137 protein-coding genes and 2 pseudogenes (2 of these 139 only partly in view) are annotated in these 230,686 nt (G+C 71.1%); 46 read left to right on the top strand and 93 right to left on the bottom strand.

Going from position 1 to position 230,686, the window contains the following annotated elements; translation table 11 throughout:
• From dpgC to R2D22_RS32250, 29 genes and pseudogenes are all read right to left on the bottom strand, one after another.
• Positions 1-1,187, bottom strand: the 5' portion of a protein-coding gene (gene dpgC, locus R2D22_RS32385) for a (3,5-dihydroxyphenyl)acetyl-CoA 1,2-dioxygenase DpgC (protein ID WP_318110120.1). The gene continues 67 nt to the left of window position 1, outside the view; 1,187 of the gene's 1,254 nt are visible here — the first part of the coding sequence; the start codon lies at positions 1,185-1,187; the stop codon falls past the left edge of the window.
• Between the two features lie 80 nt (positions 1,188-1,267).
• Positions 1,268-1,984, bottom strand: a complete 717-nt coding sequence (gene dpgB, locus R2D22_RS32380) for an enoyl-CoA-hydratase DpgB (RefSeq protein WP_318108591.1) — start codon at positions 1,982-1,984, stop codon at positions 1,268-1,270.
• 11 nt (positions 1,985-1,995) lie between these two features.
• Positions 1,996-3,144 (bottom strand): 3,5-dihydroxyphenylacetyl-CoA synthase DpgA, encoded by a 1,149-nt coding sequence (gene dpgA / locus R2D22_RS32375; protein ID WP_411977103.1) that lies wholly within the window; start codon positions 3,142-3,144, stop codon positions 1,996-1,998.
• A gap of 88 nt (positions 3,145-3,232) precedes the next feature.
• The gene (locus R2D22_RS32370) at positions 3,233-4,465 is read right to left on the bottom strand and encodes an aminotransferase-like domain-containing protein (RefSeq protein ID WP_318110116.1); all 1,233 of its coding nucleotides are present in this window, start codon (positions 4,463-4,465) and stop codon (positions 3,233-3,235) included.
• 135 nt (positions 4,466-4,600) lie between these two features.
• Positions 4,601-5,569, bottom strand: a pseudogene (locus tag R2D22_RS32365) (alpha-hydroxy acid oxidase); the annotation flags it as partial.
• 74 nt (positions 5,570-5,643) lie between these two features.
• Entirely contained in the window at positions 5,644-6,669 is a 1,026-nt protein-coding gene (hppD, locus tag R2D22_RS32360; RefSeq protein ID WP_318108589.1) for a 4-hydroxyphenylpyruvate dioxygenase, read from the bottom strand.
• A 41-nt stretch (positions 6,670-6,710) separates the two neighbouring features.
• The gene (locus R2D22_RS32355) at positions 6,711-8,291 is read right to left on the bottom strand and encodes an MBL fold metallo-hydrolase (protein WP_318108587.1); all 1,581 of its coding nucleotides are present in this window, start codon (positions 8,289-8,291) and stop codon (positions 6,711-6,713) included.
• A gap of 108 nt (positions 8,292-8,399) precedes the next feature.
• Positions 8,400-9,356, bottom strand: a complete 957-nt coding sequence (locus tag R2D22_RS32350) for an ornithine carbamoyltransferase (RefSeq protein ID WP_318108585.1) — start codon at positions 9,354-9,356, stop codon at positions 8,400-8,402.
• Positions 9,353-10,330, bottom strand: a complete 978-nt coding sequence (locus R2D22_RS32345; RefSeq protein WP_318108583.1) for a pyridoxal-phosphate dependent enzyme — start codon at positions 10,328-10,330, stop codon at positions 9,353-9,355. The genes R2D22_RS32350 and R2D22_RS32345 overlap by 4 nt, the downstream gene beginning before the upstream one ends.
• A gap of 22 nt (positions 10,331-10,352) precedes the next feature.
• Positions 10,353-10,685 (bottom strand): hypothetical protein, encoded by a 333-nt coding sequence (locus R2D22_RS32340; protein WP_318108581.1) that lies wholly within the window; start codon positions 10,683-10,685, stop codon positions 10,353-10,355.
• Between the two features lie 29 nt (positions 10,686-10,714).
• Complete coding sequence (locus R2D22_RS32335) at positions 10,715-10,990, bottom strand: hypothetical protein (protein ID WP_318108579.1); 276 nt, start codon at positions 10,988-10,990, stop codon at positions 10,715-10,717.
• A 185-nt stretch (positions 10,991-11,175) separates the two neighbouring features.
• On the bottom strand, positions 11,176-11,952 hold the full coding sequence (locus R2D22_RS32330) for an ABC transporter permease (protein ID WP_318108577.1): 777 nt from the start codon (positions 11,950-11,952) through the stop codon (positions 11,176-11,178).
• A complete protein-coding gene (locus R2D22_RS32325; protein ID WP_318108575.1) occupies positions 11,949-13,493 on the bottom strand; it encodes an ABC transporter permease subunit in 1,545 nt (514 codons plus the stop codon). The genes R2D22_RS32330 and R2D22_RS32325 overlap by 4 nt, the downstream gene beginning before the upstream one ends.
• Positions 13,490-14,443, bottom strand: coding sequence for an ATP-binding cassette domain-containing protein (locus tag R2D22_RS32320; protein ID WP_318108574.1), 954 nt, complete (start codon positions 14,441-14,443; stop codon positions 13,490-13,492). Before R2D22_RS32320 ends, R2D22_RS32325 begins: the two co-directional genes overlap by 4 nt.
• A 184-nt stretch (positions 14,444-14,627) precedes the next feature.
• On the bottom strand, positions 14,628-47,693 hold the full coding sequence (locus tag R2D22_RS32315; protein ID WP_318108572.1) for a non-ribosomal peptide synthase/polyketide synthase: 33,066 nt from the start codon (positions 47,691-47,693) through the stop codon (positions 14,628-14,630).
• 296 nt (positions 47,694-47,989) lie between these two features.
• Entirely contained in the window at positions 47,990-48,799 is an 810-nt protein-coding gene (locus R2D22_RS32310; protein WP_318108571.1) for an FkbM family methyltransferase, read from the bottom strand.
• Positions 48,796-73,557, bottom strand: coding sequence for a non-ribosomal peptide synthase/polyketide synthase (locus tag R2D22_RS32305; protein WP_318108570.1), 24,762 nt, complete (start codon positions 73,555-73,557; stop codon positions 48,796-48,798). Before R2D22_RS32305 ends, R2D22_RS32310 begins: the two co-directional genes overlap by 4 nt.
• Positions 73,557-77,141, bottom strand: a complete 3,585-nt coding sequence (locus tag R2D22_RS32300) for an amino acid adenylation domain-containing protein (RefSeq protein ID WP_318108568.1) — start codon at positions 77,139-77,141, stop codon at positions 73,557-73,559. The genes R2D22_RS32305 and R2D22_RS32300 overlap by 1 nt, the downstream gene beginning before the upstream one ends.
• A 27-nt stretch (positions 77,142-77,168) precedes the next feature.
• Positions 77,169-78,215: pseudogene (locus R2D22_RS36165) on the bottom strand (AMP-binding protein); the annotation flags it as partial.
• Positions 78,212-80,104, bottom strand: a complete 1,893-nt coding sequence (locus R2D22_RS32295) for a condensation domain-containing protein (protein WP_318108566.1) — start codon at positions 80,102-80,104, stop codon at positions 78,212-78,214. The pseudogene R2D22_RS36165 and the gene R2D22_RS32295, both read right to left, overlap by 4 nt.
• A complete protein-coding gene (locus tag R2D22_RS32290; protein WP_318108564.1) occupies positions 80,104-100,227 on the bottom strand; it encodes a non-ribosomal peptide synthase/polyketide synthase in 20,124 nt (6,707 codons plus the stop codon). Before R2D22_RS32290 ends, R2D22_RS32295 begins: the two co-directional genes overlap by 1 nt.
• Positions 100,228-100,248: 21 nt before the next feature.
• Entirely contained in the window at positions 100,249-101,046 is a 798-nt protein-coding gene (locus R2D22_RS32285; protein ID WP_318108562.1) for an alpha/beta fold hydrolase, read from the bottom strand.
• 13 nt (positions 101,047-101,059) lie between these two features.
• The gene (locus tag R2D22_RS32280) at positions 101,060-101,281 is read right to left on the bottom strand and encodes an MbtH family protein (RefSeq protein WP_318108561.1); all 222 of its coding nucleotides are present in this window, start codon (positions 101,279-101,281) and stop codon (positions 101,060-101,062) included.
• A gap of 67 nt (positions 101,282-101,348) precedes the next feature.
• Positions 101,349-103,160 carry an ABC transporter ATP-binding protein gene (locus R2D22_RS32275; RefSeq protein ID WP_318108560.1) on the bottom strand — a complete coding sequence of 604 codons (1,812 nt, stop codon included), beginning with the start codon at positions 103,158-103,160 and terminating at the stop codon, positions 101,349-101,351.
• A 447-nt stretch (positions 103,161-103,607) separates the two neighbouring features.
• The gene (locus tag R2D22_RS32270) at positions 103,608-104,312 is read right to left on the bottom strand and encodes a response regulator transcription factor (RefSeq protein ID WP_318108559.1); all 705 of its coding nucleotides are present in this window, start codon (positions 104,310-104,312) and stop codon (positions 103,608-103,610) included.
• Complete coding sequence (locus tag R2D22_RS32265) at positions 104,309-105,553, bottom strand: sensor histidine kinase (RefSeq protein WP_318108557.1); 1,245 nt, start codon at positions 105,551-105,553, stop codon at positions 104,309-104,311. Before R2D22_RS32265 ends, R2D22_RS32270 begins: the two co-directional genes overlap by 4 nt.
• A gap of 116 nt (positions 105,554-105,669) precedes the next feature.
• Complete coding sequence (gene vioD, locus R2D22_RS32260) at positions 105,670-106,785, bottom strand: capreomycidine synthase (protein WP_318108555.1); 1,116 nt, start codon at positions 106,783-106,785, stop codon at positions 105,670-105,672.
• A 48-nt stretch (positions 106,786-106,833) separates the two neighbouring features.
• Entirely contained in the window at positions 106,834-107,835 is a 1,002-nt protein-coding gene (gntD, locus tag R2D22_RS32255) for a guanitoxin biosynthesis L-enduracididine beta-hydroxylase GntD (protein WP_318108553.1), read from the bottom strand.
• A 262-nt stretch (positions 107,836-108,097) separates the two neighbouring features.
• On the bottom strand, positions 108,098-109,138 hold the full coding sequence (locus R2D22_RS32250) for an ornithine cyclodeaminase (RefSeq protein ID WP_318108551.1): 1,041 nt from the start codon (positions 109,136-109,138) through the stop codon (positions 108,098-108,100).
• 173 nt (positions 109,139-109,311) lie between these two features.
• Here R2D22_RS32250 and dpgD point away from each other — a divergent pair, with 173 nt between their 5' ends.
• The 7 genes from dpgD (at position 109,312) to R2D22_RS32215 (ending at position 114,632) form a co-directional block, all read left to right on the top strand.
• On the top strand, positions 109,312-110,115 hold the full coding sequence (dpgD, locus tag R2D22_RS32245; protein WP_318110114.1) for an enoyl-CoA-hydratase DpgD: 804 nt from the start codon (positions 109,312-109,314) through the stop codon (positions 110,113-110,115).
• Between the two features lie 105 nt (positions 110,116-110,220).
• Positions 110,221-112,293: an ArnT family glycosyltransferase gene (locus R2D22_RS32240; protein WP_318108550.1), complete on the top strand. Its 2,073-nt coding sequence runs from the start codon at positions 110,221-110,223 to the stop codon at positions 112,291-112,293.
• 122 nt (positions 112,294-112,415) lie between these two features.
• Positions 112,416-112,805, top strand: coding sequence for a cold-shock protein (locus R2D22_RS32235; RefSeq protein ID WP_318108548.1), 390 nt, complete (start codon positions 112,416-112,418; stop codon positions 112,803-112,805).
• A 131-nt stretch (positions 112,806-112,936) separates the two neighbouring features.
• Positions 112,937-113,479 (top strand): GNAT family N-acetyltransferase, encoded by a 543-nt coding sequence (locus tag R2D22_RS32230; RefSeq protein WP_318108547.1) that lies wholly within the window; start codon positions 112,937-112,939, stop codon positions 113,477-113,479.
• A gap of 145 nt (positions 113,480-113,624) precedes the next feature.
• Positions 113,625-113,819, top strand: a complete 195-nt coding sequence (locus R2D22_RS32225) for a hypothetical protein (RefSeq protein WP_318108546.1) — start codon at positions 113,625-113,627, stop codon at positions 113,817-113,819.
• Between the two features lie 265 nt (positions 113,820-114,084).
• The gene (locus R2D22_RS32220) at positions 114,085-114,441 is read left to right on the top strand and encodes a PRC-barrel domain-containing protein (protein WP_318108544.1); all 357 of its coding nucleotides are present in this window, start codon (positions 114,085-114,087) and stop codon (positions 114,439-114,441) included.
• 26 nt (positions 114,442-114,467) lie between these two features.
• Entirely contained in the window at positions 114,468-114,632 is a 165-nt protein-coding gene (locus R2D22_RS32215) for a hypothetical protein (RefSeq protein ID WP_318108543.1), read from the top strand.
• A 60-nt stretch (positions 114,633-114,692) separates the two neighbouring features.
• On the opposite strand, the gene R2D22_RS32210 is transcribed toward R2D22_RS32215, so the two are convergent.
• From R2D22_RS32210 to R2D22_RS32135, 16 genes are all read right to left on the bottom strand, one after another.
• Positions 114,693-115,490, bottom strand: coding sequence for a VOC family protein (locus R2D22_RS32210; protein ID WP_318108541.1), 798 nt, complete (start codon positions 115,488-115,490; stop codon positions 114,693-114,695).
• Positions 115,491-115,709: 219 nt separating this feature from the next.
• Positions 115,710-117,230 (bottom strand): DHA2 family efflux MFS transporter permease subunit, encoded by a 1,521-nt coding sequence (locus tag R2D22_RS32205; RefSeq protein WP_318108539.1) that lies wholly within the window; start codon positions 117,228-117,230, stop codon positions 115,710-115,712.
• Positions 117,231-117,287: 57 nt separating this feature from the next.
• Positions 117,288-118,739, bottom strand: coding sequence for an alkaline phosphatase family protein (locus R2D22_RS32200; RefSeq protein ID WP_318108537.1), 1,452 nt, complete (start codon positions 118,737-118,739; stop codon positions 117,288-117,290).
• Positions 118,736-119,971 (bottom strand): metabolite traffic protein EboE, encoded by a 1,236-nt coding sequence (gene eboE / locus R2D22_RS32195; RefSeq protein ID WP_318108536.1) that lies wholly within the window; start codon positions 119,969-119,971, stop codon positions 118,736-118,738. The genes R2D22_RS32200 and eboE overlap by 4 nt, the downstream gene beginning before the upstream one ends.
• On the bottom strand, positions 119,971-120,828 hold the full coding sequence (locus R2D22_RS32190; protein WP_318108535.1) for a TatD family hydrolase: 858 nt from the start codon (positions 120,826-120,828) through the stop codon (positions 119,971-119,973). The genes eboE and R2D22_RS32190 overlap by 1 nt, the downstream gene beginning before the upstream one ends.
• Positions 120,815-122,218, bottom strand: coding sequence for an EboA domain-containing protein (locus tag R2D22_RS32185; RefSeq protein WP_318108534.1), 1,404 nt, complete (start codon positions 122,216-122,218; stop codon positions 120,815-120,817). Before R2D22_RS32185 ends, R2D22_RS32190 begins: the two co-directional genes overlap by 14 nt.
• Complete coding sequence (locus tag R2D22_RS32180; RefSeq protein WP_318108532.1) at positions 122,215-123,105, bottom strand: SCO3242 family prenyltransferase; 891 nt, start codon at positions 123,103-123,105, stop codon at positions 122,215-122,217. Before R2D22_RS32180 ends, R2D22_RS32185 begins: the two co-directional genes overlap by 4 nt.
• On the bottom strand, positions 123,102-124,286 hold the full coding sequence (locus tag R2D22_RS32175; RefSeq protein ID WP_318108530.1) for an inositol-3-phosphate synthase: 1,185 nt from the start codon (positions 124,284-124,286) through the stop codon (positions 123,102-123,104). The genes R2D22_RS32180 and R2D22_RS32175 overlap by 4 nt, the downstream gene beginning before the upstream one ends.
• Positions 124,279-125,310 carry a sugar phosphate isomerase/epimerase family protein gene (locus R2D22_RS32170; protein WP_318108528.1) on the bottom strand — a complete coding sequence of 344 codons (1,032 nt, stop codon included), beginning with the start codon at positions 125,308-125,310 and terminating at the stop codon, positions 124,279-124,281. The genes R2D22_RS32175 and R2D22_RS32170 overlap by 8 nt, the downstream gene beginning before the upstream one ends.
• 102 nt (positions 125,311-125,412) lie before the next feature.
• The gene (locus R2D22_RS32165) at positions 125,413-128,970 is read right to left on the bottom strand and encodes a ThuA domain-containing protein (RefSeq protein ID WP_318108526.1); all 3,558 of its coding nucleotides are present in this window, start codon (positions 128,968-128,970) and stop codon (positions 125,413-125,415) included.
• 43 nt (positions 128,971-129,013) lie between these two features.
• Entirely contained in the window at positions 129,014-129,847 is an 834-nt protein-coding gene (locus tag R2D22_RS32160) for a sugar phosphate isomerase/epimerase family protein (protein ID WP_318108525.1), read from the bottom strand.
• Positions 129,847-131,055: an ABC transporter substrate-binding protein gene (locus R2D22_RS32155; RefSeq protein ID WP_318108523.1), complete on the bottom strand. Its 1,209-nt coding sequence runs from the start codon at positions 131,053-131,055 to the stop codon at positions 129,847-129,849. The genes R2D22_RS32160 and R2D22_RS32155 overlap by 1 nt, the downstream gene beginning before the upstream one ends.
• Positions 131,056-131,065: 10 nt before the next feature.
• A complete protein-coding gene (locus R2D22_RS32150; RefSeq protein ID WP_318108522.1) occupies positions 131,066-132,007 on the bottom strand; it encodes an ABC transporter permease in 942 nt (313 codons plus the stop codon).
• A complete protein-coding gene (locus R2D22_RS32145) occupies positions 132,004-132,993 on the bottom strand; it encodes an ABC transporter permease (RefSeq protein ID WP_411977102.1) in 990 nt (329 codons plus the stop codon). The genes R2D22_RS32150 and R2D22_RS32145 overlap by 4 nt, the downstream gene beginning before the upstream one ends.
• Positions 132,990-134,426, bottom strand: coding sequence for a sugar ABC transporter ATP-binding protein (locus R2D22_RS32140; RefSeq protein WP_318108520.1), 1,437 nt, complete (start codon positions 134,424-134,426; stop codon positions 132,990-132,992). Before R2D22_RS32140 ends, R2D22_RS32145 begins: the two co-directional genes overlap by 4 nt.
• Positions 134,420-135,511: a Gfo/Idh/MocA family protein gene (locus tag R2D22_RS32135; protein ID WP_318108518.1), complete on the bottom strand. Its 1,092-nt coding sequence runs from the start codon at positions 135,509-135,511 to the stop codon at positions 134,420-134,422. Before R2D22_RS32135 ends, R2D22_RS32140 begins: the two co-directional genes overlap by 7 nt.
• Positions 135,512-135,630: 119 nt before the next feature.
• Here R2D22_RS32135 and R2D22_RS32130 point away from each other — a divergent pair, with 119 nt between their 5' ends.
• Positions 135,631-136,821 (top strand): ROK family protein, encoded by a 1,191-nt coding sequence (locus R2D22_RS32130; protein WP_318108516.1) that lies wholly within the window; start codon positions 135,631-135,633, stop codon positions 136,819-136,821.
• 90 nt (positions 136,822-136,911) lie between these two features.
• Positions 136,912-138,126, top strand: a complete 1,215-nt coding sequence (locus R2D22_RS32125; protein WP_318108515.1) for a metallophosphoesterase — start codon at positions 136,912-136,914, stop codon at positions 138,124-138,126.
• A 16-nt stretch (positions 138,127-138,142) separates the two neighbouring features.
• Here R2D22_RS32125 and polX read toward each other — a convergent pair whose 3' ends face one another.
• Positions 138,143-139,885, bottom strand: coding sequence for a DNA polymerase/3'-5' exonuclease PolX (gene polX, locus R2D22_RS32120; protein ID WP_318108513.1), 1,743 nt, complete (start codon positions 139,883-139,885; stop codon positions 138,143-138,145).
• A gap of 123 nt (positions 139,886-140,008) precedes the next feature.
• Between polX and R2D22_RS32115 the strand changes: the two genes are divergently transcribed.
• Both R2D22_RS32115 and R2D22_RS32110 read left to right on the top strand, forming a co-directional pair.
• The gene (locus R2D22_RS32115) at positions 140,009-140,410 is read left to right on the top strand and encodes a VOC family protein (protein WP_318108512.1); all 402 of its coding nucleotides are present in this window, start codon (positions 140,009-140,011) and stop codon (positions 140,408-140,410) included.
• 94 nt (positions 140,411-140,504) lie between these two features.
• The gene (locus R2D22_RS32110; RefSeq protein ID WP_318108511.1) at positions 140,505-142,025 is read left to right on the top strand and encodes a hypothetical protein; all 1,521 of its coding nucleotides are present in this window, start codon (positions 140,505-140,507) and stop codon (positions 142,023-142,025) included.
• Positions 142,026-142,032: 7 nt separating this feature from the next.
• Here R2D22_RS32110 and R2D22_RS32105 read toward each other — a convergent pair whose 3' ends face one another.
• The gene (locus R2D22_RS32105; protein WP_318108509.1) at positions 142,033-142,959 is read right to left on the bottom strand and encodes a LysR family transcriptional regulator; all 927 of its coding nucleotides are present in this window, start codon (positions 142,957-142,959) and stop codon (positions 142,033-142,035) included.
• Between the two features lie 125 nt (positions 142,960-143,084).
• Here R2D22_RS32105 and R2D22_RS32100 point away from each other — a divergent pair, with 125 nt between their 5' ends.
• Positions 143,085-144,284 carry a cysteine desulfurase-like protein gene (locus R2D22_RS32100; protein ID WP_318108508.1) on the top strand — a complete coding sequence of 400 codons (1,200 nt, stop codon included), beginning with the start codon at positions 143,085-143,087 and terminating at the stop codon, positions 144,282-144,284.
• Positions 144,285-144,330: 46 nt separating this feature from the next.
• On the opposite strand, the gene R2D22_RS32095 is transcribed toward R2D22_RS32100, so the two are convergent.
• The 18 genes from R2D22_RS32095 to R2D22_RS32010 form a co-directional block, all read right to left on the bottom strand.
• Positions 144,331-145,044, bottom strand: coding sequence for an alpha/beta fold hydrolase (locus tag R2D22_RS32095; protein WP_318108507.1), 714 nt, complete (start codon positions 145,042-145,044; stop codon positions 144,331-144,333).
• On the bottom strand, positions 145,041-145,943 hold the full coding sequence (locus R2D22_RS32090; RefSeq protein WP_318108505.1) for a helix-turn-helix domain-containing protein: 903 nt from the start codon (positions 145,941-145,943) through the stop codon (positions 145,041-145,043). The genes R2D22_RS32095 and R2D22_RS32090 overlap by 4 nt, the downstream gene beginning before the upstream one ends.
• Before the next feature lie 41 nt (positions 145,944-145,984).
• A complete protein-coding gene (locus R2D22_RS32085; protein ID WP_318108503.1) occupies positions 145,985-146,836 on the bottom strand; it encodes an alpha/beta fold hydrolase in 852 nt (283 codons plus the stop codon).
• A 137-nt stretch (positions 146,837-146,973) separates the two neighbouring features.
• Positions 146,974-148,221, bottom strand: a complete 1,248-nt coding sequence (locus R2D22_RS32080) for a PucR family transcriptional regulator (RefSeq protein WP_318108502.1) — start codon at positions 148,219-148,221, stop codon at positions 146,974-146,976.
• A 136-nt stretch (positions 148,222-148,357) separates the two neighbouring features.
• Entirely contained in the window at positions 148,358-151,153 is a 2,796-nt protein-coding gene (locus R2D22_RS32075; protein WP_411977101.1) for an ATP-binding protein, read from the bottom strand.
• A gap of 275 nt (positions 151,154-151,428) precedes the next feature.
• Positions 151,429-152,265: an alpha/beta fold hydrolase gene (locus tag R2D22_RS32070; RefSeq protein WP_318108498.1), complete on the bottom strand. Its 837-nt coding sequence runs from the start codon at positions 152,263-152,265 to the stop codon at positions 151,429-151,431.
• A gap of 133 nt (positions 152,266-152,398) precedes the next feature.
• Positions 152,399-155,155, bottom strand: a complete 2,757-nt coding sequence (locus R2D22_RS32065; protein WP_318108497.1) for a helix-turn-helix transcriptional regulator — start codon at positions 155,153-155,155, stop codon at positions 152,399-152,401.
• The gene (locus R2D22_RS32060; protein WP_318108496.1) at positions 155,152-156,039 is read right to left on the bottom strand and encodes a carbohydrate ABC transporter permease; all 888 of its coding nucleotides are present in this window, start codon (positions 156,037-156,039) and stop codon (positions 155,152-155,154) included. Before R2D22_RS32060 ends, R2D22_RS32065 begins: the two co-directional genes overlap by 4 nt.
• On the bottom strand, positions 156,036-157,001 hold the full coding sequence (locus tag R2D22_RS32055; protein WP_318108495.1) for a carbohydrate ABC transporter permease: 966 nt from the start codon (positions 156,999-157,001) through the stop codon (positions 156,036-156,038). Before R2D22_RS32055 ends, R2D22_RS32060 begins: the two co-directional genes overlap by 4 nt.
• Positions 157,001-158,332 (bottom strand): ABC transporter substrate-binding protein, encoded by a 1,332-nt coding sequence (locus R2D22_RS32050; protein WP_318108493.1) that lies wholly within the window; start codon positions 158,330-158,332, stop codon positions 157,001-157,003. Before R2D22_RS32050 ends, R2D22_RS32055 begins: the two co-directional genes overlap by 1 nt.
• Before the next feature lie 115 nt (positions 158,333-158,447).
• Complete coding sequence (locus tag R2D22_RS32045) at positions 158,448-158,768, bottom strand: GNAT family N-acetyltransferase (protein WP_318108492.1); 321 nt, start codon at positions 158,766-158,768, stop codon at positions 158,448-158,450.
• 45 nt (positions 158,769-158,813) lie between these two features.
• The gene (locus R2D22_RS32040; RefSeq protein ID WP_318108491.1) at positions 158,814-159,542 is read right to left on the bottom strand and encodes a GPR1/FUN34/YaaH family transporter; all 729 of its coding nucleotides are present in this window, start codon (positions 159,540-159,542) and stop codon (positions 158,814-158,816) included.
• A 28-nt stretch (positions 159,543-159,570) separates the two neighbouring features.
• Positions 159,571-161,475 carry an amidohydrolase gene (locus R2D22_RS32035; RefSeq protein WP_318108489.1) on the bottom strand — a complete coding sequence of 635 codons (1,905 nt, stop codon included), beginning with the start codon at positions 161,473-161,475 and terminating at the stop codon, positions 159,571-159,573.
• Complete coding sequence (locus R2D22_RS32030) at positions 161,472-162,425, bottom strand: alpha/beta hydrolase (protein ID WP_318108488.1); 954 nt, start codon at positions 162,423-162,425, stop codon at positions 161,472-161,474. Before R2D22_RS32030 ends, R2D22_RS32035 begins: the two co-directional genes overlap by 4 nt.
• Positions 162,426-162,656: 231 nt before the next feature.
• Positions 162,657-163,235 (bottom strand): Dps family protein, encoded by a 579-nt coding sequence (locus R2D22_RS32025; RefSeq protein WP_318108487.1) that lies wholly within the window; start codon positions 163,233-163,235, stop codon positions 162,657-162,659.
• Between the two features lie 106 nt (positions 163,236-163,341).
• Positions 163,342-163,848 (bottom strand): DoxX family membrane protein, encoded by a 507-nt coding sequence (locus R2D22_RS32020; protein WP_318108486.1) that lies wholly within the window; start codon positions 163,846-163,848, stop codon positions 163,342-163,344.
• A 5-nt stretch (positions 163,849-163,853) separates the two neighbouring features.
• Positions 163,854-164,516, bottom strand: a complete 663-nt coding sequence (locus R2D22_RS32015) for a hydrolase (RefSeq protein WP_318108485.1) — start codon at positions 164,514-164,516, stop codon at positions 163,854-163,856.
• Positions 164,517-164,648: 132 nt separating this feature from the next.
• Positions 164,649-165,395: a phosphotransferase family protein gene (locus tag R2D22_RS32010; RefSeq protein WP_318108484.1), complete on the bottom strand. Its 747-nt coding sequence runs from the start codon at positions 165,393-165,395 to the stop codon at positions 164,649-164,651.
• A gap of 270 nt (positions 165,396-165,665) precedes the next feature.
• Between R2D22_RS32010 and R2D22_RS32005 the strand changes: the two genes are divergently transcribed.
• The 7 genes from R2D22_RS32005 to R2D22_RS31975 all read left to right on the top strand — a co-directional run bounded on the left by R2D22_RS32005 (position 165,666) and on the right by R2D22_RS31975 (position 173,163).
• Positions 165,666-167,723, top strand: coding sequence for a phosphocholine-specific phospholipase C (locus tag R2D22_RS32005; RefSeq protein WP_318108482.1), 2,058 nt, complete (start codon positions 165,666-165,668; stop codon positions 167,721-167,723).
• A 244-nt stretch (positions 167,724-167,967) separates the two neighbouring features.
• Positions 167,968-169,719 (top strand): ATP-binding SpoIIE family protein phosphatase, encoded by a 1,752-nt coding sequence (locus tag R2D22_RS32000; RefSeq protein ID WP_318108481.1) that lies wholly within the window; start codon positions 167,968-167,970, stop codon positions 169,717-169,719.
• Between the two features lie 24 nt (positions 169,720-169,743).
• Positions 169,744-170,184, top strand: a complete 441-nt coding sequence (locus R2D22_RS31995; RefSeq protein WP_318108479.1) for a GntR family transcriptional regulator — start codon at positions 169,744-169,746, stop codon at positions 170,182-170,184.
• Between the two features lie 329 nt (positions 170,185-170,513).
• The gene (locus R2D22_RS31990) at positions 170,514-170,918 is read left to right on the top strand and encodes an aggregation-promoting factor C-terminal-like domain-containing protein (protein ID WP_318108478.1); all 405 of its coding nucleotides are present in this window, start codon (positions 170,514-170,516) and stop codon (positions 170,916-170,918) included.
• Between the two features lie 383 nt (positions 170,919-171,301).
• Complete coding sequence (locus R2D22_RS31985) at positions 171,302-171,565, top strand: hypothetical protein (protein ID WP_318108477.1); 264 nt, start codon at positions 171,302-171,304, stop codon at positions 171,563-171,565.
• On the top strand, positions 171,565-172,515 hold the full coding sequence (locus tag R2D22_RS31980) for an ATP-grasp domain-containing protein (protein ID WP_318108476.1): 951 nt from the start codon (positions 171,565-171,567) through the stop codon (positions 172,513-172,515). Before R2D22_RS31985 ends, R2D22_RS31980 begins: the two co-directional genes overlap by 1 nt.
• Before the next feature lie 507 nt (positions 172,516-173,022).
• A complete protein-coding gene (locus R2D22_RS31975) occupies positions 173,023-173,163 on the top strand; it encodes a hypothetical protein (protein WP_318108475.1) in 141 nt (46 codons plus the stop codon).
• A gap of 94 nt (positions 173,164-173,257) precedes the next feature.
• Here R2D22_RS31975 and R2D22_RS31970 read toward each other — a convergent pair whose 3' ends face one another.
• The 7 genes from R2D22_RS31970 to R2D22_RS31940 form a co-directional block, all read right to left on the bottom strand.
• Positions 173,258-174,352: an NAD(P)/FAD-dependent oxidoreductase gene (locus R2D22_RS31970; protein WP_318108474.1), complete on the bottom strand. Its 1,095-nt coding sequence runs from the start codon at positions 174,350-174,352 to the stop codon at positions 173,258-173,260.
• Positions 174,349-176,241 carry a ferritin-like domain-containing protein gene (locus R2D22_RS31965; protein ID WP_318108473.1) on the bottom strand — a complete coding sequence of 631 codons (1,893 nt, stop codon included), beginning with the start codon at positions 176,239-176,241 and terminating at the stop codon, positions 174,349-174,351. The genes R2D22_RS31970 and R2D22_RS31965 overlap by 4 nt, the downstream gene beginning before the upstream one ends.
• Before the next feature lie 22 nt (positions 176,242-176,263).
• Positions 176,264-177,685 (bottom strand): radical SAM/SPASM domain-containing protein, encoded by a 1,422-nt coding sequence (locus R2D22_RS31960; RefSeq protein WP_318108472.1) that lies wholly within the window; start codon positions 177,683-177,685, stop codon positions 176,264-176,266.
• Positions 177,682-179,061, bottom strand: coding sequence for a hypothetical protein (locus tag R2D22_RS31955; RefSeq protein ID WP_318108470.1), 1,380 nt, complete (start codon positions 179,059-179,061; stop codon positions 177,682-177,684). Before R2D22_RS31955 ends, R2D22_RS31960 begins: the two co-directional genes overlap by 4 nt.
• Before the next feature lie 187 nt (positions 179,062-179,248).
• Positions 179,249-179,710 carry a hypothetical protein gene (locus R2D22_RS31950; RefSeq protein WP_318108469.1) on the bottom strand — a complete coding sequence of 154 codons (462 nt, stop codon included), beginning with the start codon at positions 179,708-179,710 and terminating at the stop codon, positions 179,249-179,251.
• A gap of 156 nt (positions 179,711-179,866) precedes the next feature.
• A complete protein-coding gene (locus tag R2D22_RS31945; RefSeq protein ID WP_318108467.1) occupies positions 179,867-180,088 on the bottom strand; it encodes an integrase in 222 nt (73 codons plus the stop codon).
• A 71-nt stretch (positions 180,089-180,159) separates the two neighbouring features.
• Positions 180,160-180,582: a secondary thiamine-phosphate synthase enzyme YjbQ gene (locus R2D22_RS31940; protein ID WP_318108465.1), complete on the bottom strand. Its 423-nt coding sequence runs from the start codon at positions 180,580-180,582 to the stop codon at positions 180,160-180,162.
• Between R2D22_RS31940 and R2D22_RS31935 the strand changes: the two genes are divergently transcribed.
• The 6 genes from R2D22_RS31935 to R2D22_RS31910 all read left to right on the top strand — a co-directional run bounded on the left by R2D22_RS31935 (position 180,566) and on the right by R2D22_RS31910 (position 185,855).
• Positions 180,566-180,757: a hypothetical protein gene (locus tag R2D22_RS31935; RefSeq protein ID WP_318108464.1), complete on the top strand. Its 192-nt coding sequence runs from the start codon at positions 180,566-180,568 to the stop codon at positions 180,755-180,757. The two genes, R2D22_RS31940 and R2D22_RS31935, sit on opposite strands and share 17 nt — an antisense overlap.
• A gap of 107 nt (positions 180,758-180,864) precedes the next feature.
• Positions 180,865-181,722, top strand: coding sequence for an ABC transporter permease (locus tag R2D22_RS31930; protein ID WP_318108462.1), 858 nt, complete (start codon positions 180,865-180,867; stop codon positions 181,720-181,722).
• On the top strand, positions 181,695-182,420 hold the full coding sequence (locus tag R2D22_RS31925) for an ABC transporter ATP-binding protein (protein WP_318108461.1): 726 nt from the start codon (positions 181,695-181,697) through the stop codon (positions 182,418-182,420). Before R2D22_RS31930 ends, R2D22_RS31925 begins: the two co-directional genes overlap by 28 nt.
• Before the next feature lie 31 nt (positions 182,421-182,451).
• The gene (locus tag R2D22_RS31920; RefSeq protein WP_318108459.1) at positions 182,452-183,492 is read left to right on the top strand and encodes an ABC transporter substrate-binding protein; all 1,041 of its coding nucleotides are present in this window, start codon (positions 182,452-182,454) and stop codon (positions 183,490-183,492) included.
• Entirely contained in the window at positions 183,492-184,703 is a 1,212-nt protein-coding gene (locus R2D22_RS31915) for an LLM class flavin-dependent oxidoreductase (protein WP_318108458.1), read from the top strand. Before R2D22_RS31920 ends, R2D22_RS31915 begins: the two co-directional genes overlap by 1 nt.
• 63 nt (positions 184,704-184,766) lie before the next feature.
• Positions 184,767-185,855, top strand: a complete 1,089-nt coding sequence (locus R2D22_RS31910; protein WP_318108457.1) for an NAD(P)-binding domain-containing protein — start codon at positions 184,767-184,769, stop codon at positions 185,853-185,855.
• Between the two features lie 22 nt (positions 185,856-185,877).
• Here the strand turns inward: R2D22_RS31910 and mltG are convergent, their stop codons facing one another.
• Together mltG and R2D22_RS31900 are read right to left on the bottom strand one after the other, a co-directional pair.
• Positions 185,878-186,741, bottom strand: a complete 864-nt coding sequence (gene mltG / locus R2D22_RS31905; protein WP_318108455.1) for an endolytic transglycosylase MltG — start codon at positions 186,739-186,741, stop codon at positions 185,878-185,880.
• Between the two features lie 319 nt (positions 186,742-187,060).
• Positions 187,061-188,890 (bottom strand): ABC transporter ATP-binding protein, encoded by a 1,830-nt coding sequence (locus tag R2D22_RS31900; RefSeq protein ID WP_318108453.1) that lies wholly within the window; start codon positions 188,888-188,890, stop codon positions 187,061-187,063.
• Positions 188,891-189,021: 131 nt separating this feature from the next.
• Here R2D22_RS31900 and R2D22_RS31895 point away from each other — a divergent pair, with 131 nt between their 5' ends.
• Together R2D22_RS31895 and R2D22_RS31890 are read left to right on the top strand one after the other, a co-directional pair.
• Positions 189,022-189,480 (top strand): MarR family winged helix-turn-helix transcriptional regulator, encoded by a 459-nt coding sequence (locus R2D22_RS31895; protein WP_411977099.1) that lies wholly within the window; start codon positions 189,022-189,024, stop codon positions 189,478-189,480.
• Between the two features lie 12 nt (positions 189,481-189,492).
• The gene (locus R2D22_RS31890; RefSeq protein WP_318108451.1) at positions 189,493-192,435 is read left to right on the top strand and encodes an FAD-binding and (Fe-S)-binding domain-containing protein; all 2,943 of its coding nucleotides are present in this window, start codon (positions 189,493-189,495) and stop codon (positions 192,433-192,435) included.
• A gap of 130 nt (positions 192,436-192,565) precedes the next feature.
• On the opposite strand, the gene R2D22_RS31885 is transcribed toward R2D22_RS31890, so the two are convergent.
• Positions 192,566-194,194: a peptide-N4-asparagine amidase gene (locus R2D22_RS31885; RefSeq protein WP_318108449.1), complete on the bottom strand. Its 1,629-nt coding sequence runs from the start codon at positions 194,192-194,194 to the stop codon at positions 192,566-192,568.
• A 181-nt stretch (positions 194,195-194,375) separates the two neighbouring features.
• Between R2D22_RS31885 and R2D22_RS31880 the strand changes: the two genes are divergently transcribed.
• The gene (locus R2D22_RS31880; RefSeq protein ID WP_318108447.1) at positions 194,376-196,229 is read left to right on the top strand and encodes an ABC transporter transmembrane domain-containing protein; all 1,854 of its coding nucleotides are present in this window, start codon (positions 194,376-194,378) and stop codon (positions 196,227-196,229) included.
• Positions 196,226-198,007 carry an ABC transporter ATP-binding protein gene (locus tag R2D22_RS31875; protein ID WP_318108446.1) on the top strand — a complete coding sequence of 594 codons (1,782 nt, stop codon included), beginning with the start codon at positions 196,226-196,228 and terminating at the stop codon, positions 198,005-198,007. The genes R2D22_RS31880 and R2D22_RS31875 overlap by 4 nt, the downstream gene beginning before the upstream one ends.
• Positions 198,008-198,179: 172 nt before the next feature.
• On the opposite strand, the gene R2D22_RS31870 is transcribed toward R2D22_RS31875, so the two are convergent.
• Together R2D22_RS31870 and R2D22_RS31865 are read right to left on the bottom strand one after the other, a co-directional pair.
• The gene (locus R2D22_RS31870) at positions 198,180-199,151 is read right to left on the bottom strand and encodes a tetratricopeptide repeat protein (RefSeq protein WP_318108445.1); all 972 of its coding nucleotides are present in this window, start codon (positions 199,149-199,151) and stop codon (positions 198,180-198,182) included.
• A 12-nt stretch (positions 199,152-199,163) separates the two neighbouring features.
• Entirely contained in the window at positions 199,164-199,955 is a 792-nt protein-coding gene (locus R2D22_RS31865) for a metal-dependent hydrolase (RefSeq protein ID WP_318108444.1), read from the bottom strand.
• 71 nt (positions 199,956-200,026) lie between these two features.
• Here R2D22_RS31865 and R2D22_RS31860 point away from each other — a divergent pair, with 71 nt between their 5' ends.
• Both R2D22_RS31860 and R2D22_RS31855 read left to right on the top strand, forming a co-directional pair.
• On the top strand, positions 200,027-202,600 hold the full coding sequence (locus tag R2D22_RS31860; protein ID WP_318108443.1) for a DEAD/DEAH box helicase: 2,574 nt from the start codon (positions 200,027-200,029) through the stop codon (positions 202,598-202,600).
• Positions 202,601-202,618: 18 nt separating this feature from the next.
• Positions 202,619-203,482 (top strand): acyl-CoA thioesterase, encoded by an 864-nt coding sequence (locus R2D22_RS31855; RefSeq protein ID WP_318108441.1) that lies wholly within the window; start codon positions 202,619-202,621, stop codon positions 203,480-203,482.
• A gap of 21 nt (positions 203,483-203,503) precedes the next feature.
• Here R2D22_RS31855 and R2D22_RS31850 read toward each other — a convergent pair whose 3' ends face one another.
• On the bottom strand, positions 203,504-203,719 hold the full coding sequence (locus R2D22_RS31850; protein ID WP_318108440.1) for a DUF6011 domain-containing protein: 216 nt from the start codon (positions 203,717-203,719) through the stop codon (positions 203,504-203,506).
• Positions 203,720-203,755: 36 nt separating this feature from the next.
• Here R2D22_RS31850 and R2D22_RS31845 point away from each other — a divergent pair, with 36 nt between their 5' ends.
• Both R2D22_RS31845 and R2D22_RS31840 read left to right on the top strand, forming a co-directional pair.
• Entirely contained in the window at positions 203,756-204,241 is a 486-nt protein-coding gene (locus R2D22_RS31845) for a glutathione peroxidase (RefSeq protein WP_318108438.1), read from the top strand.
• A gap of 188 nt (positions 204,242-204,429) precedes the next feature.
• Positions 204,430-205,215: a putative protein N(5)-glutamine methyltransferase gene (locus R2D22_RS31840; protein WP_318108436.1), complete on the top strand. Its 786-nt coding sequence runs from the start codon at positions 204,430-204,432 to the stop codon at positions 205,213-205,215.
• A 44-nt stretch (positions 205,216-205,259) separates the two neighbouring features.
• Here R2D22_RS31840 and R2D22_RS31835 read toward each other — a convergent pair whose 3' ends face one another.
• Together R2D22_RS31835 and R2D22_RS31830 are read right to left on the bottom strand one after the other, a co-directional pair.
• Entirely contained in the window at positions 205,260-206,624 is a 1,365-nt protein-coding gene (locus tag R2D22_RS31835; protein ID WP_318108435.1) for a cytochrome P450, read from the bottom strand.
• A 195-nt stretch (positions 206,625-206,819) separates the two neighbouring features.
• Entirely contained in the window at positions 206,820-208,049 is a 1,230-nt protein-coding gene (locus R2D22_RS31830) for an acyl-CoA dehydrogenase family protein (RefSeq protein ID WP_318108433.1), read from the bottom strand.
• Positions 208,050-208,222: 173 nt separating this feature from the next.
• Between R2D22_RS31830 and R2D22_RS31825 the strand changes: the two genes are divergently transcribed.
• Positions 208,223-208,867 (top strand): TetR/AcrR family transcriptional regulator, encoded by a 645-nt coding sequence (locus tag R2D22_RS31825; RefSeq protein ID WP_318108432.1) that lies wholly within the window; start codon positions 208,223-208,225, stop codon positions 208,865-208,867.
• 61 nt (positions 208,868-208,928) lie between these two features.
• Here R2D22_RS31825 and def read toward each other — a convergent pair whose 3' ends face one another.
• Positions 208,929-209,489: a peptide deformylase gene (gene def / locus R2D22_RS31820; protein WP_318108431.1), complete on the bottom strand. Its 561-nt coding sequence runs from the start codon at positions 209,487-209,489 to the stop codon at positions 208,929-208,931.
• Between the two features lie 114 nt (positions 209,490-209,603).
• Between def and R2D22_RS31815 the strand changes: the two genes are divergently transcribed.
• The 5 genes from R2D22_RS31815 to R2D22_RS31795 all read left to right on the top strand — a co-directional run bounded on the left by R2D22_RS31815 (position 209,604) and on the right by R2D22_RS31795 (position 214,139).
• Positions 209,604-210,851, top strand: coding sequence for a Mur ligase family protein (locus tag R2D22_RS31815; protein ID WP_318108430.1), 1,248 nt, complete (start codon positions 209,604-209,606; stop codon positions 210,849-210,851).
• A gap of 32 nt (positions 210,852-210,883) precedes the next feature.
• Positions 210,884-211,612: a type 1 glutamine amidotransferase gene (locus R2D22_RS31810; RefSeq protein WP_318108428.1), complete on the top strand. Its 729-nt coding sequence runs from the start codon at positions 210,884-210,886 to the stop codon at positions 211,610-211,612.
• 168 nt (positions 211,613-211,780) lie between these two features.
• Positions 211,781-212,806: a 6-phosphofructokinase gene (locus tag R2D22_RS31805; protein WP_318108427.1), complete on the top strand. Its 1,026-nt coding sequence runs from the start codon at positions 211,781-211,783 to the stop codon at positions 212,804-212,806.
• A 104-nt stretch (positions 212,807-212,910) separates the two neighbouring features.
• A complete protein-coding gene (locus R2D22_RS31800) occupies positions 212,911-213,861 on the top strand; it encodes a cytochrome c oxidase assembly protein (RefSeq protein WP_318108425.1) in 951 nt (316 codons plus the stop codon).
• Between the two features lie 77 nt (positions 213,862-213,938).
• A complete protein-coding gene (locus tag R2D22_RS31795) occupies positions 213,939-214,139 on the top strand; it encodes a hypothetical protein (RefSeq protein ID WP_318108424.1) in 201 nt (66 codons plus the stop codon).
• 55 nt (positions 214,140-214,194) lie between these two features.
• Here R2D22_RS31795 and R2D22_RS31790 read toward each other — a convergent pair whose 3' ends face one another.
• Positions 214,195-215,205: a DUF3048 domain-containing protein gene (locus tag R2D22_RS31790; protein WP_318108423.1), complete on the bottom strand. Its 1,011-nt coding sequence runs from the start codon at positions 215,203-215,205 to the stop codon at positions 214,195-214,197.
• Positions 215,206-215,305: 100 nt separating this feature from the next.
• On the opposite strand from R2D22_RS31790, the gene R2D22_RS31785 reads away from it, so the two are divergent.
• Positions 215,306-215,992 carry a lysophospholipid acyltransferase family protein gene (locus R2D22_RS31785; protein WP_318110111.1) on the top strand — a complete coding sequence of 229 codons (687 nt, stop codon included), beginning with the start codon at positions 215,306-215,308 and terminating at the stop codon, positions 215,990-215,992.
• 42 nt (positions 215,993-216,034) lie between these two features.
• Complete coding sequence (locus R2D22_RS31780; RefSeq protein WP_318108421.1) at positions 216,035-217,066, top strand: NAD-dependent epimerase/dehydratase family protein; 1,032 nt, start codon at positions 216,035-216,037, stop codon at positions 217,064-217,066.
• Positions 217,067-217,131: 65 nt separating this feature from the next.
• Here R2D22_RS31780 and R2D22_RS31775 read toward each other — a convergent pair whose 3' ends face one another.
• The 8 genes from R2D22_RS31775 to R2D22_RS31740 all read right to left on the bottom strand — a co-directional run bounded on the left by R2D22_RS31775 (position 217,132) and on the right by R2D22_RS31740 (position 224,224).
• Positions 217,132-218,715 (bottom strand): alpha/beta hydrolase, encoded by a 1,584-nt coding sequence (locus tag R2D22_RS31775; protein ID WP_318108420.1) that lies wholly within the window; start codon positions 218,713-218,715, stop codon positions 217,132-217,134.
• A gap of 157 nt (positions 218,716-218,872) precedes the next feature.
• A complete protein-coding gene (locus R2D22_RS31770; RefSeq protein ID WP_318108419.1) occupies positions 218,873-219,616 on the bottom strand; it encodes an urease accessory protein UreD in 744 nt (247 codons plus the stop codon).
• Complete coding sequence (ureG, locus tag R2D22_RS31765) at positions 219,613-220,290, bottom strand: urease accessory protein UreG (RefSeq protein ID WP_318108417.1); 678 nt, start codon at positions 220,288-220,290, stop codon at positions 219,613-219,615. Before ureG ends, R2D22_RS31770 begins: the two co-directional genes overlap by 4 nt.
• A 158-nt stretch (positions 220,291-220,448) precedes the next feature.
• Entirely contained in the window at positions 220,449-221,114 is a 666-nt protein-coding gene (locus tag R2D22_RS31760; protein WP_318108416.1) for an urease accessory protein UreF, read from the bottom strand.
• A 7-nt stretch (positions 221,115-221,121) separates the two neighbouring features.
• Positions 221,122-222,843, bottom strand: coding sequence for an urease subunit alpha (locus R2D22_RS31755; RefSeq protein ID WP_318108415.1), 1,722 nt, complete (start codon positions 222,841-222,843; stop codon positions 221,122-221,124).
• The gene (locus R2D22_RS31750; protein WP_318108413.1) at positions 222,836-223,147 is read right to left on the bottom strand and encodes an urease subunit beta; all 312 of its coding nucleotides are present in this window, start codon (positions 223,145-223,147) and stop codon (positions 222,836-222,838) included. The genes R2D22_RS31755 and R2D22_RS31750 overlap by 8 nt, the downstream gene beginning before the upstream one ends.
• Positions 223,148-223,163: 16 nt before the next feature.
• The gene (locus R2D22_RS31745; protein ID WP_318108411.1) at positions 223,164-223,466 is read right to left on the bottom strand and encodes an urease subunit gamma; all 303 of its coding nucleotides are present in this window, start codon (positions 223,464-223,466) and stop codon (positions 223,164-223,166) included.
• 137 nt (positions 223,467-223,603) lie between these two features.
• A complete protein-coding gene (locus R2D22_RS31740) occupies positions 223,604-224,224 on the bottom strand; it encodes a TetR/AcrR family transcriptional regulator (RefSeq protein WP_318108410.1) in 621 nt (206 codons plus the stop codon).
• Between the two features lie 106 nt (positions 224,225-224,330).
• Between R2D22_RS31740 and R2D22_RS31735 the strand changes: the two genes are divergently transcribed.
• Positions 224,331-225,320 carry an ABC transporter permease gene (locus tag R2D22_RS31735; protein WP_318108408.1) on the top strand — a complete coding sequence of 330 codons (990 nt, stop codon included), beginning with the start codon at positions 224,331-224,333 and terminating at the stop codon, positions 225,318-225,320.
• Between the two features lie 130 nt (positions 225,321-225,450).
• On the opposite strand, the gene R2D22_RS31730 is transcribed toward R2D22_RS31735, so the two are convergent.
• Positions 225,451-225,726, bottom strand: coding sequence for a type II toxin-antitoxin system Phd/YefM family antitoxin (locus R2D22_RS31730; protein WP_318108406.1), 276 nt, complete (start codon positions 225,724-225,726; stop codon positions 225,451-225,453).
• A gap of 54 nt (positions 225,727-225,780) precedes the next feature.
• Here R2D22_RS31730 and R2D22_RS31725 point away from each other — a divergent pair, with 54 nt between their 5' ends.
• From R2D22_RS31725 to R2D22_RS31715, 3 genes are all read left to right on the top strand, one after another.
• Complete coding sequence (locus R2D22_RS31725; RefSeq protein ID WP_318108405.1) at positions 225,781-226,422, top strand: ClpP family protease; 642 nt, start codon at positions 225,781-225,783, stop codon at positions 226,420-226,422.
• Positions 226,423-226,427: 5 nt separating this feature from the next.
• Positions 226,428-226,733, top strand: a complete 306-nt coding sequence (locus R2D22_RS31720; protein WP_318110109.1) for a hypothetical protein — start codon at positions 226,428-226,430, stop codon at positions 226,731-226,733.
• A gap of 507 nt (positions 226,734-227,240) precedes the next feature.
• Positions 227,241-227,717, top strand: coding sequence for a C40 family peptidase (locus R2D22_RS31715; RefSeq protein ID WP_318108403.1), 477 nt, complete (start codon positions 227,241-227,243; stop codon positions 227,715-227,717).
• Positions 227,718-227,731: 14 nt separating this feature from the next.
• Here R2D22_RS31715 and R2D22_RS31710 read toward each other — a convergent pair whose 3' ends face one another.
• Positions 227,732-228,169 carry an ATP-binding protein gene (locus R2D22_RS31710; RefSeq protein WP_318108402.1) on the bottom strand — a complete coding sequence of 146 codons (438 nt, stop codon included), beginning with the start codon at positions 228,167-228,169 and terminating at the stop codon, positions 227,732-227,734.
• Positions 228,170-228,379: 210 nt separating this feature from the next.
• Entirely contained in the window at positions 228,380-229,546 is a 1,167-nt protein-coding gene (locus R2D22_RS31705) for an 8-amino-7-oxononanoate synthase (RefSeq protein ID WP_318108400.1), read from the bottom strand.
• Positions 229,547-229,688: 142 nt separating this feature from the next.
• Here R2D22_RS31705 and bioB point away from each other — a divergent pair, with 142 nt between their 5' ends.
• Positions 229,689-230,686, top strand: partial view of a biotin synthase BioB gene (bioB, locus tag R2D22_RS31700; protein ID WP_318108399.1) — the 5' portion only. 265 nt of this gene lie beyond the right edge of the window; 998 of the gene's 1,263 nt are visible here — the first part of the coding sequence; the start codon lies at positions 229,689-229,691; its stop codon lies off the right edge, out of view.

The following is a 230,686-nucleotide window of genomic DNA, read 5'->3' as shown; positions in this document are numbered from 1 at the left end:
TGCAGCGCGAACTCGGCCATGTATGTCTGGAATTCGCTCTGGGATTCCTCGGCGAGGTTCAGCATCCGCCGGTTGGCGAGGACCGCGGAACCCCGCAGCCGCCGCAGCGCGCCCTCGACCGCCTCGTCCAGCGCCTCGCTCTCGTGCACCTCGTCGAAGACGAGCCGGGCCTCCGGCTCGCCGGCCCTCAGCCGGCGACCGCCGAGGATCATCTGCCGGGCCAGACGCGGGCCGACGGCCCTGCCCAGACGGAAGTTGGACGCCCCGGGGATGATGCCCTCCTTGGCGGCAGGAAGGCTGACGTAGGCGTCCGACGCGGCGAGTACGTAGTCGAACACCAGCAGGATCTGGCAGCCGCCGCCGATCGCGAAGGTGTCCACGGCCGCCACCCACGGCTTCTCCACCGTGGCCGGCAGTCCTCCCGGAGCGTTCTCGGTCAGGACGCCGCGAAGAATCTTGTGAATGTACCCGAGCTCCCGGCGCAGCAGGAAGTCCACGAGTGAGATCCCGCCACCGTGGAGCGTCTTGAGGTTCACCCCGGCGCTGAAGACGCGTCTGCCCCGGTAACGCGGATGCGTCATCTCACCGCCCCGCAACAGGCAGACCTCCACCCCGGGATCGAGGAGCGCGAGGTCGACCGCCGTCTCCATGTCGTCGATCTGCTGGTCGTCCTCCGCGTTCAGGCAGTCGTCGCGGCACATCGTCAGACGCGCCGCTCCGTCGGTCCGCACCAGGCGCACCGAGCCCAGGTCCGCCTCGCCGGTGCGCAGGAACTCCGGCAGCAGGCCGAGGGCCCGCGGGGTGGGACGCAGCATCGCGTCGAGCAGATGCGGGCCGGCCGTCGGCGATCGCAGCACCGCCCGGAAGAAGAGGCCCTGGTCGATCTCGTCCCCTTCCTTGTCCGCCTGCGGCCGCGAGCGCTCCGTCGCCAGCCGTTCGGGGGTCGGCACCAGACCGGGGAAGGCCGTCGCCGCGCCGTCGGCCAGCGCGTCGACCCGCAGATAGCGCGTACGGCCCTCGGTGAGCTCGTCGTACACCGCGTCGGCGTGCACGCCCAGGAACGCGGCGCGCAGGGCCCGGGCCTCGGAGCTCGCGGCCGCGGCGGCGGCCCGCTGGGCGGGCGAGCGCAGCGCCGGCTCGGGCAGGGCCGCGATGACCTCGTCGGAGCGCGCGGCGGCCTCCGCCAGTGCGGCCCGCGCCTGCGCCGGCTCGCCGCAGACCGCCCCGAGCGCGTCCCGTCCCCCACCCCCTGCGGGTTCGGTGAGCTTCACGACCGGGCTCCCGCCGCGGCGGCCCGGCGCAGCGCGCGGTCGCACGCCGCGAGATGCACGCCGAGTGCCTCCTCGAAGCTCGTCGTGGGCGCGTCCAGCAGCAGCTGGCGCCGGATGGCCAGCTCGGCCCCGGCCACGACGCCCGACCGCTCCACCGCGACGGCGACGGCCTTCGCCGGGTCGTCGACCACCTCGTCCACCAGGTTCAGGGCCAGCCCGTCGGCCGCCTCGACGGGCGTGCCGAAGAGCACGGCCCGGCGGATCACCGCGGCGTTCGCACCGTGCTTCGCGAGCCGGAAGAGCGCCATGCCCGGCCAGGTCGCCCCGTCCTCCACCGGTACCGTCAGACGGGCCGAGCGGGTCGCGATGCGGTAGTCCGCGGCGAGGAAGGCGTCCAGGGCCAGTCCCCCGCAGTCGCCCGTGGCGACCGCGATGGTCGCCGCCGGCAGCCGCTCCATGCGGCGGAGCACCTGCTCCCACTTGTTGACCAGCGAGACGGTCAGGCCGCGGGCCCGGGGCTTCTCCGGCGTGCCGGACACCTGGACGATCAGCTTGGCGCGCCCGCCCTGGTCCTCCGCCTGGTCGCAGGCCGCGGCGACGGCCGCGACGATCTCCGCGGAGAGCGCCTGCCGGCCGTCGATGCGCAGCAGAACGTGGTCCGCCGTCTCCTCGATGCCGGCGGGCAGGACCGTCTCCGTTGTCGCGTCGTTCATCTTCGCCTCCGTCACCACTGCACCAGCGCAGCCTCGATGGTGGAACCGGGTCCCATGACCATGAGGACGCCGTAGTCCCCGGACCGGGTCACACGTTCCTGGAGCAGCCGTTCGTAGGAGAACAGGAAGGAGCCGCTCGACAGGTTGCCGTAATCGCGCAGGACACCGATCGTGTGCCGCACGTCGTGCCGGGTCAGGCCCAGGTTGACCCGGACCGCGTCGATGACCTTCTTGCCGCCCGAGTGCACCAGCCAGTGGCTGATGTCGCTGCGGCGCAGTCCCGCGCCGTCCAGCAGGCGGCCGATGATCTGCTCCGCGTTCGCGCCCACCACGTACGGGACCTGGGGGTCCAGGAAGAAGCTGAACTTGCCCTGGGAGTCGTCCCAGTCGAAGCGCATCGCGTCGATCGCGTCGGTGATGAGGTGGCTGGCGAAGGAGAGGATGCGCGGACTGCCGGAATCGGTCGGCGATTCGGGAGCGCTGTGCGCGGTGTCCGGGGTGTCCGTGATCAGGGCGACCGCGGCCGCGCCGTCCCCGAAGAGGCTGTTCACCACGGCGGTGCGCAGGGTCGAGTCGATGACGTACGCGGCCGAGCACGCCTCCACGCAGAGCGCGACCGCGACCTTGCCCGGGTTGGCGACGGACCAGCCGGCCACGGCGTTGAGGGCGTTGAGGCCGGCGTTGCAGCCCATCCCCACCACGTCGACCCGGCTGGTGCGGGGCGAGAGGCCCATCTCGCGGATGAGCAGCGCGCTCAGCCCCGGGGTCAGGAACCCGGTGGTGGTCACACAGCACAGGTAGTCGATGTCCGCCGGATCAAGGCCGGAGTCCGCCAGACAGGCGAGTACGGCCCGGGCGCCCATGTCGAGCGCCATCCGCTTGTGCTTGTCAAGCAGTTCGCCCTGGCTCTCCTCGACCAGGGCGCCGTCGGCGTCCAGTTCGGGGAGGGTGAGGAAGCGCCGGTCGATGGCGCTGTTGAGGAAGACCGAGCGGACCTTGGGGTCCTCGATCGAGAAGTGGTCGAGCAGCTCCTGCTGGGAGTAGGAGTGTTCGCTGTTCGCCGTGCCGACACCGACGATCCGGGCGGAGGCGGTGGTCTTCGTCTGGGGAGCGCGGGCCCCCATGAGGTCGATCCCGGGCGTGATGGTTCCTGCGGTCATCGGAATGTCCACCCCCACATACGGGTCCTGCTGCGGATGAGAAGCTTTGCTGCCAGCACCGCGTGCCCTTCCTTGAGTTGTTGTCGGATCACTGCGTCTGCGCCCTTACGAAGCGCGCCAGCCGGTCGACGCCGTCCACGATCTCCTCGTGGCTCAGGTAGCTGACGGACAGCCGTAGGCTCGACTCGCCCCCGCCCTGCGGATAGAAGTAGGACATCGGCGTCCAGATGACGCCGAACTCCTCCGCGGACCGCTCCAGTGCCGCGTTGTCCGCGCGGAACGGGACGTTCACGGCGAGGAAGAAGCCGCCGGCCGGCTCGTTCCAGCTGATGCCGAGCGGGCCCCGTTCGTCCTCCGGGAAGCGCCGTTCGAGTTCCCGGAGGGTGACCCTCATCGCATCGCCGTAGTACGCGGCGGTGCGGGTGTTGAGCTCCGAGGTCCGGCCGTCGACGGAGAGCAGCATGCCGGCCGTGACGGCCTGGCTCACCGGAGAGGTGTTGACCGTCAGCATGCTCTTGATCCGGGCGAGTTCGTCCGCGAGCAGACCGGTGTTCCCCGCGTCGTCGACGACCGGCTGGTCGGCGACGACGAAGCCCACCCGGGTACCGGGGAAGAGCGTCTTGGAGTACGACCCCAGGTGCACGACCCGGCGCTCGCGGTCCAGGGACTTGAGCGTCGGCAGCTGTTCGCCGGGGCTGACCATCCGGTACGGGCTGTCCTCCAGGATCAGGATGTCGTGCCGCTCGGCCAGGTCCAGCAGTTCCAGGCGGGCGGGCAGCGTCATCGTGGTGCCGGAGGGGTTGGAGTGGTCGGGGATGACGTAGAAAGCGCGGGGCCGCCGGCCCCGGGCCCGCTCCGCCACGATCGCGGCCTCCAGGGCGGCGCAGTCGAAGCCCTTCTCGCCCTCCTCCACGGCGCCCACCTCGACGTCGAGCAGACGCGCGGCGCCGGTGATGCCGACGTAGCAAGGGCTGGACGCGAGCAGCACGTCCTCGGGGCCCGAGATGAGGGCCCGCACCGCGAGGAACATCGCCTCCTGGCAGCCCACGGTCACGACCACCGAGGCCGGCGACACGTCGATCCCCTCGTCCTTGCGCAGCGAGTCCGCGACGAGCTCCCGGATCTGGCCGGCGGTCGGCCCGTACTGGAAGATCGCGGAGCGGATCTGCTCGGGGCCGGCCCCCTGCGCGGACAGGTGGTCCAGGTAGCGGCGCAGGTAGGTGAAGACGTCCTCGGTGTCGAAGAACCCGTCGTAGGGTCGGCCGGGTGCGAACGAGACCGCGTCGGGATAGCGGTGGGTGACCTCGTTGAGGAAGTTCATCGTGTCGAGGACCGGGTCGCTGACGCTGCCGTGCAGCTCGCTCCTGCGGAGCCCGGCCACGCCCGTCCGCTTCAGCGGCGGCTCGGCGGGCCCGCCGGCGGGCTCGGGTCCTCCGACGAGCGGGGGACCCGCCCGGTCGACGGACGGCGTGCCCGTGAAGATCATCGTCTCCGCGAGTTCGTCGACGACGGTGCCGAGGACCTGTTCCACGCCCGCTTCGCCGCCGACCGCCAGGCCGTGCAGCACCGGACGTCCCAGGAGCACCGCGTCGGCGCCCAGCGCGAGCGCCGCCAGCACGTCCGAGCCGCGCCGCACACCGCCGTCGACGAGTACGGGGCAGGCACCCCGGACGGCGTCCGCGATCTCGGGCAGGACGTCGAGCGTCGCGGGCACCGCGTCCAGCTGGCGACCGCCGTGGTTGGACACGACGATGCCGGCGGCCCCGGCCGCGACCGACTGCCGGGCGTCGGCGGGCGTCAGGACGCCCTTGACCAGGACCGGCAGTGAGCTGATCGAGTGGAGCCAGTCGATCACCTCCCAGTCCAGGGTGGCGTCGAACTCGGCCAGCGCGTGGTCCGCGGGCGACGTGAAATCGGCGCCGGTGAGATTGGCGGGCACGATGCCGTCCGGCAGGCGGAAGCCGTTGCGCAGGTCACGCAGCCGCCGGCCGAGCCGGGGCGCGTCCGCCGTCAGGACCAGCGCCTCGAAGCCGGCCCGCTCGGCCCGTTCGACGAGCGCGCTGGTCGTGTCGCGGTCCCGGAAGCAGTAGACCTGCAGCCAGAGCGGCGCCGCGGCGGCCCGCGCGATGTCCTCGAAGGTCCGTCCGGCGAAGGTGCTCACGACGAACGGCAGACCGGCCCGGCCGGCGGCCCCGGCCGTGGCCACCTCGCCGGCCGGGTCCGCCAGGGTGTGGTACGCGAGGGGGGCGACCCCGACGGGCGCCGCCCAGGTACGGCCCAGGATCCGGGTCGTGGTGTCCGGCCGTCCCACCCCGGTGAGCACGCGCGGCCGGAAGCGCACCCGGTCGTACGCCTCCACGTTGGCCGCGAGGGTCCGTTCCTCCCCCGCGCCGCCCGCGAAGAAGTCCCACACGCCCTGGTCCATGCCCGCACGGGCCAGGGTCGCGTAGTCGGCGAGGGTGTACGGACCCGGCGCGCCGCCGTCCGCCGCCGTGCCGCTCACCCCGCGGCCAGCCGGTCGCGCTCGACCGCCTCGTACAGGGCCCGTATGTTGGCGCTGCCGAATCCGCGTGAGCCCCGGCGCTGGATGAGCTCGAAGAACAGGGTGTTGCGCTCGTAGGGCGAGCGGCTGAACAGCTGCAGCAGGTAACCCCATTCGTCACGGTCGGCCAGCACCTGGACGGCCCTCAGCTCGGCGACCTCCACTCGCATGCCGGTGATCCGCTCGGCAAGCCCGTCGTAGTACGCGTCGGGGGTGGCGAGGAACTCGGTGCCGGCCTCGCTCATGCGCCGTACGGCGGGGATGATCTCGTCCACCAGGAAGGCGAGGTGCTGGACACCGGGACCACCGTTCCGGTCGAGGAAGGCGTCGAGCTGCCCGGGTTCCTTCGACGGGTCCGGCGCGACCAGGGTGAAGGTGACCCGCCCCGAGTCGCTGCGGACGACGATCGAGTCCATCGCCTGGTCCCCGACCGCCACGTACTCGGAGGAGTACCGGGACATCCCGAAGGCGGCCTCGTAGAAGTCCGCGTACTCCGTGAGCCGGTGCCCTTCCAGGCAGACTGCGATGTGGTCGAGCAGCCGGACCGGGCCCTCCTGCGCGGGCTCCGGCGCCGGTGCGCTGCGTACCCAGCGGCGGCCCGGCGGCAGCTCGGCCGCCGACGCCGTGGCGTGCGGCAGCAGGGTGTGGGCGACGTCGCCGAAGCCGGAGACGACGGGGTGGCCGTGCCGGCGGCCCAGGGACCGGGCGCCGGCGGCCACCGCCGCGTCGTGCGTCGCCTCGACGTCGTCACAGCTGAACGCGATGTCGGCGATGCCGTCCCCGTGCCGGTCGAGGAAGCGGGTGGTGCCCGGGCCCGACGTGACGATCAGCCGGGTCTCCCCCTGCCGCAGCAGGATGGAACTCCGGTCGGGCTCGACGGAGTCGGCGATGCGGGTGAAGCCCATTCCCGAGACGAAGTAGTCGACGGCCGTCGGCGCGTGCCGGGTGTACAACTCGGCGTACGACAGGTCCTGCACAGTCATGAAGCTGTCTCCTCAAGAGCCGCTGGGTTGCCGGTCGTCTGCTACCAGCGCCATTCCTGCTGGCCGTACAGGTGGCCCGCCTTGATCCCGCGGTCCTTGCACCAGGTCATGAACTCGTCGATCTGCTTGATCTGGTACGTGTCCTCGGTGTAGGTCGTCGCCATGACGTGGCCGAGCCAGGGCTCCTCGCCCATGGCGTAGACGTACGCCTCCTTGGCCCCGAGCTCGACCATGATGTCGGCGGCCTGCGCCGCGTTGGAGCCCGACAGCTTGCGGGAGTGGCTCATCTTCTTGGTGACCGGCTTGGTGAGCAGCGCCTGATAGAGCCAGGTGAGCGGGGCACCGTCGCACTCCATGCCGAGGAAGGCGATGTCCGCGGTGCCGAGGTGGCGCTGGACGTAGCGGTACAGCACCGGGTCGATGCCCGAGGAGTCCGCGCCGATGTAGACCTTCTTGCCTGCGAACTCGGCCCAGTAGGTGGACTTGCCGCGGATGTCGAGGTCGCAGTGCTCGCCGAGGAACGGCGTCGCGGTGATCTTGCCGCCGGGGAACTCCACCTCGTCGAAGTCGTCGACCTCGATGACCGGGAAGCCCTGGTGCTTGAGCATGAGCGCCATGGACGGGTCGGCGAGGTTGCCGCGCGAGGACCGGGGGACGACGATCTGGCCGACCCGGCCCCGGAGCTGGAGCAGGGTCTCCAGGACGATGTGGTCCTGGTGGCCGTGCGTGATCAGCACGAGGTCGATGTAGTCGGGCAGGTCGTCGAGGGTGTAGCGGTCGCCGGCGGTGTTGTCGGCGCTGATGAACGGGTCGGTCACGACGGCGGCCTCGGGCGTCTGGAGGACCAGACAGGCGTGGCCGAAGTAGCGGATGCGGCCGCCCGCGTCGATGTGCCGGTCCTCCGCCAGGCTCGGCCGGTCGCTCAGCATGCCGGACAGCTGCTTCGTCTGCGCGTCGTCGAGTTCGAGGGCCTCACGGAGCTTCGCCAGCGTCGTGGGCTGCACCCGGGCCTTGAACAGCGCTTCGAGTCCGGCGTGGCGGAACGGGATGTCCAGCTCCAGCACATCGGGCGAGGGCAGTCGCGGCGTGCTGAGGATGAACGGCCGCTCGATGCCGGTCTCGAAGGAGAGCTGCACCGACTGGCGCTCCTCCTGGTAGATGTCGCTGTGGTAGGCCAGCGGCTCCATGAAACGGATCTGGGCCTGGTTGTCGGTGTCGTACGCCAGCTCGACCAGGCCGGCGAGCTCCGGGGGCAGCTTCGGGTACAGCGGGGTCAGGTCGAACCCGGTGGCGTTCGCGCGGAGCAGTTCCTGTCCCTCGGCGATCGCCTCGGCGAAGCGGATCATGCCGGCCCGCTCGCGCTTGATGGTGGCCAGCAGGTCGCGTACCTCGTCGGCACGCTCCTCCGCGATGTTGATGAAGTAGCCGCCGCGCAGTTCGGGGTTGCTGCTGGCCGCCACGTGGACCTTCGGGGACTGGAGGTACGACTCCAGGAGCGGTACCTGCAGGAACGCCAGGTTCATCGCGGCCTGGACGGGCGCCAGGGTGTGCGGCCAGACGTAGAACCGGTCCACCAGTGGTTCCACGATGACCTTGGGTCGCAAGAACAGCTCGTCAGACATGGGTGCCCCGCCCTCCGGAGAAATGCTTGAACTCAACAGCGAACATTCGGAAAAGGCCGCGGACGGCGAACGGGCCCGCGCAGGAGGGCGGCCGTCCGTGGCGATGGGTCAACTGCGCTCGGTCTGCGGCTCGTTGCCGGCCGCCACCCACTCCAGTACGGCCATGGCACTGGTCAGCTTCATCTCGGCCTGCTTCCAGGCGATCGAGCGCGGGCCGTCGAGGACCGCGCCGGAGACCTCCTCGCCGCGGTGCGCGGGCAGGTCGTGCATGAACACCGCTTCCGGCCAGCGTCCGAGAAGCCGCTCGTCGATGTGGAACGGGCGGAACCGCTCCCGCCAGTCCGGGTCCGCCTTGACGGTGCCGGTCGTCTGCCAGCGCGTCGTGTAGACGACGTCCACGTCCTTCGGCAGGTCGTCCATGTCGTGGACCTCGCGCACGCTGCCGCCCGACTCGGCCGCCCGCTTCGCCGCCGTGTCCAGCACCTGCGGGTCCAGTCCGTAGCCGGCCGGGGTGGCGAAGGTGACGTGGCAGCGCGGGAGGTGGGAGATGCCGTGGGCGAGGGCCGACGCCGTGTTGTTGCCCTCGCCGAGGTAGAGCACGGAGATGCCGTCGAGCGAACCGAACTGCAGGAGCATCGTCGCCAGGTCGCACACGCCCTGGGTCGGGTGCTCCTCGGCGGCCATGGCGTTGATCACCGGCAGCCGGCCGGCGCCGGCCATCTCCCGCAGTTCCTCCAGCGGTCCGGACGTCCTCGCGACGAGCGCGTCCAGCATGGAACCGAAGATGCGACCGGTGTCCCTGATCGATTCGCCGGTCGCCGTCTGGAGATCGTTGGGCCCGTACGTGACGGGAAACCCGCCGAGCCGGACGACGCCGCTGGTGAACGCGGTCCTGGTCCGCGTCGACGTCTTGGCGAAGAGGACGCCGACCAGTTTGTCGCGCAGCGGCCTGTCGTGCGCCGTGCGGTCGAGGAAGAACTCTCGGGACCTGGCGACCAGGCCCTGCAGTTCCTCCCGGGTCAGTTCGGACAGCGTCAGCAGCCCGCGTGTCTCGGTGGACATCATTCTCCGCTCTCGCCCAGGGCGCGGTAGACGACGGCGCCGCCCGTCCCGGTCGTGGTGATCCCCTGGGCGGTCCGCCAGTCGGCGTGGTAGATGGTCGTCCGGTAGCGGTCCGCCCCGTCGGGGCAGAGACACACGAGCTCGTCGACCTCCGGGTCCTGCCGGAACATCCGCAGCGCGGCGGCCACGGTCGCCCCGGAACTTCCCCCGACGCCGATACCGGCCTCCTCGGACAGCGACAGGCAGGCCGACACCGCCTCGGCGACGTCGACGTACTCCACGGTCGCGGCCGCGGGGTCCAGGAAGCTCGACGGGCAGCTCGCCCCGATCCCGGACAGGAGCCGTCGCCCGGACGTGCGGCCGAGCGCCGCGGAACCGTGCACGTCGACACCGATGAGGCGCCAGTCCGCGCGGCCCGCGTCGACGAACCGCGTCAGGCCGGCGAGCGTGCCGCCCGTGGAGACGGGGACCAGGACCGTCGCCGGACCGGGTACCTGCCGAAGGAGTTCGGGCGCCGTGCTCTCGAAGTGGGCCTTCGGGTTCGCCTCGCTCCGGTACTGATTCGTCCAGACAAGGCCGGGACGGAGCTTCAGCTGTTCCTTGACGAATCTAATACGGTTGAGCAGAAATCCGCCGGCGGCGTCGGGTTCCTCGATCACCCGCACCCCGGCCCCGAGGCCGCGCATCCGGTCGATGAAGAATGAGCTGGTGCGCGGATCGACGACAGCGGTGAACGGGATACCACGTGCGGCGCATTCGGCCGACATGGCGACACCGAGATTTCCCGAGGTCGACTCGATGACGCCGATTTCCTTGTCGATCCGGTCGGCCACATGCTCGATCAAAGAGACGGCGATGCGGTCCTTCAGCGAGCCGAAAGGATTCTTCGATTCCAGCTTGAGTCGCAGCCGCCGCGTCTTCCCGTGCACGTCCAGGGAAACATCCACCAACGGAGTGTTCCCGACGGGTGAGCGCACGGGGTCCGCCGATATCACAGCGTCAGGCGTCGGCCGTTTCCGCGAGCGCGAGTCGACCGACCCCCTTCAGGGTGGCCAGATCGATGTCGGCGATGCAGCGCACCGGGTCACCGTTGAGCGTCAGGGTGCCCTCGACGTGCACGGTACCGGTCCGGGCGTCGAAGTCGGCGCCGCTGAGGTCCGACGCCTCCCGGTCCAGGCGGATGCCCAGGTCGGTGCCGCCTCTGGTCTCCGTGAACTTCACGAAGACGGTGCCGATGTCCGTCAGTCGCGTGTGCAGCTCCTCGAGCGTGGGCTCGGGTCCGCCGACCTCCACGGTCTGCTCCACGCTGAGGCGCTCGGTCAGTTCGTCCATGGTTCATCTCTCCGATCGAAACGGCCGGCTCAGGACGGCTCGGACTCCACGTAGGCGAATGCCAGGTCGTCCGGGATGCTGAATTTCAGAGTGGTCTCGCAGAATTCGCGCCACTCCGGGGTGTCCTCGGTGAAGAGCCGCTTGTCCTTGTCGACGCCGACAGGACTCAGCATGACCGTGAATTCATCGCAGAGGAACACCGTGGTGTCATCGGCGAGTTCACGCTCCTCGGGCTGCGCCCCGGCCGACCAGCCGGGAAAGCCGCGCAATTCACCCAGTGGGTACGATTTGCAGTACTTCCTCACCCGAACCTCCGACGGCTGCACAACGCAATTCGTTTTTGGGCGCCCTCAGCGTACGACAACCGTGCCTGCCCATCCATAAGTCCAAGGACAGAGAAATGGCGGTCCCGTGTCCAACTGGCGCCTTCGCGCAGTTGAACACGGGACCGCCTTACCCGCCCGGGGGTTTAGCGGGTAGCCTGGTGTGTTTATACGTCCCGCATGCGCAGCATCGCGCCGCCGACGGCCAGCGCGCCGGTGGCCCACAGAGCCACCACGCCCAGCCCCTCCCAGGGGCCGATCGGGAGCCGGTCGATGCCGATCGTCGTCTGCACCGAGAGGCCGGCCGTCATGGGGGCGATCTGCTGGAGCAGCCGCTGCCAGTCCGGGTCCGTGATCACCTGGGTGAGGATCGGGAAGAAGAACAGCAGCCCCAGCACGATCCCGATCGCCGTCGCCGAGCTCCGCACGATCAGCGCGACGCCGAGGCTCAGCAGCCCGATCAGGGCGAGGTACAGGACGGATCCCACGGCGGCGCGCAGCGTCACCGAGTCGGCCAGCGACATCGCCTCGTAGCCGTGCGCCTCGGTGAAGCCCCGCCCCGGCTGCACCATCCCGCCGATCAGCAGGGACCCGAAGACGGCGACGGCACCCGCCGCCACGATCACCGCACTGAGCACGGCCGCCTTCGAGAACAGGACGGTCAGCCGGTGCGGTACCGCGGCGACCGTGCTCTGCATCATCCCGGTGCTGTACTCGTTGCCGACCATCAGCACCGCGACGATCGCGACCACGACCTGACCGACCATGACACCGGTGAGGCTGAGCTTCGTGGCGTCCTCACCACAGCCCAGGGAGTCGCACCGGGAGGTCATCGCCACCGCGGCGCCCACCGCCAGGGTGAGGACCACGGCCCCGATCAGCAGCCAGGCGTTGCCGGCGTCCGTCCGGAGCTTCGTCCACTCCGCGCGTCCCGCGAACCTCATGCGTCCCTCCGGCGAATCAGGACCAGGGCGCCCGCGAAGGCGGCCGCAGCGTAGGCGCACAGGACGGCGAGGCCCTCCCACGGCGCCAGCGGGAAGTAGCCGTGCATCGGCGAATAGACCGTGACGACCTGGTCGTAGTGGGTGACGGTCTGCTGGATGGCGAACCCGGCGGCCGGTGTGACCTTCAGGAGCCATTCCGAGGCCGAGGGCGGCAGCACGGACGCGGTGGCGAGCAGGTAGGGCAGCACCATGCCGACGACCACCACCGTGATGGTCACGGCGCTCCGCCGCAGGATCACGCCGACCCCCAGGGCGAAGACACTCGCCGCCGCCAGCAGCAGGCCCGTGCCCACGATGACCCTCAGTTCCGTCGAGGACGGCACCGTCAGGACGGGAAAGCCGTTCGCCAGGGACCGCGCCGCGCCGAAGGGCACCATGAACGCGGCGGCGATCGTGCCGGCGAGGAAGGCGGCGCAGCCCACCACGAGCGCCTTCGACACCAGCACGCTGCCTCGGCTCGGGCTGGCGGCGAACGTGACGCCGATCAGCCCCCGGCGGTACTCGACGGTGATGTAGCCCGCGGCCACGACGACCATCATGATCAGTCCGGCGAACGCGCCGACGAGGAAGTTCGAGAGGATGCGCACACCGCTGGCCGCCGGCCCGCCGACCACCGGCGCGATGTCGCCGGCCCCGGTGATGCGGTAACCCCCGTCGGCCCGGACCGCTTCGCCCTTCATGGACTGGTTGTAACTGCCGCTGGTCCCCGCGCCGTCGCTGACCTGCCGGTCCTCCCACGCGTCACCGCTCCAGCCACCGCTCAGGGTCGGCGCGCCGAACGTGCCGGTGGCGACGGCGGGGTTGAACCCCGTTCCCGTACCGGTGTCCTCCGTGGCCGACGGCGAAGCCACGAACAGCCCGACCTGCGCGGACTCGGAGAGTCCGGAGAGGCGGGCGGAGCCCACCTCCTCCCACGAGCTGCCGTCCGTCGACTGATAGCCCGTCACCGTCTCGCCGGAGCGCTCCAGCCGGAGCCAGCGCGGCGCCTGGGCCGACACCGCACCGGCGAGCCCCGCCTTGTCGTGCGTGTAGTCGTACTGCATCCGCACACCGTGCGCCCCGGTGACCATCATCGCCGCGTACGACGACCCCGGCTCGAGGGAGTCCTTCACGATGATGCCGGCCTTGGCCCACGGCGCGAGGCCGGGCTTGTTCTCCGTCGGCGACGCCGCGACCTGACCGGTCAGCGAGGACACCGACACCGTGATGCTGCCGTCGCCCTTCAGCGGCTGGTGCATGAAGTAGAAGGCGTCGTTGACCGCATGGCCCGAGGGGTCGACCGGCAGCTTCGACGCGCCGGCGCCGTTGCTCTGGGCCGTCGCGAGCAGACCGACCAGGCAGGTGACCAGCAGCGCGCCGACCGTGCTGAGCACCCAGCCGCGCACCGTCCGGAACTTGGTCCATTCCGAGCGCAGCACCCGTCCGAAGCCGCCGCGCGCCGGCCGGCTCCTGGTGGGCGGCGGTGAGAGGGTCGTCGTCATCGGCCGGCCTCCCCGCTGACGACCCCGCGGTACTGCACGGCGTCCCGGGTGAGCTCCATGTAGGCCTCTTCCAGGGACGCGCGGTGCGAGGACACCTCGGAGAACGGCACCGCGTGCGCGCCGAGCACGGACACGACGTGCTCAGCCGACAGCTCGGTGACGCTGATCGTGTCGCTGCCGGTGGAACTCACCGTCGCACCGGCCCGCGCGAGCACGTCCATCGCCTGCTGACGGGCGGACGTGCGCAGGGTGACACGCCCCTCGGACACCGACGCGAGCAGCTCCCGCACGCTCATGTCGGCGACGACCTTGCCGCGCCCGACGACGACCACGTGGTCGGCCGAGTCCTGGAGTTCGCTCATCAGGTGACTGGACACCAGCACGGCACGACCCTGCTCGGCGAGCGACGCCAGGAAGCCTCGCATCCACATGAAGCCCTCGGGGTCCAGACCGTTGAACGGCTCGTCCAGCATGAGCATCGGCGGGTCGCCGAGCAGCGCCGCAGCGATACCCAGCCGCTGCCGCATGCCCAGGGAGAAGCCGCCGGCCTTGCGCCCCGCCACGTCCTGGAGGCCGACCCTGCGGATCACCTCGTCCACCGCGGCGGTGCCGAGCCCCTGAGAGTGCGCCAGCCACAGCAGGTGGTGGCGGGCCGTCCGGCTCGGCTGCACGGCGGCCGCGTCGAGCAGCGCGCCGATGTGCTTCAGCGGCGTGCGCAGAGTCTGGTACGGGCGCCCGCCGACCAGCGCGCTCCCCTTGTCCGGCTTGTCCAGGCCGAGGATGACACGCATCGTCGTCGACTTTCCGGCACCGTTCGGACCGACGAAGCCGGTGATCTGCCCCGGCCTGACGGAGAACGACATGCCGTCCAGTGCCTGAGTGCTGCCGAAACGCTTGTAGACGTCCCTGACCTCGATCACGGCCTGTGACCCATCGATCGTCTTGTCCATGGAAGAAAGGCTAGGGAAACGAGGGGTACGAGTCGTCACGGCAAAGGACGAAGTTCCACGGCGCACACGTGGGGGACGCAGCAGACGGCCCCTCCCTCGTGCGAGGGAGGGGCCGTCTCCTACCTGAGGATGAGCTCCGGGCGCCGCCGCGCGGACCGGGCCGGCGGGCGCCGCGCGTCGGGGCTCAGAGGTCGAACTCCTCGTACTCCGTGTCCTCGCCGCCCTCCACGACCGTACCGCTTCCGACGACCGTGGCGATCGCCGCGACGGTGGGCCGGTCGAAGACCGAGGCGAGCGGCAGATCGACACCGAACACCGCCCTGACGCGCGAGACCACCTGTGTGGCGAGCAGGGAGTGGCCGCCCAGGTCGAAGAAGTTGTCGTCGACCCCGACCCGCTCCACGCCGAGCAGCTCTGCCCACATCTCCGCGAGGACGCGTTCGGTCTCGCTGCGAGGCGCGACATATCCCTGCCCCGTCCCGGCCCGGGTCACTCCGTCCAGTACCCGGAGCGCGGCCCGGTCGACCTTGCCGTTCGGCGTGAGGGGCAGCGCGGCCAGCTCCACGAACACCGAGGGGACCATGAACCCGGGCAGCCGCTCCGCCACGAAGGCCCGCAGCTCGCCGACCGCGGGAATCCCCTCCTCCTGATCCGCCGGCACCACATGCGCCACCAGCCGGCGATCCTCCTCCAGTCCCTCCACCGTCACGACCACCGCCCGCACCGCGGCGTGCGCGGCCAGGACCGACTCGATCTCGCCCAGCTCGACCCGGAACCCGCGGATCTTGATCTGGTCGTCGACCCGGCCCACGAACTCCAACCGGCCGTCCGCCAGCCACCGCACCTGGTCACCCGAGCGGTACATCCGCGAACCGTCGGCCGCGAACGGATCGGCCGTGAACCGCTCCGCGGTCAGGTCCGCACGACCCAGGTAGCCGCGAGCCACACCGGTGCCGGCGATGAACAGCTCGCCGGTCATGCCCACGGGGACGGGGCGCAACTGGTCGTCCAGGACGTAGACCCGGGTGTTGGCCATCGGCGCACCGATCGGGGGAACGCCCTGGCCGTCGGGGTCCAGGAGGGCGATGCTCGCGCAGACCGTCGCCTCCGTCGGACCGTACGCGTTCAACAGCCGGTACTCGCCACGCCAACGCGCAGCCGCCGCCTCCTCCAACCGCTCGCCCGCAGTGACCAGAGTCCGCAGACCGACCAGATCGGCCGGTTCCAGCACGGCCAGGAGCGACGGCGGCAGCGTCGCCACCCGCACATCCTTCTCCCGCACCAGCCCCGCCAGCGCCCGCGGCTCACCACGCTCCTCCGCCGTCGCCACCACCAGCCGGCCACCGGCCGCCAGCGTCACCGCGACCTCGGACACCGCGGCATCGAAACCGAACGGAGCGAACTGCAACACCCCGTCCCCCGCCTCCACACCGAACGACCGCGCCTGCGCCTGCGCCATCGCCAGGTTCACCACACCCCCATGCGGAACCTGCACACCCTTCGGTCGACCCGTCGAACCCGACGTGTAGATCACATACGCCAACTGCTCAGGAGAGCAGACGACTTCCGGAGCCGACACGGGAAGCTCCGCCAGAGCCCCACGCACCATCGGGTCGTTCACCAGCACCGTCCGCAGACGGCCGACCGGCAGCTCGTCGACCAGCTCCTCGGTGCCGACCAGCACCGTCGCCCGACTGTCACGCAGCATGAACCCGAGCCGGTCGGCCGGATACTCCGGATCCAGCGGCAGATACGCGCCGCCCGCCTGCCACACCGCGAGCATCGCCACTACCATCTCGACGCCGCGAGGCAGGCACAGCGCCACCACCGACTCCGCACCCACACCCACCGACCGCAGATAATGTGCCAGCCGATTCGCCCGACCCATCAACTCCGCGTAATCGAGGGATACTTCGCCGCACTCGACCGCGATCGCCTCCGGCGTCCGCACCGCACGCTCCGCGATCAGCTCATGCACCCCACCCACCGACGGCAGCGGCTCGACCGTCGCGTTCCACTCACGCACGACCCGGTCATGCTCGGCCTCCGTCAGCATCGGCAGCTCACCGAGGCTCCGGTCCGAGTCCGCGGTCAGGGTGTCGAGGAGCGCGACGAGATGTCCGGCCATCCGCTCGATCGTGCTGGCGTCGAACAGAGCGGTGCTGTACTCGATCGCGCCGGACAGCGCACCCCCGCCGTCCGTCAGCACCAGTCGCACGTCGAACCGGTTGGTCATGCTGGTGCCGGTGTCCTCCGCGAACGACTCGGGGTCGATGCTGTCGTCGCCGGCGGGAGCGTCGTCGGACCGGCCGTCCTCGGTGAAGTAGTTGAACAGCACCTGGAACAGCGGGCTTCGCGACCGGTCCCGCTCCGTGACCAGCTCGTCCACCAGCTGCTCGAACGGCAGGTCCTGGTGCGCATAGGCGTCCAAGGCCACCTTCCGCACCCGGCCCAGCAGTTCGGCGAACGTGGGGTCACCGGAGAGGTCCGTGCGCAGCACGAGGGTGTTGACGAAGAACCCGATCAGGTCCTCGGTCTCGGCCCGGTTCCGGTTCGCCACGGGGGTGCCCACGACCACGTCGTCCGAGCCCGCGTACCGGCCGAGCAGCACGTTGAACGCGGCCAGCAGGGTCATGAACATCGTCGTGCCGTGCTCGCGGGACAGTGCCCTGAGAGCGGCCATCGTGGGCTCCGGGACCTCGAACCGTGTCGTCGCGCCGGCCGGTGACCACATCGCGGGCCGCGGCCGGTCGGTGGGCAGCTCCAGTGTCGGCGCGCCGGTCAACTGGTCCCTCCAGTAGGCGCGTTGCGCGTCGAGCACCTCGCCGGTCAGCCACTGCCGCTGCCAGACCGCGAAGTCCGCGTACTGGACGGGCAGCGCCGGCAGCGACGGCACGCCGCCCTCGCGCAGCACGTCGTACAGATGCATCAGTTCACGCTGGAAGATGCGCGTCGACCACTCGTCGGACACCACGTGGTGCATCGAGAGCGCCAGGACATGTTCGTCGGCCGCCACCCGGATCAGCATGGCGCGGATCAGCGGGCCGGCGGAGAGGTCGAACGGGGTCGCCTCGTCCGCCGCGACGAGCTTCTCGGCGACGAGGAACGGAGCGCCCTCCGCCGACACGTCGATCAGCGGCAGCGCGAAGGCCGTCGGCGGAACGATGACCTGATGCGGCACGCCGTCCGCGTCCGCGACCAGGCGCGTCCGCAGTACCTCGTGCCGTGCCACGATCGCGGTCAGAGCCCCCTGGAGTGCCGCGATGTCGAGATCGCTGCCCATCCGGACCCGCATCGGCAGGTTGTACTCCAGCGATCCGGGCTCGAGCCGGTCCAGGAACCACAGCCGCTGCTGCGCGAACGAGAGCGGCAGCTTCCGGTCCCGGTCGACGGGGGTCACCGGCCGGAGGTCGGGCCGCTCGGCCGACTCCGCGATCGTCGCGGCCAGGCCACGTACCGTCGGCTGGTCGAAGAGCGCCGACAGCGGGATCTCCGCGCCCAGGACGTTCCGAATCCGGGAGACCACCTGGGTGGCGAGCAGGGAATGCCCGCCCAGCTCGAAGAAGTTGTCCTCGGCGCCGACCCGGTCGATGCCCAGGACACGGGTCCAGATCCCCGCGAGCAGCTCCTCGACGGCACCCACGGTTGCCACGGACGCGTCCGCTTCCGAGCGGCCGATCTCCGGTTCGGGCAGGGCGGCCCGGTCCAACTTGCCATTGGGGGCCAGCGGCAGGTCGGCCAGCTCGACGAAGACCGACGGGACCATGAACTCGGGAACGCTGCGCCGCAGGTGCTCGCGCAGCTCGGCGGTCGCGGGCACCCCCTCGCCGTGGTCGGCCGGCACCAGGTAGGCCACCAGCCGGCGGTCCTCACCGTCGCCCCACGCGGTCACGACCGCGGACCGGACACGGGGATGGCCGGCGAGCGCCTCCTCGATCTCTCCCGGTTCGATGCGGAAACCGCGCACCTTCACCTGCTGGTCGATACGGCTGAGGAACTCGAGCCGCCCGTCGGCACGCCAGCGCACCTGGTCGCCCGACCGGTAGGCGCGGGAGCCGTCACCCGCGAACGGATCGGCCACGAACCGCTCCGCGGTCAGCGCGGGCCGGTCCCCATAGGCGCGGGCGAGGCTCGCGCCGGCGATGTACAGCTCGCCCGCGATGCCCACCGGCACCGGGTTCAGCCGCTCGTCCAGCACCATCAGCCGTACGTTGGTCAGCGGCAGGCCGATCGGAACGAGGCCGCCGGGCGACCATTCCGTCGTACCGTCCGTACGCGGACACACGGTGCTCGCCGCGTCGATGGTGTTCTCGGTCGGGCCGTACAGGTTCGCCACCAGGGCGGTGGAGTTCCTCGCGTAGAAGCGCGTCACATCGGCCGCCGACAGCGCCTCACCACCGCAGAACACCATCCGCAGCGCCGACAGGGACGACGGCCACGTGTGGCCGACGAACAGCTTGAACAGCGAGGGCACGAACTGCACCACCGTGATCCGCCGGGACTCGATGAGCCCCACCAGGTAGTCCAGATCGCCCTGCCGCCCAGGGGCGGCGAGAACGAGCTCGGCTCCGTTCGACAGCGGCCACAGGAGCTCCCACACGGAGGCGTCGAACGTGAGCGGCGTCTTGTGGAGCACCCGGTCCGCCGCGGTCAGCCCGTGATGGTCCTGCATCCACGAGAGTCGGTTCACGACACCGCCGTGGGTGACCTGCACGCCCTTCGGGCGGCCGGTCGAACCCGAGGTGTAGATGACGTACGCGAGCTGCTGCGGGTGGACCGCCACGTCGGGCGACGTGGCCGGCCGCGCCGCGAGGGCCGTGCGGGTGACGGAGTCGTCCAGCCACACGACCGTGTCCAGCGCGCCTCCCGCGGCCACGTCGGCCGCGACGTGGCGGTGGCCGACCAGGACGCCGGCCCCGCTGTCCGCGAGCATGAACTCCAGGCGGTCCGCCGGGTAGCCCGGGTCCAGGGGGACGTACGCCGCCCCGGCCTGCCAGACCGCGAGGACCGCGGCGACCATGTCCGGGCCACGCTCCAGGCACAGGGCCACCGGGCATTCGGCTCCCACGCCGAGGTCGCGCAGATGGTGGGCGAGCCGGTTGGCGCGGGCCAGCAACTCGCCGTAGGTGACGGTCTCCTCGCCCGACACGACGGCAACCGCGTCCGGCGTCGCGAGCGCCCGCCCGGCGATCAGCTCGTGCATCCCGCTCACCAGCGGCAGCGGGGCCGCGTTGTCGGTCCACTCGTTCAGGAGCTGGTCGTGCTCGGCCTCGGTCAGCAGCGGCAGATCGCCGATCCGCCGGTCCGCGTCGTCCCCGGCGACGGCCTCCAGGAGGGTGACCAGGTGCCCGGCCATCCGCGCCACCGTCGTGGCGTCGAACAGTGCGGTGCTGTACTGGATCTCTCCGGCGAGCGAGCCGTCGTCCTCGCCTTCGCCCAGGGTGACCATGAGGTCGAACTTGACGGGCAGCGAGTCCGGTACGAACCCGGCGTCCTCGGACTCCCGGGCCGGCACCGCAGCCGGCTCACTGTCGGCCCCGGTCCCCCGGCGCAGCCCGGTCGATCCGCCGGGCTCCTCGGCGACGTAGCTGAACAGCGTCTGGAACAGCGGGGTACGAGACCGGTCGCGCTCCGTGACAAGGTCGTCCACGAGCTGCTCGAACGGCAGGTCCTGGTGTCCGTAGGCACCCAGAGCGGTCTCGCGTACCCGGCCGAGGAGTTCGGCGAACGTCGGGTCGCCGGACAGGTCCGTGCGCATCACGAGCGTGTTGACGAAGATGCCGATCAGATTCTCTGTCTCGGCCCGGTTCCGGTTCGCGACGGGTGTGCCGACGGCGATGTCGTCGGTGCCGGCGTAGCGGCCCATGAGGACGTCGAACGCCGCGAGGAGCGTCATGAACATCGTCGTGCCCTGCCGGCGGGACAGCGCACGAAGCGCCCGTGCCGTGTCGGCAGGAACGTGGAACCGGCTCACCGCACCGGCGGTGGAACGCACCGCCGGACGCGGCCGGTCGGTCGGCAGATCAAGAGTCGGCAGATCCGCCAACGTGTTACGCCAGTAGTCCAGTTGACCGTCGAGCACGTCACCGGTCAGCCACTGCCGCTGCCAGGCGACGACGTCCGCGTACTGGAACGCCAGCGGCGGCAGCGGATCCGGTTCACCCGCACGGAACGCCTCGTACAGCGCGAGGAGTTCGCGCCGGAGGATGCGATCCGACCACTCGTCGGACACCACGTGGTGCATCACCAGGGCGAGTACGTGCTCGTCGTCGCCGAGCCGGATGAACGTGGCGCGGATCAGGGGGCCGTTCGCCAGGTCGAAGGGCGTCGTGCCGATCTCCGCGACGAGGCGGGCGGCGGCGTCCTGCGGGTCCGCGCTTCCGGAGAGGTCGAGGACCGGGAGGGGCATGGCGGCCGGCGGGTCGATGACCTGGTGCGCCACTCCGTCCGCGCCCGCGACGAGGCGGGTCCGCAGCACCTCGTGCCGGGCGACGACGGCGTCGAGCGCGGCGCGCAGGGCGGTCAGGTCGACGTGTCCGGTCAGGCGCAGGCGGGTCGACATGTTGTACTCGGTCGAACCCGGCTCCAACTGGTCCAGGAACCACAACCGCTGCTGCGCGAACGACAGCGGCAGCGGCTGTGTACGATCCGCCACCTCGACAGCCGGCGCGGCATCCCCTGCCGAGCCTTCGACCGCCGCCGCCAGGGCGCGTACGGTCGGCCGGTCGAAGAGCGCCGACAGCGGCACCTCGGCCCCGAACGCCTCCCGAATGCGGGAGATCACCTGGGTGGCGAGCAGGGAGTGACCGCCCAGGTCGAAGAAGCCGTCCGTGACGCCGACCCGGTCCACCCCGAGGACCTGCGACCAGATCCCCGCCAGCAACTCCTCCGAGACCGTGGCCGGAGGAACGTACAGACCCCCCAGCTCCCCAAGAGAACCGGCCGGTTCGGGAAGGGCCTTGCGGTCGATCTTGCCGTTCGGGGTCAACGGCAACGCCGCCAACTCGACGAACACCGACGGCACCATGTACTCCGGCAGACCCTCCCGCAGCCACTCCCGCAGCACGCCGGCGGCCGGGACGCCGTCCGCCTCGACGGCCGGGACCACGTACGCCACCAGACGGCGCTCCGTGCCCTGCCCGTGGCCGACCACGACCGCCGAACCGACGGCGGGATGCGCGACCAGAGCCGCCTCGATCTCCCCCGGCTCGATCCGGAAACCACGCACCTTCAGCTGCTCGTCGGCCCGACCCAGGAACTCCAGCCGGCCATCCGCCAGCCACCGCACCCGGTCACCCGACCGATACATCCGCGAACCGTCGGCCGCGAACGGGTCGGCCGCGAACCGTTCCGCGGTCAGGTCCGGACGACCCAGGTAGCCACGCGTCACGCCCGCACCGCCGATGAACAACTCACCCGCCACACCGACAGGCACCGGCTCCAGCCGGCCGTCCAGCACATACACCTGCGTGTTGGCGATGGGCGACCCGATCCCCGGCGCCCGGTCCGGCACGACCTGCTCGCAGGTCGACCAGATCGTCGTCTCCGTGGGCCCGTACATGTTCCACACGCCCGAGACGCGCTCCACCAGCGCACGCGCCAAACCGTCCGGCAGCGCCTCACCACCGCACAGCGCCAGCAAGTCCGAAGATCCGGTCCAGCCGTCGGCGATCAGCGTCTGCCAGGTCACCGGCGTCGCCTGCATCACCGACACACCCCACCGCACCAGCTCACCCGCCAACACACCCGGATCACCCGCGACCTCACGCCCGGCCACCACCACACGGCCACCCACGACCAACGGCAGCCAGAGTTCCAGGCCGGCGATGTCGAAGCCCCACGTGGTCACCGCCAGCAACACATCACCCGAGCCCAGCCCCGGACGCACGGCCATCCCGGCGAGGAAGCTCATCAGGCTCCCGTGGCTCACCAGTACACCCTTGGGCCGACCCGTCGAACCCGACGTGTACAGCACATACGCCAACTGATCCGCAGCACACGGAACATCAAGGGCCGTGTACGGAAGGTGACCGAGCGTCGACCGCGTGTCCGCGTCGTCCAGCCAGACCACCGAGTCCACCGAGCCGAGCGGCAACCCACCGGCCACGGAGCGATGACCGACCAGCACACCCGCGCCACTGTCCGCGAGCATGAACTCCAGACGGTCCGACGGGAACTCCGGATCCAGCGGCAGATACGCACCTCCCGCCAGCCACACCGCCAGCCCCGCGACCACCATGTCCGCGCCACGCTCCACACACACCGCCACGACCGACTCGGCACCCACACCCACCGACCGCAGATGACGCGCCAGACGATTCGCCCGACCCATCAGCCCGCCATAGGTCAGAACCTCCTCGCCGGCCACCACAGCCACCTCATCGGGAGCCACCAACGCGCACTCCGCGATCAGGCCGTGCACGCCGCTGACCCCGGACACCTCCACGTCCGTGTCGTTCCAGCCCCGCACCACGACATCCCGCTCAGCCGCGGTCAGCACCGGAAGCTCGTCGATCCCCCGGCCCGCGTCGGCCGCGACGGCCTCCAGCAGCGTGACCAGGTGTCCCGCCATCCGATCCACCGTCGCCGCGTCGAACAGCGCGGTGCTGTACTGGATCTCAGCGGCAAGAACGCCCTCGGCATCCGCCAGCGCCAACGCCAGGTCGTACTTCACCGGGACCGGACCGCTGTGCGGTTCCGCATCGGCTGCCGACCGGCTCGCTGCACCGGCCCCCTCGTGCTCGCCACCCTCCTGCTGCACGTCGCGCGGGTCCGCCGCGACATAGCTGAAGAGCGTCTGGAAGAGCGGGCTGCGCGAGCGATCGCGCTCGACGTCCATGGCGTCCACCAGCTGCTCGAACGGCAGGTCCTGGTGCGCGTACGCGCCGAGGGCGGTGTTCCTCACCCGGCCGAGGAGTTCGACGAACGAGGGATCACCGGACAGGTCCGTGCGCATCACCAGCGTGTTGACGAAGAACCCGATCAGGTCCTCGGTCTCGGCACGGTTCCGGTTCGCCACCGGCGTGCCGATCACCACGTCGTCGGTGCCGGCGTATCGGCCCATGAGGACGTCGAACGCGGCGAGCAGCGTCATGAACATCGTCGTGCCGTGCTCCCGGGACAGAGCGCGGAGCGCCCGTACCGTGTCGGCCGGAATGACGAACCTGCTCACCGCACCGGCGGTGGAGCGCACCGTCGGCCGCGGCCGGTCGGTCGGCAGATCAAGAGTCGGCAGATCCGCCAACGCGTGACGCCAGTAGTCCAGTTGGCCGTCGAACACGTCACCGGTCAACCACTGCCGCTGCCAGGCGACGACATCGGCGTACTGGAACGCCAGCGGCGGCAGCGGATCCGACTGACCCGTACGGAACGCCTCGTACAGGGCCGACAGCTCACGTTGGAGGACCCGGTCCGACCACTCGTCGAAGACGACGTGATGGATGACCAGGGAGAGCACGTGCTCGTCCGGGGCGACCCTTGCGAGCACGGCCCGCAGCAGGGGGCCGTTCCCCAGATCGAACGGCGTCAGCATGTCCTTGGCGAACAGGTCGTCGGCGACCCCGTGCGGATCCACGCTCCCGGACACGTCCACGAGCGGAAGGGGCATGCCGGCCGCAGGGTCGACGACCTGGTACGCCACTCCGTCCGCGCCTGCGACCAGACGGGTGCGCAGCACCTCGTGCCGGGCCACGATCGCGTCCAGCGCCGCGCCCAGGGCCACCAGGTCCACATCCCCGGTCAGGCGCAGGCGGGTCGACATGTTGTACTCCGTCGAACCCGGCTCCAACTGGTCCAGGAACCACAACCGCTGCTGGGCGAACGACAGTGGAAGCGGCCGCGTACGGTCCGCCAACCCGACCGGCGGCGCGACATCCCCCACCGAGCCTTCGACAGCCACCGCCAGGGCGCGTACGGTCGGCCGGTCGAACAGCGCCGACAGCGGCACCTCGACCCCGAACGCCTCCCGCACACGGGAGATCACCTGCGTGGCCAGAAGCGAATGACCGCCGAGTTCGAAGAAGGAGTCGGTGGCACCGACCCGGTCCACCCCGAGCACCTGCGACCAGATCCCTGCCAGCAGCTCCTCCGAGACCGTGGCCGGAGCGACGAAGACGGTGTCCAGTTCGCCCCGCAGCTCGGCCGGCTCGGGCAGGGCCTTGCGGTCGATCTTGCCGTTGGGTGTCAACGGAAGCTCCGCCAACTCGGCGAACACCGACGGCACCATGTACTCCGGCAGACCCTCGCGCAACCACTCCCGCAGCTCACCGGCCGACGGGACACCCTCCGTCTGGACGGCGGGGACCACATAGGCCACAAGGCGGCGTTCCGTGCCCTGCCCGTGGCCGACGACGACCGCGGCACCGACGGCCGGATGCGCGACCAGAGCCGCCTCGATCTCCCCCGGCTCGATCCGGAAACCACGCACCTTCAGCTGCTCGTCGGCGCGGCCCAGGAACTCCAGCCGGCCGTCCGCCAGCCACCGCACCCGGTCACCCGACCGGTACATCCGCGAGCCGTCCGCCGCGAACGGATCCGCGACGAAGCGCTCGGCCGACAACCCCGCGCGCCCCAGATACCCACGCGTCACACCGGCCCCGCCGATGAACAGCTCACCTGCCACACCCACCGGCACCGGCTCCAGCCGGCCGTCCAGCACATACACCTGGGTGTTCGCGACCGGCGACCCGATCCCCAACACCCCGTCCGGCACGACCTGCTCACACGCCGACCAGATCGTCGTCTCCGTGGGCCCGTACATGTTCCAGACCTCGGACACACGACCCGCCAGCGACGCCGCCAGCCCACCCGGCAACGCCTCACCGCCACACAGCGCCACCAGCCCGGGCGACCCGGTCCACCCGTCGGTGACCAGCATCTGCCAGGTCACGGGCGTCGCCTGCATGACCGAGACGCCCTGCCGCACCAGCTCACCCGCCAGCACGCCCGGATCGCCCACCGCCTCGCGCTCCGCCACGACCAGACGGCCACCCACCACCAACGGCAGCCACAACTCCAGCCCCGCGATGTCGAAGCCCCACGTCGTCACCGCCAGCAACACATCTCCCGAGCCCAGCCCCGGACGCACCGCCATACCGGCAAGGAAGTTCACCAGGTTCCCCTGGCCCACCAGCACACCCTTGGGCCGACCGGTGGAACCGGACGTGTACAGCACATACGCCAACTGGCCCGCAGCACACGGCACATCAAGAGGCGCGGGCGAAAGGCGCTCAAGCGTCGACCGCGTGTCCGCGTCGTCGAGCCACACCACCGAGTCCACCGACTCCAGCGGCAACCCACCCGCCACGGACCGATGTCCCACGAACACACCCGCGCCACTGTCGGTCAGCATGAACTCCAGCCGCTCCGACGGGAACTCCGGATCCAGCGGCAGATACGCACCTCCCGCCAGCCACACAGCGAGCCCCGCGACCACCATGTCCGCGCCACGCTCCACACACACCGCCACGACCGACTCGGCACCCACGCCCACCGACCGCAGATGACGCGCCAGACGGTTGGCGCGACCCATGAGCGCGCCGTACGTGACCGACTCCTCGCCGGCCACCACAGCCACCGCATCCGGAGATTCAGCGGCCCGCTCGGCGATCAGCGCCTGGACCCCTCCGACCCCGGACACCTCCACATCCGTGGCGTTCCACCCACGCAGGACCGCGTCCCGCTCACCCGCGGTCAGCACCGGCAGGTCACCCACGCGCCGGCCCTCGTCGGCCGCGAGCGCGTCGAGGAGGGTGGCCAGGTGTCCGGTCATGCGCTCGACCGTCGCCGCGTCGAACTGGGCGCGGTCGTAGGACACCTTGATCTTGACGTCGCGGCCTGCGCCCGCGGTGATGTGGAGCGGGTAGTTGACCTGTTCGCGGCCGTAGTTGAGGTCGGCCTGCAGGCCGTTGGCGGCGGAGGTCTCCCGGCCCTCGGTCAGGGCCTGGTCCGGGTAGTTCTCGAAGACGAAGAGGCTGTTGAACAGGGACTGGCCGGTGGGCAGTTCGCTGCACTCGGCGATGGCGACCAGGGGGACCTGCTCGTACTGACGGGCCCGTACCTGCTCGTCCTGCAGCCCGACGAGCCAGTCCACGACGGGCTGTTCACGGTCGACGCGGATGCGCGTCGGGGTCGTGTTGATGAGGAGGCCGACCATGGAGTCCATGCCCTCGACCTGGCCGCCGCGCCCCGACGACGTGACGCCGAACACGACGTCGTCCGTGCCGGAGTACAGGGCGAGGACCAGCGCCCACGCGCCCTGGACGACGGTGTTCAGTGTCAGCCGGTGACGTCGGGCGAAGTCGGCGAGGCCGCCGGATTCGGCGGTCGTGCGTGCGAGCGCGACATGGGCCTGGGCGCGGCCTCGGTCACCGGTGGCCCGCTCCACGCCGAGCGTGGTGGGTTCGGTGATCCCGGCTAGGCGTTCGTGCCAGTACGCGCGCGCCTGGTCCAGGTCCTGCCCGACGACCCACGCGACGAAGTCCCGGAACGGGGCGCGCGGGGGCAGCTCCGGCCGGCTGCCGGTGCGGAACGCGTCGTACGCCTCCAGCAGCTCGCCCATCACGATGGGCAGGCTCCAGCCGTCGAGGAGCACGTGGTGGTAGCTCCAGACCAGCTGGTGCCGGTCGTCGGCGAGGCTGAGCACGGTGACCCGCATCAGTGTGGGCGCGGAGAAATCGGCGCCCTGGGCCCAGTCGGCGTCGAAATGGTCGCCGATGGCCCGCTGCCGGGCCTCCTCGTCCAGGTGGGAGAGGTCCCGGACGTGCAGGGGCAGCGGTACGGACCGGGAGACGACGGCCAGCGGCTCGGGCACTCCGTCCCAGACGACGGCGGTGCGCAGCACCTCGTGCCGGGAGACCACCAGCTCCCATGCCTGCTTCAGGGCGTCGAAGTCGAGCTCGCCCTCCAGGGAGAGTCCGTTCTGCACCCAGTACATGCCGGGGTCGTCGGAGAGCCGGGTGTGGAAGAGCATGCCCTGCTGGAGGGCGGTGAGCGGGTAGATGTCGTCGATCTCGGTGGTCACGTGGGCCGTGACACGGTCCAGTGCGGCCTGGTCGAGCCGCGCGAGCGGGAAGTCCGAGGGCGTGTGCCCGCCGGTCTCCGGGCGGCAGCAGTACTCGATCAGGTCACCCAGGACCTCGACGTAGCGCTGCGCGAGCCGCGCGATCGTCGCCTCGTCGTGCACCCTCGTGCCGTACGCCCACACCATCTCGAGGCGGCCGTCGGAAACCCGGCAGTTGACGTCGAGAAGATGCGTGCGGTCGCCTTCCGTCGACCAGGCGCGGCCGAGCGACCCCTTGCCCGGCCGGAGCCGGCTGCCTGCGGCACCGCTGGTGGCAGCGGGCGCGGGCGCGCGGTCGCCGGTGCGCGCGGAGTTCTGGCTCAGGTAGTTGAAGGTGACCTCGGCCTGCCCCGCCGGGGTCCAGTCGGTGAGGTGGCGCAGCAGGCCGTAGCCCAGGCCCTTCCGCGGGACGCCGCGCAGGTACTCCTTCGTACGGCGCAGCAGCGCGCCGAGGTCTCCGTCGGCCGCGCCGGTGAGGACGACCGGGTGGACGCTGGTGAACCAGCCGACCGTGCGGGACACGTCGATGTCCGCGCCGACGTCCTCGCGGCCGTGGCCTTCCAGGTCGACGACGACCGACGGGGCTCCGGCCCAGGAGGTGAGGGTCGTGCCGAGCGCGGCGAGGAGCACGTCGTTGATCCGGGTCCGGAAGGCGCTCGGCACCTCGCGCAGGAGGCGTTCGGTCAGGTCCGCGTCGAGGGTGGCCACGACCTCCGCGGCCGAGGTCACGCTGTTGTTCCCCGCGTGGTCGCGCGGCAGCGGCGCGGCCGCGGCTTCGGCGGCGCGCCAGTACGGAGCCTCCGCGGCCAGCTCGGGCGAGTCCGCCAGTTCGGCGAGCCGCTGGGTCCACCGCATGTACGACGTCGTCTTCGCCGGCAGCTCCACTGTCGCGGAGCCCCCTTCGGCCTGCGCGTACGCCGAGATCAGGTCCTCCATCAGCACCGGCCAGGAGACCGCGTCGACCACCAGGTGATGCGCCACCACGAGGACGAGCGGGCCCCGGTCGCCGCGTTCGAAGACGGCGACCCTGAACAGCGGCCCTTCTGCCAGGTCGAGGCCGGCCTGCACCTCTGTGGCACGGGCCTCCAGGTACGCGGCCTCGTCGACGGCGTCCACGTGGGAGACGTCGATCACCGACACCGGGTCGGCCGTCTCGGCGGCCACCAGGCGCCCGGCCCACTCGCCGTCCTCCCGCACGAACCGGGAGCGCAGCACGTCGTGCTGCTCGACGAGCGCCCGCACGGCGACCCGCAGCAGCTCGGGGTCGAGCTGGCCGTCGGCCTCCAGGACCGTGGACTGGTTGAAGTGTGCCGCCTGCGGCAGGGCACGGCCGAGGAACCACCGCTGGATCGGCGAGAGCGGGAAGTCGCCCACCACGACGCCCTGTTCGGCGAGCGCGGTGCTCTCGCCCGCTGCCACCGTGGCGAGGCCGGCCACCGTCTGGTGGTCGAAGAGCTGCGCCGCCGTCACGTGCACGCCGAAGTCACGAGCGCGGGCGACGACGCGGATGCTGATGATGGAGTCGCCGCCGAGGTCGAAGAAGTTGTCCTCGATCCCGACCCGCTCGAGGCCGAGGACCTCGGCCCATGCCTCGGCGAGGATCCGCTCCACCTCGGTGCGGGGCGCGACATACGTGTCCGCCGCTGCGGCGCTCGCCCCGTCGGGGGCGGGCAGGGCGCCGCGGTCGATCTTCCCGCTCCTCGTCAGCGGCATTCCGGCCATCTCGGTGAAGAGCGCCGGCACCATGAACGTGGGCAGGCGTTCGCCGACGAACGCGCGCAGCTCGGCGACGGGCGGGATGCCCTCGGCCATGTCCGCGGGCACGAGGTAGGCGACGAGTTTGCGTTCCGTACCGCTGCCGTAGGCCGTCACGACGGCCGTCCTGACGCCTGGGTGGGCGGCGAGCACGACCTCGATCTCGCCGGGCTCGATGCGGAAACCGCGTACCTTCACCTGGTTGTCCGCGCGGCCCACGAACTCCAGACGCCCGTCCGCGAGCCGGCGCGCCCGGTCGCCCGAGCGGTACATGCGCGAGCCGTCCGCGGCGAACGGGTCGGCGACGAAGCGCTCGGCGCTCAGCGCGCCGCGGCCGCCGTAGCCGCGGGTGACGCCGGCGCCGGCGATGAACAGTTCGCCGGCGACGCCGACCGGAGCGGGGTTGAGCGACGGGTCGAGGATGTGGACCCGCTCGTTGAGGAACGGGGTGCCGATCGGCGGGATGCCGTCGGCGGTGACCTCTCCGCCGGTCGTGGCGATGGTGGTCTCGGTCGGCCCGTACACGTTCAGCAGCCTCAGGCGCCGGCGCCACTGGGCGGTCAGCGCGGGTTCCACGCGCTCGCCGCCCACCAGCACCGTGGCGAGGTCGGGGAGGTCGTCCGGGGACAGCACCCCGAGCAGCGTGGGGGTCATGAAGGCGAGGCGTACGGCGGTCCGCCGCATCATCGAGGTGAGCCGCTCGGGCGGGGTACGGTCCTGCCGCTCGGCGACGACCAGGGTCGCGCCGGTCGGGAGCGCCATCACCACCTCCCACACGGAGGCGTCGAAGCTGAAGGACGCGAATCCGAGGACGTGGTCGCCCGGGCCGGCGTGCAGCAGCGAGCGCATCCCCTCGGCGAGGGTCGTCACTCCGCGGTGCGGCACGTGGACGCCCTTCGGCCGTCCCGTCGAACCGGAGGTGTAGATGATGTACGCCAGCTGGTCGGGCAGGACGCGCACCTGGGGCGAGGTCGCCGGGAACGCGTCGAGTTCCGCCAGGGTCGCCGGGTCGTCCAGGAGCAGCACGGTGTCCACGGTGTCGTCGGCGACGAGGTCGGCGGCCACCGCCTCGTGGGCGACGAGCAGCGACGCACCGGTGTCGCTCATCATGAACCGGCGCCGGTCGAGGGGGTAGGCGGGGTCGAGGGGCAGGTAGGCCGCCCCGGCCTGCCAGACCGCCAGCGAGGCGACCGCCATGTCGGCGGAGCGGTCCAGGCACAGCGCGACGACGGACTCCGGTCCCACGCCGGCGTGGCGCAGACGGTGGGCCAGGCGGTTCGCGCGGGCCATCAGGGCGCCGTAGGTGAGGGACTGCTCGCCCGCCAGGACCGCCACGACGTCGGGGGTGGCGGCCGCCTGCGCGGCGATCAGCTCGTGGAGGCCGCCCGCGAGCGGAAGGGCGACGGCGGTGTCGTTCCACTCGTCGACGAGCAGCCGGCGCTCGGACTCGGGCAGCAGCGTCACCTCGCCCACGTGCTGCCCCGCGTCGGCGGCGAGGGCTTCGAGGAGGGTGATCAGGTGCGCGGCCATACGCTCGACGGTCGCGGCCTCGAACAGCGCGGTGCTGAACTGGAGCTCTCCGGACAGCGCGCCGTCGTCGTCGGCCAGGGTCAGGACCAGGTCGAACTTCACGGGGACGGGCTCGGGGCCGGTAGCGGTGACGGCCGAGAGGTCCGAGGCGTCGCGGTCGTCGAGGCCACCGGGGCCGTCGAGGACGTCCGCGGGCGCCCCGCCGTCGCCCGGCTCGCCGGGAACGTAGCTGAACATGACGTCGGTCAGCGGGTTGCGGGACCGGTCCCGTTCGGCGACGAGCGCGTCGACGAGCCGGTCGAACGGCAGGTCCTGGTGCCGGTACGCGCCGAGGGCCATCTCCCGCACCCGGCCCAGGAGGTCGGCGAAGGACGGGTTGCCGGACAGATCCGTGCGCATGACCAGCGTGTTGACGAAGAACCCGACCAGGTCCTCGGTCTCGGCGAGCGAGCGGTTGGCGACCGGCGTGCCGATCGCCACGTCGTCCGTGTCGCCGTAACGCCCCAGGAGGACGCTGAAGGCGGCGAGGAGCGTCATGAACATCGTCGTGCCGCTCTCGCGGGACAACGCGCGCAGGGCCTCCGCGGTGTCCGGCGCGACGCTGAACCGGGTGACGGCGCCCGCCGTGGACCGCACCTGGGGACGCGCCAGGTCGGTGGGCAGCTCGAGAACCGGAGCCCGATCCAACTGGGCGCGCCAGTAGTCGAGTTGCTCATCGAGCACCTCACCCGTCAGCCACTGCCGCTGCCAGGCGGCGACGTCCGCGTACTGCACGGCGAGCGGCGGCAGCGGGTCGGGCTCACCGGCCCGGAACGCCTCGTACAGCGCGGACAGTTCGCGGCGGACGATCCGGTCCGACCACTCGTCGAAGACGACGTGGTGCATGGCGAGGCTCAGGACGTGGTCGTCCGGGGCCAGGCGCAGCAGCATGGCACGGACGAGGGGCCCGTTCGCCAGGTCGAACGGTGCGAGACCGTCCGCGCCGATCAGCCGGTCGGCGGCGTCCTGCGGGTCGGCGCCGGCGGAGACGTCCACCACCGGCAGCGGCACACCGGCCGCCGGGTCGACGACCTGCCGGGCCACACCGTCCGCGCCGGCCACGAGGCGGGTCCGCAGGACTTCGTGACGGGCCACGAGGGCGTCCAGAGCGGCGCCCAGGGCAGCGGGATCGAGATCGCCCGCGAACCGCAGACGGGTGGACATGTTGTAGTCGACCGAGCCGGGCTCCAGCTGGTCGAGGAACCACAGGCGCTGCTGGGCGAACGACAGCGGCAGCGCCGCGTCCCTCGCGACGACCGTCACCGGGGGTGCCGCGTCACGGGCGGAGCCGTCGACGAACGCGGCCAAGCCCCGTACCGTCGGCCGGTCGAACAGGGCGGCCAGCGGAAGCTCCACCGAGAACATCTCGCGGATCCGGGAGACCACCTGGCCGGCCAGCAGGGAGTGGCCGCCCAGCTCGAAGAAGCCGTCGAGCACCCCCACCCGCTCCACACCGAGCACGCGCGCCCACACCTCGGCGAGCAGTTCCTCGGTGGCCGTCGCAGGGGCGACGTACCGGCCGCCGCTCCCGCTCCGGAAGCCTTCGGGCTCGGGCAGCGCCGCCCGGTCGGTCTTCCCGTTCGGGGTCAGCGGCAGCTCGGCCACCTCCACGAACACCGACGGAATCATGAACTCGGGCAGTCGGGAGCCGGCGAACGCGCGCAGCTCGGCGACGGGCGGCAGGCCGTCGGTCTGGTCGGCCGGGACCAGGTGGGCCACGAGCCGGCGGTCCGTGCCCTCGCCGAACGCGACCACCACCGCGGTCCGGACGGCCGGGTGCGCGGTGAGCGCCGCCTCGATCTCCAGCGGCTCGATCCGGTAGCCGCGCACCTTCAGCTGATCGTCGGCACGGCCCAGGAACTCGAGCTGTCCGTCGGCCGACCACCGCACCCGGTCGCCGGTCCGGTACAGCCGGGAGCCGTCGGCGGCGAACGGGTCGGCCACGAAGCGCTCGGCGGTGAGCGCCCGGCGTCCGCCGTAGCCGCGCGCCAACTGCGGTCCGCCGACGAACAGTTCACCGGCGACACCCACGGGCACGCACCGCAGGGACGGGTCGAGGACGTACACGGTGGCGTTGAGGATCGGGGCGCCGATCGGCGGCGCACCCTGGACGGCCGGGTCGTCGACCTCGGCGATGCTCGCGCAGACCGTGGTCTCGGTCGGCCCGTAGGCGTTGAACAGCCGGTGGCGCTGCCGCCAGGCGGCGGCCAGGCCGGCGTCGAGACGTTCGCCCGCGGTGACCAGCGTGGTCACCCCGTCGAGGTCGCCGGGCGTGAGCACGTCGAGCAGCGACGGCGGTACGGTCGCCACGCTCACCCCGCTGCGGGCGACCAGGGCCGCGAGCCGGGCGGGGTCCGCGCGGTCCGGTGCCTCGGCCACGACCAGGGTCGCGCCCACCGCCAGCGCCATCACGAGCTCCCACACCGAGGCGTCGAAGCTGAACGGCGCGAAGCCGAGCACGATGTCGTCGCGCCCCGTTCCCAGAGCCGCCTGCTGCGCCGTGACGAGGTTCACCAGCCCGCGGTGGGACAGGTGGACGCCCTTCGGCCGGCCCGTGGAGCCGGAGGTGTAGATCACGTACGCGAGCTGGTCCGGGAGAACCGTCACCGCCGGCGGCGCGGCGGGCAGGGCGGCGAGCGCCGTACGCGTGGCCTCGTCGTCCAGCCACACCACGGTGTCGAGACCGCCGGTGGCCGCGAGGTCGGACCCGGCCGACCGGTGGCCCACCAGCACGGTGGCGCCGCTGTCGGCGAGCATGAACTCCAGGCGCTCGGACGGGTACTGCGGGTCCAGCGGAAGGTACGCCGCGCCGGCCTGCCACACCGCGAGGACGGTGACGGCCATGTCGAGCCCGCGCTCCAGGCACACGGCCACCACGGACTCGGCGCCCACGCCCGCGTCCCGCAGATGACGGGCGAGCCGACCGGCCCGCGCAGTCAACTCGGCGTAGCTGAGGGAGTGTTCCCCGGCGACCAGGGCCGTCGCGTCGGGGTCCGCCGCGGTCCGCTCGGCCACCAGCTCGTGGACTCCGGCCACGGCGGGCACGGCCCCGGCGGTGTCGTTCCACTCCCGCACCAGCCGGTCCTGCTCGGCCGCGGTCAGGACGGGCAGCTCACCGAGCCGCTGCCCGGAGTCCGTCGCCATGGCCGTCAGGACCGTCGCCAGGTGGCCGGCCATCCGCTCCATCGTCGCGTCGTCGAAGTGCGCGCGGTCGTAGGACAGGCGCACCACCAGCTCCCGAGCGGAGGAGGCGATCACACCGAGGGGGTAGTTGGACTGGTCGCGCCCGTAGTTGGCACCGGCACGCAGGCCGTCGCCCTCCGCGTACTGACCGCCCTCGCCGCCCTCGACCCTTGCCTGGTCGGGGTAGTTCTCGAAGGCGTACAGCGTGTTGAAGAGAGCCTGCCCCGGGGCGAGCGCACTGCACTCCGTGATCGTGGTCAGCGGCGTCTGCTCGTACTTGCGGGCGCGCACCTGCTGGTCCTGCAGTCCCGCGAGCCAGTCCACCACGGGCCGGTTCCGGTCGATCCGAGCCCGCACGGGCGTGGTGTTGATCAGCAGACCGACCATGGAGTCCATGCCGTCGATCTGTCCGCCACGGCCGGAGGACGTCGTACCGAACACCACGTCGTCGGAGCCGGCGTACAGGCCGAGCACCAGCGACCACGCGCCCTGCACCACGGTGTTGAGCGTGAGGCGGTGGCGGCGGGCGAAGTCGGCGAGACCCGATTCCGCGACCTGCGCCGGCAGCGGCACCTGCCGCTCGTCCCGCCCCTGCTGCCCGGTGGCGTGCTCCACGCCGAGGGTGACGGGCTCGGCGACACCGGCCAGGTAGTCCCGCCAGTACCCGCGCGCCTCGTCCAAGTCCTGACCTGCGACCCACGAGACGAAGTCCCGGAACGGAGCGCGCGCGGCGAGCACCGGCCGCTCCTCACCCGCGCGGCAGGCGCGGTACGCCTCCAGCACCTCGCCCAGGACGATGGGGATGCTCCACCCGTCGAGGAGCAGGTGGTGGTAGCTCCAGAGGAGCTGATGCCGCTCGTCGGCGAGCCGGATCACCGTGATCCGCACGAGCGTGGGTGCGGTGAAGTCGGCGCCCCGCGCCCAGTCGGCTTCCAGGTGCGCGGAGATCGCGTGGCGCCGGTCCTCCTCGTCCAGCCCGGAAAGATCCAGCACCTCCAGCGGCAGCGGCACGGACCGGGAGACGACCGCCAGCGGCTGCGCCACACCCTCCGACACAACCGCGGTGCGCAGCACCTCGTGCCGGGAGAACACCAACTCCCACGCCCGCCTCAGGGCATCGAGATCCAGCTCGCCCTCCAGGAGCAGGCCGTTCTGCGCCCAGTACATGCCGGGGTCGTCGGAGAGCCGGGTGTGGAAGAGCATGCCCTGCTGCAGCGCGGTGAGCGGATAGATGTCCTCGATCTCGGTCGGCAGGCTCTGCGCGACACGGTCGAGCACGGACTGCTCGATCCGCGCCAGCGGGAAGTCCGACGGCGTGTGCCCTCCCGTCTCCGGCCGGCAGCAGAACTCGATCAGATCACCGAGCACCTCGACGTACCGCTCCGCGAGACCCGCGATCGTCGCCTCGTCATGCACCTCGGCGCCGTACGTCCACACCATCTCCAGACGCCCGTCGGCCACCTGGCTGTTGACCTCGATCAGGTACGCGCGCGAGCCGTCTTCGGACTGCGACTCACCGAGGGACCTGCCGGTCGGCCGGAAGCGGACACCGCCGCTGTGGACCCCTTCGGAGGTGTCCTCCGGTCGCCGGCCTGACTGTCCGAGGTAGTTGAAGCCGACCTCGGCACGCCCGTCCGTGGTCCAGTCGGTGAGATGGCGCAGCAGGCCGTAGCCCAGGCCCTTCCTCGGGACGCCGCGCAGGTACTCCTTCGTACGCCGCAGCAGCCCACCGAGGTCACCGTCGGCCGCGCCGGTGAGCACGACCGGGTACACGCTGGTGAACCAGCCGACCGTCCGCGACACGTCGACGTCGGCGCCGACGTCCTCACGGCCGTGGCCTTCGACATCCACCACCACAGAGCCCGTGCCGGTCCACTCGGTGAAGACCGCGCCCAGCACGCTGAGCAGCACGTCGTTGATCTGCGTCCGGTACGCGGCCGGCACCTCGCGCAGCAGCCGCTCGGTCAGCTCGGCGTCCAAGGACTGGCGCAGGTTGCGCACCGCGGCGTTCCGGTTCGGACCGTCGCTGTCGCGGGGCAGCGGAACGACCGCGGCTTCCGCTTCGCGCCAGTGGGGGGCTTCGAGCGCGAGCTCCGGCGAGACCGACAGCTCTGCCAGGCGCCGCGACCAGGCCTTGAACGACGTGGTCTTGGCGGGCAGCTCCACGGTGCCCGCACCCTGCTCGACCTGCTGGTACGCCGCCCCGAGGTCCTCGAGGAGCACGGGCCAGGAGACCGTGTCCACCACCAGGTGGTGGACCACGAGCAGGAGCAGCTGCCCACGTGCGCCGCGGTCGAAGAGCGCCGCCCGCAGGAGGGGCCCGTCGGTCAGGTCGAGACCGGCCTGCACCTCGGTGGCTCGGGCGTCCAGGAAGCGCCATTCGGCGTCGGCGTCGGCGTCCGAGTCCGCGTCGGCGTCGCCGGCCAGGCCGGAGGCGTCAATGGTGGTGACCAGGTCGGCCGGTTCGGCGGCCAGAATCCGCCCGGTCCACCGCCCTTCATCCCGCACGAACCGGGCACGCAGCACGTCGTGCTGCTCGACCAGCGCGCCCATGGCCGAACGCAGGACGTCGGCGTCGATAGGCCCGGTGGCCTCCAGGACGACGGACTGATTGAAGTGGGACGGCCTCGGCATGTCACGGTCGAGGAAGGACCGCTGGATCGGAGTGAGCGGGAACTCGCCGACGACAAGGCCCTGTTCGGCATCCGCCAGGCTCTCGCTCGTGGCGACCGAGGCCAGGGCGGCCACGGTCTGGTGGCTGAACAGCTGCGCCACCGTCACGTGAACACCGAGCTCGCGGCACTTCGCGGCGACGCGGATGCTGATGATGGAGTCGCCGCCGAGCTCGAAGAAGTTGTCCTCGACCCCGACCCGCTCCAGACCCAGAACCTGAGCCCACACCTCCGCCAGAACCCGCTCGACCTCGGAACGCGGCGCAACGAACTCGCCGGCCGAACCCGTCCAGGAACTGTCCGGGTCGGGCAGAGCCGACCGGTCCAGCTTGCCGTTCGGGCTCAGCGGCAGTGCCGCAAGCTCCACGAAACCGGAGGGGATCATGAACGCGGGCAGTCGGCTGCTTGCGAAGGCACGGATCTCGGCGACCGACGGGATGCCGGCCGCCTGATCGGCGGGGACAAGATAGGCCACGAGACGGCGGTCCTCGACGTCGCCGAAGGCGGCGACGACGGAGGTGCGGATATGCGGGTGGCCGGTCAGAACGGCCTCGATCTCCCCCGGCTCGATCCGGAAACCACGCACCTTCACCTGACCGTCAGCACGGCCGACGAAGTCCAGCTGCCCGTCCGGCAGCCAACGGGCACGGTCGCCCGACCGGTACATCCGCGTGCCGTCGGCGGCGAAGGGGTCGGCGACGAACCGCTCGCTCGTCATGCCGGGGCGTCCGCGGTAGCCGCGGGCGACCTGCGGGCCGGCTATGAACACCTCACCCGCCACACCCACGGGTACGGGGTTAAGCCGCTCGTCCAGGACGTACAGACGGGCGTTGGGGACGGGCGCACCAATGGCGGGAGCACCGGTGAGCTGGTCGGGGTCCACGGTGCCGGTGGTCACCATGACCGTCGACTCCGTCGGACCGTACGTGTTCACCAGCCGACGCCCCGCCGACCAGGCACGAGCGACCGGCTCCGTCAGACGCTCCGCACCCAGCAGCAGCGTCCCGACACCCGACACCGCCTCCGGGTCCAGGACCCCCAGCAGAGACGGAACCACACTCGCCGCACCCACACCCTCGGCACGAAGCATGGAGGTGAGGAGAGAGGCTTCGGCGCGCTCCTCCGAGGTCGCCACAACGAGCACACCACCCGACGCGAGCGTCACGGCGACATCGAGGACGGCCGCGTCGAAGCTGAACGAGGCGAACTGCAGCATCCGCTGGCTCGGACCGGCATCCAGGACCGGCGCCAAGGCCGACACCATCCCGACGACACTGCCGTGCGCGACCTGCACACCCTTCGGCCGCCCCGTCGAACCCGACGTATAGATCACATAGGCGAGCTGGTCAGCGGACAGAGCAGTCTCAGGAGCTTCCGACGGGAGCGACGCAAGGGCCTCCCACACGACCGGCTCGTCCAGCCACACGCCCTGCTCGACCGACAGCCCCTCCGCCAGAGCGCGCTCCCCCACCAGTACCTTCACACCCGCATCCGCGAGCATGAACTCCAGCCGATCGGCCGGGTATTCGGGGTCGAGAGGCAGGTAGGCGCCACCCGCCTGCCACACCGCGACCATCGCCACGACCATGTCCACCCCACGCGGCAGACACAGACCCACCACCGACTCCGCACCCACACCCATACCGCGCAGGTGATGAGCCAGTCGATTCGCCCGCGCCATCAACCCGCCGTACGTGACCGACTCCCCGCCGGCCACCACCGCCACCGCATCCGGAGCCACCGCGGCCCGCTCGGCGATCAGCTCATGCACCCCACCCACCGACGGCAACTCCACCGACGACGCGTTCCACCCCTCCACCACCAGTTCACGCTCACCCGCGGCCAACAGAGGCAGCTCACCCACCCGGCAGTCGCCTTCCTCCGCCACCGCCTCCAGCACGGTGATGAGGTGGCCCGCCAGGCGCTCTACTGTCGCCGCGTCGTACTGGGACTTCTCGTACGACATCTTGATCTTGAGTTGCCGCCCCGCTCCCGCAGTCACGCTCAGCGGGTAGCTGGCCTGCTGCCGCACGTGGTTGAGGTCGGTCTCCAGGCCGCTCTCGGAAGAGAGCTCCCGGCCTTCGACCAGGGCCTGATCCGGGTAGTTCTCGAAGACGAAGAGGGTGTTGAACAGCGCCTGACCAGCCGGGAGTTCGCTGCAGTCCGCGATCGTGACCAACGGCGTGTGCTCGAACCTGCGCGCCCGCACCTGCTCGTCCTGCAACCCCGCCAGCCACTCCGCAACCGGCCGCTCACGCTCCACCCGCACCCGCACCGGAGTCGTGTTCAACAACAGACCGACCATCTCGTCCATACCGTCGATCTGACCCCCACGACCCGACGACGTCACACCGAACACCACGTCGTCCGAACCCGCGTACAACGCCAACACCAACGCCCAAGCACCCTGCACCACCGTGTTCAACGTCAACCGATGACGCCGCGCGAACCCCGCCAACCCCTCACCCGCAACCACAGCCGGCAGCCGCAGATGCAACTCCTCCGACCCCTCCTCACCCGTCACCCGCTCCACACCCAGCGACGTCACCTCACCGAACCCGGCCAACCGACCCGACCAGTACTCCCGCGCAGCACCCTCGTCCTGACCCGCCACCCACGCCGCGAACTCCCGGAACGACGCCCGCACACCAAACTCCGGCCGCCCACCCACACGAAACGCGTGATACGCCTCCAACACCTCACCCAGAACAATGGGCACACTCCACCCGTCCAACAACAGATGGTGATAGCTCCACACCAACTGATGCCGACCCTCCGCCAACCGCACCAACGCCAAACGCACCAACGTCGGCGCGCCAAAGTCCGCACCCCGCGCCCAGTCCTCCGCGAGGAACTCCTCGTACGCCTCCTGCCGCCGCTCCTCGTCGAGGTGCGCGAAGTCCACCACGCGTAGAGGCAGGGGCACGGACCGCGACACGACGGCCAGTGGTTCGGTCACTCCCTCCCACACCACCGAGGAACGCAGCACCTCGTGCCGGGAGAACACCAGCTCCCACGCCCGCTTCAGAGCGTCGAGATCCAGCTCGCCCTCCAGGAGGAGACCGTTCTGGACCCAGTACATGCCGGAGTCCTCGGACAGTTGGCCGTGGAAGAGCATGCCCTTCTGCAGAGCGGAGAGCGGGTAGATGCTCTCGATCTCGGTGACGACGCCGGCCGCGATCCGATCCAGCGCAGCCTGGTCGAGCGGTGCGAGCGGGAAGTCGGACGGCGTGTACCCGCCCGTCTCCGGCCGGCAGCAGAACTCGATCAGATCACCGAGCACCTGGACATACCGCTCCGCGAGACCCGCGATCGTCGCCTCGTCATGCACCTCGGCGCCGTACGTCCAGACCATCTCGAGTCGGCCGTCGGCGACCTGGCTGTTGACCTCGATGAGATGGGCGCGCTCGCCCTCGGTCGACTGCGCGGCGCCGAGCGGATCGCCGGACGGCGTGAAGCGCACGCCGCTGACGTCCTGGGTGGTGGCGCCTGCCGTGTCCGGTCGCCGGCCGGACTGTCCGAGGTAGTTGAAGCCGACCTCGGCGTGCCCCTGCGGAGCCCAGTCGGTCAGGTGGCGCAGCAGGCCATAGCCCAAGCCCTTCCGCGGGACACCGCGCAGATACTCCTTCGTACGACGCAGCAACGCACCCAGATCACCGTCGACCAGACCGGTGAGAGCAACCGGGTAGACGCTCGTGAACCAGCCGACCGTCCGCGACACGTCGATGTCCACGCCCACGTCCTCACGGCCGTGACCCTCGACATCCACCACCACAGAGCCCGTGCCGGTCCACTCGGTGAACACCGCACCCAGCACACTCAGCAGCACATCATTGATCTGCGTCCGGAACGCGGCCGGCACCTCACGCAGCAGCCGCTCCGTCAGCCCGGCATCCAGCGCCACGGACACCCGCCGCGCCCCCGACACCGGATTCCCACCCTCGAACGCCCGCGGCAGCGGCACCGCAGCCGCCTCCACGGAACGCCAGAACTCCGTCTCCGCCACGACCTCCGGCGAAGCCGACAGCTCCTCCAGACGCCCCGCCCACGCCACGAACGACGACGTCTTCGCCGCCAGCTCCACCGTCGCGACACCCCGCTCGACCTGCGCATACGCCGAAGCCAGGTCCTCAAGCAACACCGGCCAGGACACCGCGTCCACGACCAGGTGGTGCACCACCACGAGAAGCATCTGGCTGCCGTCGCGGCGCTCGAAGAGCGCCACGCGCAGCAGCGGCCCCTCGGTCAGGTCGAGGCCGGCCTGGATCTCGGTGGCTCGTGCCTCAAGGAACTCCGCCTCCTCATCGGCGGACACCTCCGTCGCATCGACGACCGTGACAAGGTCCGACGTCTCGACGCCCACCACATGCCCGACCCACACCCCGTCACGGCACACGAACCGCGAACGCAGCGCATCATGCTGCTCGACCAGCGCACCCACCGCCGCCCGCAGCACCCCCACATCAACCCGACCGTCGACCCCGAGCACCGTCGACTGATTGAAATGCCCGGCCTGCGGCAACTCCCGACCGAGGAACCACCGCTGAATGGGAGTCAACGAGAACTCCCCCACCACCAGACCCTGCTCCGCAACAACCGCACTCTCACCCGACGCCACCGACGCCAGACCCGCCACCGTCTGATGATCGAACAGCTGAGCCACCGTCACGTGGACACCCAGCTCACGCGCCCGAGCCACCACACGAATACTCACGATCGAATCGCCACCGAGCTCGAAGAAGTTGTCCTCGACCCCGACCCGCTCCACACCCAGAACCTGAGCCCAAACCTCCGCCAGAACCCGCTCCACCTCAGAACGCGGCGCAACAAACTCCCCAGCCGCGCCCGACCACGCACCATCCGGGTCGGGCAGAGCCGCACGATCCAACTTGCCGTTCGCGGTCAGCGGCAGCGCCGCAAGCTCCACGAACGCCGACGGGACCATGAAGGCAGGCAGGGACTTCCGCACGTGGTCCCGCAGGTCGCTGACGGCAGGGATGCCCTCGGCCTGGGACTCGGGGACGACGTACGCCACGAGGCGCTGCTCGTTCCCGGCCCCGAAGGCGATCACCGCGGCGGTGCGTACGGCCTGATGGGCGGCCAGCGCCGAGACGATCTCGCCCGGCTCGATCCGGAACCCACGCACCTTGACCTGGTCGTCCGCCCGGCCCAGGAACTCCAGCTCCCCGCCCGGCAGCGAGCGCACCCGGTCGCCCGAGCGGTACATGCGTGTGCCGTCCCCGGCGAACGGATCGGCGAGGAAACGCTCGGCGCTCAGAGCGGGCCGCTCGCGGTAGCCACGGGCCACACCGATGCCGGCGATGTACAGCTCACCGGCCACACCGACGGGGACGGGGCGCAGCTGGTCGTCGAGCACGTAGACCCGGGTGTTGGCCATCGGCGTGCCGATGGACGGAGCACCCGTGCCCTCGGGGTCGAGGACGGCGATGCTCGCGCAGACCGTGGCCTCCGTCGGACCGTACGCGTTCAGCAACCGGTACTCGCCCCGCCACGCTGCGGCCGTGGCCTCCTCCAGCCGCTCACCGGCCGTCACGAGCGTACGCAGGCCGGCCAGGTCGGCCGGCTCCAGTACGGCCAGGAGCGACGGCGGCAGCGTCGCCACCCGCACGTCCTTCTCCCGCACCAGCGCGGCCAGCGCCCGCGGCTCACCACGCTCCTCCGCCGTCGCCACGACAAGGCGGCCACCGGCCGCGAGCGTCACCGCGACCTCGGACACCGCGGCATCGAAACCGAACGGAGCGAACTGCAGCACCCCGTCGCCCGCCTCCACACCGAACGACCGGGCTTGCGCCATCGCGAGGTTCACCACACCCGCGTGCGGAACCTGCACACCCTTCGGCCGACCCGTCGAACCCGACGTATAGATGACGTACGCCAAGTGATCCGGCGCCGTCGTCACCTCGGGTGCGCTTGCCGGCAGCTCCGCCAAGGCGTCCACGACCGTCGGCGCGTCCAGCCCGATCACGGTCTCCGCCGACAGGCCCTCGGCCGCCGAGCCCGCGCCGACGAGCACCTTGGCGCCGCTGTCGACGAGCATGAACTCAAGTCGCTCGACGGGGTATTCGGGGTCGAGCGGCAGGTAGGCGGCCCCGGCCTGCCACACCGCGAGCGCCGCCACGACCATGTCGATGCCCCGCGGCAGGCAGAGGGCGACGACGGACTCCGCACCGACACCGGCATCGCGCAGATAGTGCGCCAGCCGGTTCGCGCGCGTCAGCAGATCCCCGTACTCCAGGGATGCGTCACCGCACACCACCGCCACCGCATCCGGGCGTTCGGCGGCCCGTGCCGCGATCAGTTCGTGCACACCGGCCACCGCGGGCAGCGACTCGGCCGTGTCGTTGCGCGCGTGCAGCAGCTGGACCCGATCGGCCTCGGTCAGCACCGGCAGGTCGTCGACAGGTCGGCCCGCGTTCTCGGCGACGGCGTCGAGGAGGGTGACGAGGGCGCCAGCCATCCGCTCGATCGTGGAAGCGTCGAACAGCTCGCTGCTGTACTGGAACTCGCCCGAGAGTTCGTCCCCCGAGGCTCCCAGCGTCAGGACGAGGTCGAACCGCACCGGCAGCGCGTCCGCCTCGGTTCCCTCTTCGCCCGCGTCGTGAGCACCGGCGCCGGCCTCGGCGGACTGCCCGTTGTCGTAGTCGAAGAGGACCTGGAAGAGCGGGCTGCGTGAACGGTCGCGCTCGACGGCCAGCTCGTCCACGAGCTGCTCGAACGGCACGTCCTGGTGCGCGTACGCGCCGAGGGCGGTCTCGCGGACCCGGGCGAGGAGTTCGGCGAAGGTCGGGTCCCCGGACAGGTCGGTGCGCATGACCAGCGTGTTCACGAAGAACCCGATGAGGCCCTCGGTCTCGGCCCGGTTCCGGTTCGCGATCGGCGTGCCCACGACCACGTCATCGGTACCCGCATAGCGGCCGAGGAGCACGTTGAAGGCCGCCAGCAAGGTCATCGACATGGTGGCGCCACCCTCGCGGGAGACGGCCCGAAGTCGCTGCGCCGTCTGCGCCGACACCCGGAAACCGACGAATCCACCGTTGGTGGAACGGATCGCGGGGCGGGGGCGGTCGGTGGGCAGCTCCAGGGTCGGCAGGCCGCCGAGCCGGTCGCGCCAGTAGGCGAGTTGGGCATCGAGGACGTCACCGCTCAGCCATTCCCGCTGCCAGACGGCGAAGTCGGCGTACTGCACCTCCAGCGGCGGAAGCGGATCCGGCTCACCCGCACGGAACGCCTCGTACAACGCCATCAGCTCACGCCGCAGAATCCGACCCGACCACTCGTCCGACACCACGTGATGCATCGACAACGCCAGCACATGCTCCTGCGCCGCCACCCTCACCAACGTCGCCCGCAACAACGGACCACACGCCAGATCGAACGGCACCCGCGCATCCGCCGCCACCACCGCCCGCACCGCAACCACCGGATCAGCACCCGCCGGCACCTCCACGACCCGCAGATCGACCGGCGCAGCCTCATCGATCACCTGACGCGCCACACCCTCCGCATCCGCCACCAGACGCGTCCGCAACACCTCGTGCCGCGCGACGACGGCCGTCAACGCGGCGCTCAGCGCCGGCACATCGACGTCGTCCTCCCAGCGCAGGGACGTCGCCAGGTTGTACTCGGACGAACCGGGCTCCAGCTGGTCGAGGAACCACAGCCGCTGCTGGCCGAAGGACAGCGGCAGGGCCTGGTCCCGATCGACGGCCACCACCGGAGGAGCGACGACGGCGGTACCGGCGCCCTCGATCACGGCGGCGAACCGGCGCACGGTCGGCTCGTCGAACAGCGCCGACAGCGGCACCTCGACGCCGAACACCTCGCGGACGCGGGAAATCACCTGTGTGGCCAGGAGTGAATGCCCACCCAGCTCGAAGAAGTTGTCTTCTGCGCCTATCCCGTCGGTGCCCAGAACCTGCGCCCACACCTCGGCCAGGATCTGCTCGACCTCGGTCCGCGGTGCGACGAAGCCCGTCTGGTCCTGAAGCACGCTGTCGGGAGCCGGCAGTGCTGCGTGGTTGAGCTTTCCGTTGGCGGTCAGCGGGAGCTCGCTCAGCTCCACGAACACCGACGGCACCATGTACTCCGGCAACCGGTCGCCCAGGAACCCACGCAGTTCACCGACCGACGGAATCCCGATCTCCGGATCCCCCGGAACCAGATACGCCACCAGACGACGCTCCGCACCCACCCCGTGCGCCGTCACAACCGCAGACGCCACCTGCGCGTGACCCACCAGCGCCGACTCGACCTCACCCGGCTCGATCCGATACCCACGCACCTTGATCTGACCATCCGCACGACCCACGAACTCCAGCCGCCCATCAGCCAGCCACCGGACCCGGTCCCCCGTCCGATACATCCGACCACCATCCACAGCGAACGGATCCGCCACGAACCGCTCACCCGTCAGACCAGCCCGCCCCACATACCCCCGAGCCACCTGCGGACCCGCAACAAACAACTCACCCACCACACCCACCGGAACCGGATTCAAGAACCCGTCCAGCACATACACCCGCGTATTACCCAACGGCCGGCCCAGACCCACCACACCATCCGCCAAACCACCCGCACCCTCGACCAACCCACCAGCGACCACACCGACCGTCGTCTCGGTGGGCCCGTAGTGATTCACCACCGCACAATCACCGGCAGCCGCCACCAGCTCCCGCAGCCACGACGCCGACGCACCCTCGCCACCCAGCACCAGACCCCGCCGCGGCAACAACGACCCCGCCTCACCACCACAACCAGCCACCAACGCCGCCAGATGCGACGGCACCACCTTCACGAACTCGACACCCCACTCACGAACAAACCCCGCCACCGCACGCCCGTCCACCGCCGCATCCGCACCCACCACATGCAGCACACCACCCGACACCAAACACCCGAAGACAACCGTGTTACCCAGGTCCGTCACCACCGGCTGCAACAACCCGAACCGGCCACCCGCACCACCCCAGCCGGCCCGCTCACCGACCGACACCACGTAATTCACCAAGCCACCGTGCGTGACCTGCACACCCTTCGGCCGCCCCGTCGAACCCGACGTATAAACCACATACGCCAACTGCTCAGGCTTCGTGACCACACCAGGAGCATCAGAAGAAAGCCCCGCCACGACCGCCCGCACCATCGGGTCGTCGACGACCACCGTCCGCAGCCGCCCCACCGGCAGCTCGTCCACCAGCTCCTCGGTGCCGACCAGCACCGTCGCCCGACTGTCACGCAACATGAACCCGAGCCGGTCCACCGGATACTCCGGATCCAACGGCAGATACGCCCCACCCGCCTGCCACACCGCAAGAATCGCCACCACCATGTCCACCCCGCGCGGCAGACACAACGCCACCACCGACTCCGCACCCACACCCACCGACCGCAGATAACGCGCCAGACGATTCGCCCGACCCATCAACCCGCCATACGTCAACACCTCCCCACCAGCCACCACAGCCACCGCATCCGCAGCCACCACAGCCCGCTCAGCGATCAGCTCATGCACCCCACCCACCGCCGGCAACTCGACCGCAGGCGCATTCCATCCCTGCACCAGCAGCTCATGCTCGCCGGCCGACAGCACGGGCAGCCCGCCCACCCGCTGATCGGCATCCGCGGCCACCGCCGTCAGCAGCGTGACCAGGTGCCCACCCAGCCGCTCCACCGTCTCCGCGTCGAACAGCGTGGTGCTGTACTCGAACTCCGCGCCCAGGCCCGACCCACCATCACTCAGCACCAGACGCAGATCGAACTTCGCGTCGACCTCGTCACCACCGCTGCCGCTCTCGAAGGCGCCGCCCTCGCCGCGTCCGCCGTCGCCGGCTCCGCCTTCGACGAAGTCGTAGTTGAACAGCGCCTGGAACAGCGGCGTACGCGAGCGATCCCGCTCCGACACCAGCGCTTCCACCACCTGCTCGAACGGCACATCCTGATGCGCGTACGCACCAAGAGCCGTCTCCCGCACCCGCCCCAACACCTCACGGAACGACGGATCACCCGACAGATCCGTACGCATCACCAACGTGTTCACGAAGAACCCGATCAGGCCCTCCGTCTCCGCACGATTCCGGTTCGCCACCGGCGTGCCCACCACCACGTCGTCCGAACCCGCATACCGACCCAGCAGCACCGCGTACGCCGACAGCAGCGTCATGAACATCGACACACCGCACTCGCGCGACAGCGCACGAAGGCCCTCGGCAACGTCGTCAGGAATGTCGATGCCCATGGTCGCGCCGGCGGAGGAACGCACCGGCGGGCGCGGGCGGTCGAGGGGAAGGTCCAGTTCCGGCGCACCGGCGAGTCGGTCGCGCCAGTAGGACAGCTGCCGGTCCAGTACGTCGCCCCGCAGCCACTGTCGCTGCCACACCGCGTAGTCCGCGTACTGCACGTCGAGCGGCGGCAACGGGTCGGCCTCACCCGCGCGGAACGCCTCGTACAGAGCCAAGAGCTCACGGTGGAAGACGGCGTCCGACCACTCGTCGAACACCACGTGGTGCAGCGCGACCACGAGCACGTACTCGTCGTGGGCCGCGCGCAGCAGCGTCGCGCGGATCAGCGGCCCCGCCGACAGGTCGAACGGCACCTGAGCGTCGGCCGCCGCGAGCTCCTGCAGGGCCCGCGCAGGGTCGGTGCTGCCCGAGACGTCGACCACCGGCAGGGGGAACGGCGCCGGCTCGTCGATCACCTGATGCGGCACCCCGTCCGCACCCGTCACCAGACGGGTGCGCAGCACCTCGTGCCGCGCCACAACCCCGCCCAACGCCGCACCCAGCGCGGCCACATCGGGCGCGCCGTCCCATCGCACCCGCATCGAGAGGTTGTACTCGGTCGAGCTGGGGTCCAACTGGCTGAGGAACCAAAGGCGCTGCTGGGCAAAGGACAGCGGTAGCGGCCCGTCGGGACGGGGCTCCCATGCGCGGCGCGATACCTGCTCTCCCTTGAGGCGTCGCTTCAGCAATTCCCGCTTGGCGTCAGAAAGCATCAGTGTCCCCTGCAAATGAGAAAGCTGAATGAGTGCATGACGGTGCGCCGCTCGGCCCGGGCGTTTCCGCCGTGGAGCCCGGCCCATTGGGAACGGGATCGCGAACGATCCGCTCCGCACCAGGTCATGGCTGTGCCTCGGCGTGCGCTACGTGCTCATGTGATTCGGAGATCCCCGCCTCACCATGGCACACCGCTGGATCATTGATCCAGCGGCGCCATGGCGTACGTGGTGTGCGGTCACCGGCCGCTATTCCGGCGCCGTGTTCAACTGCTGCGCGGCGGCGTTTGAACGCCCTACGGCCGCGTGGCGGCGAGTTCGTACAAATCCGTTCCGGCGAGGTTGGGCTGCTGGCTCACCGCGACGGTGAAGCCGTGCCGTTCGAGGAGGCCGGTGAGGGTCCTGAGCCGACCGGCCTCGTCATGGACCTCCGCGACGATGCGGCCGATCAGCGGCCAGTGCTCGTCCTCGACCCCGGCCAGGACCAGGTGCTCCGCGCGCTCCACGTCGATCTTCAGCAGGCTGACCTCGCGCAGTTCGTGGGCCCTGATCAGATCGGAGACGGTCAGCGTCTGCACGTCCATGTCGATTCCCCGGTGCAGATCCTTGACGAACTCCCCGATGTATTCCTCCGGAATTCCGGTGTTGCGCAGAAATACGCGGGTGTTCTCGTCGTCCGCCCGTTGGTCGGCGAACAGCCCCGAGTTTCCTGTCGACCTCGGGTAATAGGTGAATGTCCGCCGGCCGGCTCGGTCGGCCACCGCACTGCGTACGGCGACGGCGCCCGGCAGATGACGCCGCAGATTCGCCTCCAGACAGGCGAACGTGGTCGGCGCGGGTTCCACGGAGACGATCCTGAGATCAGGTGTTGTCCAGCCGAACATCAGCGAGACGATTCCGATGTTCGCTCCGATGTCGAGGACGGTGTCCCCGGGCCGCAGCGCGTCAGCGGCCGACTTGTAGAGCCCCGCGTCCACGGCCTCCGCCCACAGGACTTTGGCCTCCGCCGGACTGACGCAGGTGATCCTGCGCCCGTTGGGGAGTTCGTAGACGCTGGTCCCCTCCGTCGCGGCGGCCGGCGGCTGCGTCCCCCTGGGCCCCGTCATGCGGACGCGCCTCCGTCCTTCCGGCTCCGTGTGATCTCGGCGCTCAGATACGCGCCCACGGCCTCGGCGCTCTCGCCGTAGAAGACGGTCGAGTGCTCGCCCGGCACGTCCACGACCTCAGGACCGCGCGTGACGGGGATCTGCCAAAGCTCGAGGGTCCACTTGTAGGGCTTGGGCCGGTCGTCGCGCGGCATCAGGAGCACCACCCGGCCGTCGTAGTTCCGCATGCCGCGGTGCATGAGCTCGCCGTAGTACGAGTAGGCGCCCTGGTTGATCGCGAGGGCACGCATGATCCTCAGGGCGTGCTTGTCCCCCTCCCGGACACCCTTGGCGATCTCGTCGTCGGGCGTTCCGAGCTTCAGCACCTTCTTCTCGTCGGACCGGGAGAGCTTCGTCCCCGTCGGGCCGTCGAGCGCCTCCTCCAGGGCGGCCAGCAGCTTCCGGTCGGACCGGCCGAACGCCTGGCTCGGAAGGCGCCACGCGAAGGGCTGGCGGGCCGGCGCCATGAGGAAGACTCCGCCGACCTCCTTGCCCATGGCGCTGAGCTGTCGCGCCATCTCCAGCGCGACGTAGGAACTCCCGGACTGCGCGGTCAGCAGGTAGGGGCCTTCCTTCTGCACCCGCAGCATCTCGCCGATGTACGTGGTCGCCATCTCCTCGACGGAGGAGGGCGGGGCGTCCTCGCCGGTCAGGCCTCGTTCCTGCAGTCCGTAGAACCGCTGGCCCTCGGCCAGGTGCCCGGCGACCTCGGCGAACGCGGCGACCTCGCCGGTCAGGGTGTGCACGGCGAATATCGCGGGACTGATCCGGCCTGCGCGGATGGTCACCACCGAGCGGACCTCGGGGTCCTCCGCCTGGATCTGGATCAGTGGCGCGGCGGACGCGACGGTCGGGTGGTCGAAAAGGTCTCCGACGCTGATGTCGTGGCCCGCGCCCCGGATGCGGCCGACGATCTGGGTGACGAGGAGCGAGTTGCCGCCCAGCTCGAAGAAGTTGTCGTGGGCGCCGATCCGCTCGATCCCGAGGACCTCGGACCAGATCTCCGCGAGCAGCTCCTCGGCCTCACCGGAGGGCGCGATGTACTCAGTGCTCGTGGAGCGCACCGTCTTGGGCTCCGGCAGCGCCGCCCTGTCCACCTTTCCGTTGGTGGTGAGCGGCAGCCTCGACATCTCGGTGAAGGACACCGGGACCATGTACTCCGGCAGGCTCCGAAGCAGCAGCTCGCGCAGGTCGGCGGAGTCCGGAATGCCCTCGTGGTGATCGGTGGGAACGAGGTAGGCGGCCAGCTTGCGGTCGGCTACCTCTCCGTACGCGGTCACCACCGCGGTCCGCACCGCGGCGTGCGCGGCGAGTGCCGTCTCGATCTCTCCGGGTTCGACGCGGAACCCGCGGATCTTGACCTGGTCGTCGACCCGGCCCACGAACTCCAGCCGGCCGTCCGACAGCCACCGCACCTGGTCACCCGAGCGATACATCCGCGAACCATCCCCGGCGAACGGATCGGCCATGAACCGCTCCGCCGTCAGATCCGCACGACCCAGGTAACCGCGAGCCACACCCGTCCCCGCGATGAACAGCTCACCCGTCATGCCTACCGGGACCGGGCGCAGCCGGTCGTCGAGGACATAGACCCGGGTGTTGGCCATCGGCGCACCGATCGGCGGAACACCGTCACCCTCGGGGTCGAGGACCGCGACGCTCGCGCAGACCGTCGCCTCGGTCGGACCGTACGCGTTCAGCAGCCGGTACTCGCTCCGCCAACGCGCAGCCGCCGCCTCCTCCAACCGCTCACCGGCCGTCACCAGCGTCCGCAAGCCGGCCAGATCGGCCGGTTCGAGGACGGCCAGGAGCGACGGCGGCAGAATCGCCACCCGCACGTCCTTCTCCCGCACCAGCCCCGCCAGCGCCCGCGGCTCACCACGCTCCTCCGCCGTCGCCACCACCAGGCGGCCACCGGCCGCCAGTGTCACCGCGACCTCGCAGACAGCGGCATCGAAACCGAACGGAGCAAACTGCAGCATCCCGTCCCCCGCCTCCACACCGAACGTGCGGGCCAGCGCCATCGCCAGGTTCACCACACCCGCGTGCGGAACCTGCGCACCCTTCGGCCGACCCGTCGAACCCGACGTGTAGATCACATACGCCAACTGGTCGGCGGTCGTCGTCACCTCAGGTGCGGTGGACGGAAGCTCGTCCAGCGCGGCAAGGACTGCCGGAGCATCGACCAGCACGGTCCGCAGCCGCCCGACCGGCAGCTCGTCGACCAGCTCCTCAGCGCCCACGAGCACCGTCGCCCCACTGTCACGCAGCATGAAACCGAGCCGGTCGGCCGGATACTCCGGATCCAGCGGCAGATACGCCCCACCCGCCTGCCACACCGCGAGAATCGCCACCACCATGTCGATACCGCGGGGCAGACACAGTGCCACCACCGACTCCGCACCCACACCCAACGACCGCAGGTAGTGCGCCAGACGATTCGCCCGACCCATCAACTCCGCGTAATCGACTGATACTTCGCCGCACTCGACCGCCACCGCATCCGGCGTCCGCACCGCACACTCGGCAATCAGCTCATGCACGCCACCCACCGACGGCAGCGGCTCGACCGTCGCGTTCCAGTCACGCACGACCCGGTCGTGCTCGGCCTCTGTCAGTACCGGCAGTTCGCTCACCGGCTTCTCGGCATCCGCGCCGACAGCCCCCAGCAACGTCACGATGTGCCCCGCCATCCGCTCGACCGTCACCGCGTCGAACAACGCGGTGCTGTACTGGATTTCTCCGGTCAGGGCACCGTCGTCCTCCCCCAGTGCCACGACCATGTCGAACTGAACCGGCAGCAGACCCGTGCCGGTTTCGATGCCCATGCCGGCCCCATCCGCCCTCCTCCGGTCGGAGGGCGAGGTTCCGGCGGCCTCGGCCGCGTAGTTGAAGGAGACGCGGGTGAGGGGGCCACGGGTACGGTCCCGTACATCGGCCATGGCGTCCACCACCTGCTCGAACGGCAGGTCCTGGTGCGCGTACGCGCCGAGGGCGGTCTCGCGTACCCGGCCGAGGAGTTCGGCGAAGGAGGGGTCACCGGAGAGGTCCGTGCGCATCACCAAGGTGTTGACAAAGAACCCGATCAGGTCCTCGGTCTCGGCCCGGTTCCGGTTCGCCACCGGCGTGCTCACGACGATGTCGTCGGAGTCGGTGTACCGGCCCATGAGGACGTCGAAGGCGGCGAGCAACGTCATGAACATCGTCGTGCCGTGCTCGCGGGACAACGCCTTCAACGCCTCCGCCGTCCCTGCGGGAGCCTTGAACCGCACCACTGCGCCCTCGGTGGAGCGCACGGCCGGCCGCGGCCGGTCGGTGGGCAGCTCCAGTTCCTGAGCGCCACTCAAATTTTCACGCCAGTAGGCGAGATGGGAGTCGAGCACGTCGCCGGTCAGCCACTGCCGCTGCCAGGCGACGACGTCCGCGTACTGGAATGCCAGCGGCGGCAGCGGATCCGGCCGACCCGCGTGGAACGCCTCGTACAGGGCCGCCAGCTCGCGCTGGAAGACCCGGTCCGACCACTCGTCGAAGACGACGTGATGGATGACCAGGGACAGCACGTGCTCGTCCGGCGCGATCCGTACGAGCACGCCCCGCAGCAGGGGACCCTTGGCCAGATCGAACGGCGTCAGAGCGTCCTTCGTGACCACGTCGTTCGCAGCCCCCTGCGGGTCCGGGCTTCCGGAGAGGTCGAGGACGGGCAGGGGCATCGGGGCCGGCGGGTCGATGACCTGGTACGCCACTCCGTCCGGACCTGCGACCAGGCGGGTGCGCAGCACCTCGTGCCGGGCGACGATCGCGTCCAGCGCGGCACCCAGGGCCACCAGGTCCACATCCCCGTTCAAGCGGAGGCGGGTCGACATGTTGTACTCCGTCGAACCCGGCTCCAACTGGTCCAGGAACCACAACCGCTGCTGCGCGAACGACAGCGGCAGCGGCTGTGTACGATCCGCCGGCCCGACCGGCGGCGCGACGTCCCCGGCCAAGCTTTCGACCGCTGCCGCCAGGGCGCGTACGGTCGGCCGGTCGAAGAGCGCCGACAGCGGGACCTCGGCCCCGAACGCCTCCCGAATGCGGGAGATCACCTGGGTGGCGAGCAGGGAATGCCCGCCCAGATCGAAGAAGCCGTCCGTGACGCCGACCCGGTCCACCCCGAGGACCTGCGACCAGATCCCCGCCAGCAGCTCCTCGGCAGCGGTGACCGGTGCCACAAATCGCGAGTCCGACTCAGGGCTCCATCCGGCCGGTTCGGGAAGGGCCTTGCGGTCGATCTTGCCGTTCGGGGTCAACGGCAACGCCGCCAACTCGACGAACACCGACGGCACCATGTACTCCGGCAGACCCTCCCGCAACCACTCCCGCAGCACGCCGGCGGCCGGGACGCCGTCCGCCTCGACGGCCGGGACCACGTACGCCACCAGACGGCGCTCCGTGCCCTGCCCGTGGCCGACCACGACCGCCGAACCGACGGCGGGATGCGCGACCAGAGCCGCCTCGATCTCCCCCGGCTCGATCCGGAAACCACGCACCTTCAGCTGCTCGTCGGCCCGACCCAGGAACTCCAGCCGGCCATCCGCCAGCCACCGCACCCGGTCACCCGACCGATACATCCGCGAACCGTCGGCCGCGAACGGGTCGGCCGCGAACCGTTCCGCGGTCAGGTCCGGACGACCCAGGTAGCCACGCGTCACGCCCGCACCGCCGATGAACAACTCACCCGCCACACCGACAGGCACCGGCTCCAGCCGGCCGTCCAGGACATACACCTGCGTGTTGGCGATGGGCGACCCGATCCCCGGCGCCCGGTCCGGCACGACCTGCTCGCAGGTCGACCAGATGGTCGTCTCCGTGGGCCCATACATGTTCCACACGCCCGAGACACGCTCCACCAGCGCACGCGCCAAACCGTCCGGCAGCGCCTCACCACCGCACAGCGCCAGCAAGTCCGAAGATCCGGACCAGCCGTCGGCGATCAGCGTCTGCCAGGTCACCGGCGTCGCCTGCATCACCGACACACCCCACCGCACCAGCTCACCCGCCAGCACACCCGGATCACCGGCGACCTCACGCCCAGCCACCACGACACGGCCGCCAACCACCAACGGCAGCCACAGCTCCAGCCCCGCGATGTCGAAGCCCCACGTCGTCACCGCCAGCAACACAACATCCGAGTCCAGACCCGGACGCGCAGCCATACCGACCAGGAAGTTCACCAGGTTGCCCTGGCCCACCAGCACGCCCTTGGGCCTGCCGGTGGATCCGGACGTGTACAGCACATACGCCAACTGGTCTGCGGCACACGGCACATCAAGAGGCGCGGACGACTGGCGCTCAAGCGTCGACCGCGTGTCCGCGTCGTCCAGCCACACCACCGAGTCCACCGACTCCAGCGGCAACCCACCCGCCACGGACCGGTGACCCACCAACACACCGACGCCACTGTCCGCGAGCATGAACTCCAGACGGTCCGACGGGAACTCCGGATCCAGCGGCAGATACGCAGCACCCGCCAGCCACACCGCCAGCCCCGCGACCACCATGTCCGCGCCACGCTCCACACACACCGCCACGACCGACTCCGCGCCCACACCCACCGACCGCAGATGACGCGCCAGACCATTCGCCCGCGCCATCAACCCGCCATACGTGACCGACTCCCCGCCGGCCACCACAGCCACCGCATCCGGAGCCACCACGGCCCGCTCAGCAATCAAGCCGTGCACGCCCCCGGCCCCGGACACCTCCACGTCCGTGTCGTTCCAGCCCCGCACCACGACATCCCGCTCAGCCGCGGTCAGCACCGGAAGCTCGTCGATCCCCCGGCCCGCGTCGGCAGCAACCGCGTTCAGCAGCGTGACCAAGTGCCCCGCCATCCGATCCACCGTCACCGCGTCGAACAGGGCAGTGCTGTACTGGATTCCTGCCTTGAGCGCGCCGTCGCCGGACTCTTCCAACATCAGCCACAGGTCGAAGACCGCGGCCACCTGGCCGGCAGGGCTGCCAAGGCGCTCCTCGGAGTCGGCCGTGCCGCGTACCTCTTCGCTCTCGCCGGCTCCGTAGCTGAAGAACACCTGGAAGAGCGGGGTGCGGGACCGGTCCCGCTCCGTGACGAGCTCGTCCACCAGCTGCTCGAACGGGACGTCCTGATGCGCGTACGCGCCCAGGGCGGTTTCGCGCACACGACCGAGCAGCTCCGTGAACGACGGGTTGCCCGCCAAGTCACCGCGCATGACGAGGGTGTTGACGAAGAAGCCGATCAGGTCCTCGGTCTCGGCCCGGTTCCGGTTCGCCACCGGCGTGCCCACGACCACGTCGTCCGCGTCCGCGTACCGTCCCAGCAGGACGTTGAAGGCCGCCAACAGCGTCATGAACATCGTCGTGCCGTGTGCACGGGACAGCGCGCGCAGCGCCTCCGCCGTCTCCGCCGAGACGGTGAACGGGGCCATCGCCCCCTCGGTGGACCGCACCGGCGGGCGCGGCCGGTCGGTGGGCAGGTCCAGCGCGGGAACGTCGGCCAGGTGTTCCGTCCAGTAGGCCAGCTGTCCTGCCAGGACCTCACCGTCGAGCCACTCACGCTGCCAGGCCGCGAAGTCCGCGTACTGCACGGCGAGCGGCGACAGCGGGCTGGGCTCGCCGGCGCGGAACGCCTCGTACAGCGCCACGAGTTCGCGTCGCAGGATCCCTGCCGACCACTCGTCGGACACCACGTGGTGCATCATCAGCGCCAACAGATGCTGTCCCTCGCCCAGCCGGATCAAGGTGGCCCTGACCAGGCGGCCCTCAGCGAGACGGAACGGTGCCATGGTGTCCTGGAACGCCAGCCGCTCGGCCTCGCGCACCGGCTCCGCGCATCCGGACAGGTCCACCACGGGCAGCGGGAACTCGGCGGGTGGATCGATCACCTGACGAGGCACGCCGTCCGCGTCCGCCACCAAACGGGTGCGCAGCACCTCGTGGCGCGTCACGACTGCGGTGAGCGCCTTGCCTAGGATCGCGACGTCCAGCTCCCCGTCCCAGGGCAGGTACATCGGGAGGTTGTACTCGACCGATCCGGGCTCGAGCTGGTCCAGGAACCACAGGCGCTGTTGCGCGAACGACAGCGGCAGCGCGCCGTCCCTGCTGACGACGGTCCACTCCGGCGCGCCCCCACCGGGCGTGGACGCTGCGAGAACACCCGCCAGACCGGAGACCGTCGGGTGGTCGAACATCGCCGCCACGGGAATCTCGGTGCCGAACACGTCCCGGATGCGAGACACGACCTGGGTCGCGAGGAGCGAGTGCCCGCCCAGTTCGAAGAAGTTGTCCGTGACGCCGACTCGGTCCAGGCCCAGGAGCTGGGCCCAGATACCGGCGAGCAGCTCCTCGATGGCCGTACCCGGCGCCGCCTGGCCGGCCGGGGGACGCGCATCATCCGCGGCAGGCAGGGCGGCACGATCGAGCTTGCCGTTCGGGCTCAGGGGCAGCGCCGCAAGCTCCACGAAACCGGAGGGGATCATGAAGGCAGGGAGCCGGCTGCTCGCGAAGGCACGGATCTCGGCGACCGACGGAATGCCGTCCGTCTGATCGGCCGGGACGAGGTACGCGACCAGACGGCGGTCCTCGACGTCGCCGAAGGCGGCGACGACGGCGGTACGGATCTGCGGGTGACCGGTCAGAACGGCCTCGACCTCACCCGGCTCGATCCGGAAACCACGCACCTTCACCTGACCATCCGCACGCCCCACGAAGTCCAACTGCCCGTCCGACAGCCAACGCGCCCGGTCACCCGACCGATACATCCGCGAACCGTCAGCAGCGAAGGGGTCCGCGACGAACCGCTCACCCGTCATACCCGGACGACCCCGGTAGCCACGCGCGACCTGCGGACCGGCGATGAACACCTCACCGGCCACACCCACGGGTACGGGATTGAGGCGCTCGTCCAGGACGTACAGACGGGCGTTCGGGACCGGGGACCCGATGGCAGGGGCGCCGGTGAGCTGGTCGGGGTCCACGGTGCCGGTGGTCACCATGACCGTCGACTCCGTCGGACCGTACGTGTTCACCAGCCGACGCCCCGCCGACCAGGCACGAGCGACCGGCTCCGTCAGACGCTCCGCACCCAGCAACAGCGTCCCGACACCCGACACCGCCTCCGGGTCCAGGACACCCAGCAGAGACGGGACCACACTCGCCGCACCCACACCCTCGGCACGAAGCATCCATGTGAGCAGGGACGCTTCCGCCCGCTCCTCGGACGTCGCCACGACGAGAACACCGCCCGACGCGAGCGTCACCGCCACATCGAGGACAGCCGCGTCGAAACTGAACGACGCGAACTGCAGCATCCGCACACCCGGACCAGCATCCAGCACCGGCCCCAGCGCCGACACCATCCCGACCACGCTGCCGTGCGCGACCTGCACACCCTTCGGCCGCCCGGTCGAACCCGAGGTGTAGATGACGTACGCCAACTGGTCAGCGGACAGAGCCACCTCAGGGGCTTCCGACGGCAGGGACGCAAGGGTCTCCCGTACCGCAAGGTCGTCCAGCCACACCCCCTGCTCGACCGACAGGTCCTCCACCAGGTCCCGCCGGCCTACAACTACCTGCGCACCCGCGTCCGCGAGCATGAACTCCAGCCGATCCGCGGGGTATTCGGGGTCCAACGGGAGGTACGCGCCACCCGCCTGCCACACACCGAGCATCGCCACGACCATGTCCACCCCACGCGGCAGACACAGACCCACCACCGACTCCGCACCCACACCCATACCGCGCAGGTGATGGGCCAGACGATTCGCCCGCGCCATCAACCCGCCATACGTGACCGACTCCCCGCCGGCCACCACCGCCACCGCATCCGGAGCCACAACCGCCCGCTCAGCGATCAGCTCATGCACCCCACCCACCGACGGCAACTCCACCGACGACGCGTTCCACCCCTCCACCACCAGTTCACGCTCACCCGCGGCCAACAGAGGCAGCTCACCCACCCGGCAGTCAGCCTCCTCAGCCACCGCCTCCAGCAGCGTCACCAAGTGCCCCATCAGGCGTTCCATCGTCGCGGCGTCGAACAGATCCGTGCTGTACTCGATCTGCCCGGCCAACCCACCGTTCTCGCTGTCGCCGAGCCGCAGCGCCAGGTCGAACTGCACCGTGCGATCGGCATGGCGACGCGACTCGCCGGACTCCTCGCGCGGGGGCTCCGGCGCGCCCTCGGTGTCGTAACTGAAGAAGACCTGGAACAGCGGGGTCCGGGAGCGGTCCCGCTCCGTCACCAGCTCGTCCACGAGTTGCTCGAACGGCACGTCCTGATGCGCGTACGCGCCCAGCGCCGTCTCCCGCACGCGTCCCACCAACTCACGGAACGACGGGTCACCCGACAGATCCGTCCGCAGCACCAGGGTGTTGACGAAGAACCCGATCAGGTCCTCCGTCTCGGCGCGGTTCCGGTTCGCGACCGGCGTGCCCACCACCACGTCGTCCGAACCCGCATAACGCCCCAGCAGCACGTCGAAGGCCGCAAGGAGCGTCATGAACATCGTCGCACCGCTCTGGCGCGACAGGCCTCGCAGCGCCTCGGCCACGGCCACCGGCACGGTGAACGCGGTCTGCGCTCCCGCCGAGGACCGCACGGCCGGCCGCGGCCGGTCCGTGGGGAGTTCCAGTGCCGGGGCGTCGCCCAAACGGTCGCGCCAGTAGTCGAGTTGCCCGTCGAGGACCTCGCCGGCCAGCCACTGCCGCTGCCAGACCGCGAAGTCCGCGTACTGCACGGCCAGCGGCGGCAGCGGATCCGTCTCGCCGGCGCGGAACGCCTCGTAGAGAGCGGTCAGTTCGCGCTGGAAGATGCGCTCCGACCATTCGTCGGTGACGACGTGGTGCATGGTGAGTGCCAGGACGTGCTCGTCCGGAGCCAGGCGTATCAGGGCGGCGCGGACGAGTGGTCCGTCGGTCAGGTCGAACGGAGTGGCCGCGTCCGCTGCCACCAGGGCGTGCGCGGCGCCCACCGGGTCCGCCGCATCGGAGACGTCGACGACCGGCAGCGGGAAGGGTGCCGGCGGGTCGATGATCTGCTGCGGCACGCCGTCCGCGTCGGGGGCGAGTCGGGTACGCAGCACTTCGTGCCGTGCGATCACGCCGCTGAGCGCCGCGCCCAGAACGGCCACGTCCAGGTCTCCGGCCCAGGGCATCGGGGTCGGAAGCACGTGACCGAGCGCCCCGGGGTCCAGTCGGTCGAGGAACCACAGGCGCTGCTGGGCGAACGACAGGGGCAGTGGTTCGTCGCGGCCGGCCGGTGTCACCGGCGGCACGGTCACCCCCGTGCCGGACTCGTCGATCGCCTGGGCCAGTCCGCGTACGGTGGGCCGGTCGAACAGCGCCGACAGCGGCACTTCGGTCCCGAAGACCTCGCGGACCCGGGAGATCACCTGCGTGGCGAGCAGCGAGTGGCCGCCGATCCCGAAGAAGTCGTCGTCGGCGCCGATTCCGTCCACCCCGAGGACCTGCTCCCAGATCCCGGCGAGCAGCTCCGCGGTGGCTCCCTCCGGGGCCACGTACACATGCGTCTCCCCGTGGGCCGCGAGGTCAGGCTGCGGGAGCGCGGCGCGGTTGAGCTTGCCGTTCTGGGTCAGGGGCAGCTCGGTGATCTCGACGAACACCGCGGGCGTCATGAATTCCGGCAGGCTCTGGCGCAGGTGGTCGCGGAGCTCGGTCACCGGCGGGATGCCCTCGCCGAGGTCGGCCGGGACCACGTAGGCCACGAGGCGGCGGGACATGCCGTCGCCGAAGGCCGTCACGACCGCCGACCGGACGCCCCCGTGGGTGGCCAGGGTGGCTTCGATCTCGCCCGGCTCGATGCGGACGCCGCGCACCTTGATCTGGTGGTCGGCGCGGCCGAGGAACTCGAGCTGCCCGTCGGCGAGCCAGCGCACCCGGTCGCCGGACCGGTACATGCGGGCTCCGTCACCGGCGAACGGGTCGGCCACGAAACGTTCGGCCGTCAGCGCGGGACGGCCGCCGTAGCCGCGTGCCACGCCGGCGCCGCCGATGAACAGCTCACCGGGGATGCCGACGGGCACCGGCTTGAAGCGGGCGTCGAGGACGTACACCTTCGTGTCGGCGATCGGGAGCCCGATCGGCACGAACGGCACCGGCTCCCACAGCTCGGAGGAGACACAGGTGATGGTCGTCTCGGTCGGTCCGTACGTGTTGTAGATGGGCACGGCCGTGTGCGCGAACCACTGGTCGAGCGCCTGCGGCGAGACCGCTTCGCCGCCCAGGATCAACCAGCGGAAGTCCGGACCGAGCGCGTCGCCGGCCGCGAGGTTGGGAATGATCATCTCCCAGAGTGCGGGGGTGATCTCCACCGAGGTCACGGCCTGCTCCCGGATCTCGCGCAGCACGCGCTCCGGTGCCCACTGCTCCGCTCCGCGCAGGACGAGGCGTCCGCCGCGCAGCAGGGTTGCGAAGAGCTGCTCCTGCGCGGCGTCGAAGGTGAGGGATGCCAGCTGGAGCGTCACATCTGCCGAGGTCAGACCGTACTGACGACCCATCTCCTGCAGCTGCAGGCTCCACGAGTGGTGCTGGACGAGCACGCCCTTGGGCAGGCCGGTCGAGCCGGAGGTGAAGATGACGTACGCGAGGTTCTGCGGCGTCACGTCCACGGGCGGGTCATCGGTGGCACCGGTGGCGATGTCCGGCCACTCGGTGTCGATGAAGAGGCGGGGCACGGACACCGTCGAGAGGCGCTCGTCCAGCGCGGATTCGGTGATGAGCAGGGCCGCACCGGAGGACTCCGTCATGTGCTCGAGCCGCTGCGCGGGCTGGTCCGCGTCGAAGGGCAGGTACGCCGCGCCGGCCTTGAGGACGGCGAGCAGAGCCACGAACGTCCTGAGGCCGCGGGCGAGGCATACGCCGACGACGTCCTCGCGGCCGATGCCCTCCTCGATGAGCCGGTGGGCGAGCTGGTTGGCCTCCCCGTTCAGCGCGCCGTACGTGAGGTGGCGGTCCCCCTCCACCACGGCAACAGCGTCCGGGGTGCGGTGTGCCTGTTCCTGGACGAGCAGATGGACGGGGCGTCCTTCCGCGTGCGTCTCGGTGCCGGTGCCGAGCTGCCGCAGCGTCGCGCGCTCGGTGTCGCCGAGCAGGTCCAGGGCGCCGATGCGGCGGTCCGGATCGAGGACGCTCTGCAGGACGGCGACGAGGTGGCCGACCATGCGCTGGATGGTGGTGGCGTCGAACAGCGCGGTGCTGTACTCGATCTCGCCGGACAGGGCGCCGTCGCCGCTGTCCCGGAAGGTCAGGGACAGGTCCGAGAGGGTGAGGTCGCGCGTCATCGCGGGGCCGGGCACCGCGGTTGCGGTGTCGGTCGCGGACGCGGACTCGGCGTCGGTGTGCGCGTCGGACGCGACGTCGGTGTGTGCCTCGGCCGCGGGGTCCGAGCCGTCGGACTCGGACGCGTCCGCCGCGCCTGCGCCGTCGCGTACATAGTTGAAGTAGACCTGAAACAGGGAGGTCCGGGACCGGTCCCGCTCGGTCACGAGGTCGTCCACCAGCTGCTCGAACGGCAGGTCCTGGTGCGCGTAGGCCCCTAGTGCGGTCTCCCGGACCCGAGCGAGGAGTTCGGCGAACGTCGGGTCGCCGGACAGGTCGGTACGCATCACGAGCGTGTTCACGAAGAAGCCGATCAGGCTCTCGGTCTCGGCCCGGTTCCGGTTGGCGACGGCCGTACCGACCGCGACGTCGTCCGTGTCGCAGTAGCGGCCGAGCAGGACGTCGAACGCGGCGAGCAGCGTCATGAACATCGTCGTGCCGCTCTCGCGGGACAGCCCGCGCAGCGCCTCCGCCGTCTCTGCGGGCACCGTGAACTGCGTGCTCGACCCCACCGACGACCTGACGGGCGGGCGGGTCCGGTCGAGGGGCAGCTCCAGCTCGGCCACACCATCCAACTGTGCTCGCCAGTAGGAGAGTTGGTCTTCGATGACGTCACCGCTGAGCCATTCCCGCTGCCATACCGCGAAGTCGGCGTACTGCAGGGGCAGCGGCGGCAGCGGGTTCGGCTCACCCGCACGGAAGGCCTCGTAGAGCGCCGCCATCTCCTGGTGGATGATCCGCGCCGACCACTCGTCGGAGACGACGTGGGGCATGGCGAGCGACAGGACGTGCTCGCCGATTCCCAACCGGATCAGCGTGCCGCGGAAGAGGGGCCCGGCCGCGAGATCGAACGGCTCCGTGATGCCCTGGGCGACCATCTGCTCGGCGAGGCCGAGCGGGTCGTCGCAGCCGGACACATCAACGACCGCGAGCGGGAAGGCGGCCGGCGGGTCGATCACCTGGTGGGCCACGCCGTCCGCGTCCGCCACCAGCCGGGTGCGCAGCACCTCGTGGCGCGCGACGAGTGCGCCCAGAGCGGCTCCCAGAGCGGCGACGTCCAGAACTCCGTCGAGGAGGACGGGGAGTGCGACGTTGTACTCGGTGGATCCCGGGTCGAGCTGGTCGAGGAACCACAGGCGCTGCTGCGCGAACGACAACGGCAACGGCTGGGTACGGTCGGCCGGCGTCATGGCCGGGGCGACCGTTCCCGATGCCTCCGCGATCGCCGCGGCAAGACCCCGCACCGTCGGGTGGTCGAAGAGCACCGACATCGCGAGCTCGACACCGAGCACCTCACGGATCCGGGAGGTCACCTGCGTCGCGAGGAGCGAATGCCCGCCGAGCTCGAAGAAGCCGTCCGTAGCACCCACCCGGTCGAGACCCAGGACACCTGCCCAGATCCCGGCCACGAGTTCCTCCGTCGCTCCGGAAGGGGCAACGAAGTCGCCGGCCGACGACTGCCGCGCCTCCGGGGCCGGCAGCGCGGAACGATCCAGCTTGCCGTTCGCCGTCAACGGCAACCCAGCCAACTCCACAAACACCGACGGCACCATGAACTCCGGCAACCGGCCGGACATGAACTCCCGCAGCTCCGCGACCGGGGGCATACCCACGGTCGTGTCAGCCGGGACCACGTACGCCGCCAGGCGGCGGTCCTCGACGTCGCCGAAGGCGGCGACGACGGAGGTGCGGATCTGCGGGTGGCCGGTCAGAACGGCCTCGACCTCACCCGGCTCGATCCGGAAACCACGCACCTTCACCTGACCATCCGCACGCCCCACGAAGTCCAGCTGCCCGTCCGGCAGCCAACGGGCACGGTCGCCCGACCGGTACATCCGCGTGCCGTCGGCGGCGAAGGGGTCGGCGACGAACCGCTCGCTCGTCATGCCGGGACGGCCGCGGTAGCCACGCGCGACCTGCGGGCCGGCTATGAACACCTCACCCGCCACACCCACGGGTACGGGGTTCAGCCGGTCGTCCAGGACGTACAGACGGGCGTTCGGGACAGGGGACCCGATGGCAGGGGCGCCGGTGAGCTGGTCGGGGTCCACGGTGCCGGTGGTCACCATGACCGTCGACTCCGTCGGACCGTACGTGTTCACGAGGCGACGGCCGGCCGACCAGGCACGAGCGACCGGCTCGGTCAGACGCTCGGCGCCCAGCAGCAGCGTCCCGACACCCGACACCGCCTCCGGGTCCAGGACGCCCAGCAGGGACGGGACCACACTCGCCGCGCTCACGCCGTCGGCTCGGAGCATCGAGGTGAGGAGGGACGCCTCGGCCCGCTCCTCCGACGTCGCGACGACGAGGACACCGCCCGACGCGAGCGTCACGGCGACATCGAGGACGGCCGCGTCGAAGCTGAACGACGCGAACTGCAGCATCCGCACGCCTGGACCGGCTTCGAGAACCGGCGTCAGCGCCGACACCATCCCGACGACACTGCCGTGCGCGACCTGCACGCCCTTCGGCCGCCCGGTCGAACCCGACGTATAGATCACATACGCCAACTGGTCAGCGACCGTCCGCACCTCAGGGGCCGACGACGGCAACCCTCCCAGCACCTTCAGTACAGCCGGATCGTCCAGCCACACCGTACGAACATCCACCGCATCAACCGGCAGACCATCGGCCGCCGACCGCTCACCCACCAACACCTGCACACCCGCATCCGCGAGCATGAACTCCAGCCGATCGGCCGGGTATTCGGGGTCCAACGGCAGGTAGGCACCACCGGCCTGCCACACCGCGACCATCGCCACGACCATGTCCACCCCACGCGGCAGACACAGACCCACCACCGACTCCGCACCCACACCCATACCGCACAGGTGATGAGCCAGACGATTCGCCCGCGCCATCAACCCGCCATACGTGACCGACTCCCCGCCGGCCACAACAGCCACTACATCCGGAGCCACAACCGCCCGCTCAGCGATCAGCTCATGCACACCACCCACCGACGGCAACTTCACACAACCACCGTCGCCACCAGCCACCAGAAGCTCACGCTCACCCGCAGCCAGCACCGACAGCTCACCCACCCGCTGCCCCGCATCCGCAGCCACCGCCTCCAGCACCGCCACCAGATGCGCACCGAGACGCTCGACCGTCGTCGCGTCGAACTGAGCGCGGTCGTAGGAGATCCGGAGGGCAAGGTCGTGGGCCGAACTGGCGGCTACGCTCAGGGGGTAGTTGGCCTGTTCACGCATGTGGTTGAAAGCGGTGCGCAGGCCGCTCTCCGCAGAGTCCTCCTGACCTGTTTCCAGTTCCTCGACCGGGTAGTTCTCGAAGACGAAGAGGGTGTTGAACAGCGCCTGACCAGCCGGGAGTTCGCTGCAGTCCGCGATCGTGACCAACGGCGTGTGCTCGAACCTGCGCGCCCGCACCTGCTCGTCCTGCAACCCCGCCAGCCACTCCGCAACCGGCCGCTCACGCTCCACCCGCACCCGCACCGGAGTCGTGTTCAACAACAGACCGACCATCTCGTCCATACCGTCGATCTGACCCCCACGACCCGACGACGTCACACCGAACACCACGTCGTCCGAACCCGCGTACAACGCCAACACCAACGCCCAAGCACCCTGCACCACCGTGTTCAACGTCAACCGATGACGCCGCGCGAACCCCGCCAACCCCTCACCCGCAACCACAGCCGGCAGCCGCAGATGCAACTCCTCCGACCCCTCCTCACCCGTCACCCGCTCCACACCCAGCGACGTCACCTCACCGAACCCGGCCAACCGACCCGACCAGTACTCCCGCGCAGCACCCTCGTCCTGACCCGCCACCCACGCCGCGAACTCCCGGAACGACGCCCGCACACCAAACTCCGGCCGCCCACCCACACGAAACGCGTGATACGCCTCCAACACCTCACCCAGAACAATGGGCACACTCCACCCGTCCAACAACAGATGGTGATAGCTCCACACCAACTGATGCCGACCCTCCGCCAACCGCACCAACGCCAAACGCACGAGCGTGGGTGCGGTGAAGTCGGCGCCCCGCGCCCAGTCGGCTTCCAGGTGCGCGGAGATCGCGTGGCGCCGGTCCTCCTCGTCCAGCCCGGAAAGATCCAGCACCTCAAGGGGCAGGGGCACGGACCGGGAGACGACCGCCAGCGGCTGCGCCACACCCTCCGACACAACCGCGGTGCGCAATACCTCGTGCCGGGAGAACACCAGCTCCCACGCCCGCTTCAGAGCGTCGAGATCCAGTTCGCCTTCCAGGAGCAGGCCGTTCTGCGCCCAGTACATGCCCGGGTCGTCGGACAGCCGGGTGTGGAAGAGCATGCCCTGCTGCAGCGCGGTGAGCGGATAGATGTCCTCGATCTCGGTCGGCAGGCTCTGCGCGACACGGTCGAGCACGGACTGCTCGATCCGCGCCAGCGGGAAGTCGGACGGCGTGTACCCGCCCGTCTCCGGCCGGCAGCAGAACTCGATCAGATCACCGAGCACCTCGACGTACCGCTCCGCGAGACCCGCGATCGTCGCCTCGTCATGCACCTCGGCGCCGTACGTCCACACCATCTCGAGTTGGCCGTCGCTGACCTGACTATTGACGTCGATCAGGTACGAGCGTTCATTCTGCGACGACTCCCCTTCGCCGAGGGAGCCGGGCAACGGCCTGAAGAGACCACCCTTCCCCTCCTTCACGCGCCCCGCGTCCGTCTCAGTGTCGTCCGGTCGCCGGCTGGACTGTCCGAGGTAGTTGAAGCCGACCTCGGCGTGCCCCTGCGGAGCCCAGTCGGTCAGGTGGCGCAGCAGGCCATAACCCAAGCCCTTCCGCGGGACACCGCGCAGGTACTCCTTCGTACGACGCAGCAACGCACCCAGATCACCGTCGACCAGACCGGTGAGAGCAACCGGGTAGACGCTCGTGAACCAGCCGACCGTCCGCGACACGTCGATGTCCACGCCCACGTCCTCACGGCCGTGACCCTCGACATCCACCACCACAGAGCCCGTGCCGGTCCACTCGGTGAACACCGCACCCAGCACACTCAGCAGCACATCATTGATCTGCGTCCGGAACGCGGCCGGCACCTCACGCAGCAGCCGCTCCGTCAGCCCGGCATCCAGCGCCACGGACACCCGCCGCGCCCCCGACACCGGATTCCCACCCTCGAACGCCCGCGGCAGCGGCACCGCAGCCGCCTCCACGGAACGCCAGAACTCCGTCTCCGCCACGACCTCCGGCGAAGCCGACAGCTCCTCCAGACGCCCCGCCCACGCCACGAACGACGACGTCTTCGCCGCCAGCTCCACCGTCGCGACACCCCGCTCGACCTGCGCATACGCCGAAGCCAGGTCCTCAAGCAACACCGGCCAGGACACCGTGTCCACGACCAGGTGATGAGCGACGACCAGGACTAACTGACCCCGTTCGCCGAGGTCGAAGAGCGCCACCCTGAAGAGCGGCCCCTCGGTCAGGTCGAGGCCGGCCTGGATCTCGGTGGCTCGTGCCTCAAGGAACTCCGCCTCCTCATCGGCGGACACCTCCGTCGCATCGACGACCGTGACAAGGTCCGACGTCTCGGCGCCCACCACATGCCCGACCCACGCCCCGTCCCGGCACACGAACCGCGAACGCAGCGCATCATGCTGCTCGACCAGCGCACCCACCGCCGCCCGCAGCACCCCCACATCAACCCGACCGTCGACCCCGAGCACCGTCGACTGATTGAAATGCCCGGCCTGCGGCAACTCCCGACCGAGGAACCATCGCTGAATGGGAGTCAACGAGAACTCCCCCACCACCAGACCCTGCTCCGCAACAACCGCACTCTCACCCGACGCCACCGACGCCAGACCCGCCACCGTCTGATGATCGAACAGCTGAGCCACCGTCACGTGGACACCCAGCTCACGCGCCCGAGCCACCACACGAATACTCACGATCGAATCGCCACCGAGCTCGAAGAAGTTGTCCTCGACCCCGACCCGCTCCACACCCAGAACCTGAGCCCAAACCTCCGCCAGAACCCGCTCCACCTCAGAACGCGGCGCAACAAACTCCCCAGCCGAGCCGGACCAGGAACTGTCCGGGTCGGGCAGAGCAGACCGATCGAGCTTGCCGTTCGGGCTCAGGGGCAGTGCCGCGAGCTCCACGAAACCGGAGGGGATCATGAAGGCAGGGAGCCGGCTGCTCGCGAAGGCACGGATCTCGGCGACGGACGGGATCCCGGCCGCCTGGTCGGCGGGCACGAGGTACGCGACCAGACGGCGGTCCTCGACGTCGCCGAAGGCGGCGACGACGGCGGTACGGATCTGCGGGTGACCGGTCAGAACGGCCTCGATCTCCCCCGGCTCGATCCGGAAACCACGCACCTTCACCTGACCGTCGGCACGGCCGACGAAGTCCAGCTGCCCGTCCGGCAGCCAACGCGCCCGGTCACCCGACCGATACATGCGCGTGCCGTCGGCAGCGAAGGGGTCCGCGACGAACCGCTCACCCGTCATGCCCGGGCGACCCCGGTAGCCACGCGCGACCTGCGGACCGGCGATGAACACCTCACCCGCCACACCCACGGGTACGGGATTGAGGCGCTCGTCCAGGACGTACAGACGGGCGTTCGGGACCGGGGACCCGATGGCAGGGGCGCCGGTGAGCTGGTCGGGGTCCACGGTGCCGGTGGTCACCATGACCGTCGACTCCGTCGGACCGTACGTGTTCACCAGCCGACGCCCCGCCGACCAGGCACGCGCGACCGGCTCCGTCAGACGTTCCGCACCCAGCAGCAGCGTCTCGATCCCGGGCACCGCCTCCGGGTCCAGGACACCCAGCAGAGACGGGACCACACTCGCCGCACCCACACCCTCGGCACGAAGCATGGAGGTGAGGAGAGAGGCTTCGGCGCGCTCCTCCGAGGTCGCCACGACGAGAACACCGCCCGACGCGAGCGTCACCGCGACGTCGAGGACGGCCGCGTCGAAGCTGAACGACGCGAACTGCAGCATCCGCACACCCGGACCAGCATCCAGCACCGGCCCCAGCGCCGACACCATCCCGACGACACTGCCATGCGCGACCTGCACACCCTTCGGCCGCCCCGTCGAACCCGACGTATAGATGACGTACGCCAACTGACCTGCAGCTACGGCAGTTTCGGGCGTCTCAGCGGACAGGTCCGCCAGCGTGTCGAGTACGGCCGGGTCGTCCAGCCACACGCCCTGCTCGACCGACAGCCCCTCCACCAAGGACTGCCGGCCCACCACAACATGCGCCCCCGCGTCCGCGAGCATGAACTCCAGCCGATCGGCCGGATACTCCGGATCCAGCGGCAGATACGCCCCACCCGCCTGCCACACCGCGACCATCGCCACGACCATGTCCACCCCACGCGGCAGACACAGACCCACCACCGACTCCGCACCCACACCCACCGACCGCAGATAATGCGCCAGACGATTCGCCCGACCCATCAGCCCGCCGTACGTCAGGGACTGCTCCCCGACCACCACCGCCACCGCATCCGGAGCCACCACGGCCCGTTCCGCGATCAGCTCATGCACCCCACCCGCCGCCGGCAACTCCACCGACGACGCGTTCCACCCCTCCACCACCAGCTCACGCTCACCCGCCGCCAACACCGGCAGCTCACCCACCCGGCACTCAGCCTCCTCAGCCACCGCCTCCAGCAGCGTCACGAGGTGGCCCGCCAGGCGCTCCATCGTCGCCGCGTCGAACAGCGCGGTGCTGTACTCGATCGTCCCCGACAGGGTCCCGTCGGCATCGCTCATCGTCAGTGCCAGGTCGAACTTGACCGGTAGGGCACTCGCCCCCGGGTCGTCCGCCTCGTCGGTCCGGCGCTCGGGGCGCTCGCCCGGCGCGTCCTCGGACTCGCCCTCGGACTCTCCGGCGACGTAACTGAACAGGACCTGGAACAGCGGGGTGCGCGACCGGTCCCGCTCCGTGACGAGCTCGTCCACCAGCTGCTCGAACGGCACGTCCTGATGCGCGTACGCACCCAGCGCCGTCTCCCGCACGCGTCCCACCAACTCACGGAACGACGGGTCACCCGACAGATCCGTCCGCAGCACCAACGTGTTGACGAAGAACCCGATCAGGTCCTCCGTCTCGGCACGGTTCCGGTTCGCCACCGGCGTGCCCACCACCACATCGTCCGAACCCGCATAACGCCCCAGCAGCACATCGAAGGCCGCAAGGAGCGTCATGAACATCGACGCACCACAATCACGCGACAGCTCCCGCAGCGCCTCGGCCGTCGGCGCCGACACACTGAACCGCCGCACCGCACCCGCGGAGGACCGAACCGCCGGACGCGGCCGGTCGATGGGCAGGTCGAGTACCGGCGCATCGGCCAACGCGCCTCGCCAGTAGGAAAGTTGCTTGTCGAGCACATCGCCGGTGAGCCAGCCGCGCTGCCAGGCGGCGAAGTCCGCGTACTGCACGGCGAGTGGCGGCAGCGGGTCCGGCTCGCCGGCCCGGAACGCCTCGTACAGGGCCGCCAACTCACGCTTCAGGATCTGGCCCGACCACTCGTCGGAGACGACGTGGTGCATGGTCAGCGCAAGGAGGTGCTCGTCGGGCCGCACGCGGATCAGCGTGGCGCGGATCAGCGGGCCCTCGGCCAGATCGAACGGTGTGACGGCGTCCGCGAGCATCGCCTCTCGCGCCGAGGCGAGCGGGTCGGCATCGGCGGACACGTCCGTCACCACGAGCGGGAACGGCTGCGGCTCGTCGATCACCTGGTGCGGCACGCCGTCCGGGCCCGCGACCAGCCTGGTGCGCAGCACCTCGTGCCGGGTCACCACCGCGCTCAGCGCCTCACCCAGCGCCGCGACATCCAGTTCGCCGGTCCAGACGATCGCCTGGGGCACGTTGTACTCGGCGGATCCGGGTTCCATCTGGTCCAGGAACCACAGCCGCTGCTGCGCGAACGACAGCGCCAGCGGCTCGTCCCGGTCGACCGCGGCCATGGGCGGCACCGCCACATGGGTGCCGGCCTCGTCGACCACGGCGGCCAGCTCGCGGACCGTCGGATGGTCGAACAACGCGGCGAGCGGTATCTCGGCCGCGAACACGTCCCTGATCCGGGAGACGACCTGGGTGGCGAGCAGCGAGTGGCCGCCCAGCTCGAAGAAGTCGTCGGCTGCGCCGACATCGGCCACGCCCAGCACCGTGGCCCACACGTCGGCCAGCATCTGCTCCGTCGCGCTCGCCGGCGCGACGAAACCCGTCATGCCCTGGCGTACAGCGTCGGGTGCCGGAAGCGCGGCCCGGTCGACCTTGCCGTTCGGCGTGAGGGGCAGCGCGGCCAGCTCCACGAACACCGAGGGGACCATGAACCCGGGCAGCCGCTCCGCCACGAAGGCCCGCAGCTCGCCGACCGCGGGAATCCCCTCCTCCTGATCCGCCGGCACCACATGCGCCACCAGCCGGCGATCCTCCTCCAGTCCCTCCACCGTCACGACCACCGCCCGCACCGCGGCATTTGCGGCCAGGACCGACTCGATCTCGCCCAGCTCGACCCGGAACCCGCGGATCTTGACCTGGCCGTCGACCCGGCCCACGAACTCCAACCGGCCGTCCGCCAGCCACCGCACCTGGTCACCCGAGCGATACATCCGCGAACCATCCACCGCGAACGGATCCGCGACAAAGCGCTCACCCGTCAGTCCGGCCCGGCCCCCGTACCCCCGCGCCACGCCCACACCGGCGATGTACAGCTCGCCCACCACACCGACCGGCACCGGACGCAGCTGACCATCGAGTACGTAGACCCGCGTGTTCTCCATCGGCGCACCGATCGGCGGAACACCGTCGCCCTCGGGGTCGAGGACGGCGATGCTCGCGCAGACCGTCGCCTCCGTCGGACCGTACGCGTTCAACAGCCGGTACTCGCCACGCCAACGCGCAGCCGCCGCCTCCTCCAACCGCTCACCGGCAGTGACCAGAGTCCGCAGACCGACCAGATCGGCCGGTTCGAGGACGGCCAGGAGCGACGGCGGCAGCGTCGCCACCCGCACATCCTTCTCCCGCACCAGCCCCGCCAGCGCCCGCGGCTCACCACGCTCCTCCGCCGTCGCCACGACAAGGCGGCCACCGGCCGCCAGCGTCACCGCGACCTCGGACACCGCGGCATCGAAACCGAACGGAGCGAACTGCAGCACCCCGTCCCCCGCCTCCACACCGAAGGCGCCGGCCTGGGCCATCGCCAGGTTCACCACACCCGCGTGCGGAACCTGCACACCCTTCGGCCGACCCGTCGAACCCGACGTATAGATCACATACGCCAACCGGTCAGGCGACGAGACGACCTCCGGCGCCGACGAAGGAAGCTCCGACAGCGCCCCGCGCACCATCGGGTCGTCCACCAGCACCGTCCGCAGACGGCCGACCGGCAGCTCGTCGACCAGCTCCTCCGTACCGACCAGCACCGTCGCCCGACTGTCACGCAGCATGAACCCGAGCCGGTCGGCCGGATACTCCGGATCCAGCGGCAGATACGCGCCGCCCGCCTGCCACACCGCGAGCATCGCCACCACCATCTCGACGCCGCGAGGCAGGCACAGCGCCACCACCGACTCCGCACCCACACCCACCGACCGCAGATAATGTGCCAGCCGATTCGCCCGACCCACCAACTCCGCGTAATCAATGGCGACTTCGCCACACTCCACTGCCACCGCATCCGGCGACCGCACCGCACGCTCCGCGATCAGCTCATGCACCCCGCCCACCGACGGCAGCGGCACAGCCGTCGCATTCCACTCGTTCACCAGAACGTCGCGCTCACCGGCGCTCGGCACGGACAGCTCGCCCACGTGCTGCGTCGCGTCTTCGACGACCGCGTCCAGCACCGACAACAGGTGGCGCGCCATCCGCTCGACCGTCGCCGCGTCGAACAGGGCAGTGCTGTACTCGATCACACCCGACAGCGCGCCACCGCCGTCCGTCAGCATCAGCCGAAGGTCGTATTTGGCGACGACATCGCCCGCGACACTTCCCAGAGCAAGGCCGCCACCGTCGCCCGCCCCTTCCGCCGCATCGCCCGGGCGGTCGTGCGACGGGTCCCGTGCGTCGCGACCGCCCTGCTGCCCGTCCTCGGTGAAGTAGTTGAACAGCACCTGGAACAGCGGGCTTCGCGACCGGTCCCGCTCCGTGACCAGCTCGTCCACCAGCTGCTCGAAGGGAAGATCCTGGTGCGCGTAGGCGTTGAGCGCCATCTCGCGTACGCGGCCGAGGAGTTCCTCGAACGTCGGGTCGCCGGACAGATCGGTGCGCATGACCAGGGTGTTGATGAAGAAGCCGATCAGCTTCTCCGTCTCGGCACGGTTCCGGTTGGCGACCGGCGTGCCCACGGCCACGTCGTCCGTGCCGCCGTATCGAGCGAGGAGGACGTCGAAGGCCGCAAGCAGCGTCATGAACATCGTCGTGCCGCTGCGTCGGCACAGCTCGCGCAGACCGTCGGCCGTCCGCGACGGCACCGAGAACTGCACCATCGCACCGGCCGGCGACCACACCGCCGGCCGCGGCCGGTCCGTGGGCAGATCAAGGGCCGACGTACCTGTCAACTGGTCCCGCCAGTAGGCCAGTTGACTGTCCAGGACCTCGCCGTCCAGCCACTGCCGCTGCCACACCGCGAAGTCCGCGTACTGCACCTCGAGCGGCGGCAACGGGTTGGGGCGGCCCGTCCGGAACGCTTCGTAGGAGAGCAGGAGTTCGTCGTGAAAGATGCGCTTCGACCACTCGTCGAAGGAGACGTGGTGCATGGACAGCGCCAGGACATGCTCGTCGGGAGCCAGCCGGATCAGCTGCGCCCTGATCAGTGGGCCGCCCGCCAGGTCGAAGGGCAGCGCCGCGTCCGCGGCCATCAGCGCCCATACGGCCGAACCGCGGTCTTCCTCGCCGGACACGTCGGCCACCGGGAGGGGGAGGGGGGTCGGCGGGTCGATCACCTGGTGCGGCACACCGTCGCCGCCGGCCACCAGGCGCGTGCGCAGCACCTCGTGCCGGGCGACGATCGCGTTCAGGGCGGCGCCGAGGGCGGACTGGTCCAGCACCCCGCGGAGCCGGATCGGCAACGGCACGTTGTACTCGACCGATCCGGGGTCGAGCTGGTCGAGGAACCACAGGCGCTGCTGGGCGAAGGACAGCGGAAGTCGCTGGTCGCGGTCGGCGACCGTCATCGGCGGCGCCTGGTCGGCCGTCGAGTCCGCCTCGCGGTCCGCCAGCAGCCCGATGATCTCGTCGCGGCAGGCCTGGAGCCGGGTCCGGAGCTCCTCGGTGAGCACGCCCTTGGGCGCGAAGATCCGCAGCCTGCCGTCGACGACGCTGAAGCGAACACCGCTGTTCTCGAGCTTCTGCAGAAGCTCCGCAGGGGAGATGGACATCAGAAAACCCCGTTCTCGTCGGACTCTGCACCCTGCGCGTAGCTGTCCAGGCTCTGGACGACTTCGTCTTCCGGCATGTGGTCGATCTCGTACCAGATGAGCTCTTCGACCACGGCTGCCAAGCCCCTCACGGTGGGGTGGTCGAAGAGAGCGGACAGAGGAATCTCAAGCTCGAAGGCTTCCCGGATCCGGGAAGCCACCTGGGTGGCGAGCAACGAATGTCCGCCCAGTTCGAAGAAGTTGTCCGTGGCGCCGACCCGATCCACCCCGAGCACCTCGGCCCAGAGCCTGGCCAGCGCTTCCTCCGCGTCACCCGAGGCAGGCACGAACTCCTCGAGTTGCGGCCTCTCCCCGTCCGGCTCGGGGAGTGCCGTACGGTCGAGTTTGCCGTTCGGAGTGAGCGGCAGCGCCGCGAGCTCCACGAACGTCGGCGGGATCATGAAGGCCGGCAGCCACCTCGCTGCGTACGCCCGCATGTCGCCGACCGACGGAATGCCGTCCGTCTGATCGGCCGGCACGAGGTACGCGACCAGACGGCGGTCCTCGACGTCGCCGAAGGCGGCGACGACGGCGGTACGGATCTGCGGGTGACCGGCCAGAACGGCCTCGATCTCACCCGGCTCGATCCGGAAACCACGCACCTTCACCTGACCATCCGCACGGCCGACAAAGTCCAACTGCCCGTCCGGCAGCCAGCGGGCCCGGTCACCGGAGCGATACATGCGCGAACCGTCGGCAGCGAAGGGATCGGCGACGAACCGTTCACCCGTCATGCCGGGGCGGCCGCGGTAGCCGCGCGCGACCTGCGGGCCGGCTATGAAGACCTCGCCGGGGACGCCCACCGGCACGGGCCTCATGGACCCGTCGAGCACGTACAGACGGGCGTTGGCGACCGGGGAACCGATCGCAGGCATGCGCTGGACGTCCGGGGCGACGGCGTCGGCGGTCACCATGACCGTCGACTCCGTCGGACCGTACGTGTTCACCAGCCGACGGCCGGCCGACCAGGTGCGGGCGACCGGCTCGGTCAGACGCTCGGCACCGAGCAGCAGCGTCTCGATCCCGGGCACCGCCTCCGGGTCGAGGACGCCCAGCAGGGACGGCACGACACTCGCCGCACCCACACCCTCCGCGCGGAGCATCGACGTCAGCTGCCCCGCCTCCGCCCGCTCCTCGGACGTCGCGACGACGAGGACGCCGCCCGAGGCGAGCGTCACCGCGACATCGAGGACAGCCGCGTCGAAGCTGAACGAGGCGAACTGCAGCATCCGCTGGCTCGGACCGGCACCGAGGACCGGCGCCAGCGCCGACACCATCGCGACCACGCTGCCGTGCTCGACCTGCACACCCTTCGGCCGGCCGGTCGAGCCGGACGTATAGATCACGTACGCCAGCTGGTCAGCGGACGGAGCCACCCCAGGAGCCTTCGACGGCAGACCGGCCAAGGCGTCGCGTACCGCCGGATCGTCCAGCCACACCCCGTGCCCGACCGACAGCCCCTCCACCACGTCCCGCCGGCCCACCACGACCTCGACACCCGCGTCCGCGAGCATGAACTCCAGCCGATCGGCCGGGTACTCCGGATCCAGCGGCAGGTAGGCGCCACCCGCCTGCCACACGCCGACGATCGCCACGACCATGTCCACCCCACGCGGCAGACACAGACCCACCACCGACTCCGCACCCACACCCACCGACCGCAGATGACGCGCCAGACGATTCGCCCGCGCCATCAACCCGCCGTAGGTGAGCGCTTCCCCACCGGCCACCACGGCCACCGTGTCCGGGGCCTTCGCAGCCCGCTCCGCGATCAGTTCCTGTACCCCACCCACCGCCGGCAACTCCACCGACGACGCGTTCCAGCCCTCCACCACCAGCTCACGCTCACCCGCCGACAGGACCGGCAGCTCACCCACCCGCTGCCGGGCATCCACGGCGACGGCTTCGAGCACGGCAACCAGGTGGCCGGCCATCCGCTCCACGGTCGCGGCGTCGAACAGCGCGGTGCTGTACTCGATCGCTCCCGCCAGGGCACCGTCATGGTCCGCCAGCGTGACGGCCAGGTCGAAGTTGACCGAGGTCGCCGCCAGTCCGTCGACCGACGAGGCATCGGTGTCGGTGTCGGGCCCGGCCTCGGGCGCGGGCCCGGTCGCGTCGGATCGGCCGCCCTGGTCCTCGTCCCGGCCGGGGTGACCGGTGTTCCCCTCGGGCGTGTAGTTGAAGAACACCTGGAAGAGGGGGGTGCGGGAGCGGTCCCGCTCCGTGACGAGCTCGTCCACCAGCTGCTCGAACGGCAGATCCTGGTGGGCGTACGCGGCGAGGGCCATCTTCCGTACGCGGCGGAGGAGTTCGACGAAGGTCGGGTCGCCGGACAGGTCGGTGCGCATGACCAGCGTGTTCACGAAGAACCCGATGAGGTCCTCGGTCTCGGCGCGGTTGCGGTTGGCGACCGGTGTGCCGACCACGACGTCGTCCGACCCCGTGTACCAGCCGAGGAGCACGTCGAACGCGGCCAGCAGCGTCATGGACATCGTCACGCCGTTCTTGCGGGACAGGGCCCGTAAGACGTCCGCGGTCGGCGCGGGTACGGAGAAGTCGACCGCTGCTCCGTCGGTGGACCGGACCGGTGGGCGCATCCTGTCCGTCGGCAGTTCCAGCGCCGGCAGGTCGGCGAGCTGGTCGCGCCAGTACGCCGTGTGGGCGTCCAGTACGTCGCCGTCCAGCCACTGCCGCTGCCATATCGCGAAGTCCGCGTACTGCACGGCCAGCGGCGGCAGCGGGTCCGGCTCGCCGACCCGGAACGCCTCGTACAGAGCGGAGAGCTCCTCGCGGAGGATGCGTACCGACCACTCGTCGAAGGCCACGTGGTGCACGGCCAGGGCCAGGACGTGCTCGTCGGCGGACATCCGGATCAGGGTGGCCCGGACCAGCGGCCCGCGGGCCAGGTCGAACGGTGCCATGACTTCCGCGGTCACGAGTTTCCGTGCGGCCGCAGCGGGGTCGTCATGACCCGAGACGTCCGTCAGTGGCAGGACGAAGGGGGTCGGCTCGTCGATCACCTGGTGCGCGACGCCGCCGGCTCCCGGCACCAGTCTGGTCCGCAGGATCTCGTGCCGCTTCACCACCGCGCCCAGCGCCGCGGTCAGTGCCGCGACGTCCAGGTCGCCGGGCCAGCGCACGAGCAGGGGCACGTTGTACTCCGTGGACCCCGGGTTCAGCTGGTCCAGGAACCACAGGCGCTGCTGTGCGAAGGACAGCGGCAGTTCGCCGTCCCGGCCGGCCGCTGCGATGGGCGGTGCGGTCACCTCCTGGCCCGAGCCGACGACGACGTCGGACAGTTCGCGGACCGTCGGGTGGTCGAAGAGGGCGGAGAGGGGGACCTCGGTGGCGAAAACGGTCCGGATGCGGGACACGACCTGTGTGGCGAGCAGTGAATGTCCGCCGAGTTCGAAGAAGTTGTCGTGGACGCCGACCCGGTCGACACCCAGGACCTGCGCCCACACCCCCGCCAGCAACTCCTCCGTCGCATTCGCCGGCGCGACGAACCCCTCCAACTCCGGCCGCACACCCTCCGGAACCGGCAACGCACCCCGATCCACCTTCCCGTTCGGCGTCAACGGAAGACCCGCCAACTCCACAAACACCGACGGAACCATGAACCCCGGCAGACTCCGCCCCACAAACTCCCGCAACTCACCCACCGACGGAATACCCACACCCCCATCCACCGGCACCACATACGCCACCAAACGACGATCCACACCCACCCCGAACACACCCACCACCACCGCACGCACACCCGGATGAGAAACCAACACCGCCTCAACCTCACCCGGCTCGATCCGGAAACCACGCACCTTCACCTGCTCATCCCCACGCCCCAAAAACTCCAACTCACCCCCCGACAACCACCGCACCCGATCCCCCGACCGATACATCCGCGAACCATCCCCCACAAACGGATCAGCAACAAACCGCTCCGCCGTCAAACCAGGCCGCCCCCCATAACCCCGAGCCACCTGCGGACCCGCAATGAACAACTCACCCACCACACCCACCGGAACCGGCTCCAAACAACCGTCCAACACATACACCCGCGTATTCGGCAACGGCCCACCGATCGACACCGCACCCTCACCACCCACCCCCTCCAACACACCGAACGTCGAATCCACCGACGCCTCCGTCACCCCATACGCCGACAACAACCGCACACCCCCACCCAACACACCCCGAGCCCGCACCACCGAACCCCACCGCCACACATCCGTCGTCACCACCACCAACCGCAAACCCCCCAACCCCAACCCAGACACCGACCCAGACCCAGACCCGCCGGCCTCCACAAACCCCACCAACTCATCCACATACCGCGGCGCACACTCGAACGCCTCCACCCCAGCACCCGCCAACACCCCCACCCACTCACCCACATCCACCTGCAACCCCACCCGCCCCAACACCAACACCCCACCCGAACACAACGCCCTCACCACATCACCCGTGAACACATCAAAACTCGCACTCGCCACCGACAACCACCGCAACCCCACCCCACCAAAATGCGCAACCTCCCAACCCGCGAACAACGCCACCAAAGACCCATGAGAAACCAACGTCCCCTTAGGACGCCCCGTCGAACCCGACGTATAAATCACCCCAGCCAACCGACCAGAAGAACAAACAACATCCGGCGCCGACGAAGAACAACCCGCCACCACCCCACCCACCACCACATCGTCCAACCACACCACCGAACCCACCACACCATCCAAACCAAGACCCCCAGCAACCCCCGCTCCCCCACCAAAACCTCAACCCCACTATCCGCCAACATAAACTCCAACCGCTCCACCGGATACTCCGGATCCAACGGCAAATACGCCCCACCCGCCTGCCACACCGCAAGAACCGCCACCACCAAATCCACCCCACGCGGCAAACACAAACCCACCACCGACTCCACACCCACACCCACCGACACCAAATAATTCGCCAAACGATTCGCCCGACCCACCAACCCCCCATACGTCAAAACCTCATCACCCACCACCACCGCCACCACATCCGGCGACACCACAGCACGCGCAGCAATCAACTCATGCACACCACCCACCGCCGGCAACTCCACACGGCCACCGTCACCGCCGGCCACCAACCGCTCACGCTCACCCACCGACAGAACCGACAACTCACCCACCCGCACACCCGCGTCGCGAGCAACGCCCGCGACGATCGACTCCAGTACGCGGGCCATGTGGCCGGCCATCCGGTCGATCGCGGCGGCGTCGACCTGGGCACGGTCGTAGGAGAACTTGATCTGCAGGGCACGGCCGGAACTCGCGGTCACGCTCAGCGGGTAGTTGGCCTGCTCACGGCCGTAGTTCATCCCGGCGCGCAGCCCGCTCGCCGCCGCGTTGCGCTCTTCCTCCTCCAGGTCCTGGACCGGGAAGTTCTCGAAGGCGAAGAGGCTGTTGAACAGGGGCTTGCCGGCCGGCAGTTCGCTGCACGCGGCGATCGTCACCAGCGGGGTGTGCTCGTACTGCCGAGCTTTCACCTGCTCGTCCTGCAGACGGGTCAGCCAGGTCGTGAGCAGCTCGTCGCGGTCGACGCGGATTCTGACGGGTGTGGTGTTGAGCAGCATCCCGACCATCGACTCCATGCCGTCGAGCTGGCCGTCGCGGCCCGACGAGGTGACGCCGAACATGACGTCGTCGGCGCCGGAGTACAGGGACATGACGATGGCCCAGGCAGCCTGTACGACCGTGTTCGGCGTGAGCCGGTGGCGGCGGGCGAACTCGGTCAGCCCGGTGCCGGCCACCTCGGCGGTCAGTGGCACCAGTGCCTCGCCCGGTCCCTGGTCGCCGGTGGCGTGTTCGATGCCCAGGGAGGTCGCCTCGGTGATGCCGGCGAGCCGCTCGCGCCAGTACCCGCGAGCGGCGTCGAGGTCCTGCCGGGACACCCAGCCCACGAAGTCCCGGAACGGCCGGCGGGCCGGGAGTCGCGGTTCCCTTCCCGCCCGGAACGCCTGATAGGCGTCCATCAGCTCGGCCACCACGATCGGTGCGCTCCAGCCGTCGAGGAGCATGTGGTGGTAGCTCCACACCAGCTGGTGGCGGTCCGGTGCCAGGGCGATCACCGCGATCCGCACCAGGGTCGGCGCGGTGAAGTCGGCGCCGCGCTCCCAGTCTGCGGCGAGGTGGGCGTCGACCGCCTCCTGCCGGGCGGCCTCGTCCAGGTGCGACACGTCGATGAACCGGAGCGGCAGCGGAACCGACCGGGACACCACGGCCAGCGGCGTGGTGACGTCCTCCCGTACGACGGTGGTCCGCAGCACCTCGTGTCGGGAGAACATGAGCTCCCACGCCCGGCGCAGGGCGTCCTGGTCGAGCTCGCCCTCCAGCAGCATGCCGTCCTGCACCCAGTACATGCCGGGCTCGTCGGCCAGCTCGGTGTGGAAGAGCATTCCCTGCTGCAGGGCGGTCAGCGGGTAGATGTTCTCGATCGCCCGACCTCGTCGGCCTGCCGCCGCGTCGAATGCCGTCATCACGCACCTCCGGAATCGGCGATCTCACCGGTGTGGTCGGGTGAGTCGAAGCGCTGTCGAATGAGGTCGAGCAGGTCCTGGTCGACGTCGGCCAGGGGGAAGTCGGACGGCGTGTATCCGCCGGCCTCGGGGCGGCAGCAGTACTCGATGAGGTCCTCGAGGGCCTCGATGTAGCGCTGCGCGAGGCGAAGCACGGTCGCCCGGTCGTGCACCTGATCGCTGTACATCCAGACCAGCTCCAGCCGGCCCAGCGCGATCTGGCTGTTGATCTCGATGAGGTGGGTACGGAGCCCCTGCGCCGACTGCGAGGCGCCGAGCGCCCGGCCGGTCGGTGTGAAGCGTCCGCCGGAGCCGCCGGCGGGGCCGACCGCCTGGGTCGTCTGGCCCAGATAGTTGAAGGCGACTTCCGCACCCGCCCCCGGGGTCCAGTCGGTCATGTGGCGCAGGAGGCCGTAGCCCTGACCCTTGCGCGGGATCTCCCGCAGGTACTCCTTCGTCCGGCGCAGCGCTTCCCCGAGGTTTCCGCCGGACGTACCGCCGAGCACCACCGGGTACACGCTGGTGAACCAGCCGACCGTCCGCGAGATGTCGATGTCGGTTCCGACGTCCTCACGGCCGTGTCCCTCCAGGTCCACGACCACCGACGGCGCCTGGCACCATTCCGTGAGCACGGTGCCCAGCACGCTCAGGAGCACGTCGTTGATCTGTGTCCCGAACGCGCTCGGCACCTCCCGCAGCAGGCGCTCGGTCTGCTCGGCGCCGAGGGTGACCGACAGTTGCCGGGCCGATGCGAGGCTGTTCGCGCCGTCGTGATCGCGGGGCGCCGAGCCGGTCGTGGCCTCCGCGGCCCGCCAGTACGGGGCTTCCGCGGCGAGTGCGGGGGACGCCGCCAGCTCCGTCAGCCGCTGCGTCCAGGCCCTGTACGAGCTCGTCTTCGCCGGCAGCTTCACCGGGAGCCCGCGCTCGATCCGACCGTAGGCGGCCGTCAGGTCCTCGAGGATGACGGCCCAGGACACGGCGTCCACCACCAGGTGGTGAGCCACGACGAACAGCAGCTGGCCACACTCACCGCGGTCGAACACCACGATGCGCAGGAGCGGCCCGTCCGCCAGGTCGAGGCCGGCCTGCACCTCGTTGCCGCGGGCGTCGAGGAACTCCCATTCCTCGTCGTCGTCCAGGCCGGTGCTCCGGATGACCTGGACGCAGTCGGCCTGCTCGGCCGCCGCCACCCGGCCGACCCACGTGTCGCCCTCCCGGACGAACCTCGACCTCAGGGCGTCGTGCTGCTCGAGCAGCGCCGCGGCGGCGGCGCGCATCAGCTCGGGGTCGACCCGCTGGGTGACGTCGAGCAGCATCGACTGGTTGAAGTGGCCCGGCCGGTCCAGGTCCTGTTCGAAGAACCAGCGCTGGATCGGGGACAGCGAGAAGTCGCCTGTCACCAGGCCCTGTTCGGCGTCGGCCGCACTCTGCGCCTCGGCCACCGAGGCGAGGCCCGCCACCGTCTGGTGGTCGAAGAGCTGGGCGACGGTGACATGGATGCCGTGCTCCCGTGCCCGGGCCACGACCTGGATGCTGATGATGGAGTCGCCGCCGAGTTCGAAGAAGTTGTCGTGGACGCCGACCCGGTCGACACCCAGGACCTGCGCCCACACCCCCGCCAGCAACTCCTCCGTCGCATTCGCCGGCGCGACGAACCCCTCCAACTCCGGCCGCACACCCTCCGGAACCGGCAACGCACCCCGATCCACCTTCCCGTTCGGCGTCAACGGAAGACCCGCCAACTCCACAAACACCGACGGAACCATGAACCCCGGCAGACTCCGCCCCACAAACTCCCGCAACTCACCCACCGACGGAATACCCACACCCCCATCCACCGGCACCACATACGCCACCAAACGACGATCCACACCCACCCCGAACACACCCACCACCACCGCACGCACACCCGGATGAGAAACCAACACCGCCTCAACCTCACCCGGCTCGATCCGGAAACCACGCACCTTCACCTGCTCATCCCCACGCCCCAAAAACTCCAACTCACCCCCCGACAACCACCGCACCCGATCCCCCGACCGATACATCCGCGAACCATCCCCCACAAACGGATCAGCAACAAACCGCTCCGCCGTCAAACCAGGCCGCCCCCCATAACCCCGAGCCACCTGCGGACCCGCAATGAACAACTCACCCACCACACCCACCGGAACCGGCTCCAAACAACCGTCCAACACATACACCCGCGTATTCGGCAACGGCCCACCGATCGACACCGCACCCTCACCACCCACCCCCTCCAACACACCGAACGTCGAATCCACCGACGCCTCCGTCACCCCATACGCCGACAACAACCGCACACCCCCACCCAACACACCCCGAGCCCGCACCACCGAACCCCACCGCCACACATCCGTCGTCACCACCACCAACCGCAAACCCCCCAACCCCAACCCAGACACCGACCCAGACCCAGACCCGCCGGCCTCCACAAACCCCACCAACTCATCCACATACCGCGGCGCACACTCGAACGCCTCCACCCCAGCACCCGCCAACACCCCCACCCACTCACCCACATCCACCTGCAACCCCACCCGCCCCAACACCAACACCCCACCCGAACACAACGCCCTCACCACATCACCCGTGAACACATCAAAACTCGCACTCGCCACCGACAACCACCGCAACCCCACCCCACCAAAATGCGCAACCTCCCAACCCGCGAACAACGCCACCAAAGACCCATGAGAAACCAACGTCCCCTTAGGACGCCCCGTCGAACCCGACGTATAAATCACCCCAGCCAACCGACCAGAAGAACAAACAACATCCGGCGCCGACGAAGAACAACCCGCCACCACCCCACCCACCACCACATCGTCCAACCACACCACCGAACCCACCACACCATCCAAACCAAGACCCCCAGCAACCCCCCGCTCCCCCACCAAAACCTCAACCCCACTATCCGCCAACATAAACTCCAACCGCTCCACCGGATACTCCGGATCCAACGGCAAATACGCCCCACCCGCCTGCCACACCGCAAGAACCGCCACCACCAAATCCACCCCACGCGGCAAACACAAACCCACCACCGACTCCACACCCACACCCACCGACACCAAATAATTCGCCAAACGATTCGCCCGACCCACCAACCCCCCATACGTCAAAACCTCATCACCCACCACCACCGCCACCACATCCGGCGACACCACAGCACGCGCAGCAATCAACTCATGCACACCACCCACCGCCGGCAACTCCACACGGCCACCGTCACCGCCGGCCACCAACCGCTCACGCTCACCCACCGACAGAACCGACAACTCACCCACCCGCACACCCGCGTCGCGAGCAACCCCGTCCAGCACCGCGACCAGGTGACGGGCCATCGCCTCGACCGTCGCCCCATCGAACAGTGCCGTGCTGTATTCGAGTTCTCCGGACAGCTCGCCTTCGCCCGTGTCGCCGAACCTCAGGGTCAGGTCGAAGAGCGCGAGCCGGGTCCCGGCGTCCGTCCCCTTGATCCGTATGTCCTGCCTCGGCAGACTCGCACCCGCACCCGCACCCTCGCCCTGGTCGAGCAGGTTCGCGGCGTCGCGCGCCTCCTCGGCCGCGTAGGTGAAGAACACCTGGAACAGCGGGCTGACGGTCCGGTCCCGCTCGGTGACGAGGTCGTCCACCAGCTGCTCGAACGGCAGGTCCTGGTGGGCATATGCGCCCAGGGCCGTGTTCCGTACCCGGCCGACCAGTTCACCGAAGGTCGGGTTGCCGGACAGGTCGGTGCGCATGACGAGCGTGTTGACGAAGAGCCCGATCAGGTCCTCCGTCTCGGCGCGGTTCCGGTTGGCGACCGGCGTGCCGACGACCACGTCCTCCGCGCCCGCGTACCGGCTGAGCAGCACGTCGAAGGCGGCAAGGAGCGTCATGAACATCGTCGCGCCGGACTCGCGGGCCACCGCGCGCAGCGCGTCCGCGGTCTCCGCCGACACGGTGAAGCGCGTCGCCGCGCCCTCGGACGAGCGCACCGGCGGACGGGGACGGTCGGTCGGCAGCTCCACCTGTGGGAGCCGGGCCAGATGACCTCGCCAGTAGTCGAGTTGCTTCTCCAGCTCGTCGCCGGCCAGGCACGTCCGCTGCCAGGCCGCGAAGTCGGCGTACTGCACGGGTAGCGGCGGCAGCGGGTCCGGTCGACCGGATCGGAACGCCTCGTACAGGGCAGCGAGTTCGCGACGCAGGACGCGCCCCGACCACTCGTCGAACACCACGTGCTGCATCGACAGAGCCAGGACGTGCTCGTCGTCCGCCAGCCGGATGAGGACGGCACGGACGAGTGGACCGCCGGCGAGGTCGAACGGCGCCATGGCGTCCATCGCCACGAGCCGCTCCGTCGCCCGCAGCGGGTCGTCGCTGCCGGACACGTCGACCACCGGCAGCGGGAAGGCGGCCGGCGGGTCGATCACCTGATGGGCCACGCCGTCCGCGTCCGCCACCAGCCGGGTACGCAGCACCTCGTGTCGCGCCATGACCGCGTCCAACGCCGCGGCCAGTGCGGCCACGTCCAGATCGCCGTCCAGTCGAATCGGCAGCGGCAGGTTGTACTCGGTGGAACCGGGCTCGAGCTGGTCGAGGAACCACAGGCGCTGCTGCGCGAACGACAACGGCAACGGCTCGTCCCGGCCGACCGCCGTGACGGGCTCAAGCAGCGGACCCCGCACCGAGTCCCCGACGACCGCGGCCAGACCCCGCACCGTCGGGTGGTCGAAAATGGCCGCCACAGGCACGTCGACGCCCAGCACCTCGCGAATCCGGGAGGTCACCTGCGTCGCGAGGAGCGAATGCCCGCCGAGCTCGAAGAAGCCGTCCGTAGCACCCACCCGGTCGAGACCCAGGACACCTGCCCAGATCCCGGCCACGAGTTCCTCCGTCGCTCCGGAAGGAGCGACGAAGTCGCCGGCCGACGACTGCCGCGCCTCCGGGGCCGGCAGCGCGGAACGATCCAGCTTGCCGTTCGCCGTCAACGGCAACCCGGCCAACTCCACAAACACCGACGGCACCATGAACTCCGGCAACCGGCCGGACATGAACTCCCGCAGCTCCGCGACCGGGGGCATACCCACGGTCGTGTCAGCCGGGACCACGTACGCCGCCAGGCGGCGGTCCTCGACGTCGCCGAAGGCGGCGACGACGGAGGTGCGGATCTGCGGGTGGCCGGTCAGAACGGCCTCGACCTCACCCGGCTCGATCCGGAAACCACGCACCTTCACCTGACCATCCGCACGCCCCACGAAGTCCAACTGCCCGTCCGGCAGCCAGCGCGCCCGGTCACCCGACCGATACATCCGCGAACCGTCGGCAGCGAAGGGGTCCGCAACGAACCGCTCGCTCGTCATGCCGGGACGGCCGCGGTAGCCGCGTGCGACCTGTGGGCCGGCTATGAACACCTCACCCGCCACACCCACGGGTACGGGGTTCAGCCGGTCGTCCAGGACGTACAGACGGGCGTTCGGGACAGGGGACCCGATGGCAGGGGCGCCGGTGAGCTGGTCGGGGTCCACGGTGCCGGTGGTCACCATGACCGTCGACTCCGTCGGACCGTACGTGTTCACGAGGCGACGGCCGGCCGACCAGGCACGAGCGACCGGCTCGGTCAGACGCTCGGCGCCCAGCAGCAGCGTCCCGACACCCGACACCGCCTCCGGGTCCAGGACGCCCAGCAGGGACGGGACCACACTCGCCGCGCTCACGCCGTCGGCTCGGAGCATCGAGGTGAGGAGGGACGCCTCGGCCCGCTCCTCGGACGTCGCGACGACCAGAACGCCACCCGACGCGAGCGTCACGGCGACGTCGAGCACGGCCGCGTCGAAGCTGAACGAGGCGAACTGCAGCATCCGCTGGCCCGGACCGGCATCCAGCACCGGCGCCAGCGCCGACACCATCCCGACGACACTGCCGTGCGCGACCTGCACGCCCTTCGGCCGCCCGGTCGAACCCGACGTATAGATCACATACGCCAACTGGTCAGCGACCGTCCGCACCTCAGGGGCCGACGACGGCAACCCTCCCAGCACCTTCAGTACAGCCGGATCGTCCAGCCACACCGTACGAACATCCACCGCATCGACCGGCAGGCCCTCAGCCGCCGACCGCTCACCCACCAACACCTGCACACCCGCATCCGCGAGCATGAACTCCAGCCGATCGGCCGGGTATTCGGGGTCCAACGGCAGGTAGGCACCACCCGCCTGCCACACCGCGACCATCGCCACAACCATGTCCACCCCACGCGGCAGACACAGACCCACCACCGACTCCGCACCCACACCCACCGACCGCAGATGACGCGCCAGACGATTCGCCCGCGCCATCAACCCGCCATACGTAACCGACTCCCCGCCGGCCACCACCGCCACTACATCCGGAGCCACAACCGCCCGCTCAGCGATCAGCTCATGCACCCCACCCACCGACGGCAACTCCACAAAGCCGCCCTCGCCACCAGCCACCAGAAGCTCACGCTCCCCCGCGGCCAGCACCGACAGCTCACCCACCCGCTGCCCCGCATCCGCAGCCACCGCCTCCAGCACCGCCACCAAGTGACCCGCCAGACGCTGCATCGTCTCCGCGTCAAACAGCGCGGTGCTGTACTGAACCTCGCCCGCCAGACCCTCACCGCTGTCGCCGACCCGGACCGCCAGGTCGACGCTCACGAGCATCGGCCGGTCGGCGGAGAGCTCCGCCCCTAGAGCGGCGCCGCCCTCCCACAGGAGGTCGGCGTTCCGGTGGGCGGTGCCGGCCGCCGAATCCGCCGTGTCGTAGTTGAAGAGGACCTGGAAGAGCGGGCTGCGTGAACGGTCGCGCTCGACGGCCAGCTCGTCCACGAGCTGCTCGAACGGCAGGTCCTGGTGCGCGTATCCGCCGAGGGCGGTCTCGCGGACCCGGCCGAGGAGTTCGGCGAAGGTCGGATCGCCAGACAGGTCGGTGCGCATGACGAGCGTGTTGACGAAGAAGCCGATGAGGCCCTCGGTCTCGGCCCGGTTCCGGTTCGCGATCGGCGTGCCCACGACCACGTCGTCCGTGCCCGCGTAGCGGCCAAGGAGCACGTTGAAGGCCGCCAGCGACATCATCGACATGGTCACCCCGTGTGCACGGGAGAGGGCGCGCAGTCGCCTCGCCGTCTGTGCGGGCACGGCGAACTCGACAAGTCCACCGTCCACCGAGCGAACTGCCGGGCGAGGGCGGTCGGTGGGCAGTTCGAGGGTCGGCAGGCCGCCGAGCCGGTCGCGCCAGTAGGCGAGTTGGGCATCGAGGACGTCACCGCTCAGCCATTGCCGCTGCCAGACGGCGAAGTCGGCGTACTGCACCTCCAGCGGCGGAAGCGGATCCGGCTCACCCGCACGGAACGCCTCGTACAACGCCATCAGCTCACGCCGCAGAATCCGACCCGACCACTCGTCCGACACCACGTGATGCATCGACAACGCCAGCACATGCTCCTGCGCCGCCACCCTCACCAACGTCGCCCGCAACAACGGACCACACGCCAGATCGAACGGCACCCGCGCATCCGCCGCCACCACCGCCCGCACCGCAACCACCGGATCAGCACCCGCCGGCACCTCCACGACCCGCAGATCGACCGGCGCAGCCTCATCGATCACCTGACGCGCCACACCCTCCGCATCCGCCACCAGACGCGTCCGCAACACCTCGTGCCGCGCGACGACGGCCGTCAACGCGGCGCTCAGCGCCGGCACGTCCAGGGCGCCCCGCAGGCGGAGGTACAGGGGAGCGATGTACTCGGTGGAGCCCGGGTCGAACTGGTCGAGGAACCACAGGCGCTGCTGCCCGAAGGACAGCGGCAGGGCCTGGTCCCGGTCGATCCGCGTCACCGGCGGCGCGGTGTCACGCGCGGAGCTCTCGACGACCGAGGCCAGGCCGCGCAGCGTCGGCTCGTTGAAGAGCGCCGACAGCGGCACCTTGACGCCGAACACCTCGCGGATGCGGGACACAGCCTGCGTGGCGACCAGCGAGTGTCCACCCAGGTCGAAGAAGTTGTCCTCCACGCCGACGCGCTCCACACCGAGGACCTCGGCCCAGACGTCGGCCAGGAGTTCCTCGGTCGTGGTGACCGGGGACATGAACTCCTCGACGTCGGACTGGTGGACCTGCGGTTCGGGCAGTGCTGCGTGGTTGAGCTTTCCGTTGGCGGTCAGTGGGAGCTCGCTCAGCTCCACGAACACCGACGGCACCATGTACTCCGGCAACCGGTCGCCCAGGAACCCACGCAGTTCACCGACCGACGGAATCCCGATCTCCGGATCCCCCGGAACCAGATACGCCACCAGACGACGCTCCGCACCCACCCCGTGCGCCGTCACAACCGCAGACGCCACCTGCGCGTGACCCACCAGCGCCGACTCGACCTCACCCGGCTCGATCCGATACCCACGCACCTTGATCTGACCATCCGCACGACCCACGAACTCCAGCCGCCCATCAGCCAGCCACCGGACCCGGTCCCCCGTCCGATACATCCGACCACCATCCACAGCGAACGGATCCGCCACGAACCGCTCACCCGTCAGACCAGCCCGCCCCACATACCCCCGAGCCACCTGCGGACCCGCAACAAACAACTCACCCACCACACCCACCGGAACCGGATTCAAGAACCCGTCCAGCACATACACCCGCGTATTACCCAACGGCCGGCCCAGACCCACCACACCATCCGCCAAACCACCCGCACCCTCGACCAACCCACCAGCGACCACACCGACCGTCGTCTCGGTGGGCCCGTAGTGATTCACCACCGCACAATCACCGGCAGCCGCCACCAGCTCCCGCAGCCACGACGCCGACGCACCCTCGCCACCCAGCACCAGACCCCGCCGCGGCAACAACGACCCCGCCTCACCACCACAACCAGCCACCAACGCCGCCAGATGCGACGGCACCACCTTCACGAACTCGACACCCCACTCACGAACAAACCCCGCCACCGCACGCCCGTCCACCGCCGCATCCGCACCCACCACATGCAGCACACCACCCGACACCAAACACCCGAAGACAACCGTGTTACCCAGGTCCGTCACCACCGGCTGCAACAACCCGAACCGGCCACCCGCACCACCCCAGCCGGCCCGCTCACCGACCGACACCACGTAATTCACCAAGCCACCGTGCGTGACCTGCACACCCTTCGGCCGCCCCGTCGAACCCGACGTATAAACCACATACGCCAACTGCTCAGGCTTCGTGACCACACCAGGAGCATCAGAAGAAAGCCCCGCCACGACCGCCCGCACCATCGGGTCGTCGACGACCACCGTCCGCAGCCGCCCCACCGGCAGCTCGTCCACCAGCTCCTCGGTGCCGACCAGCACCGTCGCCCGACTGTCACGCAACATGAACCCGAGCCGGTCCACCGGATACTCCGGATCCAACGGCAGATACGCCCCACCCGCCTGCCACACCGCAAGAATCGCCACCACCATGTCCACCCCGCGCGGCAGACACAACGCCACCACCGACTCCGCACCCACACCCACCGACCGCAGATAACGCGCCAGACGATTCGCCCGACCCATCAACCCGCCATACGTCAACACCTCCCCACCAGCCACCACAGCCACCGCATCCGCAGCCACCACAGCCCGCTCAGCGATCAGCTCATGCACCCCACCCACCGCCGGCAGATCCACAGCCTCAACGCCCGCACCACCCACCAGCAGCTCACGCTCACCCGCCGACAACACGGGCAGCCCGCCCACCCGCTGATCGGCATCCGCGGCCACCGCCGTCAGCAGCGTGACCAGGTGCCCACCCAGCCGCTCCACCGTCTCCGCGTCGAACAACGCCGTGCTGTACTCGAACTCCGCGCCCAGGCCCGACCCGCCATCACTCAACACCAGACGCAGATCGAACTTCGCGACGACCCGTTCCGAGGCACTTCCCGTGCGGTCCACGAACCGGTCCACCGGGCCGGCGGCGTCGTCGCCGCCCTCACTGCCCTCGCTCTCGACGAAGTCGTAGTTGAACAGGGCCTGGAACAGCGGCGTACGCGAGCGATCCCGCTCCGACACCAGCGCTTCCACCACCTGCTCGAACGGCACATCCTGATGCGCATACGCACCAAGAGCCGTCTCCCGCACCCGCCCCAACACCTCACGGAACGACGGATCACCCGACAGATCCGTACGCATCACCAACGTGTTCACGAAGAACCCGATCAGGCCCTCCGTCTCCGCACGATTCCGGTTCGCCACCGGCGTCCCGACTACCACGTCGTCCGAACCCGCGTGCCGGCCCAGCAGCACCGCGTACGCCGACAGCAGCGTCATGAACATGGAGACGCCACACTCTCGCGACAGGGCGCGCAGCGGTTCGACCGTCTCCTGCGGGATGTCGAACCTGGTCACCGCGCCTACCGTCGACCGGACCGGCGGCCGGGGCCGGTCGGTGGGCAGGTCCAGGGTGGCGGCCCCGTCCAACTGCTCGGACCAGTAGCCGAGTTGGCGATCAAGCAGCTCGCCGTCGAGCCACTGCCGCTGCCAGACGGCGAAGTCCGCGTACTGCACGTCGAGCGGCTGCAACGGGTCTGGGGCGCCCGCGAGGAACGCGTCGTACAGAGACGTCAGTTCACGATGGAAGATCCGGTCCGACCACTCGTCGAACACCACGTGGTGGATCGCCAGCGCCAGTACGTGCTGCTGTGCCCCGAGCCGGAAGAGCGTGGCCCGGACCAGGGGGCCCGTGGCCAGGTCGAACGGTACTGCCGCGTCCTCGGCGGCCCGGGCCCGTGCCGCTCCCCGGGGGTCCGCGTCGGTCGAGACGTCGACCACCGGCAGGGGGAACGGCGCCGGCTCGTCGATCACCTGATGCGGCACCCCGTCCGCATTCGCCACCAGGCGGGTGCGCAGCACCTCGTGCCGCGCCACGACCCCGCCCAACGCCGCGCCCAGCGCGGCCACGTCCAGGGGCCCGTTCCATTCCACGGGTGACAGCAGGGCGTACTCCACCGCCCCGGGCGCCAGCTGGTCCAGGAACCACAGGCGCTGCTGCGCGAAGGACAGCGGCAACGGTCGGGTGCGGTCGGCCGGTGTCAGGGGAGGTACGGCGGTGCTGGTGCCCGAGTTCTCCAGGACCGGCGCCAGCTCACGGACTGTGGGCCGGTCGAACAGGGCGGAGAGGGGCACCTCGACGCGGAACGCCTCCCGGATGCGGGAGACCACCTGGGTGGCGAGCAGCGAGTGCCCGCCCACCTCGAAGAAGTTGTCGTCCGCGCCAATCCGGTCGACGCCGAGCACCTCGGACCAGATGCGGGCGAGCAGCTCCGCCGTCGCACCGGCCGGGGCGACGAAGTCGGCGGTGGTGGCGTGTGCCGGCTCCGGCTGCGGCAGGGCCGCCCGGTCCAGCTTTCCGTTCGCGGTCAGGGGCAGGGCCGCGAGCTCGACGAAGGCGGCCGGGACCATGTAGTCCGGCAGCTCGCGGCGCAGGTGGGCGCGGAGCTCGCCCGCGTCCGGGACCCCAGCGGTGTGATCGGCCGGGACCAGGTAGGCCACGAGGCGCCTGTCGGCGCCGTCGCCGGAAGCCGTCACCACAGCGGACAGGACCGCCGGGTGGGCGGCGAGCAGTGCCTCGATCTCCCCGGGTTCGATCCGGAAGCCGCGGATCTTGATCTGCTTGTCGGCCCGGCCCAGGTACTCCAGCGTGCCGTTGGGCAGGAGGCGGGCGCGGTCGCCCGAGCGGTAGAGCCGCGAGCCGTCCGCGGCGAACGGGTCGGCGACGAAGCGCTCGGCCGTGAGGGCCGGCCGCCCGCCGTATCCGCGCGTGACACCGGCGCCGCCGATGTAGAGCTCGCCGGGCACACCGGTCGGTACGGGCATGAGGTGCTCGTCGAGGACGAGGGCACGCCAGCCGGGAAGCGCACGCCCGACCGGCAACTTCGGATCGGCCGCCATGTCGGTGGCGTCGATCCGGTGCTCGGTGACGTGGACGGTCGTCTCCGTGATGCCGTACATGTTGACGAGGGCGGGCGCGTCCAGCCCCCACGCGTCGGCCCACCGCTCCACATGGACGCGCTGCAGCGCGTCGCCGCCGAAGACGACGAACCGCAGGTCTGCGGGTGTGCGCCCCGGCCCGTCGGCCTCGGCCAGCTGGCGGAACAGCTCGGGCGTGGCGCTCAGTACGGTCACGCCCTCGCCGGCCAGGACGTCGCGGAGCAGCCACGGCTGCCGCACCGTCTCCGTCGGTACGACGACACACCGGGCGCCGTGGGTCAGTGCTCCCCAGATCTCCCAGACGGAGAAGTCGAACGCGGAGGAGTGGATCACGCTCCACACGTCGTCGGGGCCGAGGTCGAAGGTCTCCGTACGGTCCACGGCCGCGAAGAGGCCCTGCACGTTCGCGTGCGGGACATGGACGCCCTTGGGGCGGCCGGTCGAGCCGGACGTGTAGATCACGTAGGCGAGCTGTCCTGGCTCGGTGACGGTGGCGGGCGCGCTGGCCGGACGCCGGCGGATCTCGGCGGCTGTCTCGGGGTCGTCGACAACGAGCAGGCGTGCGGCGGCGCTGTCCGCCGGTTCGTCTGCCAGTTCACCTGTCAGCGTCGCGGCGTGCCGCTGCTGCGTCACCACGACCTTCGCGGCGCTGTCGGCCAGCATGAAGGCGAGTCGCTCGGACGGGTGCCCCGGGTCCAGGGAGAGGTAGCCGCCGCCGGCCTGCCACACGGCCAGCATGGCCGTGACCATGTCGACCCCGCGGTCCAGGCACAGTCCGACGACGGTCTCCGGGCCCACCCCGGCATCGCGCAGCCCGTGCGCGAGACGGTTCGCTCCCGCCATCAGCTCCGCATACGTGACCCGCTGCTCGCCGCTGACGAGGGCCACCGCGTCGGGAGCCTCCTCGGCCCGCTGCGCGATCAGCGCGGGTACGCCGCCGGCCACGGGCGGCGGCGTCGCGGAGCCGTCCCACTCAGCGACGAGGCGCTCCTGCTCGGCCGCCGAGAGCAGCGACACCTGCGACAGCGGTCGCGTGTCGTCTGCGGCCACCGTCTCCAGCAGGCCGACCAGGTGCCCGATCATCCGCTCGACCGTGGAGGCGTCGAAGAGCGCGGTGCTGTACTGCATCTCGCCGACCAGGCCACCGGTGGCGGTAGCAACGCCGGCGCCGCTGTCGCTTCCACCGTCGCCGTCGCCGTCGCCGTCGCCCAGTGTCAGGAGCAGGTCGTACTTCGCCGGAAGGCTGTCCGCGAGGAAGTCGGTCGCGAGAGCGTCCGGGCCGAAGAGGTCACCGCGGCCCAGGAGGGCTCCGGGCTGCCGGGACTCGTACGTGAACATGACCTGGAACAGCGGGGTCCGGGACCTGTCCCGCACACCGACCAGATCATCGACGAGCTGCTCGAACGGCAGGTCCTGGTGCGCGAACGCCGCCAGAGAGGTCTCCCGCACCCGGCCGACGAGCTCGGCGAAGGACGGGTCGCCGGACAGGTCGGTGCGCATGACGAGGGTGTTGACGAAGAACCCGATCAGCTCCTCGGTCTCGGCGCGGTTCCGGTTCGCCACCGGCGTGCCCACCACCACGTCCTCGGAGCCCGCATAACGGCTCAGCAGGACGTCGAAGGCGGCAAGGAGGGTCATGAACATCGTCGTGCCGCGCTCGCGCGAGAGGGCGCGCAGCGCGTCCGCCGTACGCGCCGGGACAGTGAAGCGGATCGCGGCGCCCTCGGTGGAGCGTACGAGCGGCCGGGGCCGGTCGGTGGGCAGTTCGAGCGTCGGCGCTCCCGCCAAGTGCTGTGACCAGTAGGCGAGTTGCGTCTCCAGCACATCGCCGGAGAGCCACTGCCGCTGCCAGGCGGCGAAGTCCGCGTACTGCACGGCCAGCGGCTGGAGCGGGTTCGGCTCGCCCTCCCGGAACGCCTCGTACAGTGCAACGAGTTCACGCCGGAAGATCTGGTCCGACCATTCGTCGAAGACCACGTGGTGCACCGACAGCGCCAGCACATGCTCGTCGGGAGCCACCCGGATCAGCATGGCGCGGATCAGGGAATCGGCCGCCAGGTCGAAGGGCAGCACCGCGTCGGCGCCGACCAGCTCGCGGGCGGCGGCCACCGGATCGCGCTCCGCGGACACGTCGACGAGAGCGAGCGGGAAGGTCTCCGCCGGCTCGTCGATCACCTGGTACGGGATGCCGTCCGCGCCCGTGACGAGCCGGGTGCGCAGCACCTCGTGCCGCGCCACGACAGCGCCCAGCGCGCGGGTGAGCGCACCGACATCGGGCTTCTCCCCGCGCAGCCACACCGGGAGGGCGACGTTGTACTCGGCGGCCTCCTGGTCGAGCTGCTCCAGGAACCAGAGGCGTTGCTGCGCAAAGGACAACGGCAGGGGCTGCTCCCGGTTCGCCACGACGACCGGGGGCAGGGCGCTTGCCCGGCCGGCGCTCTCTACCGCGGCAGCCAGATCGCGCACGGTCGGCCGGTCGAAGAGCACGTGCAGCGGGATCTCCGCCCCGATCAGCTCCCGAACGCGAGACCGGACGCGTGTGGCCAGCAGGGAGTGCCCGCCCAGCTCGAAGAAGTTGTCCGTGGCACCGACTCGGTCCAGGCCCAGGAGCTGAGCCCAGATACCGGCAAGCAGTTCCTCGGTGGCCGTGCTCGGCGGCACGAACCGGTCCAGCTCGGGCCGCTCGCCTTCCGGCTCGGGCAGAGCCGCACGATCGAGCTTGCCGTTCGGAGTGAGCGGCAGGGCGTCGAGTGACAGGAAGGCGGACGGGATCATGAAGGCCGGGAGTCGGCTGCTCGCGAAGGCGCGGATGTCGGCGACCGACGGGATGCCCGCCTGATCGGCCGGAACGAGATAGGCGACAAGGCGGCGGTCCTCGACGTCGCCGAAAGCGGCGACGACAGCCGTGCGGATCTGCGGGTGAGCGGTCAGAACGGCCTCGATCTCCCCCGGCTCGATCCGGAAACCACGCACCTTCACCTGACCATCCGCACGCCCGACGAAGTCCAACTGCCCGTCCGGCAGCCAGCGCGCCCGGTCACCCGACCGATACATCCGCGTGCCGTCGGCGGCGAAGGGGTCCGCGACGAACCGCTCGCTCGTCATGCCGGGACGGCCGCGGTAGCCACGCGCGACCTGCGGGCCGGCGATGAACACCTCACCGGCCACACCCACGGGTACGGGGTTAAGCCGCTCGTCCAGGACGTACAGACGGGCGTTGGAAACCGGGGATCCGATGGCGGGAGCACCGGTGAGCTGGTCGGGGTCCACGGTGCCGGTGGTCACCATGACCGTCGACTCCGTCGGACCGTACGTGTTCACCAACCGACGCCCCGCCGACCAGGCACGAGCGACCGGCTCCGTCAGACGCTCCGCACCCAGCAGCAGCGTCCCGACACCCGACACCGCCTCCGGGTCCAGGACACCCAGCAGAGACGGGACCACACTCGCCGCGCTCACGCCGTCGGCGCGGAGCATCGAGGTGAGGAGGGACGCCTCGGCCCGCTCCTCCGACGTCGCGACGACGAGGACACCGCCCGACGCGAGCGTCACGGCGACATCGAGGACGGCCGCGTCGAAGCTGAACGAGGCGAACTGCAGCATCCGCACGCCTGGACCGGCTTCGAGAACCGGTGCCAAGGCCGACACCATCCCGACGACACTGCCGTGCGCGACCTGCACACCCTTCGGCCGCCCCGTCGAACCCGACGTATAGATGACATACGCCAACTGACCTGCAGCGACGTTTGCTTCAGGCGCATCGGACGGCAGGGACGCAAGGTTCTCCCGCACGGCCAGGTCGTCCAGCCACACGCCCTGCTCGACCGACAGCCCCTCCACCAGGTCCCGTCGGCCCACCACGACCTCGACACCCGCGTCCGCGAGCATGAACTCCAGCCGATCGGCCGGATACTCCGGATCCAGCGGCAGATACGCCCCACCCGCCTGCCACACCGCGACCATCGCCACCACCATGTCCACCCCACGCGGCAGACACAGACCCACCACCGACTCCGCACCCACACCCACCGACCGCAGATAATGCGCCAGACGATTCGCCCGACCCATCAGCCCGCCGTACGTCAGAGACTGCTCCCGGACCACCACAGCCACCGCATCCGGAGCCACCACAGCCCGTTCCGCGATCAGCTCATGCACCCCACCCGCCGCCGGCAACTCCACCGACGACGCGTTCCACCCCTCCACCACCAGCTCACGCTCACCCGCCGCCAACACCGGCAGCTCACCCACCCGCTGCCCCGGGTCCAGAACGATGGCGTCCAGCAGGGTGACCAGGTGGCCAGCCAGGCGCTCCATCGTCGCCGCGTCGAACAGCGCAGTGCTGTACTCGATCGTCCCCGACAGGGCGTCGTCGCCGCCCTCGACCCGGACGGACAGATCGAACTTCGACGGCAGGACACCGTCCGGGTTCGTGTACACGCCACCGTCGGCGACGTAGCTGAACAGGACCTGGAACAGCGGGGTGCGCGACCGGTCCCGCTCCGTGACGAGCTCGTCCACCAGCTGCTCGAACGGCACGTCCTGATGCGCGTACGCACCCAGCGCCGTCTCCCGCACGCGTCCCACCAACTCACGGAACGACGGGTCACCCGACAGATCCGTCCGCAGCACCAGGGTGTTGACGAAGAACCCGATCAGGTCCTCCGTCTCGGCGCGGTTCCGGTTCGCGACCGGCGTGCCCACCACCACATCGTCCGAACCCGCATAACGCCCCAGCAGCACATCGAAAGCCGCAAGGAGCGTCATGAACATCGACGCACCACAATCACGCGACAGCTCCCGCAGCGCCTCGGCCGTCGGCGCCGACACACTGAAGCGCCGCACCGCACCGGCAGAGGAACGAACCGCCGGACGCGATCGGTCGGTGGGCAGGTCGAGTACCGGCGCATCGGCCAACTTGGCGCGCCAGTAGGTGAGCTGGCTGTCCAGGACATCACCGGACATCCATGCGCGCTGCCAGACGGAGAAGTCGGCGTACTGCACGGGCAGCGGCGGCAGCGGGTCCGGCTCGCCCGCGTGGAACGCCTCGTAGAGGGTCGACAGTTCGCGCTGGAAGAGGTGATCCGACCACTCGTCGAACACCACGTGGTGAGCAAGCAGCAGGAGGACGTGCCTCTCGTCCGCCACCTTGATCAGGGTGGCTCGGACCAGGGGGCCGGCCGTCAGGTCGAACGGTCGCATCGCCTCGGCACGCAGCAACTCAGCAGCGTGGGTGGCGGGGTCGGCTTCGCCAGACGCATCGACCACCGCGAGCGGGAAGGCGGCCGGCGGGTCGATCACCTGATGCGGTACGCCGTCCGCGTCCGCCACCAGCCGGGTACGCAGCGCCTCGTGCCGCACGACCATCGCGTCCAGCGCCGCGGTCAGTGCGGCCTTGTCCAGCGCGCCGTCCAGCCGGATCGGCATGGGCAGGTTGTACTCGGTGGATCCGGGCTCGAGCTGGTCGAGGAACCACAGGCGCTGCTGCGCGAACGACAACGGCAACGGCTGGGTACGGTCGGCCGGCGTCATGGCTGGGGCGACCGTTCCCGACGCCTCCGCGATCGCCGCGGCAAGACCCCGCACCGTCGGGTGGTCGAACAACACCGACATCGCGAGCTCGACACCGAGCACCTCACGAATGCGAGAGATCACCCGTGTCGCAAGGAGCGAGTGGCCACCCAGCTCGAAGAAGCCATCCGTGACACCCACACGATCGACACCCAGCACGCCGGCCCAGATCCCGGCGAGGAGTTCTTCCGTCGTTCCGGACGGGGCGACGAAACCCTCGCCCGACGTCTGCCCCACCTGCGGAGCCGGCAGCGCCGAGCGGTCCAGCTTGCCGTTCGCCGTCAACGGCAACCCAGCCAACTCCACGAACACCGACGGCACCATGAACTCCGGCAGCCGCCCGCTCAAGAACTCCCGCAGCTCGCCCACCGGGGGCATCCCCGCAGCGACGTCGGCAGGGACCACGTACGCCGCCAGGCGACGGTCCGTGCCGTCGCCGAACGCGGTCACGACGGCCGTACGGACCTCAGGGTGGTCGGCGAGAACCGCCTCGATCTCACCCGGCTCGATCCGGAAACCACGGACCTTCAGCTGATCGTCCACACGGCCCACGAAGTCGAGTCGCCCGTCCGCCAGCCAGCGGACCACATCCCCCGACCGGTACATCCGGGAACCGTCCGCGGCAAAGGGGTCCGCGACAAACCGCTCACCCGTCAGACCCGGCTGACCCCCGTAGCCACGGGCCACACCGGAACCGGCGACGTACAGCTCACCGGCCACACCCACCGGGACGGGACGCAACTGCGCGTCCAGGACATACACCCGGGTGTTGGCCAGCGGCCGGCCGATCGACGGCGCACCCTGCTCCTCGGGATCTGCCTGGCCGGCACAGGCGATCACCGTGATCTCGGTGGGCCCGTATCCGACGAAGAACCTGCGGCCGGGACCCCACTCGCGGACCACTTGCTCGCCCACACGCTCCGAGCCGACAAACAGACTGCGCACACCCGGCAGCCCTGCCTCGTCCAGCACACCCAGCAGCGACGGCGACACACTCGCCGACACCACGCCCTCGGCCCGCACCAGCCTCTCCAGCTCGGCCGGCACACGCCGCTGCTCCGACGAGGCAACCACCAGCGCCCCACCACCAGCCAGCGTCACCGCCACATCCAGAACGGCCGCGTCGAAGCTCTGGGACGCGAACTGCAGCACCCGCGCACCCGGCTCCACACCCAACGCCGACCGCAACGCCAACGCCAGATTCACCACACCACCGTGCGCGACCTGCACACCCTTCGGCCGCCCCGTCGAACCCGACGTATAGATCACATACGCCAACTGGTCAGCGACCGTCCGCACCTCAGGGGCCGACGACGGCAACCCTCCCAGCACCTTCAGTACAGCCGGATCGTCCAGCCACACCGTACGAACATCCACCGCATCAACCGGCAGACCATCGGCCGCCGACCGCTCGCCCACCAACACCTGCACACCCGCATCCGCGAGCATGAACTCCAGCCGATCGGCCGGGTACTCCGGATCCAGCGGCAGGTAGGCGCCACCCGCCTGCCACACGCCGACGATCGCCACGACCATGTCCACCCCACGCGGCAGACACAGACCCACCACCGACTCCGCACCCACACCCACCGACCGCAGATGACGCGCCAGACGATTCGCCCGCGCCATCAACCCGCCATACGTAACCGACTCCCCGCCGGCCACCACCGCCACCGCATCCGGAGCCACAACCGCCCGCTCAGCGATCAGCTCATGCACCCCACCCACCGACGGCAACTCCACAAAGCCGCCCTCGCCACCAGCCACCAGCCGCTCGCACTCACCCGCGGCCAGCACGGACAGCTCACCCACCCGCAGCCCGGCATCCGCAGCCGCACCCGCAGCCACCGCCTCCATCACCGCCACCAAGTGACCCGCCAGACGCTCGACCGTCGTCGCGTCGAACAGCGCCGTGCTGTACCGAACCTCACCCGCCAGGCCACCCTCGCCGCTGTCGCGAACCCGGACCGCCACGTCGAACTGCGCCTCCAGCTCGCCGGAGAGCGCCTGGAGCCCTTCCGCCTCTGGCCCTGCGTAGCCGAAGTAGAGCCGGAACAGCGGGTTGCGTCGCGATCCGGAGCGCTCGGCGGCCAGGGCGGCCAGCGTCTCCTCCGAAAGCAGGTCCTGGCCGCCCGCTTCGCCCCGCCGGATCTGCTCCAGGAGCGCTGCGAACGACGGATCGCCGGACAGGTCCGCGCGGTGGACCGTCACCCCGGGCCGCTGCGCGCCGGCGGCCACCGCGACGTCGTCCGATCCGGTGTACCGCGCGATCAGCACCATGAGCGCCGCGAGGAGCGTCTGGGGAAGCGTTGCGCCGTGGTCGTCGGCCAGTGTGCGCAACCGCTGTGCGGTCGACGCCGGCACTCCGAATCCGATGGCTTCCACGGTTTCCACGCTTTCCGCAGCTGCCGTAATTCCCACGGCTGCCACCTCGGTGAGCCGGTTCGGCGTGTACGGCCGGTCCGTTGGCAACTCCAGTGCCGGCAGATCGGCCGATCGGTCACGCCAGTAGTCCAGTTCACCGTTCATGACGCCCCCCACACGGTTCCGCTAGTGCTTGTCCAGGAATTCGATGATTGCCGCGTTCACCTCGTCAGGACGTTCCAGGTATCCGAAGTGACCGCTCTTGGGAATTTCCACGTAATCGCAGTCGGGGATCGCTTCGGCGACCTCGGCCGCGAGATGGGGCGGGGTGATGAAGTCGTCGCTGAATGCGATGACGCGACAGGGCGCGGACACTTCCCGCAGTGCTTCTCGGCGGTCGGCGTCCGTGTCGATCCAGGACTGCCCGACCGAGCTTTCGCCGCCCGAGAGCCGGAATGTCTCCAGCCACAGCGAGACGGCCTTGTCGTCGTTGAGCGTGGCCGGAGAGAGCATCTGCAGCGCCAACATGGCCGCCTGGTGATCGGCGGGCTGCGTCGCTCCGCTCTGCAGCAGGGCCCGGTCGGCTGCTCCCAGCGCGGCACGAGTGACATCGGAGCGCGATTTGGTGGCGATCAGCACGGCGCACCTGACCAGATGCGGCGCGCGGATCGCCAGTTCCTGCGCGATCATCGCCCCCAGGGAGACACCCACGATGCGGCAGGGCGCCGCATCCAGGGCCTCGATGAGGCCCTGGGTGTCCGCGACCATGTCATCGAGGGTGTACTTCCCCGGGGGGATGTCCGAGGGGGCGATCCCCCGGTTGTCGACCGTGATGGTCTGGTAGCCGGCCGCGTTCAGCGCGGGGGTCTGGTGCAGGGTCCAGACCCGTCCCGAGGCTGAGGACCCCATGATCATGAGGACCCGTTCACCGCGGCCCGACCGTTCGTAGGCAAGCCGAATGCCGTTGGTGAATACGTGCGGCATCTCTCTGCGACCCCTATTCGCCGTCGAGGGCGATGCGGAGGCTCTTGGGCCGCATGTCGGTCCAGGTCTCCTCCAGGTAGGCATCGCAGTCGGCCTTCGAGGCGCACACGCCCGTGTCGGTCCAGCCGCCGGGGACCGCCAGGTCGGCCGGCCAGATCGAGTACTGCTCCTCGTGGTTGATGAGGACCTTGAATCGGGCTTCGGCGTTCTCGAAGTCGAATGTGACGGTGCGCATGGCTGTCTCCTCTTCAGGTGTTTCCGGGAAGGAACAGAAGGGTGGAAGCGTGGAGGGGCGCTGAAGGTCAGCTGACGGGGCCGGCAGTGCTGCCGAGCACCACTTCGCCGTTCTCCGTGGCCTGCCGGGCGAACTGTGTGTGGTAGAGGTCGGCGTAGAGGTCGCCGGCCGCCAGCAGCTGCTCGTGCGTGCCGCTTTCGCGGACCTGTCCGTCGTCGATGACGAGGATCTGGTCGGCCTCGCGGATGGTGGAGAGCCTGTGGGCGATCACCACGGACGTACGGCCCTGGAGCGCGGACTTGAGCGCGCGTTGAATGGCGACCTCGGACTCGGCGTCCAGGTGCGCGGTGGCTTCGTCGAGGACGACCACGGGGGGCGCCTTCAGGAGCAGTCGGGCGAGGGCGATGCGTTGCTTCTCTCCGCCCGACAGGCGGAATCCGCGGTCGCCCACCACGGTGTCCAGGCCGTTGGGGAGCGATTCGACGACTCCCCAGACCTGTGCGGCCCGGCACGCCTCGATGAGCTCCGGCTCGGTGGCGTCGGTGCGGGCGTAGAGCAGGTTGGCCCGGATGGTGTCGTGGAACAGGTGGGCGTCCTGGGTGACCACGCCGATCGTGTCCTGGAGGGACTGCGTGGTGAGGTCGCGGAGGTCGTGGCCGTCGATGCGTACGGTTCCGGAGACGGGATCGTAGAACCGGGGCATCAGGTTCGTGATGGTCGTCTTGCCGGCGCCCGAGCGGCCGACGAGGGCGGTCAGTTTCCCTGCGGGGGCACGGAAGCTGATGCCGTCGAGGACCCAGCCCTCTTCGTCCCGCTCCGGGCCGCCGAGGTCGGTGGACTCCAGGGAGGCCAGCGCGACTTCGTCGGCGGAGGGGTAGCGGAACGAGACGCTGTCGAAGTGCACTTCCGGTGCCGCTCCGGTGGTGCCGGAGGGCAGGTCGACCGCACCGGGTCGTTCCTTGACGAGCGGGTCGAGGTCGAGGATCTCGAAGACCCGGTCGAAGCTGACGAGGGCGGTCATGGCGTTGGCCTGGACGCTGGACAGCTGCTGGATCGGTGTGTAGAGCCGGCCGACGAGCGTGACGAGGGAGACCAGGGTGCCGACGGCGATGACGTCCTTGACGACCAGGGCGCCGCCGAAGCCGAAGAGCAGGGCGAGCGTCACGGAGGCGGTGACCCCCATGATGATGCCGAGCATCTGGGCGGTGACGTTGGTCTTCACGCCGATGTCCCGTACTGCGCGGGCCCGTTCGGAGAAGTAGGCCGTTTCGCGGGCCGGGCTTCCGAACAGCTTGTTGAGCATGGCACCCGCGACGTTGAAGCGCTCGTTCATCAACGAGCCCATCTCCGCGTTGAGTTGCATGCTGCCGCGGGCGAGGTGCTGCATGCGCCGGCCGACGGCCTTACCCGGGATCAGGAAGAGCGGGACGATCAGCAGGGCCACGAGGCTGAGCTGCCAGGAAAGGTAGAACATCGCGCCGAGGATCAGGATCAGGGTCAGTACGGTGTTCACCGTCTCGGCCATCAGCACGGTGATGGCCTGCTGGGCCCCGATGACGTCGGTGTTCAATCGGCTGACGAGGGATCCGGTCTGGGCGCGGGTGAAGAATCCGATCGGCTGCGCCTGAACGTGCCGGAAGACCTGGGTGCGCAGGTCGTAGACGAGCCCTTCGCCGATCTGGGCGGAGAGTTTCGCCTGGAAATACTGTGTCAGGGCGTCGACCAGTGCGAGCGCGAGAAGCGCGCCGGCGACCCAGACGACGATGTCCATCTTGCCCGGCACGATGCCCTTGTCGATGACCATACCGAAGAGCAGCGGACTTGCCGCGGTGACGAGTGCGCTGAGCGCGGAGGCACCTACGAGAAAGGAAAGCCGCAAGCGATAGCGCTTTGCATAGGGGACAATTCTCTGGATGGTTCCGGGGCGAATTCCTTCGTTTCCTTCCGGGCCGTCGCCACGACGGCCCTCCTCCGACGGGTCAGGGAACTCTCCGTCGTCCGGCGCCCGCACCGTCACTCTCACAGCGCTCTTCTCCTCACGGAAATTCTCACACGGTGTTCTACGCGGCACTGCTTCGCTCGGCCGCAAGCATCCATGAGAGCGCCCTGAAGAGGCAATAGTGTCCGGTGGCGGCGCCGGGCGGGGCCCGGGATGTGGTTTTCAACTGCCGCAATGCCGCAGTTGAACGCCCGGAAGAAGACTGCCGCACCGGCGGGCACCGGACGGAGAGACCCGAATAGTGCCGCGCTTATACTCCAGCGACAGCACTGACCACCAGAGCACCAGAGCACCAGAGCACCAGAGGGTTGTCCGAACGAATTCCGACTAGTCGGTGCGGCGCAATCCCGGGACGACGAGGCCCGTTTCGTACGCCGTGATGACGGCCTGGGTGCGGTCCCGCAGGCCGAGTTTGGTCAGTGTGCGGCTGACGTGTGACTTCACCGTCTCCTCCGTGACGTGGAGGCGGGCGGCGATCTCCCCGTTGGACATGCCTTCGGCGACGAGCAGCAGGACCTCGGTCTCCCGGGCCGTGAGCGTCTCGAGGGTCGGCGAGGGCTTGGCGGGGGCCGTCCTGGCGGGCGTCTTCGTGAACTCGCTGATCAGCCGGCGGGTGACCCCCGGGTCGAGCAGGGCCTCGCCGGCGGCGACGACGCGGACGGCGTCGAAGAGCCGCTCGGCGGTGGCGTCCTTGAGCAGGAAGCCGCTGGCTCCGGCGCGCAGCGCGTCGTAGACGTACTCGTCCAGGTCGAACGTCGTCAGGATGAGGACGCGGGGCACCTCCGCGCCGTCGGGCGCGTCGCCGAGGAGCTGCCGGGTGGCCTCTATGCCGTCCATCTCGGGCATGCGGATGTCCATGAGGATGACGTCCGGGGACACTTCGCGGCAGACCCGGACCGCGTCGACGCCGTTGGTGACGGTCTCGACGATGGTGAATTCGGGCTGGGAGTCGAGAAGGGCGGCGAAGCCGGCGCGGACGACCAGGTGGTCGTCCGCGACGACGACGCGGATCGGTGTCGGCGGGTAGGTCATGGGGTCCGTTCTGGCTTGGCGGGGAAACTGGCTTCGACGACGAATCCACCGGCGTCCGCCGGACCTGTACTGATCTGGCCGCCGACGGCGGCGACCCGTTCCCGCATGCCGAGCAGCCCGTAGCCGCCGCCCGGCGCCGCGGGCGGCGTTCCGGGGCCGTTGTCGCGGATGTGGACGTGCAGGGCGTCGTGGGCGTAGTGCAGTTGCACGTCGACGGGCGCGCCCATGGCGTGCTTGCGGGCGTTGGTGAGGGACTCCTGGACAATGCGGTAGGCGGCCAGCTCGATTCCGGGGCCCATGGGGCGCGGGGTGCCGCTGAGGATGAGGCGGATGGTGGCGGTGGTGGCCTTGCGGGCCTCGTCGAGCAGGTCGTCGAGTTGGGTGAGGTCGGGTTGCGGCCTGCGTTCGCCGCCGCTGGGGGGTTCGTCGTCGTCGCGGAGTACGCCGAGCAGGCGGCGCATCTCCGTGAGGGCCGCGCGGGCGGTGTCGCCGATGCTGAGCAGCCGCTCGCTGCCTGCGGCGGGCATGCCGGGGGTGGCCACGCGGGCGGTCTCGGCCTGTACGGCGATCATGGAGACGTGGTGGCCGACGACGTCGTGGAGTTCGCGGACGATGCGGGCGCGCTCCTCGCGGGCGGCGTTCTCCCATTGGCTGCCGGCCATGACTTCGCGTGTGGCGTCGCGTTCCCGGTCGGATTCTCGTGCGCGGCGGGCGAGCCCGGCGAAGGCGGCGATCGGGACCAGTGCGGCGAGGAGGACGGTGCGCACGCGGTAGTCGGGGTCGGTGGGTCCGGTGAGTGCCAGGGCGAGGAACGGTGTGGTGAAGAGCATCGCCGCGAGTGGGTGTCCGCAGCGGCCGAGTCGGTACTGGGCGATCAGCTGGGCGGCGAAGCCGGCGAGTGTCAGCGTGTGGAAGATGGTGAGGGAGCCGAAGCTCGCCGCGGTGACCGTGAGGCCGGCGAGGACGGGTCTCAGGAGGGCCAGCGGCAGGGCGGTGCACAGGCATAAGAGCCCGATGACCATGGCGAGTTGGATGCTGCCGGTGCTGCCGTTCTCGGTCGCGTGCTGGGAGGTGGCGGCGAACATGCGGGGGATCGATCCCCGCTCGGCGACGAGCTCGGCGAGCGATTCGGCGATCGCGAGCCCGCACAGCGTCGCGATGAACACGGCGTTGCGTGGGAGGACCGAGGCTGTCCGCAGCACTCCGGTCCAGCTCTCACGCCAGGCACTCGCACGGTTCACGCCGGTCATTATGGCAGTCTGCCCTGTTCGCGGCCGTCCCTCCACGCGGTGATCAAGTGCTCCCTCGCGCGAGGGACGGGGGCGTCGCTCGCGCGAGGGAGGAGGGTGTGCACGGCTCAGTGACGCGTCTCCTTCAGGGCGTCTCCGAGCCGTTCGAGGCCCGCGGTCAGCTGCTCCGTGCGACCGCCGAAGCCGACGCGGATGTGCTGGGGGCTGTCGAAGCACGATCCGGGGATGACGAGTACGCCGTGCTTCTTGAACAGTGCGTCGCAGAAGGCGTCGACGTCGGGTACGTCGATGAGCCGGGGGAACGCGCTGACGCCGCCGGCCGGCTCGGTGAGCGCCACCAGGTCGGAGTGGGCGGCGGCCCAGTCGAGCAGGAGTGCGCGGTTGGCGTGCGCCTGGTCGAGCCGCGGCCGGATGAACGACGAGGCGTTCTCCAGTACGGCCTGGGCGAGCAGTTCGTTGAGCGGCGACACGTGGAGCGTGGTGTAGTCGCGGATGTGGACGCAGTCCGTCAGGAGCTCGGGGGGCGCGACGCACCAGCCGAAGCGGAGTCCGGGGAGTCCGAACGCCTTTGAGAAGCTGCCGAAGCTGACGGCCCGCTCGTAGAGCGTGGTGACGTCGGGCAGCGGCGGCGTGCCGTAGGTGAGGTCGCGGAAGGCGCCGTCCCACAGGAGCCACGCGCCGGCTTTGCGTGCGAGGGCGACGATGCCGTGCAGCTCGTCCTCGGTGACGGTGGTGCCGGTGGGGTTCTGCGGGAAGTTGACGATGATCGCCTTGGTCCGCTCGGTGACCAGGCCGGCAAGCTCGTCCAGGGAGGGCTGCCAGCCTTGCTCCGGGTCGAGACGCCAGTCCTTGATGGTGCAGCCGATGGCGGTCGCGTACTCGACGAGCAGGTGGTATCCGGGCCGGACGACGACGACCTCGTCGCCGGCCTGGAGCAGGGCGGACATCACGAGGGCGAGTGCTTCGCCGGAGCCGCTCGTCGTCATGACGCGGTCCGGGTCGACGTCTCCGGTGTGCCGGGCGACGGCGGCCCGTACGGCGGGGGCGCCGAGGGAGTAGCCGTCGTCGAAGACCAGCCGGTCGAGGTCTTCGTGGCGCAGCGCGGTGAGCTCGCGGAGTTCCGCCATGGAGTACGAGTGGACGCCGCTGGAGCTGATGTCGATGTCGGCGGTGAAGTAGGACTCGCGAAGCCAGTCCTCCAGCGGTGCGGGCCGGAGTCTCATGGGCTGACCTCGCTCTTCGGGTCGTGCGTCGGGTCGGGTGTCATCGGCTCAGGCTCCCGCTCGGATCGCCCTGGCGTCGCGGGCGGCGCGTGATTTGCGCAGGTCGCCGGTGACGTTGATGCGCTTGAGCCAGCGGTCCGTGCCGTCGTGGCGTGCGGTGAACGGCTTGCGGCCGTGGACGACGCGGAAGTTGTCGAGGAAGCAGAAGTCGCCGCTTTCGAGGACGAGGTCGAACATGGCCTCGTCCATGGCCTTGCACAGCGCCTCGAGGGCGAAGGCCGCCTTGTCGTCGTCCTCGGGTACGTCCATGAAGTACGGGTCGGCGCGGACGTAGGGCCGGTCCGGGTCGCCGAAGAGCACGGCCAGCGGCTCGGGGTTGGTCTGCATCTTCTCGATGTCCTCGAACGTGTCCGCGTCGGCGGCGGAGTTGTTCTTGCTGAAGTGGGACTCGTCGGGGCGGATGGTGAACCGCTTCTCGAAGAGGACGTCCCGGACGTCGTCGGGCAGGCGCAGGTCGTCGGCGTATCCGACGGTGGTGGCCGCCTGGTAGGGGTTCCTGAGGCAGGCGAACGAGAGGAAGTCGCCCCTGAGCGGGTGGAAGGCGTCCTCGGTGTGCCAGGTGAGGAGTTCCTTGCTGCTGGAGCCGAGCTGTTCGTACTCGTGTCCCTGGATCGGGACGATGTCGTGGATCAGTCGTCCGTCCTGCTGGGTCGCCCAGCAGAAGGGGTCGCCGATCAGGGAGCTGTACATCATGAGGAGGAGTTCCTCACGGTGGCTGGGCGACGGTTCCGCCTGTCCGCGCCAGTGCGCGGGGGTGCGTCCGAGGCGCTTCTCGTCCACCTGGTAGCCGGATATGCACAGCACTCCGGAGAGCTGTTCCAGCCGGAACGCGTTGAGGTGGTGCCTGATCCGGCGGGGCAGTTCGTGGGCGAGGAGGGTGGCGCGGTGTAACGCGTCCTCGGAATCGAGGGTCGCGAACTCTGCTTCGACGGCGTCGAGGATTTCGTCGACGGCGTTGATTTCCGCCGCGTCGAGGGTCAGTCGTTCCATGCTGGAATTACCTCTCCGTGCTTTTCGGGGATGATTGCTTCGGATACGCCATCGAGAAAGTTCTCTCCGGCCCGTTGAGAAGGTGCTGGCCGAGCGGTGCCCGTGGGGCTCCGCTGGTCGCGATCCTTCGACATCGACATCCGCACATGTGACTGCTGCTGTGTGCTCTGCGCTGCCGCAGCGAACGCTGGTTCGCACTCCTCACCGGGCGATGGGCGCGTCTGCGCAGGTGCATCGCCGGTCAAAGCAGGAGTTGGCTGTGTCACGTCACGGCGGCTCCCGCGAGGGGAGACGGCGTCGTGCCGAGGTGTGCTGTGTGGAGCTTGCCGGCGACCGCCACGTCGTGCAGTGACATCCCGAACGGGTTGATCACGACGCGGTCGGTGTCGGACGTGCGGGGCGAGGCGGTGCCGCTGATGATGTCGCAGAGTTCGGCGGCGACCGCCACGGTGTGGGGGCGGTCCTCGTCGTCGGCGCGGGCGCGCGGCGGCGGCAGTACGTCGCCGGCGCGGTGCATCCTGCCGAGCAGCCGGGTGGTGTCGGCCGCGACGAGACTCCAGTCGTCCACGATGACCTTGTCGGCGGTCGTGAACACGTCGGGGAGCAGGTCGTCCAGGGAAACGTTGACGACCACGGCCCCTTCCGCGATCCATTCCGCGGGGATGTATCCGGTGGTCGTCGTCGTGGCCGGGATGACCAGTTCCGCTTCGCGTACGGCCTGCTCGGCCGTGGCGGTGACGTCGAAGGCGACGTCGGGGTGGGCGGCCCGGAGGCGTTCGGCGAGGAGCGCCGCCCGCTCGGGGACCCGGTCGTGGAGCCGGACGGTCCGCAGAGAAGGCCATCGGCGCAGCGCGAGAGCGAGATGGGCGTCGGCGAGCGCTCCGGTGCCCACGACGGCGACGGAGCGGGTGGGGCGGGCCCAGCTGAGCTCGGCCGCGAGGATGCTCACGGCCGCGGTGCGGGTGGCCGACACGCGGGCCGCGGGCATGATGCAGACCGGCCGGGCGGTGGTGAGGTCGAAGAGGAGGACGACGCCTTCGGCGCGGGCCAGGCCGCGGTCCGGGTTGCCCAGACTCGCGTTGATGATCTTCGTGCCGGCGAATCGTCTGCCGTCGATCTCGACGAGGCCGGGCATGTTGAGGCTGCGGCAGGACTCACCCTGGTCGTTGGTCCATCGCAGGCAGCTCTCCTCCGGGAGCACCGTGCGCTGTTCCGCGTGTGCCAGGAAGACCTCGCGTACGGCGGCTACGACATCGACGGTCTCGATGAGTTCGTCCACATCAGCATCGGTGAGCTGAATCACGGCCCCTCCTGCACATTGCTCGCGTCACACGGACAGGCACCGAAAGCGCGCATCGCGCTCGCCGTTGCACTATGGCCCGGCCGTACGCCGGATATCAATATTCGCCTTCGCCGGGTACGCACGTTCAACTGCGGCCGGGCTCCGGTTGAACATGGCTCACTAGAGTGCGCGGCATGAAGAATCTGTCGCGTGTGCGCTACGAAAAGGCCGGCCATGTCGCTCGCGTCACGATGAACAGGCCCGAGGTCCTCAATGCGATGGATCTGCGTATGCACGAGGAACTCGGCGAGATATGGGACGATTTCGAGGCCGACGAGGACATGCGGGTGGCGCTGCTGGCCGGTGAGGGCACGCGTGCCTTCTCCGTGGGCCAGGATCTCAAGGAGCTGGCCGCCCGGGAGCGGGCCGGTCTGGCGGCTCCTTCCACGTTCGGGAGCCGGGGGAAGCCCGGCTGGCCGCGGCTCACCGAGCGCTTCGACCTGACGAAGCCGGTGGTCGCGAAGGTGCACGGTCATGCTCTGGGCGGTGGTTTCGAGCTCGCGCTGGCCTGCGACATCGTGGTGGCGTCGGAGGACGCGCGTTTCGCCCTGCCCGAGGCCGCTCTCGGGCTCATCGCGGGGGCGGGCGGTGTGTTCCGGCTGACGCGTCAGCTGCCGTGGAAGACGGCAATGGGGCATCTGCTGACCGGACGGCCGATGGACGCGGGGCGGGCCTACGCGCTCGGCCTGGTCAACGAGGTCGTGCCGGCCGAGGAGCTTGACGACTGCGCCGAGGCGTGGGTGGCCGACCTGGTGCGCAGTGCTCCGCTGTCGGTCCGCGCCATCAAGGAGGCGGCGACCCGGTCGGTCGGGCTTTCCCTGGAGGCGGCGTTCGCGGCCGACTATCCGTGGGAGAAGCGGCGTATGCACAGTGCCGACGCGGTCGAGGGGCCTCGTGCGTTCGCCGAGAAGCGCGAGCCGGATTGGCAGGGGCGCTGATCGACCGAAAGCGAACGCCGGCTTCCGCCCGGCGTGGTGGTCAGCGGGACGAACGCCCTAACGTTTTGCCATGACCACAACATTATGCCGCTCATGCGGGCTGTCATGAGTACCGCGCTGCGCGACACCGATGCCCCGACGCCGGAGCACGAGCCGCCCCCGTCGGTCACCCGCAGACGCTGGGAGGTGTGGAAGTCGCCCGCGGATCAGCCCCGCTGGGCGAGACCCGCGCTGCTGGGCATCGCGGCCCTGGCGGCCCTCCTCTACACCTGGAACATCACCACCAGCGGCTACGCCCCCTTCTACGCCGTCGCGGCCCGCAGCATGTCGGAGAGCTGGCGGGCCTTCTTCTTCGGCGCCCTCGATCCGGGCGCCACCCTCACCCTCGACAAGCTCGGCGGCTTCCTCTGGCCACAGGCCCTGTCCGCGCGCGTCTTCGGCTTCCACGCCTGGTCACTGACGCTCCCCCAGGCCGTCGAAGGCGTCATCAGCGTCCTCGTGCTCTACCGAGTCGTGCGCCTCTGGGCAGGCGTCGTACCCGGCCTGCTGGCCGCGGGGATCATGACCCTGACTCCTGCGGTCGCCTCCATGTTCGGCCACTCCATGGGTGACGGGGCGATGACCATGTGCCTCGTCCTGGCCGCCGACGCCTGCCAGCGTGCCATGTTCAGCGCCCGGCTGCGCCCCCTCCTGCTCGCCGGGGTGTGGGTCGGCCTGGGTTTCCAGGCCAAGATGCTGCAGGCCTGGCTGATCCTGCCCGCCCTCGCCGTCGGCTACCTCGTCGTGGCACCCACGCCGCTGCGCCGGAGAGTGGGCCACGTGCTGGCCGCGGGTGCGGTCACCCTCGCGGTCTCGCTGTCCTGGGTCGCGGTCCTGACGTTCACCCCGGCGTCCGAACGACCTTACGTGGACGGGACCACCGACAACAGCGCCATCAGCATGGTCTTCGGCTACAACGGCCTCAACCGCTTCTCCCGCGACGCGATCACCGGCTCCGTCAGCCAGATGAACGACACCGTCGGCCCGCCGCAGGGCATTGGCGCGCCGGACCCGGCGGCCGCGCCCGGCGCACCGCCGGACACCGGGCCCTCCGGCGGCGGCTCGGTCCCCGGCAAGCTCCTCGGCAGCCGCTTCGCCCCGCAGGTGGGCTGGTTGTACCCGCTGGCGCTGACGAGCCTGGTGCTCTGCGCCGGCTGGCGTCGCAAGGTGCCACGCACCGACCGGCTGCGCGGAGGATACGTCCTGTGGGGAGGCTGGCTGGCCATCAGCGCCCTGGTGCTGAGTGCCATCGAGGTGCCGCACACCGCCTATGTCGCCATGCTCGCCCCCGCGCTCGCGGCGCTGTCGGGGGCCGGTCTGGTGGCCCTCTGGAAGGCGTACCGGGACGGCCGGAGCGTGCGTGTGCTGCCCGCCGTGATCGCGGTGGAACTCGTGTGGAGCGCCTTCCTCTGCTTCCTGTATCCGGACTTCCTGCCGTGGCTGCCGTGGCTGCTCATCCTGGCGGGCCTGGTCGCCCTGACCTCGCTCGTCGTCGCACACCGCAAGGACCGGCGGACGGGCAGGCTCGCCCTGGTCGGACTGGCGGCAGGCCTGGTCACCATGTTCGCCGGGCCCGCGGCCTGGTCCCTGTCGGTGCTCGATCCGCTGTACGCCGGCAGCGCGATGGACGCGTCGGCCGGACCGTTCGCCACGGGCGGCAACGCGGTGCGCCGGGCGGCCAACATCGTCGGGGTGGGCAACGCACCGCGCGGCACGGCCGCCGCCTCGGCGTCCCTCAACGAGTCGGACGTGCTCACCGACAGCCAGCACAACCTGCTCGCCTACACGCAACGGCACGGCGACGGCGCGAAGTTCGTGTTCGCCAACGACTCCGCCGTCATGTCCTGGAACTACATCCTCGCCACCGGCGCCCGCGTGCTGCCGATGGGCGGATTCAGCGGCGGTTCGCCGACGCCCGCGCCGGCGGAGGTCAAGAAGCTGGTGTCCGAAGGGAAGTTGCGCTTCGTCCTGCTCAGCTCCGACGGCTGGCAGGGCTACGCGCAGACCCAGGGCAAGAAGAACGCGGCCGTCGACGAGGTACGGGCCTGGGTGAAGGCGGACTGCACAGCCGTACCGGCCTCCACGTTCGGCGGGAACGACAAGGACGTTCAGGGCACCCTCTACCGGTGCGGCGACTGAACTGGCGGGGCCGTTCAGTCGGCGGCCTCGCCCCGGCGACACGCTCGTGACTACGCTTCCCACCGGAATCTTCGGGCAAGGGGCCCGTAGGGGCAATGGGCCCGGTTCCGGTGGGAGATGTCATGGCTGTTGGTCGTGTGGTGCGTTTTGACAGTGTTCGGGGTTTTGGGTTCATCGCGCCGGAGAGCGGCGGCGACGACGTGTTCCTGCACGTGAACGACATGCACGTGGCGGAGGAGTACGTGCGTGCCGGCGTGAAGGTGGAGTTCGAGATCGAGAACGGCGACCGTGGGCCGAAGGCGTCCGCGGTCCGCCTCGCCCCGGGCACGGAGGCCAGGGCCGCGGCCCCGTTCGACGACTCCCTGTGCGACGTGCTCAGCGCGGAGGAGTTCATCCGCGAGGTCACCGAGGTCCTCCTGACGTCGGTCCCGTCGCTCACCGGCGAGCAGATCCTGCAGGCGCGCGCCGGACTGGTCCAGTTCGCGAAGGGCCACAGCTGGACCGAGGGGTGATCGTCGTCCCGCCTCCGTCGCCGTCGCCGTCGTCCGTGACGTCGGCGGTGGCAGCGGCGGGAACGGGCGAGGCGAGGGCGCGCTTTCCCGGAATGCTTCCCATGGGCGAGCGGCCCTGGAATCCTTGTCCGGTGCAGATCGAGACTTCACGACTCCGCCTCCGACGATTCCATCCCCGCGACGTTCCGGATTTCGCGGCCTATCGCTCCGATCGGGAAGTCGCCCGCTATCAGAACTGGGATTTCCCGCTCCCCCTCGCATCGGCGCGTCGCCTCGTCGACGAATACGCACGTCGCGATCCCACCCGTCCGGGATGGTTTCCCTACGCGATCGAGCTGAAGGAGGACGAGCGCCTCGTCGGTGACATCGCCGTGAACCGGCATCCAGGCGGCGCGAAAGCCGAGTTGGGCTTCAGCATCGCCCGCGCCCGACAGGGGCAGGGGTACGCGTCCGAGGCCGTCCGCGGCGTCCTCGCCGAGCTGTTCGCCCAGGGGCTGCGCACGGCCGTGGCGGAGTGCGACGTACGGAACACGCCTTCCGCGCGGCTGCTGGAGCGCCTCGGGTTCACTTTCGCGCGCGAGCACAGCTTCTTCGAGCGGGAGAAGCGAGCACACATCACCCTCAGCGAGTTCACCCTCCCCGCGGAACGGTGGGCGACGCTCGGACGGCAGTGAGCCGGCATTTCGTCGCCATCGCGCCGAATAATGGCCGAACACCGCCGGTGCGGGTAACCGAATTCAGAAGGCCGTCGTTCCTCATCCGTACACTTGGGCACGAGTTCGAGTTGCCCGGACTCCGATCAGGAAGAGGAAGTGACACATGACCAAGACGTCCCGTATTCCTGGAACTTCACGTCGGCACACGATCAGGGCCGGCATGGCGATGCTCGCCCTGGTGGCCACGTTGAGCGCATGCGGCACCATTGACAAGGAGAAGGGTCCCGACAAGAGCGGGGAACCGACGCAGAGCGCCACCCCGACACCCTCCGCCAGCTCCTCCGCGACGCCGGAGTGACGGCTCGCGGCCGGGCCACCACGACGATGTGATGCCACTCGCCCTCAGGATCCGCACGGTGCGAGCAGGCTCGGGGCGCGGAGCCGGGCCGTGGCGGGCGGGCGAAGCACGTGGCCCCGGTCCCGGCAAGCGCGTCGGCGCGTGCGCTGGTGAGTGCCCGGGGACGAGGGCACGCTAGAGGGGCACCGTCGACAAGAACGCAGGCCGGCGCCCCGGCATCGGCCATCGCCCCCGATCGCCCGGCCACGTGGTGAAGGAGCCACCCATGATCCAGGTAGGCGACATCCGTGAATGGCGCACGCACGACGTCGTCGACCTCGACGGCCGCAAGATCGGCAGCCTCGAGGCGATCTACGTCGACACCGGCACCGACGCGCCTTCCATGGCCACCGTCCAGATCGGCCTGCCCACCCGCCACCGCCTGGTCTTCGTCCCTCTGGAGGGCGCGACCGTGGGCCCCGGCTACCTGAAGGTCAACTACGCGAAGGCCGTGGTGAAGGACTGCCCCTCCATCGGCACCGACGACGTATTGCCCGCCGGCGACGAAGCCGCGATCTTCGAGCACTACGGCCTTGCCTACACAACGGGCGCCGGTGGCGAACGCCGCCTCGCCCGCCCCTGAACACCGGCCGCCCCGAGGAGGCCGTCATGAGCCTGTTCCTGCTCGTGCTCGTCATCGCGATCGCCCTCGGCATCATCGGTGCGGTCGCCGACGGCCTGCTCTACCTGCTGTTCATCGGCATCGTCCTGTTCGTCGTCGACCTGCTGCTCCTCGGGAGCCGCTTCACCCGGCGCAGCCGCGCGCACCGCTGATGCAGGCCCTTCAGACCGGGCAAGCCCTTCCTGACCGCCGACGGCGCGGCCCGGCCGCCCTCAGCCGCGGGCCGGCGCGAGGACCACGAAATCGGCGTCGGACGGATCGAGGCAGACGGCGAGCCGGCCGACGCCCTGCGCGTCATCAGGTCCCATCTGCACACGGCCGCCGTTCTCGATGACGCGGGCGACCGCGGCATCGCAGTCGGCGACCGCGAAGACCGGGTGCCAGTACGGCCGCCCGTTCGCGAGGGCGAGGTCCTCCTCGGCCAGCTCCAGAAGGCCGCCGTGCATGCGCTCCTCGGGCAGTCCGGCGGGAGTGATCAGGGCATACGCGCCCCCGCCGCCGGGCAGCTCGGTGTCCTGGAACCGCCAGCCGAGGACGTCGCCGTAGAAGGCCTTCGCCGCCGCGGCGTCGCTCGTGTACAGCTCGGTCCAGAAGAGGGAGCCCGGCTCGTCCGCCAGCTCGATGCCTCGGGTGGTTCCCGGCTGCCAGACGGCGAACTGTCCCCCCAGGGGGTCGCTGTACTGGGCCATCCGGCCCTCCTCTCCGAAGTCCTTCGGAGCCACGCGAACCGTGCCACCCGCACGCTCCGTCGCCTGTGTCGTGGCGTCGGCGTCGGCGACCATGTAGTAGATCATCCAGGCTGAGCGTGCGCCCTGCTCCGTGAGCTTGCCGAGCCCGGCGACGATCTTTCCGTCCTTCCGGAACATCCCGCCTTCCCCCTCCGCTCCCTCGCCCATGGGCTCGTACTCCCATCCGAGCACGGCCCCGTAGAAGGCTGCGGCAGCCGGGACGTCGGGGGCTCCGAGATCGAGCCAGCAGGGGGAGCCCGGCGCAAAGTCAGTAGTGATCATGGCACTTCCCTTTCGCGGATCCTGTTACGCCCTCAGGCTGTCATCGGACACCTCCCCCTGCCCGTCGGCGACGTCGCTCGCCTGCATCGGACCAGGTCACGGAGCGGCGGCGAAGGCATGCGTGCGCATGAGTGCGACCACGATCAGGCTCACGGCTCTGGCTGACGTGACGGCCGGTGGGCCGGCCCAGTCGTCGCCGGGCCGGCCGCGGAGCCGACGTCAGGAGGCGGGCGTCTGGGCCACCTGGTCCGCGGTGGTGCCGTCCTCGTCGTCCTGGGCCTTCGACTCGGCGGGCTGCTGCGGAGCGGGCGGGGTACGGACCAGCAGCGCGACCAGCACGGTCAGTCCGCCGATCGCGGCACCGACGCCGAATCCCCACCGGATGCCGGTCTCCAGGGCGCCCGTGGCGTCGGCGCCGGCAGCTGCGGCCGAGGCGGCCCTGCCCGACATGACGCTGATGACCAGGGCGGTGCCGGCGGCGGCCGCGACCTGCTGGAGCGAGCCCAGGATGGCCGAGCCGTGGGGGTAGAGGTGCGGCGGCAGTACGGCCAGGCCGGAGGTGAAAACGGGGGTGAAGACGAACGCCATACCGGCGCTCAGGGCCACGTGGAGGGCGAGCACCAGCCAGGGCGAGGTCTGCGCGTCGGTGAGGGCGAACAGAGCGAGGCAGACCGCGGTGAGCACGGCCCCGGGCACGACGAGGCGCGGTGCGCCGAGCCGGTCGTAGAGCTTGCCGACCTGCGGTCCGAGCAGGCCCATGGTCAGGCCGCCGGGGATGAGGAGCAGACCGGTCTGCAGTGAGCTCAGGCCGGCCACCTCCTGCAGGTAGATCGGCAGCAGGATGAACGCGCCCATGAGCGCCATGAACGACAGGCACATCAGGCCGAGCGCCACCGAGAAGTGCCGGTACGTCAGGGTGCGCAGGTCCAGCAGCGGCGTGGACGAGCGCTGCAGCGCCAGCTGCCGCCAGACGAACAGGGCCACCATCACGCCGCCCGCCAGGGTCGTGACCGCCGGGGGCACGGGGGCCTGGGCCGCGTTCTCGGCGCCGAGCCCGCTCAGGCCGTAGACGAGGGCGCCGAAGCCCACTGCCGCCAGGGGAACGGACAGCCAGTCGATGGGGCCGGCCTGCGGCTCGCCGATGTTGACCAGGTGGCGCCGGCCGAAGAAGGCCATGGCACCGGCGATGGGCAGTACGGCGAGGAACAGCAGGCGCCACGTGCCCAGTTGCAGCAGCACGCCGGAGGCCGCGGGGCCGAGGGCGGGTGCGACGGAGATGACGAGGGTGATGTTCCCCATGACCCGGCCTCGGTCCTGCGGGGGCACGAGCGTCATCAGCGTCGTCATCAGCAGCGGCATCATGACGGCGGTGCCGCCCGCCTGGATGACACGGGCGGCCAGCAGCACGGGGAAGCTGGGCGCGGCCGCGGCCAGCGCCGTGCCCGCGAGGAACAGAGCCATGGCCAGACCGAATGCGGTACGGGTCGTCACGCGCTGCAGGAACCATCCCGTCACCGGGATGACGACGGCCATGGTGAGCATGAAGGCCGTGGACAACCATCCGGCGGCCGCCGCGCTGACCTCGAAGTGGCGCATGAGCCGCGGGATCGCGTTGACCATGATCGTCTCGTTGAGGAGGACGACGAAGGTCGACAGCACGAGGATCCGCAGCACGGTGGTGACGCGCTCGGCTGGGACAGTGGGCGATGTCTGGGGGGCGAGCATGGTGCCTTCCGTCATGTCGGTGTCCTCCGCTCGAAGCGGGTCACACTGACGGACCGCGGCGCCGGGAAGAACTCATCGGTGGTGCCCGATCTTTCCGGTGCCGCCGCCGAAGCTCAACCCATTTTTCTCTTCCGGGGAACCGGCGGCTCGGACCTTCTCCACGTCATTCAGGCACGAGAGCAGGAACTCCTTCACATCGGTGGCGTGGAAGCGGTCCCGGGCGTGTGCGGGGTCGGAGCACAGCAGGACGGGGCCGTCGTCGGGGTCGTCGGCCGGCCGGCCGTGGCTGCCGCGGACGCAGGACGGGTCGGTGGGCACGACGGACATGGCGCTGCGCACACCCAGCCTGAGCTTGGCCACGGTCAGGGCCGCCCTTGCCAGGACCAGTGGATCGGCCGGGTCGAAGAACAGCTCGGCCGGGTCGTAGCCCGGCTTGCGGTGGATCTCCACGCCGCGGGCGAAGTCCGGGGCCCGATCGTCGTCCAGCCAGTAGTAGTAGGTGAACCAACTGTCGTCGGCTGCGACGGCGACGAGCTCTCCGGCCCTCGTGTGCCCCAGCCCGGCCTTCGCCTGGTCCTCCCGGTCCAGGACCTGCTCGACGCCTTCCGTCGCCATCAGCAGGTCCCTGACCCGCGTCACGTCCTCGGGATCGGCTACGTACACGTGGGCCACCTGGTGGTCGGGGGTGGCGAAGGCGCGAGAGGTCCAGGGGTCGAGGTATTCCATGCCCTGCTGGGTGTACACGTTCAGCAGACCCTCTCGGCGGAGGACCCGGTTGATGTCGACGGGACGCCGTACCTCGGTGATGCCGTACTCGCTCAGCACCACGACCGTGCTCCCTCGCGCCGCCAGCTCCCCCAGGAGCGGGGCCAGGACGGTGTCGAGCTCGCGGGCCGCGGCCCGTGCCTGGGGGGAGTTCGGGCCGTGGCGCTGGAGGTCGTAGTCCAGGTGCGGGACGTAGACGAGGGCGAGGTCGGGATCGTGGTCCGCGAGGACGCGCCGGGTGGCGTCGACGATCCAACGGGACGAGGCTATACCGGCCTTCGGACCCCAGTAGTCGAACAGCGGGAACGGGCCGAGCTCGGCGGTGAGGCTGTCGCGCAGCCCTGCCGGGACCGTGTAGCAGTCGGGGGACTTGCGTCCGTCGTAGTGGTAGACGGGGCGCGGGGTGACGGTGATGTCGACGTCCGCGCCCATGGCGTACCACCAGCAGATGTTCGCGACCTTCAGATCGGGGCGGGTGCGTCGGGCGGCCTGCCAGACCTTCTCGCCCTGGACGAGGGCGTTGTGCTGTCGCCAGAAGGCCACCTCGCCCATGTCCCGGTCGTACCAGCCGTTTCCGACGATGCCGTGTTCGGCGGGCGTCCGCCCGGTCAGGAAGGTGGACTGGACCGAGCAGGTGACAGCGGGCAGGACCGGGTCCAGTGCGGCGGCGAAACCCCGATCGGCGACGGACCGCAGACGGGGCATGTGGGCGAGCGTGCGCGGGGTGAGACCCACGACGTCCAGGACGACGACACTCATCGGGCGCTCCTGTTCGGTTCGGGCGAGCGGTCCCACCCGGACTCTTGCTCGGAGGGGCGTTCGGGTGCGGAACGGCGTTCGGGCCGGGACAGTCCGAGCCCGAGCAGTTCGCGGCGCGTCCAGTCGAGCTCGGCCGCGATTCCGTCGATGAGACCGGCGGAGTCGCGCGGGGGCTCGGGCAGCACCGACCAGGTGTAGGTCTCCGTCTCGAAGTGCCGGGTGACGGGGTGCCCGGTGCGCAGCAGCGCGGCCAGCGCGCTGCGCAGGACCGGACGGGTCGACGCGAGAGGAGGCACCGGGTCGGCGTGTACGGGTATGTGGAAGTGCGTGCGCCAGGGACTGCCGCCGACCGCCGGGCCTGCGAGTGCTTCCGGCAGGTCGTCGGTTCCGGTTGCCGGAGGGCCTGCTCCTCGTGTCTGGTGGAGGAAGCGGGGTTCGGCGAAGGCCGCGAGGGCGGCGCGTGTGCCGGGGTCCGCCGGGTTCTCGGCGTGCAGGGCGCAGGAGACCTGCGCCTTGACGACGGGGATGCCTGCCGCGGTCAGCCGGTTCAGGACCTCCTCCGGTGTCTCGAAGGCCACGGCGAGGTGGCAGATGTCGAGGCAGAGGCCGAAGTGGCCGGGGTCGAGGTCCGAGAGGTGCCGTACCGCGTCCCCGCTCGTCTCCACCAGGCACCCCGGTTCCGGCTCGAACGCGACCCGGACGGTCCGTCCGGTCCGTCGGCGGATCTCCGCGAGTTCGTCGCCGAGGAGCTCGATCTGGTGGCGTGCCAGGTCGGAGTGGTGCGGCTGCCAGCCGGTGCGCCAGCCGAGCGGGAGGGTGGAGATGCTGCCCTCCCGCACGTCGTCGGGCAGGAGCCGGGCGAGCACGTGGGCCAGGTCCGTGGTGTAGCGGCGTCGCTCCGGGGAGGTCCAGTCCGGCCGGTACACGTCGTGCTTGACAACGGGCTGGTGGAACCCTCCGTACGGGAAGCCGTTGAGGGTGACGACCTCCAGGCCCCGCGCGCCGAGTTCGGCCCGCAGTCGCGCGGCGAGGCCGGCGTCGGCGGCCAGGGCGGCTGCGACCTGATGGGCGAGCCACAGGCCGACGCCCAGGACGGGCTCCTCCAGGCGTTCACGAACGGGCAGGGCGTAGGTGTCGAGCTGGGCGAGGATGCCGTCCAGGTCCTCGGCCGGATGCACGTTGGTGCAGTAGCCGAGATGGACGAGTTCACCGCCGGGGTGGCGCAGGCGCATCAGCTGCCGCCCCTGCGGATCGAATTGCCGGCGAACGTGCCCTCGTCCGCAGGGTGTTGGGCCTCGTCCAGCAGGAGCCTGCCGCTCTGCCCGTAGAACTCGACCGGGTTGCGCCACAGCACCTGGTCCACGTCGTCCTCGGTGAACCCGGCGTCGAGCATGGCGACGGCGGTCGCGTGCGTGCGCAGTGGGTCGCTGTGGCCCCAGTCCGCGGCCGAGTTGACGAGGACGCGACGGGTGCCGTGCTCCTTGAGGATGGACACCATACGGTCCGGGTCCATCTTGGTGTCGGGGTAGATGGAGAATCCCATCCAGCAGCCGGAAGCGGCGACGAGGGGGGCGGTGAGCTCGTTGAGGTGGTCGAGCGCGACCAGGGCGGGGTCGATGCCGTCGGCGCGGACGATCTCCAGCGTACGGGCGGTGCCGGCGTGTTTGTCGCGGTGCGGGGTGTGCACGAGGGCGGGCAGGTCGTGTTCGCGGGCGAGCGCCAACTGCACGGTGAAGGCATGCTCTTCGGCTTCGGTCATCGCGTCGAAGCCGATCTCGCCGACGGCGACGACGTTGTCCTTCACCAGGTACCTGGGCAGCTCGTCGAGGACCGGGAGGCAGCGCGGGTCGTTGGCCTCCTTGGGGTTGAGCGCGATCGCGCAGAAGTGCTGGATGCCGTGCTGGGCGGCCCGGTACGGCTCCCAGCCCAGCAGGGCGTCGAAGTAGTCGCGGAAGCTCCCCGGGGAGGTGCGCGGCTGGCCGAGCCAGAACGCGGGTTCGACGAGGGCCCGGACGCCGGCGGCGTGCATGGCCCGGTAGTCGTCGGTGGTGCGGGAGGTCATGTGGATGTGGGGGTCAAAGATGCGCATGGCGCTCTCCGGTGTCGTGGAGGTCGAGCTGGGTCGCCAGGTCGTCGGGAACCGACCGCCCGGCGGCGGTGCGCTCGGCTGCGAAGGCCGTGAACATACGGATGAGTTCGGTGTCGGTGCGCCGGGCCAGACCGGCGACCGCGGCCAGCGGGATGCCCATGAAGACGCACTTCAGGACGGCCTGGCGCCAGGCGGGCTGGTCGAGGTACCGGGCCGCGTAGGGGCCGACGGCGGCCGTCACCAGACGGACGTCGTTGGTGCGCAGGGCGTCGGCGATCAGGGGTAGCGCCGCGGCGCCGACGGCTCCGTCCCGGTCGAGCAGCGGGAGGGCGCGCAGCACCGCGAGCCGCTCGGCCGCATCGCCCTGCTGATAGAGCCGTTCCAGGGCCTCTGCCGGTTCCGGCTCGGAACCGACCAGGGCCTGGAGCAGTTGGGCGCGTACCGCGTCCCCTGAGCCGGATCCCGTGCGGCGGGCCGCGACGGGGAACAGCGTGGTCAGGGAACGCGGGTCGTCGCGGACGCGCCGGACCGCGTCGGCCGTCCAGGGGTGTGCCGAGGCCGTGCGCAGGGCGTCGAGCGAGCGGGCGGCGGTCCGCGGGCCGCTGTGCCCGTGGCGCGGCAGCTCGACGGACACCAGGCCCTGGTAGCCGACGTCGGCCAGCGCGGCCAGGACCGGCGGGAAGTCGATCTCGCCCTGCCCGAACTCCAGGTGCTCGTGGACGCCTCGGCGCATGTCCTCGATCTGTACGTTGACCAGCCAGGGCGCCGCCCGTCGTACGCACTCGGCCGGCGGCACCGGTTCGAGGCACTGGCAGTGCCCGATGTCGAGGGTCAGCCCGAAGGCGTCCGGGTTCCCGAGGGCCTCGCGCAGGCGTTCGTAGCCCTCCAGATCCGCCACCAGCATCCCCGGCTCCGGTTCGAATCCGAGCCGGACGCCGGCGAGTCCGGCGGTCTCCACGATCGCCGCGCACCCGTCCACGAGGTGCTCGAACGCCTGGTCGTGGCTCACCCCCGGCTCGGGAGTGCCACTCCAGAAGGAGACCGCCTCGGCCTCCAGGTCGGCGGCGATCCCGACGGCGCGCCGCAGGAGGTCGAGCCGGCGTGCGCGCCCGTCGGGGTCGCTGTCGAGCAGGGTGGGGGCGTGCTTGCGCCAGGGGTCGAGCAGATAGCGGGCGCCGGTCTCGACGACGACGCCGAGCCCGAGAGCGCTGAGTTTGCGGCGGGCCCTGGCGAGCCGACGGCCCAGGTCCGGGGTGTACGGGTCCAGGTGGCCGCGGTCCAGGGTGAGGGCCACTCCGCCGTATCCCAGACCGGCGATCACCTCCAGCGCCTCGTCGAGGCGGTGGTCGCCCAGCCCGTTGGTGCCGTAGCCGAAGCGCAGCGGGGTCATGTCGGAGACACCTTCCGTGACAGGCCCCTGGCAAGGGGATAGGCGGCCAGAAGCGCGAAAGCCGCGCGAACCGATCCGCCGCGTGCGGCCAGTGCCGCCTGCAGCGGGATCATGGCGTGGATCCCGGCGCCCACCGTGCGCTTCAGGTGGGCGGTGTCGGGGCGGACGGTCGCGGCCAGTTGGGCGGAGCCGGCCGCGAGGGCGTAGCCGGCGAGCAGGGCGGTCGAGGCGACCCGGTGGGCACGGGCAGCGGTCGGTGGGGTCAGCGCGGCGGCGACCAGGCCGACCGTGCCGGTGGCCGCGAGCGCGCCGGCCGGCAACGAGGCGCCTGCGCCGAGGGTCTCCTTCCGGCTCACCGTCGTCACCGCGTACGTGTGTCCGGCGAGGAGGGCCGCGGGGGCGAGCGCATGTCGGGCCCGGCGGGCCCCCGCGCCCATGAGGACGTCGAGGCCCCGGGCCGCGGCCATCGCCGCGGGCCCGTACGGGGTGTTCTTCAGGGCCAGGTCGTAGGCCCACACGGTGGCGGCGAGCGGCACGGCGACCGCCAGGGCGTCCCGGCCCTCGGCCGCGGCCGCGGTCAGGCCCGCGCCGGTGAGCGCGGCGGCGGTGGCGAGGGCGGCGCGGGGGCTGATCCGGCCGGAGGGCAGGGGTCGGCCGGGGCGTTCCTCCGCGTCGACCTCCCGGTCCGCGTAGTCGTTGAGCGCCATTCCCGCCCAGTACAGGCATGTGGAGGCGATGGTGAGCCGCGCCGTCCGCGCCACCGTGACCGGCCGGCCGGTCGCGGCGGAGCCCGCGAGCGTGTCGCCCAGGACGGTGAGCGCGGCGGGGGCCCGTACGAGTTCCAGCAGGGCCCGGGCCCCGGTCGCGGCGCCCGCCGCCCCGGTCATCGCGCGTCTCCGGCGTACCAGGCGCGCAGTGCCTCGAACTGAGCGACCAGACGGTGCTCGACCGGTGAGCCCTCCGCCCGGACCGGGTCCTTGAAGAAGAACGCGAGCTGCTCCTGTGGCCCGGCGGCACCGTGCTCCCGGGACCGTGCCACGAAGCGGGCCAGATCGAGGACGAGGGGTGCGGCGAGTGCCGAGTCGACGCCCTGCCAGGTGAACTGGAGGGTCATGGAGGTGCCGAGGAACCCTTCGAAGGCGATGTGGTCCCACGCCGTCTTCAGCTCGCCCATGCTCGGCACGTAGTCGATGTGGGTGAGGCCCTCCACTCCCTCCCCGAGCATGGCGGTCAGGCCGGTCCGCTTGGAGGTGTTCTTGCTGCGGGCCGCCTCGGGGTCGGCCAGGGTCGCACCGTCTCCCCCGCCGAGCAGGTTCGTGCCCGACCAGGACCGCACCCGCAGCGCGCGGTGGGCGAACATCGGCCCCAGGGCCGTGCGGACCAGGGTCTCGCCGGTCTTTCCGTCGCTGCCCGCGTACGGCAGTCCGCGCAGCTCGGCGAGTTCGCGCAGCGCGGGAAGGCGGAGACCGGGCGAGGGCGTGAACGCCACGTGTCCGCAGTCGGCCCGCAGGGCCGCGTACGCGTACAGCGAGCTCGGGGGGAGGACGTCGGGGACGTGGGCCAGCGCCTCCTCCAGGGTGGAGAGGCTGTCGTGGGCGGGACGGGGGACGGCCGGTGGTTCGGTGGAGGAGACGTCGACGACCACGACCTGGTCGAGTTCGTGTCGGTCGCGGAACGAGACGATGTCCTCGGTGAGAGCCCGGGCCGCCTCCTCCTGGGGCCGGCCCGCGTCCGGACGGGCTCCGGGCCGGATCTCCCGGTCGGCGGCCGACAGTGCCGTTCCGAGGGCGGGCAGCAGCTCCGGCGGGAACACTCCGCCGGCGGCCAGTTCCTCCGCCCGCTTGGCCAGTGGGGTGTCGGTCACGTCGTGACCGCCGAAGACCAGCCCGTCGACCGCGGGCAGCCCGGCGTCCCTGAAGTCGTCCAGTTCGGCCACCATTCCGGTGGGCGGGACCAGCCCCGCCCCGACCGCGGCGGCGCCGACGACGGCCGTCGTCGCCACCGAGCCTCGGGCGCCGACGAACCAGACGCCGGTGCGCCCGGGTGCGCGCGTGGGGGTGTCACTCATGGTCGGTCCCCTCCTTCGGGGTGGAGGTGGCGAACGCCGCGTCGAAGGACGTGGCGGGGCGCGTCGTCCCGGCGAGACGGCGAATGAAGCCGACCGCCTCGGCGGCGCCGGCGAGGCGGTCCATCCCGGCGTCCTCCCACTCGATGGAGACCGGGCCGTCGTAGCCGATGGCATTCAGGGCGCGGAAGCAGTCCTCCCAGGGCACGTCTCCCCGGCCGGTGGAGACGAAGTCCCAACCGCGGCGGGGGTCGCCCCAGGGCAGGTGGGAGGAGAGCCGGCCGCGGCGGCCGTCGCCGACCCGGACGCGGGTGTCCTTGCAGTCGACGTGGTAGATCCGGTCCGCGAACTCCAGGATGAAGTCCGCGGGGTCGAGGTCCTGCCAGACCATGTGGGACGGGTCCCAGTTCAGGCCGAAGGACGGCCGGTGGCCGATGGCGTCGAGGGTCCGCCGGGTGGTCCAGTAGTCGTAGGCGATCTCGCTCGGGTGGACCTCCAGCGCGAAGCGGACGCCCTGCTCCTCGAAGACGTCGAGGACGGGGTGCCACCGGTCGGCGAAGTCGCGGTAGCCGGCGTCGATCATCCCGGGGGTCGCCGGGGGGAACATCGCGACGGTGTGCCAGATCGAGGAGCCGGTGAAGCCGACGACGGTGTCGACGCCGAGCAGCGCCGCGGCCCTGGCGGTGTCCGCCATCTCGCGTGCCGCGTTGCGGCGCACCGTCTCGGGATCGTCGGACCAGAGCCGGGCCGGCAGGATGGCGCGGTGCCGCTCGTCGATCGGGTGGTCGCAGACTGCCTGGCCGACGAGGTGGTTGGAGATCGCCCAGACCGACAGTCCGTGCCGGTCGAGGACTTCTCGTCTCCGGCGTACGTAGTCGGGGTCGGCGAGTGCCCGGTCGACTTCGAAGTGGTCGCCCCAGCAGGCGATCTCGAGGCCGTCGTAGCCCCATCGGGCGGCCAGTCGGCAGACCTCGTCGAACGGCAGGTCGGCCCACTGCCCGGTGAAGAGCGTGATCGGACGTGTCATGGCGGAGCCACCTCTGTCGTCGGGAGCGGGGGTGTCGTACGGAGGAGGGCCCGGTGCCCGCCCGCGGTCAGGTGCGGGCGGGCACCGGGTGCGCGGGGGCACTCAGCCGATCTGGCCGAACCTCCACAGCTGGCTGGCGGCGCCGGTGGTGCAGCGCGCCTGGGTCAGCTGGATGTCGTCGGCGGTCGAGCGCTTGGGAATGTCCAGGCACTTGCCGCTGGAGACCGAGACGACCTGGTAGGAACCCGGACCGGCCTCCACGAGCTTCCACTGCTGGTCTGTCGCGCCGGCGGCGCACGTCCACTGTTGGACGAGGGCGCCCTTCGGGCCGGACGTGTTGTCCGGCAGGTCCAGGCACTTTCCGCTGTGCACGGCGCTGAGGGTGAAGGCACCGCTGCCGGCGGCGTTCAGCCGCCACTGCTGGTTGCTGCCGCCGTTCGCCGCGTACTGGATGACCGCGGCGCCGTCGGCTGCCGACCCCTGGCGCACGTCCATCCGTTTGCCGCTGTGCGCGCTCGTCACGGTGTAGGTGTGGCCGCTCTCCGGCGGGGTCGGCTGTCCGGTGCCGGTGCCGTCGAAGATGATCGCGTCGAGGTCGTAGGAGTGCGCCGTCGGCGACTTGAAGACCGCGTACACGTTCTGCGTACCGCCCGGGTCGGTGACCGGAACGGGCACGACGTTGACGTACGTGTCCCAGTCACCGGTGGCCGGGACGGGGCTGGTGGCGATCAGGGCGCCGGTCGGTGAGCCCGCCCGGAGCTCGATGGAGCCGCCGGTGGCGGTGGGGGCCGAGAGCCGGAAGGTGACGGTCTCGACACCGGCCAGGTTCAGCGGCTTGAAGGAGATCCAGTCGTTGTCGTCGATGTCGCCGATGCGCTTGCCGTTCTCGGCGCCGCTCTGCTCGACGATCCGCACCCCGGACTGGCCGGTGTAGTACTCGGCCTGCTTGTGGCGCGGCTGGAGGGTGACGGTCGTGGTGCCCTTGAGACCGCCGTTGTCGGTGTAGTCGGCCGACAGGACGATGGAGGTGTTGGCGGTGGCGTCGTGGCCGGAGGCGCTGGTGACGATCGTCCCGGTGCATCCGGTGTACTGGCCGGTGTCGTGGCTGTGGCTGTCGTGGCCGAGGGCGGCGGTGACGACGACCTTGGAGCAGTCGACGGCGCCGTCCTCCGGGTCGCTCACGTCGACCCGGTACGTGATGGTGTCTCCGAAGTCGATGACGCCACCGTTGGGCGGGTCGGCGAAGGTGACCTTGGGGCGGGTGTTGCCGACGGTGATCGTCGTGCTCGCGATGCCCGCCTTGCCGGCGCTGTCGGAGACCGTCAGACGGGCCGTGTAGGTGCCGTTGGCGGTGTAGGTGTGCGTCGGGTGCGCGCCGGTTCCCGTGGCGCCGTCGCCGAAGTCCCAGTTGTAGGTGAGGGCGTCGCCGTCCGGGTCGGCAGAGCCGTCGGCGGAGAAGGTGACCTCCAGCGGCGCCTGACCGGAGTCGGGGGTGGCGCCGATCTTCGCCAGCGGCGTGCGGTTGCCGGCGACGTAGTCGACGCGGTAGATCCCGTCGTCGGTGTTGGAGTGCCCGAAGCCGTTGCCCCATTCGGCGATGTACATGGCGCCGTCGGGGCCGAACTTCATGTCGATCGGGGCGCGCGGGGCGAGCTGGGCGACGAAGGGGCTGATCTTCAGGAGTCCGCCGGCGGAGTCGAGGCGGAACTCCTTGACGAAGTTGCGGCTCCACTCGTAGAAGAACGGGGTCTTGTCGTAGTACTCGGGGAACTTGCGTTCCGAGGTGCTGGCCGCGTCGTAGTGGTAGAACGGGCCGCCCATCGGGGCCGCGCCGCCGGTGGCCTCGATCTCGGGGAACTCGGCGGAGGCGTGGTAGTCGTACCAGACCGTGGCGGCCTTGGCCGCGGGGAGGTCGGTCAGGCCGGTGTTGTTCGGCGAGTTGTTGACCGGTGCCGCGCAGTCGAACTTCGTGCCGGAGGTGCCGGTGGCGAAGTTGTAGTCGTTGAACGGGGTGTTGTTGCCGACACAGTAGGGCCAGCCGTAGAAGCCGGGCTGCTTGACGAGGTTCCACTCGACAGTGCCCTCGGGGCCGCGGTCCGGGTCGGCCGAGCCCGCGTCGGGCCCGTAGTCGCCGGTGGATATCCATCCGGTCACCGGGTCGACGGCGAAGCGGAAGGCGTTGCGGAAGCCCATCGCGTAGATCTCGGGACGGGTCTTGGCGGTGCCCGGAGCGAACAGGTTGCCCGCGGGGACCGAGTAGCCGCCGCCGTCCTCGGGGTGGACGCGCAGGATCTTGCCGCGCAGGTCGTTGGTGTTGGCGGAGGAGCGCTGGGCGTCGTACTTCTCGCGGCCCGGCCGCTCGTCGATCGGCGTGTAGCCGTCGGAGGCGAAGGGGTTGGTGTCGTCACCGACACCGATGTAGAGGTTTCCGCCGGGGCCGAAGTCGAGGCCGCCGCCGGTGTGGCCGGGCTCGTCCGTCTCGCGGTAGGCCGGGACCTCGATGACGGTCTTCGCGCTGTCCATGTCGAGGGTGTCGTCGCTCTTGACGGTGAACCGCGAGACCCGGTTGATCTCGGCGGTGCCGGCCGGCGAGTGGTTCACGTACACCCACCGGTTGGTGGCGAAGTCCGGATCGAGGGCGAGGCCGATGCCGCCGTCCTCGCCGCCGTCGTAGACGCTGAGGCGGCCTGCGACATGCGTCTCGGGCACGTTGTCATGGGTGTGGATGACGTTCACGGCGCCGGAGCGGGAGACGTACCAGACATCGCCGTCGGCGGCCACGTCCAGCTGCATGGGCTGGTCGGGCGCGCTGTCCAGGGTCACCTTCTGGTAGCGGTTGGAGACGGTGCCGCCGCAGTCGCCGGCCGCCGCGCCGGCCGCCCACTTGAGGCCGCCGAGGAGGTGCTGCTTGAACAGCGGCTCACTGTAGGAGGATGCCTGGTGGCCCATGGCGGTGGCCCACACCTTGCCGCCCTCGGCGTTGCGGCACCAGGAGATCGGGTGGTCGACACCCATCTTGGCGCCGCCGGCGTCGTAGGTGGTCTCGTCCGCCGTGACGAGCACGTGCACGTCGCCGCGCGTGTTCTTGTCGAAGTTGTACCACTCCTCGGTCCGCGTCCAGCGGTCCGGAAGCCCCTTCGTCGACGGGTGCGCCTGGTCCGCGACCTTGGCCGTGCCCTGCACGATGCTGGAGTGCGCGGTCATGTGGGCGCCCGCCATGACCACCTGGTCCCACCACGGGAACTGGGACTCGATGTTCATGTCCGTGGCGTTGTGGACGGCCACGATTCCATGGCCGCTGCGCACGTACTCCTGAGCGGCGGCACGCTGGGCGTCGGTGTCCCAGACCATGCCGGAGGTCTGGAGCATGACCACGGCGTCGTAGGTGTTCAGCGTGGTGGAGTTGAAGACGTCGGCGTCCTCGCTCCGGTCCACCTGGAAGGCGTTCTCGGCGGCAAGCTGGGTGAAGGTCTGGACGGCGGCGTCGATGGAGTCGTGCCGGTAGGCGCCGGCCGCCGTCTTCGTGAAGAGCAGGACCTTGAAATCGGCTTCGGCCGTGTCCGATTCCCTGGCCAGAGCGGGTGCGGCCTGCAGCGTGGTGAGGCAGAGGAGGGGGACGGTGAGCGCGACGAGGGCGCGCTTCACCCATGGTCGTGGCATGAGGGGCTTCTCCTTGGGACGGCGAGCGTGTGGCGGAGAGGTGTCACAGGGTGCGCAGGAACGCGAGTCCGTCGGTCGCGAGGGCGTCCTGACTGGCCGCCAGGGGCCGCCAGATGGAGGCGGCGGTCGCGATGGTGGTGTTGTCAGGGGTGAAGGACTCGATGACCCACGGACCGGTGTAGTCCGCGTCCTTGACCGCGTCGGCGAAGCCGGTCCAGTCGAAGTGGTCGGCGCCGGGGGCGCCTCGGTCCGTGCCGCACACCTGGATGTGCGCGATGCGGGATCCCGCATCCCGGATCGCCTGGGCGGGACTCCTTTCCTCGATGTTGAGGTGGTACGTGTCGAGTGCGAGGCCGCACTCGTCGGGAAGGGCGTCGAGAGCCTGTTCCACGGTGTTGATCAGGCTCGTCTCGTACCGGTTGAGGGGCTCGACCCCGATGCGTACGCCGCGCTCCGCCGCGTACGCGGCGACGGGCCGGAGGTTCTCCCGCAGTTCGGCGAGGACGGTGCGCCGTTCGTCCGTGTCCAGCTTCCAGGTGCGCCCCACGGAGGCGTACGCCGGGCCGCTGATCGTCGGGGAGCCGACGGCGACGGCGACGTCCACGCAGTGCTTCAGGTAGTCCTGCGTGTCGCGGACGGTCTCCGGCGAGGCCGCCACCAGCTCCCTGCCGGGAGCCATGACGAGAACCACCGAGGCGGCGAGGCCGTGGTCGTGGAGGAGTTCGGCGGTCCGGCCCGGTGACCATTCGCCCGGCTGCTCGACGGGGAGTTCGATCACGTCGAAGCCCCATCCGGCGATCCTCGGAACGAGCCGGCCGAGCGTCAGGTCGGTCGACGGCGAATCCCAGACCCAGGTGTTGACGCCTGTCGCGGGCACTACTTGCCGCCCCACTTCTGCGGGTAGCCGGCCATCTTCTCGCAGCCGCAGAGCGCGTAGTGCAGCGGCGGCATGCCGGGCTTGAGGTAGGTGTCCAGGTTCTCCTGGGTGATGGTCGGCTGCGGCAGGTTCCAGACCTTCGGCACGCTCTCCCCCTTGAGGACCTTCAGCGCGGCGATGACCGCGGTGCGCCACTGGTACGTCGGGTAGGTCGGGGCGATCGCCGTGAGCTTCGCGTCCTTCCACTTCTGCAGGAAGTCCTGCTGGTCCTCGCCGTTGATCGGCGGGACGGGCAGACCGGCGTCCTCGAAGGCCTCGACGGCGGCGACGGAGGTGGCGCCGGCGTCCAGCCAGACGCCGTCGATGGTGCCGTGGCGCTGGATGTAGTCGGTGACGACGCTCTTGGTCTTCGCGGCGTCGCCGTCGGTGAACTCGACGCCCACGACGTCGAGTTCACTCTTGTCGAAGGTGGCCTTCGCGGCGGACCAGCGGGTCTCCAGGACATCGACGCCGGGCAGGATGCGCAGCGCGAGGACCTTCCCGCCCGGCTTCACCTTCCGGGTGAGGAACTCCGCGGCCTCCGCGCCGAAGGCGTAGCCGCCGATCGGCTTGACGAAGGTCACGGGACAGTCGGTGTCGACACCGCGGTCGAAGACGACGACCGGGACCTTCGGGCAGGCGCCCTTGACGGCCGGGGTGAGCGTGGCCGTGGTGTTGGGCGAGACGATGAGCGCGTCACAGCCCTTGGCCTGGAGTTCGGCGATGTCGGAGATCTGCTTGTCGTCCTTGCCCTCGGCGTCCAGGACGGTGAACTTCGCGATCTCCGGGTGGGCGGCGACCTCGGCCTGCATGGTCTTCCAACCCACCTGGCGCCAGGGGTTGTTGGTGGCGGCGTTGGAGAAGCAGAGGTGGTACGGGCCGGACTTCTTGTACGGCGCCGTATCGACCGGCTTCGGGTCGATGGCCTGCTCCCACGGCTTGTCGGCGGGTCCGGTCGCCTTCGCCGTGCGCATGGCGAGCTGCGCGTCGTAGTCGGCCTGGACGAAGAATGTGGACTGGTCGCCGGTCTTCTTCCCGTCGGAGCCCTTCGAGGCGCCGGAGGAGGCTCGGGAACCGGCCGAGTCCTTGGGCAGGTCGCTGGAACAGCCGGTCAGCGCGACGAGTGCGGCGACGGTGGAGGCGGCGAGAACGCGTCTGGGGATGGACATGATGCTTCCTCTAGGCGGTGGTGGAGGCGGAGGACCTGATGCGCCGCGGGAACCGGACGTTCCCGAGGGCGACGGCGATGACGAGGATGAGGCCCTGCACGGTGTATTCGAGGGCGCCGGAGATCCCGTACAGGTTGAGCAGCGTGAAGAGGGCTTGGAGCGTGAAGGTTCCGGCGATGGCGGCCACGGCGGAGCCGCGCCCCCCGCCGAGCACGACGCCGCCGAGGACGACCGCGGTGATCGCCTGGAACTCCAGGCCTTCGCCGACCTTGGCGGACACCCCGGCGAATCCGCCGAGCAGGACGGCGCAGACAGCGGCCGACAGACCGGACAGGACGAAGGCGGTCGTCTTCACCCGCAGCACGCGCACCCCGGACAGGCCGGCGGCGAGCGGGTTGTCGCCCGCGGCCATCAGGGTGCGCCCGAAGTCGGAGCGCATGAGGGTGATGACGGCCGCGACGGCGGCGACGAGAACGAGGACCGACCACGGCACCGGCCCCAGGCTGCCGCGGCCGAACTGACGGAACTCCTCCGAGAGGGCGCCCCGGGGGGAGCCGCCGGTCCACAGGAAGACCGCTCCGGAAAGGATCAGGAGCATGCCCAGGGTCACGATGAAGGACGGCACCTTCAGCACGGTCGTCGCCAGCCCGTTGACGAGGCCGATGAGGGCACCGAAGGCGAGCAGCAGCAGGACGACCGGCCAGGTGGCGTCGGAGTCGCCGTCGATCAGCCGGGCGGCGATGACGACTTCGGCGGTCACGAGCGAGCCGACGGAGAGATCGAACTCGCCGGACACGATGACGAAGTACTGGCCTGCGGCGAGGATGGCCAGCGGGGCCGCCCGCTTGACGAAGGCGAGGAGGCCTTCGGGTTCGAGGAAGAGCGGGTTGGCGATCGCGATCGCCACGAGGAGCACGGCCAGGACGCCGAAGAGGGGAAGGTCGCGTCTCATTGTGCTCGCCTCCGACGGGCGTAGATCGCCAGGGCGGCGACGAGGACGACGCCCCGTACCACGTCCTTGGCGAAGGAATCGATCTCCAGCTGGTTGAAGACGCTGTCGAGGACGGCGAGGAGAAGCACGCCGCCGACCGTGCCCGCGACGCCGCCCTTGCCGCCGGCGAGGGCGGTGCCGCCGAGCACGACGGCGGCGATGGACTCCAGGTCGTAGCCGCCGTCGGTGCCGACGGTGGGGGCACCGGCGCCGAGTCGGGCGGCGAGCAGCAGACCGGCGGCTCCGGCGGTCAGGGAGCAGAGGACATGGGTGGCGACGACGACACGTCCGGTCCGTACTCCCGACAGGCGGGCCACCTCGGGGCTGCCGCCGACGGCGTAGATGCGATGGCCGAGCGGGGTGTGGCGCAGCAGGAACCAGGCCGCTGCCGCGATCGCCAGCCAGAGCAGGGCGGAGACGGGCACGGGGCCGACACGGTCGTAGCCGAGGTGCTGGAACGACTCGGGCACGCGGCCGGCGGGGCCGTCGTAGCGGTGTTCCAGGATGCCTTTGATGATGAGCGACACGCCGAGTGTGGCGATGAAGGCGTGCACCTTCAGCCGGGTGATGACGAAGCCGTTGACGAGGCCGGTGAGCGCGCTGACGAGGAGGACGGCGCCGATGGCGGGGAGGACGCCGTACTGGGCCATGGTCTCGGCGGCGACGAGCGAGCAGAGGCTCATCAGGAAGGCCACGGACAGGTCCAGCGAACCGGCGAGGATGGCGAGGGTCTGGCCGACGGCGACGATGCCGAGGGCCGCGGAGCGCTGCTGGATCCCGACGATGTTGCTCTGGCCGAAGAACTGGCCGCCGTCGAAGGCGAAGAGGGCCCATCCGATCATGATCATGACACCCAGCGCCATGAAGACGGCCCGGGCGGGGCTGTCGGCGGCGACCCCGCGCGGGGCGAGCCCCTTCAGCGGAAGGGGCTGGAGCTGTTGGGTCATGATCCGGCCGCCAGGTGCATCACGGCTTCCTCCGAGGAGTCTGCGGGCAGATGACCGGCGATGCGTCCGTCTCGGAGGACGACGATGCGGTCGCTCATGCCGATGAGTTCGGGGAGCTCGGAGGAGATCATCAGGACGGCCATGCCGTCCTCGGCCAGTTCCCGTACGAGCTCGTGGATGGCGGCCTTCGCTCCGACGTCGACGCCGCGGGTGGGCTCGTCGAACAGAAGTACCTTCGGTGCCACCGTCAGCCACTTGGCGAGGACGACCTTCTGCTGATTGCCGCCGGAGAGGTACTGGACCTCCGTCTCGGGACGGGGCGGGGCGAGACGCACCCGCCGCAGGAGGTCCAGGACCGAGGTTCCGGCGGGTCCGCCGCGGGCCCGGGCCGCGAGAAGGGCGTTGTCGCGTACCGACTGGTGCAGGGCGAGCCCCTCGGCTTTGCGGTCCTCGGTGACGAGCCCGATGCCCGCGGCGATTCCGTCGCGTACCGAGCGGGGGCGCCGGGGCGTCATCTCGCCGCGGGTGAAGGGTTCGGCGCCGAACAGGGCCTTGGCGAGTTCGGTACGGCCGGCGCCCTGCAGACCGGCCAGACCGACGATCTCTCCCGCCCGTAGCTCCAGGTCGATGCCGTCGAGGGTGGCGTTGCCGCCGCCACGTACCGAGAGGAGCACGTCCCCGGCAGGCTCTGTCGCACGTGGCGGGTAGTAGTCGGTGAGCTCGCGGCCGACCATCAGCCGGACGAGCTCGGCGGTGGTGAGTTCCCCGATGGGCCGGGTGGTGACCTTGGCGCCGTCCTTGAGCACCGTGACGCGGTCGGCGAGTTCGAAGATCTCCCGCAGGCGGTGCGAGATGTAGAGGACGGCGACGCCGCGTTCGCTGAGCCGGCGGACCAACCGGTACAGCAGCTCGACCTCGCTCTCGGCCAGGGCGGCCGTCGGCTCGTCCATGACGACGATACGGGCGTCCACCGAGAGCGCCTTGACGATCTCGACCACCTGCTGCTGAGCCACGGAGAGACGGCGCACCAGATCGCGGGGGCCGAAGGAGACTTCACCGAGTCCCTCGAGGAGCTCGGCGGTGGTTGCCTCCATCGCCTTCCTGTCCACCAGCCCGCGACGCTTCGGCTCGCGGCCGAGGAAGACGTTCTCGGCGACGGTCCGTTCGGGGAGGAGGGTGAGTTCCTGGTAGATGATCGCCACGCCCGCGCGCTGGGCGTCCGTCGGGTGTTTGAAGGAGACCGTCCGGCCGTCGAGCGCGATCGTGCCCTCGTCCGGCGTGTGCACACCGGCGAGGATCTTCATGAGCGTGGACTTCCCGGCGCCGTTCTCACCGATGAGGGCGTGCACTTCGCCGCGCTCCACGTCGAGGTCGACGTCGGTGAGCACGCGGGCGCCGGGGAAGCTCTTGCAGATGCCCGTCATCCTCAGCACGCCACCCACGCCCCTTCGTGTGCCGACCGGAGGGCGGCGTCGGTGAGCCGACTGGCGCGGGCACCGTCCTCGAAGGTGGGCAGCCCTTCGCGGGTGTCCCCGCCGATCGCGGCATAGGCATCGGCCACGAAGGCGTCGAAGCAGTCATGGAACCCCTGCGGGTGCCCGGCCGGCAGCGGCGAGTACCGCTTGGCGGCCTCCGAAAGACTGAGGGGGTCGCGTACGAGGGCCTGGGATCCGCTGCGGCCGCCGAGCCAAAGCCGGTCGGGGGTCTCCTGGTCGAAGGCGATGCTTCCGGAGGCGGCGGACACCTCGAAGAAGAGGCGGTTCTTGCGGCCCGGGGCGACCTGGCTGACCGAGACCGAGCCGAGGGCTCCGGACGCGGTGGCGAACTGCACGGTGGCCAGGTCCTCGGTGAGGACCGGCCCGCCGCCGTTGCGCTGCGGAACGACCACGGAGGTCTGGGCACAGACCTTGGTGATCGGGTCCCCCGTCACGAACTCGACGAGGTCGAACCAGTGCGAGCCGATGTCGCCGATGGTGCGTCCGGGGCCGCCCTGCGCCGGGTCCACCCGCCAGTTGTCGTCGGTCGACTCCAGCAGCCAGTCCTGGAGGTAGCTGCCCTGGATCAGGCTGATGCGGCCGAGTGCGTTCAGGCGCTCCCTGGCCTCCCTGACCATCGGGTGGAATCGGTAGGCGAAGGGGACTGCGGCCACGACCCCCGCGTCCGCGGCCCGTCGGGCCATCAGCTGGGCCGTCGGAGCCTCGGTCGCCAGCGGCTTCTCACAGATCACGGCCAGGCCGGCGTCCATCGCCTCGAGCGCGATGGGGGCGTGCAGATGGTTCGGGGTGCAGATGTGCAGGACGTCGATGAGGCCGGACGTGATCAGTTCGGTGACCGATTCGAAGGCCTTCTCGGCGCCGACCGCCTGGGCGCCCTCCAGGGCGTTCGCCAGGTCCGTTCCCGCGATGCCGACGAGACGTGCGCCCGCCTGCCGTGCTGCTCGGGCATGGACCCGGCCGATGAAGCCAGTTCCGACGATCCCCACCCGGACTTCCGCTGACTGTCGTCGTATGTCGAGCATGTTTCGGATCCTATGAATGACTTATGACGGGCGTCAACCATAAGTACGTCGACGGTTATGATTAGTGACGACCACCAGAACCACCAGACCTGACAGCCACATGGACGGGAGGCGGGGAGTTGACCACCGAACCGGCAGGCGCCGGCGCCCTTCTGGCGATCCTGCGCGACGGCCGCGCCCGCACGCGCACCGAACTGGTGCAGCTCACCGGCCTCGCCCGATCGACCGTGACCCAGCGCCTCGACGCGCTGGCGGACCAGCAGTGGATCCTGCCGACGGAGGACGCGATCTTCTCCGGCGGCCGGCCCGCCATCGCGTTCTCCTTCAACTCCGGCGCCCGGATGGTCCTCGCGGCCGACCTGGGCGCCACCCACGCACGGATCGCCGTCACCGACCTGTCCACCCGGGTTCTCGCCGAACGCAGCCGCGACCTGCGGATCACGGAGGGGCCGGAGTACGTCCTGGGCTGGCTCGTCGACGAGTTCACGGATCTGCTCACCGAGACCGGGCACACCCTCGCCGATGTCTGCGGGGTCGGCATCGGCCTCCCCGGCCCCGTGGAGCACACGTCGGGCCGGCCGGTGAACCCGCCGATCATGCCGGGCTGGGACGGCTTCGACGTACCCGGCCGGCTCCAGCCCCGGCTCGGCGCCCCGGTACTCGTCGACAACGACGTCAACATCATGGCTCTCGGCGAACACTGGGCCGCGAGCCCCGAGGTCGAGCACCTGCTCTTCGTGAAGGTCGGCACCGGCATCGGCTGCGGAATCATCACGGAACACCGGCTCCACCGCGGCGCCCAGGGCTCCGCCGGCGACATCGGCCACATCCGGGTGGCCCGGGCCGGAGAAGAGGCGTGCCGCTGCGGAAACACGGGTTGCCTCGAAGCGGTCGCCGGCGGCGGGGCCCTCGCCGCACGCCTCAGGGAGTCGGGCACGGACGCCGCGGACGGCCGAGGCGTGGTCACCCTGGTCCGTGCCGGGAACCCCGGCGCGATCCAGCTCATCCGCCAGGCGGGCCGGGACATCGGCGACGTCCTGGCCTCACTGGTGAACTTCTTCAACCCCGGAGTGATCATCATCGGCGGCGACATCTCGGAAGCCGGGGAGCACCTGCTCGCCGGCGTACGCGAGGTCATCTACAGCCGCTCCCTGCCGCTGGCCACCCAGCACCTCTCCATCCGGGGGCGGGAACTGGGCGACCGCGCCGGCGTGATCGGAGCCGCCGTCATGGTCATCGAGCACACGCTGAGCCCCTCGGCGGTGGACCGGGCCATCGCATCCCAGGACGTGCGGGCACTCACGCCCTAGAGACCGACGACGGCGGACAATGGGTTCACGTGCCGCGGCCGCCACCCGGCTCCGCCGCGGGCATGCCGGGCAGAACCCAGGAGGGGAAGCGTGACCGAGACCAGCGACACCCGATCCGCCGCCGGTGAGGCGCAAGGGGCACCACCGAGCCGAGTGCAGCGTCTGATGCGCTATCTCCCCCTGATCGCCCCCGTGCTGCTGTGGGCCGTGCCTTGCTGGGTCCTCCTGCACACCGGTCAGCACTGGCCGCTGTCCGTCACGCTGACCGGAACCGCTCTGTTCGTCCTCGGCCTTGTCGGTATGCCGCTCGCGATGGTGCGCGGCCACGGTCGGCGCCAGCAGGACCGGGCGGCGATCGTCGGTGACACGCTGCTGGGCGGCATCTGGATTCTGTTCACCTGGTCCGTTCTGCTCGGCGTCCTGCTCCGACTCGCCCTGGCCCTGGGCGGCGTCGGGAACGGACAGGACCGGGCGCGCATCGTGACCTGGGCCGTCCTCGGCGTCGTCGCCGTGCTGCTCGCCTGGGGGTACGCCGAGGCCCGACGCGTGCCGCGCGTACGCCGGCTGGAGGTGGAACTCCCGCGTCTGGGTAGCGGGTTGGACGGCACCCGCGTCGTCCTGATCACCGACACCCACTACGGTCCGCTGGACCGCGCCCGCTGGTCGGCGCGGGTCTGCGCGACGGTGAACACCCTGGAAGCCGACCTGGTCTGCCACACCGGCGACATCGCGGACGGCACGGCCGAGCGCCGTCGCGCCCAGGCCGCCCCGCTGGGCACCGTGCAAGCGACCCGGGCCCGTGTCTACGTCACGGGCAACCACGAGTACTACAGCGAGGCCCAGGGCTGGGTCGACCTGATGGACGAGCTGGGCTGGACGCCGCTGCGCAACCGCCATCTGCTGCTCGAACGCGGCGGTGACACCCTCGTCGTCGCCGGCGTCGACGACGTCACCGCCGAGTCCTCCGGACTGGCGGGCCACCGCGCCCACCTCGCCGGGGCCCTCCACGGCGCCGACCCCGACCTCCCCGTCCTCCTCCTCGCCCACCAGCCCAAGTTCATCGACCGCGCGGCTGCCCACGGCATCGATCTCCAGCTCTCGGGCCACACCCACGGCGGCCAGATCTGGCCCTTCCACCTCTTGGTCCGCCTCGACCAGCCGGCCGTCGCCGGCCTCAGCCACCACGGCACTCGCACTCTCCTCTACACCAGCCGCGGCACCGGCTTCTGGGGCCCGCCCTTCCGCGTCTTCGCCCCCAGCGAGATCACCCTGCTCGTGCTCCGCTCCCCGCAGCAGCCCGCATGAGCGGTCTCGTGACGCCTCAGGCGCCCTTCTTGCGCAAGCCCTTCTTGCCCAGGAACCGGCGCAGTCTCGTCACCGGCCACGTGTTGATGACGTCGTCCGTCGTCAGCCAGCCGCGCTGGGCCGTGGCCACCCCGTAGCGCACGTACGGCAGATGCGTGGTGGCGTGCGCGTCGGAGTTCACGGCGAACTTCACGCCGTACCGTTTCGCGCGGAGGATGTCCTCGTCGCACAGGTCGAGCCGCTCGGGATGCGCGTTGATCTCAAGAGCCGTGCCTGCCCGGGCGCAGGCCTGGAAGACCGCGTCGAAGTCGGCGTCGATGCCCGGGCGCTTGCCGATCCGGCGGGTGGTGGGGTGGCCGATGACGGCGACGTGCGGGTTCTCGCAGGCACGGACGAGACGGCGGGTGAGTTCACTCCTGCTCTGGTTGAAGTGGGAGTGGACCGAGGCCACACAGATGTCGAAGTCCGCGAGGAACTCGTCGGGCCAGTCCAGGGAGCCGTCCGGGCCGATGTTGAGTTCCGTGCCGTGCAGCAGCCGCATCTTGTGGTGCGCGCCGTCGAGCGCGCGTACCCGCTCGCGCTGGGCGAGGATCTTCTCGTCGGTCATGCGCTGCATGTACAGGTTCGGGGCGTGGTCGGTGACGGCGTAATAGGCGTATCCGCGGGCGGCAGCGGCGGCGATCATGTCCTCCAGCGGAGCCAGCCCGTCGGTGAGGTCGGTATGGGTGTGCAGATCGCCGCGGATGTCCTTCTCCGTCAGGAGTTCGGGGAGTTCGCCGCGCATGCCGGCCGCGATCTCGCCGCGGTCCTCGCGCAGCGTCGGCGGGATCCAGGGCAGTCCGAGCCTCGCGTAGATCGCTTCCTCCGTCTCGGACGCGATGCTCTCGCCGCTCTCGGCGTCGAAGAGCCCGTACTCGGACAGCTTGAGGCCTTGGCGCACCGCGAGTTCGCGCGTGCGGATGTTGTGCGCCTTGGAGCCGGTGAAGTACTGCAGTCCCGCGCCCCAGGAGGCCGGAGGAAGGACCCGCAGGTCGACTTGGAGGCCCGTGACGGTCCGTACGGAGGTCTTCTTCTCCCCGTGTGCGATGACCTCGGCCGTGTGCGGCAGGGCGGCGAGGGCATCCATGAACGGGGCCGACCGGCGCGCCGCCACCAGGATGTCGATGTCGCCGATGGTCTCCTTCATGCGGCGCAGGGACCCCGCGTACGTGCACCGTACGCAGCCGCGGATGTCCGAGAGCTCCGCGACGAGCTGCTCGGCGATGTCCATGGCGGCGCTGACGAGGATCCGGCCCTCGCCGGCCTTCTGCAGGACGGAGATGCCGTGCAGGATGTTCTCCTCGGTCCGCTCCCCGAAGCCCTTCAGGTCGCGGAGCCGTTCCTGGTGGATGGCGTCGATGAGCTGGTCGACGGTGGTGACGCCGAGCTCGCCGTAGAGGATCATGGCCTTGCGGGGCCCGAGCCCCGGAATCGCGATCAGCTCACGCACTCCGGCCGGCACGGACGTCCGGGCCTCGTCGACGACGGACATGCGGCCGGTCCGCAGGTACTCCACGATCTTGTCGGCGACGGACCTGCCGACGTTCGGAATCTCGAGCAGGCCCTTCGCGTCCAGTTTCGAGACGTCCTGCGGGTAGCCCGCGACGGCGCGCGCGGCCTTCTCGTAGGCCCGCGCCTTGAAGGCCTCCCCGCCCCGGAGCGCGATGAGGTCGGCGTACTCCTGGAGCAGCGCCTCGACCTGGTCGTTGGCTCGGGCCATGCCTCCAGGGTGCTCCGCGCGTCGGGCAGGCACCACCCCGGCCCGTCCGGACGGTCCGGGTGGCGGGCCGGGGCCGAAACACGAGGATGGTCTGGAGACATCGCCGGCAGAGGAGACCGCCCCGTGAACGAGTTCCCCGCCGCGGACATGGAGCTGACGCGGCTGCTCGTCGTCTCCGACGTCGCCGTGTCCAGGCAGTGGTACGAGCATGTGCTCGGCGCGAGCGTCGAGCGGGAGTACGAGTCCGCCTGCGTCCTGCGTCTGCTGGGCTCCTGGCTGCTGCTGGTCACCGGCGGAGGACCGACCGACGACAAGCCCGACGTCACGTTCGCCCCTCCCGACGACCCCGATCGCGTCAGTGCCGAGCTGATCTTCCGGGTACGTGACTGCCGGAGCGCCTACGACGCCCTGCGGTCGCGCGGTGCGCGCTTCCTCACTCCGCCGGTGGACCGCGGATACGAGATCCGTGCCTTCTTCAGAGACCCCGACGGCCATCTGTTCGAGATCAGCGAACTCGTCGGCTGACCTCACGGGGGGGCTCACTCGTCCGGAAGGAGCGTTGCGCCGAGTGCCGCGCCGCCCCGGGCAGCCGGCCGAGGCCGGCGGCAGCCTGGCTGCCATGACGGACAGAGGCGTGATCAGCGAGGTACGAGCCGGTGCGGCGGGCAGGGCGCGGCAGGGCCCGTCCGCCGGGGCGGCCATGAGGAATCCGCTGCCCTTGCTCGCAACCGTCTCCGCCGCCTTCGCACTCGTCCATCTCGCGCTGATCGCTCCGGGTCTCGGGCTCGGCTGGGACGAGTCGGTGTACGTCAGCCAGGTGAGCCCACAGGCACCGGCCGCGTTCTTCAGCGCGCCGCGTGCCCGGGGCATCACCTACCTCGTCGCCCCCCTCACCGTGCTGACCACCTCCCTCACGGCGCTGCGCGTCTACCTGGCCGTGCTGGCGGGCTGCGGACTGTTCCTCGCACTGTGGGTGTGGCGACGACTGCTGCCCGCGCCGGTTCTCGGTGTCGCGGGCGGCCTGTTCACCAGCCTGTGGATCACGATGTTCTACGCCTCGCAGGCGATGCCCAACCTGTGGGTCGCCTACGGGGCGCTCGCCGCTGTCGGCTGCTTCCTGCGGGCCGTGCGGGACCCGGGAGACCGGTGGGCGCCCGTCGGCCTGGCCGCCGGGGTGGCGTTCGCCGCGCTGATGCGGCCCACGGACGCGGTGTGGCTCGCCCTGCCGCTCGCGGTCGCAGCCGTGGCGATGAGGGCCCGCCGGTGGGGGTTCCTGCTGGTCGCGCTCGCCGCAGGCTTGGCCGCCGGGTGCGCTCCGTGGATCGTCGAGGCGTACGTCTCCTACGGCGGTCTCGCCGCCCGGCTGGACCGGGGCAGCGAGATCCAGGGCCGGCTCGGCTGGTACTTCTCCGTCGACGACCACGCCCGCGCACTCGGCGGGCGCACGCTGTGCCGCCCCTGCGACGTGCCCTGGCGGTTTCCCGCGGCCGCCCTGTGGTTCTTCGCGCTGCCGCTGCTCGTGGCGGCGGGTGTGCGGGCCGCTGTACGCGTCGGCCGCCACCGCACGGAACTGGTGGTGGCGACGGTGGTCGGCGCGGCACTGGCCGCGCCCTATCTGTTCACCGTCGGCTACGCGGCACCGCGTTTCCTCCTGCCCGCCTACGCGCTCCTCGCCCTGCCCGTCGCGTACGGCCTGGTCCGGGCGTGCCGGCCCCGGCCGCGCGGGCGCCGGATCGTGGTCGGCCTCGTCGCCGTGGCCCTGGCCTCACACCTGGCGCTCCAGTACCGGCTGGTCGACAACACGGCCGACCGAGTGCGCCGCTACACGGCCGACCTCGGGCGCATCGCGGCCGAACTCCACGCCCTGGGCGTGCGTCCGCCGTGTGTGGTCAGCGGTCTTGAGTCGATCCGCGTGGCCCTCCTGGCCGGATGCGCGTCCCGCCAACCCGGCGGCCCCAACAAGAGCATCACGCCGGGGGAACTCGTCGCGACGGCGCTCCACCAACCGGTCGCGATCCTGGTGGCGGACGCGGCCCGGCCCCCTTCGTACGCCCACGCATGGCCCGCGCATCCGCTGCCGGACCTGGGCAACCGAACGGGCCTGCGTGCCTACGTCTACGGCGCGCGGCCGCCCCGATGACAGTCGGCTACGACCGGATGCTCTCCAGGGCGCCGGCCAGGAGTGTGACCAGCTCGTCGATGACCGGGGGTCGGGCGCCGGGTCGGCTGACGGCGAGGATCTCCCGGTGGAGCGGTGTGACGCCGGGCGGAAGGACCACCCTCTCGACCCCGGACTCCTCATGCCCTCGGTCGAGGAGTGTGGCCGGGATCAGCCCCACCGCCAGGCCGGCTCGGATCATGGCGAGCATGCCGTGCAGGTCTTCGGTCTCCAGCGTCACCCGGGGCGAGATGCCGAGCTCTCCGGCCCAGCGGTGCAGCAGACGCCGGTCGGCGTTGTGCGCGTGGCCCGAGATCCAGTCGCGTTCCAGGCATTCGGCGAGCCGCACCGGGCGACGGCGGCCCGGCTCGGCGCCCGTGACCAGGACCAGCGGTTCGCGGCCCAGGGCTGTGACGGTCCACGCGTCGGACGGGGTCGGCGGGTCCTCGGGCAGATAGCGGTAGGCGACGAGCAGGTCCATGTCCCCCGATTTCACCTTCGGCAGTCCTTCGTGCGTCTCCACATCGATGAGGTGGATGCGGGGGCCGGAGCGACGGGCCTTGAGCGTGGACAGGACCTCCGGGAACAAGTGGCTCATCGCACTGGGGTAGGTGCCGACGCGAAGTTCGGCGATCTCCCGGTTCGCGATGCCGTTGGCGACATCCTGGAATCGCGCGGTCGCGTCGAAGAGCGTCTCGGTCGCCTGCGCGAGGGAGCGGCCGGCCGCAGTGAGGATGAGTCGGCTGCCTGGGCGGCGGACGAGCAGTTCGATGCCCATGTCGCGTTCCAGCGCGGCGATGTGCTGGGAGACCGCCGAGGGCACGTAGCCGAGCGCTGCCGCGGCCTCGGCCATCGAGCCATGACGCACGACGGCCAGGAAGGTGGCGAGGAGCTTCAGATCGGGCTGGGACTTCATGGATCGTGAACTCTCTCTTCGCGATTCATCGCTTTACGTGTTCCGACACCGAGTGCCAGAGTCTATGCACCTCACTTCCAGGCACCGCGACCACCAGGCGAGCCGCCCGACAGAAAGCCGAGGCCATGGCCATCGACCTCGCGGCCCTCCGGGCCCACTTCCCCTCCCTCGACGACGGCCTCGCCTTCTTCGACGGGCCGGGCGGCACACAGACCCCCCGCCCCGTCGCCGACGCCGTCGCCGCGACGCTGACCGGACCCCTCTCCAACCGAGGAACCGTCAACCCGTCCGAACTCAACGCCGAGCGTGCGGTCACGGACTTCCGCGCCGCCTACGCCGACCTCCTCCACGTGCCTGCGAGTGGCATCGTCCACGGGCGCAGTGCCACGCAGCTCACGTACGACTTCTCACGCCACCTGGCCAAGAGCTGGAACCCGGGCGACGAGATCATCGTCAGCCGTCTGGACCACGACGCCAACGTCCGCCCCTGGGTCCAGGCTGCCGAGCGCGCCGGAGTGACGGTTCATCGGATCGAGATCGACGCGGGAACGACGGAGCTCGACCTCGACTCGTACGAGCGGGTCCTCTCACCGCGGACGCGGCTGGTCGCGGTCACGGCGGCCTCGAACGTGTTGGGCACCAAGCCGCCCGTCCGCCGGATCGCCGACCGGGCCCACGAGGTCGGCGCCCTGGTGTACGTGGACGGTGTGCACTACGCGGCGCACCACCTCGTGGACGTGCCCGCGTCGGGGGCGGACCTGTTCGTGTGCTCGCCCTACAAGTTCCTCGGACCGCACTGCGGGGTGCTGGCCGCAACGCCCGAGCTCCTCGAGACCCTCCACCCGGACAAGCTCCTGCCCTCCCCCGACACCGTGCCGGAGCGCTTCGAGTTCGGCACGCTCCCCTACGAGACCCTGGCCGGCGCCACCGCCGCGGTGGACTTCCTCGCCGCGCTGGACCCCGGCACGGCGACCTCTCGCAGGGAGCGACTGTCGCGGTCCCTGGGCTCCCTGCACGAGCACGAGCTGACGCTCCGTACGAGGCTGGAGGAGGGTCTTCGGTCGCTGGGTGACGCCATCACCCTGCACTCGAAGGCCCACGACCGCACCCCGACGCTCCTGATGACCCTCGAAGGCCGCGACGCGCGCGAGGCCCAGATACACCTGGCCGGGCGCAACGTCGTCGCCCCGGCCGGCCAGTTCTACGCGCACGAGCCCTTCGCCGCGCTGAAGCTGGAGTCCCCGGCCCTCCGGGCGGGCCTGGCGCCCTACAACACCCCCGACGACGTGGACAGGCTCCTCGACGGCCTCGCCGCATTCCTCTGACGACGCGTCCCCGGCACCTGCCGCTCAAGGGCGCGGAGGCCGGTGGTCAGCTCGTCGCGCGTACGGCGTCTCTGATCAGGTCGGCGACCTGTTTGGGCTCGGACAGGACGACGGCGTGGGAGGCGTCCGGGAGTTCGACGACGACGGCTCCCGCGCGGGCGGCGCCGAAGCGCTGGGCCTCGGGGCTGATGGTGCGGTCGGACCCGGCCACCAGGGCCCAGGACGGTTTCGTCCGCCACGCCGCCGTGGACACGGTCTCGGTGAAGGCGGCCATGGCGAGCGGGCGTTGGGCCGCTGCCAGGACGCCTGCGACGTCCTCGGACACGTCCGCCGCGAAGACGGAGGGAAAGGCCGTCTCCTCGATGGTGACCTCGACCGCCGAGTCTCCGTCGAGGAGCGGGTACGTCCACTCCTTCAGATGGCCAGTCAGCGGACACTCGGGGAAGCTTCCTTGGAGCTGGCCGAGGCTCTCGCCCTCGTGGGGCACGTAGGCGGCCACGTAGACGAGCCCCACGACGTTCTCCGCGGCGCCGGCCACGGTGATCAGCGCGCCGCCGTACGAGTGGCCGACGAGTACGGCCGGGCCCTCGACCTGCGTCAGGAAGGAGGCGAGATAGGCGGCGTCCGACGTCAGGCCCCGCAGCGGGTTCGACGGAGCGATCACCGGGATACCGCTGCTCCGCAGTTCCGAGATGACGCCTATCCAGCCTGTCGCGTCGGCGAAGGCACCGTGCACGAGGACGACGGTGGGGTTGGTCATGCGACCGGGGTGCGGACAGTCGTCGGCGCGACGGCGGAGGTCGCCAGCGCCTGCCATTCGCTGGGGCTGATGCCGTAGGCCCCGCGGAACGTGCGGCTGAAGTGAGAGGGACTGCTGAAGCCCCAGCGGTGGGCCACCGCGGCCATGGTGGTTCTCCGGGCCCTGGAGCGGCTCAGCTCGAGCCGGCAGAACTCGAGCCTGCGCTGTCGCACCCACTGGCTCACCGTGCTGCCGTCGTTCTGGAAGAGCTTCTGCAGGTACCGGACCGAGATGTGGTGGGCGCGTGCGATCGACTCCGGCGAGAGGTCCGGATCCATCAGATGTTCTTCGATGTAGGCGTGGATACGGGACAGCATCTCGTTGACGGCCCCCGGCGCGTCGTCGGCCTCGTCCGTCGCGTCCGCGTCGAGGAGCTCCATGACCAGGACGGAGAGGAGATGCACAGCCGTCCTGGCACGTCGGTCCCCGATCGTGGACCGGCGGAACTCCGCCCTGGCGGCGAGCGCGGTCAGGAAGTCGGAGGCCAGCGCCCCGATCCCCTCCCCGCCGCGTACGGGTACGCCGAGCACCCGGTCGAGTTCCGACTCCGTGACGCCCAGATAGCAGCGGGGTACGCGGAAGAAGATCATCCGGCAGTCCTCGCCGAACCGCAGCAGATGCCGTCGGGCCGGGTCGCAGAAGACGAGGTCGTTCGGCTCCAGCAGGGTCTCGGCACGCTCGCGGACCACGGTGACGGGCCCACGGACATGGACGCCGAGGTAGACCTGGTTCCGGTCGTCCGTGTCCGGCATCTCGGAGACCATCCGGACCAGCCACCCGGAGCGGGAGGAGGGCGAGGTCGGGTCGGGCGCCTGCCGGGGCACACGTGCGGACGCAGGGGACATCAGTGTGAGGGGCATGGTGGTTCCTAGCCGTAGGTTCGTGCGGGCGGAGTGCGGATTCACGCCCTGTTCGCCGGCTCCTCGGCGAGGAACTTCTCCACCACGGTGTTGAAGGCCGGCGGGTTCTCCAGGAAGGGGAAGTGCGAGCCCGCCACGTCGGAGGAGAAGACGTGCAGGCGGGCGCCGGGAATCCGCTCGGCGACGAAGCGCTGCGAATCGGGGTGCACATGGCTCCCCTCGCAGCCGATCACCAGGGTCGGCACATCGATCCGGGGAAGCACGTCACGCCAGTCCTGCGCACAGTGGTCGAACAGGAGAGGCACGCCCGCGTGGGCGGGTGTCGAACTGATCTCCTCGGTGACGAAGGCCAGTACCTCGGGGTCGGGCTCGCCGGAGAACATGCCGCGCACGAAGTCGGCGCGGACCGTGTCGCCCTCCGGCCCCGCGAGGGCAGCGCCCAGGTACAACAGCCCCGACACGTCGAAGATGGCGCCGGAGTCCCGCTGTTCGCGCTCGGTCATCCAGGGCACGGCGGCGACCGCCGCGGGCTGGTCGACGGCGACGAAGCGCCGGATCCGTCCGGTCCCGTACTGGTCGATGAAGCTCCACCACACCGAGACGCCCATGGACCAGCCCAGTGCGTCGAAGCGGGTCAGCCCGAGATGGTCGACGAGTTCGAGCACGTCGCGGGAGAGCCGGGCGATGCGGTGTCCATGACGCGGTTTGCCGGACTTCCCGTGGCCGCGGAGGTCGAGGGTGACGACGCGACGACCGGGCGCCAACCCCTCGATCTGGTGGCGGAACATCGCCTGCGTCTGCCCCCAGCCGTGCAGCATCACCAGCGGGACGCCCTCGCCGCCGGAGTCCTGGTAGGCGAGCCTCGCGCCGTCCGTCGTGATCAGTTCCTTCATGACCTCTCCCCTGGCCAGAGGCGGTACACCGGCCCCGCCCGTCCGAACATCATCGATGGGGGCCCGCCGCCCGCACCACCGCGAGCTGTAGGAATCGGGCCGTGGATGCTCCTCGCTTTGTCGAAGCGAGTCCGTGGTCACACGGCCCTGTCGTCGCCCGGGGCGAGGAGTTCCCCGACCCTGAGGCCGAGGTGCAGGGTGAGCCGGTGCGCGCCGTCGTCGAGGTCGAGTCCGGTGATCTCCTGGATCTGGCGCAGGCGGTAGTAGAGCGAGGTGCGGTGGATGCCCAGCGTGTCCGCGGTCTTGGGAATCGACCCCGCGTGTTCGAGGAAGCAGCGGAGGGTGTCCCGCAGGCGGTCGCCGCCGTGAGCCTCCGTCAGGGTGCGGAGCGGCTCCGGGACCAGGGACGCGTTCAGGGCGTGCTCGGGAAGCTGGAGCAGCACCGCGAGCTCACCGAGCGCCTCCCAGTCACCGGCGCGCTTCAGGCTGGGCAGTCGGCGTGCCGCGCGTGCGGCCACGAGCGCCTGCTCGTACGACGTCCAGGCGTGGTCCAGGCCGGCCTGCCGGCCACCGACGCCGATCACCGGGTCCGCCGACGGGCCCAGGAAGGTGCGGAGTTCGTCGAGGATACGAGCGGACTGGGAAGCGACCTCGTCCGCGCCGGGTGGGCGGACGCGGAGCTGGAGCAGCGTCGCCCGCTCCCTGCCGATCGCCATCAGGCCCTGCGCGGAGCGCGTCTGCCGGAACCCTTCCAACGCCCCCCACAGGGCGGCCTCGGAATGCCGTACGAGCTCCGTCGCGCAGCCCAGCTGAACGACGGTGACCAGGACGTGCTCGGCCGCTCCGAGCAGTCCGAGTTCCCTGCCTCGCCGGCGTGCGGCGGTACGGGCGGCGACGTCGGCGCCGACGAGTTCGAGGACCAGGTCCCGCTCGTCGGCCTTGCGGGTGTCGGCGGCGATGTGCTCCCCGTACATCTGGGCGGCCATGGCGTCCGCGGCCCGGGCGATGGCGCGCGTCTCCCGCTCTTCGAGCGCCTTCCCGGGCGCGACCACCATGAGCAGCCCGAGGAGGTGCCCGCGCTCGCGCAGCGGCACGACGTAACGGGGCAGCAGTCCGAGATCGTCACGGCCGTCGATGAACCCGGCTCGCGACCACTGGGTCACGCCCTGGGCGAGGACGTAGCGGATGGCCGCGTTGTCGGCGCGGCCCTGCAACAGGGTGCCGATGCGTACCGGGTCCTCGTCGCCGAAGTGGCGGCTCGTGCAGACCATGCGGACCAGCGGGTCGTCGACGGCGACGGACCGGCCGAGGCGCTCCGCGAGCTCGTCGACGAGCGCCTGGAGCTCGGGGCTGCCGGGGCGGGCTCGCTGGAGCCTTGCGGTCATGCGCGGTTCCTCTCTCGATCAACTGTCCCCGCGGGTTTCTCCATTTCGCGGTTCTTGATCATTCTGAGGAAGCGGCGACGTCGGCACATCGCGTGAATCGTTCATTGCGGGGACCCGCACAGGGGATACGAAGCGGCTACTCTCCGTTGTCACGCTGCCTGACCAGCCGGATCAGCTCGCCGCGCGAGGTGACGTCCAGCTTGGTGAAGGCCCGGCGCAGGTGCGATGCCACCGTGTGCGGCGAGAGCGCCAGCTGCTCGGCCACCTCTCGGTTGGCCAGTCCTCGGGCCACCAGCCGGACCACCCGGATCTCAGCGGCCGTCAGCTCGGGCCACGCACCGGAGAGTCCGGCTGTCGCGGGCCGGCGGCGGACGCCTGCGGCGCGCAGGCGCCGGTGGACGCGTGCGACGTCCCGCGTGGCGCCCGCCCGCGCGTAGAGAGCGAGGGCCGTGTCGAAGTACGGCAGCGCTTCGGGCCTGCGGGTGGTCGCCAGCTTCCGACCGGCGTCCTCCAAGGCCGACGCCCGGGCCAGCACCCGAGGGCAGTCCTCGTACAGCCGGACGGCGTGCTGGAGAGGAGCGAGGTCGTTGTCGAGCAGACCCCGGGCGTGTGCGGCGGTCGCGGCGAGGAACGTGAGGTCGGGGTTGAGCTCGGCGCGCCGCTCGGCCAGGGCGACTGCCTGCGCGGCCCGTTCGAGCGCCCCGGCGCGCAGCGCCATGCGGACGAGCCCAGGGGCGTCGGCGGGATCGACCAGGCCGGCGTAGGCGGGCCGGTCCGCGGCGGGCGAGGTCATCACCTCGTCGAGTTCGGCCATGGCACGGTCGGGCCGGCCCTCGAAGTCCGCCATCAGTGCCAGCATCCAGGAGCCGAAGTGCCGGACGACGGGTGCGCCGTCGCCGCGCATGCGCCTCGCCTCCGCCGCGTACACATGTGCGGTCCCCCGGTCGTCGGTGTGGAGGGCGACGCGCAGCATCACGTACCGGAGCGTGACGTCGGCGAGGTTGCCCGGGCCGGGATCGTCGGTCGTCGCGGACGCGGCTTCGGCGTCGGCCCGGGCTTCCGCCAGTCGTCCGGCCTCCAGAAGGATGCGGGAGCGGGTCATGAGCCACATCCGGGTGGCCGCCGTCCGCCCCTGCTCCCGGGTGATCCGGATGCCGTCCTCCGCGGCGGCGAGTGCCTCCGCGGAACGTCCGGTGGTGTTCGACAGGAGCGCGTGCCACAAGGCCTCCGGCACCCACAGCGAGGTGCTGACGCCCAGGGCGTCGGCCAGCGCGGCGGCCCGCTCGGCCTGCCGGAACGCCTCGGTCAAGTCCATGCGGTGGAAACTCACGGCGGAGCGGACCGTCGTCAGCGTGGCCTCGGCGGAGCGGTCCCCCGCTGCCGCCGCGGCCTCCCACGCCTCCGCCGCGACCTTCTCGGCCGCCGCGTGCTCGCCCGCCATCGACAGGCCGACGGCGAGCATGGCGAGGAGTCGCCCCTTCAGGTCCACGGGGATTCCGGGCAGTGCTGCCCCGGCGCGGGCCTGCCGGGCCGCCTCGGAGAAGTCGAACGAGACGGCGGCGCGGGCCAGGGCGAGGCGTATGCGCGCCTCGCCCTCGGGCCCGAGGCCGCCGGTCGCCAGGGCGGCGGCTCCCAGCTCGCGCGCCTGGGCGGCCCGGCCCGTCTGCCAGAGCAGCGGAATCGTCTCGGCGATGATGTGCGGCCGCTCCGGACCGTCCACCGCGGTGAGTTCCAGGGCCTTGAGGCTGTGCTCCGCGGCGGGTCCGGGTGCGGTGGCCGCGAGTTCCGCCGCGGCGGTGCGAAGCCGGTCCGCCTCCGCCGCATCCTGCGTTCTTGTACCCGCCTCCGCCGCATCCGACGGCGCCCCTCTCCCGGCCGACGGCCCGGATTGCTCCACCGCCTCGCGGATCAGGTCGTGGCGGAAGGCGAGGCGATCGCCCCGTTCCGCGAGCAGCTCGGCGTCGAGGGATTCCTGCACCGCCGTGATGAGCGCCGCCGGGGACCTGCCGAGCAGTTCGGCGAGATGCGCGACCGTGACCGGGCCGCCCACGGCCGCCGCCGTCCGCACCAGCTCCCGGGCCTCGTCCGACAGCTGGTCGAGACGGCGCAGGACAGAGGGAAGAACCCGCGGGGCGGGAGGTCCGCCGGGCAGTGTCGCCCTGCCCTGCTCGATCGTCACCGCCTCGTCCTCCCGCAGCGAGCCGAGCAGCTCGACCAGCAGCTGTGGCACTCCCTCGGCACGGTGGGCGACGCGCAGGACGTCCGGGTCCGGAGTGGCCCCCAGGACGTCCTCGGCGATCTGTGCGGTCGCCCGCTCCCCCAGCGCGCCCAGCACCAGCTCGTGCGCGCCTGCCTGCCGGATCCTGTCCAGGGTCGTGCGCACGCCCGACGGCACGCTGCCGCCGCGCACGGCGACCAGCCAGAGGATGGCGTGCGACGAGAGTCCGGCCGCGAGGGTGTGAAAGGTGAGCAGGGTCAGGTCGTCGCACCACTGCAGGTCGTCGAGGACGACGAGCAGGGGGCCGTCCCGCACCGTCTCCCGCAGGCCGTCCCTCAGTTCCTGGAGCAGCCAGAACCGCCGGCCGGGGGTCGTGGCGAGGTCCCGGAGACGGACGGCGCCCGACAGCGGCCCCTTGCCGGCGAGCACGCCGTCGAGGAGCGAGCCGAGCGGCACGAACTGTTCGTCGGGGTCCGCCGCCCCCTCGAACACCCTCGTCCCGCGCCGCCTCGCGGCTGCCGCGGCCTCCGCGAGGATCCTGGACCTGCCGATGCCGGCGGGGCCTTCGACACGGACGATCCCGCCTTCGCCGCGGTCGAGCGCGTCGAGCCTCGCCTCGAGGAACGCCAGTTCGGCCTCTCGGCCACGGAGGGGGGTCCGTACCCCGTCGATCTCCTCGGGTACGGTCCGTGTCGTCACTCGGTTCACGCTCATTCTGCCGGCCTGGCCCGCACGGGACCGGCTCGGTCCGCGTGCGGTACGGCGGATCAGTATGAACCACCCCGCCGTCGCCCCGGGCGGGGCCCGTCTCAGTCGAAGCGCAGGTCGGCGAGTTGCCGTTCGAGGATGGCGACACCGTCCCCGGGCTCTTCGCCGACCGGGCGCGCCGCCATGAGCGCGGCGACGCTCGTCCGGTTCCCGCGCCGGGGAACCGGGGCCGGGGTGACGTCGGGAGCTCCGGCGTCACCCGGCGGGTCAACGGTTCGGCGTCACTTGGCGAGGAAGGCGAGGAGGGCGGTGTTGACCTCCTCGGCGTGGGTCCACAGCAGTCCGTGCGGGGCGCCCTCGATCTCGACGTAGTCGGCGGCGGGGAGCGCCTTGTGGAAGGGGCGCGCGGTGTTGTCGGCGGGCAGGATGCGGTCGGCGGTGCCGTGCAGGATCAGGGCCGGGACGTCGACGGCGGGGATGTCGGCGCGGAAGTCGGTGTACCAGGTCGAGGGTGCGGCGGACGCGGCGAAGGAGCCGCCGCGGGCCGCGGTGTTCCAGCTGTTGCGGACCGCTTCCTCGCTGATCCGGGTGCCCAGGTTCTCGTCGAGGTTGTAGAAGTCGTTGAAGAAGGCGGTGTAGTAGGCGTAGCGGTCGGCCTTGACGGCGTCGACGACTCCGTCGAAGAACTCCTTCGGAGCGACGCCGTCCGGGTTGTCGTCGGTCTTGAGCAGGCAGGGCTCGAGGGAGGCCAGGAAGGCGACCTTGGCGACGCGGGCGGAGCCGTACGTGGACACGTAGCGGGCGACCTCGCCGGTGCCCATGGAGAAGCCGACGAGGACGGCGTCCTTCAGGTCGAGGGTCTCCATCACCGTGTTGAGGTCGGCGGCGAAGGTGTCGTAGTCGTAGCCGCTGGTCGGCTGCGAGGACCGACCGAACCCGCGGCGGTCGTACGTGATCACGCGGTGGCCGGCGTCGAGCAGCGCGGCGGTCTGGCGCTCCCAGGAGTGGCCGTCGAGCGGGAAGCCGTGGATGAGGACGACCGGCTGCCCGCTGCCCTGGTCCTCGAAATAGAGCTCGACGGGGTTGGTGTTCTCCTGGCCCACGGTGATGTACGGCATGGGTTGAGTCCTCGATTCGGAGTGGCTGGTCCGCGCGTCGGAGCGGCGCGGTACGCCCGTCACGCTAGGACCGGTCCCGCACCTCCTGTTGCCGCACGGCGCACCGCACCTTGCACAGGGGCGCAGAGCCCGCTCAGTCGTCGGTGGCCGTCCCGGCGTCACCCTCGGCGAGGACGATCCGCACCATGTGGACCCTCGAACGCACCGAGAGCTTGCGGAAGATGGACGCCAGGTGGGTGCTGACCGTGTGCGGGGAGACGAAGAGCGTCTCGGCGGCCGACCGGTTGGTGTGGCCTGCGGCGATCAGCCGGGCCACCTTGCGTTCCGACGCCGTGAGCGCGTCCCAGCCCTGGTGCGGGCGCGATCGGGGGCCTCCGGACCGTCGGCCGGAGCGCCTTGTGGCGCGCTCCAGATCGTTCCGGACCCGGTCGGCCTCGGCGTCGGCCCCGGCCCGGGCGTAGATGTCGTGAGCCTTGGTCAGGGCGGCTGTCGCGGAGGGGTCGCCGGCCGCGCGGAGAGCGCGCCCGAGGTCGGCGGACGCGGCGGCGAGGGGCAGCGGCCGGGGGCCGGTGAGGAGGATGCGGACCGACCGCTCCAGGATTGCGTGGTCGGCGTTCACCAGACCCGCCGTGTGGGCGGCCGTCCCCTGCGCGGTGGGCACGGAGGGGTTGCGGACGGCGTGCTCGGCAGCCTGGGCCGCGAGGTCCTCGGCCAGGTTCCGGTCCCCGGCTCGCAGGGCGATCCCCACGGCCTGGACGACATGGGGGCGCAGCAGCCGCCACCGGAGGAAGGGGTGGTCCCGCTGCGCGGATCGGATCAGTTCGGCCGCTGTCGCGTGGTCGCCGTCGGCATCGGCGACGACGGCCCCGAAGTACTGGTGTGCGGCGTGGTTGCCGGTGTTCGGCCGGTCGGCCACGGTCGCCCTCACGACGTCCAGGTGTTGCCTCGCGGCTTCGCGGTCGCCGCGCAGCATCGCCAGGAGGCCTCGGTTGACGCGGATGTTGACCAGGTTGCCGGGGACGTGGAGGTCCGCTTCGAGACGCTCGGCGGTGACGAAGTCGGCGTCCGCGTCGTCGAGCCGGCCGAGACCCATGTGCAGCGTTCCCTGGGCCCAGATCAGCATGGCGGGGCGCCGGGGATCGTCGCCCGCCGTCCGGAGCAGTCGCCTTACGGTGTCGAAGTCGTCGCTGTGGATCCGGGCGACGGCCTCCTCCGGGAGGAACGCCGCGTCGAACACGCTCAGCGCCGTGTGGTGTTCGACCGCGGCAGCGCAGTCACCCGCGTTGAGGGCGATCTCGCCGAGGCCCCACAGCGCGAGGACGCGCGCCTCCCGGTCCCCCGCCCGCTCCGCCTCGGCGAGTGCCCGTTCGCCGGTTTCGCGCGCGGCCGCGAGGTCACGTCCGCGGGACCGGGCCAGGGCCTGCCGGGCGGTCAGCCGGGCGCGGATCACCGGGTCGGTGACGGCTGCCAGCGCCGCCGTCGTGCGGCGGGTCAGCTCGTGGACGTCGTCGAGGTGCCACAGCGTGTCGCCGAGTACGGACTGCAGACGGGCGAAGACGTCCAGGGGTGGCTGCCGGGCGAGCAGCGTGTCACCGGTGTCGCGTGCCTGGGTGTACCGGCCCGCGCGGGTCAGCGCGACGATGGCCCGTTCTCCCACGTCGAACACCATGGGCGCACGGGACGGTACGAGTTCCAGGGCGCGTACGGCCAGGTCGGCGGCGAGGTCGGGCATCACGGCGATCACGTCCGTGGCGGCCTCGTCGAGCAGCCTGATCGCCTCCTGGTCGCCGGGGTCGGCGCTCTTCAGCAGATGCGGGACCGCGTCGGCGGAGCTCCGGCCCGCCGCGACGAGCCGGCTCGCGGCCTCCCGGTGCAGCGCCCGGCGCACGGAGGGGGCGAGGTCGGCGTACACCGCCTGGCGGAGCAGGTCGTGGCGGAACAGGAGGCGTTCGCCGTCGTCGTGGAGGAGGGCCGCGGCGATCGCCTCGTCCACCTCGGCGCTGAGTCCGGAGGCCGGCCGGCCGCACAGGGCGGCGGCGTCGGCGAGCGTGAACGCGCGGCCGAGGACCGAGCCGATCCGCAGGAAGTGGAGGGTGTCCGGCCGGAGGGTGCCCAGCCGGTCGCGTACGCCGAGGACCAGCCGCTCCGGCGGTTCCGACCCGTCCGCGCCGGACGCCGCGATGCCCGAGAGCATCTCGGACGCGAGGAAGGGGTTGCCGCCGGCCCCGTCGAGGAGCTCCGCGACGTGCTCCGGCACGACCCCGCCGAGGACGTCGTGCGCCAGCTCGGTCAGGGCCGCGTCGGGCAGCGGCCGCAGGGGGAGGGTCGTCGTCAGCGATCCCTGCCCGTACAGTTCCGGGTCGTCCCTGCCCGTGAGCAGCCAGAGGACCGGGGAGCTGAGCAGCCGTGCCGGCAGGACGCTCAGCGCGAACCGGCTCAGCGGGTCGGCCCATTGGACGTCGTCGACCGCGATCAGTACGGGCGTGCCCGCCGAGCGCTCCTCGATCAACTGGGCCAGTCGTTCGACGAGCCAGATGCGCTGGTCGTGGTGGCCGGCGAGGTCCGCGAGATCCGTGCCGGACAGCAGCGGCGGGTCACCGTGCAGGAGGCCCGAGGCCAGGGAGGCGAGCGGGGCCAGCTCGTGGAGTTCCTCGGCGCGTCCGTGGCTGACGACGAATCCCTGGGCCCGTGCGATCGCGACGGTCTCCCGCAGCAGTACGGTCTTCCCGATGCCGGGCTCGCCCAGGAGCAGCGCGATCGCTCCTCCCTCGCCGTCGCGCACCGCTTCGACCAGGGCGCGCAGGCGCTCCAGCTCGGCTTCGCGGCCCCGCAGCCCGGGCCGGCTCAGCCCCGTCGCCGCGCCTTGCCCGGCGGACCTGTCGGGGCTCATCCCTTGACCGATCCTGCGAGCAGTCCCCGGGCGAAGTGCCGCCGGAGAGCGAAGAAGACGAGCAGCGGGACGAGCGCGGCCACGAAGGCTCCCGCCGTGAGCCGCTGCCACTCGTTGCCGTACGTCCCGGCCAGGCTCGCCAGTCTGACCGTCATCGGCGCGGTCTCGGCCGTTCCGCCCGACAGCGTCAGTGCCACGAGAAGGTCGTTCCACACCCAGATGAACTGGATGACGGCCAAGGTGACCAGGGCCGGGCGGGCCAGGGGCAGCGCGATCCGCAGCAGCAGCGTCCCGTGCGACGCTCCGTCGACGCGGGCGGCCTCGATCAGCTCCCGGGGCAGGCCCGCCAGGAAGTTGTGCAGGAGGAACACCGCGAACGGCAGCGCGAAGACCGTGTGGGCGAACCAGACCTGGCCGAACCGCGCGGGACCGGTGAGGTGCCACGCGGGCAGGAACAGCCAGCCCTGCGAGAAGAGCTTCAGGAGCGGGACGAGCGCCATCTGGAGCGGCACGATCTGGAGCGCGAAGATGCCGACGACGAGCGCGTCCCGCCCCCTGAAGTCGATCCACGCCAGCGCGTACGCCGCGAAGAAGGCCAGGACGAGAGGGAACAGCACCGAGGGGAGGGTGATGACGACGGAGTTGACGAAGGACTCCGCGAGCCGCCCCGCCCCGTTCGTGCCGCCGGACAGCACCTCGCCGTAGTTCTCGAGCGTGAGGTGCGGCGTGCCGAACACGGTCCACCAGCCCGTCGTCTTGATCTCCTCCTCGGGACGGAACGAGGAGAGCAGGAGACCGAGGGTCGGTGTCGTCCAGAGGACCGCGATCACCACGGCGACCGACGTGAAGGCGCGGGAGGACAGACGCTCCCGGACGCCGTTCACCCCGCTCTCCGCTGCGCCCGGACCTGGTGGGCGACGAAGGGAGTGACGAGGACGAAGAGGAGCACGGCGAGCGCCGCGCCGCGGCCCGTCTCACCGTAGCGGAATGCCTGGTCGTACATCTCGTGGGCGATGACGCCCGTGTCGAACTGTCCGCCGGTCATGGTCTTGACGATGTCGAAGGCCTTGAAGGTGCCGATCGCCTGGGCGAGGAGCACGACGAGCAGCGTGGGCCTGATCGACGGCAGGATGATCCGCCGGAAGATCTGCCGGGGGGACGCGCCGTCGAGTCGGGCCGCCTCGGTCAGCTCACCGGGAACGGCTCTGATCGCGCCGGCCAAGAGGACGGCCGCGAAGCCCGCCTGGGCCCACACCATCGCCACGACGAGGAACAGGACGTTCCAGGGGGAGTCCACGAGCCATTGCCGCGGCTCGCCGCCGAACGTGACGACCAGCTGGTTCAACAGCCCGATCTGCCCGGCCTCTGCGGGACGAAAGGCGTAGACGAACTTCCAGACGACACCCGCGCCGACGAACGAGATCGCCATCGGCGCCAGGACGAGGGACAGCGCCAAGGTTCTGAACCGCGACCGTGCGACGGCCGCCGCGTAGAGCAGACCGACCGAGGTCGCCGTCAGCGGCACGAGCACCACCCACACCAGGGTGTTGCGCAGGGCGACGAGCGCCCGGGGGTCGGTGACCACCCACACGTAGTTGGCGAAGCCGGCCCACGCGTCTCCCCCGCCGCCGGTGAACGACAGCATCACGGTGCGCAGACCGGGCAGGACGAGACCGGCCGTGAGCAGCAGCAGCGCGGGGGCGAGCAGGAGGAGGGCCGCGGCCCTCCTCCGTACCGGTCCCCGGTGCAGCGCCAGCAGGATCAGGGAGACCACCGCCGCGAAGGCGGCGACGCCCTGGAGCAGGTACAGCAGCTTGGGCTGCTGGGCGACGACGTCGAACGACATCAGCGGCTCGGCCAGGACCGTTCGACGGAGTCGGCGACCTGCCGGGTGCTCGCGCCGCCGATCCAGTCGACGGCTCCCTTCCAGAACGTCCCGGCGCCGACCGACGCCGGCATCAGGTCGGAACCGTCGAACCTCAACTCCGTGTTCGGGTCCTGGAGCAACCGGATCGAGAGCCGGTCGACCGGGGTGGCGGCGTCCTCCGGATCCACCCCCTTGTTCGCCGAGACGAACGAGCCCTTCTTCATACGCGCGGTGGCGAAGTCCGCGGAGGCCAGATACTCCTGGAACGCCCGCACCTCGGGACGGTCGGCGAACGCCGCGGTGAACACTCCACCGCCCAGTACGGGGCGGGTTGCCGGGTCGGCCCCCGGCAGCAGGAAGGCGAAGACGTCCTTGTCCGGTCCGATCTCGGTGCCCTTCGGCCACAGATCGGCGTAGAACGAGGCCTGGCGGTGCATCGCACAGTCGCCCGTGAGGATCGGCGTACCGGCCTCCTGGAAGGAGATCGACGCCATCGACCGGGCGGGGCCGAAACCGCCGTTGGCGTACCGGTCGTTCTTGAGGACGGACCCCACGGTGTCCATGGCCTTGATCACGCGCGGGTCGTTGAACGGGATCTCGTGGGCGACCCACCGGTCGTAGACGCCCGTGCCCTGCTGGCGCAGCAGGACGTCCTCGATCCAGTCCGTGACGGGCCAGCCGGTGGCCTGCGCGGACTCGATGCCCGCGCACCACGGCTTGACGCCCGACGCCGCGACCTTCTCCGTCACGGCCATCAGCTCGGACCAGGTGCGCGGAACTTCCAGTCCCCTGTCCCGGAAGAACTTCGGGGAGTACCAGACGAACGACTTCACGTTGGCGACCAGCGGCGTGCCGTAGAGCGTGCCGTCCACGGTCGCGTAGCTGTTCCAGTCGTCCGACCAGCCCTGCTCGGCGAGGGCCACGACCCCGGCGCTCGCGGGCTTGAGCTTCCCCGCCCGCGCGAAGCGTTCCAGGAGCCCGGGCTGGGGGAAGAACGCCACGTCGGGCGCGCTCCCGCCGTCGACCCGGAGCTGGATCTGGGCCTCGAACTCCCCGTCCCCCTCGTACCGGACGTCAATTCCCGTGCAGTCGGCGAAGTCCGCCCACGTCTCCTCGAACAGGTCGGCCTCCCGGTCCCGGTTCTCCGCGTAGACGGTGACCTCGGTGCCGGGGTGCTCTCCGTACCTGGCGTAGGGCCCGCAGTCCGCGGCGGTACGCGTCGGCGCACCACTGTCCTGCGGAACACCGCAGGCGGTGACAAGGGCGGCGAGGGTGATGACGGCGAGCGCGAGCCTCGCGCCGGACCTCATGGGTGCAACTCCTCCGATCGCCCACCGAAGGGTTCTCGGGGGCGGTCAGAAGCTACCAGCGCCCGAACAACATCGACTAATCGTTCGATGCCGAGGGAGGGGGTCGCGGGTCGGGTCACAGGCCGAAGCGGGCGCGGCGCGCCTCGGGCACCAGCTCGGCGTACTCGGGGTTCTTGCCGATCCAGCCCCGGATGAAGGGGCAGTACGGCAGGACGCTCAGCCCACGGGCCCGGGCGTCGTCGAGGGCGCCGCGGGCGAGCAACCCGCCCAGCCCCTGGCCGCCGAAGCGGGGATCGATCTCGGTGTGGATGAAGGCGATCTCGCCCTCCGAGAGGTGGTACTCGGCGAAGCCCGCGGTCTCGGTGCCGTCGCCGTCGCCGTCGGCGTGGATCTCGTACCGGGACTTCTCGGGCCGGTCGGTCACTTGGGGGTTCATGGGTGCTCCTGCGTGGTCGTGGTGTGACGAGGTCGGTGTCTGTGATCAGAGTGTGCGGCGCACGCCCGCCTGGCGTTCCAGGTTGCGGAGCTGGACGGCGAGGTCGCCTTCCACGGCGAGGTGGGCGGGGCCGCTGCGGCCGATGGGCAGGACCTGCTCACTGCGCATGTCCTCGAGCATCAGGGCGAAAGCCGTGTACATCGCGACCAGCGCCACCACGAGGCCGAGCGCCCCGGACGTGCGCGTCAGCCATTCGGCGCCGGTGACGCCCGCGAGGCCGGTGGCCGCCCAGCGGGGCAGGGAGACCGCGAGGACGAGCCACAGCGCTCGCTTGGGCCCGGTCACGGCGGTCATCAGCGCGCCGAAGCAGAGGAGCGCCAGGTTGAAGACGCCGAGGACCTTCAGGCCGTCGGCCGCGCCGCTGAGCATGATGAGCGAGTAGGGCAGCCAACTGCCGGCGAACACCGCCATCAGCGTGGCCGCGATCACGTCACGCGCGCCGAACGCCAGGTAACTGACCAGGAGTTGGAGGACGAAGGCCGGCAGCACAGTGAACGCGACGGCGGTGCGGGCCTCCTCGCCGAAGATCCCGAGCTGGAGGCAGCCCGTCATCACGGACGCGATGGCGATGGTGAAGAAGCCGAGCGGCATGGGGGAGGCGATGGGGCGCAGGTTGATCCGTGTCATCGACCGGAGGTCTGGTTCGAAACGGCGTCCCGGCTGGGCGGCCGGGTCTTCTTCGCCGCCGTCGGCGACGAAGGAGGCTGTACTCATCGTGTGGTCTCTTTCGGTGTTCGAGCTTCTAGTGGTCGAAGCAGGGGTCGACGAAGGGCCGCGTCGTCTCGGGGACGGAGCCGCGCGCGACGCGCCACCTGCGGTGCTGCTCGGACTCGGCGACGGCCTCGGCCACCAGCGATGCCTGGTAGGCGCCCCCCTGGCCCGCCCCGCCCGACTGGTAGCCGCCGAAGTGGGCCACAGGGCTCCATTCGGGACTCACCGGCGGGACGGCCTCGTCGAGTCCCTCGTACTCCGCGGTCGCGTAGACGATCCGGCCGCCGACGACGGTGAGGACGGACTCGATGTCGGGAATGACGTCCTCGGGCACGGTGAGGAAGTCGTCGGAGAGGATCGCGAGGTCGCCGTAGCAGCCCTCCCGCAGGGTTCCCTTGACATCATGCTCGCCGGTGAGCTGCGCTCCGCCCCGGGTGTAGAGGCCGAGGGCGGTCTCCCGATCGATCGCGTTCCCGGCCGGGTGGAGCGCGGTGCCACCGACGGTGCGGCCGGTGACCAGCCAGTGGAGGGCGACCCACGGGTTGTACGAGGAGACGCGGGTCGCGTCGGTTCCGGCGGCGACGGTCAGGCCGCGGTCGAGCATGGCCCGGACCGGCGGGGTGTCGGCGGCTGCCTCGGCGCCGTAGCGGTCGAGGAACGCGGCGCCCTGGAAGGACATCCGGTTCTGGACGGAGACGGCGCCGCCGAGGGCGGCGATCCGGTCGAGGCTGCCGGCCGAGACCGTCTCCGCGTGGTCGAAGAGCCAGCGGTTGCCGCCCGGGAAGAGTCCCTCCGCGGCGAGCTTCTCGAAGACGGCCAGGTCGCGCCGGATCGTCTCGTCGTAGGTCGCGTGGAGCCTGAATCCCCAGCCGTTCTCGAGCAGGAGCCGTACAGCGCTCTCGAACTCGGTCTCGTAGCCTGCGGCGAGCTCGGGCCGCGGCTCGGAGAAGTTCTCGAAGTCGGCGGCGGCCCACGTCAGGTTCTCGCCCGCGCCGTTGAGCCGGAGCCACTCGTCGCCGTCCCCGGGCTTGACCGTCTCGGTCCAGCGCTTGAGGTCGACGAGCTCCTGCCCGGCCGTCTGCGGGAAGAGGTGGTAGGCGATCCGGAGGGACAGCTCCCCCGACCTGGCGAGGTCGACGACCGTGGCGTAGTTGTCGGGGAAGTTCTGGAACCCGCCGGCGGCGTCGACCGCCGAGGTCAGCCCGAAGCGGTTCAGCTCCCGAAGGAAGTGACGGGTCGATGTCCGCTTGTCGGCCTCGTCGAGGGCCGGCGCCTTGGCCAGGGTCGAGTACAGGATGAGCGCGCTCGGCGCCGCGAGGAGCACCCCGTTCGGCTCGCCGTCCCTGCCCCGCACGATCTGTCCGCCGCGCGGATCGGGGGTGTCGCGGGTGAATCCAGCGGCCTGTACGGCGGCGCGGTTCATCAGCGCGGACTGGTAGAGGTGGAGGACGAAGACCGGTGTGTCGGGGGCGGCGGCGTTCAACTCGGCGACGGTCGGCATGCGGCGTTCGGCGAACTGCTCGGCCGTCCAGCCGCCGACGACCCGGATCCACTGTCCCCTGGGCGTGCGGCCGGCCTGCTCGCGCAGCATGGCCAGGGCACGGCGGAGGCTGCGTACGCCGTCCCAGCGCAGCTCCAGTACGTAGTTGAGGCCGCCCCGGATGACGTGCAGGTGCGAGTCGTTCAGACCGGGGATCACCCGGCGGCCGAGCGCGTCGACGACCTTGGTGCCGGGCCCGACGAGGTGGGCGAGGTCGTGGTCGTCGCCGAGGGCAGCGACCCGGCCGTCGCGGATCGCGACGGACCGGGCCTCGGGACGGGCCGGGTCACCGGTGAACACCTTCGCGTTGCGGACGAGGAGGTCGGCCTGCGCGGGCTCCCGCCGCGGGGCGGGCACGAGGCCCGACACCGGCATGCTCGTCGAGGGCCGGGTCATGCCAGGGCCTCGCGCAGGACGTCGGCCGCGAGGCCGATGGCGAGGTCCGCGGCCCGCGTCTCACGCAGCGCGTTCAGCATCACGAAGTCGTGGATGGTTCCCTGGACGCGCAGGGCGGTGACGGGGACCCCGGCAGCGCGCAGCTTGGCGGCGTACGCCTCGCCCTCGTCGCGCAGGACGTCGGCCTCGGCCGTGATGACGAGGGCCGGCGGCAGGCCGGTGAGCTGCTCGGTGGTGGCGCGCAGCGGGGAGGCGGTGATCTGGGCTCGCTCGGCCTCGTCGGTCGTGTACTGGTCCCAGAACCACTTCATGGCGTCGCGGCGCAGGAAGTAGCCCTCGGCGAAGTCGTGGTACGAGCCGGTGTCGAAAGCGGCGTCGGTGACCGGGTAGAAGAGGACCTGGTGGGCGAGGTGGACGTCGCCGCGCTGCTTGGCCATGAGGGTGAGGGCGGCGGTCATGTTGCCGCCGACCGAGTCGCCCGCGACGGCGATCCGCGTGCCGTCGAGGTCCTTGTGATGTCCCTCGCGGGCGACCCACTGGGCGACGCTGTAGTTCTGCTCGATCGCGACGGGGTAGCGCGCCTCGGGCGAGAGGTCGTACTCCGGGAAGACCACGGCCGCCCGGGTGCCGACGGCAAGGTCGCGGACGAGCCGGTCGTGGGTGTGGGCGTTGCCGAAGACCCAGCCCGCGCCGTGGATGTAGAGGATGACGGGGAGCGGGCCGGTCACGCCGCGGGGGCGGACGATCCTGGCCCGGACGTCGCCGGTCGGGCCGCCGTGGACGGTGATCCACTCCTCGTCGACGTCGGGCAGGGGAACGCCCTCGCCGCTCTGGACGCCGTCCACGGCCTTGCGGCCTTCGGCGACGGGGATCTGGTAGAGGTACGGCGGCTGAGCGGTGGCGTCGGCGAACGCCTGGGCGGCCGGTTCGAGGACGGGACCGTTCTTCATGAGGGGTTCTCCTTCGGTATGTACGGGAGGGGGCAGGCGCTGGGCACCCGATGCGGGTCGCCCGCGCGGCGGCGAGGATCACGTGGCTGACCACGGCCGGGCGCCCCGCGGCTCGCTCGACGATCGCCGCCGCGCAGGCGCGGGCCTGGTACACGCGCATGTGGGCCAGCGGCGCACGGTGGTTCGAACGGGCTTCCGCTCGGGCGGCGCCGGGTCGCAGCAGGGCCTTGCTCAGCCGCGCACCAGAGGAGTGTCCACGAGGTGCTCGGCCAGGAACCAGACCTGCGCCTCGCCGGTACGGATGACATCGGAGACGAGCAGGTCGGCGCTGCCCTCGTCGCCCTCCCCGGAGAGCCGGGCGGCGGCGTCCCGGGCGTCGATCAGGATCCGCTCGTGCGCGTCGAGGAGCCGCGACAGCATGGCGGGCACCGGCTCGACGCCGTCCGGCGGACGGGGGATCGCGGTCAGCTCCGCGACGTGGCGCGGGTCGCCGACGGCGACACCGCCGAGGCTCTGGATCCGCTCGGCCAGCGCGTCCACGATGGCCAGTTGGGCCTCCGCGTGCTTGTCCAGCAGGAGGTGGAGCGAGTAGAAGGTCGCCCCGCGCATGAGCCAGTGGTGCTTCTTGTAGAGGGAGTGGAGGATCTGGGTGTCGGCGAGGACGCGGTTCAGCCGCTGGCACGCGTACATGCGGGTGTCATGGCCCAGGCCGATCGGCAGCTGTACGAGCGTGCCGAACGCCTGGGTCTCGGCGCCCTTCTGATGCAGCAGCGGCTGACCGCCGCCGTGCGAGGTCGTGAGGGTGTCCATCGGGTGCTCCTGTTCGGGAGAGAGGGTGGGAAGGGCCCGGCCGCCCGGTCGGGGGTACGCGAGCGGCCGGACCCGGTCTGCGTGGCTCGCGCTCAGCGCTCAGCGCTCAGTGATCGGCGATCGCCGGGGCGGGGGGCCGGTGCAGGACGAGCCGAGTGAGGAGTCCGCTGCCGAGACCGGCCACGAGCGCGAGGGCCGCCCACCACAGCGGGTACGGCGTGAGGCCGAGGGCCGCGTCGAGGGACCAGGCGCCGGGTCCGGTGGCGGCAAGGGCAGCGGCGGTGCCGATGAGGACGAGCGGGTACTCGTAACCGTCGTTCTGCACCCAGAGGCCGTGGCGCCACTTCACGGTGAGGGCGACCGTCATGACCCCGATGGTGCCGGTCGCAGCGAGCGGGGTCAGGAGGCCGGCGGCGAGCAGCAGGCCCGAGCCGATCTGCCCACCACCCGCCGCCAGGGCGGTGACGGCACCGCCGCGGAAACCGTCGGCGCGGAACTCCTCGGTGCCGCCCTCGAGTCCCTTGCCTCCCAGGTGTGCGCTGACCTTCTGCACACCGTGGCCGGCGACGAGCAGTCCCACCAGCAGACGCAGGATCAGAATGCCGGTGTCCACAGGGGTCAGCCGGCCGCGTGCGCGCCGATGACGGTCTGCGCGTACACGACACCCAGGCCGTACGCGCCCGCGTGGGCCTTGACGATCTCCATGACGGCGCCGTACGTCTCCTGACGCGCCCAGTCACGCTGCAGCTCCAGGAGTACCTGGACCCAGGTCACCGGGACGGCGCCGGCGGCGATCATCCGCTGCAGGGCGTGCTCGTGGGCGGCCGGGCTGACGCCGCCGGAGGCGTCGGTCACGACGTACACCTCGTAGCCCTGCTCGAGCGCCGAAAGCGCGGGCAGCACCAGGCAGACCTCGGTCCAGAGACCCGACAGGACGATCTTCTTGCGCCCGGTCGCCTTGACCGCCGCCACGAGCGCCTCGTCCTCCCAGGCGTTCATGGTGGTGCGGTCGATGATCTCGTGCTTGGGGAACACCTCGGCGAGCTGCGGCAGCAGCGGGCCCGAGAAGGACTCGGCGGCGACCGTGGTCAGGACGGCCGGTACATCGAACGCCGCGGCCGCCTTGGCCAGACCCACAGTGCTGTTGATGATCGCGGCACGGTCGCCGCTCCCGGTGCCGAAGAACATCTGCGGCTGGTGGTCCACGAAGAGCATGACCGAGTTGTCGGGCGTCAGCAGGTCCGCACTGGGAGCGGCGTGCACCTTGTCGATGTCGAACATGAGGGGTCCTTTCGAAGCAATCGGAAGTGCGCCCGCCGCCTCCGCGGCTCGGGGCACTCCTTCAAGCTAGGAGCGACCCGACCGACCGCATTGACCTCCTGCGCCCAGGGGTTGGCACGACAGCGCACTGCCTCACATCCGGGCTCTCAGCACGTCGACCTCACAGCCCGGCGCGAAGGGGTCGAAGTCGTGCTCGACCAGCCAGCGAACCCCCAGCAGGCTTCGCAACGACCACCACGCGCGAATCACGTCGAGGTCGACGTCGGTGCCGTAGCCGGCGATGAGGTCGTCGAGGTTCTCCTCGTGTCCGAGCGTCAACGTCGCGAGGTCGAACAGGGCATCACCCCGGCCCGCCTCGGACCAGTCGATGATGCCCGTGACCCCGTCGCCGCCGACGAAGACGTGATCGATCTGCAGGTCGCCGTGCGTGAACACCGGAGTCCACGGCCGGAGCGCGGCCTGGGCGACCTGGCGGTTGCGGGTGACCAGGTCAGCGGGCAGGACACCGTTCGTCACGAGCAACTCGCACTCGCCGTCGAGCTCCGCCGCCAACTCGTCGGGATCCCGGCGGCGCCGGCCGGGCCAGGGCGGCAACGGCGCCTCGTGCAACTGCCGGATGACAGCACCCGTCGCCGCCCACGCCGCCGACGACGCGGTCGAAGGCTCACCGAGCCGACCGAGCACCGTCCCCGGGACGGCGGCGATCGCGAGCACGGGCGGCTTGTGCCACAGGACCTCCGGAGTCGGGACCGGCGCGAGGGACATCGCCTTGACCTCGACGTCGATACGCGCCTGATCGGCGTCCACCTTCAGGAACACGTCGCCGACGCGCAGGGTCGCGCGCTCGGAATGGGCAACCACGACTTCTACCTCGTCCATGGGCGACCAGTGTCCCGGGGACGATCGCCGACGTCGCCGGGTTTGTTTCGTGCGACGACGCGGCAGCCTCGTGCGCTTTCCGTGCATTGGGGCGTTCGCACGTGCTCGTTCCTGTGCGGGCACGGGGGATTCGGTCTCCGTATGGCGGGAAGTCATGGGACGGCCGCCGGGCGGTGTTTCGCCGACGTTTTCCTTGGGCGGTCGCCGCCGGCCCGGCCGGCGACGCACCCGCACCCCCGTCCGCTCTCATCCAATGGAGGAGCACCCCCCATGGCCGACCTCAATCGCCGCCGGTTTCTGCAGCTGGCGGGCGGATCCGCCGCGTTGACGATGCTGTCGGACAGCATCGCGCGCGCCGCGTCCATACCGGCACAAGGATCCACCGGCACCATTCAGGACATCGAGCACATTGTCGTCCTGATGCAGGAGAATCGTTCCTTCGACCACTATTTCGGCGCGATGAAGGGCATACGCGGCTTCGGTGACCCGCGCCCCGTCACGCTGCCGAGCGGCAAGTCCGTCTGGAACCAGGCGGACGGCAACAAGGTGACGCTGCCGTTCCGCCCGACCAGCGACAAACTGGGCATGGAGTTCCTGCAGGGCCTCAACCACGACTGGGCCGGTGGCCAGAAGGCCTTCAACGGCGGCAAGTACGACCAGTGGGTGCCCGCGAAGACCAAGGCCACGATGGCGTACCTCACGCGTGAGGACATCCCGTTCCACTACGCGCTCGCGGACGCGTTCACCATCTGCGACGCGTACCACTGCTCGTTCATCGGCTCGACCGACCCGAACCGCTACTACATGTGGACGGGTCACACCGGCAACGACGGCACGGGGGGCGGCCCGGTCCTCAACAACGCCGAGGCGGGCTACGGCTGGACGACCTACCCGGAGCGCCTGGAGGCGGCCGGGGTCTCCTGGAAGATCTACCAGGACATCGGCGACGGTCTGAACGCCGGCGGCTCGTGGGGCTGGATCAACGACGCCTACCGCGGCAACTACGGCGACAACTCGCTCCTCTACTTCAACAACTACCGCAACGCCCAGCCCGGCAACCCGCTCTACGACAAGGCCCGTACGGGCACGAACGCGAAGGCCGGCGAGGGCTACTTCGACGTCCTGCGCGCCGACGTGCAGGCCGGCCGGCTGCCGAAGGTCTCCTGGATCGCCGCGCCCGAGGCCTTCAGCGAGCACTCCAACTGGCCGTCCAACTACGGCGCCTGGTACATCGCGCAGGTCCTCGACGCGCTGACGTCCAACCCGGACGTGTGGGCGAAGACGGCCCTGTTCATCACGTACGACGAGAACGACGGTTTCTTCGACCACGTGGTCCCGCCGTACGTGCCGGCCTCGGCGGCGCAGGGTCTCTCGACCACGCCGACCGCCCTTGACCACTTCCCGGGCAGGACGGGCTACGTCGCCGGCCCCTACGGCCTCGGCCCGCGCGTCCCGATGCTGGTCGTCTCGCCGTGGTCGACCGGTGGCTACAGCTGCTCGGAGACCTTCGACCACACGTCGGTCATCCGCTTCATGGAGGCCCGCTTCGGCGTCCACGAGCCGCAGATCTCGCCCTGGCGCCGCGCCGTCTGCGGTGACCTGACCTCGGCGTTCGACTTCTCCCGCACGCAGACCACGCCGGCCGTGCTGCCGCCGACCGACGGCTACTTCCCGCCGGACCGCAACCGCCACCCCGACTTCCCGGCCACCGCCCCGGCCGTCGGCACCATGCCCCGCCAGGAGCCGGGCTCCAGGCCCACCCGCCCGCTGAAGTACGCGCCGTACGTGGACGGCGCCGCCGACACCGCGGCCGGCACCTTCCGGCTCACGTTCAGCGGCGGGCCGGATGCCGGCGCCCAGTTCTACGTGACCTCCGCCAACCGGACCGACGCGCCCTGGACGTACACGACCGAGGCCGGCAAGTCCCTCGGGGACACCTGGAACACCAAGCACTCCAAGGGCCTCACCGACCTCACCATCCACGGCCCCAACGGCTTCCTGCGCCGCTTCCGCTCCCCCGGCAAGACTGCCGTCCCGGAGGTCCGGGCACGCCACAACGCGACCACGGGCAACCTGGACCTCACGATCACCAACGGCACCACCGCGGCCGCGACCCTGACGATCGCCCACGCGTACGCGGGCGGCCCGCAGACGGTCACCGTCCCGAAGGGCGCCACGGTCACCCACACCGTCGACCTGACGACCTCTCACCGTTGGTACGACGTGACGGTCAGCGCGTCGACGAGCCCGGACTACCTCCGCCGCCTGGCCGGCCACGTGGAGACGGGCACAGCCGGCGTCACGGACCCGGGCATCCTCACGTACTGACCCCGGTCACCCACCCCTGCTCCCGAGGGGAAGTGCAGCCCGTGCAAGTTCAGTTGTACGGGCTGCGCTCAGGGGGATCGCGAGCTGCCGTCGCGCCTGTGGGCAGGCACATGCCCAGCAGTCCGGCAGGGCGACACGCGTAAGGATTCCGCGAGGAGGAGACCTTGCCGATATCGGGTGATACTGGGGCAAGATCCTCTTCGGGTCCGCACGCCGCGAGCCGGAACGACTACCGGGAGTGCGCATGACCGTCGCCCCAGAACCAGACCCAGACCCAGACCCTGCCGCCGGGGCCGAGGCGAGGGCCGGGGCCGAGCCCGGGCCCTCCACCGGCTCGACGGCGCTGCTGCTCAGCGACGCGGCCTCCCGGATCGGCAGCTCCCTCGACGTGTTCCAGACGGCCGAGGACCTGGTCGACCTCCTGGTGCCGGCCCTCGGGGACATGAGCAGCGTCGCCCTCACCGAGTCCGTTCTCGTGGGAGACGAGCCGCTGCCGGTGTTCGACCCGCACGAGCAGAGACGCGTCGTGGCCGCCAAGCACGCACACGGTCCCCGTCCGCCCGCGATGGTGCAGGTGGGTGAGCAGGCGCCGCTCGTTCCCGAGCTGCCCGACTTCGGCCGGCTGTACAAGGGTGGGGTCGCCCTCTGGACACACGAGGACGCGGTCGAGGCTCTCGGCGGCGACTCCGAACTCTTCAAGCGGCTCGTGCCCCCGGGGATGCGCCAGACCCTCGGCGCATCGCTGTTCGCCCGGGGAGTGGCCGTGGGGTACGTGGCCGTCGCCCGCACCCGCGATCCGCGGCCCTTCGGCGAGGAGGACATGAGGATCCTGCGAGAGCTGGCCACCCGTGCAGGGCTCGCCGTGGACAACGCACGCCGCTTCACCCGCGAGCACCGTATGGCCGTCACTCTCCAGCGCAGCCTGCTCCCGCCGGCGAGCACGGACATCGCCGCCGCGGAGACCGCCGGTACCTATCTCGAGGCCGAGGGAGCACTCAGCGTCGGCGGGGACTGGTTCGACGTGATCCCGCTGGCCTCGCTGCGGGTCGCCCTCGTGGTGGGGGACGTGATCGGCCACGGGCTACGGGCCACCGCGACCATGGCGCGGTTGCGAGCTGCCGTCCAGACGCTCTCCCACCTCGACCTCCCGCCCGACGACGTCCTGCTGCACCTGGACGACCTGGTCCACCGGCTCGCGGCGGAGGCCGAACACCCGGACGTGGTCGGAGCGTCCTGCCTGTACGCCGTGTACGACCCCATCACCGGACGCTGCCGGCTGGCCGCCGCCGGGCATCCCCGGCCCGTCGTGGTGACGCCCGACGGAGCGGCCCGCTACCTCGACGTCGACCCCGGCCCACTCCTCGGCGTCGGGGGGATTCCCTTCGAGGTGAGCGATGTCCTGCTGCCGACCGGGAGCACGCTCGTGCTCTACTCCGACGGCCTGACCGGTCGCGACGAGCAGCCCGCCGCCCTCCTCGACCACCTGTCCGCCACATGCCGGCCCGGTCGGCCGCTCGCCGATATCGGCGACGGCCTGGTGCGGACCGCTCCTCGCACCTCTCCGCCCGCCGACGACGTCGCCGTGCTCCTGGCCCGCCTGCGCACCGTTCCGCCCGACGACACCGCCGAGTGGACCTACCCTGCCGATGTGGCCGAGGTCGCCCGCGCACGCGAGGCCGTGGCCGGCCGGCTCTCCGACTGGGGCCTCGACGAACTCGTCTTCACCACCGAACTGATCGTCAGCGAGCTGGTCACCAACGCCATCCGCCATGTGGGCAGCGGCGTCACACTGCGCCTGATCGTGGACCGGAGTCGGGACCGCGTCCTGGTGTGCGAGGTCTCGGACACCGGAAACGCCCAGCCACGGCTGCGGCGCGCCCGGGACACCGACGAGGGCGGACGGGGACTCTTCCTCGTCGCCCAGCTCAGCAGCCGGTGGGGGAGCAGATACGGCGCCTCCGGCAAGACCATCTGGGTCGAGCAGCCGATCGACTGACCGCGATCATGGCAAGGTGGGCCCGTGAGTGAGGAACGGGGCAGGACGCCGCTGTATCTGAAGGTCGCGGGGGATCTGCGGACCGCCATCACGGCGGGTGAGTACGGTTCGGGGGCGAAGCTCCCCGCCGAGGACGAACTGGCCCGCCGCTACGGCGTGTCCCGGGGCACGGTCCGCCAGGCGCTGGCCGCGCTGCGCACCGACGGCCTGATCACCTCGCGGCGCGGCTCGCGCCGGGTGGTCCTCGGCGGGCCCCGGCTGCACAGCTTCGGCGAGCTGCGCTCGTTCACCCGCTGGGCACGTTCGCTCGGCGAGGAGCCGGGCGGCCGGATCGCGGCGGTCGACCGGGTACCGGCGGACGCGGAGGAGGCCGAGAAGCTGTGCGTCGAGGAGGGTGCGCCGGTCTACCGGGTGCGGCGGCTACGGACGCTCGCGGGCGCCCCGGTGCCGCGCCGCCTGGGGTAGCCGATTCGCCGTCGCGGGCGGTGAGGCGGCCCACAGGGCCCAGGTCACAAGCGACGGGGGACAGTAGTCCGCGATGCCCGTGCATCCGCCCCTCACCTCCGACCCCACGTGCGGTTCTTCGAATGACGGGGGTCCGAGACCTGCTGCCCCCTACTACCCGGGCTAGTAGGAGGGGGGTTGTCTCGGCGGCGGCCTGGCTAACCGGTGTTGTCGCAAGGCGGCAGGGGTTCACCCCCGCCCCGCCGACGAACCCCCCTCCTCCGCGTGAGTGGCTCACGCACGCCCCAGGCGTGCCCGCGACCGTCGTTGTTGCCTTCGGAAGGTTCTACGTGTCCGTCTCCTTCATCCGCCGCATCGCCGCCTCCAAGAAAACCCTTGCGGGCACCGTCGGCCTTGCCGCCGCCGGTGCCCTGCTCGTCACGGCGCCGGCCCAGGCCGCCGCTCCGACGAGCGCCAAGCCGATCGCCCAGCAGATGATTAAGGACCCGGCGCAGTTCCATGCCTTCAGCAACATCGTCGAGCACGAGAGCGGCTGGGACTACACCGCCACCAACGCCTCCTCCGGCGCCTACGGCCTGGTCCAGGCCTTGCCCGCCTCGAGGATGTCCTCCGCGGGCGCGGACTGGAAGGCCAACCCAGCCACCCAGATCAAGTGGGGCCTGGACTACATGAACTCCCGCTACGGCTCCCCGGTCGGCGCCTTGAACTTCTGGCAGGCCAACCACTGGTGCTAAGCACCAGCGGCAAAAGACGTACGAAGGCCCCGGTGGCCGCCCTCCCCAGGCCGGCCACCGGGGCCTTCCGCATCCCACCCCATCCCCCTTGGCCAGGGCGGCCCGCAGCCGATCCGGAGAACTCCGGATCGGCCTCCCGGACGACAACGAGCCGCCTCCGCACAGCGGCTGGCGCACGTCGGCTCCGAGTTCGGTCCCGAAGCGCCCCATCCCCGGCCGCCCCACGCCTCCCGGCCCCCGGGGAGGCCAGGGCCGGTCCGGGCGCGGCATGATGCCCCCGGTCTGTTGAGGCGTCAAGTTGTTCGATGTGCGGCAACGCCGCAACGGTGCTGTGCTGGTGGAGAGAACCCAGCTCACCAACCCCTCCGTGGAGGTGACTCACCATGGCAACGTTCAAGCTGGGCCAGTCCCTGGGCGAAGGCGTGGAGACCCTGTCCAAGATCTCGTCCGATCTGGCTCCTCCCGTCATCCTCAGGGCGCAGCCCGACTCGTTCATCCGCCTGCACACTCCGGAGGAGCTCCGGGAGTGGGAGGAGGCCGTCCGCGCCACCACCGGGCTGGTCATCGACGCCAGCCGTATGTCGGGCTCAGCGTCGGAGTCGTGCTCGTGCGGCTGCTCCGACGACTGCTGCGTGGACGCCCTCTGATGATCCTCACGGTGTCCGTCGAGGACGACTTCCACACCCACGTCATCCGGGACGCCGCCGTCCGCCGCGGATTCCGCGACTTCCACGTCGTGGACTGCGACCGGATCAGCGGACGTCCCGGACTGACGTGGAGCTCGCACGGGGACGCGCCCAGCACCGTTCTGACCTCGGAGGGGCGTACCATCCCCCTCGACGCGGTGAGGGTGCTCTGGTGGCGGCGCATGCGGGCCGCCCAACAGGCCTCCGCCCGCGCGGCGACCGACCACCAGCGGCGCCTGGTCGACAACGACAGCCGCGGCGCCCTCGGCGGCATCCTCGCGGCCTCCTTCCGCGGCCAGTGGATCTCCACCCCCGAAGCGACCGACCGCGCCGCGGACAAGCTCTACCAGCTCTCCGTGGCGCGGGAGGCCGGCTTCCGGGTGCCGCGCACGCTGGTCTCCCAATCCCGCGACGAGGTGACGGAGTTCGCCCGGAGCGTGGACCGCATGATCGTCAAGCCCGTGGTGGGCGCGACCGGCCCGCTCATGTTCACGCAGTACATCGACGATCCGCGGGCCATCCCCGAGGAGTCCTTCAGCGTCTGCCCGGCCGTCTACCAGGAGTACATCCCCGGCCGTCGGCATGTCCGGCTCAACTGCTTCGGCGAACGCATGTACGCCGCCCTCATCGAGACCGACCGGCTCGACTGGCGCCCCGACCTCAACGTGCCCATCTCCACGTGGCCGGTGCCGCCCGATGTGGGCCGCCGCGTGGTGGAGGTGCTGCGGCGCCTCGGGCTGCGCATGGGCGCCATCGACATCAAGCTGACCCCGGACGGCGAGTCCGTCTGGCTGGAGGTCAACCCGCAGGGGCAGTTCCTCTTCCTGCAGCCGCTGCTGGGCGAACCGCTCGACGACCACTTCCTCGACTTCCTGCTCTCCTGCGCGCAGGCCGGCGGGCCCGACCGGTGATCCCGCCTCAGGCGGCGGGCGCGGACGTGTCGGACGCGCGGAGTCGGCAGCGGACGTCGACGGCGCCCTCGACGGCTCGGGCCGTACGTTCGGCCAGAAGGTCGCGGCGGAATCCCGCCTCCTCGAGGGCAGCCCCTGGTTCCTGGGCGACCGGATCCGAGGAGAACGCCGAGAACCTGCGCCTGTACGACGTGCGGGACCCGCGGAACCGGGAGCGGGCGGGCCGGCTGCCCGCCACCAACGCGGGCTACTACCCCGTCGGCCACAGCGAGGTGTCCACCGCCCTGCAGGACGGCACGGTGTACTTCACCGACGTACGCGACCCCCGCAAGCCGGTCCGCAAGCGCAGCCTGCGCTTCGACGGCACCGTCACGGACATCGAGCTGACCCGGGACGGCCGACGAGCGGTGACCCGGTTCGCCGGAGAACCCGTACGGCTTCTCCGGCGACGAGGTGCACCGGATCTGGGACGTCGGACCGGACGGGGCATGGCGGACCCCGAGCCGGATGGCCCTGCACGACATGCAGAAGGTGAAGGCCTTCCCGGACGACCGGCCCTACCTCGTCGTCGTTGGCGGTCGGCGGCAGCCCTCCCGCAACTTCGTCCTCGGCCTGGCCACCGACCGCATCTATGGGGCCCTGTGCTAGGCGTACCCCCTCAGCATCCCCGAACAGCAGTGGCGGGACCTCCTGCCGCACCTGACCTGGCGCCCCTCGTGCGACCCGTAGGCGGTCGAGGGAGTCAGCCGACCGCGACGGCGTTCCGGGCGCCGTCGAGTTCGTCGGACCAGGCGGGTCCGGCGAAGGCGCTCCCGTACAACCGGGCGCAGTTGCGCTGGTGTTCGACGTAGGCCGCGCGCAGCCGGGCGGCGTAGTGGGCGCACAGCGCACGGGGCGCCGCGGTCCCCCGCACGGCCGCGTCGATGACGGCGGCGGCGAGGATGCCCGTACGCAGGGCCTGCGCGGTTCCGGTGCCGCTGAGGGGGTCGTAGCGAATGGCTCCGGCCCCCACCAGCAGCCGGCCCGGGGCGTCCCCGGCCGGTGCCGTCGCGGGGGCCGGGTGCAGCAGCGGGGCGGCCGGGACGGCGGCGGCGGAACGGGGCGGGTGGCGCAGGAGCGCCCCGAGACCAGTCTCGGCGGCCAGCCGGGCGAGCACGGCGACGGGGTCCCCGGCCGGACCGGGCACCATGGCCTGTACGAGGGCGGCGCCGCGCCCCAGCGGGGTGAGCTGCGCCCAGCCCGCTTCGGCGGTGCCGAGGACGGCGGTGCGCTCGTCGGCACCGGGGCGCAGCGGGGCCGTTCCGGCCAGCAACCGCCGCCGCCCGGCGGCCCGTTCGGACACCAGGAAGGGTTCCCCAAGCGACGCCGCGCGGTTCGTCGAGCGGCGCGGCAGCCGGTCCGCACGGGCGGTCAACACCCAGCCGGGCGGTCCCTCCGGGGGATCCGCGGACCCCTCGTCCCTGCTGTGCTCCGCCAGCCGCTCCCGCATGCGGACGGCCACCTCGGCCCCGTCCACCACCCGGCCGGCCTGTGCGAACCGGGCCGGCGGCCCGTCGCCCCAGCGCACCTGGCGGTGTGTCACCTCCCAGGTCCCGTCCAGGAGTCCTGGACCCCACAGCGAGTCCAGCAGTTCCAGTGCAGGTCCGGCGAGCAGCAGCGGCCGCGCCCCCGCGGCGCCCGACCCCGCGGTGCCCGGCCCGGGCGGCGGCAGCCGGACCCGGTGCCCGCGCCCGGCCAGCAGCCGGGCGCAGGTCAGCTCCGCCAGTCCGGCCCCGCCGATCTCGACGATCTCGACAGGGCCGGGCGGCGCGGCGGCCGCCGGACCGGCACCGCTCATCCCTGGAGGTCCAGCACGGCCAGCAGGGCTTCGGTCTCCCGCTGCTGGCTGACCGCCATCCTGCGGATGGTCTGGTCGCCAAGGCTGCGGATGCCGCGCAGGGCCTCGATGGCCGCCACGGCCGCGGCCCGGGTGGCCCGTCCGTCGGCGAGGGCCACGGGCAACGGCGGCGCCCCCGCGGCCGGGGCCGCGAAGGCGACGGGCAGAGTGAAGGGCGGTGCGACCCCGCGGGCGGCGAGGGCGTGGTTGACCTCGTGCAGGTTGGTCATCACCTTCCGCGACCCCTCGATGAGCACGCCGCCGGTCTTGTCCCCGAGGGTGAAGGTGGCGCGCAGGGCGCCGAGCAGGACGGCGTAGTACTGGTCGCTGAGCTTGAGCAGCTGCTTCACGAGCTCGCTGCCGGTGCCCGGTCCCAGTGGCCGCAGGTACTGCTCCGGCTGCAGCCCGGCGAGGTGGTTCTTGACAGCGGTGAAGCGGCGGAAGTGGTCGCCGCCCTCGTCGATGATGAGCTTGATGAGGTGGGCCAGCCGCTGGTTCTCCGGGAAGAGGTCGGGGCGGCGGCGGATGGTCTCGTGCAGCTGCACGTACATCCCGTCGACCCCGGTGCCGGCGTTCTGGCTGGGGGCCTCCACGTCAATGAACCACTGGAGTTGGCCGGGGGTGAGCGGGCGCAGGGCGAAGGGGTGCGGCCCGTCGCGTTCGATCACGGCCGCCCGGCCCACGACGGGGGCTTCACCGAGGGTACCGAGGGCCTCGTTCACCCAGCGCAGGTGCCGCATCTCGTCGACGGCTACGGCGAAGACCTCGTTGGCTGCCGCGTGGATCTTCGCGGTGAGCGATTCCGGGTCCGTCGGCCGTGCCAGGGGCGCGGCGAGCGAGTAGTGCGCGAAGAGGTACTCCACGCACAACGCGTGCTCGACGGTGGCCAGCCGTTTGAGCTCGGCGATCACCTTCTCGCGGCTGAGCTCCGGGACGGCGGCAGCGGCGGGGTTGCCGAGGGCGTCGTCCTCACGGTCGTTGAGGACCGGGGGCAGCACGCTCCACTCGTTGATCATTCGTACGTAGTCGAACTCCAGGCGGGTCCGCGGTTGCCCCAGGTCGAGCGCATCGGTGTCGATGTCGGCCGTGGGCGCGCGGTTCGCCCGCAGGAAGTTCATCTGCGGGACGGTCCCGTCCGCGCTGCTGGTGACGTCGGGCTTCGAGGCGGCCCAGTAGTAGCAGCCGCAGTCGCGGAAGTCGTACTGCCAGGGGGCGCACAGGCTTCGGGTGAGGTCTCCCGGCTGGTACACCTCCGGGTCGATCACCCCGTTCTCGTCCAGGTAGCGGGCGCGGTCGGCGACCAGCACGGCGAACTGGAACCGGCCGTCGGCGGCCCGCTGGACGAGACTCTGATTCGCCATGCGCCGGGCGTTCAGGTTGCCGACGAACGCCGCACCGGGCACGGGGACCCCCGGATTCCGCACCTGTAGCAGGATGGCGATCCGGCCCGGCAGCAGGTCGTGGACCATCCGCATGACGTCCCAGCCCGCGCGTTGTGCGCAGTCGACGAGCTCGGCCTGCTCCTCGGTCTGGTCCACTGTGGTCCGCCCGCAGAGCGCCCCGATGAAGACGGGGTTCGCAGTCACGTCCGCGGTGGTGAGCCCCTGGGCGGCGGCCACGCCTCCCGAGACTGCCAGGGCCCGGGAACCGCTGCCTCGGTGGAAGTCGACCAGCAGCCCGGGGAAGAAGGCCTTGTCCAGGTTGCGCTGGTCGAACTCCAGGCCCGGGAAGCAGTTGTCGACCCCGCTCTCCGGGCGGGTGTTGGAGGGGTTGCCGCGTACGACGTGGTCGGCCCGGGCAGTCAGGTTGCGCGGGAAGATCTTCCCGGTGGGGGTCGGCAGATCGGGCATGGGACGGGCTCCTTCGGGTCCTTCAGACGGTGCTGGCACTGCTCGTGAGCGGGGCCGCCGATGACCGCTGCTCGAAGAACTCGGGTGCGGCCTGACCGAGTTCGGCATAGGCCCGTAGGCAGAAGGACAGCCAGCCGCGGATGTAGTCGCAGCCGGGCCGGCCCCGTCGGCTGACCTCGTGGTAGCAGCCGCCGCCGCACAGGTAGCGGGCCCAGCAGGACCGGCAGGGCTCCTGCCGGTCCACGTGGCGGTCGGCCAGGTGCCGGCGGCGGGTTGCGGTGTCGGGGCCTGCGGCGAGGGACCCCATGGCGAAGGCCGGGTCGTCCACCAGCCGGTGGCAGGCGTAGAGACCTCCTTCGGCGGAGGCGCTGAGGTAGCCGGCGCCCGCTCCGCAGGGGTAGGGGCGGTGGGCCCCCCGGTGCAGCTGCTCCATGGCGGTCTGGAAGTTGCCGAAGGGGTAGTCGCGTCCGGCGGACAGCTCGGCGAGGGCCCGCTCGCCGCAGGCGGTCATCTGCTCGAGGAAACCCGCGAAGGCCTCGGTGTCGATCTCGTACGCAGGGTCGGGCGCGCTCACCACGGCCCCGAATCCGACCTCGTCGAAGCCCAGCGCGATGCCGTGCTCCAGGATGTCCAGGAGGCGGCCGGTGTACGGGGTGACGCTCACGCGCGCCGAGAGGTGGCGCGGGCGGCCGTGCCGGGCGAGGGTGTCGAGTCCGGCACGCAGCCGGTCGTACGCGCTGGCCCCGCCGGGCGCCCTGCGCAGGGCGTCGTGGCCAGCCCGGTCCCCGTCCAGGCTGACGGTGACTGTGAACGGGTGCTCGGCGAACAGCGTCGCGTCCTCGGGCCGTACGGTCGTCAGGTTGGTGGTCAGGGCGAAGCGGACCCGGTGGCCGGTGGTGGCTCCGGCCCGGACGGCGTACCCGACCACGTCGTGCACCAGGTGCCTGGCCAGCAGCGGCTCGCCGCCCATGAAGCCGACGACCACGTCCGCGCCGGGTGCCGCCTCGGCCAGCAGCCGGTCCACCGCCGCGTACGCGGTCGCTCGTGGCATGGCGCGGGCCGCTCCCCCGAACCGGCCCTCGTCGGCGTAACAGTGGCCGCAGCTGAGGTTGCAGGCCTGCATCACGTTGAGGGAGATCGAGGACAGCGGGGGCGGATCGACGGGGGTGCCGTCGATCCGCGGCTCGTCCCACAGCGGCAGGTCCAGCTCACGCGCCAGTTCCGCGAGCGAGCCCTCCGGAGCCGCGGCCCAGTGCTCCACGCGGGCCGCGAGCGGCTCGGGCAGGTCGTAAACGCGGCTGCCGTCCGCGACGAACAGGTGGGCGCCGTGCGCGCTGCGGAAGACCCGGACGTACGCGCCCGGACCGGGCGGTCCCGGCGGCGCGGCCGGCGGCGGGACCGGCGGGCCGGGCGGGCGCCGACCGATCTGCAGCAGTACGGTCACGTGCCGGGCTCCGTGTTCTCGCGCAGACTCTGGGCCCATGCGGTCAGCAGGTCGTACTGCCGGCGCGTCAGGTGCAGCGGACCGGCGTCGGCCCCGCGCATCCCGATGGGCATCCGGCCGTCGGTGTAGCTGGGGTCGATGTCCTCGGCGGGCGGCCGGATCCGCCTCTCGATGAGGTCCGGCTGCTCGCGGAGCACGTCCTCGAGCACCTCCTGGGCCGCGTACCGGCGGTGGCGCCGACGGCCGTGGTCGGTCAGCGCGAGCAGGACGCCGGTCAGGCGTTCGGGGACGGGCCAGGCGAAATCGCCGTTGCCGTCGTCGAGGACGCGCTGGTTCTGCACGTCCACGTTCATGTTGCCCATCGTCTCCAGGATCCGCTCGAAGAGGTCGCGAACCTCCAGCGAGGTCTGCTGCTGTTCGGCGACGTAGGCGGCCTCGCGGACCTCGGCGCGCTTGACCCGGTCGGCCAGCCCGTCGGCGAGGGAGACGAACGGCCTGCGGTCCGGTGCGAAGTCGGGCGGGCTGGCCACGATGCGGGCGGTGGCGGTGAGACCGCCGGGCAGTGTCACGGTCACGGTGCCGTCGCACGTGTCGTCGACGAGGCCCTGGCTCGCCTGGAGGGTCCGCTCGGCGCCGGCGAACAGGCCGGGCGGGAACGTCCGCCGGTCGTTGTTGAGTTGGGAGACCAGGAACGTGCTCCAGGGGGCGTTCGCGTTGAGGAACAGCCGCTCGTCCGGCAACGTGTAGTCGCCCGGGCGGCCGATGAGGTCCGTCGGCCCGTACACGAACCCCTTCCCCGGCGTGAACCGCAGCCGCAGCTCCGGGAGTTCGGCGTTCGGCGCGGGCACCTGGACCGAGCCGAGCGGGAGGGACTTGCCGGCCGGGACGAGCGGCTGGGCGGCGCCCTGCGGGGAGTGCCCGGCGAGCGGGTGCCGCTGGTGGTCGTCGCCACGGACCTCGGCCCGGGCCTCGACGCGGTCGTCCTGCTGCTGGGTGATGTGGTGGGCCTTGAGGTTGGCGACGGAGACCTGCCAGCGCACGTCGCCGAGGCCCAGCCCGAAGCCGGCGAGCACGTCGGCGGTGAGGACCCCCGTGCGCTGCTCGCCGTCGGCAGTGGTCCAGCTGCCGTGCACCTCGAAGAACGGGCACACCGGCCGCCAGCCGTCCGCGTCCTTGAACCGGACCTTCTGCGGCATCCGCGTGGTCAGGGTGCCGTCGGCGGCGAGGTCGAGGCTCTCCACCGGCTCCACGGTGGTCTTGCCCGTACCGCGCGGGGTCAGGTCGCTGGGTCCGTAGCGGTAGTTGTCGCACGGCACCGGCGAGGAACCCAACCGGGCGATGGCGAGGGGTGGTTGAAGCCAGATACGGTCGATCACCGGCACCTCCTGGCGGGCGTGCCGCCGGCGGGGCGGCGGCGTACGGCCTACCCCTGAGCGCGGTCCACCCCGTGCAGTAGAGTTACGGAACGTAATCAAACATACAAGTCCCGTCACCCTGTGTCACGCGCAACACGGCGGACCGCGGCCGGTTTCCGTCACCTGCGGGACGCGACCGCACGTGCCGTCAGTCCGCCTCCGTGACGGTGCCGGACCAGGGGCCGGACGGGTGGCCGGCCGGCCCCATGCCCCAGGGCTCGCACCGCTCCCACGGGTACGCGCCGCTGGCGGCGCACTGCCGCGCCAGTTCGAGGAAGACGTCGCCGCGGCCCGCGTCGACCACCTCGCGAGCCGGCCGGGTCGCCGCCCGTGGTCCCTGGCGGCGTGCCGGAGCCGTGCGGCCGCGCCGAGGGATCTCCCCGGCCTCGGCCGCCCGCCGGTTCAGCAGCGCGGCGTTCTCCGGAGCCCGTGCCGCCCCGCGCGGCCGCCCAGTGCTCGGCGCCCGCCGGATCGCCGGTGCGGTCCAGCAGCACCGCCAGGCGCACGGCCGCGTGCCGAGCGCCGCCCGCCACGGCCTCGCGGTAGGAGCCCTCCGCGTCGGCGGTGTCGCCCCCAGGGCGTCCCGGAGCCCGGCCGGCAACACCAGCACGTCGCGCTCTCCTTCGTCCGCGATCGGTGAAGTAGCCCTCGGCCGCCCGGACCAGCAGCTCCCGGCCCAGGAGCTGCGGGTGGCCCAGGCGGCGGTAGTCCATCGCGACCTGAATCAGGGCCCGGGCCCCGGGCGGCGCGTTGTGGTAGCGGCTCTTCAGGTGCGGGGTGCCGGCGAGGAACTGGGCGACCTCCCCGTCGACGGCTTGCTGTCGATGATGTGGCCGGCCACGGACGCCGCGGCGGCCAGCACATCTTCGCGCTGCCGCTCCGGCGACGTCGTCGCCGCCTTGACCCGTGACAGCCGGCGTACTCCGGAGTTGGCGCTTTCCGCAGCCGCCGTACGCCGCTCGACCTCGTCCACGGTGGTACCGCGCATCTTTCTCCCGTTTCGCCGGAGCGTAAGGAGGTTCGGCGGCCGCACCAAGGAGGATCTTGGACTCCCGGGGATCAGCCCAGGAAGCTCAACCGCACCTGGCGCTCCGGGTTGTCCTTGTTCGTGTCGACCAGGCAGACGGACTGCCAGGTTCCCAGCGTCAGGCGGCCGTTGAGGACGGGGAGGGTCGCGTGCGGGGGGACCAGGGCGGGGAGGACGTGGTCGCGGCCGTGGCCGGGGGTGCCGTGGCGGTGCTGCCAGCGGTCGTCGGCCGGGAGGAGGTGGTGGAGGGCGGTGAGGAGGTCGTCGTCGCTTCCGGCGCCCGTCTCCAGGAGGGCCAGACCGGCGGTGGCGTGGGGGACGAAGAGGTTGAGCAGGCCGTCGCGGCCGGCGGCGGTCTCGGCGAGGAAGCCCTCGCAGGCGCGGGTGAGGTCGGTGACGGTCTCGGCGCCGCCGGTGGTGAGGTCGAGGACCCTGGTGGTGAAGGTGGTGGACATGCGGGCATTGTCCCGCCCGGTGCGCGAGATCACGCGTCCACACACCGAGACACCGTTGACCGGCCACGGAACCGGTCGCTACGGTCGCGCCATGTTGCGTACAGCCCTGCTCACCACGCGCGGTCACATCGACCTGCTGCGGGTGGCCTCCGCCGCGTATCTTCGCGGCTGCTGACGCCCTCTCCGCTTCCCCCCTTTTCTTCTGCTGCGCGGTCCCGCGCGCCCGTCCTCGTGACGTGATGGCGCGCGGTCGCCGCCGCGCGCCTCCCGCCTGGAGCCTTCATGACCGTCGGCCATGCTCCACCGGATATTTCCGTCATATCCGGTGACCCTCCTGCTCTCGAATCCCTCACCGCCGCCTCCACCTCCCGCCGCCGCACCGTCCCGCGCTGGCTGCGCCGTACCGTCGGGCCTGTCTCGCTCCTCGTGCTGTGGCAGGCGCTCAGCTCCACCGGGGTGCTTCCCGCCGACACGCTCGCCTCGCCCGGCACCGTCGCCCGCGCCGCCGGCGGGCTCGTCGCCGACGGGACGCTGCCGGCCGCCATGGGCGTCTCGCTCCAACGCGTCGCGGTGGGGCTGCTGTTGGGTGGTCTCGTCGGAATCACGCTCGCGCTCGTGTCGGGGCTCTCCCGGCTCGGCGAGGACCTCGTCGACGCCACCGTGCAGATGCTGCGGACCGTGCCCTGGGTCGGTCTGATCCCGCTGTTCATCATCTGGCTCGGGATCGGCGAGGCCCCGAAGGTCGCCCTCATCGCGCTCGGGGTCGCCTTCCACCTGTACCTCAACGTGTACGCCGGGATCCGCGGCGTCGACGCCCAACTCGTCGAGGCAGGGCAGTCGTTGGGGCTCGGACGATGGGGGCTGATCCGGCACGTGGTGCTGCCCGGGGCACTCCCCGGGGCCATGACCGGGCTGCGCTACTCGCTCGCCACGGCGTGGCTCGCCCTCGTCTTCGGCGAGTCCATCAACGCCGACGCCGGCATCGGCTTCCTGATGAACCAGGCGCGGGAGTTCTTCCGCACCGACGTCATCGTCGTCTGCCTCGTCGTCTACGCCTTCCTCGGCCTCCTCGCCGACGCTGTCGTCCGCACTCTCGAAAGGCTGCTGCTGCAATGGCGACCGACCTTCACCGGGCAGTGAAGACCGTCGGGCTGACCCGTTCCTTCGACGGGCGGCCCGTGATCGACCGGCTCGATCTCACACTGCGGCACGGCGAGTTCACCGCCCTGCTCGGACACAGCGGCTGCGGCAAGTCCACACTGCTGCGCATCCTGGCCGGGCTCGACCGGGAGATCTCCGGCACCGTACTCGTACCGAAGCGGCGGGCCGTCGCCTTCCAGGCACCGCGGCTCATGCCGTGGAAGCGGGTGTGGCGCAACGTCCTGCTCGGACTGCCGGGGCGGCCCGAACGCGAGGTCGCCGAGCGGGCGTTGGAGGAGGTCGGTCTCGGGCACCGTTCCGGCGCCTGGCCCAAGACGCTCTCCGGCGGCGAGGCGCAGCGCGCCTCGCTGGCCAGGGCGCTGGTGCGGGAGCCGGATCTGCTGCTGCTCGACGAGCCGTTCGGTGCCCTCGACGCCCTCACCCGGATCAAGGCGCAACGCCTCGTCGACGAGGTGTGGCAGCGGCGCGGCTGCGCGGTGCTGCTCGTCACCCACGACGTCGACGAGGCCCTGCTGCTCGCCGACCGGGTGCTGGTGATGCGGGACGGCGTCATCGCGTACGACTCCCCCGTCACGCTCGACCGTCCCCGCGACCCCGGCGACCGTGCCTTCGCCGCCCACCGCTCCCGGCTGCTGGCCGAACTCGGGGTCGACGAGCCCGTCCGATCAGCCGCCTGACGCCCCCTGCCGAACCAAGGAAAGAACCGCCATGAGACGACACACCCTGCTCCCCGCCCTCCTGCTGCCGCTCGCGCTCCTCGCCTCCGCCTGCTCCACCACCTCCGCCGCCGACAGCGGCCCGGGCAGCGGGTCCTCCGACGGCAAGGGCGCGCTCACGCTCAACGTCGGTGACCAGAAGGGCGGTTCGGAGGCCGTCCTGCGTGCCGCGGGCGAGCTCGACGACCTCGACTACACGATCAGATGGTCGACCTTCACCTCCGGGCCACCGCTCCTCGAAGCGATCAACGCGGGCGCGGTCGACACCGGCCTCGTCGGCAACACCCCGCCCGTCTTCGCCGCCGGAGCCGACTCGAAGATCACCGTCGTCGCCGCCACGCACGGCTCGTCGGCCGGCGAGGCGATCCTCGTCCCCACCGACTCCCCGCTCGAGCGGCCCGAGGACCTCAAGGGCAAGAAGATCGCCGTGGCCCAGGGCAGCTCCGCCCACTTCCAGCTGATCGCCTCGCTCCGCAAGGCCGGGCTGGAGCTGAAGGACGTACAGGTCACGCTGCTCCAGCCGGCCGACGCACTGGCCGCCTTCAACGCGGGCAAGGTCGACGCGTGGGCGGTCTGGGATCCGTACACCTCGCAGATTCTGGAGGGGAAGAAGGGCCGGGTCCTGACCGACGGCCAGGGCGTGGTGAACGGGCTCGGCTTCCAGGTCGCCCGGCCGGCCGCGCTCGCCGACAAGAAGAAGGCCGCCGCGCTCGCCGACTACATCGAGCGGCTGCGCCGCGCCCAGAACTGGGTGTTCGGCCACCCCGAGGAGTGGGCGAAGGTCTGGGCGAAGGAGACGGGCCTGCCGTACGAGGTCGCGCTCGCCTCGGTGAAGCGCTCCAACGGGACCCGGATCCCGGTCGCCGTCGACGACGCCGCGATCGCGTCCGAGCAGCGGATCGCCGACACCTTCGCGGAACTGAAGCTCATCCCGCGGAAGTTCCGCTTCGCCGACTACGTCGACACCCGTTTCAACAAGAACCTGCCTCCGTCCACCACCCCGGGACGCAGCTACGGAAAGGCCTCCTCCTGATGACCGTCCATCTGCACTGGTTCCTGCCCACGGGCGGCGACGGCCGCACCCTGGTCGACCGGCACGCCTACACCGACGGCGGCATCACCCGGTCCCGTCCCCTCTCCGGGGTCCGCGCGCCGGACATCGAGTACCTGGCCCAGATCGCCAAGGCGGCCGAACGCCTCGGCTTCGAGGCGGTGCTGACACCCACCGGCACGTGGTGCGAGGACGCCTGGCTGACGACCGTCGCGCTCGCCCAGCACACCGAACGGCTGAAGTTCCTGGTCGCCTTCCGGCCCGGGGTGATCTCGCCGGTGCTCGCCGCGCAGATGGCGGCAACGTACCAGCGCATCACCCGCGGCCGGCTGCTGCTCAACGTGGTGACGGGCGGCGACTCGACGGAGCAGAGGCGATTCGGCGACCACCTGGACCACGACCGCCGGTACGCCCGGACGGACGAGTTCCTGTCCGTGGTCCGCGGCGCGTGGAGCGGCCGGCCGTTCGACTTCGAGGGCGAGCACTTCCGGATCGAGGGCGGGCTGACCGCGCTGCCGCCGGACCCGCTGCCGGAGATCTTCTTCGGCGGTTCGTCGGCGGCGGCCGGGCCGGTCGCCGCCCGGCACGCGGACGTGTACCTGACGTGGGGCGAGCCTCCGTGGCAGGTCAAGGAGAAGATCGACTGGATCCGGGGGCTCGCGGAGGAGCAGGGCCGTACGGTGCGGTTCGGCATCCGCTTGCACACGATCTCGCGGGACTCGGCCAAGGAGGCGTGGGCGACGGCGGACCGGCTGCTGTCCGACCTCGACGCGGAGACCGTGGCGGCGGCGCAGCAGGCCCTCGGCCGGAGCGAGTCGGTCGGCCAGCAGCGGATGCTGGCGCTGCACGGCGGCGGCTCGCTGGACCGGGACAAGCTGGAGATCGCGCCGAACCTCTGGGCGGGCGTCGGTCTCGTCCGGGGCGGGGCGGGCACCGCGCTGGTCGGCAGCCACGCCGAGGTGGCGGACCGGATCGAGGAGTACCACGACCTCGGCGTGGAGCACTTCGTGCTCTCCGGGTACCCGCATCTGGAGGAGGCGTACTGGTTCGGCGAGGGCGTGACCCCGGAGCTGGCGGCGCGCGGGCTGCTCCCTACGATCCCGGCCTCGCCGCTGCTCGGTGTGCCGGCGGCGAACGGCCGCCCGGCCTCGGCCCCGGGCGGCGCTCCGCTGCTGGTGGCGGGCGGCCGGTAGGACCGTCAGGACGCCGGGCGCGGGGCCGGGAAGATACCGACCCCGCACCCGGTTGGTGGAATCGTGAACGAAATCGGCGTACGCGACGTGGACGTGGTGGTCATCGGTGCCGGTCAGGCGGGACTCTCCGCCGGGTACCACCTGCGCCGGACCGGACTCGAACCCGACCGGGACTTCGTGGTCCTCGACCACGCCCCGCGGCCCGGCGGCGCCTGGCAGTTCCGCTGGCCCTCGCTCACGTACGGCAAGGTGCACGGCATGCACGCGCTGCCCGGCAAGGAGCTGACCGGCGCCGACCCCGCCCGCCCCTCCTCCGAGGTGATCGGCGGGTACTTCGCCGACTACGAGGAGACCTTCGATCTGCGCGTCCACCGGCCCGTGGACGTGACGGCGGTCCGCGAGGGCGAGGGCGGGCGGCTGCTCGTCGAGACCTCCGAGGGCAGCTACGCGACGCGCTCGCTGATCAACGCGACAGGTACCTGGGACCGGCCGTTCTGGCCCCGCTACCAGGGGCAGGAGACCTTCCGGGGGCGGCAGCTGCACACCGCCGACTACCCCGGCCCCCAGGCGTTCGCGGGCCGCCGGGTGGTCGTGGTCGGCGGCGGCGCGTCCGGCACCCAGCACCTGATGGAGATCGCCGAGGTCGCGGCCGCGACGACCTGGGTGACCCGGCGCGAGCCGGTCTACCGCGAGGGCCCGTTCGGCGAGGTCGAGGGGCGTGCGGCGGTCGCGCTGGTGGAGGAGCGGGTACGGCGCGGGCTGCCGCCGCAGAGCGTCGTCTCCGTCACCGGACTGCCGCTCACCGACGCGATCCGCGGCGCTCGGGAGCGCGGGATCCTGGACCGGAAGCCGATGTTCGACCGGATCACCCCGACCGGGGTGGCCTGGGACGACGGCCGGTCGGTCGACGCGGACGTGATCCTGTGGGCGACCGGCTTCCGGGCCGCCATCGACCACCTCGCCCCACTGAGGCTCCGTGAGCCGGGCGGCGGCATCCGGGTTGAGGGGACCAGGGCGGTACGGGACGAGCGCGTCCACCTCGTCGGGTACGGTCCGTCCGCCTCGACCATCGGCGCGAACCGCGCCGGGCGCGCGGCCGTGGCGGACATCCGCCGTCTGCTGGCCCGGAAACCGGAGCCCGCGCGGGTCTGAGGCGGCGGAGCCACAGGGCCCGTCAGCTCGCCGACGTGCTCCGGCGCACCTCGTTGAACTCCGCCACGTTGCGCTGCTGCTCCGTGTAGTCGGCGGTGAACCGGGTGTCCCCCGGCCGGACGGTGACGAAGTAGAGCCAGTCGCCCGGCGCCGGGGCGATGGCCGCCGCCATCGCCTGTTCCCCGGGGTTGGCGATCGGGGTCGGCGGCAGGCCGGTGCGCTCATAGGTGTTGTACGGGCTGTCGATCCGGGTGTCCTCGACGCTGGTGTCCACGGTGGAACGGTTCATCGCGTAGTTCAGCGTCGAGTCCATCTGCAGCGCCATCCCCCGGGCGAGCCGGTTGTGCACGACCCGGGCGACCTTCGCCATGTCCGCGGGGGTGTCCGCCTCGGCCTGGACGATGCTGGCGACGATCACCGTCTGGTGCAGGCTGAGCCCCTGCCGTCGCGCGCCGGCGGCGATGCGGTCGGCGCCGAAGCGCTCGCCGGCCGTGCGGACCATGTAGCGCAGCAGTCCCTCGGCGGTCGTCGCCTTCTCGAGCGGGTACGTGGCCGGGAACAGGTAGCCCTCGGGGTTGCCCCGTGCGGCGGCCGGCAGCGCGGGGGCGGCGGCGGTCGCGGCCCGCCGGGTCGTGCCGCCGGGCAGCGCGAGCGCGCGGTCGACAGCGGCGTACACCTGGGTGGCCCGCCAGCCCTCGGGGATCAGCAGGGTGCGTTTCTTCTCGGCGACGGGCGGCTTCTCGACCGGCGCCCTCAGCAGCAGGGGGACCGCGACGGCGACCGCCGTCGCGAGCAGCGCGAGCGCGAGAAGGAGCAGTCGGCCGCGGCGGGTCAGTCGGCTCCGGCGCCGGCGTGGGGGCTCGAGCCGCGGGAACGCGTGCGTCATGGGGGCACGCTAACCCGGCATCCCCCCAGATCCATGTAATTCATACATTCCGGAAATACGGCGGCGCCGCCGGTCCCCTGGGACGGGGGTCCGGCGGCGCCGCTCTCCTGCTCGACCCGCGAGGGTCATGTCAGGGTCAGACGAGCCAGCCCAGGAAGTGGAAGACGCCGGCGAGCAGGTTGGTGATGAGGTCCATGGTGGTGCTACTCCTCGTACAGATACTTCTTCAGGGACAGCGCGATCGCGGTCTGCAGCCCGTTGCTTGCGCACCGTAATCATCAGTCGTCACAGGGGAGTTGAGCAACCAAATCGGAAACGATCACACGTACCGGGGAACAACCGCTCCTACGTTCGCGTGTTCGTCCCGGCGCACCAGGGCCGCGTACCGGCCGTCCCGGGCGAGCAGCTCCTCGTGCGTGCCGCGCTCGGCGATCCGGCCCGCTTCGAGGACGACGATCTGGTCCGCGTCCCGGACGGTGGAGAGCCGGTATGCGATGGTGATGGTGGTACGCCCCGCGGACAGCGCGTCGATGGCCTGCTGGACGGCGTGCTCGGTGCGGGTGTCCAGGGCGCTGGTCGCCTCGTCGAGGATGAGGACGGGCGGGTCGCGCAGGATGGTGCGGGCGATGGCGAGCCGCTGCTTCTCGCCACCCGAGAAGCGGTAGCCGCGCTCGCCGACGAGGGTGTCGTAGCCGTCCGGCAGCGAGGCGATGTGGTCGTGGATCTGGGCGGCGCGGGCCGCGGCCTCGATCTCCTCGTCGGTGGCGTCCGGCTTGGCGAAGCGCAGGTTGTCGGCGACGGAGGCGTGGAAGAGGTACGTCTCCTGGGAGACGACGCCCACGGCGCGGGCGAGCGTGTCGAAGTCGAGCGAGCGGACGTCGACGCCGTCGAGGGTGACCCGGCCGCCGGTCACGTCGTACAGCCGCGGCACCAGGTAGCTGAGCGTGGACTTGCCGGAGCCGGTGGGACCGACGACGGCCAGGCTCGCGCCGGCCGGGACGGTCACGTCGACGCCGTCGAGCGTGGGGCCGTTCTTCGCCTCGTAGTGGAAGTCGACGTCCTCGAAGGCGACTTCGCCGCGGACCTTGTCCAGGCGCACGGGCCGCTCGGGCTCGGTGATGTCGACCGGCAGGTCGAGGTACTCGAAGATCCGCTGGAAGAGCGCGAGCGAGGTCTGAATCTGCACGCCGGTGGAGAGCAGGCTCACCGCGGGGCGGAACAGGCCCTGCTGGAGGGAGACGAACGCGACCAGGGTGCCGATCGATATGGGCGGGCCACCCGACTGGAGGGCGAGGCCGGCGGCCCAGTAGATCAGCGCCGGCATGGCGGCCATGACGATGCCGATGGTGGACATCCGCCAGCGGCCCGCCATGGAGGAGCGCACTTCGAGGTCGACGAGGCGCTCGGACTCCTCGGCGAAGGAGCGGGTGAGCGAGTCGGCGCGGCCCATGGTGCGGCCGAGCAGGATGCCGCTGACGGAGAGCGACTCGGTGACGGTGGCGGCCATCGCGGCCATCTGCTTCTGCCGCTGGGTGGTGATCTTCTTGCGCTCGCGGCCGACCCGGCGGCTGATCCACACGAACACCGGCAGCAGGAGCAGCGAGACCAGGGTGAGCCGCCAGTCCAGGGCGAGCATGGCCGCGACGGTGGCGACGACGGCGGTGAGGTTGGAGACGAGGGAGGTGGCCGTGGAGGTGACCGTCGCCTGCATGCCGCCGATGTCGTTGGCGATGCGGGACTGGACCTCGCCGGTGCGCGTACGGGTGAAGAAGGCCAGCGGCATGCGCTGCAGCTGGGCGTAGACCGAGGTGCGCAGGTCGTGCATGACGCGCTGGCCGACGGTGGTCGAGATCAGCGTCTGGAGCACGCCGAACACGCTGGTCATGACGGCGGTGGCGATCATGCCGAGCGCGAGCAGGCTCAGCAGGCCGGTGCGGCCCTGGGGGATCGCGGTGTCGAGGATCTCCTTGAGCAGGAACGGCGAGGCGACCGTGACCAGCGACGAGGCGCCGACCAGCAGGCCGACGATCGCGAGCCGGCCGCGGTACGGACGGAAGAGCCGCAGGATCCGCCGGATCTGGGCGGGCTCCTTCGGCTGTGCGGGATCGCGGGGCGGAGGGGTCCAGGTGGACTGGTCGTGGGGGTGCATGGGCTCCTACGAGGGGCGAGAGGACAGGACACGGGGAACAGACTCTGCGGACAGGACACGTCCGAGACGATCAGAGCATAGCTCATTGTTACCTATACTCACAATGAACCAGGTCCTGATATCGTTCCCGCATGAACACCCCCGACGTGAGCGCCCCCGACGCCGACGGCCTCCTCGCCGAACAGCTCCTGCGCCTCACCCGACGCCTGCACCGCATCCAGAAGCAGCACCTGGAGCCGGTCGGCATCACCCCCGCGCAGTCCCGGCTGCTGCGCACCGTCGCGCACTACGACAGCCCGCCCCGCATGGCCGATCTCGCCGCGCGCCTGGAGGTCGTGCCCCGGGCCGTGACCAGCCTGGTCGACGGCCTGGAGGCGGGCGGGCGGGTCCGCAGGGTGCCGGACCCGACGAACCGTCGGGTGGTCCGGATCGAGCTCACCGACGAGGGCCGCGCCACGCTGGGTGAGCTGCGCAGCGCGCGCCGCGCCGCCGCAGAGGACATCCTGGCTCCATTGACCGGGGAGCAGCGCGACGTGCTCGGCGGTCTGCTGTCCGCTCTGGTCGACCCGGCACCGGAGCACCGCTGCTGAGGGGAGCCCGCGATGCCGCTGCTGGAGCCGAACCCGCACGCCCTGCGCCCGGGCCGCGGCCGGACACCGGCGCCGGACCGGGTTCCCGACCTCCAGGCCCGCGGCACGCCCGGCCCGCTGCGTGACGAGCTGACCGCGGTGCTCGGCCCCGGCAAGGTGCTCTCCCGGATCTCCGACCTGGTGCGCTACGCCTCCGACGCCAGCCCCTACCGGTTCGTCCCGCAGGTCGTCGTGGTCGCCGAGGACATCGACGACGTCTCCGCCGTGCTGTCGTACGCGCACGGCAAGGGCCGCGGGGTGGTGTTCCGGGCCGCCGGCACCAGCCTGAACGGCCAGGCCCAGGGCGAGGACATCCTGGTCGACGTGCGCCGCCACTGGGCGGGCGTCCAGGTCCTGGAAGACGGCGCCCGGGTCCGCGTCCGGCCCGGCACCATCGTCGCCCGTGTCAACGCGGCCCTCGCCCGGCACGGCCGGGTGCTCGGCCCGGACCCGGCCAGCGCCATGGCCTGCACGGTCGGCGGGGTCGTCGCCAACAACGCCTCGGGCATGACCGCCGGCACGACCCGGAACTCGTACCGGACGCTCGCCGCGCTCACCTTCGTGCTGCCGAGCGGCACCGTCGTCGACACCGCAGACCCGGCCGCCGACGACGAACTGGCCCGCGCCGAGCCGCGGTTGTGCGCCGGGCTGATGGAGCTCAAGGCGGAGATCGAGGCCGACGCCGAGCTCACCGCCCGGATCCGCGCCAAGCACACCATCAAGAACACCAACGGCTACCGCCTGGACGCCTTCCTGGACGGCGACACTCCCGTGCGGATCCTGCGCGGGCTCATGGTCGGCTCGGAGGGCACCTTCGGCTTCATCTCCGAGGTCGTCTTCGACACGCTGCCGCTGGACCGCGAGGTCTCCACCGCGCTGCTCTTCTTCCCCTCGCTGCCGGCCGCGGCGGCCGCCGTGCCCCGGTTCAACAAGGCCGGCGCCCTCGCCGTGGAACTGATGGACGGCAACACGCTCCGGGCCTCGGTCAGCGTCCCCGGCGTACCCGCCGACTGGGCGGAGCTGCCGAAGGAGACGGCCGCGCTGCTGGTCGAGTTCCGCGCACCGGACACGGCCGCCCAGGAGACGTACGAGCAGGCGGCGAAGGAGGTCATGGAGAGCCTGCGGCTCGTCGCGCCGGTCGCCTCCGTCGACAACGCCTTCACCCGCGACCCCGGCACGATCGCCGGGTACTGGAAGGCCCGCAAGGCCTTCGTGACGGCGGTCGGCGGCTCGCGCCCGTCCGGTACGACGCTGATCACCGAGGACTTCGCCGTGCCGCCGGAGCGGTTGGCCGAGGCCTGCGAGGCGCTGCTGGCCCTCCAGGAGCGGCACGGGTTCGACGCTGCCGTGGCGGGCCACGCGGCCCACGGCAACCTGCACTTCCTGCTCGCCTTCGACGCGGCCGACCCGGCCGACGTCGAGCGGTACGCCGCGTTCATGGACGACTTCTGCCGGCTGACCGTGGAGCGCTTCGACGGGTCGCTCAAGGCCGAGCACGCCACCGGGCGGAACATCGCGCCGTTCCTGGAACTGGAATGGGGACCGCGGGCCACCGAACTGATGTGGCGGACCAAACAGCTCATCGACCCGGACGGGGTGCTCGGCCCGCGGATCGTGCTCGACCGCAACCCGCGGGCCCACCTGCGGGGCCTGAAGACCATCCCGGCGGTGGAGGCGATCGCCGACCCGTGCATCGAGTGCGGATTCTGCGAACCCACCTGCCCCAGCGGGGATCTGACGACCACTCCGCGGCAACGGATCGTGCTGCGCCGCGAGATGATGCGGCAGGCGGACGGCTCCCCGGTGGCGGAGAGCCTGCTCCATGCGTACGGGTACGACGCGGTGGACACCTGCGCCGGCGACTCGACCTGCGCACTGGCCTGCCCGGTGGGCATCGACACGGGCGCTCTGATGAAGGAGTTCCGGCACGAACGGCACTCGCCGCGCGAGGAGCGCGTCGCGGCACTGGCCGCGAAGCATTTCCGGAGCGTCGAGGCGGCCGCGCGGCTCGCGGTGGCGGCCGCGGCGCCGGTGGGCGACCGGCTCCTGGAGTCAGCGACGGGCCTGGCCCGCAGGGCCGTCCGGCCCGACCTCGTGCCGGAGTGGCTGCCGGAGATCCCCGGCGCGGCGGCCCGGCGGCTGCCGCGCACGCACCGCCCCGCGGCCTTCGCCGTGTACTACCCGGCGTGCGTGAACCGGATCTTCGGCGGGCCGGAGGGGCAGCACGGGCCGGAGGGGCAGCACGGGCCTTCGCTGCCGGAGGCCGTGGTGCGCCTGTCGGCGCGGGCGGGCCGGCCGGTGTGGATCCCGGACGACGTGGCGGGCACGTGTTGCGCGACGATCTGGCACTCCAAGGGGTACGCGCGCGGCAACGCGGTGATGGCGAACCGGATCGTGGAGGCCGCCTGGGGCTGGACGGCCGGCGGGACGCTGCCGCTGGTGGTCGACGCGTCGTCCTGCGCGCTCGGCCTCGCGCGCGAGGTGGTGCCGTATCTCACCGAGGACAACCGCGAGTTGCACGCGGAACTGAAGATCGTGGACTCGCTGGTCTGGGCAGCCGACGAACTCCTCCCCCGGCTCCAGGTACGCCGCCGCATCGGCTCGGCGGTCGTCCACCCGACCTGCTCGATGCGGCACCTCGGCGACGAGGACCGGCTCACCACGCTGGCCGAGGCGGTGGCCGACGAGGTGGTCGTGCCGCTCGACGCGGGCTGCTGTGCCTTCGCCGGCGACCGCGGCATGCTGCACCGCGAGCTGACGGAGTCGGCGACGGCCCGCGAGGCGGCCGAGGTGACCTCGCGGGCGTACGACGCGCATCTGTCCGCGAACCGGATGTGCGAGATCGGCATGGACCACGGGACGGGCCGCACGTACTACTCGGCCCTGCTGGAGCTGGAGCGGGCCACACGCCCCTGAGGAACGGCGTGCCCCTGACGAACGGGCGTGCCCGCCGAAGAGCCCGGCCGCGAGATGCGACCGGGCCCTTCGAGCGCGCGGTGACGGGCCCTTCGAGCGCCCGGCGACCGGGCCGCCCTCGCCTCGTGCGTCAGCAGCGCCGCAGGTCCTCCGTCAGGACGCCCTGCGCGGTCTTCAGGCTGCGGTCGTAGCAGCCGGCGGAGCCGTACACGCGGTAGCGCTCGGCGGTCGTGCCGACCGCGTGCCGCTGGTCGCGCGGGACGCCGGTGGTGTACGTGGCGTCACCCGCGTAACTGTCGTCCAGCCGCTGCCAGGAGAGTCGCCTGCCGTCGCGCACGACGGTGGTGTCGGCCCGGTCGCCGAGCGACAGGACGGTCCGCAGCCGGGCGTCCGCGCCGAGCGTGGTCTCGCCGTCCATCGTGTAGGTCCGCTGCGTCCGGGTGGTGGTGCGGCCGACGGTGACGGACTCCTCGTCGGTCCAGGAGGCGGTCAGCGCGTCGACGTTCTCGCCGTCCGTCCAGCGGTGGACGGAGGTGTTGGCGACGGCGCGGGTGACCGTGGTGGCGATCCGGCCGTGCGAGGTGTTCAGGTGACCGGCGACGGTGAGCCGGTGGCCGCCGTCGGTGTCGAGGCGGTGTTCCGAACCCGGCGTGTATGTCGAGGAGTTGCTCGGTTCGGACTCCTCGTGCCGGTCGAGCGCGCCGGTCACGACGGTGCGGCCCTCGTCCTGCCAGAGCAGCAGGTTGGTGGGCGTGCTCCAGCCGGTCTGCCCGGCCGGGACACCGGCCACGGAGACGTCGACGCGGTGCTCCCGCCCGTCGTTGAGCAGCGCGGCGAACGGCGTCAGGTCGTAGACGAGCGGCTGGATGTCGAAGGCACGCGGCCCGGGGGTGACGTACCAGAGGAAGGGGTTGGACCAGCCGCCGGTCCAGACGGTCGGGAAGGGCGCTGCGATGCCGGCGAGCCGTCCGTCCACGGAGATCCGCACCTCGCGGTAGGGCCCGTCGTCGGCCTGGCAGGAGTACGGGGCCGCGGCGGGCGCGGTCATGTACCAGTACTCCTCGCAGCCGCCGCCGGAGCCGGTGGCGTACACCTCGGCGAGGATCCGCTCGGTGTTGCGCGGGGTGGTCAGGCGCGCGTTCTCCAGCGGGAGGACCTTGTCGGGCGTGGCCGCGGGCCGCGCGCTCCCCCGGGCGGCGTAGAACGTCAGGGTGACCTTGACGTCGAAGACTCCGGTGTACGTGTCGTTGACGACGTTGCCGATGAGCATCTCGACGGGCTGCGGGCGGGAGAGGGTGTCGCGGTAGCGGGTGACGTCCTTCTCCACGGACCAGGCGATGCCGTCCGGCGAGGGCTGTGGGGTGGAGGTGCGGAAGATCTCGACGCCGCCGACGGTGAGGTGGCCGAGCCGGTCGTACTGACGGCCCTTCACACTGCCGTCGAGCCGGAGCACCACCTTGTTCCAGCGGGTGCCGCACTCCTCGGGCGGGTCGTAACTCCCCTTGTACGGCGTGAAGTCGCGGAACTGCGCCTGCGCGAGGGTGATCGTGCAGGAGGGGGTGTCGGGCTTCGCGACGGGCGGCGCGGCGGTCACCGGGTCGTGCCAGTCGCTGCCGAATTCGGCCGGTGGGGTGACGGTGGCCGGTTCGTCGGCGGCGGCCGGCCGTGCGTCGGCGGCGGCCACCGGGGCGGCGGAGAACAGGGTGCCGACGGCCAGCAGCGACCCACTGATCATGCCCGTGATCCTCAGTCGTCTCATGTGATGGGAGTGAAGCGCGGGAAGGGCGGTGCGGTCCAGAGGGCCGTGTGCGACCTTGGCGTGTTCTGTGCCCCGATGCGAGAAAATCAATTGCCGACCGGCGTCCCGGAAGGCGAACCTTGCACGGTTTGAGCCATCGGTCGAAGAACGCCGAGGGGCACCGCCGACTGTCTGGGACGTCATGCAGATTCGCGAACTACCGTACGCCGACCCAGGGGTCCCCGATGTCCGCTCGGGCACCAGGTTCCTCCTCTGGCTCGGCCGCAACCAGCTGGGCGGGCAGGTCAAGGCACTGCTCTGGGGCCTGATGCTCCAGCTCGGCATCGCCGGGCTGCCGCTCGGCGTCGGTTTCGCCGTGCAGGCGGTCGTGGACGGCGACGGCGGCCGGCTCGCGCTCGCGGGCGGTCTGATCGGCCTGCTCGGCCTCGCCATCGCGGTCGGGGACGTGATGATGCACCGGGTCGCCGTCACCAACTGGATCACCGCCGCGGCCCGCGTCCAACAGCTGCTGTCCCGGAAGACCGCCGAGCTGGGCTCCGTGCTCACCCGGCGGGTCGCGGCGGGAGAAATCGTGTCCGTTTCGACCGGTGACGTGGAGAAGATCGGATGGTTCGTCGAGGCGCAGTCGCGCTTCGCCGCCGCCGCGCTCACCCTCGTCGCGGTCTGCGTGGGCCTGGTGGTCTACCAGCCGGCGCTCGGCGTCGTGGTCGCGGCGGGCGTCCCGGTGCTCGCCCTGGCCGTGTTGCCGCTGCTGCCCCGGGCCACCAAGCGCGCCGACGAACAGCGCGAGAAGGCGGGCAAGGCCACCGAACTCGCCTCGGACACCGTGGCCGGGCTGCGCGTGCTGCGCGGCATCGGCGGCGAGGAGCTGTTCCTCGGCCGGTACCGCGCGGCCTCGCAGGAGGTCCGACGGGCGGCCGTGCGCAGCGCCAGGATGTGGGCGCTGATCGCGGCCGTGCAGGTGCTCCTGCCGGGCCTGCTGCTGCTCGCCGTCGTGGTCCACGGGGCTCGGCTGGCGCTCGACGGCCGGATCGGCGTCGGCGAACTGGTCACCGTGTACGGCGTGGTGGCGCTCTCCTATCACCAGTTGCGCCACTTCGAGGAGATCGCTCAAGCCTATTCGTTCTCCAAGCCGTCGGCCCGGCGCGCCGCCCGTGTCCTGGCTCTGACGAGGACGACGACGGCCGTCGAGGAGCGCACCGACGACGCCGGCAGGGCCGCCGGCGGGGACCTGTACGACCCGGCCACCGGCGTGCTCGCCCCGGCCGGTCTGTTGACCGCCGTGGTGTGCGGAGACCCGGACGCGGCCGGGCGGCTCGCCGACCGGCTCGGCGGCCATCCCGCGGAGCCGGACGACACGCACACCTCGGTGCTGCTCGGCGGCGTACCCCTCGACGAACTGCCGCTGGACGCGGCGCGCACCGCCGTCCTCGTCCAGGACAAGGACCCGGTGCTGCTGTCGGGGACGCTGCGGCAGTTGCTCGACGTTCCGTCGTCCGGGACGGTCGCCCCGCGCGCGGCTCTGGACGCGGCGCAGTGCGGGGACGTCCTCGACGCGCTGGCCCAGGCGTCGGTGGACACCGACGGCGACCCGATGCGGACCCGGATCACCGAGCGCGGGCGCTCGCTCTCCGGCGGTCAGCGCCAGCGTCTGGCGCTGGCCCGCTCGCTCGTCACCGACCCGGAGGTGCTGGTGCTCGACGAACCGACCTCGGCAGTCGACTCGCACACCGAGTCGCGGATCGCGGCCGGCGTGGCCCGGCTGCGCGCCGGCCGCACGACCGTCGTGCTGGCCTCCTCGCCGCTGCTGCTCGACGTCGCGGACCGGGTGGTCCTGGTGCACGAGGGGCAGGCGGTGGCGGTCGGCACGCACCGCGAGCTCCTTGGCACCGAGCCGCGCTACCGGGCCGTCGTCACCCGGGAGACCGACGAGGAGATCGCGGCACGGGCGGCGGCCGAGGGCCCGGCGGAGCCGGCCGCACCGGGCGAACTCGATGAATTGGAACTCGCGGAAGTGGAAGGGGAGTCGGCATGATCGGCATCGCGCCGCCGGAGTACGACCCGGCGGCACCGACGTCGGCGACCACGCTGCCCGTCGGCACGGCGGCGACGGTCCGCGCGTACGTGGGGGAGCTGTTGCGCCGGCACCGCAGGGCGTTCGTCCTGCTGGTCACCGTGAACGCGGTGGCCGTCGTGGCCTCCATGGTGGGGCCGTACCTGCTCGGCGGGGTGGTCGAGCGGCTGTCCGAAGGGACACGCGAGCTCCACCTCCCTTACACGATCGCCCTGTTCGCGGTCGCGCTGGCGGTCCAGGCCCTGTTCGTCCGCCTCGTACGGCTGCGCGGCGCGATGCTCGGCGAGGAGATGCTGGCCGACCTGCGCGAGGACTTCCTCGTCCGGTCGGTCGGCCTGCCGCCGGGCGTCCTGGAACGGGCCGGCACCGGCGACCTGCTGTCCCGGATCACCACGGACATCGACCGGCTCGCCAACGCGATGCGGGAGGCGGTGCCGCAGCTGGCGATCGGCGTGGTGTGGGCCGGGCTGCTGATCGGCGGTCTGACGCTGACCGCGCCGCCGCTGGCCCTCGCCGTCGTGATCGCCGCGCCGCTGCTGATCACCGGCTGCCGCTGGTACTTCAAGCGGGCCGGGTCGGCCTACCGCTCCGAGTCGGCCGGGTACGCGGCGGTCGCCGCGGCCCTCGCCGAGACGGTCGACGCGGGCCGGACGATCGAGGCGCACCGGCTCGGCGGCGGCCGGATCGGCCTGTCGGACCAGCGGATCCGCGAGTGGACGGCGTGGGAGCGGTACACGCTCTACCTGCGGACCGTGCTGTTCCCGGTGGTCAATCTGACGCACACGCTGGTGCTCGGCTCGGTGCTGATGATCGGCGGGGCGTTCGTACTGAAGGGCTGGATGGACGTCGGCCAGCTGACGACGGGCGCGCTGCTCGCGCAGATGCTGGTGGACCCGATCGGGATCGTGCTGCGCTGGTACGACGAGCTCCAGGTGGCCCAGGTGTCGCTGGCCCGGCTGGTCGGCGTGCGCGACATCGAGCCGGACGGGGGCGACGCGGGGGTACGTCCCGAGGGGCGCGCGGTCCGGGCGGACGACGTCCGCTTCGGCTACCGCGAGGGCGTCGACGTGCTGCACCAGGTGTCGATGAACGTCGCTCCGGGGACCCGGCTGGCCCTGGTCGGCCCGTCCGGTGCGGGCAAGTCCACGCTGGGCCGGCTGCTCGCGGGCATCTACGCGCCGCGCACCGGCACGGTCACGCTGGGCGCGGCGGAGCTGGCGCGGATGCCCGCGGAGCGGGTGCGGGAGCACGTCGCTCTGGTCAACCAGGAGCACCACGTATTCGTCGGGTCGCTGCGGGACAACCTGCTGCTCGCGAAGACGGAGGCGGCGGACGCCGATCTGTGGGCGGCGCTCGGCGCGGTGGACGCGGACGGCTGGGCGCGGGCGCTCGACGAGGGCCTGGACACGGAGGTCGGCTCGGGGGGCCAGACCCTGAGCCCGGCACAGGCCCAGCAGATCGCGCTGGCCCGTCTGGTCCTGGCGGACCCGCACACCCTGGTCCTGGACGAGGCGACCTCGCTCCTCGACCCGCGGGCCGCCCGCCACCTGGAGCGTTCGCTCGCGCGGGTGCTCGACGGCCGCACGGTGATCGCCATCGCGCACCGCCTCCACACGGCGCACGACGCGGACGTCATCGCGGTCGTCGAGGACGGCCGCATCGGCGAACTGGGCAGCCACGACGAACTGGTGGCCGCGGACGGCGCGTACGCGGCGCTGTGGAGGTCCTGGCACGCGTGACGCACGGGCCGCGCGGGTGCCCTGCCGGGCGCGGCGCACGGCCTTGCGGCGACGGCCCGCACCCCGGGAGGGTGCGGGCCGTCGGCGTCGTCAGGGGCGGCCGGCCCCGGCAGCCTTCATGGACTCCGAGGGACGCGATGACCGGACTGCGCAACCGGCCCTGCTCGGCCCCTCACCGGGTTCCCGCGGCCTCCAGCAGCTCCCGCGCCTCCACCGTGCGCGGGTGGTCCGGGCCGAACAGCGCCGTGCAGGATTCCAGGGCCTGCTCGGCCTCGGCCCGGGCCTCCGCCTCGCGGCCCAGCCCGTGGAGGGCGCGGGCCGCCGCCACTCCGGTCAGGCCCGTGTCGGCGGCGTGGGCGCCCGTGTCGTACAGACGGGCCGTGGCCACCTCGGCCAGGGCCTCCTCGTGCCTGCCCTGCCCGGAGAGCGCGCGGGCGAGGGCGGCGCCGAGGACCGGCAGCGTACGGGTGACACCGGGTGCGGAGGCTGCCCTGACGGCCTGGGCAAGGGCCCCACGGGCCACGGACTCGGCGTCCGCGTGGCGGCCGGAGCCGTTCAGCGCGTACACGAGCACGGTGCTCGCCGCGAGCCACGGCATGGTGGCCTCGGGCGCACGGAGCCGGTCGGCGCAGGCAGCGACCGCGAGGGCCTCCGCTTCGGCCTCCTCGTACCGGCCGAGCTGGGCGAGCGCCGAGGCGCGGTTGGTCCGCAGCTGGAGGGTCCACAGGTGCTCGGGCCCGTTGATCCGCGTCATCTCGGGCAGCAGCCCGGCGTAGACCGTGACCGCCTCTTCGTGCCCGCCCCGCAGGCTCCGCACCATCTCCGCGAGCCCCAGGACGTGCACCCGCAGCGCGTCGTCCGGCAGGTGGGTGCGCGTGGCGGCGACCGCGCGGGCCTCGTCCTCCGCCTCCGTGAAGCGGCCGGCCGCGTGCAGCGTCGCGACGAGGGCGAGCCGCGCCGAGACCATCACCGGGTGCGTCGCCCCGAGCAGGTGCCGGGCGTCGCGGATCACCGCCCGCAGCCCCTCCTCGGCTTCCGCGTGCCGCCCCTGGCCCGTCAGCGCGTGGGCGGCGCGGATCCGCTGCTCCAGGATCCGCGGGCTGCGGGAGCCCGCGCCGCCGCGGAACAGGTCGAGAAGCCCCATGCCCGTACTCCCCTACAGGTAGCCCAGCGCGGACGCCCCGCCCACGCCGCCGAGCAGCATGAACACGGGCATGAGCACCTTCAGCTCGACCCAGCTGCCGGCCCGGAAGCGCATCGCCTTCGGCGGACCGACCGGGTACCAGCGCTTGCGGCCGACCGGGATCGGCCACAGGATCGGGCAGCCGGAGACGGTCAGCGCGTCGCCGATGTCGTGCACCAGCGCGCCGAGCACGATCGGCAGCCCGAGCCACAGGTACTCCTGCCCGGGCGCCTCGAAGAGCCAGTTCGAGCCGCTGCCGGGCTTGTCCAGGACGCCCGCGAGGATCCACGCGCTGGTCGCGCCGAGCAGCCAGACCAGGACGTCGCTGGACATCCGGGCGGCCCGCCACAGCAGACCCTCGACGGCGAGCACGAGGTGCACGAAGAGGATGGCGAGGACGGCCCACCGGCCGCCGGTGACCGCCGCCACGGAGGCTCCGGCGCCGATCAGGACCGCCCACAGCCAGGTGTGGGTGAGTGTGCGGTGCCCGCCGGACCTGCGCGGGTCGGCGGTGGAGCGGGTCGACTTGTAGACCGCGTACGACAGCTTGTCGACGATCTCGCACAGACCGCGCGAGACGGGCCCGAAGGCGCGCGAGATGGTCGCCGACTTGTGGTCGAGGTCGGGGGCGAGCGCGGCGCCCGCGCAGATGAGCGCGCCGACGACGACCACCGGCCACGGCATGGGATGCCCGAAGCCGGCCGAGGCCGCCCCGACGCCCAGCCAGGCCGCCGCTCCGGACAGCGAGTGCGCCGGTCCCATCATGGTCGTTCCCGCCCCATTCATCCTGCGCCGGCGCTCAGTTGACGACCGGTCGGCGGGACAGCGTACCGTCCGTGATCTTCGGCCCGGTGGCCGGTTCCCTCATCCGGACGGAATCCAGGCAAGATGGGGTCGTGACCCTTATCGATCAGCTCCCTGCGACCGCCGACCCCGACGCCCTCTTCGAGGCCTTCTCCTCATGGGCGGAGGGCCGGGGCATCACGCTCTACCCGGCCCAGGAGGAGGCGCTGATCGAGGTGGTCTCCGGGGCGAACGTGATCCTTTCGACCCCGACCGGCTCCGGAAAGTCGCTGGTCGCGGCGGGTGCGCACTTCGCGGCGCTGGCGAACGACCAGGTCACCTTCTACACCGCGCCGATCAAGGCGCTGGTGTCGGAGAAGTTCTTCGACCTGTGCAAGATCTTCGGCACCGAGAACGTCGGCATGCTGACCGGCGACGCGTCCGTGAACGCCGACGCCCCGGTGATCTGCTGCACGGCGGAGGTGCTGGCCTCGATCGCGCTGCGGGACGGCAAGGACGCCGACATCGGCCAGGTCGTCATGGACGAGTTCCACTTCTACGCGGAGGCGGACCGCGGCTGGGCGTGGCAGATCCCGATCCTCGAACTGCCGCAGGCGCAGTTCGTCCTGATGTCGGCGACGCTCGGCGACGTGTCGATGTTCGAGAAGGACCTGACCCGCCGCACCGGCCGTCCGACCGCCGTGGTCCGCTCGGCGACGCGGCCGGTGCCCCTGTCGTACCAGTACGAGCTCACGCCCATCACGGAGACCCTGACCGAGCTCCTGGAGACCAAGCAGGCGCCGGTCTACATCGTCCACTTCACGCAGGCGCAGGCCGTGGAGCGGGCGCAGTCGCTGATGAGCATCAACATGTGCTCGCGCGAGGAGAAGGACAAGATCGCCGAGCTGATCGGCAACTTCCGGTTCACCACCAAGTTCGGCCAGAACCTCTCGCGGTACGTACGCCACGGCATCGGCGTGCACCACGCGGGCATGCTGCCGAAGTACCGCCGGCTCGTCGAGAAGCTGGCCCAGGCGGGTCTGCTGAAGGTGATCTGCGGGACGGACACCCTCGGCGTGGGCGTGAACGTGCCGATCCGCACGGTGCTGTTCACGGCGCTGACGAAGTACGACGGCAGCCGGGTGCGCACGCTGCGGGCCCGGGAGTTCCACCAGATCGCGGGCCGGGCCGGCCGGGCCGGTTTCGACACGGCCGGTTACGTCGTGGCGCAGGCGCCCGAGCACGTCATCGAGAACGAGAAGGCGCTGGCGAAGGCCGGCGACGACCCGAAGAAGCGCCGCAAGGTGGTCCGCAAGAAGGCCCCGGAGGGCTTCGTCGCCTGGAGCGACACCACCTTCGAGAAGCTGATCGGCTCCGAGCCGGAGCCGCTGACCTCCCGTTTCAAGGTCACGAACATCATGCTGCTCTCGGTGATCGCCCGGCCGGGCAACGCCTTCGAGGCGATGCGCAAGCTCCTGGAGGACAACCACGAGCCGCGGAAGAACCAGCTGCGGCACATCCGCCGGGCGATCGCGATCTACCGCTCGCTGCTCGACGGCGGCGTGGTGGAGCAGCTGGACACCCCGGACGCGGAGGGCCGCACGATCCGGCTCACCGTCGATCTGCAGCAGGACTTCGCGCTGAACCAGCCGCTGTCGACGTTCGCGCTGGCGGCGTTCGACCTGCTGGACCCGGAGTCCCCGTCGTACGCGCTGGACATGGTGTCGGTCGTCGAGTCGACCCTGGACGACCCGCGCCAGATCCTGGCCGCCATGCAGAACAAGGCGCGCGGCGAGGCCGTCGGGCAGATGAAGGCGGACGGCGTCGAGTACGAGGAGCGGATGGAGCGGCTCCAGGACATCTCGTACCCGAAGCCGCTCGAGGAACTGCTGTGGCACGCGTACAACGTCTACCGGAAGTCGCACCCGTGGGTCGGCGACCATCCGGTCTCGCCGAAGTCCGTCATCCGTGACATGTACGAACGGGCGCTGTCCTTCACGGAGTTCACGTCCTGGTACGAGCTGGCACGGACCGAGGGCATCGTGCTGCGCTATCTCGCGAGCGCGTACAAGGCGTTGGACCACACGATCCCGGACGACCTGAAGACCGAGGACCTCGAGGACCTCATCGAGTGGCTGGGCGAGATGGTCCGCCAGGTGGACTCCTCGCTGCTCGACGAGTGGGAGCAGCTGGCGAACCCGGAGGTCGAGACCGCCGAGGAGGCGCAGGAGAAGGCCGACCAGGTCAAGCCGGTCACGGCGAACGCCCGCGCGTTCCGGGTGCTGGTGCGCAACGCGATGTTCCGCCGGGTGGAGCTGGCGGCGCTGGACAATGTGGACGCGCTGGGCGAGCTGGACGGCGAGTCCGGCTGGGACGCGGACGCGTGGGGCGAGGCGATGGACGCGTACTGGGACGAGTACGACGACCTGGGCACCGGCCCGGACGCGCGCGGCCCGAAGCTGCTGTCCATCGAGGAGGACCCGGCGCACGGTCTGTGGCGCGTCCGGCAGACGTTCGCCGACCCGAACGGCGACCATGACTGGGGCATCAGTGCGGAGGTCGATCTCGCGGCCTCCGACGAGGAGGGCCGGGCGGTCGTCCGTGTGACGTCGGTCGGACAGCTGTAGCACCGGAGGAGGACGAAGGTGACCAACCCAGCCGAGAGACTCGTCGACCTGCTCGATCTGGAGCGGATCGAGGTGAACATCTTCCGCGGCCGCAGTCCGCAGGAGTCGTTGCAGCGGGTCTTCGGCGGGCAGGTCGCCGGCCAGGCCCTGGTCGCGGCCGGCCGCACCACCGAGGGCGACCGGCCGGTGCACTCGTTGCACGCGTACTTCCTGCGGCCGGGCCGTCCCGGCCTGCCGATCGTGTACCAGGTGGAGCGGGTACGGGACGGCCGGTCGTTCACCACCCGCCGGGTCACGGCGGTCCAGGACGGCCGGACGATCTTCAACCTGACGGCCTCCTTCCACCGGCCGGAGGAGTCGGCCTTCGAGCACCAGCTGCCGCCGCGACACCTGACCGACCCGGAGAGCCTGCCGCGGCTCGCGGACGAGATCCGCGACCACCTCGGCGCGCTGCCGGAGTCGCTGGACCGGATGGCCCGGCGGATGGCCTTCGACATCCGCTACGTGGACCGGCTGCGCTGGACGAAGGAGGAGGTCCGGGACGCGGACCCGCGCAGTGCGGTGTGGATGCGGGCGGTGGGCCCGCTGGGCGACGACCCGCTGATCCACACCTGCGCGCTGACGTACGCGTCCGACATGACGCTGCTCGACGCGGTGCGCATCCCGGTGGAGCCGCTGTGGGGGCCGCGTGGCTTCGACATGGCGTCACTGGACCACGCGATGTGGTTCCACCGCCCGTTCCGCGCCGACGAGTGGTTCCTCTACGACCAGGAGTCCCCGATCGCCACGGGCGGCCGCGGCCTCGCCCGGGGCCGCATCTACGACCGCGAGGGCCGGCTGCTGGTGTCGGTGGTCCAGGAGGGCCTGTTCCGGAAGCTCTAGATCCCGGGCGGTCCGCGAGCCCTAGACCCCGGGCAGGGTGTCCTGCTCGACCTCGTGCCGCCGAGTCCGGATGTCCGGGCCCGGCGGGTGGAGCTTGGCGTCGCAGGACGGGCCGAGGCCGGTGCGGCGGGACTCCGCGCCAGTCAGGGGGCGGCCGCAGAGGCGGCACCACACGCGACGCGGGCCGTCTTCGCCCGGTGCGGAATCGATGTCGATTGCCAGCGGTTCTTCTCCCATGTTGAGATCAAACCTCATTCCGACGAGGAGCTGTCCATGAGCCTGTACGACATTCCGCTGAAGACCCTCTCCGGCGACCCGATCTCCCTGGCGGACTTCCGCGACCGGGCCGTGCTCGTCGTGAACGTCGCCTCCAAGTGCGGGCTGACCCCGCAGTACGCCGGCCTGGAGCGGCTGCAGAAGGAGTACGGGGAGAAGGGCTTCACCGTGCTCGGCGTGCCCTGCAACCAGTTCGCCGGGCAGGAGCCGGGCAGCGCCGACGAGATCCAGACCTTCTGCTCGGCGACCTACGGCGTCACCTTCCCGCTGCTGGAGAAGACCGACGTGAACGGCGCGGACCGGCACCCGCTCTACCAGGAGCTGACCCGGGTCACGGACGCCGAGGGCGAGGCCGGCGACATCCAGTGGAACTTCGAGAAGTTCCTGATCGGCCGGGACGGCGAGGTCACCCGTTTCCGTCCGCGCACCGAGCCGGACGCCCCCGAGGTCCTCGCGGCCATCGAGGCGCAGCTGGCCGGCTGAACGAAGCCGCTCGGGGCGGTCGGCCACACGCTGTCGATCATGTAATGTGTGCGGCTCAGGCAGCACGCGACCGAGGAGGTGAGACCCATTCACGCCATGCAGGCAGGGTGCTCCCCCTCGACGATCGTGTGGTCGACCGGACGACGGTGACCGCGGGAGCGCCACTCGGCTTCCCGAAAGGTTCTTCCATGTCGTTCGACCTCTCTGTTCCTCTCCGCTCCGCCACCGTCTCCCGACTCCGCGCCGCAGGCTGCGTGTTCGCGGAGGACGAGGCGGAGATCCTCTTCTCCACCGCGCGTGACGCCGCCGAACTCGACGCGATGACCGAACGGCGCGCCGCCGGTCTTCCGCTCGAACAGGTCGTGGGCTGGGCCGCGTTCGCGGGTCTGCGGATCGCCGTCGACCCCGGGGTGTTCGTGCCCCGGCGGCGTACCGAGTTCCTCGTCGAGCAGGCCGTCGGCCTGTCCGGGGCGGACGCTGTGTGCGTCGACCTGTGCTGCGGGTCCGGCGCGGCCGCGGCGGTGCTGCTGTCCCGGTTCCCGGACGCCGAGGTGCACGCCTCGGACATCGAGCCGGCCGCCGTGCGGTGCGCCCGGCGGAACGTCGAGTCCCTCGGCGGGCGGGTGTACGAGGGCGACCTGTTCGCCCCGCTGCCCGGCACGCTGCGCGGGCGGGTCGACGTGCTGGTCGCGAACGTGCCGTACGTGCCGTCCGGAGATGTCGGCCTGCTCCCACCGGAGGCGCGCGAGCACGAGCCGCTGGTGGCGCTGGACGGCGGCGCGGACGGCCTCGACGTGCTGCGCCGGGTGGCCGCGGAGGCGGCCGGCTGGCTGGCGCCCGGCGGGCGGCTGCTGACGGAGACCAGCGAGCGGCAGTGCGACCGGGTGGTCGGGACGCTCGCCGCGGCCGGACTGACGCCGCGGACGGTCACGTCCGAGGAGCTGTACGCGACCGTGGTCGTCGCGACCCGGTGAGCCGAGCCGCCCCGGCCCCCGTTGCGGGGGCCGGGGCGGCCTCGCTAGGCGGTGCGGGCGTGCAGCCGGACGCGGGCCGTGCCCAGCGCCTGGAGCGTGATGCCGGTGGAGAGCGGGACCTCGGTGTCGATGGCCTCGAAGTCGTACGCCTGCAGGACCATCGCGAGCGCGATCACGGACTCCAGCATCGAGAAGTGCTGGCCGATGCAGGCGCGCGGCCCGCCGCCGAACGGGAACCAGGCGTAGCGGGGCCGTTCCGCCTCGGCCTCGGGGGTGAACCGGTCGGGGTCGAACCGGTCCGCGTCGGGCCAGTAGTCCGGGTGCCGGTGGGTGACCCAGGGGGCGACGATGACGTCGGCGCCGGCCGGGATGGTGTGCCCGCCGATCTCGGTGGCGGCGACGGCACGGCGGCCGATGGCGGGGGCGGCGGGGAAGAGGCGCATGGCCTCCTTGAGGACCTGGGTGAGGTACGGCAGGGCGTCCAGGTCGGCGGCGGTGGGCGTACGGCCGGCGAGGACGCGGTCGACCTCCTCGTGGGCTCGCTTGCGCTGCTCCGGGTGGAGGGCCAGCAGGTGGAGGGCGAAACCGAGGGAGGTGGCCGTCGTCTCGTGTCCGGCGAGCAGGAAGATCAGCACCTGTTCGCGCAGCTCGTCGGCGTCGAAACTGCGGTCCTCGGCGCTCTCCGCCTCGGCGAGGAGGCTGAGCAGGTCCTGGGCGCCGGTCCGGCCGGACGCGCGGCGCTCGGCGATGATCCGGTCGCAGACGGCGTAGAGCTCGCGGTGCGCGGCGGCGGCCTTGCGGTTGCCGGGGGTGGGCCATTCGCGGGGGGTGCTGAGCGGCGAGTAGCCGCGGCGTTGCACGTAGTCGTTGATGACCGGGAAGCAGCGCTCGACGATCTCGACGGCCGCGTCGACGTCGGTTCCGAACAGGATGCGGGCCACGGCACGCAGGGCGAGTTCGGTCATCTCGTCGAGCACGTCCACGGTGGCGTCGTCGGCGTCCTGCCAGCCGGTGAGGACCCTGGCGACCTCGGCGGCGACCGCCTCGGCGTAGCCGTCGACGCGCTTCCTGGTGAACAGCGGCTGGACGAGCCGGCGCTGCCGCAGGTAGTCCTCGTCCTGGGCGGTCAGCAGACCGTTGCCGAAGGACTCCCTGATCTCCTCGTAGAAGTTGTTCTCCTTGCGGAAGTTCGCCGCCTCGCCGGCCAGCACCTGCTGGGCGCCCTCGGCGGAGAAGACGCAGTACACCGTGGCGCGGATGCCGGGCGGGCCCGCGGTGATGCGCACGACGTCGCCGTGCTCGCGCTGCGACCGCAGGAAGGTGCCGAGCGTGTCGTCCTTCAGGTCGAACATCGAGCCGAGCAGCGGCAGTCCGGCCGGCCCGGGAATCTCGGTGCGGGTGGTTGCCATGGATCCATGCCCCCTTGATCGTCTTCGCGACCGATTCTGCCGCAGCGCCCGGCGGCGGGGGTCGCGGGGTGAACACCCGTCCGGATTCGGCCCGTTGGCCGGACCCGGGGCGCGCGGCAGCACCGGCCCTCAGGGTACGCAGAAGCGCCGGTCCCGCCTCCCCCACGGAGACGGGACCGGCGCTCCCCGACCGGGTCAGCGGATCTGCATCCCGGAGAGGGTGCGGGCGATCACCAGGCGCTGGATCTCGCTGGTGCCCTCGAAGATGGTGTAGATCGCGGCGTCGCGGTGCATCCGCTCCACGGGGTACTCGCGGGTGAAGCCGTTGCCGCCGAGGATCTGGATGGCCTGCGCGGTCACCTTCTTGGCGACCTCGCTCGCGAAGAGCTTGGACATCGAGCCCTCGGCCGACGTGAACGGCTTGCCGGTGGTCGCCATCCAGGAGGCACGCCAGACGAGGAGCCGGGCGGCGTCGATCTGGGTGCGCATGTCGGCGAGCTGGAAGGCGATGCCCTGGTTGTCGATGATCGGGCGGCCGAACTGCTCGCGGGTCTTCGCGTAGTCGAGGGCGACCTCGTACGCGGCGCGGGCGGTGCCGACGGCCATGGCGCCGACGGCCGGGCGGGAGGCCTCGAAGGTGGCCATGGCGGCGTTCTTCACCCGCTCGCCGCCGCCCGCCTTCGCCTTCTCGCGGGCCCGGGCGAGGCGCTCGTCGAGCTTCTCCTTGCCGCCGAGCAGGCAGCTGCCGGGGATGCGCACGTCCTCCAGGACGACCTCGGCGGTGTGCGAGGCGCGGATGCCGTGCTTCTGGAACTTCTGACCCTGGGACAGGCCGGGGGTGTTCGGCGGCACGATGAAGGAGGCGTGGCCCTTGGAGCCGAGTTCCGCGTCGACGCAGGCGACGACGACGTGGACGTTGGCGATGCCGCCGTTGGTCGCCCAGGTCTTGGTGCCGTTGAGGACCCACTCGTCCTTGGCCTCGTCGTAGACGGCGCGGGTGCGCATCGAGGCGACGTCGGAGCCCGCGTCCGGCTCGGAGGAGCAGAAGGCGGCGACCTTGACGTCGTTGACGTCGCCGTACATCTGCGGGATCCAGGTGCCGATCTGCTCCTCGGTGCCGTTGGCGAGGACGCCGACGGCAGCGAGGCCGGTGCCTACGATGGAGAGCGCGATGCCCGCGTCGCCCCAGAAGAGCTCCTCCATCGCCATCGGGATGCCGAGGCCGGTCGGGTCGAAGAACTGCTGGGCGTAGAAGTCCAGGGAGTAGATGCCGAGCTTGGCCGCCTCCTGGATGATGGGCCAGGGGGTCTCCTCACGCTCGTCCCACTCGGCGGCGGCGGGGCGCATCACGTCCGCGGCGAATCCGTGCAGCCAGTCACGGACCTGCTTCTGGTCGTCGTTGAGATCGAGCGTGAACTCGGCCATGTTCCCTCCCGGCACTACGTTACTTGCGGTAACCGCAGTCTGTTACCGGCAAGTAGGTGCTGTCAACCGCCGTCCCGTCCCGGCCTCCCGTCACGGCCCGGCCCGCATCGGAGGCCGAGCGGGTGTTACGTTGCCCGGGCCTCACGGAATTCGCACGGGCGGGGAGACACGCTATGGACACTGCACACCGGGCCGACCAGCAGAAGTCGGCCGACCAGCGCCGCCGCGAACTGCTGGAGGCGGCGGACCGTGTGGTGCTCAGGGACGGCCCGAAGGCCTCGATGAACGCCATCGCCGCGGAGGCCGGGATCACCAAGCCGATCCTCTACCGGCACTTCGGCGACAAGAGCGGCCTGTACCGCGCGCTGGCCACCCGGCACACCGACGGACTGCTGTCTGCGCTGCGCGCGGCGCTCGACGCCCCCGCCGACCGGCGCCGGCGGGTGGAGGCGACTCTCGACACGTACCTCGCCTCGATCGAGGCGATGCCGCAGGTGTACCGGTTCCTGATGCACCCCGCCGAGGAGTCGCAGCAGCCGGAGCAGGGCTTCGACGTGGGCCGCCACTCCGCGCCGCTGCTGCGGCGGATGGGCGAGGAGCTGGGCCAGGTCATCGCCGAGCGCATCGACCTCGGCCCCGGCGGCGACGCCATGGCCCGGATCTGGGGTCACGGCATCGTCGGCATGATGCACGCTGCCGGCGACTGGTGGCTGGGCGAACGCCCGTGCTCGCGCCAGGAGTTGGTGACCAGCCTGGCGGAGCTGCTGTGGGGCCGGCTGGCCGAGGCCGGCGACCGCGCGGGCGGCCCGGGCTTCTGAGGCCGGGACCACCGGGCGCGAGGCCGTGGGCCGTCGGGCCCTCGGCCGGGCTCGGGGGCCGTCAGGCCTCCAGCGCCGCCACGCCGCTCCCCCACGGCTGCCGCCTGATGGACCGCAGCAGCCGGGACCTGCGCCAGCCGGTCACGTGGTCCGCGTACACGCGCCCCTCCAGGTGGTCGCACTCGTGCTGGAGGCAGCGGGCGAAGAAGCCCGTGCCCTCGACCCGTACCGGGGTGCCGTCGACCCGGACGCCCTCGACGACCGCGCGGTCGAAGCGCGGGGTCGGCGCCTCCAGGCCGGGCAGGGACAGGCAGCCCTCCGGGCCGCGTATCTCGTCGCCGTCGGCCTCGACCAGCCGCGGGTTGACCACGTGGCCCAGGTGACGCACGTCCTCGTCGTCCGGGCAGTCGTAGACGAAGACCCGGAGCCCGGTGCCCACCTGGTTCGCCGCCAGGCCGACGCCCTGGGCGGCGTACATGGTGGCGAACATGTCCTCGACGAGCTTCGCCAGTTCCGGGCCGAAGTCGGTGACGGGCTCGCAGGGGGTGTGCAGCACGGGGTCGCCGAGCAGCGTCATGCCGCGGACGAGGCCGGAACTGCCGGGGATCGGGCGGTTTCGCATGGCGGTAAGGGTACGTTCCGGCCTGACCTCGCCCTTCCCGTGGTGCCGCGGTTCGGGCGGCTGGCCGGATCTCGATAGGCTGAGCCCGGACCGACGCAAGGAGGAACAAGGACGATGTCAGGACACCCCGGTAATCCAGAGCCGCTGTCGCCGCGTGCCAAGCTGGCCGTGACGGCGGGCAAGGCCGCCGCCGCGGTGTCGCGGGCGGCGGGACGTGGCAGCGGCTCGGTGATCGGCGGCCGGGTGGCGCTGAAGCTCGATCCCGACCTGCTGGGACGGCTCGCGCAGCATCTGGACGTGATCCTGGTGTCCGCGACCAACGGCAAGACCACGACGACGCGACTGATCGCCGAGGCGCTGCGGGCCAGCGGCCCGGTGGTGTCCAACGCGCTGGGCGCCAACATGCCCGCGGGCATCACCTCGGCGCTGGCCGGCGGCTCGGACGCCAAGTACGGCGTGATCGAGGTCGACGAGAAGTACCTCGCGGGCGTCGCCCGGGACACCACGCCCAAGGCGATCGCGCTGCTCAACCTCTCCCGCGACCAGCTCGACCGCGCCGCCGAGACCCGGATGCTCGCCGAGAAGTGGCGCGAGGGCCTCAACGGCACCAAGGCCGTCGTCATCGCCAACGCCGACGACCCGCTGATCGTGTGGGCCGCCTCGTCCTCCCCGAACGTGGTCTGGGTCGCGGCCGGCCAGGAGTGGAAGGACGACGCCTGGTCGTGCCCGTCCTGCGGCGGTGTCATGCAGCGCCCGGGCGACGACTGGTTCTGCGGCGAGTGCGGCTTCCGCCGCCCCGCGCCGAGCTGGGCGCTCAACGGCGACCACGTGCTCGACCCGCACGGCTCGGCCTGGCCGATCCACCTCCAGTTGCCCGGCCGCGCCAACAAGGCCAACGCCGCCACCTCCGCCGCGGTCGCCGCGGTGTTCGGGGTGCCGCCGCAGGTCGCCCTGGAGCGCATGTACCAGGTGCAGGCGGTGGCCGGCCGCTACGACGTCGTCACCTTCCAGAACCGCGAGCTGCGGCTGCTGCTCGCGAAGAACCCGGCGGGCTGGCTCGAAACGTTTTCCCTCATCGACGGCCCGCCGGCCCCGGTGATCCTCTCCGTCAACGCGCGCGGCGCCGACGGCACGGACACCTCCTGGCTGTGGGACGTCGACTACGGCCGGCTGGCCGGCCACCCGATCATGGTCATCGGCGACCGCAGGCTCGACCTCGCGGTCCGCCTGGAGGTCGCGGGCGTGGACTTCCGTGTGTGCGAGACGCTCGACGAGGCCGTCACGGTGGCCCCGCCCGGACAGATCGAGCTGATCGCCAACTACACCGCCTTCCAGGACGTCCGCCGCCGCGTCGGCAACTGACCCCGACACGACCTCGCAAAAGGACTTGCAGCATGACTGACAGCAGCCTGCGTCTGGTCTGGGTCTACCCGGACCTGCTCAGCACCTACGGCGACCAGGGCAACGTCCTCGTCGTCGAGCGCCGCGCCCGGCAGCGCGGCCTCAGCGTCGAGCGCGTCGACGTCCGCAGCGACCAGCCGATCCCGACCTCCGGCGACATCTACCTGATCGGCGGCGGCGAGGACCGGCCGCAGCGGCTCGCGGCCGAGCGGCTGCACCGCGACGGCGGTCTGAACCGCGCCGCGGCCAACGGCGCGATCATCTTCTCGGTCTGCGCCGGCTACCAGATCCTGGGCCACGAGTTCATCAACGATGTCGGCGAGCGCCAGCCCGGCCTCGGCCTGCTCGACGTGACCACGGTCCGCGGCGAGGGCGCCCGCTGCGTCGGCGACGTGCTCGGCGACATCGACCCGCAGCTGGGCCTGCCCCAGCTCACCGGCTTCGAGAACCACCAGGGCGTCACCCACCTCGGCCCGACCGCCCGCCCCTTCGCCCGCACCGTGTACGGCAACGGCAACGGCACCGGGGACGGCACCGAGGGCGCGTACAACGACACCGTCTTCGGCACGTACATGCACGGCCCCGTCATGGCGCGCAACCCGCAGATCGCGGACCTGCTCCTGAAGCTGGCCCTCGACGTCAACGCCCTGCCGCCGACCGACGACCGCTGGTACGAGGCGCTGCGCGCCGAGCGGATCGCGGCCGCCTCGCCGTCCGCCTGACGGACTGCACGTCTGAGCGCCCATACGCCCATTGGATTCGTAAGTAAATACGGTGTCCAAACTGTGGACATCCGATACGGCCCCGCCACCCTGCACCGATAGGGTGGCGGGGATCCAACCGGACGACGTGGTCCGGAGTCGGCCCACGTTGCAAAGGTTTTCCGGGCTATGCGTATTGGTGTGCTCACCTCCGGCGGCGACTGCCCCGGTCTGAACGCCGTCATCCGCTCCGTCGTGCACCGCGCCGTCGTCGACCACGGCGACGAGGTCATCGGCTTCCACGACGGCTGGAAGGGCCTCCTGGAGGCCGACTACCGCAAGCTCGACCTGGACTCCGTGGCGGGCATCCTCGCCCGTGGCGGCACGATGCTGGGCTCGTCCCGCGTCCAGCCCGCGCACCTGGTCGACGGCGTCGAGCGCGCCAAGGGCCATGTCGCCGAGCTCGGCCTCGACGCGATCATCCCGATCGGCGGCGAGGGCACCCTGAAGGCGGCGACGCTGCTCTCCAACGCGGGGCTGCCGATCGTCGGCGTGCCGAAGACCATCGACAACGACATCGCGTCGACCGACGTCACCTTCGGCTTCGACACCGCGGTCGGCGTGGCCACCGAGGCCCTGGACCGGCTGAAGACCACCGCCGAGTCGCACCAGCGGGTCATGGTCGTCGAGGTGATGGGCCGGCACACCGGCTGGATCGCCCTGCACTCGGGCATGGCCGCAGGCGCGCACGCGATCATCGTGCCGGAGCGCCCCTTCGACATCGACGAGCTCACGACGATCGTCGGCGAGCGGTTCAACGCCGGCAAGCGGTTCGCGATCGTCGTGGTCGCCGAGGGCGCCAAGCCGCGGCCCGGCTCGATGGAGCTGGAAGAGGGCGGCAAGGACATGTACGGCCACGAGCGCTTCATCGGCATCGGCAACCGGCTCGCCGTCGAGCTGGAGGAGCGCCTCGGCAAGGAGGCCCGTCCGGTGATCCTCGGTCACGTCCAGCGCGGCGGCACGCCGACCGCGTACGACCGCGTCCTCGCCACCCGCTTCGGCTGGCACGCGGTGGAGGCGGCGCACCGCGGCGAGTTCGGCATGATGACCGCGCTGCGCGGCACCGACATCACGATGGTCCCGCTGAACGAGGCCACCGAGACGCTGAAGACGGTCCCGGCGGCCCGCTACGACGAGGCCGAGTGCGTGCTCTGAGCCCGTCGACGACGCGTCGAACCGCCCCCGGTCGCAGCCGCGACCGGGGGCGGTTCTAGTCTGGTGCGGACAACAAGCGCGAATCGGGCTCCAGGAGTACGCAGATGGATCACAGCGGGCACGGCATGACCATGGATCTGCCGCCGTTCACGCTGGCGCGGGGCCTGGAGTTCTCGCCCGACCTGTTCTTCCTGTTCGGCTGCCTCGCGGCGCTCGGTCTGTACGGCTGGGGCGTGCTGCGGCTGCGCGGGCGGGGGGACGACTGGTCTGCCGGCCGCACCGTCTCCTTCGTGATCGGCGTCCTGTCCATCGCGCTGGTGATGTGCACCAAGCTGAACGACTACGGCATGGTCATGTTCAGCGTGCACATGGTGCAGCACATGGTGATCAGCATGCTGTCGCCGATCCTGCTGCTGCTCGGCGCCCCGGTGACGCTGGCGCTGCGCGCGCTGCCGGTGGCGGGCCGGGGCTCGACCGGACCGCGCGAGCTGCTGCTGAAGCTGCTGCACAGCCGGTACATGCGGGTGATCACGCACCCGGTCTTCACGATCCCGATGTTCATCGCGAGCCTCTACGCGCTCTACTTCTCGCCGCTCTTCGACTTCCTGATGGAGTCGAAGCCCGGGCACATCGCGATGATGGTGCACTTCCTGATGGTGGGCCTGATCTTCTTCTGGCCGATCATGGGCGTCGACCCGGGACCGCACCGGCCGGGCTATGTGATGCGGATGCTGGAGCTGTTCGCCGGCATGCCGTTCCACGCGTTCTTCGGCATCGCGCTGATGATGGCGAGCGAGCCGATGATCAAGGCGTACCAGGACCCGCCGGCCTCGCTGGGCATCGACGCGCTCGCCGACCAGACCGCGGCGGGCGGCATCGCCTGGGCGTTCAGCGAGATCCCCTCGGTGCTGGTCCTGATCGCGCTGGTCTACCAGTGGTACCACTCCGAGCGGCGCCAGGCGGTTCGCAAGGACCGGGCCGCGGACCGGGACGGCGACAAGGAGCTGGAGGCGTACAACGCGTACCTCGCCTCGCTCCAGACCCGCGGAAGGTGATCCGCGCCCAACTGTGGCGCAGCCACCTCCTCCGGAGGGACCATGACGGGGACGGCCCCGGTCGGAGGAGGACAGCCATGTCCGGTCCCACGAAGTCGATGGGTGTGATCACCGTCGTGGCCCTGGTGCTGACGACGGCGTACACGGTGGCGCTCGGCAGCAACGGGCTGCTCTGGTTCGGCTGGGTGGTTCTCGGCCTGGTCACCATCGGCATGGCGGCGGCGGACAGCGTCCCGCCGACGGTGCCACGCCCGCACCGCGGGCGGCCCTCGTCGTAGCTCCCGGTCGTCGTAGCTCCCGGTCGGGGCGGCGCCGTCCCGGCGCGGCCTTCTCCTAGCGCGGCGCCAGGACCACCCAGACCTGGCCCCGGGCGAAGTTCAGCGGGGTCCCGTCGGGGGTGGTGTAGGCGACGCGGGAGCCGGCGCTCGCGCGGTTCCAGCGGGCCTCGTGGCTCCGGCCGTCGCGCAGCACCAGCGCTTTCCCGCTGCCCACGGTCTCGGTGTACGGGGAGACCGAGCCGAAGCGGTCGTGGAAGGCGGAGGGGCGGACGGTCACGTACTGGATCACGACCGTCTCCGGGGTGAGCGGGCCGGTGTCGGTGCTGGTGGCCGTCCGGCCGTCCATGGCCACCCGCCAGGCCTCGTCGGGGGCGGACCAGGTGAAGGTGTAGCGGGCGGCGGGGAAGCGCACGCTCGTGGAGTTGACCGGGGTGCCGTCGGCCGGGGCGGAGCCGAACCTGAACCCGATGTCCCTGGCGTCGGTGGCGTCCGGGGCGGCGGCGAGGGCCCGCGCGGGCAGCACGTAGAGGTTGTGCGGGGCGGGTCGGCTGCCGGAGCGCAGGAACGCGGCGGGGTCGCTGCCCTCGGACACCAGGTGGAGCGGAGCGGCCCGCAGCAGCGGGTTCAGGGCGGACTGGGCGCCGGAGTAGGCGAGTGCCGGGCGGCCGAAGGGCCGCAGCAGCGCGATGTCGGACTCACGGGCGCTGCGGACCGGGCCGACGCGGTCGGGCAGGTGGTCGGAGTACACGGCGAGCAGCCGGGTCACGCCCCCCTCGACCTGCTCGACGTAGACGAGGTCGGCCGTGCCGAGCCCGGTGGCCGGGCGGGCCGCCTGCACGTTGTCGATCTTGACCGCGAGGACGGGTGCGGGCTCGGCCGGGAGTCCGGTGAACGGGGAGCGGCCGGTCGCGGCCGGGGGGCTGACGGCGGGCGGGGTGGTGGGGCTGGGGGCCGGGGGCGGTTCCTCGTCCTTCGAGGAGCAGCCGTACAACCCGGCGACCGTCATCGCGCAGAGGACCGCGATGGGGATCGCGCCGGGACGCCGGGGTCCGCGCGCGCCTGCCATGGTTTGCTCCTCCTCCAGTGGACCACGCGCGCTCTTGGTTGGACACTCTGTGTCGGATGTTCCGGACGACGAGGTCCGGGACCGTGAACGGGGGTCGCCGGTGTTCTACCGCCTGCTGAAGTACGTCCTGATCGGACCGTTTCTGCGGCTGTTGTTCAGGCCGCGGATCGAGGGCCTGGAGCACATTCCGGACGAGGGGGCCGCGATCATCGCGGGCAACCATCTGTCGTTCTCGGACCACTTCCTGATGCCGGTGGTGCTCAAGCGGCGGATCACGTTCCTGGCGAAGCAGGAGTACTTCACCGGGCCGGGACTCAAGGGCCGGCTGACGGCCGCGTTCTTCCGCAGCGCCGGCCAGATCCCGGTGGACCGCTCCGGCAAGGAGGCCGGGAAGGCGGCGATCCGCGAGGGGCTCGGGGTGCTGGCCAAGGGCGAGCTGCTCGGGATCTACCCGGAGGGCACCCGCTCGCACGACGGACGGCTGTACAAGGGCAAGGTGGGCGTCGCGGTGATGGCCCTGACGGCCGGGGTGCCGGTGATCCCGTGCGCGATGGTGGGGACCTTCGAGATCCAGCCGCCGGGCAAGGTGCTGCCGCGGATCATGCGGGTCACGATCCGCTTCGGTGAGCCACTGGACTTCTCCAGGTTCGCCGGCATGGAGAACGAGAAGGCCGTGGTCCGCGCGGTGACCGACGAGATCATGTACGAGATCCTCGAGCTGTCCGGGCAGGAGTACGTCGACGACTACGCGGCCGTGGTGAAGGCGCGCGGCTCTGCCGAGGGCTAAGTTCCTCGTCCCCGGCCGGCCGCCCGCCGTAGCGTGACGATCATGGCCAAAGGACATGCGTTCGTGCTGGGAGCGACAGGACAGGTGGGGCGGGCGGCCGTGCGGGCGCTCGCCGCGGACGGCTGGGAGGTGACGGCCGGCTCGCGCCGCGGCGGGCGGGGCGAGGACCGGCCGGAGATCCGGTCGGTCTCGGTGGACCGGAACGACGAGGGCGCGCTCGCCGCGGCGCTCGGCGACGGCGTCGACGTGCTGGTCGACATCGTGGCGTACGACGCAGGGCACGGGCGGCAGCTGACCGCGCTCGCGGACCGGATCGGGTCGGCTGTGGTGATCTCCAGCGGCGCGGTGTACGAGGACGACCGGGGCCGCAGCTTCGACACCCAGCAGGAGCCGGACGGCTTCCCCCGCTACCCGGTGCCGATCCCGGAGACGCTGACGACGGTCGCGCCCGGCCCCTCCTCGTACAGCACCCGGAAGATCGCGCTGGAACGGGAACTGCTCGCGGCGGGCGGGACGCTGCCGACGACCCTGGTGCGGGCGGGCGCGATCCACGGCCCGTACTGCCCCGGTCCGCGCGAGGCGTGGTTCGTCAAGCGGGCCCTGGACGGACGGCCGGTGCGGCTGCTCGCCCACGGCGGCGCGGCCCGGTTCCATCCCGCGCACGTGGACAACCTCGCCGAGCTGATCCGGCTCGCGGCCGCCTCGCCCGGGACCCGCGTGCTCAACGGCGCCGATCCCGAGGCGCCGACGATCGCCGAGATCGGCGCGGCGATCGACGCGGTGATGGGGGTGGCGAGCGAGCAGGTGCTGATCCCCGGTGAGCCGGAGGGCACGGTGGGGCTCACGCCGTGGAGTTCGGCGCATCCGATCGTGTACGACATGACGGCGGCGGAGCGCGAGCTGGGGTACCGGCCGGTGGTGTCGTACGCGGACTCGCTGCCGGCGACGGTCGAGTGGCTGGCCGGGGAGCTGACGGCGCGGGACTGGCGGGACGCGTTCCCCGGTCTGGTGAAGTACGGGCTGGACTTCTTCGACTACGCGGCCGAGGACGCCTGGCTGGCGGCCCGCGACTAGCGCGGGACGCGCGGAAGGGGCGGCCGCTCGGGCGGCCGCCCCTTCGTCGTGCGTGTGGTGCGGTGTTACGGCTTGGGCGTGGCGTGCGGCTCGCAGGTCACGTCCGCGGCGTCGAGCTTGCCGGTGAGCAGGTAGGACTCCACCCGGTTGTTGACGCACGGGTTCACCAGGCCGGTGACACCGTGCGAGCCCGCGTTCTTCTCGGTGATCAGGCGCGAGCCCTTGAAGCGCTTGTGCAGCTCGACCGCACCCTCGTACGGGGTGGCGGCGTCACGCTCGGACTGCACGATCAGCACGGGCGGCAGACCCTTGTGGGTCCTGACCTCGATCGGGGTCTGCTGCTTGGTGGACCAGGTGGCGCAGGGCAGGTTCATCCAGGCGTTGGCCCAGGTCATGAACGGGTGGTTCTGGTGCAGCCGGGTGTTGTCGCGGTCCCAGCGCTTCCAGCTGGTGGGCCACTTGGCGTCCGCGCACTCGACCGCCGTGTAGACGGCGTTGCCGTTCTCCGAGGAGATGTTGCCGGCGGTGTCGGTCATGTCGGGGCCCGCGGCGTCGACCAGCGCCTGCGTGTCACCGGCGCGGTAGTCACGCCAGGTACCGGCGACCGAAGCCCAGGCGCTGTCGTAGTACGGAGCGCTCTGGAAGAAGCCGATGAGCTCGGCCGGGCCGACGACCCCGCCGATCGGGTTCTGCTTGGCGGCGGCGCGGAGCTTGACCCACTCCGCCTCGACCTTCTCCGGCGTGTCGCCGATGTGGTAGACGGCGTCGTTCTCGGCGACCCACGCCTTCCAGTCGTCCCAGCGCATCTGGAAGGCGACGTCCTGGTCCAGGTTGGCCTGGTACCAGATCTTCTCCCGCGACGGGCTGACCACGCTGTCGACGATCATGCGACGGACGTGCCCCGGGAAGAGCGTGCCGTAGACCGCGCCCAGGTAGGTGCCGTAGGAGACGCCCAGGTAGTTGAGCTTCTTCTCACCGAGCGCGGCGCGGATGACGTCCAGGTCGCGGGCGGTGTTGGGCGTGGTCATGTGCGGCAGCATCTCGCCGCTGCGCTCGAAGCAGCCGTCCGCGTACTCCGCGGCGAGCTTGCGCTGGGCAAGCTTGTCGGCCTCGCTGTCGGGCACCGGGTCGGGCTTCGGCGCCTTCACGAACTCCTGCGGGTCGACGCAGGAGATGGGCGCGGAGTGGCCGACGCCGCGCGGGTCGAAGCCGACGAAGTCGTACGCCTTCGCGGTGTTGACCCACAGCGGGTACTTGTTCGGCTCGGCGGCGCGGCGCGGGAAGCGCATGCCGGAGCCACCCGGGCCGCCCGGGTTGTAGACGAGGGCGCCCTGACGGACCTCGTCGCCACCCGTGTTCGCCACCCGGTCCACGGCGATCTTGATCTGCTTGCCGTTCGGACGGGCGTAGTCCATCGGAACGGTGACCCAGCCGCACTCGATGGGCTTGGCGAAGCCCCAGTCGGCGGGACAGTCGGTCCAGTCGATGCCCTGCGCGGCGGCGCGCGCCGCCGCGATCTGGACGCCGTGGGCCTCGGACCGGCTCCGGTCCTGGGTGTCGGCCCCGGCCGCGGGCGCGCCGAGCGCGCTCGCGACGAGGGTGCCGGCCACCAGAACTCCGGCCGATCCGAACGCTGCTGTACGTCGCACGTAGGTCCTCCCCCTGCTGTGAATGCGAGTCGTGGGGGATCCTTTCGTCCGCGACATGGCGGAGAACAGTCGCACACGCGTTTCTTTGCCGAACCGATAGCCGGGGTGTGGCGTACCGCTCACCGGACGCCCCGGTGCACCGTGTGCGACGTATGCCTCAGACCGGGGCGAGTCGGTCGAGCGCCGCGTCCAGAACCCGGCGCAGACTCAGTGCGTCTTCGGCCAGGGCACTGACCAGCGCGGCGGGACCGGCCAGCGGGGTGACCACGGCGGTCTCGGCAAGCGGTCCGGCCGCCACCGGCTTGTCGGCGAACTCCGGGTCGACAACCAGGAGTTGACCGACCGCGCGACGGCCGGCGAGGACCGCGGGGCCGTCCCAGCCGCCGGGCGCGCCGGGGCCGTACGCGAGCTCCTGGTCGAACAGGGGCCGACCGGAGCGGTGCACCGTGAGGCGGGTGACGAGGGTGCCGGGCTCCTCGCCGTGCCGGCCTAGGATCTGCTCCTCGCGCAGCACCAGCCGTGCGCTGTCGGCGAGTTCGACCGTGGTGTGCGCCCGCAGGTCCGAGCCGCGGGCGGAGACGAGCGGTTCGGGCAGCCAGCGCAGCACCGCGTCCGCGCCCACGTCGAGCCGCACGCGGTAGTGCGCGGGCGCCGGGGTGCGGCCGGGCAGGGCGACGGTCGCGGCGGCCGCGTCGACGGCCAGGCGGGCGCCGTCCCGCGCCCGCGCCTCCAGGGTGAGGTCGTCGCCGCCGAGCGGCGCGCTCATCGCGCCGACGACGGTGACCCGGGTGTACGTGTCGGTGCTGCGGGTGCGGCGCAGGGCGAAGGGGCCGTCGCTCTCCAGGACCGGCAGGGTGCCGTCGGCCGCGGCGACGACCCGGGCGGTGGCGCGGAGACTCATGCCGCCCAGTCGGCGAGCCGGGCGCGCACCCACGTGGCGACGGGCGCGACGCCCTCGGGCCCGGTGAGCGAGGTGAACGCGACGGGCAGCTCGCCGCGCTGCTCCTTCGCGTCACGGGCCATCCGCTCCAGGTCGGAGCCGACGTACGGGGCGAGGTCGGTCTTGTTGACGACCAGCAGGTCGGCAGTGGTGACGCCGGGGCCGCCCTTGCGCGGGATGTCGTCGCCGCCGGCCACGTCGATGACGAAGATCTGGGCGTCGACCAGGCCCTTGGAGAAGGTGGCGGTCAGGTTGTCGCCGCCGGACTCGACGAGGATCAGGTCGAGCGGGCCGACCGCCTCCTCCAGGTCCTCGACGGCCTCCAGGTTGGCGGAGATGTCGTCGCGGATGGCGGTGTGCGGGCAGGCGCCGGTCTCCACGGCCTGGATCCGCTCGGGCGGCAGGACGGCGTTGCGGAGCAGGAACTCCGCGTCCTCGCGGGTGTAGATGTCGTTGGTGACGACGGCGAGGGAGAGCTGGTCTCGCAGGGCGCGGCACAGGGCGGCGACGGTCGCGGTCTTGCCGGACCCGACGGGCCCGCCGAGCCCGATGCGCAGGGCGCGGCGGGTGCCGTCGGGGCGATGGGCGTCGGCGGAGACGGCGCCGTGGTGGTCGTGGGAGTGATCGAGGTGCACGGGGGCAACTCCTTGTCCGTTGTGGGCATGCGATCCGCCTGGGGCGATGGGGGGTACCGCCTGCTCGAGCGAAGCCGAGAGCTTGGGGGAGGGTAGGCACAACCCCGGGGGCGGCGCCCTGGGAAGACCCTCGACCGCGAGGGCCCCGCGAGGACCGGTCACGACGCGAACAGCCGGACCGGCCAGGTCGCGTGGCCCTCCGCCGTGATGTCGAGCAACGGCGCCGACGCGGCGGGCAGCGCGTGCAGGCCCTCCCTTGCGGCGGCCGCAGCCCGCGCGGCCACGTCGTCCATCTCCGGGGCGAGTCGCGCGAGCACGGCCGTGGCCTGGAAGGGGTCCAGGCTCAACAGCCGCACCGCCGCCGTCGCGGGCCCGCTCACGGTCTCGTACGCCACGCAGTGCGCGGCGTCCTCTGGCCCGAGCCCGGCGGCTCGGGCGGCGGTGCCGAGGACGACGGGCTGGTGCGCGCCGCGCGGGAACGCGGCGGCGAGCGCGTCGAGTTCGGGACTCGGCCAGGCGGACCGGGCGGCCCGCATCAGCTGCCGGCCGAGTTTGCGCGCCGCGGCACGCAGGGCCGGCGAGGGGGTTCGGGCGTCGGCGGCCTCGTCGAGCGCCTGCGCGTCGAGGCCGAGGGAGGCCGCGGCGGCCAGGCCCGCCGCGGTGAGGCCGGTGGTGTGCAGCCGGCCCCGGCAGAACGCGGCGAGGTCGGCCGCGTCCCTGACCCGGCCGGCCTTGACGGCGGCCTCGGCGCCGCCGGAGTGGGCGTGCCCGCCGGCGGGGAAGCGCCCGTCGGCGAGCACCAGAAGTGCGGATCTGCTGCTCATGGAGACCTCAGAAGAGGAAGTACCGCTGGGCCATGGGAAGTTCGGTGGCGGGCGCGGGTTCGACCGGCTCGCCGTCGATGGTCACGGTGAAGGTGTCCGCGTCGACCTCGACCCGCGGCAGCGCGTCGTTCTCCCGCATGTCCGCCTTGGTGACCCGGCGGGTGTTGCCGATGGCCGCGAACGTCTTGGCCAGGCCGAGGCGTTCGGGCAGGTCGTCCTCGATCGCCGCCTCGGAGACGAAGTTGACCGACCCGGTGGCGGCCGCCCTGCCGAGCGCGCCGAACATGGGGCGGGGCATGACGGGCTGCGGGGTGGGGATGGAGGCGTTCGCGTCGCCCATCTGCGCGTACGCGATCTGACCGCCCTTGAGCACCGCGAGCGGCTTCACGCCGAAGAACGCCGGGTCCCAGAGCACCAGGTCCGCGAGCTTGCCGGGCTCGACGGAGCCGACGACGTGGTCCATGCCCTGCGCGACCGCCGGGTTGATCGTGTACTTGGCGACATAGCGACGCGCGCGCAGATTGTCCGCACGGCCGTCGCCGGGCAGCGCGCCGCGGCGCTTCTTCATGACGTGCGCGGTCTGCCAGGTCCGCATGACCACCTCGCCGATGCGCCCCATGGCCTGGGAGTCGGAGGAGATGATCGAGATCGCGCCGATGTCGTGCAGCACGTCCTCGGCCGCGATGGTGGAGGGCCGGATGCGGGACTCGGCGAAGGCGAGGTCCTCCGGCACCGCCGGGTTGAGGTGGTGACAGACCATCAGCATGTCGAGGTGTTCCTCGATGGTGTTGACGGTGTGCGGCCGGGTGGGGTTGGTCGAACTGGGCAGCACGTACGGCTCGGAGACGACGGTGATGATGTCCGGGGCGTGCCCGCCGCCCGCGCCCTCGGTGTGGTACGCGTGGATCGTGCGGCCCGCGATGGCGGCGAGGGTGTCGCCGACGAACCCGGCCTCGTTGAGGGTGTCGGTGTGGATGGCGAGCTGCGCGCCGGTCTCGTCGCAGACGCCCAGGCAGGCGTCGATGACGGCCGGGGTGGCACCCCAGTCCTCATGGATCTTGAACCCGAGTGCTCCGCCGCGCAGTTGGGAGTGCATGGCCTCGCGCGACATGGTGTTGCCCTTGCCGAGCAGGCCGATGTTGACCGGGAAGGTCTCCAGGGCCTCGAACATCCGGGCCAGGTGCCAGGGTCCGGGGGTGATCGTGGTGGCCTTGGTGCCCTCGGCGGGGCCGGTGCCGCCGCCGACGAGGGTGGTGACGCCGGTGGCGAGGGCCTGCTCGACGACGGTCGGCGAGATGAAGTGCACATGGGCGTCGATGGCCCCGGCCGTGACGATCTTCCCGTTGCCCGCGATGACCTCGGTCTCCGGACCGATGACGAGATCGGGGTGCACCCCGTCCATGATGTCGGGGTTGCCGGCCTTGCCGAGTGCGGTGATCCGGCCGTCGCGGATGCCGATGTCGGCCTTGACGACGCCCCAGTGGTCGAGCACCACCGCGCCCGTGATGACGGTGTCCGGAGCGCCCTCGGCGCGGGTGGTGCGGGCCTGGCCCATGGACTCGCGGATGACCTTGCCGCCGCCGAACACGGCCTCGTCGCCGGCCCGTCCGGGGCCGCCGCTGCGGTCCTCGTCGATCTCGATCAGCAGGTCGGTGTCGGCGAGCCGGATGCGGTCGCCGGTGGTGGGGCCGAACAGGTCGGCGTACACGGCCCGGTGCAGCTCAGGCATCGAGGGATCCTCCGATCGCGCCGCGCAGCCCGGGGACGATCCGGCGGCCGGCGAGCGGGACGAGTTCGACCTCGGCGGGGATGCCGGGCTCGAAGCGCACGGCCGTGCCGGCGGCGATGTTCAGCCGCAGGCCGTGCGCGGCCGAACGGTCGAACTCCAGGCCGGGGTTGGCCTCGGCGAAGTGGTAGTGGGAGCCGACCTGGACCGGCCGGTCGGCGGCGTTGAGGACGGTGAGCCGGGTGACCGTGCTGCCCTCGTTGAGGGCGACGGGACCTTCACCGAAAAGGATCTCTCCGGGAATCATCGGCGGCGCTCCCCCGTCACACGATCGGGTCGTGGACGGTGACGAGCTTGGTGCCGTCCGGGAAGGTGGCCTCGACCTGCACGTCGTGGATCATCTCGGGGATGCCCTCCATGACCTCGTCGCGGGTGAGCACCTTGCGCCCGGACGCCATGAGTTCGGCGACGGTACGGCCGTCCCGGGCGCCCTCGAGGATGTGCGAGGTGATCAGGGCGACGGTCTCGGGGTGGTTGAGCCGCACCCCGCGCGCCCGGCGCTTCTCCGCCACGTCCGCCGCGACATGGATGAGCAGGCGTTCCTGCTCATGGGGGCTGAGTTGCACGCTTCCACCTCACAGTCGTGAACCGGGTGATCACCCGGACAGCTGCGGACCCTACCGACCCTCAACACTCTGTTGAGCTGCGGTTTCGGCCCGTGCGGCCAGACATTGCACGTTAAGGCGGAAGTTTTTCCGGCGCGTTAACTACGGCTTTGCACGTCCATGGACATGAGCCCGTTCAATCCGTCCACGAGCATGTCCGCGGACACGTCGCCGAAGAGGGCCTGCTGGGCGATGTAACCCTGAGCAGTGGCGATGAGGGTGCGGGCGACGTGGTCGGCGTCGACGTCCGCGCGCATCAGTCCGTTCCTGCGGTACGCCTCGACGAGTTCGGCCCAGAGCGCGCGCATACCGTGATAGCCCTCGGCAAGAGTGGCGGCCAGCCCCTCGTCGCGCAGCGTCTCCGTCCACACCTGGATGATCAGCCGGGCGAACGCCTGCCGGTCGGCGCCGGGAATGCGCTCCTCCAGGAAGAGCCGGAGCACCCCGCCGAGCAGCACGTCCGGGGTGGGCGGCGGGGTGGCCCGCGAGGCCTCCTCGAAGGCGCTTCGGATGCCCGCGAACGCCTCCTGCGCGATGGCCCCGACCAGGGCCTCCTTGCCGTTGAAGTACCGGTACACCGCGCCGGCCGAGAGGCCGACCTCGGCGAAGACGTCCTGCATGGATGTGGCGTGGAAACCGTTGCGGGCGAAGCAGCGGGCGGCGCCGTCGAGGATCTGCCGGCGGCGGGCGTCGAGGTGCTCCTGGGATACGCGTGCCATGCCGCCCAAGCTAAAACGAACATTCATTCTTGACAAGGCCGACACTCGGCGGGACAGTGTCACCACGTAAAACGAACGATCCTTCTCTTTGATCGAGAGGCTCCTCATGCCCGCCACGACAACCCGCCGCACCCTCGCGGTACTGGTCCTAATCCCACTGGTGGTGGCCCTGGCCCTGTGGGCCTTCGCCTGGCCGGCCGCCCGCGTCGCGCCCCGCGACCTCCCGCTGGGCGTGGCCGGCCCGGCGACCGCCACCGCACCGCTGGAGCAGAGCCTCGCCCGGCACGAGGGTGCCTTCGATGTGCACCGCTACCCGGACGCCGCCGCCGCCCGGAAGGCGATCGAGGACCGGATCGTGTACGGCGCGGCGGTCGTCACGCCGCAGGGCCCCGAGCTGCTGACCGCCACGGCCGGAAGCCCGGCCGTGGCCCAGCTGCTGCGGGAGGCGGTGACCGCGCAACTGCCCGCCGGCGCGCAGCCGAAGGTCACCGACGTGGTGCCGGCCCCGGCGGCCGATCCGCGCGGCGGCGCGTTCGCCTCGAGCCTGCTGCCGCTCGCCATCGCCGGCGCCGCCGCCGGCGCGGTGGTCACCCTGCTCGGGCTGCGCGGCCTGCGCGCCGGCGCGGCGCTCGTCGGCGCGGCCGCGCTCGCGGGGCTGACCGGCGTGGCGCTCGCGCACAGCTGGCTCGAGGTGCTCACCGGCTCCTGGTGGGCGGAGGCCGGAGTACTGGGGCTCACGGTGCTGGCGATCGGCGCGACGATGGCCGGACTCGCGGGGCTGCTCGGCCCGCGCGGCCTCGGGATCGGCGGACTGCTGATGATCCTGATCGGCAACCCGTTCTCGGGCGTCGCCACCGCGCCGCAGCTGCTGCCGGAACCGGCCGGGCTCCTGGGCCAGTGGCTGCCGCCTGGGGCGGCGGGCCAGGCGCTGCGCTCGGTCGCCTTCTTCGACGGCAACGGGGCCGGCCAGGCGCTGCTGGTCCTCGCCCTCTGGGCGGCGGCGGGGCTGACCGCGGTCCTCGCGACGGGCCGGCGCGCCGAGCGGGTCGCACCGACGCCGGGCGCTGCACGGCCGGAGCCGGAACTGATCGGCTGAACCGGAACCGGAACCGGCGAGCCGAGCCGGAGCCGCACCACCACAGGACGGCCGCGTGTCCCCGCTGTAGCGGACGGGGGCACGCGGCCTTTTCGTGCCGTCAGGCGCTCGCGCCGGCAGCGCCGTTCGGTCAGGTGCCCGGCTCGCGGTGCCGGGCGGCGAGGCCGAAGCGTCCCTGTTCACCCGCAGCGGACGCGACCGACCGGACGGCGGCGACCGTGCTGATCACCGGCTCCTCCGCCGGCTCGCGGTCGGCCTCGAGTTTCTCCAGGTCAGCAGCCGAAACCAGGGCCACGAGGGGCTTGCCGTGGCGGGTCACGACCACGCGCTCGTTGCCGTACACCACGCGGTTGATCAGGTCCGCGAGCTCTGCCCGCGCTTGCGTCACCGGAATCTCGTAGGCCATGCTCCACATCTTACGGGCTGTACGTCCTGTACATTTTTTACAAGGAGGCCGCTCATGCTGAACCGCTACGTCCTTCCGGAGTTCACCGAGCGCACGAGCTACGGGAGCCGCACCCTCGATCCGTACTCCAAGCTGCTGGAGGAGCGGATCGTCTTCCTCGGCACCCCGATCGACGAGACCTCGGCCAACGACGTCATCGCCCAGCTGCTGCACCTGGAGTACGCCGATCCCGACCGGGACATCTCGCTCTACATCAACTCCCCCGGCGGCTCGCTCAGCGCCATGGCGTCGGTCTACGACACGATGCAGGTCATCACCTGCGACGTGGAGACGACCTGCCTGGGGCAGGCCGCGTCCACCGCCGCCGTACTGCTCGCCGCCGGTGCGCCCGGCAAGCGGCTCGCACTCCCCGGCGCGAGGGTCGTCCTCCAGCAGCCCGCCATGGAGGAGCCGCTGCAGGGGCAGCCGAGCGATCTGGAGATCCAGGCCCAGGAAATGCTGCGGCTGCGCGGGATGGTCGCGGGGATGCTGGCACGCCACACCGGCCAGGACCCCGAGCGGATCGACGGCGACTTCGACCGGGTCTCGGTCTTCGACGCCGCGGCGGCGGTCGCGTACGGGCTGGTGGACCACGTCGTGCAGAACCGCGGCGCGTCGGCGGGGACAGGTGCCGGCACCGGCACCGGCACGAGGTGACCGAGGTGGTCCCCGAGCTGCCTGCGCTGCCCGCGCTGACACGCGCCGAGGGCGAGTTGGTCGACGCCTACCTCGAAGTCGTCGACCAGCTGGGGCGAATCAACCCATCCAGGGCATCGCATACTTATGGGGCCCTGAGAGCGGCTCAGGCGCTGGTGGGGCGGGCGGTCGCCCTCCGGGAGGCACTGGATCTCATGCATCGGCGCGGCGAGAGCGAGGTGCACGCGGCCACGTTGGCCCGGGCCCTGCGGGTGTTGGACGGCGAACGGCGCGCGGAGCGGGTCACCGTCGCGGACACACCCGCCAGTTGACAGATCCGCATGTCGTGTCGAGGGCCGGTCGGCCGCAGAACCCCTCCCCCGTTCGGCGTAGGAGACGAATCGACATACAGCGCGGGTGAGTTGCGCAACGGGTGTACACATCTGGCGGAATCGCGCATTCCGTCGCTGGTACGGGCCTCATCGGCCAAACCTCTGTTGATCACCAAACCTGCCTGTCCACCCGAATGGATCAGTCGTGAGGAGCCTCACATAACGTCGTTTCAACTCGGAAATCGCCCCGAGCTGGGTCAAGATCCCTGTCGACGACAAGCCCCCGCCGTCCCCGGCGGGGCGGTCCGGGCGGACGCCGAGTCCTGCCGCCGTTCCGGATGACTGGTCGACAGGAGTGGATCGGCAGGAGTGGAGGACCCGAGCAGTACGGGCCGGCCCGCAGGTCAGGGGCCGTTCCTCGGGGTGAAGCCGCAGCCGCGGCCGGGCAACTTCGCCAGTCCGAACCCGACAGGTCATCCTTCACAGGCGGCTGACGAAGGGTTGCGCATGACTGCGCAGATTCATGTCCCGTCCCTGCTCTCCCGGGCCGGGGCCGTCTCGGCCCTGACCCTCGCCGCCGTCGGCGGCACGCTGCTCGCCCCCGGCGCGGCCCCCGAGGCCGAGGCCGCGACCTCGTACGCGAGCAGGGCGCTCGGCATCGCCGCGTCGAAGAAGGGTTCCCCCTACAAGTACGGGGCGACCGGTCCGAGCCGCTTCGACTGCTCGGGGCTCACGCTCTACTCGTACAAGCGGGCCGGCAAGACGCTGCCCCGCACGGCGCACCAGCAGTACAACAAGACCCGGCACATCGCGGCCTCCAGCCGAGCCCAGGGCGACCTGGTCTTCTTCCACTCGGGCGGATACGTCTACCACGTGGGCATCTACGCCGGGAACGGCAAGATCTGGCACTCCCCCAAGACCGGGTCCTGGGTGAAGCTCGACCGGATCTGGACCTCGAAGGTCTGGTACGGCCGGGTGGCCTGACGCCGACGACGGCGTCAGTTCGGCGAGGGCGCGGGGGCGGCCCAGGGCAGTTCGATCCAGACGGTCTTGCCGCCGTCCTCGGTCGGGCGCACGGAGAGCCGGCCGCCGCATTCGGCGGTCAGCCAGCGGATGATCACCATGCCGCGGCCGTTGTCCTGCTGGACCGCGGCGGGCAGCCGCTGGGGCCAGCGCGGGTGGCTGTCGGTGACGCCGATGCTCAGCTGCTCGTCGCGTTCCAGACGGACGTCGACGGTGAAGGTGGGCGACTGCCCGAAGGTGTGCTGGACGGCGTTGGTGGCCAGCTCGGAGACGATCAGACGGACGGTGTCGGAGGTCTCGCAGGCCGCGTCGAGGCCCCAGCCGGTGAGGACGTCGGCGACGTATCTGCGGGCGGTGGAGACCGAGGCCGGATCGCTCGGCAGAGTGACGGTTGCTTCCTGGTGGTCTGCCATGGCGACGCTGTCCCTTTCCCACCGGGGCCCGGCCCCGGATTGCGCTTCGCGCCAGAGTGCCACCGAAAGGGCTGACCTGGGGGGCGATTCACCGAGATATGTACAAATCTGTCGCTCGATGCGGTGAACTCTGCGACGCGAGAACGCATTTGGGGCCGGCGCCGGACCTCGTGACGTCCGGCCCCCGGCGTCAGACCCCGACGTCCCGCGTCAGGCCTCCGGCGCCGTGCGGAGGATCGTGGCGACGGCCTCGTCGATCTGCGCGTCCGTGAGGTCGGCGCGGGCCGTCAGCCGCAGCCGGGAGATGCCGTCCGGCACCGACGGCGGACGGAAGCAGCCGACGCCCAGACCCTGTTCGCGGCAGTCCGCCGCCCAGCGCAGCGCGGCCTCGGGCGAGGGCGCCCGCACCGAGACGACGGCCGCGTCGGGGCGCGCGGCGGTCAGTCCGGCCTCCGTGAGGAGCCGGTGCAGGGTGGTGGCGACGGTCCTGGCCCGCTCGGCGAGCCCGGGTTCGGCGCCGATCAGCCGCAGGCTCGCGAGCGCGCCGCCCGCGGCGGCCGGGGCGAGCCCGGTGTCGAAGATGAACGTACGGGCCGCGTTGACCAGGTGCTCGATGACCCGGGCGGGCCCGAGCACCGCGCCGCCCTGGCTGCCCAGGGACTTGGAGAGGGTCAGGGTGGCGACCACGTCCGGGTCGCCCGCGAGGCCGGCGGCGTGCAGCGCACCCCGGCCGCCCTCGCCGAGCACACCGAAGCCGTGGGCGTCGTCCACGACCAGCGCGGCGGCCCCGTGGGCGCGGCAGGCCTCGGCGAGCGCCGGAAGCGGGGCCTTGTCGCCGTCCACCGAGAAGACCGAGTCGGAGACGACCAGGGACCGGCGGCCGGGGTGGGCGTCGAGGGTCTTGCGCACCGCCTCCGGGTCGGAGTGCGGCACGATCGCCGTCTCGGCGCGGGAGAGCCGGCAGCCGTCCACGATCGAGGCGTGGTTGGCCGCGTCCGAGACGATCAGCGAGCCGTGGGCGCTGAGCGCGGTGAGCGCGGCGAGGTTGGCGGTGTAGCCGGAGGAGAAGACGAGGGCGGCCTCGAAGCCGCAGAACTCGGCGAGTTCGCGCTCCAGCCGGGCGTGCAGCCGGGTCGAGCCGGTGACCAGCCGCGAGCCGGTGGAGCCGGCGCCCCAGCGGCGGGCGGCCTCGGCGGCCGCCTCCTTGATCTCGGGGCGGTGCGTCAGCCCGAGGTAGTCGTTGCTCGCGAGGTCCAGAACGTCCGGTTCGGCCGCGCGCGGACGCAGCGTCCGGACGAGCCCGGCCGCCGCCCTGCGGGTGGCCTCGGCGTCGGTCCAGTCGAACGCGGTGCGGCGCGGGTCCACGGCCTGGGACATGGCAGATCCTTTTGTAGGCAGCGCACAGACCCTAACCGGACCGGGCCGAGGTCGGGGTGTGGTCATACACACACCTCGAACGGGCGCGTTTGTTCAAATCCTCCTTGGCCCGGACGCATGCGGTAGGTCAGGATCAGCCCTTATGGACCTGCTGAACACGCTGGTGGACAAGGGGCTGCGGCGCGAGCTGCCGACCCGTGAAGAAGCGCTCGCCGTGCTGGCGACCTCCGACGACGAACTGCTCGATGTGGTGGCCGCGGCCGGCAAGGTGCGCCGCCAGTGGTTCGGCCGCCGGGTGAAGCTGAACTATCTGGTGAACCTGAAGTCCGGGCTCTGCCCCGAGGACTGCTCGTACTGTTCCCAGCGGCTCGGCTCGAAGGCCGAGATCCTCAAGTACACCTGGCTGAAGCCGGACGAGGCGTCCCAGGCGGCCGCCGCCGGTGTCGCGGGCGGCGCGAAGCGGGTCTGCCTGGTGGCCAGCGGCCGCGGTCCGACGGACCGGGACGTGGAGCGCGTCGGGAAGACGATCGAGGCGATCAAGGAGCAGAACGAGGGCGTCGAGGTGTGCGCCTGCCTCGGTCTGCTCTCGGACGGCCAGGCGGAGCGGCTGCGCGACGCCGGTGCCGACGCGTACAACCACAACCTCAACACGTCCGAGGGGACGTACGGGGACATCACCACCACCCACACGTACGCGGACCGGGTGGACACCGTGCAGAAGGCGCACGCCGCCGGTCTGTCGGCGTGCTCGGGTCTGATCGCGGGCATGGGCGAGTCCGACGAGGACCTGGTCGACGTGGTGTACGCGCTGCGCGAGCTGGACTCGGACTCGGTGCCGGTCAACTTCCTGATCCCGTTCGAGGGCACCCCGCTCGCCGAGGAGTGGAATCTCACCCCGCAGCGTTGCCTGCGGATCCTCGCGATGGTGCGGTTCGTCTGCCCCGACGTCGAGGTCCGGATCGCGGGCGGGCGCGAGGTTCACCTGCGCTCGATGCAGCCGCTGGCCCTGAACATCGCCAACTCGATCTTCCTCGGCGACTACCTCACCAGTGAGGGCCAGGCCGGCAAGACCGACCTGGACATGATCGCGGACGCGGGCTTCGAGGTGGAGGGCGCGGGCACGACGACGCTGCCGGCGCA

The sequence above is a fragment of the Streptomyces sp. HUAS YS2 genome, from assembly GCF_033343995.1.
Classification (GTDB): Bacteria; Actinomycetota; Actinomycetes; order Streptomycetales; family Streptomycetaceae; genus Streptomyces; species Streptomyces solicathayae.
Note: the sequence above shows the minus strand (reverse complement) of the source record. Positions and strands in the feature narration are given on the sequence as shown.

Coding starts and splice junctions, on each gene's coding strand:
- dpgB (WP_318108591.1), bottom strand. CDS start 1,984: ATGAACGACGCGACAACGGAGACGGTCCTGCCCGCCGGCATCGAGGAG.
- dpgA (WP_411977103.1), bottom strand. CDS start 3,144: ATGACCGCAGGAACCATCACGCCCGGGATCGACCTCATGGGGGCCCGC.
- R2D22_RS32370 (WP_318110116.1), bottom strand. CDS start 4,465: ATGAACTTCCTCAACGAGGTCACCCACCGCTATCCCGACGCGGTCTCG.
- hppD (WP_318108589.1), bottom strand. CDS start 6,669: ATGACTGTGCAGGACCTGTCGTACGCCGAGTTGTACACCCGGCACGCG.
- R2D22_RS32355 (WP_318108587.1), bottom strand. CDS start 8,291: ATGTCTGACGAGCTGTTCTTGCGACCCAAGGTCATCGTGGAACCACTG.
- R2D22_RS32350 (WP_318108585.1), bottom strand. CDS start 9,356: ATGATGTCCACCGAGACACGCGGGCTGCTGACGCTGTCCGAACTGACC.
- R2D22_RS32340 (WP_318108581.1), bottom strand. CDS start 10,685: ATGGACGAACTGACCGAGCGCCTCAGCGTGGAGCAGACCGTGGAGGTC.
- R2D22_RS32330 (WP_318108577.1), bottom strand. CDS start 11,952: ATGAGGTTCGCGGGACGCGCGGAGTGGACGAAGCTCCGGACGGACGCC.
- R2D22_RS32325 (WP_318108575.1), bottom strand. CDS start 13,493: ATGACGACGACCCTCTCACCGCCGCCCACCAGGAGCCGGCCGGCGCGC.
- R2D22_RS32320 (WP_318108574.1), bottom strand. CDS start 14,443: ATGGACAAGACGATCGATGGGTCACAGGCCGTGATCGAGGTCAGGGAC.
- R2D22_RS32315 (WP_318108572.1), bottom strand. CDS start 47,693: ATGCTTTCTGACGCCAAGCGGGAATTGCTGAAGCGACGCCTCAAGGGA.
- R2D22_RS32310 (WP_318108571.1), bottom strand. CDS start 48,799: ATGACGGGGCCCAGGGGGACGCAGCCGCCGGCCGCCGCGACGGAGGGG.
- R2D22_RS32305 (WP_318108570.1), bottom strand. CDS start 73,557: ATGTCCATCTCCCCTGCGGAGCTTCTGCAGAAGCTCGAGAACAGCGGT.
- R2D22_RS32295 (WP_318108566.1), bottom strand. CDS start 80,104: ATGACGGCATTCGACGCGGCGGCAGGCCGACGAGGTCGGGCGATCGAG.
- R2D22_RS32290 (WP_318108564.1), bottom strand. CDS start 100,227: ATGAACGGTGAACTGGACTACTGGCGTGACCGATCGGCCGATCTGCCG.
- R2D22_RS32285 (WP_318108562.1), bottom strand. CDS start 101,046: ATGCCGCACGTATTCACCAACGGCATTCGGCTTGCCTACGAACGGTCG.
- R2D22_RS32280 (WP_318108561.1), bottom strand. CDS start 101,281: ATGCGCACCGTCACATTCGACTTCGAGAACGCCGAAGCCCGATTCAAG.
- R2D22_RS32270 (WP_318108559.1), bottom strand. CDS start 104,312: ATGACCTACCCGCCGACACCGATCCGCGTCGTCGTCGCGGACGACCAC.
- vioD (WP_318108555.1), bottom strand. CDS start 106,785: ATGAGACTCCGGCCCGCACCGCTGGAGGACTGGCTTCGCGAGTCCTAC.
- gntD (WP_318108553.1), bottom strand. CDS start 107,835: ATGGAACGACTGACCCTCGACGCGGCGGAAATCAACGCCGTCGACGAA.
- dpgD (WP_318110114.1), top strand. CDS start 109,312: ATGAAGAATCTGTCGCGTGTGCGCTACGAAAAGGCCGGCCATGTCGCT.
- R2D22_RS32240 (WP_318108550.1), top strand. CDS start 110,221: ATGAGTACCGCGCTGCGCGACACCGATGCCCCGACGCCGGAGCACGAG.
- R2D22_RS32235 (WP_318108548.1), top strand. CDS start 112,416: ATGGCTGTTGGTCGTGTGGTGCGTTTTGACAGTGTTCGGGGTTTTGGG.
- R2D22_RS32225 (WP_318108546.1), top strand. CDS start 113,625: ATGACCAAGACGTCCCGTATTCCTGGAACTTCACGTCGGCACACGATC.
- R2D22_RS32220 (WP_318108544.1), top strand. CDS start 114,085: ATGATCCAGGTAGGCGACATCCGTGAATGGCGCACGCACGACGTCGTC.
- R2D22_RS32215 (WP_318108543.1), top strand. CDS start 114,468: ATGAGCCTGTTCCTGCTCGTGCTCGTCATCGCGATCGCCCTCGGCATC.
- R2D22_RS32210 (WP_318108541.1), bottom strand. CDS start 115,490: ATGATCACTACTGACTTTGCGCCGGGCTCCCCCTGCTGGCTCGATCTC.
- R2D22_RS32205 (WP_318108539.1), bottom strand. CDS start 117,230: ATGACGGAAGGCACCATGCTCGCCCCCCAGACATCGCCCACTGTCCCA.
- R2D22_RS32200 (WP_318108537.1), bottom strand. CDS start 118,739: ATGAGTGTCGTCGTCCTGGACGTCGTGGGTCTCACCCCGCGCACGCTC.
- eboE (WP_318108536.1), bottom strand. CDS start 119,971: ATGCGCCTGCGCCACCCCGGCGGTGAACTCGTCCATCTCGGCTACTGC.
- R2D22_RS32190 (WP_318108535.1), bottom strand. CDS start 120,828: ATGCGCATCTTTGACCCCCACATCCACATGACCTCCCGCACCACCGAC.
- R2D22_RS32185 (WP_318108534.1), bottom strand. CDS start 122,218: ATGACCCCGCTGCGCTTCGGCTACGGCACCAACGGGCTGGGCGACCAC.
- R2D22_RS32180 (WP_318108532.1), bottom strand. CDS start 123,105: ATGACCGGGGCGGCGGGCGCCGCGACCGGGGCCCGGGCCCTGCTGGAA.
- R2D22_RS32175 (WP_318108530.1), bottom strand. CDS start 124,286: ATGAGTGACACCCCCACGCGCGCACCCGGGCGCACCGGCGTCTGGTTC.
- R2D22_RS32170 (WP_318108528.1), bottom strand. CDS start 125,310: ATGACACGTCCGATCACGCTCTTCACCGGGCAGTGGGCCGACCTGCCG.
- R2D22_RS32165 (WP_318108526.1), bottom strand. CDS start 128,970: ATGCCACGACCATGGGTGAAGCGCGCCCTCGTCGCGCTCACCGTCCCC.
- R2D22_RS32155 (WP_318108523.1), bottom strand. CDS start 131,055: ATGTCCATCCCCAGACGCGTTCTCGCCGCCTCCACCGTCGCCGCACTC.
- R2D22_RS32150 (WP_318108522.1), bottom strand. CDS start 132,007: ATGAGACGCGACCTTCCCCTCTTCGGCGTCCTGGCCGTGCTCCTCGTG.
- R2D22_RS32145 (WP_411977102.1), bottom strand. CDS start 132,993: ATGACCCAACAGCTCCAGCCCCTTCCGCTGAAGGGGCTCGCCCCGCGC.
- R2D22_RS32135 (WP_318108518.1), bottom strand. CDS start 135,511: ATGCTCGACATACGACGACAGTCAGCGGAAGTCCGGGTGGGGATCGTC.
- polX (WP_318108513.1), bottom strand. CDS start 139,885: ATGGCCCGAGCCAACGACCAGGTCGAGGCGCTGCTCCAGGAGTACGCC.
- R2D22_RS32110 (WP_318108511.1), top strand. CDS start 140,505: ATGACGGACAGAGGCGTGATCAGCGAGGTACGAGCCGGTGCGGCGGGC.
- R2D22_RS32105 (WP_318108509.1), bottom strand. CDS start 142,959: ATGAAGTCCCAGCCCGATCTGAAGCTCCTCGCCACCTTCCTGGCCGTC.
- R2D22_RS32100 (WP_318108508.1), top strand. CDS start 143,085: ATGGCCATCGACCTCGCGGCCCTCCGGGCCCACTTCCCCTCCCTCGAC.
- R2D22_RS32095 (WP_318108507.1), bottom strand. CDS start 145,044: ATGACCAACCCCACCGTCGTCCTCGTGCACGGTGCCTTCGCCGACGCG.
- R2D22_RS32090 (WP_318108505.1), bottom strand. CDS start 145,943: ATGCCCCTCACACTGATGTCCCCTGCGTCCGCACGTGTGCCCCGGCAG.
- R2D22_RS32085 (WP_318108503.1), bottom strand. CDS start 146,836: ATGAAGGAACTGATCACGACGGACGGCGCGAGGCTCGCCTACCAGGAC.
- R2D22_RS32080 (WP_318108502.1), bottom strand. CDS start 148,221: ATGACCGCAAGGCTCCAGCGAGCCCGCCCCGGCAGCCCCGAGCTCCAG.
- R2D22_RS32075 (WP_411977101.1), bottom strand. CDS start 151,153: ATGAGCGTGAACCGAGTGACGACACGGACCGTACCCGAGGAGATCGAC.
- R2D22_RS32070 (WP_318108498.1), bottom strand. CDS start 152,265: ATGCCGTACATCACCGTGGGCCAGGAGAACACCAACCCCGTCGAGCTC.
- R2D22_RS32065 (WP_318108497.1), bottom strand. CDS start 155,155: ATGAGCCCCGACAGGTCCGCCGGGCAAGGCGCGGCGACGGGGCTGAGC.
- R2D22_RS32055 (WP_318108495.1), bottom strand. CDS start 157,001: ATGTCGTTCGACGTCGTCGCCCAGCAGCCCAAGCTGCTGTACCTGCTC.
- R2D22_RS32050 (WP_318108493.1), bottom strand. CDS start 158,332: ATGAGGTCCGGCGCGAGGCTCGCGCTCGCCGTCATCACCCTCGCCGCC.
- R2D22_RS32045 (WP_318108492.1), bottom strand. CDS start 158,768: ATGAACCCCCAAGTGACCGACCGGCCCGAGAAGTCCCGGTACGAGATC.
- R2D22_RS32040 (WP_318108491.1), bottom strand. CDS start 159,542: ATGAGTACAGCCTCCTTCGTCGCCGACGGCGGCGAAGAAGACCCGGCC.
- R2D22_RS32035 (WP_318108489.1), bottom strand. CDS start 161,475: ATGACCCGGCCCTCGACGAGCATGCCGGTGTCGGGCCTCGTGCCCGCC.
- R2D22_RS32030 (WP_318108488.1), bottom strand. CDS start 162,425: ATGAAGAACGGTCCCGTCCTCGAACCGGCCGCCCAGGCGTTCGCCGAC.
- R2D22_RS32025 (WP_318108487.1), bottom strand. CDS start 163,235: ATGGACACCCTCACGACCTCGCACGGCGGCGGTCAGCCGCTGCTGCAT.
- R2D22_RS32015 (WP_318108485.1), bottom strand. CDS start 164,516: ATGTTCGACATCGACAAGGTGCACGCCGCTCCCAGTGCGGACCTGCTG.
- R2D22_RS32010 (WP_318108484.1), bottom strand. CDS start 165,395: ATGGACGAGGTAGAAGTCGTGGTTGCCCATTCCGAGCGCGCGACCCTG.
- R2D22_RS32005 (WP_318108482.1), top strand. CDS start 165,666: ATGGCCGACCTCAATCGCCGCCGGTTTCTGCAGCTGGCGGGCGGATCC.
- R2D22_RS32000 (WP_318108481.1), top strand. CDS start 167,968: ATGACCGTCGCCCCAGAACCAGACCCAGACCCAGACCCTGCCGCCGGG.
- R2D22_RS31985 (WP_318108477.1), top strand. CDS start 171,302: ATGGCAACGTTCAAGCTGGGCCAGTCCCTGGGCGAAGGCGTGGAGACC.
- R2D22_RS31980 (WP_318108476.1), top strand. CDS start 171,565: ATGATCCTCACGGTGTCCGTCGAGGACGACTTCCACACCCACGTCATC.
- R2D22_RS31975 (WP_318108475.1), top strand. CDS start 173,023: ATGGCCCTGCACGACATGCAGAAGGTGAAGGCCTTCCCGGACGACCGG.
- R2D22_RS31970 (WP_318108474.1), bottom strand. CDS start 174,352: ATGAGCGGTGCCGGTCCGGCGGCCGCCGCGCCGCCCGGCCCTGTCGAG.
- R2D22_RS31965 (WP_318108473.1), bottom strand. CDS start 176,241: ATGCCCGATCTGCCGACCCCCACCGGGAAGATCTTCCCGCGCAACCTG.
- R2D22_RS31945 (WP_318108467.1), bottom strand. CDS start 180,088: ATGCGCGGTACCACCGTGGACGAGGTCGAGCGGCGTACGGCGGCTGCG.
- R2D22_RS31940 (WP_318108465.1), bottom strand. CDS start 180,582: ATGTCCACCACCTTCACCACCAGGGTCCTCGACCTCACCACCGGCGGC.
- R2D22_RS31930 (WP_318108462.1), top strand. CDS start 180,865: ATGACCGTCGGCCATGCTCCACCGGATATTTCCGTCATATCCGGTGAC.
- R2D22_RS31925 (WP_318108461.1), top strand. CDS start 181,695: ATGGCGACCGACCTTCACCGGGCAGTGAAGACCGTCGGGCTGACCCGT.
- R2D22_RS31920 (WP_318108459.1), top strand. CDS start 182,452: ATGAGACGACACACCCTGCTCCCCGCCCTCCTGCTGCCGCTCGCGCTC.
- R2D22_RS31915 (WP_318108458.1), top strand. CDS start 183,492: ATGACCGTCCATCTGCACTGGTTCCTGCCCACGGGCGGCGACGGCCGC.
- mltG (WP_318108455.1), bottom strand. CDS start 186,741: ATGACGCACGCGTTCCCGCGGCTCGAGCCCCCACGCCGGCGCCGGAGC.
- R2D22_RS31900 (WP_318108453.1), bottom strand. CDS start 188,890: ATGCACCCCCACGACCAGTCCACCTGGACCCCTCCGCCCCGCGATCCC.
- R2D22_RS31895 (WP_411977099.1), top strand. CDS start 189,022: ATGAACACCCCCGACGTGAGCGCCCCCGACGCCGACGGCCTCCTCGCC.
- R2D22_RS31890 (WP_318108451.1), top strand. CDS start 189,493: ATGCCGCTGCTGGAGCCGAACCCGCACGCCCTGCGCCCGGGCCGCGGC.
- R2D22_RS31885 (WP_318108449.1), bottom strand. CDS start 194,194: ATGAGACGACTGAGGATCACGGGCATGATCAGTGGGTCGCTGCTGGCC.
- R2D22_RS31880 (WP_318108447.1), top strand. CDS start 194,376: ATGCAGATTCGCGAACTACCGTACGCCGACCCAGGGGTCCCCGATGTC.
- R2D22_RS31875 (WP_318108446.1), top strand. CDS start 196,226: ATGATCGGCATCGCGCCGCCGGAGTACGACCCGGCGGCACCGACGTCG.
- R2D22_RS31870 (WP_318108445.1), bottom strand. CDS start 199,151: ATGGGGCTTCTCGACCTGTTCCGCGGCGGCGCGGGCTCCCGCAGCCCG.
- R2D22_RS31865 (WP_318108444.1), bottom strand. CDS start 199,955: ATGATGGGACCGGCGCACTCGCTGTCCGGAGCGGCGGCCTGGCTGGGC.
- R2D22_RS31850 (WP_318108440.1), bottom strand. CDS start 203,719: ATGGGAGAAGAACCGCTGGCAATCGACATCGATTCCGCACCGGGCGAA.
- R2D22_RS31845 (WP_318108438.1), top strand. CDS start 203,756: ATGAGCCTGTACGACATTCCGCTGAAGACCCTCTCCGGCGACCCGATC.
- R2D22_RS31840 (WP_318108436.1), top strand. CDS start 204,430: ATGTCGTTCGACCTCTCTGTTCCTCTCCGCTCCGCCACCGTCTCCCGA.
- R2D22_RS31835 (WP_318108435.1), bottom strand. CDS start 206,624: ATGGCAACCACCCGCACCGAGATTCCCGGGCCGGCCGGACTGCCGCTG.
- R2D22_RS31830 (WP_318108433.1), bottom strand. CDS start 208,049: ATGGCCGAGTTCACGCTCGATCTCAACGACGACCAGAAGCAGGTCCGT.
- R2D22_RS31825 (WP_318108432.1), top strand. CDS start 208,223: ATGGACACTGCACACCGGGCCGACCAGCAGAAGTCGGCCGACCAGCGC.
- def (WP_318108431.1), bottom strand. CDS start 209,489: ATGCGAAACCGCCCGATCCCCGGCAGTTCCGGCCTCGTCCGCGGCATG.
- R2D22_RS31815 (WP_318108430.1), top strand. CDS start 209,604: ATGTCAGGACACCCCGGTAATCCAGAGCCGCTGTCGCCGCGTGCCAAG.
- R2D22_RS31810 (WP_318108428.1), top strand. CDS start 210,884: ATGACTGACAGCAGCCTGCGTCTGGTCTGGGTCTACCCGGACCTGCTC.
- R2D22_RS31805 (WP_318108427.1), top strand. CDS start 211,781: ATGCGTATTGGTGTGCTCACCTCCGGCGGCGACTGCCCCGGTCTGAAC.
- R2D22_RS31800 (WP_318108425.1), top strand. CDS start 212,911: ATGGATCACAGCGGGCACGGCATGACCATGGATCTGCCGCCGTTCACG.
- R2D22_RS31795 (WP_318108424.1), top strand. CDS start 213,939: ATGTCCGGTCCCACGAAGTCGATGGGTGTGATCACCGTCGTGGCCCTG.
- R2D22_RS31790 (WP_318108423.1), bottom strand. CDS start 215,205: ATGGCAGGCGCGCGCGGACCCCGGCGTCCCGGCGCGATCCCCATCGCG.
- R2D22_RS31780 (WP_318108421.1), top strand. CDS start 216,035: ATGGCCAAAGGACATGCGTTCGTGCTGGGAGCGACAGGACAGGTGGGG.
- R2D22_RS31770 (WP_318108419.1), bottom strand. CDS start 219,616: ATGAGTCTCCGCGCCACCGCCCGGGTCGTCGCCGCGGCCGACGGCACC.
- R2D22_RS31760 (WP_318108416.1), bottom strand. CDS start 221,114: ATGAGCAGCAGATCCGCACTTCTGGTGCTCGCCGACGGGCGCTTCCCC.
- R2D22_RS31755 (WP_318108415.1), bottom strand. CDS start 222,843: ATGCCTGAGCTGCACCGGGCCGTGTACGCCGACCTGTTCGGCCCCACC.
- R2D22_RS31750 (WP_318108413.1), bottom strand. CDS start 223,147: ATGATTCCCGGAGAGATCCTTTTCGGTGAAGGTCCCGTCGCCCTCAAC.
- R2D22_RS31740 (WP_318108410.1), bottom strand. CDS start 224,224: ATGGCACGCGTATCCCAGGAGCACCTCGACGCCCGCCGCCGGCAGATC.
- R2D22_RS31735 (WP_318108408.1), top strand. CDS start 224,331: ATGCCCGCCACGACAACCCGCCGCACCCTCGCGGTACTGGTCCTAATC.
- R2D22_RS31730 (WP_318108406.1), bottom strand. CDS start 225,726: ATGGCCTACGAGATTCCGGTGACGCAAGCGCGGGCAGAGCTCGCGGAC.
- R2D22_RS31725 (WP_318108405.1), top strand. CDS start 225,781: ATGCTGAACCGCTACGTCCTTCCGGAGTTCACCGAGCGCACGAGCTAC.
- R2D22_RS31715 (WP_318108403.1), top strand. CDS start 227,241: ATGACTGCGCAGATTCATGTCCCGTCCCTGCTCTCCCGGGCCGGGGCC.
- R2D22_RS31710 (WP_318108402.1), bottom strand. CDS start 228,169: ATGGCAGACCACCAGGAAGCAACCGTCACTCTGCCGAGCGATCCGGCC.
- R2D22_RS31705 (WP_318108400.1), bottom strand. CDS start 229,546: ATGTCCCAGGCCGTGGACCCGCGCCGCACCGCGTTCGACTGGACCGAC.